Source organism: Siminovitchia terrae (assembly GCF_003605405.2).
Lineage (GTDB): Bacteria > Bacillota > Bacilli > Bacillales > Bacillaceae_C > Siminovitchia > Siminovitchia terrae.
Genome location: NZ_QYTW02000002.1, coordinates 257241 through 429565, shown reverse-complemented (window position 1 = coordinate 429565; position 172325 = coordinate 257241). Strand labels below are relative to the sequence as shown.

The following is a 172325-nucleotide window of genomic DNA, read 5'->3' as shown; positions in this document are numbered from 1 at the left end:
GTTTTCGCACGATTATTTGGAATTTCGCACGATAAAACCGGTTTTCGCACGATTATTTGGAATTTCGCACAATCCAGCGTCAAGCAACTACTTTTTCACTAAAATTAACAAGTGTGAAAGCTTCAGCTTGCTTTCACACTTGTTCAATTTGGTTCCACATGAACATGCACATCAAATACTTGGTGCTTTTTCATTAACACTTCTTCCACACAATCCGAGATTTGATGAGCGGCCTGGATCCCCAATGTGGAATTGACAAGAATAACCACATCCACTACAGATTTATTGCCATATCGTCTTGCCTTTATATCCTTTATTCCCTTAACTCCGGAAATTTCGAAAATAGATTCTTTGTACCGTTCCAATTTTGCTTCATCATAGCCGTCGGTCAAGTCTAGAGAAGCGTCTCTGAAAATATCCCAGGCTGTTTTACATATGAGAAAACCAACTATCACGGCAGTTAACGGATCAAGCCAGGGTAGTCCGAATTGGGAGCCGATGATTCCAATTGCCGCACCAATACTCACCCACGCATCGGATAAATTATCCTTAGCTGCCGCCTTTACTGCTTGACTATTAATTTTTCTGCCTAAACTTTGATTATATTTATAAACCAAATACATGATTCCCGAAGAAAAAACGGCAGTCAACGCAGAGACCATGTCAGGTGATTCTTGGTTTTCAGCAAATACGGATGACACTGCTTCAAACAAAACCTGCAGCCCGACAACCATCATGATAAAAGAAGCAACCAACGTAGCGATCATCTCGGCTTTCCAATGGCCATACGGATGATTATCATCTGCTGGCTTTTGCGAAAATCTAAGACCAATCAGAACCGCGATTGAAGCTACAATGTCAGTGGCATTGTTTAGTCCGTCCGCCCTTAAGGCTGCCGAATTTGACATATCCGCTATTACCAACTTCAAGACTGATAAAAATATATAAGCAAAAATGCTGAGTATCGCTCCACGTTCCCCCATTTTCAGATCATTACCACTTGATCGTACCATTGATGTCCCTCCACAAAACTCTATATATCCATGATAGCAATCGAAATGCGAGTGGGTCTACAGCAACCTTGTTGGGATTGGACCTGTTTGTAAGGAGGCGGAAAGAATGTTTGTCGAGGGCAACATTATCTTTCATTTCAGACGGCTATTCAAAATGAGTATTCATATATTTTTTAAAAAAAGTTGACTATTTACAAAATGTTGATTATACTCATTTCAAGCCAACAGGCGACTCCAAATATTAACAAATGAATAATAATATTCTTATCAAGAGAGGCGGAGGGACTGACCCAAAGAAGCCTCAGCAACCAGCAATTAATTGCACGGTGCTAATTTCAGAAGAATACTTTTGTATTCTAAAGATGAGACTAATGTAGGCTTACATATGTACATGTATATGCCCTTCTCTCATCTTTATTTGAGAGAAGGGCTTTTTGTTTCTCAAAAAAGAGACATAGAGATTCCTACAGTAGTTTTCATTCCACATGAAAAGGAGATGGTTACATGACAACCACCATTAAAGAAGCCAAACCCTCGCTTGAGGAAGTGAAAAGTCAAATAAGGAAAATCATCGACCTTGTCATCCGACCGAATGCTGACTGGATTGACCGAGAAGGAGAATTTCCGAGTGAAAACCTAAAAGCTCTTGGAGAAGAAGGATGGAACAGTATTTTACTGCCGAAAGAATTAGGCGGCTTGGCACTTGATTATCATGCCTACGGTCTCGTCGTTCGTGAAATCGCAAAAGCCTGTCCTTCAACAGCCCTAGTCTATACGATGAACATCGGCGCGTCGCTCATTATATATGGTTATGGTAATGAGGATCAATGGAACAGATGGCTGAAGCCGCTCCGCGAAGGAAAAATCGGAACAATCGCAAACAGCGAGAGGGCTACCGGAAGCCAGCATTGGCTCAGTGAAAGCAAAGCCGATTATACAAATGGCGGCTACCTTTTGAATTTTGAAAAATCCTTTGCGACAAGCAGCGGCTATGCTGACTTTTATATTATTCAAACAAAGTCACCAAAAGCGGAAGTTTACTCAGATCTCTCGTATTTTATTGTCGATGCGAAACAGGACGGTATTGAGACAGGGAAATGGGATGCTTTAGGTGTGCGCGGAAATCATAGTTCTCCTATAAAATTAAACAATATTTATGTTGACCAGCGCGACTTAATTGGGGAAGAAGGAACAGGAAAAAAGATTGTGGAAAATAGCAACGCTTATATTTTCGGGCTGGGAGGCGCCTGGACAGGGACTGCAATCGGATTATTCAAGGAAGCTGCATCTTTTGCAACGAAAGCATCAGGAAAGCACCAAGTTGTCAGACACCAGCTTGCTTCGGCAAAAATTTTGATTGACAGTTTATGTGCCTGGCAGAATGAAATAGCTTCAAGATTGAATGACTGGTCTCAATCAGGTGAGCCTCTCTCTGATGAATTGAGAACAACGCTTTACGAATTTAAAGTTCATGCATCGGAAACCGCGAATCAAGTAGCTCAAATCTCAATGGATGTCGCAGGTGGTTTCGGATATAAAAAAGGTATATTGGAGCGCCTGTACCGCGATTCCCGGGCAGGAATTGTAATGGGCCCTTCCAACAATCTAGCCAAGGAACTGATTGGCAAACAAATTGTCGGCATTGATACATCACTTTGGCCTGAAGAAAACGAACAACTAAGGAGGAACAAAAAATGACAAAAAAACGAGTGTTATTAAACGCTTTTTTAATGAACTGCCCAGGTAATCAATCACCTGGATTGTGGGCACATTCGGAAGACCGTTCGTATCGCTACAAGGATCTTGAGCATTGGACTGAGCTTGCGAAAACGCTGGAAGCTGCTAAATTTGATGCCATTTTTCTCGCGGATGTACTTGGACCTTATGATGTCTATCAAGGTACCCGTGATGCGTCTCTTCGCCAGGCAGTGCAATCACCAATCAATGACCCGCTTCTAGTCATCCCTGCCATGGCTGCTGTAACGGAGCATCTTGGCTTCGGGGTTACAGCATCAGTAACACATGAACATCCCTATACATTTGCCCGGCGCATGACAACACTGGATCACCTAACAAAAGGACGTGTTGGCTGGAATATCGTTACTTCATATTTGAAAAGTGCCTCCATCAATATCGGCTTAAAAGAACAGATTGAGCATGATGAACGTTATAACATCGCTGAGGAATATTTGGATGTCTGCTATAAATTATGGGAAGGAAGCTGGGAAGACGATGCAGTTGTAAAAGATACCGAGACAAAAGCGTTTGTCGATCCGGACAAAGTGCATGATATACAACACGAAGGTGAATACTTCAGTGTGCCGGGCGCCCATCTATGTGAACCGTCCCCTCAGAGGACCCCAGTGATTTACCAAGCTGGCCTGTCATCCAGAGGAAGTGCTTTCGCCGCAAAGCACGCGGAAGGTGTCTACGTTTCAATGCCGACTATTCCTATTGCCCAAAAATATGTCGAAAAAATCCGAAATCAAGCGGAGGAATATGGAAGAAAGCCTGAAGAGATCAAAATTTTCAGCTTGTTTACGCCAATTGTTGCCAAAACACAAGAAGAAGCGGAAGCAAAATACGCGGATTATAAAAAATATATCAGCCGTGAAGGTGCACTAAGCCTGTTCAGCGGCTGGACGGGAATCGACCTTTCCCAATTCGATCCAAACGAAAACCTGCAGTTTGTTGAAAATGACTCCATGCGCTCACGGGTGGAGATTTTTACGAAAGCTGATCCAGACAAGCAATGGACTATTAATGAAATAGCTGAATTTGTCGGACTTGGAGGTATCGGTCCTGTGGTAGTCGGCACACCTGAAGTCATCGCCGACGAAATGGAAAGATGGTTGAATGAAGCGGATGTAGATGGCTTCAATATCACGTATGCGGTGATGCCGGGATCATTCGAAGATTTTGCTGAACTCGTCATCCCTGTATTGGAGGAAAGGGGATTATTGAGAGAAAACAGAGCAAGGAAAACATTACGTGACAATTTATTCGGTGGTGGCGACCAGTTGGCTGACCATCACCCGGGCAAGCAGTTTTCCTGGAAGCTACAAACCGTTTCCCAATAAACACTTAGGAAAGAAAATTCCAGCAGAATTCTTGTCCATTCAAATAAACATGGGGGTATGGTTGTGAAAAAAGTTTTTATTGGGATCATTTTATTAACAGGGATGGTTGTTCTCGCCGCCTGCGGTTCGAACAGCGCAAGCGGAAGCAAAAAAGAAATCAAGATCGGAGCTACCGCCGGCCCATATAGTGATCAAGTCACAAACAGCATCAAGCCTATACTTGAAAAAGAAGGATACGACGTCAAGGTGATTGAATTCAGCGACTACGTTCAGCCGAATAAGGCACTTCATGAGGGAGATTTGGACGCAAACGTATTCCAGAATGTCTTATATATGGAAAAGTTTAATGAAGAACATGATATGGATTTAGTGAACCTTCTTTCGGTTCCAACTGCACCAATCGGCGTGTACTCTGAACAACATAAAGACCTTTCTGACATTCAGAAAGGAGCGAAAGTAACCCTTCCAAATGACCCCGTTAATATGGCAAGAGCGTTGATTATGATGGATGAGTATGGCTGGATTGCACTAGATGGAGATGTGGACCCATCAAAAGCTTCAGAGAAGGATGTGGCGGAAAACAAGCTGGATTTAAACATTGCTCCGCTGGAAGCCGCTCAGTTGCCACGCTCTTTGGGCGATTCTGATTTCGCGTTCATCAACGGGAACTTTGCACTTGCTTCAGGTATTGAACTTGAAAGTGCGCTCGGCTTGGAAGAAACTCCTATTCAGTACATGAACCAAGTGGTCATCAACAGCAAGGATAAGAAGGAGCCATTCGTAAAGGCACTTGAAGATGCCTACAAATCTAAAGAATTTATTCAATATACAGATGAAAACCTTGTCGGCTTTGTCAGACCGGAATATTTTGCAGAAATTGAAGCAAAGAAGTAAAACACTAAAAACATTCGAAAGGCCTTAACATTGAGCCTTTCGATGTTTTGGCTGTTACCGCTACATTCCTACCGTCATTTTAGAGAAGCTATTTCTCCAGTAGAAGAGGATACAAACAATGAAGTGTGCATAACAAAAAGTCCCATTCAAATTCTAGGATTTTTGTTGTTAGAGCCGGAACATTTTTGGAGTTTTCTTTATTAGAAATAAAGGGGATGCCGTAATCAGAAATGAATACATTAAAAATGACTGAAGGTGATGGAACACCTTCAGCCTATACATTAGCTCGGTTCCCTACAAGGGGGCGGGCGGTAGATAGAAAATAATCCACCTGAGCAGCCAAACTCAAGGGTGGATTATTTTTGGTTAAATGACAGTAGTGCTATAACAAACATGCCGAACATTATCGTAATCACTTTATCAAGATTTTTTTTAAAAGACCTCCATATTATTAACTAGCGAATCTATAAATACATGTATTTATAGATTCGAGTGTAGAGCACATATTAGTCATGTATAATATGTGTTCTTTTTTTTCATTAAAGCGCCCTATAATNAATCCATAATCCAATATGCGGGGTAGTTTTTAAAAACTCTTTACACAAATTATCAACGTCAAAGCCGATATAACCAGCCTTGCCTCTATTATGTTCTCTTTCTCGGATAACGTCAGCAGTAGGAGTTAATACAATAGTTTCTACTTTCTCAGGAGCCATTAATTCAAGAATATACGGAAGTTTTTCACCATAGTAATTATCTTGTACAATAACAGTAAAACCTGCGTTACTGTATCCTTTTGCAACATCCTTAGGGAAATTGTAAATATCGTTTGACAATAATACTTTATTGTTTTAGGATAATTACAAGCGTAATATAAGGAGCTGATTTCTAATGAATCTTTTTACTAAAATCGTTCTAAAGTCTTTGGCAATCGTATCACTTATTGCTCAAGTTATTTTTGCAATCGCTGGAGCACTATTTTTATTTGCAGCCGGTGCTTTATTGATAGTACCCAAAGGGATCAAAGAACAATTATTAGATTTAAACACAAACCAAATAATATTGACTTTGATACTTTCTTGCTTTGTTGCACTTGCAATCCTTGCTTGTCTGTTTATTATTATGTATGCCCTACGTAAAATAATTAATAATATTTATAAACAGCATTTCTTTGTTTCACAAAATCTTAGACATCTCAAATTAATCTTAATCTCGTTTACTAGCTTTATTGTTTTGGACTTCGTTAGTAGGCTACTCAAAGCTCAAGTAAACGCATACAATGTCAGCGTTATTTTTCCAGATACATGGCCTAATGTAATAGGAAAAATTCTTTTATTATCAATCATTTATACACTTTATATTGTTTTTAAATATGGTATATCCTTGCAAGAAGATTCTAACAAGGTAATTTAGGTGGTGACTCCTAATGATAAAAATTAATCTAGATCAAATATTGTTAGATAAAAAAATTTCTTCAAAAGCGTTAGCAGAAGAAATTGGAATTACCCAAGCTAACCTATCAATACTAAAAACAGGTAAAGCACGTGGAATTCGCTTTGTCACACTAGAGAAAATTTGCCAAACATTAAATTGTCAGCCTGGTGATATACTCGAATACGAAGAAGAAACTGACATCTAACAAAACAATGATTAGATGTCAATTTAAAAATATTCCGCAATCTTAGCCTTATATGTAAGGGCGCTGATTCTTATTAAAGATACGCGCCCGATTCTTGAATAAACAATAGCTTATTCTAGTTATTATTGTCAGGCGATATTGTTGTTTTTCTTATTCCATAAAGTAGGAATGTAAAATAAGTAAGTATGGCCGTTAGTAAACCCACACCAAAGAGGATACTTCCAGCAATCACAAAGTTGTTTTTATAAGTTTCAATAACCATCATGTATTGGCTAGTATCAGCGACGCCATCTTCTTGGTTAAGAAGCCAGGACTCCCCTAGAGAAGTTCCAAAAAAAATACTAGAAAACATCAAAACTAATCCTGCGATTGCCAATAAGGATGAAATAACTCCTAATCCTTTAATATGTTCCTTTAACATCATGCCCCCCCTAAACAACTGTGACCTTAATCTTTTTTCAATTTCATCGATTATTTTTTATAAAATGCCACCTCTTACCCCCATCATTTTTATACCTGGCTATGGGATAGGTGTACCTTGTGATCTACCATTTGCCACTTATCTTTTTAAATGCCCAAATGGAGCTTCTCTCCATCATTATGTTTATGTGTTCTATATGTTACTAATAAAACATCTGCTACCAAACATTGTATGTCAAAATCTGTTACAGTGAATTATACAGAAGGGTTGATTCACTTCTATCAAGCTGAGCTTTTTTATCATATATTTTTCCCGAGCTCAAATTCCAAATAGTTGTCTGCAAGATGATCGTCTAAATCATCATGCCTCCGACACATCATCAGTGAAGAATGAATGTCTCTTTCCTCCCCTTCAAATCCATACTTGGTTTCCTTATTCGCAAGATATCATTCCATCAATCCAAATCTATCACAATCTCGACTCCTGTTGGGCTTTCGAATGGCTCTTCATTTTCTTTAAAAATCAATTGCAATCCCGATACATCGTCCGGCAGACGCGGAGACACAACAAAATTATTATTTATGTGTTCGCCCGATCCGCCACCGCCATCCATCGTACAATAATAGTCTTCATTAATATAAAGCTCCCAAAAATGGTGATAACGAATAAAACTATCCGAAGAATCCTCCGACTCGTCCCAATCGATGTTAAAGTTTACAACACTTGCATTCTCATATTGTCGTATGAAGGTTACTGAGTATAAAGAATCGCCCTTGACAACTGATTTCAGAACAGGAATGTACTTTTGAAATCCACTTGGTTCAACCTGAATGCGGAAATGTTCATCAGTTCTTAGCGTTCCAAATAACGCATTCAATAAATCCTCATACAGCCCATACTTTTTAGCCCAATCTTGTATGTATTCTGCGGGTGGAAATCCAGGATTGTTTCCCGACAATTCTTTTCGTTTTTGAACTAGCTCGCAAATTTGCTCGTCAATGGAAAAAATCTTCTCATCATAATGATCAGTTGGACGTTCAAACCGTAATTTTTTCATAGGTTCCTCCTAATTTGCTGTAATTGGGCGTCTTCACAATTTGTAGAAGCGCTCCATAGATCTGTAAATCTTATCAGGGTGCAAAAGAAACAAAGTACCTAAACATAAAACTTAACAATGCAAAGGGTGGAAACCGTACATATGCATTCCAAATGCAATACGATATATAGTATTTTCATTTTTCCTTTTATGAAGAATGAATAGATTAACCCAATTAATGGACCTATCATTAAAAGAATCAAGGAAGTCTCTACAATCACTCGAATCATGATTAGTACTATCCTTGAATCGGACCCCGCCATAAATATTAGACTGGGATGTAGATTGGACAAACCGACCGTTAAAACCAGCTAGGTTAAAGAATCTTTGGAAGGTTCACGGAAAAAACTTTTCACACAAAACATCCTCCAAACAAGGGGACAGGCTCCCTATTTTTTGAACGGAAGCCGGGGACTTTCATCCTGATAAATGGAATAAGTCGATCCTCCATTTTCCAATTTCGTACATTGGCTGTCGTTACAAGAAAAAAGATAGGTCCGTTTATCTGTTCGAACACTTACATTAAAATAATAGGGAAATATTCCTCCTTTATTTTTATCCAGACTTGTATCAATGGCGATCACGTTCTCTTTATCTGCTAATCTCTTATACTCTTCGCTTTCAAGCGTTTTTTGAACCATCTCACTCAAAATAATTTCTTCTTCAAAGGTTGGTGTATACCACTGTTCAGAGAGAAGCCATTTTCCAAGAAGAAACAAATTCAGCCCTAGACTGACGACTAATAAAGCGAAGACAATTTTATATTTCATAGGTCTCATTCCTCGTTACTTGCTGTTTTTTTACATAAAGTATCAAATGCGCCTTGGCGTATTTGCGCCCAGATTTTATCGAGCTCCGCTCGATAAGTTTCCTCTGAAAATCTGTGGCATCCGCCGGAGGCTTTGACTTTATTCAGCCGGAGTTTGAACCCCCACTGAATGGAATACCAATATGTATTCATCTCACCACTTATAGAAGTGGGAGATTTCTGCTGAATGAAGTTAAACATTCAATTTTTCTCTCAATAGATGTATACGCCTTCCAAACAGCATCTTTGCTAAATTACTTTTTAGTGCAAGCAGTCCATAGATCCCCACTCCTACAGATACACAAATCACAATGATCAGGATTGACTGCCATCTGCTTTCAGGATCCATCACTGTTGACAGAACACTCTCAGCCCCAAAAACAGCGCCGGCCATAATCGCCGTAAAAATAAACATTAGCAGAGACCTTTTAACAACGACTGTATATTTGTAGTCTGCAGAATAATAAATGAAAAATAAATTCAGCAAGCACGCAACTAAATAACCCAATGTTGTTGCATAGACTGCTCCAGCCGTTTCAAATGTTTTGATCAATGGAATGTTCAGGATGCATTTTGTTAACAATCCCATAGACAAACTGAGTACAGTCATCTTTTGCATGTTGATTCCCTGCAGAACTGCCGCTGATATCGAAAAGACAGCAAACAGAATCGCTGCAGGAGCATAAATGGCAAGGATCTCTGTTCCAAGTGGATTATACCCATAAAAAACAGTGTAAATTGGACCAGCCAAAATGGAGATTCCAATTACAGCTGGAATGGTAATAAATAAAACAATTTGAAAGGCCTTATCAAGTTCATAGCGAAATTTTTCCATATTCCCACTGGCATAGGAGCTCGTTAAAGCGGGTATTAGCGACATCGAAAACGCGGTGGCAAGCGTCATTGGAATAACAACGAGTTTTTGTGTGTTAAAGTTTAAGATTCCAAAAGCTGATTTAACGATATCATCCAGGCCAATGGAAGCCATTGCCCTGCTAAAGGTCAGGTTGTCTACAAACTGAAATAATGGCATTGCAATGCCTACGACAACGAATGGGATCGAAGAAAAAAAGATTTCCTTCTGTATATCAGCCATAGATGATTCTATTTTATTCTCATCTTTGTCTGCAAGTTGTTTTAAAAATGGTATTTGCTTATTTAAATAGATGACAAGAACAATCATGCTCGCAATTGCGCCAATTGTAGCCGCAAATGTAGCTAGACTGACTGCTGTAACCAATTTACCTTCGAGAATTTTCAAGACGACAAATGCGCCGCTTAATAAGAAAATAATCCTTACGATCTGTTCAACAACTTGTGAAACAGCCGTCGGTTTCATATCTTCATGACCTTGAAAAAAACCTCGGATAATGCTCATCGCGGGTACAAGAATCAAAGCGAAGCTGACTGCCCGGATCACAGTTGTCAAATCCTCTTTAGAAAGTCCCTTTTTACCATAGCTTCCGAACTCAGCTAAAAACGGTGCAGTCGCAAACATGGCAAAGAACGACAAAACACCGGTAATCAGCATAATTTTGAAACTCGATTTGAAAATTCTTTGACTGACCGAATATTGGCCAACAGAATTATATTTCGCAATTATTTTGGACACCGCCAGTGGAATCCCAGCTGTAGCGATGCTCATAAAAATAGTATACGGAACATAGGCATACGCATATAGGCTGACTCCGTCCTTGCCTAAAAGTGTATTTAAAGGGATGACATACAGAAGACCTAGAATTTTAGATAGCACGGAGCCAAGGGTGAGAATCATTGCTCCTTTGATTAATTTAGAGGACATCTTTATACTTCCTGCCTATTCAATATTTCAATTATCTGTGAACTAAGTTGAGCATATCACAAATAATAAACAAAATGAGAAAATATTCCTTTATTTTCGAAAATAATCGGATATTTATCATTAATTCAATGAAAGAAGCTTTTACAGGTGGTGTGAATCTTTTAATGATGAGGCTCAATACAATACTTAGCTATTGTCTTACTTTTACTTCTGTAAGATAATTGAACGCGTCTTCTGTTAGAGGCAGTTTGTAAATGATAATTGATGCATTTCCATCAGCATTGGGAATAAATTGAGGCAACTGCTCCTCTAAAATTCCCCCTGGAATATTTTGAGCAGTATCAACTGTATCCGTAACAATAAATTTCGAGTTAACATTCTCCTCTTTGTGAGGAGGTTTTCTTACAACCGTTTGTTTGTTATTACCTTGTGGCCATAAATAGAGGCTGCACACCACAACCAAAATGAATTTTTTCAATATAAGGCCCTCCTTTTCAGAAAGCATTATTTATACCATCATACGGAAAGGACAGTCGAAAAAGAATAAAGAAATCCCAGGTATATTCACTTTACTTTTCATTCTATTTTTAATATCAGACACTCACATGTTTATTGATATACACAGAGATTCTCAGCCTAAAAAAGTGACAACTGCTGACATTCATCAAAAAAGATATGCTAAATTATTTTTTGTTGTTGGAAAGGAACACAAAAATTATGAAAAAAACCGTAAATTTGTCGAAGAGCTGCACCATGACTTAGAAAAGAAATATTCAGGATTAAGCCGAGGTGTTGTGGTTAAAGGTGAATTCGACGGGGATGGAGTATATAATCAAGATTTAACAGAGCATGCACTTCTAATAGAATTCGGCGGGGTCGATAATAATCTGACAGAATTATACAACTCTGCTGAAGCACTGGCAGATGATTTTTTAGTGAATACTACTGGGGAGAGTCGGAGATTTAATAGATTTCCCAAACAGTTGATTGAAACTAATCATTTTCAGAAGCGTAACTACAGTTAAGGAGGAGATACAAATGGTGAATATCGGTGATATCATATTCCAATTTATACTTTTGCTTATGATGTTGACTATTATTTTCGCTATTATTGTAGTTGTGCGTTCAGTAGTCAGGAATCGGTCTCGATCAAAAAATATGGAACAAAAACTCGACAAGGTTATCGAAATGCTTGAAAAAGATAAGAGTGAATAGCAGAAGAGGGCATGATTCCGTCCAACCAAGACTGTACCGGCAAGTCATGCCCGCTATCATCATTTCACCTTTTCATCCTCGGATCAAGTGCATCCCTTAGCCCATCCCCCATTAGGTTAAATCCCAGCACTGTAAGCATAATGGCCACTCCGGGAAAAAAAATCGTCCATGGAGCCTGGATGATGAAGTCTTTCGAATCAGCAAGCATTTTCCCCCATTCAGGTGTCGGCGGCTGTGCTCCCAATCCCAGGAAGCCCAAGGCTGCTGCTTCAATGATGGCTGTTGCAATGGAAAGGGAACCCTGCACGATGATCGGCGCCAAGCTGTTTGGCAGGACATGGTGAAAAAGGATTCTGCCATCCTTCATTCCAATTGCTTTTGCTGCTAGAATATATTCCTCTTCTTTAATACTGAGCACTCTCGAGCGCAACAAACGGCCAAATGTTGGCACATTGATAATGGTAATCGCAATCATGGCGTTTTGAAGAGAAGGTCCCAGAATGGCAACAATCGCAATGGCCAGCAATATGCTTGGAAAAGCTAAAAGAATATCAAAAACCCTTGAAATAATTCCATCCACCCATCTGCCATAATAGCCGGCAACAATGCCCAGAAAGGAACCTGCGATCACCGAGCCACAGACCGCTAAAAATCCGACGCGAAGGGAAATGCGCGCACCGTAAATGACTCGGCTTAATATGTCACGGCCAAATTCATCCGTTCCAAACCAATGTGTGCTTGATGGCGGAAGATGCTTATTCGCTAATTCAGTTTCTTTGAATCCAAATGGCGCAATCAAATCCGCGAATATGGCCAATAAAATGAAAAATAGGACTACACCAAGCCCAAATAGGGCTGCCTTATTTTTTCTAAAGCTTTGCCACGCTTCCTTCCAAGGGGAAATGACTTGTTCTTCTTTGTTTATACTTATGCTTGTATTATTTGGAGGTAGCTTCGCAGTTGGTTCAATCATGTTCTTTCCCCCTATCGGTATTTAATTCGCGGATCGATCGCCGCATATAAAAGATCCACCGTTAAATTGATAAAGACAAAAATAGTTGCGACGACTAAGATTCCTGATTGAATGACCGGATAATCTCTGAATTGAATTGCATCATAAATATAGCTCCCAATACCTGGCCATCCAAATATCGTTTCTGTCAAAATTGCACCGCCCAAAAGTAAACCGGTCTGCAATCCAATGACGGTTAACACGGGAATAAAAGCATTTTTTAAAGAGTGTTTATATACAACCCAGAACATGCTCATCCCTTTTGCACGGGCAGTTCGGATATAATCAGATCGCATGACCTCCAGCATGCTGGACCGTGTAATTCGGGCAATGATTGCCATCGGAATCGTAGCAAGGGCCACACTCGGCAAAACAAGATGTTTGATTACTTCAAAAAACTGAGCAAATCTTCCTTGTATCAATGTATCAATTAAATATAAATACGTAATCGGTTCAACCGGATCCCGAATATTGTCACGTCCTGTTGTCGGAAATAGGTCAAGCTGAATGGAAAAAATATACTGTTCCATCAAACCGAACCAAAAAATCGGCATGGACACACCAATCAGAGCGAGTAGCATGGCAATATAGTCAAACCACGAATTTTGAAACCAAGCCGAAATAATCCCCGCATTCACACCAAAAATAATGGCAATCAGCATGGCAGCAAAAGCAAGCTCCATCGTCGCTGCCAAATACGGCCAAACCTCCTGACTTATTGGGCTTTGGGTACGAATCGACATTCCTAAATCTCCGGTTAACAGATTTTTCACATAATCGAAAAACTGTACATATAAAGGCTGATCAAGACCCAATTGCCTATTCAATGCCTCAACGGCTTCCTTCGTCGCCTGCTGCCCCAAAATAATCTGTGCCGGATTACCTGGTATCGCATGAATAAGTGAAAATACAATCAGCACCATCCCCAGCAGTACAGGGATTAACAATGTCAGCCGTCTTATCGTGTATGCAAGCATTCGATCACCTTTCTTTAAAAGTTTATGTATAGCCGTCTTTTCGCTGATAAGAAACACATGATTTTTCACTCACACCCCGGGATGAAAATTTATTTCCTCATTCAGGGAGCTCGCCCATTGTATTTTCACAGAAAAAGAGCTTCCTTGAGTATGTTTTATGTAGCTTCACGACGAGAGAAACGTATGCTGCCGTGAATGGTTGTGCCGCAGGACCACATTTTTCCTGAATAAACTTCCGCGTAATTTGATACTTGCGTTGATTACATCTGGCCGCTACCTGTCACTTCGCTTGCAACTAGCACTTCCTGTACGTCGGCTGGCTCAGAGCGCCACATCCTGTCGCTTCGTTTGTACTAGCATTACTGACCAAAAAAGGGGAGTACGCTTACCCCCCCCTCGAAATCCTCATTACATGGACACATCATCAATTACTTGAACCCCTGTCGGGTGCGGGAAAAAGCCTTCTATCGTACTCTTTCCTGCCAGCTGTGGAACAGAGTGAGCGATAGGTACCCATGGAGCATCATCGTGAATGATTTCCAACGCCTCCTTGTAGAGTTCATTGCGTTTATCTTCATTTGTTTCTGTTTGTGCTTCAATTAACAGCTTATGAACATCTTCATTCGCATACCTCGAATAGTTGTTGGACCCGATGCTGTCTTTATCCAACAGGGCATACAAGAAGTTATCCGCATCCCCGTTATCGCCAGTCCATCCTAGCATGAACATTGGTGCTTCCCCGTCACGGGTTTTTTCAAGGTAAGTCGCCCATTCCACGGACACGATATTTACTTCAATACCGATCTTTTCTAGATCTGCTTGGATCGCTTCAGCCACTTTTTGACCGTTAGGCATGTACGGACGAGGCACAGGCATAGCCCACAAATCCATTTTGAATCCATCCTTGAATCCAGCTTCTTCAAGTAATTTTTTTGCTTTATCCAAATCAAACTCATAATCTTCGATATCATCGTTATATCCGTTGATGGAAGGCGGAATTGGGTTTTTCGCAAGTTCTGCTGTTCCTTCATAAAAATTATCAAGAATCGCTTGCTTATTTATCGCATGGTTGATAGCTTGGCGGACTTTTTTGTTATCAAAAGGCTCTTTTTCAACATTGAAACCTAAATAACCGATGTTCATTGACGGGCGCTCAAAAATTTGCAAATTACTGTCTGCCTCTACTTTTGCAACATCGCTTGGATTTAGTCCGTCCATCAAGTCCACTTCGCCTTTGACAAGTGCATTCAAACGAGCTGAATTGTCCGTTATGACTTTAAAGATGATTTTGTCCAACTTCGGAAGCCCATCTTTCCAATATTCCTCATTCTTGACGACTGTGATAGTATCATTGCGTTTCCAACTCTCAAACTTGAAAGGACCTGTCCCCACAGGATTCTCTATATATTTCGCTCCAAACTTTTCAATTGCAGCAGGACTGGAAATAGAAAACGCAGTCATAGCCAAGTTTTTCAGGAACGGGGCCTGCGGCCTGAATAAAGTAAACTCTACCTTATTTTCATCTACAGCCTTTACCTCTTTAATGACGGCTGATTCATCGCCTTTAAATCCTCCGAATTGAGAAACAAAATAAGGGAAATCCGCTTCACTCTTCCCGTTCATCCATCGTTCGAAGTTTTGAACTACTGCATCTGCATTGAGATCGGTACCGTCATGGAACTTTATACCTTCCTCCAATTCAAATGTGTACGTTTTCCCATCATCAGATACTACCCAGTCTTTGGCAAGGCCAGGGATAATGTCAGTGGTTTCTTTTTCATAATTGACAAGTGTTTCAAGTACTTGCTCAGATACAATCAAAGACTCACCATCTGTAACCGTTGCCGGATCCAGGTTGACTGCATCTCCTCCACGAGCATAAACCATTGTACCGCCTTCGACTGCTTTCTCTTTCTTTTCCCCGGTATCTTCATTTCCTGTCTTTTCCGTTGATGAACAGCCAATAAGAGATAAAGAGAGAACGAACAGCAGTGAAAAAACAATGGATAACCCCTTTTTCATTTTTTTGCCCCCATTCATGATTTTTGCCTTTATTTATTTCACGCGACAAGTTACTCATATAAGTGGCAAGCCGCGTAATGGCCTTTTTCAACTTCTTTGAACAATGGCCGCTCGTAGGCACATTGCTCCATCGCCGCCGGACAGCGTGTGTGGAAGGCACAGCCGGCAGGCGGATTTGCAGGGTTTGGCACATCCCCCCGTAAGATAACACGCTCCTTTTGGAAGTCGACATCGGGAACAGGTACGGCTGATAGTAATGCTTTAGTGTACGGGTGCTTGGGATTGTCATATAATCTCTCACTATCTGTCAGCTCGACGATTCTTCCAAGGTACATCACTCCTACCCGGTCGCTTATATGACGGACAACTCCCAGATCATGTGCGATGAATAAATATGTTAAATCAAATTCTTCCTGCAGGTTCTTCAGTAAGTTCAAAACCTGCGATTGAATAGATACGTCAAGGGCAGAAACAGGCTCATCTGCGACAATGAGCTTGGGATTGACAGCCAAGGCCCTTGCAATGCCAATTCTTTGGCGTTGACCTCCACTAAATTGATGGGGATACCTCTTTGCATGGTAATCATTCAGGCCAACGATTTGCAGGAGTTCACGCACTCTTTTCTTTCGTTTTTTAGAATCTGTAACCCCATGAACAATCAATGGCTCCTCCAATATTTTTTCAACTCTATGCCTCGGGTTTAAGGAAGCGAACGGGTCCTGAAAAACCATTTGCATTTCCCTGCGAAGACGACGCATTTCATTTTTTGAAAGATTTGTGATGTCTTTTCCCTCAAAAAATATTTTTCCTTCTGTTGGTTCCAGAAGACGAAGCAGCGTTTTTCCTGTCGTTGACTTTCCGCATCCACTCTCACCAACAAGCCCCAATGTTTCCCCTTTTTTAATAAAGAAAGAAACATCATCAACTGCCTTCACTTCCCCGACCTGTTTTCCAAATATCCCGCCTTGTATAGGAAAGCTTTTCCTTAAACCCTCGACTTCCAATAATCGCTCTGTCATCCGCTGGCTTCTCCTTTTTCCCTTTCGTACAACCAACACTTTACTTTATGTCCCTTAGATAGTTTCAAAAGATCAGGTGTTTGGGCAAAACAGCGGTCAAACGCATGTTCACACCGCGGGGCGAAGTGACAGCCTGCTTGGATCGTACCCGGTTTAGGAACATTTCCTTTAATAGAATAAAGCTCTTCTTTTTTATGACGTATGTCCGGAACAGATTGAATGAGTCCAACTGTATAAGGATGCTTTGGATCTTTAAAAATCGTTCTTACATCCGTCTCTTCCACGATATATCCGGCATACATGACCATAACACGACTGCACATCTCGGCGATAACCCCCAAATCGTGCGTAATCATCATAATAGCAGTATCCGTTTCTTTATTAAGCGCTTTCATTAAATCGAGAATTTGCGCCTGGATGGTGACATCCAGCGCCGTCGTCGGCTCATCCGCAATCAACAATTCCGGATTGCAGATCATCGCCATCGCAATCATAACACGCTGCCTCATCCCTCCAGAAAGCTGGTGAGGATATTCATTGAGTAATTCCTCCGGACGAGGAAGACCTACAAGCTTTAACATCTCAACAACGCGCTCTTTTGCTTTCTTCTTCGGGAATTTCCTATGTATCTTAATCGCTTCAAGCAGTTGCTCCCCGATTGTAAAGACCGGATTCAAGCTCGTCATCGGCTCCTGAAAAATCATAGCAATTTCATTACCCCGAATTTGCCGCATTCGTTTCTCCGAGGCCAAAGTAAGGTTTTCTCCTTTAAATAAAATTTGTCCATCAACTCTTCCTGTCTGCGCAGGAATAAGTCCCATGATAGACAAAGAAGTAATGCTTTTTCCGCATCCCGATTCCCCGACAATGCCAAGAATTTCACCTGAATGCACATGGAAATCAATACTATTTACTATCGAAAGTTCCCCATCATCTGTAAAAAAAGAGGTTCTCAGCCCTTCTACGTTTAATAATGCATTCTCCACTGCCTCGCCCCTTTCTCATGAAGACTTACTATATTTCAAAAATATTATTGCATTAACACGGAAAATTAGCAATACATAAAATAGATAGTTAAATAACAAAATGGAGAAAATACTACTTATATAAAATATTCGATATTTTTTCCGGAAATCCTTTTTAAATACCCATATTACATCCAATGGGATTATTCTGATAAAAAATACAAAGGAAAAAGCGGATCAGCATTTTAGTCTAATCCGCTTATATATACCTTTAGGCTTTGTTATTTAAGCAAGAACGGCAGCTTTATTTTTTTTATAAAATTCTACAAAGTTTTGAACGACTTGATCCAAGAAATTGATAGTACCTTGGTCATTAAGTTCGCCGGCTTCGTTAATTTTCTCATGGACTGATCCAATGTATACTTCATTACCAGGTAATAAAACAGGTGACAAAGCTGGATTTGAAAGGATTTCTCTCAAATGGATCTGTGCACGTACACTTCCTAACACTCCCATGGAAGACCCAATGATAAAACCAGGCTTGTCTTTGATTGTGAAGTCTCCCCCGCGGGATAACCAGTCGATCGCATTTTTCAAAGCTCCAGGAATGGAGAAGTTATATTCAGGAACTGCAAATAATACAGCATCCGAATCCTTTACATCGTCTTTAAACGCCTTGACATTTGCTAGTACATTGCTTTCCAAATCAACGGAAAACGTCTCAAGATCATTTATAAAAACAGGTGTAATGTCCAGTTGATCCGCATAACGGTTTTTCATAAACTCAACCAATTTCAAGTTGAATGATGTAGAGCTTGTGCTCCCGATAACTGCTTTTACTTTGATTGTCATGATGTACAACTCCCTATGTGAATGGTAATGATGTTTTTATTTAAAAAACTCAAGTATGATTATAGAGCATATCTATCAAAATAAACAGTACGCACTTACAAGTAACATAGTATACAAAAAGATACTATTGCAAAATAAGGGCATTGTTCACCCGAATTTTCCTTCCCGATAATCTTGATATGCTTGTATGATCTCTTCTTCCGTATTCATTACAAATGGGCCGCGCGCTACAACCCTTTCCCCAATAGGTTGACCAGCATATAACAGGACATGTAACTTTTCTTCCGCATGAACTTTCACCTCACTTGGGTAAAGATCATCCCCGCGCTCAAGCCAGAGAATCTGTCCTTTTTTCCCTTCCGTGTCCCCTCTGCCGAATCTTCCTTTTCCATCTAAAACATAAAGGAATCCATTATAACCGCCAGGAAGATCCTGTCTGACGGTACTGCCCGGTTCCAGCAACATCTCGACCATTGTAACAGGTACGTGATTTTTCGTGTCAGCTTGAACTCCATTTGATACGCCGGAAAAAACCCTTATGATCGCGCCATCTTCATGCCGAACCGGCATATCCTGCGCACGCATATTCTGGTAACGTGGTTCAGTCATTTTTTTATCACTTGGAAGGTTCACCCATAGCTGTAATGAATGAACTGTATCTCCAACAGCAGGTTCCTCTGAATGAATAATTCCTTTACCAGCTGTCATCCATTGAACTTCTCCGGGAAATAATTCACTACTGTTTCCTTTATTATCCATATGCTCAAGTTTTCCATCAATAACGTATGTGACTGTTTCGATTCCTCGATGAGGATGCATTCCGAATGTCCCCCGTTGGAAAAAATCCTCCGCCATTAACAGAAATGGATCATATTCTCCCCAATTGCCAGGTTCAATCACCAATCCCGCTTTATGAGTTGGTGTATTTTCTCGAAAAAAGATATCCTTAACACTCCTGATACCCCTTGATAGGATATTTTGACTGCTCATAAAAATTCCTCCCTTCAGTTTTTTAGCTTGATAGGAAAAAAAGCTTATAAGTATAATTATGGGGTAAACTAAACTGAAATAGAAGTACGCACTTTAAAGTGCTATAGTGTAGAAAAAGATACTAATGAAGGAGTGCTGAAAAATGAAAACAGAGCTTTGCAAAGTAGATGAGGCTTTAAGTATTTTAGTTGGAAAATGGAAGCCTATTATTTTATTACATCTGTTTAATGAAGACACTTTGAGGTTCAGTGAATTGAAAAGGTTAATGCCGAATATCACTCAAAAAATGCTGACCAAACAATTAAGGGAATTGGAAGAGGAAGATATCATCGAAAGGGTGGTTTATCCACAGGTACCGCCAAAGGTCGAATATTCTATTTCTGAATACGGAAAGAGCCTCCAGCCCGTCTTAAATGTGATGCACGAATGGGGGAGTGCACACACACAGCATATGCAAGAAAAAAGAAATAAGAAAAGCGCCTTGTTTAGCCCCGACAAGCACAAGACGATTTCCGAAGAGGCAGTTCTTCAGCCACCGCAGGGAAGTGGCTTGTGACCTCGAGGGGCTAGACGCTGGCAGGCTCAGAACGCGACATCCTGTCACTTCGCTTGCACTAGTACGTCCTGTACTTCGGCAGGCTCAGAACGCGACATCCTGTCGCTTTGCTTGCACTAGTACGTCCTGTACGTCGTAGCTGGACAAGAAAAACCTTCCTTTGAATAAAAATTTCCATAACAAGTTATACTTTCTTTACTCATGAAAAAGTCCTGGAACAATCGCAATAAGGCTGTTGTTCCAGGATTTTTCTTTTCACTATTACATCGCCCTGCCCTGCTTGTGTATCGAGCGTTTTTCTACAAAAAGAATGCCGAGCTCATGATGATCACCTTCGTAAAGTGCACATTGTTCAAACCGGATCTCACCATTCACATCAAGCACCTCAAGCTTGCAATAGGTACGATTTTTCAAAAGTGCTTTATACAGTTCCTCTTTATTGGAAACCGCCACATTGTTGCATGTCTTAATAATCTCTCCCGTTTTTAGTTCCATTTTACTTGCTGGCGTTCCCAAAATAATATCCAATACCATGACTCCGTTGTTCCGTGGTGTGAAATAATAGAGTGTATTGTTTTCCCTAACACGATGTCTGTACAAAATAAGCAACCGTCCGAGGATAGCCATGCCTACAACAAATGGAGGGACATACGTTGGATAATAGAAGCCGACTGCCGATGCAGCAAGAACAAGCACAGCCAAAAGAATGGTTTGTTTTCCCATTCTCTCAACTGCCTGACTAGGTAAACTGCTTTGCACCTGATTTTGAAAGCCGAGTGCAAAAGGGACAAGTATCAGTGAATACGACTCTGTTCCCAAATGAATCAACGGCCACCAGTCAAACGGTACAGTCAAAGGCCCGGCAGGAAGGAAAAAGAAAATCGGAATAAGCCAAACCCGTTTGATTTGAAGAGCGCCAATCGTAAGGCCCCTGCGACTTGTCCGAAGCTTAGGCGATACATCTTTTAAGCCGTTTTTTAACATAAGGGCTCCTTCGGTGAAAAGAAGCACTCCTAACATAACAGAGATTCCGCTCAAAAATAGGCTGTTTTCTATTAATGAATCAGTGTAAGGAACAGAAATATTAAAAAATGTGATTGTAAAAACAAATAAGATCGGAAGTCCCAAGGTGAATGCAGGCGAAAGCAACCTGGCATTGCCTACCGCTCCCAGTACAATAGTAGCTATAGCAATGAATGCGAGCATATCAAGCGTGATCGTGAATCCGGATAGAATCGTTATAACCGATAAAATCCCACCTGCCAGAAGTCCAGCAGGAAGCAAATGCTTTAATTCATGGAACTGATCATGTACTCTTATATTAAAGTCGGCCCGTTCTCTTCTTATTCTCATAAAACCAGCAGCAATTACCAGTAGAATAGAAAAATATAAAACGGGATTCAGAAAAAACTTGCCTACTCCCTTGGCGAATTCCAGCAGCCATAATTGCACCATCTCGCAGCCTCCCTCTGGAATAAATGGTTATCTTTTTATTCTATCAAAGATTTCACCAGGGAGGAATGTAAAATAATCAAATTCGCCTTGGCGTATTTGCGCCCAGATTTTATCGTTCGATAAATTTCCTCTAAAAATCTGTGACACCCGCCGGAGGCTTTGACTTTATTCAGCCGGGGTTTGAACCCCCACTGAATGGAATACCGATATGCATTCATCTCACCACTTACAGAAGTGGGAGACTTCTGCTGAATAAAGTTAAAGGGAACCAGAACTTCTAGCCCTCCCCCTCTCCGTGCTCGAAGAAGAGTGTGTTCGTCACTCACCCATTCAGAACCCAAAACGGCCACACAAGTGCGGCTTGCGTGACCGGAGGAAACTCTGTCGAATTACTTCATTGATTTTAATGCCACCTGAAGCTGTAGATCATTTTGTTCATCTTGAATTTCCTTGATCACCGCTTCTTCAAGCTTTTCAGCAGTTCTTGTATCAATCACTCCTGTTACCGGTATTTTTTCAATTGATTGGAATGCTCGGACAGCGCGTTCTGTCTGGCCGTCGAAATATCCGTCTGCCCGGCCCGGACCATAACCTAGCCCTGTCAATAATTCCTGGGCAATCTTCACTTCTTCATTATTCATGTCGCGGGTCAGTTTTTTTTCAACCGTCAGGGAATGGGCGTGGAAATACCCTGGCTGTTCGACTTCTATCGTCGGTTTGATTCCTTTATCATGAATCCAGTTGCCATTAGGTGTCAACCATTTGAACATTGTCAGCTTAATATTGCTTCCATCTTCAAGCGGAATAGCCTGCTGGACTGTTCCCTTACCAAAAGTCTTCTTTCCGATTAGGTCATACCCTTCGATTTCCAGCAATGCTCCCGCCAAAATTTCCGATGCGGATGCGCTTCCTTCATCAATCAGCACGCTGATCGGATAAGTTTTTCTTTCTTCCATTCCAGAAAAATAGGGATTCTTTTTCCCGCTTTTTTCTTCAATCTGCACATAAGGTTTTTTATCCGTAACCAGCTGTTGTAAAATGTCATCGACACTGGAAAGCATACCTCCCGGATTGCCGCGGACATCGATAATAAGACCTGCCGCCCCTTCTTTTTCCAATTTATTCAGTTCATTTGCGAATTCACGTGCCGTCCCTTCTGCAAATGAGGTGATTTCTATATAACCGATTTTTTTGTTTCCTTCTTTTTTCATGTCGGCAAAAACGGTAACAACCGGCACTTCCTCACGAGTAATTTCCACTTCAAACGGCTTGCTCGCCCCTTTACGCAAAATCTCTAGCTTAACAACTGTACCTTTTTCTCCCCGGATTTGCGTCGTAGCCTCATAAAGATCCAGTCCCTCTACCGATTTTCCATCAATTTTTAAAATCTGATCCCTTGGCTTGAGGCCAGCTTTTTCTGCCGGTGTATTTTTAATAGGCGCTACAATGGTCAGCTTTCCCTCCTCTATCGTGACTTGCGCTCCTATTCCGTCAAACGATGAATCAAGACTGTCATTGAAACGTTCCGCTGTTGACGCATCCATATATACAGAATACGGATCCTTCAATGTCCCGATCATTCCCTGGATGGCCCCGTGAACGAGCTGTTCATGATCCACTTTTTTAACGTATGATTTTTGGATTAATTGGTAAGCCTGTTCTATTTTTTCAAGATTGGCCGAAACCACAGAAGAATTTTTTGAGCTTTGCTTTTCATCAAGCAAGTTTTCTTTTACATTGGATTCCTTCCACTTTATTCCTGCATACACCCCGCCAGCTCCAAAAAACAAAGAGCATGCGGTAAGCAATGCCAGCCATTTTTTGTTCATCGTCTTCCCCCTCAACCGGTTCACCTTACTTCAAAACCTATGCTGGCTACGGACAAGTTATGAAGGATTTTCTTAAACGTGGAAAGGTGGCCTAATTGCGTAGCAGCATGCGAATTGGAAAGAAAGGTACTTGAAAGAACACTCGTTACAGGAACCCGTGATGTTCCAGAATGATTGCTGATGGAAAATTGCGGATAAAGATCAATTTGAAACGTTGGGTGTGGTTTTCGGGGATCGTGCGATATCTTAGATTATTGTGCGAAAATCATATTTATTGTGCGATTTCCTGGATTTTCGTGCGAAATTCATATTTTTCGTGCGATATTTGGAATTATCGTGGGAAATCATATTTTTCGTGCGATTTCCTGGATTATTGTGCGAAAATCATATTTATTGTGCGATTTCCTGGATTTTCGTGCGAAATTCATATTTTTCGTGCGATATTTGGAATTATCGTGGGAAATCATATTTTTCGTGCGATTTCCTGGATTATTGTGCGAAAATCATATTTATTGTGCGATTTCTTGGATTTTCGTGCGAAATTCATATTTTTCGTGCGATATTTGGAATTATCGTGGGAAATCATATTTTTCGTGCGATTTCCTGGATTATTGTGCGAAAATCATATTTATTGTGCGATTTCTTGGATTTTCGTGCGAAATTCATATTTTTCGTGCGATATTTGGAATTATCGTGCGAATTACATATTAATCGTGCGATTTCTTGGATTTTCGTGCGAAACACGATTTTATCGTGCGAACTCTATTTTTGGCTCATCCTAATGACAGGATCGCTTCAAATATTGGAAAAAGCCGGCGTGCATGGCACGACCGGCTTTGTTGATATAAATTATTATGCTTGAGATACAGCTTCAACTGCTTTTTCAATTGCTTGGGCAAGATCCGCTGTAATATCTTCAACAGATTCTAATCCAACTGCTAATCTGATTAATTCTTCTGTTACGCCTGTCTCTTTCAATTCTTCGGCGCTCAACTGTTGGTGCGTTGTTGATGCAGGGTGAATAATCAATGATTTCGCATCCCCGACATTCGCAACGTGTGACCAAAGCTTAACGTTATCGATTGCTTTTCTGCCAGCTTCCCTTCCACCTTTAATACCGAAGTTCACGATGGCTCCAGGTCCTTTAGGCAAGTATTTTTTTGCTAATTCATATGAAGGGTGGTCCTCCAGACCTGGATAAGCTACCCATTCGACTGCATCGTGGTTTTGTAAAAACTCAGCAACGGCTTTCGCATTTTCAACATGCTTTTGGATACGTACATGAAGAGTCTCAAGTCCTTGCAGGAAAAAGAATGCATTATCCGGGCTCAAAGTTGGACCAAAGTCACGAAGCAGTTGAACACGAAGTTTTATGGCAAATGCAACATCCGGCACGTCGATTCCAAAACGGATACCATGATAGCTTCTATCCGGTTCAATAAAATCAGGGAACTTTTCATTATTCCAGTCAAATTTCCCGCTATCCACTACGACGCCGCCAATAGCTGTACCATGTCCGCCAATCCATTTTGTAGCCGAGTGAACAACAATATCTGCGCCGTACTCGATCGGCTTAGTGAGATATGGTGTTGCAAAAGTATTATCCACAATCAATGGGATATTATTGTCATGCGCCACTTTTGCAACTGCTTCAACATCCAAAACATGAAGACTTGGATTTCCAATGATTTCAGCGTAAATTGCTTTTGTCTTAGGTGTGATCGCCTTGCGGAAGTTTTCTGGATCAGTCGGATCAACGAACTTTACATTGATGCCATATTTCGGAAGCGAAATGGAGAATAGGTTGTATGTACCTCCATAAAGATCCGTAGCTGCCAAAATTTCATCCCCTGCGCGTGCAATGTTCAGAATACTGAACGCTATAGCGGCCATTCCGGAAGAAAGAGCAACAGCTGCTGTACCTCCTTCAAGCTCGGCAACTCTTTTTTCAAATACGTCAGTTGTCGGGTTCATGATGCGTGTATAAATATTTCCTTGCTCTTCTAGAGCAAATAATTTTTGAGCATGTTCTGTGTCGTTAAATACATAGGAAGTTGTTCTGTATAGAGGAACAGCACGTGACCCCGTAGCATCTGGCTCTTGTCCTCCATGTAATAAAATTGTTTCTGGCTGGTAATTTTTTTCTTGTGTCATTTTTCTTCCTCCTTAGAATTTTCAAAATCGATCGGAACAGTTGGTAATAAAACGGCATTAATCAATACCGCTTTAGGAAGGGGGAAAAGAAAACTAAAAGCCCTCTTCCGTATAAGAAGAGGGCCGATATGACGATTCCTCCCCTTATCTTCCAAGTCATTTGACTTGTAGGAATTAGCACCTTTTCAGAAAATCTGAAGGTTGCCGGGCATCACAGGGCCTAATCCCTCCGCCGCTCTTGATAAGAGTGTTACTTATTCATTCATTTAATTCTTAAGCTCTGTCGAACTCTTGAATAATACTATATACTACCGGTCTATAAGCTGTCAACACTAAAATATGAATAACTTTAAACGTGAAGGTTTATTTCATTTCAGACACGATCTTTTCAATGGTTTCCTCATCCATAGGCCCAATAATTCTCGTATGAACCATTCCATTTGTATCAATCATATAAGTCGTTGGAATGGTAAATGCCTGATATGTTTTTCCAAGCTTTCCACTTTCGTCCAGCGGCACCGGAAAGGTTAGACCATATTCTTCAATAAACTTCTTAACCTTCTTCCTAGCGTTTACTCCCCGCTCAACACTCGTCAAATTCACGGCGAGGATTTCTACATTCTCTTGTTTAGCCTTTGTTTTATAATAATTTTCTATATGCGGCATCTCGGCTTTGCATGGCGGACACCACGATGCCCAGAAGTTCAACATGACTTTTTGTCCTCTATAATCAGATAACTTTACTGAATTACCATCAAGGGTTTCCAGCTCAAAATCCGGTGGCACTTCCCCTTCTTTCAAGCCTTCATCTGCTTGCTCCAAATTTTCCGACTGTGAAAATTTCTCTTTAGCTGCTTCAACCTCGTTTTTCTCACGTACATCCTGAATAATATTTATAACAACGATACCAACAAGCAATATAATGAGTGCAAGACCAAATATTTTTTTATTCATTGATTTTTTCGACTTCCTTTCCATGCTGTCCAGGCAATAAGCAATGTGCCAGACGTGTAAGTCGCGATTGGTACGGAAAGCAAATTTCCTTCCAATGAGTAAATAAGTCCTTGAAAACAGGTGAAGAATACGAGAATTTGAATGCCCCAAATCGGATTCCCTGAGTTTTTATTTAACAGCATAAAAAAAGCAATCCCTCCAATTAACTGAAGGCCTGCAAACAATATATGCTCTTTGTTTAATAAATAGAAGACAAGCTCATATACTGTAATGATCACAATCCATACTTTTACATGAAGGGTATTTTCCTGAACCTGGGACTTTTTTTCGGATAAAAAGAAATAAAGAAATGCGGCTGCAATTCCAAGCCAATATCCTTTCATCCCGCCATTAAAGTACACAATAGAAAATGGATTCTTAATTATTGTTTCAAATTGGAACAGGATGACGCTTAGCTTCCATGTCAATATCAAGATGAAGAAAGCATTGCTGTATAAATCTGCTGCCTGCTTTTCCTGAGTCAGCCTTAAGTATAAATAAGCGCCTATAAATGCGAAAGCAATAGCTACCCAAGAAGCAGGAAAAGACAGCGATCCGACTGAATACCATTTCATTATGATACTCCTCCCTCAATATATATTTTATAAAATGGGAGAAAGCAAACGGGAAACCGACTCTTTGAAACGAATAATTTTCGGTCTTTTCAAGTATTGTTTAAATGTAAGTTCGCGAGATAACGAAACATCTTCATTGAAAATATCAACAAGCTCCTGAACAAGTTCCTGATCATACAAGAATGCATTTACTTCAAAATTTAGACGGAAGCTCCTCATATCAATATTAGCTGTTCCCACACTTGCAATTTTTCCGTCAGCTATCATCGTTTTTGCATGTATAAAGCCATTTTCATAAAGGAATACTTTTGCTCCTGTCTTCAGCAGGTCTCCAACGTAGGAATATGTCGCCCAATAAACAAAGATATGATCCGGTTTATTCGGTATCATCAACCTGACATCCACACCAGATAGCACAGCTATTTTCAGAGCATCCAGTACACTGGAATCGGGAATAAAATACGGTGTTTGAATAAGAATATAATCTTTTGCTGAATTGATTAACTTAATATACCCATATTTAATCTGCTCCCATTCTGAATCGGGACCGCTTGACACGATTTGCACATCCGTATCGCCAATTGGTTTCATTTCCGGAAATAGCCTGTCCTCATAGCTTATTTTATTCGAAGAGGCTTGGTTCCAATCAAGGATAAATCTAGTTTGCATTGCAAAAACAGCTTTTCCGAAAATCCTAAGATGTGTATCCCGCCAATAACCAAACTTCTTGTTCAAACCAAGGTATTCGTCACCAATATTAAATCCACCGATATATCCGACTGTCCCATCAATGATGACAAGCTTTCTATGATTTCGGTAGTTCACCTGCAGATTCAGATGGGGGATGATAGCAGGGAAAAAAGCGCTGACCCTTCCACCAGCATCGAGCAGCGGACGAAAAAATTTCCGTGGAAGCCTTCTCGATCCCATCGCATCATAAAGAACGCGGACCTCCACACCCTCTTTGGCCTTTTCTACAAGGAGTGTTAACAGCTCGTTACCGAGCTTGTCGTTGCGCATAATGTAATAAACAAGATGGATATGATTTTTCGCTCTTCGAATATCGGCCATTAGCGAGTGAAATTTTTCATTTCCATCTGTAAAAATATCCACTTTATTGTCCTGTGTCAGGACGGCACTGTCATTGACAAGGAGCATGTAGATCAAATCTTTGTATTGCGCTGTTTTATGGTCATGAAAAGGAAAATCACCGTCTCTCAGCATACTAATTTGGGTATCGGTGATTTCCATGATCCCTATTTTCTTTTTATCTTTCCATTCGAAAATCTTTTTCCTGCTCAAATTCTGACCGAAGATCAAATATAAAATAAAACCAACAACAGGAATAAAAAGCAAAACAAGGAGCCATGCCCATGTTGCGCTTGCGTCTCTTCTTTCTAGAAAAATAACAAAACTGGCAAGCGCAATATTCAAAATAAGAAATATAATTAATAACGGAGTACTGATTGCAACAAATGTCATCGTCTCTACCTCACAGCTCATATAGTTACACAGACCAAGCTCTTAACCATTTTAGCATATAACTCCAACCGAAAATATAGACTGTCAGTCATTTATATACCTTTTGATCATTTCTAAACATAAATCTGTTATATTTTTTCGAAAATGACAAGAAACTGAATCTTTGGATTAGGATAGTTGAAACCAAACTGGATTTGTTTCGTATAACAATTAAAGATCTTTACAGCCGGCTTTAAAGATAAGTGAAAACAACTATTTATATAAATAAAGGCCTTTATTTATTGTTTAAGGGTGAAGAATATTGAAAAAAACATTCTTATATTTATTTGTACTATTGCTTTGTGCGGGATGTAATGGAGGGGATCATCAAAAACAGCAACCTGATGAAGCGGAACCACCGGCTGAACAGCTAACGTCGGAAGTAGATCTGAGTCCGGAGATGCAGAAGGCCATTGACCGTTATAAAGGGATTGAAGATCCTGTTCTGCGCCAACGGGTACTGGAGGAATTAAAACTTGAAGAATATGTAAATGACGAAACCAGACCCACAGTGAAAGACATGGCAAAGCTGGTCGTTTTCAGAGCTAACAAAAGGGGAACAATCAGTTCCTTAAAAGGTTTGGAAGTTGCTTTTAAGCTCAAAATGTTAAGTTTGGACAATACTGGTATAAGTGACCTGCAGCCAATTGCTCAGTTGCCTTCTCTTGAAAAACTATATTTGTCCGGCAATAAGATCAAGGATATCAGCCACTTATCCGGTTTGACTTCGCTTCAGGCTCTGACACTATGTAGTAATGACATCGATGACTTTTCCCCATTAAAAAACCTGAAACAACTACGAATTTTGGGGCTGGGTGCCAGCGGTTTAAATGACATTTTCTTTTTGTCCCATTTACCAGCATTGGAAACGTTAAATCTAAGAGAAAATCAAATTACCGATATTTCTCCCCTGTCCCAATTATCAGCATTGGCAAAATTGGATTTGTCTGGTAACAATATTGAAAAAATCGACGCCTTGTCAGACCTCGATTCATTGAGAACTCTGATTTTATCCAGGAATGCCATTAGAGAAATAGAGCCATTAACAAACATGGCCTCACTGCTTCATCTGGACCTTTCCGAAAATAACATTGATAACTTCAGTCCAGTGGAAAACCTGGAACTGCTTGAGCTGATCAAATAAGAGGATGCATACAAAGATTCGAGCGGCAACATACATAATAGTTTCTTACCACCACTTATAGATTAGAGAGAAATCCGTACTGTGGATCAAGAGCCAATGGAAGATTTGCTAAAAATATTAAAGAGAGAGCCGCATCGATTGGATGCGGCTCTTCTCAAATCATAGCTTATAAACCTATATACGGTGCCGGATTTACACGGCTTCCGTTCTTAAAGATTTCAAAGTGAAGGTGTGTTCCGTCTCCACCAGATCCAGCTACAACGTCCCCTGTGTTACCCATAGCTCCAATAACTTGCCCCTTAGATACTTTGGCACCTGGAGAAACAGAGCGGCTGCTCATATGGCCGTAAAGTGTTTTATATCCATTTCCGTGGTTGATAATAATAACATTTCCATAGCCACCCCAATTTCCAGGTGAACCAAATGTCGAAACTTCTACAGTTCCGCTTGCTGCTGCTACAATTGGCGTACCTTTTCCTGCTGCAATATCAACGCCGTTATGCATTGTACCCCAACGAGCACCAAATCCGGATGTGAATGCTCCAGCAGCAGGACGCGTAAACATCCCTGAGCTGACTGCAGGTGTATTGCCTACAGGAGCAGAAGGTTCATGGTATGTAGTAGTTACTTTACTTGTTCCTTGTGAAGAAGCTTTTGGTTTTGAACTTGAATTAGAACTTGAATTGGAACTTGAATTGGAACTTGAATCTGAGCTTGAGCTAGAGCCTGAGTTTGAATTAGAATTTGATGTTGCTGAGCTTTCCTCTGAATTGGAAGTCTCTTTCACTCTCGCTTCCGCTGCAATCTTCCTTGCTTCTTCTGCCTTCCTTGCTTCTTCCGCAATACGGGATTCTTCGTTGCTGATTGCTCCTTGGATTTCTAACTGCTTGGCATTAAGCTGAGCAATTTCTGCTTCCAAAGATTTCTTTTCATCAGAGATGTTTGCTTGTTCAGCCTTCACATTTTTCATTGCTTGATTCTTTTGTGCTTTTTGAGAATTAAGGTCAGCTTTCAGCCCTTCCAATTCTTTAAGCATACCGTTCAATTTTTCAAGATTTTTTTCGACCTTTGCCTGCTTTTCCTCTAGAGCATCCTTATCACGCTGCTGTTCTTCCATGATCTCTTTATCTGCACTGACAATAGTCGTTACAGCGGAAACTCGATCGACGAAATCGCTAAAACTTTCGGCTCCCAACAAAACGTCGATGTAATCAACTGATCCGCCGTTTTGCTGAATGCTTCTTGCTCTTTCTTTAAGAAGCTCACTTCTTTTTTCAATCTTCTTTTTCAATTCTTCTATTTCTTTTTTTAGCTTGTCAATTTCTGCTTCTGTCTTTGCTATTTCTTTCTCTTTGTCTTTTATTTTTACGTTAGTAGTATCTATTTTTCCTTCCAACTTTTCCACTTCAGCCTGCATGTTATTAAGCTGGTTAGTCAAATCAGCTAGTTTGTTTTCCTTCTTGGCTAAAGAACTGTTAATATTGGACAGCTCAGATGCAACCTGAGACTGTTGATCTTTCAAATCAGAAAGTGGTGTAGCGGATGCTCCCCCAGTAAATGCAAATGTTCCGCCAAAACCGATGACCCCTGCAAGTGTGATTGATAGTAATGAACGTTTCTTCAAGAAAAAGTTCCCCTTTCTCCCCGACAAGAATTTCTATTTTGCGTTTCAAATTTTTCAGTTTGGGTAAAATAAATTCAACATTTATATTTTCAAAAAACGTCTGACAGATATAAAGCTACCCCAAGCGCCGATAATGACGCCGATCAGCAACAATAGTCCGATGACCTGATAAACGAATGGTGAGTACGAAAGCGGCTGAATAACCTGATTCGGAATACGCGCGGCTAAAAAGTCATAGGCATAGTAGTAACCTGCCGCCACAACTGCAATTGGAATAATCGATCCGATTAATCCGAGCCATATGCCTTCAAATACAAACGGCCAGCGTATAAACCAATTCGTCGCTCCTACCAGTTTCATAATCTCGATTTCTCTGCGCCTTGCAAATATAGTGATTTTAATAGTATTGGAGATTAAGAACATAGCAGTGAACAGCAATCCGATAATCAGAACAAGTCCAATGTTACGGCTTGTCTTCAATGTATTGAACAATTTTTCTACTTTTTTTTCACCATAGACTGCAGAATTCACAAAATCAAAGGAACTAATTTTTTTGGCAATTACTGGAGTATCCGTCGGCTGTTTTGTTTTTACAATGAAGACATCATGCAACGGATTTTCCTGTTCATACAGCTTCCAGTCTTTCCCCATCGTTTTGATCAAATGGTCGAGCTCCTGCTCCTTAGATGAAAAAGTGACCGACTCCACCTGATCGATTTCTTCAATTTTTTTCTTGAGTGCTTCCTGGTTCTCTTTTGACACTGACAAATCTATGTGTGTTCGAATTTCGACATCATTCTCAATATCTGTGGCAAATTTATTCATATTCAGCATGATGACGAAAAAAACGCCAACTAGCAGCAACGTGACGGTGACTGCACTTGCGGAGGCGAAGGTCATCCATCCATTGCGGCGCAGACTTTTGAAGCTTTCACCAAGATGGCGCCGAAACGTCCTAGCTTTCATAACCGTATTCCCCCTGCTGTTCATCACGGACAATGATTCCATTTTCAATGGCCACAACACGGTGTTTAATCGTATTTACGATTTCACGGTTATGCGTCGCCATAATGACCGTTGTACCCTGCATATTGATTTCTTCCAGCAAACTCATAATTTCCCAAGATGTTTCAGGATCCAAATTCCCCGATGGCTCGTCCGCTATAACAACTTTTGGATTGTTGACAATTGACCTCGCAATCGAAACCCGCTGCTGTTCTCCACCGGATAGCTCTGATGGCAACATCCGGACTTTATGCTTCAACCCAACTAAAGCCAAAACCTCCATAACCCGTCTCTTAATCTCTCTAGGCGACTCTTCAATTACTTCCATTGCAAATGCGACATTTTCAAAGACTGTAAGAGTTGGGAGGAGTTTAAAATCCTGGAAAACTACTCCTACATTTCGACGTAAGAATGGAACCTCTCTATTTTTAAGCTTAGACAAATCCAATCCATCGACAATGATTTTTCCTGAAGTGGGCTTTTCTTCCCTGTATACCATTTTGATAAAGGTCGTTTTTCCAGCTCCGCTGGGACCTACTACATATACAAATTCACCTTGATTAATCAGGATGTTTAAACCGTTTACAGCAATAATACCGTTTGGATATTTCTTGCTCACATCCTGCATCTCTATCATATAAACCACCTTACTCCTTTAAAAACAATTATTCGTTATGTACTATACTTAACATTGTGACAAGGTGAAAATCCGCGTGACAAGCAGAAAATCATTCAAAGTGCGGCTTGTCCTGTAAACCGCAGGTTATGAAAAACTCGTCAAATTATATCGAAATTTAAACCCAGAACTATTATAACACTTGGGGCCCATATTTTAAGGAACATTTATATTACATTTGTGTTTCAAAATGTCATATTACAGTAATAATCGATAATATTAGATATTCATGAAAAAACTGTTGATCCAGTAAAAATTTTCCGTAAGAGAAAAAGCTATTAAAATTGGACCTTTTGCAAAGCTTTGATATTAAATTTGTTTCTGACGTACGAGTGCTGCTAAGATGAGCAAGTGACATGAGTCATGCACCTAATGTGAATGGGCAAGTATTCAAACGCGCTTTTCAACATCCCAGAAAAGGGAATTTTCCGGTTCTAATGTCTTGTGCCAAAAGTTTCAAATCCCTATATTTTCTTGCCTAAGTTAATGGAATAGGTCTTTTTTATCATTTTTCTTTCGGGTAGCATTGCCACTCTGCGCATTAAGCTCCATCCCCCCACTAGGAAAACCACACCGCTCTGAAACAAAAATGGAGAATTCACTTCAAGCTCTTTCCAACAATATTTCCGTAAGTATGTATCAAAATCATCGCCATCGACGTATTCCATCAACATCATATCAAATGCGCCTTGGCGTATTTGCGCCCAGAATTTATCGAGCGGCGCTCGATAAATTCCTCTGAAAATCTGTGGCATCCGCCGGAGGCTTTAACTTTATTCAGCCGGGGTTTGAACCCCCGCTGAATGGAATACCAACATGCATTCAACTCACCACTTACAGAAGTGGGAGACTTCTGCTGAATGAAGTTAAATGCTAAATTCGCTAATTTACACTTTCTTATACCAGTTTAGAGTCTTACTAATTTCTCTTCAAGGGCTACCAGTGCTCTTCCCTCACTATAGACTCTGCCATACTAAACTCACACCAAAAATTAAAAAAGCTTGTAGAGAAAAAATACCTACTTCTCTACAAGCTGTGGACAAGCTGCAGCTTATCCTTTAAATCACACATTACTTTTTCTCAGCCAGCCATGCAGCCACTTTGTCTGCGTCATCACCTTTGATAATGCCAGCTGGCATTCCTGGTCTACCATTGTCAATGACGTCATGGATTTCATCTTCACTTAAAGAAGCGCCGATTTTATCAAGTGCAGGGCCGTTGCGTCCTTCCAAGTTCTCGCCATGGCAGCTTGAGCAGTTTTGCTGAAAAATAGCTTCTGCGTCATTTGTGGCAGTTTCTCCGCCGCCTTCATTTCCACCGCCAGCATTGTCATTATTATTGCCGCCACAGGCAGCAAGTCCGATGGCCAGTCCAGTACTCATTACGAGAGCCAACATTTTTTTCTTCAAGGTATACATCTCCTTATTAAAAATGATGCTCTTTTAGTATACCAATAAAGCTGCTTTTTTAAACCAATAAGGTTACCACAATTTCCTTTTAATGGAAAAATAGTGACAACTATTCGGCCTCTTATAGACGGGAACGCAAAAACGCATTTATGAACATATCGATGTCACCATCAGTGACTGCTTGGACGTTTCCGACCTCTGTATTTGTCCGATGATCTTTTACCATGGAATACGGATGGAATACGTAAGAACGGATTTGGCTTCCCCAACCAATTTCCTTCTGCTCTCCGCGGATGTCAGCAATTTCTTTTTCTTTCTCTTCGATTTCACGCTGATGCAGCTTAGCCTTCAGCATTTTCATTGCACTTTCGCGGTTCTTGATCTGAGAACGTTCATTCTGACATGTCACTACAATACCCGTCGGCAAGTGAGTAATCCGGACAGCAGAGTCAGTTGTATTGACATGCTGCCCCCCGGCACCGCTGGAGCGGTACGTATCGATTTTCAAATCTTCGGACCGGACCTCAATTTCAATGTCTTCATTGAGCTCCGGCATAACTTCACAAGATACGAAGGAAGTATGACGTCTTCCTGAAGAGTCAAAAGGAGAAATTCGTACAAGTCGGTGAACGCCTTTTTCAGATTTCAAATATCCATAAGCATTATGCCCTTTGATCAAGAGGGTCACACTTTTAATTCCGGCTTCATCTCCTGGAAGGTAGTCGAGAGTTTCCACTTTAAAACCATGCTTTTCAGCCCATCTGGTGTACATGCGAAGAAGGATCGAGCCCCAGTCCTGAGACTCCGTCCCTCCAGCACCTGGATGAAGCTCCAAAATTGCATTATTTTTATCATACGGTTCGCTTAATAGAAGTTGAAGTTCAAACTTATCAAGCTTGTCTTTGAACTCTACCAGGTCGTTTTCAAGCTCAGCCTCAAGGTCAGGATCGTTCTCTTCCTTCACAAGCTCAAGAGTGACTTCGAGATCCTCCTGGGTTTCAAAGAGAGCCTTGTATTCTTCAACCAAGTCCTTTAAAGCATTGGCTTCGTTGATGACAGTCTGTGCAGCCGACTGGTCATCCCAAAATGACGGATCAGCCATTTGTTCGTCCAACTCAGCAATTCTAGTCTCTTTTTCCTCTAAGTCAAAGAGACCCCCTAAAGTCAGCTAATCTCTTAGCCGTATTTTCCAATTCACTTCTTATTTCAAAAAGTTCCATGCTACCACCTCTGATGTTTTGTATTTATTTTATCCAATTGGCCGCTTCAATTAACCAAGACGACCGTGGCACTGTTTGAATTTTTTTCCGGAACCGCAAGGACATGGATCATTGCGTCCGACAGTTTCTTTGCGGCGGACAGGTTTCTTTTTAGTTTTACCGCCTTCCTCTTTCGGATTGACGGCCTGTCCTTTTGCCACTTCCTCCCGCTGCAAATTGTTGCGGATTTCTGCTTTCATGATATATTTTGCAGCGTCTTCCTCAATGGAAGCCACCATATTTTCAAACATGTTAAAGCCTTCGTTTTGATATTCGCGGAGCGGATCAATTTGTCCGTACGCACGCAGATGAATTCCTTGACGCAGTTGATCCATTGCGTCGATATGGTCAATCCATTTCGTATCAACTGCTCTGAGTAGGATGACCTTTGTGAACTCACGCATTTGGTCAGGCGTCAGCTGTTCTTCCTTTTCATCATAACGAGCTTTGACTTTTTCAAAAATAAGCTCAGTCATTTCTTCCGGATCTCTGCGTTTTAAATCGTCGATGGTGATATCTCCTTCTGGAAGGAGGTTTGCATTGACATAATCAACAATCCCCTGCAGATTCCATTGCTCTTCTTCTTCATGATGAGGCGTGTGGGCATCAACTGCACGCTGAATAACAGTTTGAATCATTGTTCCCGCGATATCACGGAGGTCTTCCGCTCCCATAACCTCGTCACGCTGTTTGTAGATAATTTCGCGCTGCTGTCTCAAAACATCGTCATACTGCAGCAATTGCTTACGAGCATCAAAGTTATTTCCTTCTACACGTTTTTGTGCAGACTCTACAGACCTCGAAACCAAGCGGCTTTGAATCGGCTCAGAATCATCCATTCCGAACTTTTCCATCATCGATTTCAAATTGTCAGTTCCGAATCGGCGCATCAGCTCGTCTTCCATCGAAAGGTAAAATTGAGTAACCCCTGGATCTCCTTGACGACCAGAACGACCTCGGAGCTGATTATCGATTCTCCTGGATTCATGGCGCTCTGTTCCTATGACAGCTAGACCACCAAGTTCCAAAATGCCTTCCCCAAGCTTAATGTCTGTTCCCCTTCCAGCCATGTTGGTTGCGATAGTTACAGCGCCTTTATTTCCAGCTTCTGCAATGATTTCCGCTTCACGTTCATGGTTTTTGGCGTTCAACACATTATGCGGAACTTTTCTTTTTTTAAGCAATGAACTGATTAGTTCAGACGTTTCAATCGCTACTGTACCAACAAGGACAGGCTGCCCTTGTTTATGGCGCTCTGCGATATCATCCACGACCGCCTGAAATTTCCCGTTCATAGATGCATAAATCAAATCAGGTCGATCATCCCTGATAATCGGTTTATTTGTAGGAATCGCCACAACTCGCATATTATAAATATTGCGGAACTCTTCTTCTTCCGTTTTTGCTGTACCTGTCATTCCAGCAAGCTTTTCATACATGCGGAAGTAGTTCTGGAAGGTAATTGTCGCCATTGTCATCGATTCATTTTGAATATCGACGCCTTCTTTCGCTTCAATAGCCTGGTGGAGACCATCACTGAATCGTCGGCCCTTCATAAGACGACCGGTGAATTGGTCTACAATGACTATCTGGCCTTCTTCGACGACATAATCAATGTCCTTATGCATGCTCACATGTGCCTTTAAAGCTTGGTTAATATGGTGATTCAACGTTACATGTGAAATATCAAACAGGTTATCAATATGGAAAGAGCGCTCCGCCTTGTTGATTCCTTCTTCTGTCAACTGAACGCCTTTCGTCTTTTCATCGTACGTATAGTCTTCTTCTTTTCTCAAAGTATTTACAAAAGCATTCGCTTGAAGATAAAGCTGGGTCGATTTTTGAGCCTGGCCAGAAATAATCAGCGGTGTCCGGGCTTCATCAATCAAAATTGAATCCACCTCGTCAATAACCGCAAAATGGAGCGGCCTTTGAACGCGCTCTTCCTCGTAAAGCACCATATTGTCACGCAGATAATCGAAACCGAACTCATTATTCGTACCGTATGTGATATCTGCCTCATATGCTTCTTTTTTCTCATTCTTGGACATGCTATTCAGATTAAGCCCGACAGTCAGACCTAGAAACTCATACAATTGTCCCATCTCTTGGGCATCACGACTGGCAAGGTATTCGTTCACAGTAACAACGTGGACGCCCTTACCTGTCAACGCATTTAAATAAACGGGAAGAGTCGCCGTCAGCGTTTTACCTTCACCCGTTTTCATTTCTGCGATATTCCCTTCATGAAGCGCAATCCCCCCCATGAGTTGGACAGGGTACGGATACAGTCCGAGCACGCGACGCGCTCCTTCACGAACTACGGCAAACGCCTCAACAAGCAGGCTGTCAAGGGGTTCCCCACCTGCATAACGGCTTTTGAACCGATCTGTTAATTCCCGGAGCTCTTCATCGGATTTCTTCTCCATTTCAGAGCCAAGCTTTTTAACTTCTGCTGCCATTTTATCAAGACGACGTAATTCACGTGTGTTCGAATCAAATAATTTAGTTATGAAAGCCATCATTTTTTATATTACTCTCCCTTATATGATCAAATACGGGCGAAAATACATATTTGGTTCTTTGTCATGTGCATTAGCGCACATCATCTTTATATTTTAACATTAATAAATACTTTATGACAATAACGCGAGAGAGGGCGTCTGGTGTGAATTCGAATATAAGTCCGTTTTAAATTCACGAAGGGCTGTATATGGTGATTTACGGCAGGCCTTTTTGAAAAATATAGGGTGGGAAGAAGCCAGGGGTATGGGCGATATAGATAACTGATACGAAAATTTACGGTTTATGAGCCGCTTATCATCCGGTTCTTTTTGCAAACTCCTAACAAAAAGCACGCCTCCTCCCAATAAAAGAAGGGTGCGTGCTTTAAGGTTTCATTTAGTTTGTTTCAATTAGCCCATACTTTCCGTCTTTTCGACGATAAACGATATTCGTTCCATTTGTTTCCGCATCAGTGAAAATGAAAAAGTTATGGCCAAGCATATTCATTTGAAGTACGGCTTCTTCGCTGTCCATCGGTTTCAAATCGAATTGCTTCGTTCTAACAATATTCAATTCATCTTCGTCTTCAGCTGTTTCAGCAGCCGTGCCGTTCACTCCAGTCGCAAACAACTGGTGCAAGTCTCCTTTTTCACGGAACTTGCGATTTACTTTTGTTTTGTGTTTACGAATTTGACGCTCAAGCTTATCTACAATCAAATCAACTGCAGCATACATGTCATCGTTCACTTCTTCAGCTCTTAAAACAAGCTGTGGAAGTGGAATCGTTACTTCAACCTTAGATTTTTTATCAGGGTTTACTTTTAAATTAACATGCACATTTGCATCAGGAGTTTCGATGAAATATCGCTCTAGCTTGCTCACTTTCTTTTCTACGTGATCTCTAATTGCCTCAGTTACCTCGATGTTTTCACCGCGGATTTGATACCTTAGCATATAAACTCCTCCTTTAAAGGCTATGTATATATACTTCTATATCATACCTCAGAATCCTGCAAAAAAAAGCGAATTTTTTTGTCGAAATTCTGAGAAAGGCGGCGATTTCCGGACCTTGACTTTATAGTCTTTTTGTAGAATGGATAACAGCGTTATTGCCTTTTGTCATAAAAAACACCATCATTTTGCACTTTCATATAGGGGTTAGTGTACCGTGCCGCCGATGTCTTTTTTAAATCAACTGCATTCAAATCCCGTATGATATGCTTATTGAGTTCCTCCAACAAAAATGCCAATTCTTTATTAAGCTCTAGGAGTTCTTTGCCAGCAGCCTTTTCTTGCGATGAAAAAGGAGGCCGGATTTCCGGAAGCAGTTCCTCCCTCTTAGCAAGCAGTTCCTCAACTTGACCTATGGTCTTTTCACGATTGGCTTCATCCATACTGTTTACTTTGTCCACCAACTTCTTTGTAATAGCGAGACATTCCTGGACGGCACTCATCGATTCACACTTTCCAGAGAGGAATGCTGATGCTGCCTATTCAATTGAATAACCTGTTTCCAAGTATCGCGAAATTCCATCATTATTTCTTCGACTTCTTCAAGAATGGAAATATCCTGTTTGATATTCGCTTCCACCAAGCGCCTGTTTGCGTACTCGTATAAGGAGTGCATATTTTTGGAAATCTCGATGTCCATATTTAAAGTTAAAATCAGTTCGCTAATAATATTTTGTGCATTTTGGATGTTTGTGTTCTTCTTTTCTATTTCCTTATTCTCTATCGCTTGTTTTGCCAAATTGATAAATTTGAGGCAACCATTATACAGCATCAGTGTCAATTCTCCCGGTGAAGCAGTTGTGACTGAGTTGTTTTGGTATGCTTCATACGGATTCCTGCTTGCCATATTTCCACTCCTAACATAAATAGTCCTACATTCCGCCAAATTGCTGCATCAAATAAAGGGATTGATCGTTTGCTCTTTGGATAGCTTTTTCCATGGCAGTAAATTGTCTCCACAGACGTTCTTCTTGCATTTTCAGCCTTGTTTCAAAACTGGCGATATTTTTATCGACAGATATTAATTCTCTTCCCAAAGCAAACTGCTGGTTCTTTGAAGTTGCGCGGCCAGCCCGATCCTGGATTTTGGTAATCGACTCGTTCACCGTATCATATAACTTATGGATGACTCCACGCTCTGAATCGTTTGATCCGGTACCTCGGAATAGATTTTCTACTGCTTCCGGATCTTTTTCAAGTGCTTCCTTCAATTTTCCTTCATTAATTTCCAGTTTTCCACCATCAAGATAATCCTTTGTTGTTGTGATGCCAATCGCAGATAGATGTCTGAACAACCCGTTTGTTTCGACGGTACTAGACATATCCATACGCATATTTGTCAAAACCCCGGATAATAGTGGATCACCTTTGAGAAGTCCGCTCCTGGCGAGGTTTTCCCATTTTTCCTGCTGTTTGTCAGAGAGCTCTTCACGCTCATCATCAGTGAGCGGGAGATATTTTCTGTTGCGCTCTTCATTGAGCTTTTTATTGATTTCGTCAATCAGTGCATTGTACTGGTCGACGAAATCTTTGACTGTTTTAACTACGCCTTCCGAATCGTTGGAGACGTTAACCGTAATCGGCGGATCTGTTTCTTTTAAAGTTTGTTTCAATGTAAAAGTAACACCGTTCATAGAGAAGGTATTGGAAGTCCGCTCAGTTTCAAGACCGTTGATGGTGAAGATAGCATTTTGGCCACCCTCTTCACTACTATTTTCAAAGTTTAATACTTTGCTAATTACTCCGCCGGAAAAAAATATTTCACTACCGTCAGTGTTAAAATTTCCTGTTTCTTTTCGTGTCATCGTGATCTTTTTTGTATGCCCATCGAAAAACATAGTAATTCCAGCAGAGGACTCATTCACTTTACGTATAACATTATTCAAAGACTCATTTCCATTAACAAAAATTCTCTCATTGACTTCACCCTTAGATGTATGGGCCCCTACCTCAAAGTATGTAAAGTTTTGGCTGAAGGTTGTTGATATCTTTGTTCCTTCCGGCGGCAGTTCTTCAGGAGGGAGTTCAAACAAAATGTTTCCGTTTGCCAGATCTACTTTTCCGAGTACGTCATCACCATTTTTTAGCACTCCAAAGCCATTGTTATTAGTGCCATCCCATACATATGTAACTGCCTCGGTACCTTCACCCACTGTTACTGAAAGGCTGGCTAGCGCCCCTTTCCCAAGGCTGATCATATTCTGATCTTTACCAAGAGTATGATTGACCGTTTTTTCTTTAAGAGCATAATCAATCTTTACAGAGCTGTCCTCCGGTAATTTTTCATTTTCGTTAAATGTTAATTTACCATCTTCTATAAGAACTTGTCCTTCTGTGGGTTCTCCTGCCGTTATCACAGTATATGACTTCCCGTCTACACTAAACGTGCCTGGAACAATATTGTCTCCATTCAGATCTAATTCAATTTGACCGCCTTTGACCTGTGAGTGTTTTGTTTCTACAACACCCTTTTCCCATATGACATCAGATGAGTCTTTCAGCTGACTCCAAAAACTTTCAGTTGCATTAATCTCAACCTGTCCACTGACCCGATTAGCAGCCGTTGCCAATTGTTCCACCTTCGAAATCGTATACGAAGCCTGCGACGCTCCACTCGTCACTGTAGCTGATATTTTCTCTTCATTCGTGGAAAACACCATCCGCGCTCGATAATTGCTTGTTAGTTTCAACTGCCCCAACTGGTTACGAAAGCCTAGCATCATTGTATTAATAGTACGGTAATCGTCCCGCTTCCATTCAAGAATTTGTTTCTGTTGTTTCATTTTATCAAGGGGGACTCGTTTTGCCTTGATCATATTGTTAATGATCTGATCAATGTCCATCCCACTAGCTAATCCGCCAATTCGCATATTTGTCACTTCCTTTTATTTTCCTATATTTTTTTATCTACAAGTATTCCCATGACATTCGCCATTGCCGCAAACATATCAAGAAGCTTTTTAGGAGGAATTTCCCTTACCACTTCCTCAGTCTCTTCATTTACGACTTTTACATAATATTTATTTAACTGGTCATGATACTCGAACTTCAAATATTGCTTAGATGTTTTTAGGTGGCTGTTCGCAAATGCTACCGCTCTTTCAAGCAATGCTGTCGCATCTTTTTCCGAAAGCTCGTATGATCGTTCTTTCGATGTGGTTGACTCCCGGGTGGACTCACCGCTGCCGATAACAGAGCGCACAGGCATCACAGCACCTTCAACTGGAAGCCTTCCTCCGATCGATCCAATCATCCTCTTTCTCTCCTTCGGTAAAAATTGAATTCTTACGGATAATATCGGTTTGAATTTTAAATTCTTTATAAAGAATCTCTTAAAATCTATGAGAAAAGCCCATTTTGCTGTTCTGCCCATGATTCTAATGCCCTTTTATGGGTCATTTGCATAGGATAAGTTGTACATTTTAATAAAAAAGATGAGGAGAACCTGAATTGAATCATTATTATCAAGATCCGTATGGATATCCTATGATGACAATACAGCGTGGAGCTAAGAGTATATGGAGGAGACCATGGGGATTTGGAGGCCCCTTCTTCAGACCATGGGGATTCGGATATCTTTTTTTCCATTTTTCTGGTGAAAGAGAATTCGGAAACCGGACAATTACTTGTTCAGTTCCGTCAATTTCTCAAAAAATTTCCCAGGAAATGCTCGTATTTTGTCTGATCTTCATTCAATCATTTATATCAAATGCGTCTTGGCGTATTTGATATAAATGATTGAATGAAATACCAATATGCACTCATCTCACCACTTACAGATGTGGGAGACTTCTGCTGAATGAAGTTAAAATGTACTATAATTATAGACACCACAATTAAGGATGTGAAAATGATGAAACAGATTGCCTTATCTTGGAGTGGAGGAAAAGATAGCTGCATGGCTCTTCATAAGTTGACTAGCACCGGCAAAAAGGTTGTTTGTCTGGTGACAACCGTGCCTCAGGAAACAGGTAAAACATTTGCTCATAACGAAGATATGAAAAAAATTAAAGCACAGGCAGATTCACTTGAAATCCCGATGGAGTTTATTCACTGCACATATGATACATATACAGATGATTTCCTGAAGGAATTAAAACGATTGAAAATCAAATATAAGCTAGATGCCCTTGCATTTGGCGACATGTACTTGGATGGACATAGAGAATGGGGGCAAAACCTTGCAGATGCAGCCGAGTTGGAAGCAGTTTACCCTTTATGGTCAAATCGATCGGGAATGCTGCAAGCATTGAAAAGGTTTGTAGATACTGGCTATAAAGCCGAAGTCATTAAAGTTCGTGAAGATCTGTTACCTTCAAATTGGGTCGGCCGTTTGCTGGATGACCATTTTATAAAAGACATTAGCGAAAAGGGCATTTGTCCCATGGGTGAATCGGGAGAATACCACACATTCGTTTATGACGGGCCTTTATTTAATAAAGAAGTAAAAAATATAACTCTGTAGTATGTATTCAGAGAGTCCCGTCTAAAATAACCTGTTTATTTCCGGACTAGCCCGAGAAAAAGAAATATACCCTCAAAGAAGTGACAACACAAGAATAAAAACAAAGCAATATGACTAGCTTGTTTAGTGAGAAACGAAAAATCTTGAGACAAACTGATGGACCAATTAAAAGCCTTGGGAACAAAGAATTCCAAGTACTAGTTGTGAGGAGGTGAGCGAATCTCACCTGTCTTTTCAAAAAATAGAAGGAAAAACAAAAATAGCTAAGGTAATATCCCTCCTTATATTTTATACCCAAAACGTCGGGTAGTGCCGATCACTTCGCAAATTATTTATAGTTAGCGCAAAGACAACTACGATAATAGAACCAATTAATACAGGTGAAAATAAAAAATTCCAATCGTATTCCCCCATCATCACAACAAGAGGGTTTGCGCCTGCAGGCGGATGTGTAGTTTTTGTCAGCATCAATGCAGCAATAGCGAGTCCGACGGCCAAACCGATTGCCCATGAGCCATTTCCCAACGTATGGTATACAGCCAAACCGACAAACGTTGAAATCAAATGTCCGCCAATGATGTTTCTCGGCTGCGATAATGGTGCATTCCAAACCCCGAAGGCTAGAACGCAGCTTGCACCAAATGGGGCCATTAACCATTCTGTTGAAGTTGAACCAGTCAACATCGCCAAAACAGAGATGGTGAAAAATCCACCAACCAGCCCTGTCATCGCATCTTTTACATTTATCTTTAAAGGGCTTGCGCCTGCCCCCTTCATTTTGGAGAGAGTTGGAAAATACACCGAATATTTTTCCTTTTGATTTGTAACTTTTTGGCTTTCCATTCATTCACTCCTCTCTCAGATGCAAATCCCTCAACTAATCATCTGCTGCAAGTCCCTTTGACTTTTTTGTTTCTTTTGCACATGGAAAAGACGATATGACAAAGTTATAGCTCCGATCCCCAAGCCGATAATCAATCCCAGCCAATAACCGTAAGGCCCCATTCCTGTAAATACTGCCAAAGCATGTCCGGACGGCAACCCAATGATCCAGTAGGAACCAATAGACATAACAAGCGTTACATTCACATCTTTATACCCTCTAAGAGCGCCCTGAATGGGAGATTGAAATGCATCTGACAGTTGAAAGAATACAGCATACAGAAGAAACTGGGCCGTCAAATTAACCACAGATTGATCTTTGCTGTATAGCTCCGCCACTGGCACCCTATAAACAAATAGGAGCATACCTGAAACCGTTGTCAATAGGACCGCTGTTCCCAACCCCAGAAAGCTATAGGAGCGAGCATCTTTAAATCGCAGGGCTCCCGCTTCAAAGCCAACCAAAATGGTCAATGCTGCCGAAATACTTAGAGGAAGCATATATAATAGGTAGGCAAAATTGAGAGCTGCCTGATGAGCGGCAATCACAACCGTTCCAAACTGGCTCATTAGCAATGTGACTGCGGAGAATATGCTAATCTCCAAAAATATTGTCAGTCCTACTGGAACCCCCAACCTAAGAATTTCCTTCCACTTTTCAAAATGAATCTTTTGAAACGATTTGAAAATGCCATAAGATACAAAAGGATTGATTTTATGAATAATCAATATCGCTAGCAAAGTAGTGATCCAGTATGTAAGAGCAGTTGCAACACCAGCTCCTATACCACCCAGCTCATTGAAACCAAATTTTCCATAGATCAGTATATAGTTCAGAATGATATTGATTGGAAGTGCTAGTAAGGTGATCAGCATTGTGACATTCGTTTTTCCTAAAGCATCAATAAATCCGCGGAGTCCACAATAAATGAAATAGGGAATGAATCCTGCAGCAAGACTAATCAAGTAGTATTTCGTCACATATCGAACATCTTTTTCCAAGTCCATTAAATCCAGCAAGGGATTTAAACAAAACATCCCCAACATATATATAAATAAGGACAAAGCAACTCCAACGTAAATTGTTTGAACGACATATGAAGAAACTTGGTCCACTTTCCTCTTACCCAAAAGGTGGGCAATAATAGGAGTCACTGATAAAAGTATTCCGCCAACTCCCATTTGTATTGGAAGCCATAAAGAGGAACCAACAGCTACGCCTGCTAAATGTGTGGCGGAATAATTTCCGGTCATCATAACATCAAAAAAACTCATGGAGAAAGTCGCCACATTGGCTACTAAAATTGGCACCAATATAACAAAAAACTGATACAATTTTTCCCGTAATCTAATTGTTTGTTTTATAGTGGCCATCTCCTTGAAAAAACTGTAATTTTTTCAAAAAGAGAAGTGAGGACCACTTCTCTTTATCAATCACTTATTTATTTGGGAACCAGCCTGAAGGCTCTACAGCAAGGTTAATATTAATCTGTTTGATTTCTTGGAAGTCATCCAAGCCGTAAGTTCCAAGGCTACGTCCGATTCCACTCATTTTGTAACCGCCCCATGGAGCTTCGTTATATGTTGGACCGAATGTGTTCACCCAAGTAATTCCAGCTCGAACCTTTTTGATAACACGTAGCGCTTTTGCTCCATCATTTGAGAAAACACCGCCAGCAAGGCCAAAATCTGTATCATTTGCAAGTTGAATTGCTTCCTCTTCATCTTTGAACTTTTGAATAGTGACAACCGGTCCAAAAATTTCTTCCTGAACAATTCTCATATCGGAAGTTACATTTGTGAATACTGTCGGCTCAATGAAGAATCCTTTATCCAACCCATTTTCAGTCAGACGGCGGCCCCCAAAAGCCAGCGTAGCACCTTCCTCTTTACCAATTTCAATATATTTCAGGATTGTATTCATTTGGCTTTCGCTGTTGATCGCACCCATTTGAGAGTTCTCATCTAGGCCAGGGCCAACTTTGATCAATTTTGCTCGTTCGACGAAGGTTTCTACGAACTTATCGTAAATGCTCTCTTCTACTAATACACGGCTTCCCGCTGAACAAACTTGGCCAGAACCAAAATAGATTCCCATTAAAGCATGGTCAATCGCAGTCTCAAAATCCGCATCGGCAAAAATGATGTTTGGTGATTTTCCGCCAAGCTCAAGAGAAATTTTCTTCAAATTTCCTGCAGCTGCTCTCATGATTTCCCGGCCAACTTCTGTGCTTCCGGTGAAGGAAACAAGATCGACGTCTTTGCTTTCTGCGATTGTCTGACCGACAACAGAACCTCTACCCATGACAAGGTTGATAACACCTTTGGGGACACCAACTTCTTCAATGATCTCAACCAATTTCATAGCGGTGATCGGTGTTGCTTCTGCAGGCTTATATACAATCGTATTTCCTGCAGCCAGGGCTGGAGCGATTTTCCAGACGCTCATTAACAGCGGGAAGTTCCAAGGAACGATAAGCCCTGCTACCCCGACGGGCTCTTTGACAATCATTGCCTGGACATCTTCAGGAACTTGGTATGTTTCACCTTCAGGCGCCAAGACCAAACCTGCATAGTAACGGAAGCAGCCGGCAGCGTCAGCAATATCAAATTCTGCTTCTGCCTTAATTTTACCGTTGTCCATTACTTCTAACCTTACGAGTTCATCGAAATTCTCGTCGATTTTATCTGCAATTTTGTTCAAATATTCACTTCGTTCATGAGCAGTCAGACCGGACCATACGCCACTTTCAAAAGCGGATTTGGCTACAGCAATCGCTTCTTCTGTTTCTTCTTTTGTAGCTCTTGGGGCTACTGCAATCACTTCCTGATTAGCAGGGTTGATTACTTTGTTTCTATCTGAGTTAGAAGGACCTATCCACTCACCATTGATATAATTGTTTAATTCTAGCACATCTGTTTTTACTGTCATTTTTGTCCACCTCGTATGTTGTTATATTTTTAAAACAAGTTTTTCTTCCTTAGCTCTTGAGCAGCATGTCAAAATGCTATTTCTTTCAGCTCTTTCTTCATCGCTGAAAAAGATATCGCGATGATCCACGGCACCTGATACAACATCTATTTCACATTGCCCGCATCCGCCAGCCTTGCAAGAATATGGTGCTTCTATGCCAGCATCCAACAGCGCTTCAAGCAATGTTTGCTGTTCCGTTACTTCAATCACCTGGTTGTCTACCTCGACTACAAATGGATTTTTGGGCCCAGTGTCATTAGCAAATAGTTCAAAGTGAATTGATTTATCAGGGTAACCGTAAGACAAGGCTGCGTCCTTAAATTCTGCAACCATGGAAACCGGCCCACAGAAGTAAACATGGCTTCCAATTCTATGATCCTTCATTGATTCAGGTGTCATCCGAACCGGCTGCTCACTTCTTGAGAAATAGAAAGTGCATTTCCCAGGGTGTTTTTCGTTCAGGTAATCGTAAAAGGCACATTGTTCCTTTGTTCTTGCTGCATAATGGAGCTCAAAGGTTTTACCTTGGGCTTCCAAATCAGCCATCATCGTCAAGAATGGAGTAATCCCAATCCCGGCAGCATAAAATACATGATGTTTAGCGTGGAACCCTAATGCAAAATGGTTTTTTGGCAAACTTGTTTTAACTGTGTCCCCCACTTTTACATGATCATGCCAGTAAACTGAACCGCCCCTTGAATTAGAATCACGATTAATCGAAATGGAATAATTAGCCCGATCAGTCGGGTGGCTGACGAGGGAGTAATCCCTTTCAATAATTTCATCTCCAGCATCCACATACGTCGTGATATGCGCACCACCAGTAAACGCTGGCAGTAATTTTTTATCTGCAGGATAAAGATAGAAGCGTTTGACGCTGTCTGTTACCTGTTCGATTTTTTCTACAATCATTTCAATATTTCCATATACTCTCAGCACTTTATCTCAGTCCTTTCTTCTGCTGTTAATTTGGATTGAATGGATATCCGATGTAACCTTTACGGACTTTTGAGAAAAATGGTCCAACTTCCATATGGATACTGCAGTGTGGGCACTGGACCTCATCATCGTAAGTGGTTTCACTTGTGTTATAGCATTTGACACAATAGACGTAACGTTTTGTAGGGCCGTATATGATCACCTGAATTTCATCTTCTGTAAAGCCTGCTTCCACTGCCTCGGTAAAGACCGTAACAGCGTGATCCCAATCTGATGCAATGTATAATTGAGTACCCATTTTTTGACTGTAGAGCAGGACTCGTAAATCCTGAAGATTAGTAGAATCTCTTATTTCAAGAGCCTCATACTGATCATGCGAATGATTGTCCAATGTCTGAATGATGTCTTCTGCAGCTTTTTGATCGTAAACGATCAGATGCTTTCTCCTTTTATTATTAAAAGTAAGTTCATCTTTTAATGTTTCTGATTGATCATATAATACTGGACTACTATACAAAGTGCTCCTCCCTTTCTACTAAGTTTTATTGTTGTACTTTCATCGTCTCAATCAAGTTTTTCAAGTATTCGACTGACTGAGGTAAAAATGGTGCCATTCCCTTGTATTCCGCCATATCATCCGGAATATCCGCAAGGTTGAAATAAGTGATTTCCAACCAGTCAGGTCTTTTCACCAGGTCTTCCAAAGGTAGAAACTGTGTATCAAGGACGAACAAGACCGCATTGCTTCGCGGCATACGGATGAACCATTGCTCTTCAACGCGAAGATGTACCAGCTTTCCAGCATTTTCATTTGTCACTTTTTCCCTTTGGGGTCCCCAAACATCCATCGTTTCATAGTTTACATCCCAGCGATCTGCCATCAGGTTCCAGTTGACTCTTGTTCTTGGTGCACCTGGTTCAAGAGTCAACAAAAACTTGCGAATTCTATCTGTCAGATGTACTCCGTCCCGGCTTTTAAACGGAACAGGTCCATGTATCTCATTAAAGCTCATTCCAAGATTCCAGTTTGGAGAGAACAAAGCTGCAAAAGACTCCTGAGCAACTTCAAGATAGAAGTTATCATCCCTATTGACCATTAACATAAAGTCATTATGGAAATGACGGCCAATCATGTCGTAAGGTTCATGCGAAAGACTAGATTCATCCCCAAAAGTAAATTTTTCTGTTTCTCCGAGAATATGGTTGGTAAAAGTCCATTGATCCCCGTCTATTTCAACACTGAAATGTTCAGGATATTTATCTACCGCCAAACCGATGAGTAATTCGACAAACTCCCACTGCATTTCCATTGTATGTGGAAACGACTGGTAGCGAACATCAGGCTGTTTCTCCAACATTGCCCTTTTTCTTCTAATTTGCGCCTCATATTCTGGAGCAATTTTCATAAAGTTCACTTTGTCCTCTGGCAGTGCCACCAGGTCATTGGAATAGCGGTAAGTCTTATCCTTGAAATTTACAAATGGAAATGTAAACATATCTAAGTTTGTAGATTTGTACATCTGATTTTCCTCCTTTTAACTTCCTGTCTCTTCTAACGTTTCATTTAAAAGTGCTTGCTTCACATCGGAATCAAATCTCAATTCACTTTCAAGCCCTAATATTCGCGAAGCTAATCCCAGGTACTCGATCTTCTTGACCCGGTCATCTTCTAAGGAAGCTATTTCTTTCAACATAAGAATGGGTTGGCGAATCAACTGGCTGGAAATCATCTTTGTAAACTTATGAATAACTCGCTTCTCCCTATCCGTTAAATCCGGTAGTTTATTTTCTATATTTTTGATTGCTTCAGCTTCTATTTTTAAAGCATTTTCTTGCAGCTCCCGTATGAGGATCGTGACCGGAAGTGTTTGTATCCATTGGTTAAATTCATCCAGTTCCTCTCTAATCATCCGTTTGATCTTATGCGCTTCTTCTATTCTTCGTTGACAGTTTGATTCAATAACTTCCTTAAAATGATCCAAATCATATAAGTGAACGTTTTCAATGTCAGCTATGCTGGGATCTATATTTCTTGGGACTCCCAGGTCAATCAGATAAAGAGGGCGCTTTCTTTTTGAGATAAAACCAAGTATTCCTTCCAAATGAATCAAGTAGTTTCTTTTGTCAACGGAACAGATGACAATATCGACTTGCTGCATTAATTCAAAGCAGTCATTTATCCTGCTGGCGCTACCACCAAATGTATCTGCCAATTCAGCCGCCCTGTCTAAAGTGCGATTTGCAAAAAGCAGATCGCCGCACCCAATTGATATTAAATGCTGAGCGGCTAATTTACTCATTGTGCCAGCCCCAATAATCAAAATTTGTTTTTGTTCCAAACCGGAAATATTTTCTTTAAGAAAATGAATCGCCGCATAACTGACAGACACAGCTCGCTTTCCTATACCAGTCCTTGCATGAGCCTTTTTACCTAAGGTGACCGCCTGTTTGAAAAGTCGGTTAAGCACTATTCCAGTACTGCCCATTTTTTGACTTTGGAAAAAAGCATCCTTGACCTGCCCTAATATTTGGGTTTCGCCAATCACTAAGGAATCTAGACCACATACTACTGTAAACAAATGACTAACAGCTTCATCGTTTACTTTCACATACAAGGCCTTCTCAGCTTTCCTTGAGTCTTTCTTTACCTTCTGTAGCAGAAGTTTTTTTATCATTCCTTCCGCCAAGTACAGACGATCTGTAACTACATAAATTTCTGTTCTGTTACAGGTGCTGAGCACAACACATTCTTTAATAACGTTGCTGGAAGTCAATTTCATTTCAAAATTCTTTTTCTCTTCATCATTAAAGTGAAGCTGTTCCCTTACGGACAAAGAGGCACTATCGTGATTTAACCCAACAACCGAGACAGCCAATATACCCCTCCTTCCAGTTGATTTCATTCATGAAGCTGACAGTAGTGGAAAGGAATTTTCACCTTCTAACTTACACTTCATACATAATGCAATTAACGTGCCAAAACCTTTGCGGGACAAAAACCACCATATATCCATCCTTTTACGTTTTTAAAACTCCGATTTCAATTTCATTTTTTAAATTTCCATTCAAAAACGAAATTTTACGAATCAAATGCGCCTTAGCGTATTTGCGTCAAGATTTTATCGAGCTCCACTCGATAAATTTCCTCTGAAAATCTGTGGCCCGCCGGAGGCTTTAACTTTATTCAGCCGGGGTTTGAACCCCCCTGATGGAATACCAATATGCATTCATCTCACCACTTACAGAAGTGGGAGACTTCTGCTGAATGAAGTTAAACAGCACTTTTTCCTTTAGATACCAAGGTATTTTCTTCAACTACCCGATCTGTATGAAAAGAAAAGATGAATTTTGCCGAAATATAATAGCTAATCCCGGCTGTAAAATACGCTGGTATCCCTGCGGAAATATAATAGAATAAGCCGCTTGATGTATCCATCACAGGATTATATAAGCTCCAATACACAATGGTACCAACGATAAAGCTAACAATTGCGGAAGGGTTCACTCCACGCCAGTAATAATAGTTCCCATTCGTATCATATAAGTCTTTAATAGATAGCTTCTGTTTCTTCACAAAGAAGAAGTCAGAAATGACGATCCCACCAAACACGGCCATGATGTAGGCAATCACTGTAATGAAGGAACCGAAGGCTTGGTAAAAAGATGCACTTAATAGTAACAATATAGTTGGTATGGCTGTTCCCATGGCAAACTTCCAAGATTTCTTTGGAAAAACAGTTTTAAAGCTGATCGCTTGTGAATACATAAGAAAAGTACCAGCAGTGATGTTTCCGATTGTAAGTAATACAAGACCAATGGCTCCAGCCCAGGAACCTGCAATAGCAAACATCCAATCAGTTGGTTCTACTGATGCAACCACTATTGCCGATAGAGCTCCGAAAATGACCGCAATGTTGACGATGACGCCATAGCTGAAAAACCCTGCTCTGAAAGCTGTCTTTTCATTTCTGGCAAGCCGAGCGTATTGTCCAAGATATGGAAGCCAGGAAAATCCAAGTCCAACATTTATTTCTAAAGCTGTAACAAACGAACGAGTATGATCTCCAGGATAAGGTTCAGCTGGGGATAAACCAAAAATTTTAGTTAAACCTATTCCAAATATCAACATTAAAAATAGCCCTAAAACAACAAGCAAAATGGCCGGGACACCAATGAGGTTGAACTTGCGCATGACCAGCGGCCCTTGGAATGTTATGAAAAATACAATGGCAAAGACAATGATCGCAAAGAACGGAGCTCCCGTTTTACTACTTACAAAAAATCCAGGAAGGCCTATGACGGAAGCAATCTTCACTAAAGCTTCTCCAGCCATGAAAAAGGCTACTGACATATATCCGATCGTAAGTAACATAAAAATGAAATAAAAAATATTTGAACCTAAATATCCAAGTGCACTTCTAAAGCCGATAAACGTATCAACTCCAAACCTGGCAAATAGCAGAATGATAGGTGCAATTAAAAAGAACGGAATAGCATTCCCAAATAAAACAGCCGCTAACGATTCCTTAGCATTCAACAGCATGCCAGTATAGCTGCCGGTAAGTATACAAATACAGGAAATCCCAATTCCTACCTGAATGAGGACCAGATCCCAAAAGCCAAATACCCTATCATTTTTTTGTGCAGGCAGAAAACCGAATGCCACATCTTTAGAAATAGCCGAATTGTTATCTTTACTCATTAGAACCTCCAAATTTTTAAATTTTTATTTTTTCTGGTGGCGTGAACGTTTGCTGCCTTAAATGGTAGAAAGCGCCTCTAATCATTTTTAAAAAATAACCGTTAATAAAAAGATGCAAAACCCTCCTACTGTAACGATCTCCGGCATAGCTTCCGCCTTCGTCATTTTTTTAACACTTGATTCCTCCTTCTCGTAATCTTGAATTCTTCCATGAAGATCCGTATATAGATTTTTGACAAACTCATTTGAAGACATCATGTTCTTTTCAATCATGCTTTCTCTTTTCAAAAGAATCCCCCCAATCATTTTTTCAAATACTTATTTTGCAAGTATCGTGCCAAATTGAAAACCTTTACATTTAGGGATTGCGGGAAAATTCGAGTTGCATTTATGAATTTTTCATTTAAAATTGAAATCACTACTCTCCTAGAACAAAGTACCTATAAAGGATGTGGGAATGGCATAATGAATAGTTCATCTTTAAAATCAAATAACTCATTTGTAAACGTTTTAAAATCTACTCTTCTAAATATTTATGACGAAATCATCATCACAGATCATCAGGGTAGGATCACGGAAAATTTTGGGGGTATTGAGAAATTATGGAACGACAAAACCAACTTAATCGGGATGAACTTATTCGAGATTGAGAAACAAATCTTTTATGAAGAAGAACCATTGGATGAATTCAAAAATGAAAATAAGAGATCTGCCATCAAAACCTCCTGGAATAATCAAAGAATTCTTATTACCTATTATCCAGAAAGCCAGATCGGTGATATTGAATATGTAACATGGGGGTTTAAAGTTCTTTCAAGGAACGATAATGTTTTGATGGAAGATCAAGCTGACGAGGATATTGATTTTTCGAAAGCATCAGCAAATGATACCTCAAGATTATTTATCGTGAAAAGTCAAAAGATGATGACTGTTTTAAACACAGTGGAAGTTGTTTCAAAAGTTTCCTCTTCGGTTCTATTATTAGGGGAGTCCGGAGTGGGAAAAGAAGTGATTGCAAGAGCCATTCATGACTTGGGGCCAAGGAAAAACCAACCTTTCATTCCAGTAAACTGCGGTGCAATCCCTGAAAATTTATTGGAAAGTGAATTATTCGGGTATGTAGAAGGAGCATTCAGTGGAGCCAAAAAAGAAGGCATGCCAGGCAAATTCGAACTTGCTAATCATGGCGTGCTTTTTCTTGATGAGATAGGGGAAATGCCGCTCAATCTTCAGGTGAAACTGCTCAGAGTTCTTCAAGAAAGAGAAATCACTCCTTTGGGAAGCTTCAAACCAATCAAACTGGATATCCAGATCATCACAGCTACAAACAAAAACCTGAAAACATTGGTTGAAAAAGGGGAATTCAGAGAAGATCTTTACTACCGTTTAAATGTCATTCCGATTGAGATTCCATCTTTAAGAGAAAGACTTGAAGAGCTGCCATACTTAATTAACTTCTTTTTGCACAAATATAATCATTTGTATGACCGTACTGTTCAAATTGATCAGGATGCCATTGACTTAATGTCCATATATGAATGGCCGGGAAATATTAGGCAGCTTGAGAATACGGTCGAAAGAATTGTAGTGACAAGTAAAGGCCCGACAGTAGATGCATCCGCTGTGCAAGAATATGTGCCGCTTGAGCAAGAAATAATGAAGGCGCCCCCTGTATTTGAACATCTCATACCGCTTCAAGATGCAATCGACCTTGTAGAAGAGCAATTAATCAACATGGCTATGGAAAAGTATAAATCGATCAAACTTGCGGCTAAAGCATTGAATGTCAGCCAGCCAACCATGAGCAGGAAGTACAAAAAGATTCTTAACAATTTATCTAAACAAAACATCTCACCTTCCGAAAAAAGAAAAATACTTGAAGACCAACTAAATAACCGATTGCGTTCAGTTGCCATAGCCACTGCAGCTATCATAGAACCAGAGGAAGTCAGCGATTTAAAGAGAAACCCAACCACTAATAATCCAATATTCAAAAAAATACAGGCGCAGCTGACGATGATTAGAAAGCAGGAAGGCGGAATTAAGTGGTCCTTTATCTTCGACATTCTCGACAATAAAAAATTCAGAACCCTTGTGGCCGACAAAGATTTCGTGATGGAACCTGGAGAATCGTATGAAAGTTCAGAGGAATTTATGAAAGTGGCACGTAATGCAGTAAAGGGAAGAGTTGAAGTAACCCCGGTGTACAGGGACATTTTTGGAGAGTGGAAATCAAGCCTTGCACCAGTGATGGACCACTCTGGAAAAGTTATCGCTCTAATCGGCTATGACTATAGTAAAGAATACATTGAATCAGAATTAAAAAAGATGGGCAGAGTGCTGAAAATTAATCTTTAGCAGGTTCGGGCACACCTATGTAAACTTTTATCAACTTTTGTGTTTCCTAAAAGCATGGAAATTAACGGCTGGGAGTAGTTGGGTAAAAGCTACAGGGACACCAGTTGCGTTAAGAATACGACCTTCTATATCACGACTTTTTGCAAAACGAACAAGACCAAGTTTNCCTGTCTTAGGCAACTCATGTACTTCTGTTTCAACCAAGACGGACACAAAGTATTTGCCACTTGGATTACGCCTAACAGTTGCGTTAAGAATACGACCTTTCATATCACAACTTTTTGCAAAACGAACAAGACCAAGTTTAGGCAATTTAATTTTGTTACCTACAATGGCGATATTACCATTCGTGTGCTTTGTTGTGTAAGATTGCACTTTGTTCTTTTTAGATTTGAAGCGAGGTGCTCTGTTTTGTTTCTTGAAAAATCGTGAATACGAATCAGCAAGGTTTTGAAGTGAAAATTGAATCGCAGTGCTGTCAACTTCTTTTAACCATACTAATTCCTTTTTAAGTTGTGGTAATTCAGCAGAACAAGCATTGTAGGTTAATCCTTTTCCTGTTTCCTTGTAGGCATCCTTCCACTTTGCTAAAAAATGATTGAATACGAAACGTGAACAGCCCATTGTTTTAGTAATGAGGATTTCTTGTTTTTTGTTTGGATATATGCGAAATTTGTACGCTTTGTTGACTAACATTAATTTCACCTCACAACAAGAACGTTTGTTTCCATTTTATTATAATGATACCAGTTTCGGCTATCGCCGACTGACATTCATCTCCCACTTACTCATTGGGCTCCGCCCTTTATATTCCTTGAAGTGGGAGTCTTCTGTCAGGAAATGATAAAATAATTCTCGAAGTTCACTCATGCTTGCATTCATCTTCTCGGCAATCCTTTTGGCATCCTCATTATTTACAATCATAAGGTTGATGTTCACATCTTGCATTAAAGCTACATTAAGGTTTTTAAAGTACTTCTCAAAATCTGTATCACTTGTATAGTTAACAAAATGCATTTCACTTCTTGTCTTTATTTTTTCATTTTGCTGTTTTATATTGTTGACGAGATGTTCGATTGTATATGCCCTTGCTCCCAACGCACCATAATACGAATACCCACTATTAGGCTGATCTAGCTTATTGGACTCATCAAAATAAATGGCGTAATTCATTCTCTCCTCCATTTTTGACTTGATTTATAACAAGCTGCATACTATAATTTGGTTAACAAATACTATCGTTGGACAATGTCTTTCCCCGCTACCATTTGCAGGGCTGGAGTTGTCTATAAACACCCTTTCCCCGCTACCATTTTGCAGGGCTGGGGTGTTTTTTATTATTATAACACACCCCACAGAACGAACGTTCCCTCTTGAGGAGTAATATTAACAGAATTTTTTTAAAAGCGGTGTTACCCAATTCTGCAAATAATGAAGAACTTGAAGGCTTGAAGTAATAGAGCCCCATATATAAAAATAAGCGCCTGAAAAAGGTCTCCAATTTTTCAGGTGCCGAATATGGGATATAAAAACCTCTTGTATAATATTCTCATGCTTGTTTGCATGCAATTTTTATTATACAAGAGGTTATTTCATTTATCGTGCTGGCTCTCCAGTCCGCAGAAGGTGGCTCATTTATCTGCACTGGCTGGCTCAAAACTCTGCACATGTTACTCAATTCAAACGCAATAATCATTTTCAAGCTCTCACAAAAAATATGGTTCGAGGGGATGGTTGCACCTATTTGTTTAGTCGATCCCCTAAATATCTCGGTTCTAATCACCTAAACACATGACTAGGCTGACTTTCTAAAATTTCCAGGTACATAATCTAAACGAGACGATTAATTATCTTGAACATATTGGTGTACCTCTTGTAAAGAAAAAGAGATTAGTGAATTTGGAAAGTTTATTTGTATTAAAGACCCTGAAGGCCGACTGGTCGAGCTTTAGGAGAAATAGCAGGTTGTAATGATTTGCCACTAAGCTAACGGGAGCTTTCGTTCAATAACGCTCTTCAACAATCGGGCGCTTATCGGGAATACTGATGGCGCCCGATTTTGCAGAATCCATGTTGTGGAATAGAGATGTTCGAACAACACAAAAGTTTAATCATTTCCTAAGCAGAGGGAAAGCTTGGGAGAGGAAGTTGTTTGACAGATGTTTTCAGATCATGCGAACCGTCTCTGTATGCCATCTGATTATTATTGCTTTAAAGCTCCGGTCGCCTCTGGGATGTTTTCCATGTCAAGGGCATTCATTTGACAGAAGTATTCCAGAAAGTTTTTAGCTTCTTTGATTTGCTCTCCATCCGTTTTTAATGCAATGATATCTTTTAAGATTTGAGCGGTCCAAACATTATCAAAATAACGAAATTTACCAGAATTCCATGTAGTTCGATGAGGATAGTTCTTATTGACATAATAATTCCAGAAAAGCATCTTCTCTGCTTCTTCATCCGTGAGCTCGATTCTAAATTCTCCATGGGGCGGGACCATTCCATCTTTGCTAAGATTGCCGGAAAACGTTTCATTTACCATGTAGAGGCCGAGAATCCGTCTTTTTGTTTCTGGTTGATCCGACTCTCTTGCAGTCAGAAGACCTGCGCTGTTTGGACGCAAACGAGCTACTCTGTTTAGCTGACCTTTATTTTTTCCGCTTTGAACCTTGCCAATAGATACTTGCCAGTCGGTAAATACACTTTGTTTCTCTTCTTCGTCCAGCCAGAAAACAATTTGTGAGCTTTCATAAATTCTAGGGTTCTTCAGCTTTTCCCTACGCTGCTGTTCAGACGCCTGTCGTTCTTTCTCTTCTTCACGTTTCCTTTTAAGTGCTTCTTCCATTTCCCTTTTCAAAAGGACTTTTTTCAAAGCTTCTGCAACATTCCGGTCATTTAGTGTAATAAATTTTCCAAAAACATCAGGGTAAACAAACTTTTTTATATCCTCATTAAAATCAATGGTGATGACAGATTCATCATGATCCACGATATTTCCTTCACCAAAGACTTTATGAGTTACTTCTTCATTAATTAAATTCACTAACCCACTCTCCTTATATAAAATATTCAGGTATTTATTGACACCTATTATTTTCTAATTAGCCTGCTTGAATGGAACGAAAATAAGTTTTCAAATTAAAAAATCGTACTCAAACTCTGTCTAGAAGAAGTTGAGCACGATGATCAAATGCTGTCTCAAAACTATTCTAACTATAGAATATCATATAATATAAATTAATGCAAATTTATGATTGACAATGGTAATTTGTTTATCGTATAATAATTAGTTATTTTAATGTAAATGTGACCAGAGGGGACGAAAGAAATGATAGATCCCTTTTGGCATTTCTCCTAAAATCTTGTGAGAACACATACACGGCAGGATTCCCTCTTCCTTCCTGCAGTTCCTCTGGGTTGCTCTCCACTAACCGGTCGATCAACTGTTCAACAAGCTTGAAAGAACCAGGTAAGCACCAATATCAATTATCCAAATTTCCAAAGATAGGGATAGGGAGAATTAATTACGATTACTTCGCCTTTAGTATACAGTCTTTTTTTCCCTTGCTGCTCCCATGTATTTTTTGATATCAATGGCATTGGGCTCATTTTACTTAATGATGGTAGGATAAGGTGATGTCAGTAAGCACTGGGAAATGATCACTTGGAAATTGGCCATTCCTTTGATCGTTTACGATTTCAATTTCATTCGTTATAAGGTTTCCTTTCCCAAGAATCCAGTCAATACGCTTGTCAGGTCCTCCACCAAAAGGATCATCAAAACCATTAAATGTTCCTAAGTCTTCATTTATTCTGTTCTCGGCTGTTTCCCATAAATCATCAAATTCTCCATCACTTGTTAAAATGTTGTGTGGAAGACTACCTGGTTTAGCATTAAAATCGCCTGTTAAAATAACCGGTAAATCTGGATCAAGTTTTTTTGTTACTTTAAGAATAAAATCTGCACTTTTTTCTCTTGCATTGGCGGATTGATGATCAAAGTGTGTATTGACAAAATAGAACTGTTTGTTGCTTTGTTTATCAAGAAACTTTACCCAAGTAACCATTCTTGGAACTTTATTTCCCCATGTTTTTGAACCAACGACATTTGGTGTGTCGGATAACCAAAAACGGTCACGCTCCAATATCCTGTAATCTTGTTTTTTATAAGAAATAGCAGAGTGTTCTCCACCATTTCCACCAATCCATTTATAATGAGGTAAATGATTTTTGAGATCTTGCAGTTGCGCTTTTGACACTTCTTGTGTCCCAATGATATCAGGTTCCTTCTTGTTGATCAGTCTTTTAATGGCGGGGAGCCTTTCTTCCCAAGTATGCGGCGAGGGATCATTGCTATGTTTGTTTCTTACATTAAAAGTCATTGCTTTTACATTTACCGACATCCATTGTTTTTTGTTTTCTGCAGCCACCCCGGTTAAAGTTCCCGGGAACAAGCCGCTTAGCATAATGAGTAATCCGGCTACTGCTAACATTAGAGTTTTTAGCACTTTCTTCAATCTTGATCCTCCTCGTTACATGATGTGATGGAAGAAAGCGAAATTCTTTTCAATGGGGATATTACTTAACCAGCTATAGCTAAATGATCACCCCTTTGGTTTCATTCTTCTGAGAACCAAATGATCATATTTATCGCTTATCCCGCTGTAAAAGCCCGATTCGTTCAACTAACAATCAGTGAGGGATGAATGAAGTTTCACTTTATTATCCCTTTTGTTTAGAAATCCTATTCAACGAAATGGCTGTGATTGCTGAATAGGCATGAAACAAATCACCATAAATATGATGAAGAAAAAAAGAAGAGGGTGAATAAGGACAATCCCGTCCTCAATCAGCCTCTCCATTCACCTAAATATCTCCCCACGAATCATCTTAAACACTCTACTCGGCTGCCTCTCCAATAACTCGAGCGGCAATCGCTGTCGTACCTCTTCTCCGTGCAATACTTGGATTTCTCGCAGTTCCCGATCAAGCACCACAGCGTCATGCCCAATCTGATAGGCTTGAATCTTCTGCGCGCGATCCACATACGATTCATCCAATTCCGTGTGCACCTTGGTAGTAAGCCTCCTGAGCATTCTCCACAGCTTGAGCTCTTCCCCCACTGTCATAAAAAGCTCCGGCAATTCTTTTGCCTGCATTAAGATCTGCTTCGTCGTCAGCATATAATGCTGGATGCCGTAACCCACTGGACGGATCGTCCCCTCTAATGTCCCACATCGATCCACGAACAGTCGTTAATCTTTCTCCCTTCGTCAGATACCGGGCTCGCAGAGCTCCTATGTCAATCGCCAAAAAGCGAGTGTAAATTTATTGGATATAGAAAATAAACATTCTACCATTACATACCGTAGTTTTATTGCCAATACCTTTTCTGATATTGAATGTCGATCCTCGACACGTTTTTAAATAGCATAGCTAATTATTAATACATCCTATATGTTTTCTCGAACATACGAAAAGCTTATGGTTTTCATTCATACAAATAAAGCAAGGCATCCCTAGTAGGAATGCCCTCTTTACAATATTTAGATGATAAAATGATACACTTTCGTACTGTGTACATGACTAAAATGTTCTTTTAAATTACTCTGACCAAATCTCGGATGTTAACTATAAAAACAGGCTATAAGATTCCTATTGATCCTTAAACGTTTTCAAAAGATCATTAAGCAATTTCTGCTGTTCAGGTGTCAAGGACTTTGTAGTTTCCAATAGTTGAGCAAGGTTTGGCGGAAGTTCTTTCGATTCAGGGGAAAAGAACTCTGCAAATGAAATATTCAAAGCGCTGCACACTCTATCTAAAGCATCTAGTGACGGTTTACTAACGCCCTTTTCAATCTTTGAAATTTGTGATGGGTCAAGATTAGTTATTTTAGCTAACTGACGACCAGAAATCCCCGCTTGTTCTCGCAGCTCTTTAATTCGCATACCAACATTTATCATCAGATTCACTCACCATCTTGAAACATATTCATCTTTTATGATAGCTGAACACAGCTGACAAAGTAATTGGTGAATTTAATTCAACTAACACTATTGACTTATTGAATTAAATTCAATAACCTATATATAGATTCTTTACGGATAAGCTTAACCAATTAGATTCTAATTAGTCATTACGTTCACTTAATTAATCTAATGGACTAACTTATCCAAAATAATTTTACATTAAGGTGGAGAAACAAATGCAGATAGACTTACAGTTAAGAAATGTCACAAAGAGTTACAAAAAGGCTCAGGCTGTTAACAACGTAAACTTAACAGTTAACCAAGGTGAATTCTTTACAATACTAGGACCCAGCGGTTCTGGAAAAACAACCTTACTAAAGTTAATAGCTGGATTTGAAACAGTCGATGATGGTTCCATAAAGCTAAAAACTCAGGATATTGCATCAAAAAAACCTTATGAAAGAAACATCGGTATGGTGTTTCAAAATTATGCACTCTTTCCACATATGTCTGTGTTTGATAATATCGCTTACCCTCTTCGCCGCCGTAGAGTAAATAAGAAAGATATACAGACAAGGGTTAAAAGAGTCTTACAGGTTGTACAACTAGAAGAATTCTCTAAGCGTTTCCCAAATCAACTAAGCGGCGGTCAACAGCAACGCGTTGCATTGGCCAGAGCTATCGTTTTCGATCCCCCTCTTCTCTTATTGGACGAACCTTTAAGTGCCTTGGATAAAAACCTGCGTCAACAAATGCAATTTGAAATAAAGAGCATCCAAAAAAGGCTTGAAATTACAACGATAAGTGTTACTCATGATCAAGAAGAAGCATTAACGATGTCCGACAGAATTTGTGTGATGAATGAGGGGAGGATTGAACAAGTAGACACCCCCGAAAATATCTATAAACTGCCTAAAAATCGCTTTGTTGCTGAATTCATCGGAGAAATTAATTTAATAAAAGGGCACTTGGTAAACTTAGAATCCCAGTTTGCAAAAATTAAATTGTTGGGTGGACAAGTTGCAACCGTAGAATACACTGGCAAATCTATAGACAGAAATAATGTCCTTATTGCTCTCCGTCCGGAAAATATCCAGTTACTAAACGATCCCAATGGTGCGGTGAATAAAATTGAAGCTACGATATCATCTCTGATTTATCTAGGTGATGCCATTGCTTTGAACATTCAAACTGACTACGGTGAAGAGTTAAAAGTTAAAATCCCTTCCATATACTCTGATGTGTTGTCGGAAGAAAAAAAATTAACATTTGGCTGGAACCCTCAATCAGCCACGATTATTGAAGACCATTCAAAACATAAAAGTACCTATACTTTAAAAGCAGTTTCTTCATAATACCTTTATCAGAAAGGAGAGTTGTCAAATGCTAACTGTAAGAGAGGAAAAACAGCCTCCATCCAACTATAGCGTACCAGTTTCAAGTAAAATTTCGAATATAAACGGATTAAAATGGCTGCTCATTCTCGTTCCACTAGCATACATTATAATTTTATTAATTTATCCGATGTATGGATTATTCAAATTAAGCATTATGGATAATAATGGATTTACTTTCCAATACATTCATCATATTTTCTCTAATCCTGTCTATTTAAAGGTTCTTCGGGTTACTCTGAAAATTTCTATCTTAGTCACTGTTATTTCTCTGCTTATTTCTTACCCTATTGCCTACTCGTTAATTAGAGTGCAATCAAAAATATGGAAGAACATTATACTGGCTCTTGCTTTGATTCCTTTCTGGATTAGCCTATTAGTTCGTACCTTTTCCTGGATTGTTGTTTTACAGAATCAGGGAGTCATAAATCAAATCCTTATCGGTTTAGGCATCATAGATGAGCCGTTAAAGCTTCTATACAGCACCACCGGTGTCGTGATTGGAATGGTACATGTTCTTTATCCATTTATGTTTTTTAGCCTTTTTTCAGTCATGAAAGGAATTGACCAGCGGCTTTATCAGGCAGCAGAAGGATTGGGCGCCAGGCCATTCATGGCTTTTTGGCAAATTAATCTTCCGTTGTCGCTCCCGGGAATATTGGCAGGTTCATTACTGGTATTTGTCATGAGCTTAGGCTTTTTTATCACCCCAGCACTTTTAGGCGGTGCTAACGAAATGATGATTTCCATGGTGATTGAAAACTATATTAATACAACACTTAACTGGCATTTGGCTTCAGCGTTGTCTCTTATACTTTTCATTGTAACCGTTATCATTTTAGCCCTTGCATTTTTTTTACTGCGTAATAATGCAGTTCTAAAGGATGTGATTTAGACATGTGGCTTAAGTGGACTGTAGGGATTATACTTGCTGCTCTTACTGCACCAATCCTTATCATTTTTATCATGTCCTTTACATCAGTTTCATATTTTCAATTTCCGCCACCTGGATTTTCTACAAAATGGTATCAGACATTCTTTGAAAACAGTGCATGGGTTGAAAGTTTGTATAGAAGCGTGAAGATTGCATTTTTCACAACGGTTTTAGCAACGATTATTGGCACTATTGCAGCGAACGGTGTCATTAGGCTACATTTCCCTGGCAAAAAATTCTTTATGGGACTCATGATTGCGCCGATGATTATTCCCGTTGTCATCGTGGGCATTGCGCTATACCGCTTTTTTGCCCCTATACATTTAACAGGAACGATTACTGGGATTGTTTTATCCCATACGGTTCTCGCTGTTCCGATCGTATTTGTCACGGTCTTGGCAAGTTTAAAAGGAATGGACCGCAATCTGGAATTGGCTGCCATGGGTCTTGGCTCTACTCCTATGAATGCCTTTTTTAAAGTAAGCGTTCCGTTTATACGACCGTCTTTATTTTCAGGGGCATTGTTTGCATTTCTTATTTCATTAGATGAATTAGTCGTAACTATTTTCCTAGCAGGACCAACCACAAAAACCTTGCCCGTTAAAATGTGGGAGGATCTTCGTACGCAAGTTGAACCAACGGTTGCTGCTATTTCATCCATCTTAATCATCAGCATCATTATCATATACCTGCTGCAAGGCTACATTGCCTCAAATGCAGAGAAAGCAAGAAGCAAAAAAATTTAAGATTGGAAGTGACGTTATGCTAAAAAAAGTACTCATAATGGGAGCAATGACCACCATCATTTCAATAGCAGCAGCTTGCGGAAACAGCAGTTCTGAAAAAAGCAGCGGCGGAAAAGATAAAACTGACACATTGGTGATCGCCGATTGGGGAGGAGCCATCACTGAAGCCCGAGAAGATTCCATCTTTGAACCTTTTGAAAAGGAATTCGGCGTCAAAATCCAAGTAGAATCACCTACGGATTACGGAAAATATAAAACTATGGTTGAAAGCGGAAATGTAACCTGGGATGTTGCTAATGTTGGCTCCATGTGGGCTGCGCAGGCAATAAAACAAGATATGTTTGAGCCAATCGATTATGACATTGTCAGTAAAGATGGATTATTCCCGAACATGGCCAATGAATATTATGTTGGTGCAGAAATGTTTTCAACCGCAATCGCATATAATACGGAAGCTTTTCCTGACGGTAATCACCCAAAAACTTGGGAAGAATTTTGGGATATTGAGAAATTCCCAGGCGTTCGTGCTCTAAGCAAACGACCTTACGATACAATAGAAGCTGCCCTTTTAGCCGACGGGGTCAAACCCGAAAATCTATATCCGTTGGACATAGACCGAGCTTTTAAAAGTTTGGACAAACTGAAATCGCGTACCGAAATTGTATGGTGGGAAGCAGGAGCTCAGCCAGCTGAACTTTTATCCTCCGGGACAGTCGCCGCTACATCTGCCTGGAGCGGACGTATTACTGCGGCCAAAAAAGATGGAGCACCCGTAGATATAGAATATAATCAAGCATTATTAAATAGTGAAGCCTGGTCGATTCCTAAAGGAAGCAAAAACAAAGAATTGGCCATGAAATTCATTAACTTTGCAACAAGAGCTGAACCCCAATCAGCATTCTCTGAAAGTATCGATTACTCTCCTATTAATGAAAAAGCAATTGAATTGTTGCCCAGCGATGTGAAAGAGAGGCTTGGTCAGGCTCCTGAAATAGCCGACAAACAAGTACGAGTGAATGAGGAATACTGGGCTGAACATTTTGAAGAGATTAATCAAAGATTTCAAGAGTGGCTACTCAAATAAAGTTGTATAACTATTCCAAATAAGAAGGTGTCTTGAATGGAAGAGAAAAACAGCATAAGTTACTGGCTAAAAACAGCGAATGACGATTTAAGACCACGACAAGCACTAAAAGAATCGATAACAACAGATATAGCTATACTGGGGGCAGGTTTCACGGGTTTATGGACAGCTTATTACTTATTAGAAAAGGAACCCTCATTGAATATAGTCATATTAGAAAAAAATTATGTCGGGTTTGGGGCTTCCGGCAGAAACGGCGGTTGGTGCTCACCTAAATTCTCGGTTAGTCCCGCCACCTGTATAAAAAGATACGGAACAGAAACTGCACGACAAATACAAATGGCCATGTTTGATTCGGTTACCGAAGTTGAAAGAGTCATTGACAAGGAAGAGATAGATGCAGATTGGAAATTAGGCGGATCATTGCAAGTCGCACTAGGCGCTCACAATATTTCAACATTGGAAAAAGCAATGAAAACCTATCAAAAGTTAGATTTGGAGAATCACTTCCAGCTGCTTGATCAGTCACAAACGGATAAACGATTAAAAATCCACGGTGCAGCTGGGAGCCTGTTAACAAAAATTTCGGCAGTGCTGAACCCTGGAAAATTAGTAAGGCATCTGGCTAGGACTCTTGAACAAAAAGGTGTGCTAATCTATGAAAATACAGAAGTGGTGAAAATTGTCGAAGGCAATGAAAACAAGCCTCCTGGACTTGTCGCACACAAAGGGGCTGTAACTGCCAAACATGCCATTGTTTTAGCAGGAGAGGCATATATGTCACAAATGCGAGATTATCAACGTAATTTAATTCCAATGTACTCCCTCATTACACTCACAGAGCCATTAACAAAAAAACAATGGAATTCGATTGGTTGGGAAGGCAGAGAAACTGTGGGTTCTACACGCCTATCTGTGGATTATTTACAGCGAACAGCTGATGGAAGAATTCTTTTTGGCGGCAGGGGCCAGCCCTATCGATATGCATCAAAGATAAGTAACTCTTTGGATCTGCACGATAAGACACATAATGAATTGAGAGAAAGATTTATTAAATGGTTCCCTTCCTTACAGGGCATACGTTTTACAGATGATTGGGGAGGACCTGTTGGTATTACTAGAGACTGGACGCCTAACTTTCTATATAATAAAAAAGCAAAAGTTGCTAGTGCCTGGGGATATGCTGGGCAAGGTGTATCTACAGCAAACCTTGCTGGGAGGGTTTTGTCAGACCTTATACTAGATAAGAATTCCATAGCAACAGAATTGCCTATGTTCCAGCATACTTCAAGAAAATGGGAGCCTGAGCCATTTAGATGGATGGGAGTACGTTTTGTTCAATCTGGTCTCTCTCGTATAGATAAAAAAGCAGAATTGAATGGCAGAGCCCCAAGCGGAAAGACTATAGTAGAACGTTTAAGCAGGAATTAAATACAGTTTTCAATGGCAAGGACCTTTTTAGACATAGTTAAGAAAGAGTATGAATAGATGGATATTCTATTCATGCTCTTTTTCGGCTTAGTGACCGTTTCTTAAGATTCTTCCCTTCCAAAATATTTTTAGATTGTCTCCTCTGTCTTTTGAATAAATCCACTCAGTATGTTTTCCACAATCATGTCCATAACCCTTTCTTTGAGTGAACAATATCCGCCAGCCACCTGGTGCGAACCGGAGCACTTACAATGTCTGTCCTCCACATGGATAGCATAAAAAAATAATACTAAAGCATATTACCAACATATATTTCATGTTTATACTTCTTCTTTAGCGAATTAAGGAAGAAAACTTACCTTTATTGAAAAACAACTAAACTGCACCGGCCAGAGGATCAGAATATCATTATGCTTTTAGCGGGAATGTTTATAGATTCAGCCTCTTTTACCATTATTTTGGCTCCGTTATTTCTGCCAATTGCTACGATGTACGGTGTCGATCCAGTCCACTTGGGAATCATTATGATATTAAATGGAGCCATCGGAATGTACACCCCACCCTTTGGAATCAATCTATTTGTGGCTTCCAGTGTTTCCAAAGTGCCAGTTTCAAAAATTATCCCAGTTGTAGTGCCGTTTATATTTATCAGCTTGATCACATTGGTCGTCATCACCTATGTTGAACAAATTTCTCTTTTTTTGCCAAGCATTTTAAAGTAACTTCTTATCTTATTGTTAGTATCCGGGTGTATATCGACTGTGAATATCCACTTTAGAATTTGATCCGACCATTACCTCTCACATTTCATTTAAGCTTTATCGTCCGTCTTCTCATGCCTTTCATTTAATCAACTTAACTAGTAAAATAAGATTAAATAAGGGCACGTCCCTTAAGGGGACGTTATCTTCCATAATTTTGTGAGGGATGACGTATGTTTTATATTAAAGCCAACAAAGCTCAAAAAATTGATCCCATCACTTTCTCAGAGCTGAACTTTCAGGAAAGTGATATCGAAGAGTTGTTACGGTCAAACATTGATATGATCTGCGATGAAGAAGAGTCTATGTTAATTGTTGGAAGGCAAGTAAGGAATGCTAAACACGGCAGAAGTGATTTAACTGCTGTAGACAACAACGGTAATATCGTTTTAATAGAGATCAAAAGAGATCCAAAAGATATTGAAATACGAAGTGAGGCTTTCGAATTTCAGGCGATCCGTTACGCGGCAAGCTATGCGACAATTGAGGACCCTGAAGATCTTGTCAATAAAATCTATGCGCCTTATATAGAAAAGTATAGGGATGAATATGAGCATCAAACACTTACAAGTATCGAATTAGGAATGCGCAAACTAACCGAATTCCTTCAAGTTAATGGGGCTGAACACACTTTTAACATTAGACAAAAAGTAATTTTGGTTGCATCTGACTTTGATGAACAAACACTCTCGGCTGTTGCTTGGTTAAACAGTAATGGCGTAAATATGAGCTGTTACAAGTTGATTCCTCATAAAATAAACGAGGAAGTTTATATCAACGTGGAAAAGGTACTGCCCCTGGCTAGCTACAATGACTATTTTGTCAATTTTTTGGAGCCGGCAACTGCTATAAAAAAACCTCGAAAAGGATTGACCCGCCGCAGCTTACCTAAAATTGATGCGATGCTTGATTGGGGCGTAGTCAACGAAGGGGATATCATCAGTGCAAAAGACAGAGACCAGGAAGCTACACTCTTGGCAAATGGTCATGTTCTTGTAGATGAGGAAGAAAAATCCTTACAAAAATGGTTAAAAGACATTTACGGATGGTCCAGTGTACAAACATATGTCTTTGCCATTCATAAAGAGAGCGGTAAATCTTTGTCCGAGATTCGAGAAGAATATATGGATAAGAAAAAAGATGAGGCTGAATAAGTACGCCCCCACTTTGATTCAGCCCCTTTTACTTACCTAAATATCTCCCCACGAATCAACTTAAGCACTCTACTCGGCTGCCTCTCCAATAACTCCAACGGCATTCGCTGTCGCACCTCTTCCCCATGTAACACCTGAATTTCCCGAGCGTCCGGATCAAGCACCACAGAGTCATGCCCAATCTGATAGGCTTGAATTTTCTGCGCACGATCCACATGCGATTCGTCCAACTCCGTGCGCACCTTGGTTGTAAGCCTTCTGAGCATTCTCCACAGCTTGAGTTTTTCCCCATTTGTCATGAAGAGCTCCGGCAATTCTTTTGCCTGCACTAAGACCTGCTTCGTCGTCAGCATATAATGCTGGATGCCGTAACCCACCGGGCGGATCGTCTCATTTACCGGTTGGTGGAGAGCAACCCGGAGGAGCTGCAGGAAGAGGGCATCCTGCAGCAAGGCTCAATCTCATATTGGGAATCCCAGTTAGATGAGAAGGTGCTGGTGGGTTCCGTGAAAACCGCGAACGATTATTTGCAGTTCAAGAGAGGGAGATATTTTGATATTCAGGCCGATCGCTTAAAAGGGGCATGGCAAAAGGCAACGTATCTTGCGCTGTACGTTACGCAGGAAGCCGCAAGTCAAACAGAGGCTGAGAACGGTATTCAGTTTTATGGTGAAATTATTGATGTGGAAATCATGGATCAATCCGGATTTATTATATAACTTACATTATCATAATTTAATGAACGACATAACAATAAGGAGCAGAGGTAAGAGCATATAAAAATAAAATCCAAGTTTAATAACTTCAAAAGCTTCAAAAGCTCCCAAAGTAATCCCTGAATATGAAAGGAGAATCCCATGTTGAAAATTCATTGCCCGATATGTAGAAATGTCTTCCAAGAAACAGACGTCGTGTTTCTAGACATTATCAACACCCTTATCCATTTACGCTGTTATACAGGTCCCTATAATCTAATTACTGATAAAGGCACGTATAAAGAGCTTTCTGAAAAATATTCATTTCTTCAGGAACTTGTACATTAATCAGCGAGTTAGTATAAAGGGGGAGATGCTTGGTCGTTCACCAGCCTCCTCTTCCGGGCAATTGCCAAACATCAATCGGATGAATGACTGATGCCACCAGTCCCTACCATTTTCTCTCCTCTTTTGCTTGCAGGCTATAAAGCATCTTCAGCACCACTGATTAATCTTCATGTTCTTTGTAAAAGCACTGCACTTTCAAGAGTTTCACACATCCCCAAACTTCCCGCATTCCTTGTCAAAGGTGAGCCTGATGGTACCAATGGGACCGTTCCGCTGTTTCGCCAGGATCACCTCCACAATGTTCGGTTGATCCGTCTCCTTCCGGTAATAATCATCACGGTACAAAAAGGCGATCACATCGGCATCCTGTTCGATTTGCCCGCTTTCCCGCAGATCAGGAAGGATCGGCCGTTTATCCTGTCGGCTCTCCACTCCCCTACTAAGCTGGGAAAGAGCTGTCACTGCCACTCGGCATTCCCTTGCCAGCAGCTTAAGCATCCGGCTGATTTCGCTAATTTCAGCCTGGCGGTTCGATCTATGCTTGGAATCTCCTGCAATGAGCTGCAAATAATCAATGATGACGAGGAACCTTTTATCCTCACCGTATTCATGGCGAAGCTTTTGCACCTTGGCCCACATATATCCGATATCCATCCCCGGCTTGTCGAAAATATGCAAGTTTACCTCAGATAGCATCCCCATGGCGCCCGTCAGCTTCACCCAATCGGTCTCCTCGAATCGACGGCGGGGATTTCTCATTTTCACCGAGCTGATATTTCCGGCCAGGCCGACCGCCCTTTTCAGCAGCTGGTTCTTGGCCATTTCCAGTGAAAAAATAATCACCACATCTTGCCGTACCGCCGTCAAAGCCAGGTTCAAAGCAAATGCCGTTTTGCCCATGCTCGGCCGCGCCCCGATGATAATCAGCTCCGACTCCTGCAGATCGCCGGTAAGGCGGTCCCAATGCTTGAAGCCGGAAGAAATGCCAGTCACCTCGCCTTGATCCTTTCCAGACTCCTCATAAAGATCGACAAGGCCGGAAGAGATATCGCCCAGTTCATCATCGACCAGCCCCTCTTCAAGCGTAACCAGATCCTGGATCCCGTTTTTCAGCACAGTAGAAATATCCTCTCCCTGTACCCCCTGCTGAATCCGGCTTGCGACTTTTACCGCTTGTCTTTTTTGGTTATACTCCTGGATCAGCCTCTCGTAATGCCTGACATTGGCGGTTGTATATACACGCGCGGCCAGGTCCGTCACATAGCTGATGCCGCCAGCACTCTCCACGTTGTCCAGGCCGACTTCCTCGATGACGGACACCGGGTCGATAGGCTCCCCTTTTTTACACAAACGCTGAATCGCCGCAAACAGCACCCGCAATCTGGACATATAGAGTTGCTCGGGCTTGATGGTACTTTCTTTTGCCAGATCCCCATCCAGCAGCAAAGCTCCCACAAAGGCTTCCTCCACGTCCTTGCTGTAAAGTGGCCTTTCCTGCATCAAGATTCTCCTCTGCCTATCCCCAAAATGGTCCGAACCTTCTCCAACTCCCTCTGTATCACTTCGCGGCTGGCAGGCTTATCTTTTCCGGCAGCTATACTTGCCGTTTCTTCCGGGCCCGGAACCACCCGCGCCTCTAGCAGTTTCTTAAGCAAATCGGCAATCTTCGGAGGATACACCGATGCCGACACATGCGCTTGTAGCGCGGCTTCCAACTCCTCTAGATTGCATTCCTTCAGCACTTCATGCCACGAATCCAGCTTTTTCTGATCCAGCTCAAATTGTTCGTAGTAGACCGCAATCCTAGCCATCAGCGAAAACGTCTCCCGTTTAGTCATCAAGATTAAACTCCTCCTCTCGCCACACCTTTTTTATCGGCTTCTGGTTCAAATAGGACTCAAATTTCGTTCCAAACAACGTCTCCGGACGCAAATATTTTCTCCAATACGGATCGTGAAGCCATTCGGCTGCCTTAAGGTCAATGACCTGCTTCATGTCCTCCAGGGTGAATCCCTCGTTCCAGCGTGCACGGATCAGCTCCCATGTCCGCTTCGTGCTCGGCCTATAGGAGGATCCTGTCTGCTCATTCAAATAATCAATGATTTCAGAAAAGGGAATATGTATTCTCTCTGTTGTATTCTTTGTAGTAGTCTCTGGTATTGGTTTGGTCAAATTGACCTGCTCAGCTTCCCTGGCTGGCCCGTTCACCGTACCGTCCATGACAGGGAGCTGGCCATTCTGACCTTGTCCATCAAGCACAGCCAATTTTTCATAATCCAGCGTGTACCATTTTGTCTGATCCATCCTGGACTGGTTGAACATCGCAGACAGCACCAATCCTCTCTTTTCCAGCGAATTGATTGTGCGCCTCAGCGACCTCTCCGACCAAAACGGAAACTGCTCATGCCAATCCTTGTACGTGTTGTAGACCCATTTCCGTTTGTCCTTGATATGCTTGCTTTTTACCAGCCAATAATGCATCTGCTGGAGTACCACCGCTTCATTCACCCCAAGCTTCACAGCCAGTGACGGAATGATCATCACGGGATGCTCCTCAATCAATAATCTGCTCATCCCAAACTTCCCCCTTTTTTTAAAAAATCAGCAGCGATGAACCCTTTCATCCTCTTGCATCTGCCGCTGTTGTCATCTTTTATATAGAAGGACTTTTTGAAAAAGGACACCCTGAGGGCAAAAAAGTAAAAGAAGTGTTGCTCACTTTGTAAATAGAAAAAACTGTAGGAACAGAATGTGTGAACAAGTTTTTAAATACAGGCCAGAGTATACATTATTCTACTCATACCGATTCTTGAGCAGCAGGCAACCAGCATATACATGGGATAATCATTGATTGTTTTCCTTCTATAAAAAAAGAATGGGATAAAGGTACAGAACCCTTATCCCATTCTTCGCAACTGCTAAAACCCTTGTCTCTCCTTCAACTGCTCAAACAACTTCTCCACGGTCCCAATACCAACATTTTCATATTTAACAAGAATAACCAGTCCCCTCGGCACCTGTCCCACTTTTGATTCAATTGCCTGAAGAGGCTGGAGCTTCCAGCAAATTCATCGGTGGTAAGAGGTACTTTTAATAATTCTTCTGTAACAACCACATAGGCTGCTTTATAAAATAAGAAAAGCTCTCCAGGGCGGCCCAGAATATTTTTCTTCCAGCCGTCTCTTCTTCTATGTAGATCTTTAATTATTCAAATAAATTCTCATCATTTTTCTCACTATAGCGCTTGACATGTTTGTCTAAGTCTTCCAGATCACTGGGCATTCGCTCATGATTCTCTCTTGTTGTTCTGCCCCCAGTTTGACCAGAATTTTTCAAAGCTCTGCGGGAGAAGAAATGCATCTCGCAAAAAATAAGGGACTTCGACAGATTTTCCCTTATAGGTAATTGTCCTTATGGGTGTGAAACCCAGAAGCTAAGCTTCCTAAAGTCGCCCGTCCCTCTTGTCTTCGATTCTAAATTTACATATTATGTTAAATGGATAGCATCACCTTTGATTAAGGTTTGTCCTTTTGACAAATTTGATGGAAAAATTCGTTCGGAATAATAAGATAAATAACTTTAACTTTTTAATGTAACGCTAGTGATCCCGATTAAAAGATATAGACAAAACGGGCACTAAATGCCCTTTTAAGTAGGAGTCCTAGCGGCTCCCTACATAACATGCTTACTAACAACTTCCCAATCTCACTTAGGGGATTATATTTTAAAGAAAGCAGCTACCTATTTGTGGTAAGGTTCCCCTTATCAATCTAATTGTGAAATTATCCTAGGGGATATTTCAAACAAATTGTTAAAAATGTAGTTTTTTTGTCTTTAGGTAGATTGAAACATATATTGTCATATTTCTTTTGTAACTTAATCACTTTTTCAATGATACTTTCAAATTTCGCCAACCGAAATTGATCATAAACACCTTTCATTTTGACTCTACCCCCTAATGATGCTGGAACTGTGACTTAAGTAAAACTGAGCTTAAGTCTAATAGATGATGTTTCGGAACCAATGAAAACAGATAAAAGAACTAGAACCAGTTTTAGTAGAAGACCAGAGGACATTAGGAGTATTTTAACATATTTGGGACAAAGAAGATGGAAGGTGCTTTTACCTTGGAGAATGGCATACTCACCCGGAAAGGGTTCCGGTTCCTTCTTCAGTTGTGCCATTTGCAAAGGCTGCGCCAAAAAAATTTCGCTAGTTGATTTTGATAAATAACAAGCAAAAAAGCTCAGGATTCTGAGCTTTTTTAATGTAATGGCTATTTTTTATTCCACAATCGCGCTCGATTGCGGAATAATCGTTACTGAAGAAAAGCACCAGTTCCTTTAAGGTAAAAAACTATAGAATTATCTGTAAAAGGAATCTTTAGGATAAAATGGATTATTATAGTAATACCGTTAACTGTGGCATAGGGATTGATAAATCTGCAATTTAAGACCTTATAAATTTTAGAATTGAAAAAAGCTGGGTTATAAATATATCCCCAGCTTAAATTATTATGAAATCACTTCCGCATTTCGGTTAATTGTATCAATTATCTCTAAAATTCCTTTTGCTTTAGGCAATTGATCTTTAAATACTACGGTGATACCACCTAATGTGGTAAATGGATCTTGCTGCAATGCTTGGCGCTCAAGAGTACCATTTTTAACCACATAATCAATAATTAACTCAACAAACTTTACTTGTTGAAGATTTAGATTTTCTTCAGATAAAAATGCTGAAAATGCTTCAACTGCTGCCTTACGGTCTAGACCAACAGTTTTACGGACAAGCTTTGTTATTGGTGTATTTCCAAAGTCCTTTTCGTATTGGTCTTTTGACCCTAATTCATTCCAAAGAATGTGCTCTAAGTACTCTATATCTTTTTTTGTTAATGGTTTATTGTTACGAAGCTTATAAATGGCCAATGTATCCTCGTGCTGATGTTCTTTTAGGTAATGTTCAACCTTTTTTCGATAACTTTGAAGGTCGTTTACATTTAATATCGAAGCATTTTCTGTTACTTCCAACACTTCGTCTTGAAAGTCCGTATAATAGATTTTTTGTCGAGAGCGTTCAATAAAGCGAACCAAATCACGTAATGCTTCGCGCACTTTCTCCAATTCTAGAATTGATGCCTCTTGCCAAAACTCACTGGTTCGCACAAGATCAATAATTTCTTTTTGCGCCATTACTTGTGGTATCGTACCTAATTTCGAAAGTGCCTCAGCAGTATCGATAACACGCTGTATTGGCTTTGTGGCGTTATTTGATTGTAAACTTGCCAATTCAATCGTAAGCATTAGTAGATCGAAACGTTTCGCCAATTCATCATCATCTATTGGTATAATTAATGGTGATACATTTTCTTTTACTTCATTCGTTTGAACAACGGATAAAGCTTTCCAATTATCTGCATTCTGATACTTGTGAACATACTGTAAATGTTGACGAACTCGGAAATTTTCCTCATTCAATGACCGTATATCCATTAGAATTTCTTTTAATAGCTTATTGCGATATCCTAAATATGGTTCTACTTGATACTGAATATCTTGAAGCTCTCGTCCAATATCCACTTTGGAATTGAAGAGCTTCTCAGTTAAAGATTTTGTGATTTTCGCTTCTTCACCTTTTTCATTAGCACGGAAATACTCAAAGTTTCGCAAATAATCAAATACCAAGAAATACTCTTTGTCCATTCCGGGTCCAAATAAGTCTTCACATAGACGCGTACCACGGCCAATCATTTGCCAAAACTTTGTCTTCGAACGAATTTTTTTAAAGAATACTAGATTTACTACTTCCGGCACATCTATTCCTGTATCTAGCATATCAACCGAAATCGCAATCTGTGGCATTTTATCCTTATCCGAAAAGTCATCAATTAATGTTTGGTAGTATTCCACGCTATAGTCGATCACTTCCGCAAAGTTGCTGCCGTAATCAGGATATTTTAAGTCAAAACGCTCTTTAATTGCTAGTGCGTGCTTATGATTTTTCGCAAAGATAATTGTTTTGCCTAATTTATCTCCACCTTCTACTTTAATTCCGTGCTCCATCAAATCTCGTAAAACGTGATCAATAGTATTTTTATTAAAGACAAAGTTATTAATTGCTGAACTATCGATATCTTTCACGTTTGGCTCGTCTTCGAAAACCTCGTCAAACTCTTCTTGTTCTTCTTTCGATAAATCGTCATAACGAATACCATCATCTAGAATCTTTAAGGTTGATTCGCGTGTTCGATAATCCACTAAATATTCATCTTCTACTGCTTTAGCAAGCTCATACGCAAAAGTCGGCACACCATTCTCTAAATCAAAAATTGTATAAGTATTCTTGTCCAATTCATCTTTTGGTGTTGCAGTTAAACCAACTAACATCCCATCAAAGTAATCGAAAATGCTTTTATATTTTTGATATATGGAGCGATGTGATTCATCTACGATTATTAGATCAAAATGACCTATCGTAAATAACCTATTCCCGTCTTTATTCTTCACTTCATCAATTGCATTCATCATTGTGGGATACGTTGAGAACACCATACGGGCTTCTTCAGGATTAGACTTCTTCTCTAACATATTGCTAAGAGATAGATTTGGTAATAGCGTGTTAAAGTTACGGAAAGCTTGTTTCACAAGTGATTTGCGATCCGCTAAAAACAAAGTGTTCTTTATCCAATGATGGTTTGTTAGCACATCGACTAAAGAAATCGCTGTACGAGTTTTTCCACTACCTGTGGCCATCACAAGCAATGCTTTACGCTGGTTATGACTAAATGCATCACATACAGTTAAAATTGCTTCTTTTTGATAGTAACGGTTTGTAATCTCTTCATTAATTTCAATATTGGTTAATGGTTTCTTTAACATTCGACGGTCAATAATTAGCTGTAACTCATCTTGCGTATAAAAACCAGATGTACGGCGAGCTGAATAATTGTCGTGCCAAATATATGTTTCGAAGCCATTTGTATAAAAAATAACTGGTCGAATTTCTTGCGCTTTCTCAATGCAATCTGCATATAATTTTGCTTGTTGTCGACCCACTTTTGCGTCTTTTGAAGTACGTTTTGCTTCAACAACGGCTAGCACTTTGCCATTTGTTCCAAGTAATACATAATCCACAAACCCTTCACCTGCACTGTTTGGCATTCCGTGCACCGGATACTCAACTATTACATTTTTGCCAATTTCCCACCCAGCCAATTTTAAATCTAAATCAATATAGCGCTTACGGGTTTCAAACTCTGATATTTCATCGACTTGAAAACTATAATCTTCTTGCTGTGCTTGACGATTACCTGTTAGTTGCTGACGAAGTTTTTCATTTTGTTTACGTAAATCCTCTAATGATTTATCTTTGGCACTTAGCTTTTCATATAAATCGTGAAGTTCCTCAGGATGTTCACGTTTGTACTCAGAAGTATAAAGAAGTGATTCATCAAAATCTGGTGCTGTATATTCCTCCGCATAACAATAATCAATCCAAGAAACAAACTGATGTAAATTATGTAGAGATAGAATAGCCTCATCACTTGTAATCGCTACATTCGTATGTACAGCAGCATTTCCTAGCTTCACAATATACTTCAACATCGGAAATAATTCCTCATCAAGAATAGCTAAAAAATGACGATCGTGAATTAAACTCGATAAATTATCTTGGTATGGAATCTTGACATCATTATCAAACTGATAAACCCATTTAACAGCTAGTTCCAGCGCACGGCGCGATAAAATCGCACACGTGGCCGGGCTTACTTGCATCGCTCGCTCTGCTTCTATACACGCACTCGCAAAGCTATTAAATGTCTTTTTATCCAATAAAAACTCAAAATTAGACATTGGTTTATCTCCTTTAAAAGTTATATTTATTAAAATTGATTTCGTAATAGTTCACCTTTAAAAGCTCTTTGAAGCAGGGAATTATATAGTGCTTTTTCTTTTTCTAATAATTGATTTAATTTTAGCTTTAAAGATTCCGTTTGATCGAATACAGAATTAAAATACTTTAAATCAGATTCATTTGGAATTTTTATTTTGTAATTTTCAATAAAGCTTTTGGGTACCCTTTTTTGTCCTGCGCTTCCTGTCATATTAATCTCCGCGATCTTCCTGAAAGTTTTAGTCATTGTTAACTGATAAACCCATTTAATAGTTAACGGCGATTCAATTCTTATAATATGAAATTCAGTTGAACCAAAACCTATACTATTTATTAAATTTTTTGCAATACAGCCTTTCCCATTTTCCATACAAGGTGTAATTTTAGCAAATAAAATATCATTCTCTTCGAAATAGGTAAATCCCGAATATACTTCTTTTAATTTTTTTGTTTCCTTTAAACTTAATTCTCCTGTTTCTGAAACATTATTCATTGGTACAAATGAAACTTCGATATCAGAATCCTTATCAATTATTGTTTTAGCCGGATTTATCTTCGCAATATCTTTAATTTTTCTCTTAGACTCTTCACCATATTTTGAATCAATTTCTATAAATATATTTTTGGTTAATTCATTTAAGGCATTAATTTGGGCTTGACGTATGTTGATTATTTCAAAAGCTTGGTCAAGAACTTCCACAATCCTCATTTGCGCATCTTTCGAAGGTATACTTACATCTGTCTGTTTTAAATATTGATCCAGCTTTAAATTTATGATCCCTGTGGTTTTATTTTGGAATTTTAAAACTCTCTTTGTACGGTATAGATTAAACATAAGGTACAAAAAGTATTTAGGTACAACTAATTCTCGATTTGGTCTTAATATACTTGTGAAATTATTGCATAAATATAGACCTTCTTCTTCAAAAAATACAACACGTCCAACTGGCTGTTCTGGACTACCTCCGGATTTTTCTATAATAATATCGCCAGGTAATAGTTTCTTTTTTTCCACTTTGTTAATATCAATAGCTCTTTTTACAACTTCTTTACTGAGATCAAGCTTCCCAGTATTAGAAAAATTGGTTGTACGAATAACCTTGACTCCTGCATTGGCATTTGAAATTTCCTGACCCCACTCACCATTAATAACATTCTGAACTAAATCATTTAATTTATATGTTGGCATCTATGAATTCCTCCAACTTTTTTAATCCCATTTGGATCTTCTTCTCCAATTCATTAATGTTTTTCAAGATCTCCTGGGGACTTGCATATTCTATTTCTTCATACACAAACTCTTTATATCTATTAATTGATAAATCATAACCTTGCTCACGAATTTCATCTACTGGTACAAAGAAAGATTGTTCCGTACGCTTTCGTTCGTTTTCACCCTCTAAGTTATGAAACCGAGTAATAATGTCTTCGATATCATTTTCTTCAATTGAAGTACGTTTATCATCTAAAGAATAGCCATCGGCTTTCATCTCATAGAACCAAACATTATTTGTGCCACCGGTACCTGTTTTAGTGAAAATCATAATTCCTGTCGATACCCCAGCATACGGTCTAAATACTCCACTCGGCATTGAAATAACCGCTTCAAGTTTATTATTATCAATAATTTCTTTACGTATTGCTTTATGTGCATTTGAGGTACCGAATAGTACTCCATCAGGAACAATAACTGCCGAACGACCACCTGGTTTTAAAATACGTAGAAATAGCGATAAAAAAAGCAATTCTGTTTTCTTTGTTTTTGTAACCTTTAATAAATCATTTGATACCGATTCATAATCAAGTGATCCTTTGAATGGAGGATTTGCTAATACTAACGAGTATTTTTCTACATCATTGTTATCTTCCGATAATGAATCCCGATAATCGATATTCGGTGCATCCACACCGTGCAGCATCATATTCATTGCGCCTATTCGTAGCATTGTTGTATCCATATCATTTCCATAGAACATTGTGTTATGGTAGTGTTCTTTTAATCCTGATACAAGGAATAAATCTGAATGGTTTTTACGTAAATATTCGCTTGCAGAGACTAAAAAGCCAGCCGATCCCATAGCAGGATCAATAATTATATCTTCAGGAGTTGGTTTCATCAACTCAACCATCATATTAATGATATGGCGTGGCGTACGAAACTGACCGTTTGTTCCTGAAGTTAGCAATTTAGACAATAGATACTCATAAATATCACCTTTCGTATCACGGTCCTCCATTAGGATGCTATCAAGTGCAGTGACAACTTTTTGAAGTGTAGCTGGTTTATTAATAAGGAAAGAAGCATCTTTCATATATTTAGAAAACGCTGAATCCTCTTTTCCACCTAATGATTTAATAAACGGGAATATGGTGGTTACCATCACTTGATGCATTTCTTCCGCTGGTAGCTGTTTGAATTGAGTCCAGCGCATTTTTGGCCAATGCTTTTTTTGTATATCTGTAAAATCATCTGGGATACTAGAGAAAATTCCTTTATGTTCTAAACCTAAAAATGCAGCTTCATTTTCTTTGCGTAATTCACTTTCATCTAAGCTTTTAATAAATAACAAATATGTTAGCTGTTCGATATTTGTTAATGGGTTTGTATTTCCTTCTGTCCAAAGGGTTGTCCAAATCCCATCAATTTTATTTTTAATTTCACCTGTAATCATTTTATCTCCTCCGTATAGTTAAGGAATCCTTAGCAATTCCAAAATAGTAAAGGCCTTATTAATTCCCATTGCTTTATATACTTCAAACTTTAAATCCTTTTGGCGTGTTTCTAGACGTTTCAATTCTTCGTTAATTTTATTTTGTTCAGTCTTGTATGTTTCGACAACTTTTCTCTGTTCTTCTAATGATAGGAGTGGAAGAGGTAGGTCTTTTAAACTCTTCATTGATAATGTCATAATTGTTGTACCTGTCGTATGGGTATCGAAATAAAATTGCGCAACTGGTGATTCTAAATATAATAGCAAAAATTCAGGATCTAATAATTCATTACAACGAATACCAGCAAAGTTTTGAGATAACAATACATTATTACGATCACTTGTAAATAGCGCAGCCTTGCGCTTCACTCCACGAACAGACAATAAAACATCATTGTAACAGTACCAAGGTCACTTATTTGTGCTTTTTCTTTAACAATATAGTTACTTGGCGTCAATTGTTTTAATTGAATCTCATCGCTAGTAATAAAGCGGCTAATTTCGGCTAATTTCCTTCCCTGATGAAATTATATCATTAATCAATTCAATTTTTTCATCACTCAATACAACATCACGCTTATTACCCGTTTCACCTAAATCTTCAGCATTTACCATTAAAATTTTACCTTTGCGTGATTCCGGCTTGTTTTGTTGCAAAGTAAGAGTGCCGTTTTAATACCCGTATAAGGTTGTAACAATGAGGGCAAAGCGATTACTCCTTCAATTACCCCCAAATCAATCAAGCGTTGACGGATTTCTTTCTCAGGACCACCCCTAAATAGTACACCCATCGGCAATAAAAAAGCAGCTTTTTATTAAGTATCCATTATTGTAGTACAGTTCATTTATTCATAAAAAACTACTCTAGCAGTAAAACTTCTTATTATAAAAAGCTTTTCTTAAAAGTTAATAACTGATCAAGTCCTTTCAAGTATCTCAAAAATAGAAAACTTCTAAGCGATTGATAACATTTATAATCAAAGTTTAAAAAGAATTTTTAATAGTAACATAGAATTTGATCTTCATTGACTAATACATCCTAAAAAACTGTTGTTTGGATAATTAATTCATCAATGTGGTAGAACCAAACAGGAACAGAGTTCCATCATGTTTTGATTGAATATTGAGAAAATAAAATTTCTCATTGAAAAAATGATTTATTAATTTCAGAAAAACTTTACACTGGTATCAAAATAGTATCATTCCAAAAGAAATCAAAACCACCAGTGTTGAACTGGTGGTTTGCTCTGCGGCTGAAAGCCTCTCTTACCGGCCTCGGCCTAAAAGGCCCACTGAAAGAGTTTCCCTTCTGTACCACATTCCCACACCAATTCTAAAGAATTTCTTTATTTCTTCCGATTTTTCTCCCCCCGTAAATGGGTCAAATTCTTCGAACAACGTTAACTGATCGGCCATATAATCTTCTTTTAGCTGATTTCTAATATATTCTTGTATTTGTTTCTTATTTCTGCCCACTGTATCGACGTAGAAACCTCGACACCAGAATTTCCGATTTCCATATCTATATTTCAAATTTGCATGTCGATCAAATATCATCAGGCTGCCTTTCCCTTTTAGGTAACCCATGAATTGAGATACACTTAATTTAGGTGGGATACTAACTAACATGTGAATATGATCCGGACAGGCATTTGCTTCATGAATGATTACACCTTTCCTTTCACATAAATCTCTTATTATTTGTCCAATACTCTTTTTGTATTTTCCATAAATGATCTGCCTTCTGTATTTTGGGGCAAAGACTATGTGATACTTACAATTCCATGTTGTATGTGCTAAGCTGTTCATGTCCTTCATAAGGGCATACCTCCTTCTTGGCGAGATGAAGTGGTCGGGAAACCAACTTTATCCTACCATGAAGTGAGGTTTTTTTGTTACCACGCTATAAGCTCTCTGGAACCCCGGCATAGCCAGGGGTTTTCTAAACCATCAAGAAAAGCCTTAAAATCCTAAAAAGGATTTCTAAGGCTTTTGCTTTTACTCCCACTCAGTACTTTGCCAATACAATATAGTGCAATATCGTTGATATGATAGGATTTCAGGAAATATCAAAAATAATAAAAACATAAAAATTGATATAAAGTGTGCCACAGATTTTAATAAATCGCAAAGCTGAAATGTGGGATCATTTCGGCTCTTTAAAGTAACTTTTCATTACACTATAGAAAAATCTCAAGAAAGGAAAAATTAATTGTGAAGAAATAGGGGCTTAGCTGAAGGCTATAGTTATTACAAAACCATATCGACTATCAAACTCTTAGACATGATCGAAATTAAGAATATCGTTCATTGATCCACACTCCACAAATACGTACCTAGCAAGGATTATAAAGTATTTACACAGGCATTAAGAAAGGTATATAGTGCTCCGAGTCAAATGCCTTTGCATCCTTTAAACAACAATGGACGGCCTATCCAGGAGTCATTGACGTATGGGAGAGAAATTTTGAACATGTCGAGCAGCTCTTTGACTATGGCAGCGCTATTCGCAAAATCATGTATACGACTAACGCCGTGGAAAGCATTCATTCAAGTTTTAGGAAAGTGACCAAAAAAGGAGCATTCCCTAAAAATGCCCTGTTAAAAGTATTGTATTTGCGCATTAAAGAAATGGGGACAAAATGGAATAATGCCCGTATTCAAAATTGGACCATGGTCAGGAACCAATTACTCCTTCACGACGAGCTGAACGATAGGGCTTTAAGATACCTTGAGTAAAGTGTACTTACACACTTTATTTGACAGCCCCTTTTTTGTTGTGAAATTAAATCTCAAATTTCCTAACCTTATTGAATAAGTCTGGTCTTATACTATCTAAATAATCTCTTGCCACTTCAAAAAATTTATCACTTCTACTAACTTTATATGCATAAATAGTATTAGAACGGTCATTAGTACCAATTATATATACGATGATATCCTTAACAGATAAAATATCACCTAAGTTTTCAACATTATCATTCGTTGATGAGATAGCAACTTTTTCATTAGGGAAAAACAATCTAGGTTCAGCATTCTTCCCATCAATTCTTGGACGTATCTCTGCTTTAACTAGATTAGATACGATTTTCAATTTATCCTCTGTAACACCAAGTGTATAGTTAGGATCTAATTTCTTCAATATGTAAATAAATGGAGAAATTAAATAATCAGGTTCATTATGGTAATTTTTCAAACACTCAATTAAAGTATGTTCAAAGCCTTTTGTATCACTTATTTCGTATAATTCATCTTGAATATTTTCTGCAATAATAAATTTTTCCACAATAATTACTTTCTTGGAAATAGCTTCTCTTATTAAAGCTTTATACTCATCTTTGAAGCCTGCCCCTCTGCTGTCGTTATAAAGAACCTTATAATTGAATTCATCATCTACTGTAACTTGATTAATAAATAAGTTTTCAATATTCAACTCTCTCATCCCCTTATTCGAATGTACAGTATTATTTCTTGAAAGTAGCCTTACAAAATTATATCAATAATCTAAATATATATCGATTTATTTTAAACAGTAAGTTGGGCTGTAAGTGTGTTATTTACTCATTTGAAATAGTTAACTTTCTTATAACTTATTACATTTTTAATAAATAATGTTAAATGTTTCTTCTAAATAATAATCTATACTACCATCGTATTTACTAAGAAAAGATCGTTCTCTAATTCCTTCTCCTATACAAATTAGTTTTGCATTTTGATTAAAATAATTTTTATTGTATTCATTTATCTTGTTTTCAAATTCTTTTATCTCTGCAATTGAAAGGATTATTTGTGTATCTCTAGGTTTGTTTTTGCTAATAAATTCTACAATAGCATCTTTGTTTGACTGTTCAATATCTTCTTTAAAAATTGCATCTAACATAAAAGGAAAACGATGAATTTCATTAGTTTTTTCTATTACTTTGTTAAATGCAAAATTATATGCAAGTACTGTTTTGTGAAGTTCAACACCCTGAGAAGGAAAAGCTGATATTTTATATAGCGATTTATAACGATCTTCTTGTAATTGTTTTACTCCTAACTCATCAAGATAGCTCAGAAAAATCTTTTCAAACTCTCTACTTTTACTTTTTCTTAGGTTTTCAACCTCTTCTTCAGTTTTATACCCTTTAAGGTCATCTACAATGCCCTCTTTTTCCGTTGTTAGTTCCCCAAGTTTTTGATGTAGGTTATATATTAAATGTATGTTTGCTTTGTTTTCCAACCAATTATCAAAGGATAAGTTATACCTTTTGTATTTCTTTAAAATTTCATATTCCTCTAACTTTTGTTTTTTGCGCCTATCGATATCCTTTTTTAAAGAATTTATTTCAGATGATATACTCTTTATCTTAGTTTTACAATTTTCTATTTCTTTTTTTGTATCATTCTTTTCTTGAAGATACTTATAAGAACTAGCAATGCTGAAACTTAGCTCTTTATCACAGGTAGGACACACTCCATCTATTGGATCTTGCTTTTTGTGATCTCTTGAAATTTTTCGAAGTAATGACTGCCTTTCTTGATAATAACTAAGTTCATTACATTTAGAAATCAACTTCTCTTCTTTCTCAATTAATAGTTTTTGGTTATCGCTATGAGAAGTGAGATAGCCTTTGGCTAATTCTGTAAATTTTTCATCTACTAATTTAGTAACTTGAAATTCCTCGTTATTTTTTTCCAAATTAATATAAAATTTTATTTCGTCTTCTTTATTTTTAAGTTGTTGTTCAAGTTTCTGTTTTTTTTCTCTATCAATAATCGATTCTATTCCAAGGTAGTAGTCCAAATAGTCATTTTTAAAATTCCTGTAAAACTCAAAGCTGCTAAATGCTTTTCGAAGGTATACCCATCCAACTGACTGTGATATGTAATATGGTAAAAACATTGCTTCAATTGGTGCTAAGTTATAACCATCCTTATTCTCTAACATCAAAGAAAAATTAAACAGTTTATGCATATATTTTTTTAATTTTATATGTTCGTAAGAATTATTGGCATTTATACCATTGAATTTAATTGGAGGAGAACCTTCTCTTTTTATACACAAAGTTTCATCTTCTCTTACAAATATTACATGTTCTGTTTTATTATCTTTAACTATTTGACAGTCCACTCTTACTATTACTTCTTCATCGATTATTTCTTTTAAATAATCATTATTATCATTAATGCCAAAAGTATAAAGTAGCAACTGAAAAACTGTGCTTTTACCAGATGTATTTTTACCGTAAATAATATTAACATTTTTATCAAATTCCGTATAAAAATATTTATTTTCCTTTTCTGTATATGCTATAAGCTTATTAATTACTAGATTTACTCCCAAAGCTCTGCCCTCACTTCTATATAAGCTGCATAGATAGCAGCTTTAATACTTAATGTTGGTAATTGTGAATTCACATGTTTCGAAAATTCCTCATATAGGAATTGAATACAATCAAACTCATCTATAAAATCATCTAATGAATTTTTGTTATCTTTAACAAAAGAAAAGATTTTCTGATGTTCTACTTGTTCTTTGTCTTTAAATCTATCAATAGAGTTAATGAAATCTGATTCGAATCTCCTCTTTTCAGAAATAGCGATCCTTAATTTATTACACACCTCTTTTTCTTCTGCCCGCCACAAATCAAATGCCATATTTTTTGTAGTAATAATATTTATTGCGTTATCTATTTTTTCACTACTTACACGTTTTGACTCATCCATAATCTTCACAACATTCCCTCTATTTAAAGTGTTTTCAACATCCCTAAATAGAAGTAATAGCGTCTCTACTGCGGCTCTATGATCGCTAACCGTTTTACCAAATATTCTATTAAAATGTCCTACTAAATAGTCTTTTTGTTGCTTATACTTTTTTGGTAAATCAATATATGCCATTGATACATTGTCCAGTTCCTTTAAAGCTTCTGAATTTTGACCTAATAATTTCTGTACTTCAGATTTGATTATGCTACCTATTTCTTCATTTAAGTCCATCAATCTTAATCTACTAGTTGTTTCATTGATAATAGTACTTTTTCTTTTCCCTTTTCCTCTTTTATTATTATTTAAGCTGATTGAATTATTTGTAACAAACTCTAAATTGTGTGTGTAACTATCTAACTTCTGTATATTATCATTCTTTAAAGTTATTCCGACCTCTGCCATCTTTTTCAATATTTCATATATTTCTGTTCCTTGTTTCCATTCCCCAGAAGACTTTTTTGCTTGATAAGCATCAATAGAAGAAACTAATTCATCATTTGTTTGATAACAGAATAAAAAGTCGTCATGATGTTCCAAGCAAATAAAGTACTTCCTGTCTTTTATATCTTTATATTTATCAAACAATATATATAATGCACAATGCTTTTGAAACTCAAATCCTGATGATCCATGCACCCCTGCATTTGCAGCTTTATTTGGACTACTCATAATTATATTTATCCCTACTTTACTTATCTAACTAATTTTTGATATATTTCTCCTTTTATATCTCATTCGTTATTTTTTTCAAAATACCTGCTTAATTCTACAAACATTCAATTTCAATGTAAAAATGCGTTGTAAGAGGAAAAAATCCTCTTACAACGCATTTGATTTATCATTTATTCCTAATTTCAATTAGCTTTTTAAGCTTAGTTATCTCTATATTCATCTCAATATTTCTATTTACCATCACTTGTGGTACGGTTCACCGTAACGAGTTTAAAAGAAGTTTATTTATATTAAGTTTCGGTAATTGGAAACGAGGTCCATTCCGATGTAATACTCCGTTCAAATCTCCTTTCTAATCCATAACATCCAACTTCAGAGTATATACCTTGGACTTTAAATCCCATTCTTTCATATTTTTCTTTTAATACTTGGATGGCACGATAGAGCTTAGTCCTTTTGGTTGTTCAATTGATGTGTTCCGGGTATAGATGGCAATTCTAACCTTTTGTAATTGATTATTCTCCTCATTTGCAATCTTATTTTATATAATCTCGCCCCGAAAAATTTCTAATTGTAAAGGATCTATAGATGGTATTTTATTTAAACTGACCCCTAGATTTTAAGATAAGTTGATACTTTTAAACATATCAATTATTTGCTAAGGTTATCCCATAAAATACATGATTGAAAAGGAACGATTTATATGAGATTTAAACCAAGCTATGCACCAGGACCAACGGACGTACGTGAGAATGTCCGCTTGGCGTTAGCTAAAAAAACAAATAATCCTGATTTTGATAAAGAATTCATCGACTATTACCATGAGGTATGTCAAAAGATGGCCCAGGTCATGGGTACTACAAATGAGGTATTGCTGCTTGCTGGAGAAGGGATTCTAGCTTTGGAAGCTGCCTGTGCGAGCTTAACTGAACCTGGCGACCGTGTCCTTGTACTTGATAACGGTATATACGGTGAAGGTTTTCAAGATTTTGTCAGAATGTACGGAGGAGAACCTGTTGTCTTAAGTTTTGATTATCATAAAGACATACCTGTTGAAGAATTACGAGATTATTTAGAAAAAGATCATGACTTCAAATATGCAACATTAGTACATTGTGATACACCAACGTCCATCTTAAATGATGTTAGCCAACTCTCTCCCTTACTAAAGGAATATGGTATTCTGACAGTGGTGGATTCAGTAGCTGGTATGGTTGCTGAACCCATCGATGTCGACCAAAATCAAATCGATATTTGCTGTGGAGGTACTCAAAAGGCGATCTCAGCACCTACTGGCTTAGCTATCGTTTCTATTAGTGAGGACGCCAAAAAAGCGATGAATGATCGAAAAACACCAATTGCTTCATATTATGCAAACCTCCAAATTTTCAATGGATATATTGAAAAAGGAACCTTGCCTTATACGATGCCCGCTGGCCATATTGAAGCTTTAGACATTGCCTTGGACAATATTTTAAAAGAAGGACAATTGGCGGTTTATAAGCGACATGCGAAAATTGCGAACGCCGTGCGAAAATCCATACAAGAATATGGACTATCCTTATTCTTAGAATCAGGATGCTCCAATACGGTCACTGCCATCATCATTCCAGAAGAAATAGGCGCATTACGATTACAACAACACATCCAAGAAACATACAATCTATACATCGCCACTTCTTTGGCGCAATATGAAGATGTCATCTTGCGAATTGGTCATATGGGGGAAAATGCCTTCATTGAAAAAGTTCTATCTGTATTAACGGTGATCGATAATGGCCTACGTGATTTAGGTTTCAAAGGAAAGGGTCATCTTGGACAACTATTCCTGGATGCCTATAAAGCAGAAAATTAAGGGAATAGTTTTTGGTCATGACCGCTAAAGCACCCACTCTTCCCCAATCGGTTTTTTAAATCCCAAATTAATCATAATTCAGGCTGGATCCAACATAGATTCAGTCTTTTTCTTTTGGTTTAATATCTCTTCAATTCCTTGTAAATATTGGATTCATATGGCTTCCAATCTCTTTTTAGTTGTTTTAGGCACTAAATATTTCTTTTAGTATAACAACATGTAGTCTCATCGACTAAGAAACGACTTACAAATCAATATAAGTCTAAATATCTGTATACTAGTCAACAAGGATTATAATTTTTGAATTTATTATTTGGAAAAACACTACTTTTTCCGTATCTTTCGACAATAAACTTTTTTTCCCTTGATTTATATTAAAATACTATTACAATTATTTATTAAATGTTACATTTTCCCTTATTTTCACATCATTAGTAATATTTACCTTCTTAATTCATTAGGAGGCATACTTTTGAAAAGAGTTTTTCCAATAATTTTAGTCGTTCTTTTATCTTTTCAAGGCATCCTGCCTGCAGTTAGTGCAACAGTGAATACAGATAAGGATCTCTTTGATATCAACGTTGAACCAAACGCTACTAGTGAGCAGGCTTTATTGACATATCAGCATTGGATGACTCAATAGAGAGTATGAAAGTGATGCTGCCTGAGCAAAGTAAGTTTAGTCAAGAAAAACTTGCATCTCAAGCCATCGAACTGAAGGATGATAAAAAAAGCCATACAGTTACTATAAAGAAGGTTAGATGATCATACAGCTTAACTGCAAAAATATGGTTTTTTAAACAATATCAAATAAAGTTTGAAATAAGGCTTAAATATCATATACGAGGAGGAAGTAACTTGATTAAAAAAGAAGATCTTAATTTAACAATGTTAGGAATTCCATATGTAAAAAGTAAACACTTGAATGATATGCAGTCCGAAAAAATTATTAGGGAAATTGAATATGCGAATGAATTTCAAGAAAGTTGTGATGAGTTATATGATGGATTTTATACGCGAAATGTTATATCCCGACATCATTATTTAACTAACCAAATAAACAAACATTCTAATTCATTTGAGCAACTGTTAATTCTATCTGTAGGGTTAGATACAAAACCAGATACACTCTTTTCCTTAAAAAATAAAAAATGTTTTGGATTAGATATTGCAGCGAATGACATTAAAAATATTTATTCATATTCCAAAACTAAAACTAAGACTAAGATTCTACAGTGTGATCTTGAAAAAGATATTAATTCTACCATTCTTGAGGAACTAGAACAAGAAGGAATGATTCATAGCAAACCAACTTATATTATTTGGGAGGGAGGCACCTTCTTTATTAGTAAATCTAATGTATACAAAGCACTCCAGTACTTCTGTAGTCATATAAATATTGTAGGGTGTAGTGTAGATTTTATGAATAAAGAAGTATTTTCGCCTCCAAGACACAAAAAAGCAAACGAACACCTTCAATTAATGGAAAAAATTGGTGCTCCGTGGAAATCATTTTTCTCTGAAGATGAATTAGTAAAAATGTATGAAGAACTTGGTTTTACTAATATTGATATTACTTTACATGGTGAATATGAAAAGAAGAGTCTAGGTACTATTAAACTTGATAACGATATTATGTATATGACTACGGCAGTAAAGTTTAGTTCATGATATATTAAGTCCCGTTGGTTCCATACCAAAAGTGTTGATTCTAGATTAATGTTTACAGTTGATCTTGTTGACTTCTTTGAACAAATAAATGCATCATCAATCATACATCCGATATAACGCAACGTGACGGATGGCGAAGAATGCCCAAAAATCCTTTGCAGCATGGCAACATCTTTATGCTCTTGATAGAAATGATAACCAAAAGTTTTTCTTAACGTATGAGTTCCAATCGGCCCCGGAATATTACATGCCGATTAGTAGCAACTACATTTCACTTTTTAGATTGCAAATCATCTGATGAATTTTTACCACAAGCACTATATTAATTTTATTGGAGGTAGATAAATGAAACGTCTTTTATATGTATTAGCAACTGCTTTACTAAGCTTTGGACTTTTAACAGCCTGTTCATCAGATAAGAGCTCTAATAACGGCACGAATGACTTAAGTAAATCAAATCAAGAAGAGAATGAGAAAGCTAACAGAACGGATAAAGCGAAAGGAGATACTTCATCTGATGATTTTGACGATCAACCAGATTTAAAACTGGGTGATACTGCTCAAATTGAAGATACTTTAGGAAAATATGAAGTTACGATGGAGTCGATTAAACAAGTACCTGATATTAATGGTGAAGGCCCACAATTAGAGAAATTGTTTATTGCAGATATTACCGTCAAAAATATTGGTGATACAACAATTGAAGCAAAAGATGTGATGGATAATTTCATGTTTGCCGATGAAAAAGAGACGTCGGGATTTCCTGATGAAGCTAAATTTTTTGGTATGGAAGAGATAAAAGGTGAGCTACAACCAGGTAAAACGATTACAGGAAAAGCGGTTTTTGATTCATATGGCAACGATACGTATTATATATTCATTGACGTCGGTTTAGTCGCGTCAAAAGCTGTAAAGAACCAAGTGATTTGGACGATAAGCGAAGACGAAATCACATCATGAATAGCTCTCTTGCTCCGATTTAAGCATTTAACAAATGATTAGTTTTCTTTTTAAGAAAAAGAGGGTATACTGTAAATAGAAAATGAATAAATTAAAAAAGACCAAAGGTGCTGGTACACCTTCGGTCTAAGCAATAGCCCTTCAAGGGGGCAGCTCAAATTTTGAGTTATCACGAAAAATAACCAACCCAAAATGCTCGCTAGGCAGTCATGGGGTGGTTATTTTTTTTGTTGCGACAGTATAGCTACGATTAACGTTGCAAAAGAGATCGTCAAAATCAAACTCTCGAATACTGTCATAAGGCATCACCCCCTTTACAGGGAATGAGCCACCACCCATGAAAGCCCTATTGCTCATTCTATTATAGCATCTTAAAAAGCTAGATACATATTATCTAAAGATTAAGGAGTGGGTTTAGTTAATAAGTAGGGATTTTTAACATTCCTGCAATCAGTACCACTATTTTTTAAACCAATTAACATTTTCCCGGAGCTCCTGCATGATGATTTCTGATTTGTCTTAAAAATGTCTTGCTGATATTTCTTGTGCCACTTCATCTCTTGAAGCAATACGTACATGACATAATGAGTAGTGGTTCACCCTCTGCATGGTGGTTTATGTAATCTTCGTCCTCATCTTCATTCCAATCCAACTCCGAAAGGCCTTCATCCATATATAACGAAGTCTTCTCCCATCTGTTTTTAAAGTCTTTTTGCCAGGCCAATGCTATTTCTGCTTCATTTTCACTTGCTACTTGAAAAACATATTCTTCTTTGTTTAATTCAATGATCAGGTCCGTGCTCATAATCCAAAAACCCGTCTCATAGGTTTCTTTCCTTATCGGTATACTCCCTGCAAATCCAGCTACTTTTAAATCCCCCTTTTTCGGGGTCAACCATATAAACGTAGTTTAAATAAGAGGAAATGGTAAAATTCCCATTTTACAAGTATTTATTGAAACTATCATAGAGCATCTTCCAGGCTATAAATCCGCATGAAAAATTAAAAGGCCTGAGCCCGGTAGAATACCGAGTTCAGACCTTGGAGGTTGCTTAAGAAAATATGATGCCTACCTTTTTGGAGTCACTTCAAAATGTAGTGTTTCTTTTTTCCTGCTTTCATGGTGATAGAGTTATATTTAAATAATCTCATATTATCATTCACTTACATAAGACTTTGCATTGGCTGAAACTTTATCAGCCTTTATTATCTTTTTTCCTTCCTCATACGGTTAAACTATGCTGTTGTGGCTCTTCAACGTTTACTTGGTCCATCCAATCTTTTCCTTCTAATTGTCTTGAAACGAGCATACTTGCTACTGTATCCCCAGTAGCGTTGACCATTGTCGCCGGCGGATCTACGACGACACCGATGGCTGAAATAATTGGCAATGCTTGGATCGGCAAGCCATAGAGAGTAACAATAACCATTTCTCCAATGAAGCCTCCGCCAGGAATCCCGCTCATTACAACACCGGACAATAAGGCTATACCAATAGCTGTTAGAAACGTATCTATTCCGCTATAGTCCATGTTGAACACACCGAATACAAAAGCAATTTTAAGTATTGCTGAAAGACAGGATCCATCCATATGAATGGTTGCTCCAAGAGGTAATACGGTTTCCCTGATATCTTTCGGAACGCCTATGTTTTTGGCAGCTTGTAAGTTTACCGGTAATGTGGCAAAACTGCTTCCGGTTCCCAATGCCGTTGCTGCTGGTGTAAGGATATTTTTCCAAAAACGGGTAACCCCCTTTTTTCCTCCTGCAATAAATGCATAGAGTGTAAATCCAATAGCAAAGTAAAGAATGGCAACCGGATAATAAAGGAGGAATGCTTGAGCGTAATCACCAATCAACTCCGCGCCCATATCTCCTATCAACGCAGCAAAATAAGCTCCTAAACCGATGGGTGCATAATACATAATGAGTTGAATGACCTTCATAAATATTTCAGATCCACTTTCAAGAAATCGGGCAAACGGTTTGCCAACTTCACCGGTTAACCCTGTTGCTATTCCAATAAGAACAGAAAACACAATGAGAGCCAGCATGTGTTGACGGGAAAACAAGTTAACAAAATCCGGAACCGTGAAAGTGCTTACAAGTTGTTCTGAAAGTGTTAGCTTTTCTAAGTTTCCCGGAGTTTCCAAAGAGATATCCACACCAGATCCCATCGGAAAAATAATCGTTGCAACAAGCATCGTGACCGAAGCAATAATACCAGTAATGACGAAAATGGTTATCATCGATCCCATGATTTTACCAAGCCGGCGCATGCTGTCCATGTTGGCTACAGCCGATGAAATAGAAAAGAAAACAAGTGGAACAACTACCATGAAAAGTAGATTGATAAACAAGTCTCCAAGTGGCCGAATAACACCAGCCTTTTCACCAAAAATCAGTCCGATAATGGAGCCGATAATAATTGCGGAAAGAAGAATTAATGGAAAACGATAGGCTTTTAATTTTTTTCCCAAAGTCGTTACCCCCTATGTTTGTTAGCGTTTCCATTCTATTCGAATTCATATTTATTCCAGTGGTAATATCCCTTCTCATTTCTGCCGCCCTTGTCATTTTTACATGTTTGCTTTAGCCATTTAATCGTTATATCCCCACTTAAGCAAACACATATAATATTCTGAATCCGACAAAACTGCAACAGCCTTCATATGTTTAGCCCTTCGTTCAACACTTTTTATCATTTAATCCACAATCCAAATACATTTGCTCTCCGCTGTATGCGTCAACCCTGCAAAACAAACAAATCTTCATTGAATAATGTATGGTTTGCGTATAGGGAAGGAGAACCGCCTGTATGTATGAACAGTACATTTTCATCTTTCTTGAAAGTTTCATTTCGGACCAATTCAATCAGTCCAGCCATTACTTTCCCAGTATAAACGGAATCTAATAGGATCCCTTCTGTACGTGCCAGCATTTGTACCGCTTCAATCATGCCTTCTGTTGGAATCGTATAACCTCCGCCAACGAACTGATCATTGCATTGCACACTTTCACTGGGAATCTCACATGAAACATTTAGAAATTTGGCTGTCTCTTGAACTAGTTGATAGATTTTAGGGATCTGTAATTCATTTGATCTGGAAACATTAATCCCGGTTACCTTAATGGAGGCATTGTTTCCATGTAACCCAACAATTAATCCTGCTTGTGTTCCACCGCTTCCACTTGCCACAACAATATGGTCAATCGCGAGCCCTTGTTCAAATGATTGTTGGAGGATTTCCTGTGCACAAGCAACATATCCTACAGTACCCAACTCATTGGATCCACCGACAGGAATGACGTAGGGATTTCTTCCTGAAGCAATCAGTTTTTCACTTACTGCCTGCATCTCGTCATTTAAATCTGAACCATTTTTTACGACTATAATCTCTTCTGCTCCAAGCAATTTATATAGGAGATTATTTCCATTCGCATTTGGGTCATATGTTGTTGCAACCCCTTCTTCTAATACAAGCTGGCATTTTAATCCCTCTTTCACTGCTGCAGCCAATGTTAGACGGCAATGGTTCGATTGAAGCGCACCACATGTTACAATCGTGTCTGCTCCCTTTGCAATTGCATCCGCCATTAAAAACTCTAATTTTCTTGTTTTATTGCCGCCCCCGGTCAGTCCCAACAAATCATCTCTTTTGATGAAAATATTAGGCCCATTTAATAAATTAGTAAGCCGATTTAACTTTTCAATGGGTGTTTGTACTTGTGTATAACATTTTCTCGGTATTTTTGATAATAACATTCAAATATCCCCACCTTTTTTGACGGCCGTATTGTTTCGTCAATTCTATTACAAACAACCGCCGATTTCTAAATCACCCTGTTTATTAATCTTAGATGTCCCGTGTAAATACATATCTTAACCATCCTCTCCCTTTCCACTTTATACTCTGACTGATGCTTCTGAAAGAAGTTCTCCCTCAGCAACAACAACCGCATTTCCCTCCAAAAATATATCTTGAACATAGTCTTCTGTGATTCGAAAGGTAATCGTCAAAATGCCTCCCTTGGTATGAACTTTCACAGGAGAAGATACATTGCTCAACAAACCTGAAATAATTGCCGAAGCGGTCGCACCAGAACCACAGGCCAATGTCTCATCTTCCACTCCGCGTTCATACGTTCTAATCTTGATTTGATTTTCATCACATATTTCAATTAAGTTTACATTCGTTCCACTTGTACAGATGGCTGGATTGTATCTGATTGCTCTGGCCCACTGAATAAAAGATTGATCCTGTTTTAGATCTATATTCCTTTCAACAAATACCGTATGTGGTACGCCTACCCAAGCAAAATGATAGAAAACGTTTTCATTTGAAGGAAAAGGTTGATTGAGATGGAAATCCTGAATCGGTATGGGCGGAAATTTAATTTGGACATTCTCATTAAGTATTCTTCCTTCGTAAATACCATTCAACGTTTCGAAAGTCATAACATCCCCGCCTATTCCCATTAAATAGGCGTACTTCACAATACAGCGTGCTCCGTTTCCGCACATCTCCCCTTCACTGCCGTCTGAGTTGAAATATCTCATTTTAAAATCTGCTGAGGTGGATTTTTCCAATAACATTAGGCCATCCGCACCAATATGGAACCTCCTGGTGCAAACGGACTTGACAAAATGAGAAAGCTCAAAACTTTTCATTACAGAATCCCGATTATCAATCACAACAAAATCATTGCCGCAACCATGCATTTTTTTAAACGGAACTTTTCTCAAGCCTGAATCACTCCTCTTGTGATGATTTCAATAACTTCATTAAGTTCCCTCCCATATTTTCAAGTTGTAGGTCGTATCATCTGTCGACTCCACGTGAGGCACAGTTATATAAGCACTAGCAAGTTTCATACCTACGCAACATTTTTCTTAAAATAAATGAAAAACCCCGGATTTTAAAGTCTTTTCAGAAAGATGTAACTTTATTTAATATTATAAGTTTTGCATAGGAATAATGCAAAAGCTGCCGAATATTCAGCAGCTTAGTTTCGATAGATTAATTTTGCCAGTATAGATTGCAACGTTTGTTAAGGCTTATCCAATAATAGGAACAGTATGAGCTTAAAACTGTAAATCCCATTGATACAAAAGGGGAGCTTAGATTTAGACCTGGAATTACAACTTGTCACCACGTTAATGATGAAATTATTACAAGAATCTGAAGTCCTAGCGGCCCCCTTCCTACAACATGGTTTCTAACAACTGTCCAATCATACTTAGGGGATTACATTTTAAAGAAAGTAGCTACCTATTTGTGGTATGGTTCTCCGTAATGAATCTAAATAAGGCATCGAGTAATTTTATTGGTCTAGTCTTTAAAAGTTAAAAAGGAATTAGAGATCTTTCAAACTATTTTAGAAAAAATTTTTCTTGTCAAAACTAATGATGTTAGTTAAAATAAAACTAACGTTATTAGTTAGATGAGGTGGTAAAAAAATGAAGGTTTTTAAAGAAGGTTTTATTCAGCAATTAAATTTTTCCCCTACACTTTTTCCAGTTAGTTGCTACTTTGTAGAAGAAAAAAATGAACTAACTTTAGTAGATACTGCTCTGCCAAATAGCTATAAATCAATCATTGATACAGCTCAAAAAGTTGGGAAGCCTTTAACACGAATTGTTTTAACACATGCTCACAGGGATCATATCGGCTCATTGGATAAACTAAAGGAGATGCTTCCTGACGTAATGGTTTATATTTCCAAAAGAGACGAACGCTTATTAAGAGGTGATCGCTCTTTAGATAAAAATGAAAATAAAACACCAATAAAAGGTGGAGTGCCTAAGCCTGGAGAGGTAAAAACACAGCCAGATGTGTTACTTCAAGAAGGAGATCGAATTGGCTCACTGAAAGCGATCAGTACACCAGGTCATACTCCTGGCTCAATGTCTTTTATTGATGAACGAACGAAAGCAATCATTGCTGGAGATGCTTTTCAAACTCGAGGTGGAGTCTCAGTTTCCGGGCATATACAAGTTTTATTTCCTTTCCCAGCCATGGCGACTTGGAATAAGGAAGAGGCACTAAAAAGTGCAATAAAGATTAAAAATCAAAACCCTTCCCTTCTTGCCGTAGGACATGGAAAAATGGTCATGCAGCCTGGAAGTATAATTGAACTCGCTATTTCTAAGCTTGAGAAAACAATTAGTTGAACAAAATGGAGGATCAAAAATGGCACCTAAAGCAAGAATAGATTTAAACACCATTTTAACTGCAGCAACAGACATAGTTGACACTGATGGTGTACACTCTTTAACTTTAGCAACTCTAGCAAAAAAATTAAAGATTCGCCCGCCTTCCTTATATAATCATGTAGATGGATTACAGGGTTTGCAAAGGGCTTTAGCTATTTATGGATTAGAGGAATTATATACACATTTATCACAAGCTGCGATTGGACGATCAAAGGATGAAGCTATTCATGCGATTAGTAAAGCGTATATGAGCTTTGCCCGTACTCATCCTGGATTATATGAAGCAACTCTTTGGGCAAATGCTGATTCGAACAATGCAGAATTTAATCTTATTAGTTCAAAAATTGTTGACCTTGTTGTTCGTGTGCTACAGGCTTATGATCTCGACGATGAGGAATCCATTCATGCATCCAGAGGGCTTCGCAGCATTTTACATGGCTTTGCTTCTCTTGAACAAAAGAATGGCTTTGGTATCCCCATCGATCTTGATGTCAGCATCGGCCTGATCATTGATACTTTTCTTGCAGGCATTCATAAAATGAAGTCGCAAAAAATAGAAAATCATCCTAAATAATAGAATGATAAAAAAGTTGAAACATAATGAGCCGGAACTAAAATAAATAAGAAAAGGAATGATTACAAGATAAAAGCTGACTCAGTAGATTCAGCTTTTTTTCTTTGTTCTTGTGACCACGATAACCGGAATGTTAAAAACTACTCCTTCTTCTATTTTTACCTGACGAAATTTTTCTATCATCTACACTACCATAATCGGACAAGCACTTTGTTATTTTTAGTTACCTCCACCTTTCACCTCATTTAAAAATCGTATTTTATTCCGAATACTCCTGATTTGGCTCTTTATGGTATTTAAGGCTTTGATTAATTTCTTATTCGTATGCGCGGGGCTCACGGCGTTTTTAGTCTATTTTTCTATTTTACGCGCCCACCCGTTATTTAATGTCCAAAAAAACGTAGTCCCTTCAGCGCTGAACTAAAGGGACTTAATTTAATTATTCTAGATACATTAATTTCTAAAACATTATTCTGCTTCTGTCTCAATCTTGACTCGTTTTACACACCGTTTCTCGATTGCAGTCTTGGCCACGCCCTGATGTCACGATCCATGTCTTAGTCTTTATCATGATCTTTTTCGGAAGGAGCAATTGCTAAACCACTAAAGGAAATCGGTCCTACAACAGCAGCTTCCGTACCAGGAGTAATATTTTCAACTGTTACTTGATAACGATGTTTACCTTTCCCCACATCCATATCTATAGTTTGAAATGTTTCAACATAATTTACCTCTGATGCAGGATCCGATTCTATGCCCACTTGAGTCCTGAATATTTCTTTTCCATCACGGAAGATCTTAAACAAAAGTTGAGATGTACCAGTAACACCACGCACTCCCACTGTCGCAATTAATTCTACATCATTTTCATTTGCATCTCTTCGAGGAATAGTTATAGTAATATGTGCTAATTTAAGTTTTTTCGGAGAATGAGTAATCGGAATTGGTCTAATTCGATCAACCTTACGAACCGGTTCTGTTGCTTCATAATCAATAATACGGAACATTAAATTCACCTCCTTAATACTGTAAAATATGCAGTTAAGGAGGAATAGTTTGGACAATCTAATCATAGTAAGTCTGTAAAAAGGCTAATGTAAAAATAATTCTCTACTTCAGCCCAATTAGGCGATTATCAAAGTTCCGAACTTGTTTACTAAACTATAAAAGCCCCCTCGGAGTGAGCGGGCTCTTCAAAGGTGATTTTTCGAAAACCTCATTTACTTATGGTACGGTTCTCCGTGATGTATCTAAATAAGGTTATGAAACCGAGTTAAAGTGGTTTCTTTTCAATTCGCTTTCTTTGACGCCCACATTTAAAAAGACTAGCAACTGATCTGTCGCTAGTCTTCTAGAATATTTGATTGCTACCGAATGTTTATCACACAAGCTTATGTTCTTGGATAAAATCTTTTAAAATATCTTTTAAATTCGGACTGCCCATTTCATCTAAATCATAGTGTACACGTGTGCACGGTTTATTAATTGAAATGACGCGAGTTAAATCGATCGGTGTCCCAATGATCACTGCATCACAGTCGGACTTATTAATTGTTTCTTCAAGATCTTTTAATTGCTGTTCGCCGTATCCCATCGCCGGAAGGACGTTTCCAATATGTCCGTATTTATTGAACGTTTCGGCTAATGTTCCTACTGCGAATGGACGCGGGTCAATGATTTCTTTCGCTCCCAAACGTTCAGCTGCGACTATACCTGCACCAAGTTTCATTTCTCCATGTGTCAACGTCGGACCATCTTCAACGACTAACACGCGTTTTCCAACAATACTCTCCGGATGATCGACTGTAATCTTTGATTCAGCTTTAATAATCGTGCTATTTGGACTTGCAAATTTTATATTATTTTCTACGATTTGAATAGCTTCCTCTGATGCACTATCCACTTTGTTAATGATGGCCACATCGGTTGTTCTCAAACACACTTCGCCAGGGTAATATTTCAGCTCATGGCCTGGGCGATGTGGGTCCAAGACGGTAACAGCTAAGTCAGGCTTATAGAAAGAGAAGTCATTATTTCCCCCATCCCATAAAATAACGTCACAGCCATCTGGATCATTTTCAGCTGCTGCCAAAATGTCCGCATAATCAACGCCAGCATACACAACATTTCCTCGTGCCACATGTGGTTCATATTCTTCCATTTCTTCGATCGTACAATGATGTTTCTTTAAATCTTCCACTGTCGCAAAGCGCTGAACACGTTGTGCGTTTAAATCGCCGTATGGCATCGGGTGTCTTACTGCAATGACTTTTAAATCATGCTCCAACAGCGTTTCGATAATTTTTCGCGACGTTTGACTTTTTCCAGTTCCAGTTCGCACAGCGCAAACGGAAATAACGGGCTTATTACTTTTTAACATCGTGCTGTTTGGCCCTAACAATGTGAAGTTAGCACCCGCTGCATTCACAATCGCACCCACGCCCATAACATCTTCGTAACCAATATCACTATACGCAAAAACACATTCATCCACTTGTAATTCTTTAATCAACTCTGGTAATTGATCTTGTGAATAAATGGGAATTCCATCTGGATAAAGTTCACCGGCTAATTCACTTGGATATTTACGTCCATCGATATCCGGAATTTGTGTTGCTGTAAAAGCAACAACATTATATGCCTCATTATCGCGATAATACGTATTAAAATTGTGAAAATCTCTTCCTGCCGCACCTATAATAATAATATTTTTTCTTTCCATAGAACTCTCTCCTATAATTACAATGAATTATTATAATTATAACTATGTTCGTATATTAATACAATAGAACTTTCAAATGTGCAGAAATTTAAAAATATAAATGGCACCCTCAAAAGATTATTTGATCAGATGCCATTTGCAGTTTTTAACCTCATTTACTTTATGATACGGTTCACCGTAATATGTCAAAATGAGGTTAAATGTTTATGCTATTTGCCGAAAAAGTAGTATATATTCCTTATTTCTAAGTTAATTCAATCTGCCGTGTTTCTTTCCCTAAAAATGCAAGTGTAATCACACCGACGACGATACTTGCGCAAAACAGTGCAAAAATGAAACCAATAGAATTACCTGCAGCAACAAGTGAGCCAACAAGGAGCGGTCCAAGGATTCCACCTACACGTCCAATCGCTGCAGCCATACCAGCACCTGTGCCACGAATGACAGCCGGATATTGTTCAGGGGTGTAAGCATATAAAGCCCCCCATGCACCGAGGTTGAAGAATGATAAAAAGATACCTGACACGATTAGGACTGCAGTCGTTTCTGCCTGACCGAAAACAAGGGCAGAACCCGCCGTCCCTAGCAAATAAGTGACGAGCACAAACTTTCTCCCCACTCGTTCAATGAGCCATGCCGCTGTAAAATAACCCGGTAGCTGTGCTAGAGTCATGATCAATACGTATTCGAAGCTTTGAATCATACTAAACCCTTTCATCACCATGACACTTGGCAACCAAAGAAACATCCCATAGTATGAAAAAACGACCGTGAACCAGACCATCCAAAGTACGAATGTAGAGCGTGCATATTTCTTCGACCAAACATCTCGGACGTTTTGGCCAATCGTCCGTTTCTCCGCTTTTTTTGGTGAAAACGCCGGAGAGTCCGGGAGATTTAGCCGTAAATAAATAGCATAAAAAGCAGGTAGAGCAGCAATGATCAGAGCAACTCGCCAGCCAAATGGCGGAATAACAAAATATGAAATAAGTGCTGCAATTAGCCAGCCGAATGCCCAAAAGCTTTCAAGTAAAACAACAACTCGCCCACGCTCTTTCGCCGATACACTTTCTGAAACGAGTGTTGACGCGACAGGCAATTCTCCACCAAGCCCCATGCCAACAAAAAAGCGTAGAACTAAAAAGGCAAAAAGGGTATTTGTCAATGCGGAAAAACCACTCGCAAGCGAAAATAATAACAACGTTATAATAAATATATTCTTCCTACCAATCCTATCCGCCCATAGGCCGAAAAAGAGTGCGCCAACAGCCATCCCAATGGAGTTCACACTTCCGATCCACCCCATCTGTTCTGGTGTCAAACCCCAATCTGCTTTCAGTGCTGCAATAATAAACGAAAGCATCCCGACATCCATTGCATCAAACATCCAGCCGAGCCCCGCGATGCCAAGAAGCTTTCTCTGTGAAATTGTATTTTTTTTCACGCTGTTCACCTCCGGTGTCTTGACAGTTGTCATTGCCATTTTACTATAATCGGCTTCAATCGAAAAAACAAGTTTTATCTTCTGTGGAAAGACTTTAGTATGAACTCTTTCGTCTTAATACTATCTAAATATGGTAAAATGGCAGATGAATCATGGAGGGACAAAACCTTCCAGTCATACGTTTTGGAAGGTTAATATTTTACTTTCCGTAAAATGTACTCGATTATTGTGCTATCGTTCTCCGTCTATTTGAATTTAGGTCAAAGTTTTAACTAAATAAATTGTGTCAATAGTTGGTTAAACTTGTCACGTTCTTCCCAGAAAGGACCATGACCACTATATTGAAACGGAACAAGCTGTGAATTTCTTATTTTTTCATTTAGTACCTGAGCTTGTGCAAATAGAATAACTTTGTCATGAATGCCGTGAATAATTAAAGTTGGGGCATTAATTTTTGGAAGATCTGCATGCAGCTTCTCATCTCTTAATGTAATTATAATAGCAGCTGTCGACCAACTTGCTGCTTGTAATCCCAGTTGCAAAAACCAGTCCGAAAATGGTTTAGTTATATACTGAAAGAAAAAGCCATCTGTTACGTCCTGCATCATTTTAGGCCGGTCATTTAAGGTCTCTTTAAGAAAGTTATTAGCAGTTTCTGCGATAAATCCAGTTGGAGCGGCCGCATCAATAAGAACAAGCTTTGATACCCCAAAACCGTTGTGACGAGACATATATCGAATTGCGATAGCCCCACCGGTAGAGTGACCCACAAGAGTAAAATTGTTTATTTGAAGTGAACCAACTACTGTGCGGATATCATCTGCAAGTCTGTTAAAAGTATAGCCGCTCATTGGTTTATCCGAATTCCCAAAGCCCCTCCAGTCTATACCAATACAGCGATAGCCCATAGCAGGAAGAACATTAAACTGATATTCAAACTGTTTATGACTTAACGGCCAGCCATGTAAAAATACGATAGTCTTATTTCCCCCCGGGTTAATATCTTCTACATATAAATTCACCCCTGGCTCTACAGTAACAAAGTATCCCATGAAGATTCCTCCTAAGTTAATATGATTTCAATAGTAAGATATTCATTTTGGTTAACATAGATGAGTACCTATCCCAGTTGTACGCCAGAGAAGCGAACAAGGACGGGGGGATTGAACTATCCTGTCCGTTACTTTAAGATTTCACAATCTCTTCTATTTTTAATCTATAAATCCAATTTTCTATCAAATGCGCCTTGGCGTATTTGCGCCCAGATTTTATCGAGCTCCGCTCGATAAATTTCCTCTGAAAATCTGTGGCATCCGCCGGAGGCTTTGACTTTATTCAGCCGGGGTTTGAACCCCCACTGAATGGAATACCAATTTGCATTCATCTCACCACTTACAGAAGTGGGAGATTTCTGCTGAATGAAGTTAAAAGTATTGCTCCACAATATGGCCCGATAAATAAAGAAAGGCCGCATTCTTATTGCAGATTAGTGCCCTAAAGAGGAACAAGCCTTTCACTATCTATTGCACATATTTAGGAACTTTACGTTAATCCAGTACCGATCTTGGAAGGGAACTGTGTTAATTCCAAAGCCCATTAAAAAACAGAATGTGTCCTAGCCTCCATCAATATATATTCATGAAAGAACAATAGTTGAATATAAAAGACAGGATATTTATTATGTGAATTGGAGGAAAAAAGAATGTTTAAACCTAATCCCGCTAATACTGCAATTGTCATAACGGACCCACAAAATGACTTTCTGTCCCCTGGAGGTAAAGGATACCATTTAACAAAAAAAATTATTGAAAAGTACAACACACTTGGCAACCTTGAACTTCTAATAAATACAGCTATGAGTAAAGGATATCAGCTTTTTATTTCTCCCCATTATATTTATCCTCATGATTATAGTTGGCAATTTACTGGAGCTGAACAAAAAATGTTATTAAAGCTTCGAGTATATCAAAAACAAAATGCTTATACTCCCCCTACTGTAGGGGCTGATTGGGTTCCATCACTTAAGCCTTACATTTTAGATAGCCGAACAATCATTGCAACCGCCCATAAAGTTGCCAGCCCACAGACAAATGACTTAGTTTACCAATTACGACAGAAAAGGAAGGAAAAGGTTATTTTGGCAGGTACGCTATCAAACGTTTGTGTGGAATCTCATATGAGAGACTTAATCGAAAATGGATTCCAAACAGCTGTTGTTTATGATGCCACTGCCACTATAAGTGAAAAAGACTTTCAAGCAGCAATTACAAATTATCAGGCATTTAGCAGTGCTACCTGGTCAACTCAACAGGCGATTATCCAATTATAAATACATCTAGTAATAAGCACCGTTCCAAGAGTTGATTAATATCAAATGCGCCTTGGCGTATTTGCGCCCAGATTTTATTGAGCTCCGCTCGATAAATTCCCTCTGAAAATCTGTGGCATCCGCCGGAGGCTTTAACTTTATACAGCCGAGGTTTGAACCCCACTGAATGGAATACCCCAATATGCATTCATCTCACCACTTACAGAAGTGGGAGACTTCTGCTGAATGAAGTTAAACTGCCCCGTTAGAACAAGTAGTTTTCAACGTAAACAACGATAGGACTTTACTTGGATGGATGGGTGGGTATGATAGGCTTATGCGCCTACTGAAACAATTGCTTCAGCTTTTCAAGGCCAATCATGTCAACAGAGGCATCAAGTCAAGTCCTTAACCACTTATCAATGACTGTATGTAAACAAAGATAATAGGTGCATTCTATCAATTTTTTTAAATCGATACAGTATTTAACCAACTGACTTTACGTAAATTCCTTCACAACATCGATAAATTAACATTCATTTATTCAATCAAATGGCCTTATACACAAAGAAAGAGCGCAATTTCTATTCTAGAATTGCGCCCTATCGTGGAAGATGATGATCAAGATAATGATTGCTGCCTTATGCTTGTTTAACTAAAGCCCCCTTTCGTTGAATAAGAAATTCAATAAATTTGTACATGATAATCACAGTCCCAAAATAATTAGCTCAATTAGAAACCACGGAAATGTACTTTATCCATGATTTTTTGATAGGGAAAAGGCCGATTAAATAAAAAAACTCATTTACTTATGGTACGGTCAGTTTAGAGTATATAAATGAGGGGCTTTTTGAATTGGAAGTTTTACAATACCCTTTAACCTTCAAACGGGGAATATCCGAGCCTACTTACAGCTAAGGCCATTTGATAATACCCTTCACTATTAGGATGAACCCCTCCTTTTGATAATAAAGCTTCTTCTTTCCCCTTAAATGCACTATAGATATCAGCTACTTTAACATTCACTTCCCGACCAAAACTGTTCATCATTGAATTAAACGTTTTAATTGCCTCATCTGCTATAGGAATATCGGGAAACGGATTATATAAATTCGTTAACCGTAAAATGTATTTGTCTTGTTTGTCTAGATGATGAATTCTATCTACTATTTTTGAGTAATTATTCTGAGTTTGTTTAATAACATGAGATATATTTCCCCCTTTTCCATTTATTATCAATCCTTTAGCAGCGTTTATTAAATCATTTCCTCCAGCTGTTATCGTGATGATATTTGCACAATTTACAGCTTCCGTTACAAACGGGGAATGGAGCATCATAAAAACATCCTCTGTCATTGCACCTGACCTAGCGTATTTTTGATAAAGAATAGGCTTTTTTAAAATTTGCTGACTTAGGTCTCTGTAATATTCAACAAATCCGTGGTCCAAAAAAGGAACGCCTATACCAGCAGTAAGGGAATCGCCTATCGCAAGATAACGTAAAAGATTCAAATCCATATTCCACCCCAAATGGTAATTTTATTCTTATAGTATTCAAATCTGGTAAGATTCGGAACTATAAGAGTAGTGCCTATCACTCCCGAGTAATGTCGATGAATTCGGTAAAATGCGGGTGGTGATAGGCACTTATTTAAGACTATTTATTAGGGATGGTAGTTGTAATTGATTATTGTTATCCATAAAAACTTAATTTTCTGGGGTCACTACCCTTCCAAAAGGAATTAGGGCTATTGTTCAATGAAGATAAAAAAAGCCTACCTTCTTTCATATGAAGTTAGGCGGGCGTTCTTTTACTCACTCTCAAAATCAAATGTTCCTTAGCGTATTTGCGCCTAGATTTTATCGAGCTCCACTCGATAAATTTCCTCTGAAAATCTGTGGCATCCGCCGGAGGCTTTGACTTTAATCAGCCGGGGTTTGAACGCCCACTGAATGGAATACCTATAGGCATTCAGCTCACCACTTACAGAAGTGGAAGACTTCTGCTGAATGAAGTTAAAACTTTATAAAATCTTTTTATTTAGCTTTCAAATAGCATAAAGCCCCTTTGCGCACGAATGGCTGCTCAGGGGCTTTTCACTTATCCTTCCAACTTCTCTTTTGCTTTTTGCGGAATATCATTTAGCTGCACTTCATCATAAGAAGTGACTTCATTACCGTCCTTTATATACAGCATTAAATATGCATCTTTGCGCAGTTCTTTTGCTCCAGAAAATTCAACTTCTATCATCTCTCCATTTTCTTTATATGCAGGCAGCTTATACCAGTACCGCTTCATAATTTCGCCAGAATCCATTTTTGTTTCTTTCACTGAAGCAGCGTCCGTAATTTGCACATACGCTTTATCTTTCCCAAATCTATTAAAATCCACTGTTGCAAAAATAACAATGGCACCCACAAATAACACGCCTAGTATCCCTAAAGCTTTTTTCATATTTAACCCTCCATATCACCTTAATGAACTGTTTTGTTAAAGCTTCGTACTGTGATGAAATAATAAATGGTGTAAATTAAAGTATAAGCAAGCATCCATATAAGCACTGGCATGAGCAAATTCATCATCAATAAATTGGAGAAGGCTGTTAATGCCACCGCTCCGTGAAGAAGGCCCAACCCTAGCGGCGCCGCAAATATCATCCCTACTTGACTGCGGATTGTCCGCTTCATTTCTCGTTTTGATACACCAATTTTATATAGCACGGCGTATTTGCCTTTATCTTCTTCTGCTTCTGTCATCATTTTAAAGAAAATAATGCTGCCGGTTGCTACGAGAAAAACGAGTCCTAAAAAGCTGCCGACGAATAACAGCGCACCTGATGCCTCAATTGAAGCCTTATAGTCTTCTGTTGCACTTGAGAAATTTTCAGTTTTAGCTGCTAATTCCTTTGATAATGCCAATTGGTTTTTATAATCCTTTACTTGCACAGCTTGATATGTTTTTTCATCTGCAGTGATTTCACTGTATAGCTGATCTGTGACAACGAGGGCACTTGCACCAACCGTGAATGTATTGAATACAGCTTTGTCATATAATTTCGCCACCGCGTATTCTGCACCATCAATCATGACTGAGTCTACTTTTTGCGACCAGCGTTCATCATAAAACGCATCAATCAATAACACTTCCCCATCTTTTGCTACTTTTATATTTGACCAATCCAGGTTTCTCGCCAATTTTTTAAATGTTGATTGATTAATGACTGCATATTCCATTTCATTCGTGCCTTGTTCAATCCGAACCGTCTTGGTATGGACAGTTTCAGCGTGCTCTACTATGTTTGGATCAATTTCCTGCGGAGCGCCTTCCCACATAAATGTATATGGTGTATAGGCTTGTACATTTTTATCTGCATTATAGTAAAGCCCAAATACGGATCCGCCTGCTGTAATGGTCGTCGCACTCAAAGTGGCAATGATCGTTAAAGTTTTCGTATTGCCCCTAATGCGATACAGCAGTTGCGAGGAAGTCATTAAGTTAAGCCCTTTCCAAGCCCAACGCTTATTTTTTTTCATGACTGATAACACATAAACAAGCACACTATTAAATATGAGTGCAGAGCCAATGACTGTTAAGGCAATAATGACGATTGGCATCGCCGCACCGAGCATGCGCCAAATGGATGAAGTCGTTAAGTCCTGCAATGCCAGCCAGTAAGCTGCTGCCAAAGTGACCACACCTAATATAGCTGAAATGATGCGTGCCTTTGGCAATTCCTCTCCTTTTTTCTCAGCATGAAATAAATCGATTAGCTTAAATCGATAAATGACCCGATATCCCTGCATTGAGGTAAATAAGAAAATGATGAAAAATACAATCAATGTATTGATAACCGCATCCATTGAAAATGCGAACCCTATCACGATATCCAGCCCCATCAATTTCATTAAAATAGTCAGCAATGCACGCGACAATAAAAAGCCAAGCGCAACACCAACTACTAGTGAAAGTAGCCCGATGACCATGTTTTCAAAAAACAGCATAAAGCCGATCGAACGTTTGCGCACACCTAGAAGCGAATAAAGTGCGACTTCCTTTTTCCTTTTTTTCATAAAGAAAGAATTGGAATAAGCAATGAAAATCGCCACAAATATCATTAATACGAAGGCGGAAGCGCTCATGATGCCGCTGATCTTTTTTGATGTTTCTGCTAATGCCCCAATGTCCTCACTATATTTCAAAGTCACGAAAGTGAAGTAAATAATAATTGAAAAAATGGTCGAACCGATATAAAGTGAATAGCTTTTCATGTTGCGGCGAATATTCTTCAGAGCTAAATCAAATAACGTCATGTACGTCACCGCCTATTTGTGCCAGTTCATCTAATATCATTTGGAAAAATTCCTTGCGTGTTTTTGTTCCGCGGAATATTTCCTTCGACAATTGGCCATCCTTGATAAATAAAATTCGACGGCAGAAGCTTGCAGCGTATGCATCATGCGTCACCATCATAATTGTTGTTTCATGCTCAACATTCAATTTGCTTAGACTCTCCAGCAAGTCAGTGGCTGATTTCGAATCCAATGCCCCTGTAGGTTCATCAGCAAAAATAAGCTTTGGATTAGAGACGAGCGCACGGCTCGCAGCTGTGCGCTGCTTTTGACCGCCGGAGATCTGGTATGGGTATTTGTCGAGTAAATTTGAAATGCCGAATGTACGGGCAATTGTGTCTACACGCTCTTGAATCTCAGCAGCCGTTTTCTTTGCAATTGCTAGCGGAAGAAGAATATTTTCACGTACAGTTAAAGAATCCAACAGGTTATAATCCTGGAATATAAATCCAAGGTGATCCCGGCGAAAATCTGCAAGTGCCTCTTCCTTCATCTTGGCAATATTGTCATTACCGATTAAAATATCTCCATTTGTCGGTGAATCGATTGTTGCAAGCACATTAAGCAATGTTGATTTACCTGCTCCTGAAGGCCCCATGACACCTACAAATTCTCCATGGTCAATCTCAAATGATATATTTTCAAGCGCCTTAAAGGTATTTGCGCTATTTCCGTAAATTTTTTCTACATTTCGTACTACTAATAATGGTTCCATCCATATGCACCTCTTTCTTATGTCTTTACTATACCGGGCAAACCTTACGCTAAATTCACGGCTACCTTACAAAATCCTTAAATGCTAAAATAGCTTCATCAGCTCAAATTGAAATTTTTATACTGTAAAAAGATAGACAGGCTCTATTTTTAAAAAGGAAGGACGTGCCAGCGTTGGAAAAGCCGCGTATTTTGATCGTGGATGATGAGAGCGACTTATGTCATTTAATAAAAACTGCACTTGCGAAGGAAGGATTTTCAGAGGTTGAAATGGCGGGTTCTGTTCAAGAGGGCTGGGAGAAATTTAATTCGTTCAACCCGGATATCGCCATATTAGATATCATGCTGCCTGATGGTGAGGGCTATGATTTATGCAATAAAATCCGCGAGGTTTCACGCATTCCTGTGTTATTTTTATCTGCTAAATCAGATGAAATCGATAAAATTTTGGGACTGGCGATTGGCGGCGACGATTATATAACAAAACCATTCAGTCCAAAGGAAGTGGCTTTTCGTGTAAAGGCTCAGCTTAGGCGCGCAGGCGTATATACAATGGAAATGTCTGAGCAAACAAATGCGAACAAAGCGATGACAGTCGGTCCGTTTACAATCAATCATGACGAAACGGAAGTAATGAAAAATGGTGAGCTTCTTGAACTAACAGCAAAAGAGGTCGGCTTAATGGCGTGCTTTATGCACAATCCGAACCGGATCATCAGCAAAGAAACACTGTTTGAAAGAGTTTGGGGAGAGGATTTTTATGGGGCAGACAATACATTGATGGTTCATATTAGAAGGCTCCGTGAAAAAATTGAAGAAACCCCCTCAAAGCCAGCCTTCATCACAACAGTCAAAGGGCTTGGCTATCGATTTATCGTGAAATAGGTGATTGAGGTGAAATGGAAATTAACAATCCGCTACTTGATTTCGGTGCTAAGCATTGTCTTTATCGTTATCTTCCTTAATACATTTATTTTAATTGGCATGCTTTTTTATCAGCAGAAACACGGAATCGATGAAGTGACCGAGAACTCAGGCGAAGCCTTTACACGCGGATTCAACAAATATATATCGCTTGAAAATGGAGAGCCTGTTGTCTCCGAAGAAGGCATTGAAGCACTACGGGTATTCGGGGGATGGATACAGATTTTAGATCAGAACGGACAGGTTCAATCTTCTTATCTTGCACCGGAAGATCTTTCAACACACTATAGCCCAATGGAACTCATCCACAAATATAAATATATGGACGATGAATTAAATACTTATTTCATTGGAGAATTTGAATCATACAGCTATTTGATTGGTGTCCCTGATTCGAAAGAAGAACGCTTCATATTCATGATGGATCCTAAAACTGTTTTTTCCTATGCGACCAAATCTTTGTTAGCCATTGTAATCGTCGATTTATTCATTGCCATGCTCGTTGGTTTATTATTTAGTACCGTGCTAACAAAGCCTGTCTCCAATATCATTGACCGGATTTCGCAGCTCAAAAAACGGAATTTTACCGTGCAAGAAACGAAAAGGCCCGGTATTTACAAGCCTGTTTTTTCAAATTTAAATGATGTATCGCAAACACTGCAGGCACATGAAGAAGAACGTCTAAAACTGGAAAAGATGCGTGATGAATGGATCAGCAATGTCTCTCATGATTTAAAAACGCCGCTCGCTTCCATACAAGGATATGCAGAATTGCTTCGTGATCAAGACGTATCGCAATTGGAACGTTTGGAATACTCCGAAGTCATTGAACGTCAATCGATTTATATGAAAGATCTGCTTGATGATTTTAATTTAACGATGCGTCTCCGCAATCAGGAAATGCCCCTCACCTTGCAGGAAACACGACTGGAAAGCTTTGTGCGCGAAATTGTCATTGATTTATTAAATGATCCGCAATTTGGGCAATACGAGATTTCCTTCATTAGTGATTCACCGGATTTGAAGTGGAATATCGACCGTCATCTCATGAAACGCGCGATTTTAAATTTCGTATACAATGCGCTTATCCATAATGACGAAAACATTGCCGTAACGATTCGCATCAATACAGACAGCCTAACGATTGAAGACAACGGAAAAGGCATACCAGCAGATGACCTGGAACAAATCTTCGAACGCTACTATCGGGGCACAAATACCGGCAACATTCGCGGCACAGGTCTCGGCATGGCCATTTCAAGAGATATTATCGAGGCACATGGCGGGAAAGTAAGCTTAACAAGCAAGATTGACATTGGGACAACTGTGGAGATTCGGTTGAATGAATAACCTTCTCATCAAATGCGCCTTGGCGTATTTGCGCCCAGATTTCCGCTCGATACATTTCCTCTGAAAATCTGTGGCATCCGCCGTTTATTCAGCCGGGGTTTGAACCCTCACTGAATGGAATACTTAAGATGCATTCAGCTCACCACTTACTGAAGTGGGAGATTTCTGCTGAATGAAGTTAAAAGTCTCTACTTGCAGCTAGTTTATTAGCAGGCTGAATACACTTCGCTTTTGAGCGTGTGACAGGCGAGACATCTTGCTGCGGCGTCTCACCATTGTCACATCTCCGGCAGGATTCTATTCAGTCCGCTTTATTATAAGCATTCATCTATAGCCAAAAAAAGCTATTCATGGAGCATCTATCATTACTCATGATAGATGCTCAGCTTGTAGAGAAAGTAGGTGTTTTTTCTCTTCATGCTGAGAAGCCATCTCAGATATGTCTTCTTTTGTCTTTTTTAGAGCTTCAAATCTACATAGATACTTCTAATCATCGTGATTGTATAGACCCTCAAGAAATGTTTTGAAATTTGGTACTAATTCCAAAATGAAAGTATCTTCTCCCCATTCTAAATCAACATAAATAATTGGTGGTTCTTCCTTCGTGTTTCTGTAATCCATCGCAATCCACCAATGTCCATCTCCACATAAAAGTAAAATATCATTAGGTAATTCCCATTCTTCAATGTAATAGTTACTAGATAGAATTCCCTCCTCTTCAATTCCGTTAATGTAATCAACACCAACGTGGTCATCAGCCCAGCCCGTTGGAACAGAAGTTGGAAAAGCGTCGTAAGTTATATATCCTCCGTTTTGAATCTTACATAGCTCAATATAGGAATTTGGTAATTTTACACCTAACATTTTTTCAGCGTTAGTAACCATTTCATTTGTTAGCTTTGTTTTTTCTATATCTCTATCCCAAATGTTTTTCAATTATATTCCCCCTTTAGTTTCAAAATTTGAATTTTGACATACGCAAACTATCATAAGTATCGGTCATTTCCAATAAAAATGAAAGCAGTTAGAAGTGATTGTCCGTGGTACACTGTTGATACGGATGAAGCTCTAAAGGCTGTTTTTTCTCCACCCGCCAAAAAAACACACCACCACGGACACAAACAAGGTCAAGGGTGGTGGGAGTGGTGCTATATCAGGATCAAACATCCTGGCTCACTCTATGGCAATGGTGGCTCAAAATTATGTCACAAGTGGCTCTAAAACATGGCAAGAGTGAGCCGGGGTTTGAACCCCCAATGAATGGAATACCAATAGACATTCATCTCACCACTTACAGATGTGGGAGACTTCTGCTGAATGAAGTTAAACTTTTATCCGTTACCTTTAATTTAAGAGTTTGTGATTTTATTCTCAGAATACAGTATAGTTAGGTGACTAATAAAATAATCATCTGATTAAGGGTGTGTCAACATGCGTATTAATAAATATATAAGCGAGGCCGGAAAAGCATCCAGACGAGGTGCGGACAAATTAATTGCCGATGGGAGAGTTACTATTAATGGAAAACGTGCCATAATAGGCAGCTCAGTTGAACCTGGGGATGACGTTCGAGTGGATGGAAACCCCATCCGAGTAGCAAGGAATAATGTCTATATTGCCTTAAATAAGCCTGTGGGCATCACAAGTACAACTGAAAAAGGTGTAAAGGGGAACATTGTTGATTTAGTCAACCATCCATTGAGAATATTTAATATCGGGCGCCTGGATAAAGATTCAGAGGGTTTGATCCTTCTTACGAACGATGGCGATATTGTTAATGAAATTCTGCGGTCTGAAAACAGGCATGAAAAGGAATATATCGTTTCAGTAGACAAGCCGATTACTCCTGAATTCTTGAAGGGGATGTCTGAAGGTGTAAAGATTTTAGGTACAACAACACTTCCTTGCGAAACCGTCCAATTATCAAAATTTGATTTTAAGATCATTTTAACGCAAGGGCTGAATCGTCAAATCCGCCGCATGTGCGCAGAATTAGGGTACAACGTTTACAGATTGCAAAGAATCCGGATCATGAATATTCATTTGGGCAACCTTCCTCCTGGACAATGGAGAGATTTATCCAAGAAAGAGCGAAATCAATTGTTCAGAGACTTAGACTATGAGCCAAAAGAATGGTGAAAATCGCAGAATTATAGCTCAGATAGAATGACTGGCATCTTTATTTTTCCCCATAACAGAACACGGACAGGGTTATTAATGAAATTCAGCGAAAGGACCTAGTTGATAAAGTTCACCAAGTCTGTCCTTTTTCAAAGGCTACAATGGATAAATTGAAGTTACCCTGGAGACACTATCATTTCAATAGAGCTTGATTTATCATTAACTTTAGACTGTAGACAAACTTACATATTGTCTACAGTCTTTTTTCATTTCTAAGGAAACTTATTCACATACAATCACTTCGCGTGTAAATTTCCCTTTGCTGACGACAGCACGGTCAATAATAGAAAATCCCTCTTCCAGCAGGATGTCATCGATTGCTTCAACAGTTACAATTACGGCCTTCTGGGCAATCCTGCGTGCATGACTGATTATTTCTTTCTGCTGCTCAGGGGTGATGGCGCAACATAAATTGTAAGGTAAATCGATAATTGCCACATCATAGTGATTGGTAATGTCACGGATGTCTGTGAAGGTCACTTCTCCCGAAAGCCCGAAATAAGCGATATTCTCTCTGACGCCATTGAGGATAAGAGGGTTCTTGTCACTTCCCACAATATCAATCCCCATGGATAAAGCTTCCACCAGGACAGTCCCGATTCCGCAGCAAGGGTCGATGGCCTTTATTCCGCCTGGTTCAGGAACAGCGATGTTTGCAACGGCCCTGGCTACGCGTGTGTTCAGTGCAGTCGAGTAGCTATGAGGCTTTTGTTGATGTCGATGCCAAACCGATTCACTTTTAACATAATCACCGAAAATCCATCTTCCGTTCACAACCATGATACCGAACAGTCTTTTTGGGTGTTCAAGAGCAGCCTCACCATTTATGTGCAGCCCGACTTCCTTCTCAATTGCACGTCTGTTCTCAAATCCTATCTTTTCCGTTTTTGATGAGCCTTCATTTTTCACATAGACTACTTTAAACGTTTCACCCGTTATTTGTAAGGCCTCCACTTGCTTAAGAATCTCTTGAAGGCTTTCCTCCTCATAAATGACAGAAATTCTTTCCTTAATAAAAGGACTTCGGCTTGGATCAATCATTACATGGCTTTTCACTATGTTATCTTGGGGCTCGGCTCCAAACAATGTACGGGCCTCCAAAGCACATAAAGAATGTTCTCCCCCATTGCAGGAGTAAGTATATAAATAGGTCGGCAATTTCTTCTCTGTATGATCCAATTTTTTCCACCCTTTAAAAAGCAATAAGTAACGACTGTACTCATTGCCGTCTGATCAAGCTATTATTCTAAAAACCTTGTCTACATTATACATTGTCTTATTAATGATGTATGTTCCGTAATTTTCCGATGTACAGGGTTTTCAACAACACAAACCTCTTTATTACTAATTTGATTTTACTCAGGGAGTGTCTCGGGTAAAACCTCATTTACTTATGGTACGGTTCTCCGTATTGAATCTAAGTGAGGTCTAATACCTTTACATAGCTTTAGTAGTTTATTTAATATGTCCGCTACTAGAACAACAAATTTATCCAATTAAACCGTTAAGGGTACCTTTAGTTAGTCATTTCTACCCTCATAATATGATTTAAGAATGTCTTCTAAATAAGGTTCTGCTTCTTCAAGTAGGGCTTTTTCACCTTTATTCCATCTTTCTCGATGCTTATCTACTTGGAGAAAAGAGTTTATTATCTCTGGTTCACCTTTTGTCACTTTTTCAACCATATTAATCCACTCTTCGGCTAATTCAATTGCAAGACTTGAGTTTACAGGTACGCCAGCACCTTTATATGAAACTGCCTTTATGGATATTTTTCGAAAGGTATTATAAAAATTGAAAACAAGTTGTTGAGAATCAAATACATCCTCAAATATGGTTAACTGAGTCTCTGAAAAAGGATAGTTACTCCAAATGGAAATATCCACTTTATTGATGTCCCTCATAATTTTAGATAATAACTCCCAAGGAGGGGTATATCCCTCTTCAATTAATTGCTTTGAAGTGGTTACGGCATCGATTCTTCCCTGAATCTCTTCTAATTGCGAATACAAATAGATTTCTTGTTTAGATAGTATATCTAGTAATGATTCTTTTCGATCATTATAATTGATTTCTTCTTTTATCTGTTTAAGAGAGAAACCTATATTACGGTAAAAAATTATCTGTTCCAATATACTCAATTCCTTATCAGTATAAAAACGTCGATTGTTTTCATCCCGACCTGCAGGTTTTAATACCCCTTCATTATCATAGTATTGAATGGTTCGCTTTGTTAACCCTGATATGTTGGAAATATCACTTACATAATAGCGTTCCTTTTTCACTACTCCGAGCTCCTTTATTTATTCATATTTCTATCTACTTCCTGTAAAAAATCTACTATATTTTTAGCTAGCTTTTCTGGATATTCACCATTAATTGCATGAGAGGCATTTGGAAACATTAACATATGACTTAATGGATTTTTCAAGTTTTCTATTCCAACATCCATCGATTCTTCTGAACGATGCATTGTTGAGTCTTCAGCTAAAATACCCAATACTGGCATTTTTAATTCTTGCAACTGTTCTTCTTTTATTTCCTTCGGTAAAGGAAGTTTACTTTTATAGGTTCTCATACCTGTTTCAATAAGCCTACCTATTGGTACACTATCATCTGTTTCTGCACCGCCAGCGATATAACTTAGCATTTTCTCTCGAATTGGTTTTGGCACAACTGGAATAGAAGCCGGAATAGAGGCTAAAATCATCTTTAAAGGGATGGATCCAAACACATATACTGGGTCTATCAAGGTTAAAGATGTAATTTTTGCTGAATTATATAATGTGACATTTACTGCATTCCATCCACCAAAAGATAAGCCTGCTAGATGAATCGTTTCTTCTGGCAATTGTTCAATTACGTTGTTTAACCAAACGGCTTGATCAGTAGCGCTTGCTATACTTTTTGTTTGAACACTTAATCCAGGTTCTCCTAAAAGATCTATTGTGTATATGGGTCTATCTTTCATAAGATCTTTCAAATTTGGTTCCCACATTGGGGTAGGTGCTGACTTTCCTGGTAGCAGTAATAATGGTGTTTTTGATTCTGTTCCTTCTTCTAAAAATTTATAAACCTTCACCTTTCCGAATTCAGTTTCTATCCAAAATTCTTTCGTTGGTTTGGGCAAATCCTCCATAGCAGTATCGTATGCCTCAATAAACTCACTTTCCCCTTCTTCGGTTGTAAAACCTCCCAACTTATCATCATCCCGAAATAATAATCCAACAGCTATAAGCAAGACAAACAGGATTCCCACTATAATGATTACTGACTTTATCAATTTCTTTTTCATAAACCCAACCCCGTAATATATTTGTTTTTAATATAATCTATTACGTAACGTCATACACAAGCAGTAATCTTCTTTTTTTGTTACTCAGTTTTAAAGGAAAGATAACAGCCATTTGAGTATGAAACATCTGAGTCAATGAAATAGGTAAAGTAAAACCAATTTTTTATAATAGCAGAAAATCTAATAAAACTCCGGGGTAAGTTAATTAATTCAAGGAACCTTTTGGGATTTTACGTTATCTAATAGTAGTTCTTAACATGCAAAACAAAAAGCCTACCTCATTAATTAGGTAGACCTTGATTGAAAACCTCATTTACTTATGATACGGTTCACCGTGATGTAGCTAAGTGAGGAATTCCCTATTTTTACAAATCATTCCCAGTAATTCAAATTTAATTTCTTTATTCTATCAAATAATCTTTCTTTAGCTGCTCTAAACCAATCGAAATAGACATCCACTTGTCGGGACTTTCTAAATCAAAAGGAATCAAAGCGAAGCCAACATCATGTTTCATGCCTTCGATCATCATTACTAAAGCTTTTAGTTGCTTTTGGTTTATACCTCTTACTACAGCATTTTTATCTATCATGTAAGATAAAAATTTTTCTGCCACTCTTTTTGAATAGAATAAGGGGATTATTTTTGATAAAGATTCAGATGGCACACATTTATATGTACCTGTTACATTTCCATCCTCTACCTCCATTAATGTCCAAAATGGTTGTCCAACAACACTTTCATGAGGTAAAAAAGTTTGAGATAACTGAAGAGATAATATTTCAGGCAAAGTAGGTAAATCTTCTAATGTAAGAATATTAATTCTATAATGATTAGCAAATTCTTTAGCACCACTTTGATAACCTACTTTATTTACAATTACTCCTGTTATATTATCTATGCCGTTTATTTTTTCATAAAATTCAGTAATTCTCCCTTTGGAAACAGGTTTTTTATAATCTTTACATTCAATTGCAACTCTATGAATAATGTTAGCTTTAGTAAACTCATAATATTATCGATCTCATGTCTCGCACCTGACCTGCCGGCTATTATTGCATTCTTTGAAACTAAAAGTATTATTATCTTCAAGTTTAATAATAGTTATAAACAAAATGCACAAAACTTTCAAAGTCAGAACCTTTTTTCATCCTTTTTCCTCCTAATGAAAAGTAGTATATTTACTTCTCTATACTCCTCACTTATAAACCTATAATAATTGAAAACAGCCTAACTAAAATTAGTCAGACTGCTATGGTTATTTTCTTTCAAGTGATCTGAAATCCTGCGAATGAGTGAGTATTCGAGAGATAATCGTATCTAACCGAGGGAGCTTAAGTACATTTCTTCACAATCTTCCTGATTCATTTTAATAATGTTATCTGGCCCGATACATAAAAAGAGCGCTATTCCATTCCGAAAAAGCGTCCGTTTGTTGTACAAGATTTCAATTTATATCCCCTAAATAAACTGGAGACTTTTCATTATTAAAATGCTTTATTATATATTTTCTTAATTCTTTCGGATATATCCTATATTTGAATAAATCATTAATATGCATCCATTCCATCCCTACTTGGTGGCTATCTGGATGGGTAGGTGTTTTATAATTATTCATTTCATTTACTAGGTTGCAAACAAAATAATATTCAACTTGGTGAACATTAAAATCGAATGAAGAATGCTCGTGGTTTTTTCCTATATACTCACGAATATAAAGCAGCTCTCCAATTTCTACTTCTTTTCCAACTTCTTCAATACACTCTCTTAGTAATGCGTTATCAATTGTTTCGCCGTGTTCTTGTCCACCACCAGGGAAAAGATAAAAATACCCTTCATTATCTTGATTTTTTGTTAACAAAACCTTATCTCCACTAATGATAATAGCTTTTGCTGAGTTTCTAATACTCATATGTATCCCTCCTAATTACCTCCTACATTTTACTATAAAATCACTTAAATCTTATTTAATTATCTGTCCCTAAAGTGAAAAATTGGCGCTTACCTTGTTCCAGGATAGCGCCCTTTAATGGAATAATATGACTAACGTTTATAAATAACTTTATTGTTCCTTAAAACCTACTCCTTATTGAAGTAAAGCACCCGTTAGTTGAACAAGGACCATTATTTTTATGACATATCATTATCCTATTAAGACAAAAGCCAGCATTAATGCTGGCTTTTTCACTTATCTAAAAATTATTTCCTTTTACATCAATTTTTTGAGGTATGGAATCTTTCGCCATACAAAATGACTTAGCAAAAAACTTAGAATGATTCCTAAAAATGCCGTTATAAGAAATTTAGTCCAGACTGGTATTGGTAGGTCATTCAATGTATATTGAAGGAAGACAACTACTGGGACATGGATGAAATAAACAACAAATACATTGTTTGATAACATCTTTGACAAACGATTAGTGCCGTTAATTTTTTCTCTAAATAAAATTAGAAGACCGATTACAAGCGAAATACACAATAACGTCTCGATAAATGATCGAGACAACGAACCGAAGTTTTGTCCACCCTTTAAAAGAAAAGGATATATTGTATTCCCTCCAAAATACAAAATAGTTACTATTAATATTCCAATAACAAGCCAGATGTATCCTGCTCTCGCACTCAAAGTTAAAAACCATTTGCGATGATAAGCCATAATGCCTAAACAAAAGAAGCTCACATACTGTGGTACATGTGCAAATTCTGTTTGAATAAATCCTAAGAAAGCTGTCCAATGATCAATAGGAAACCATATCCTTGTAATGAAAGTCACTAAACTAACGACCAACCACAGAGACAGAATCTGATAAACCTTAATGTTTCCATCCGATTTTTGTGTGAATTTCTTAGATGTAAAGTAGGTCCAGACTGAAAACACAACCGCATACACAAGTAAATGCTCTAAAAACCATAAATGTCCAAATTGCATATCAGGCCATGATGGCCCAGACCAATTCGTGGGTTCATTACCAAGTCCAAAAAAAATATTAATATAGTAAGAAAAAAATGAGATGGGTTCATAATCTCTGAAATTAATGTAATATAAATACATAAGAATAGGAATAATTACGAGAAATCCCAGTAGTAATGGAATACCAATTCTAATAAACCGTTCTTTTAAAAAACGTTTCGGCCCTTTTCTCATGATTGATTGAGGGAGAAAATAGGCTGATAATAGGAAAAACATACTCATAAAAAATGCTGCATTTACAGCGAAAAATCTGCCCAACCAGTTGATAGATTCATCATCCAAAAAATACCACCAACCACCTGGTCCATAGGCTTGTCCAGCATGGTGAGCTACTACAAGCATAATTAAAGCTATTTTTATATTATCGATGAAATATAAACGATCACTCTCTTTTTTCACCTATAAACCCCTTTCCCACTAGAAGACACTGAGATAATAGCAATGTATATTTTACCAATATAGGAAAATAATTTCATTTTTTTAATCAATAACTATTTCGCATTATCATACTTATATGATATAGATAATAAGTTAATTCCTTTGTCCACTAACCTGCCCGTTTGTTTAAGTACAGACCCTCACAATCTCCTCTAAGCTTAGATAGATATCTATTTTCTTTAAAGGTTTTGTTCAACAATCTGGCCCTGTTGTTGAATAAAAAATTCAATAAATTTGTACATGATAATCCCAATCCGAAATAAATAGCTCAATTAGAAACCAGGGAAATGTCCTTCATTCAGCTTTGGCGGACGACCTGGCTTTGGAATCGATTAAATTGGCCTTCATCCATGATTTTTTGATAGGAAAGAGACCGATTAAATAAAAAACCTCATTTACTTATGATACGGTTCATGGTGCCATACGCTAATTCTCATATAAAATCTAATCCCCCTGCCTCTCCTTCAACTGCTCAAACAACTTCTCCACAGTTCCAACCCCAACATTCTCATACTTTGCTAGAATAACAAGCTCCCTCGGCAATTGGCCCACTGTTTCAATTTGATCCTGATTTAATTGTCTAAAGAGACTTGGGCTTCCAGTAAATTCATCAGTAGTAAGCGGCACTTTTGATAATTCTTCCGTGACAATGACATAATCCTCTTTATAAAATAAGAAGAGTTCACCCGGACGATTCAGCATTGTTTTTCTTCTTTCTGTTTCTTCTTTTATGTAAATTATTAGTTCTTCAAATAAGTTTTCATCATTTTTCTCGTTATAGCGCTTGACGTGCTTGTGCAGATCTTCCAGATCTCTGGGCAATTCGCTCATGATTCTCGCTTGTTGTTCCGCTCCCAGTTTGACCAAGAACCTCTCCGATTTTTCAAATCTCTGTGGGAGAAGAAATGCATCTCGTAAAAAATAAGGGACTTCGAGAGATTTTTCCTTATATGTAATTGTCCTGATAGAGGTGAACCCTGGGAGCTCAGCTTCCTGCGGTGCTTCCTCTACCGTTACTGTTGCTGCTGCTTCCTCTTTGGCCGTTCCTTCTTGTTGTTGATTAAGCGACGCTTTGATCAGTTTCTCCATATTTTTAAGCCTGGCTTCCAGTTCAGCTATTTCAAAACCATTTCCTGAATTGGGCACAGGGTCTTGATACTCCGGTATGTTTAACTCAATCGGGCCATACACTTCAACATACCATTGGACAATGGTATAAAGGGCTTCCCATGACAGTAAAGCCTCTGAATATCTGAATTTACGAGTATCGTGTGCTGCTTTATTTCCACTCATTCTAATAAAATGCAGCGCATCGATTATTTCCTTGGTCAAGTAGCCTTTGTCGCTGAGCAAGTCGATTCTTTCTTTCAATGTCATCAAAGGAGTATCGTTTATTTCTTCTACTCGCATAGCCTGTTGGAGGATCGCTTCTGCAAATGTCCGAGCGTGTGTCAGCATTGTTCTTGGACTGGAATATATGCTATTCTCGAGTTCTCTTGCCAAGTAGGCCAATTCCTTTGATATCGGTTCTAGAAATTTATAAAAATAGGCGTTATTATTTCTCACAAAAATCCAACTTTCCATATATATTGAGCCTTAACCGTTACCTATTCTATCATAATATGGATAATCGAAATCGAGAAAGACGCCTGACTTCCTTAACGAAGGAAGCAAAGCGTCTTTAAGATTTTATAATCGTTTAGTTAGTCACATTCATTCTCAGTATCTTACGTAACAATCTTCTAGATTCCCTTTCAAATGCTGTGTTGTTACGCCTTCACAGACAGCAACATTCAAGTACTTTCCCCTATCCGGCAGAAGCCTACTCCTATTCAAATATAGTTTTTGAATCTCTCTCTACATTTGCCTGAACACGGTCTAACCTTCAACAACCTATTTGGATGAGTACCATGTTCGAGACTTTCTTTTTAAAAAGTTATTTTATAAAAACTAATCATCAAGTTTGTTCGTGTAAGCATGGCAGACTCAGATGTAGCCGCGCATCGGTGACACGCCCAGGAACACCGATCCTGCTCCATCATACATGCTTTCATTGAGAAATGCGTGCTGAGTCACGACCATTGCGTCGCGCAGATGGCGTTGCAGTGGGTGCCCGTCGTAGATTGCCGCAGTGCCGGCAAGCAGGTAGGCTGACTGCACGGCACGCGCACCTTCACGGGCAGCTTGAGTGGCGGCTAGACGAAGGATGCTTGTTTGGTCATCGGATACACCATCACCCTTTAGAATCGATTCCCACGCGGAATCAGTAGCCTCGTAGAAGAAGGAGCGTGCCGACCTTAGTGATGCTTCTGCCTTTGCCAAGGAGATTCGCACATAAGCGCGTTCGGCCATCTTCGGTGCCCCAGTGATGCTAGAACGGCCACCAGCCATCTGAGAAACTTCATCAAGCGCAGCACGGGCTATGCCAAGATTGACTACCGCCAGTACCTGTGCTGCATAAGCGATGGATGGATACTGGTAGATCGGCTCTTCAATAGAAGGCACACCGCCGCGGACAAAGGTCCATTCGTCGGAGACGAAGGCGTCTTTCACCCGCAGGTCATGGCTACCTGTTCCGCGCATCCCGATTACTTCCCAGTTCTCAACGATGTCCACATCCTCTGGTCTAAGTACAGCAGTAAGCGGTTTACCGCCTTCGCCTGCTCCAATACCGACGCCGAGAATGTCAGCCCCCATACATCCACTTGCAAACTTCCAGAGACCGTTCACGCGCCAGCCGCCCTTGATCTTCTCTGCGGGCTGAACCGGAAACAGGCCGCCCGCGAAGGCCACGTCTGGCCCATTTACGTAAACTTGGGCGAGAGTTTCGCGAGGTAGAGCCGCTAGATAGAGCGCCGCAGAGCCGAAGCTTGCTACCCATCCGGTGGAGCCGTCAGCCTCTGAGATGGACTCGATCAGCTTGAGAAACTCCGAGGGCGAGAGGGCATCCCCGCCAAAGCAACGAGGCGTGTGGGCGCGGTAGACACCCAGTTGTTTTAGTTGTTCCACCATGTCCCGCGGCACGTGCCGTTTCGCTTCAAATTCATCCCGTCGGGTGCGGATTTCAGCCAGCACACGATTAAGCAGGCTCTGACTTTGCATTTCAACAGTCATTATCTTTCCTCCCTATTTTTTATATCTTCCGTCTGATTACTTTAATAGAAAAAAGTCGATAAAATACTTTATCTCATAAGCCGGCCGCCATTCATATCGAACGTCGCTCCAGTTGTGAATCCGCCTGAATCAGAGGCTAAATAGGATACTAAGTCTGCCACCTCTTGCGGTTCTCCTACACGCCTAAGTGGAATGGTCTCTATCATTTGAGCCAATTTATCCGGATCCATTTTATCCATCTCCGGTGTACGAACAGAAGCCGGAGCAACAGCATTAACCGTAATTCCATAAGCCGCCAGCGATCGGGCAAAGGTTTTGCTCAACGCGATTTGTCCTGCCTTAGAAGCAGAATAATGGGCACCTGAAGTTAATGGACCTGCCTGTCCTCCAAACGAGGACATATTGATGATTCGTCCCCACTTTCCTTTTTTCATTGCAGGAATCACAGCTTGTGAAAAAAAGAATGTGCCTTTTAAATTTACAGAAAGAACGTGATCCCATTCTTCCTCATTGATTTCTTCTATTGGCGTTTCAAAGCGGATTCCTGCATTATTGACTAAAATATCGATTCTGCCCCACTCATTGAAAACTTGGTTAACAGCTTTTTTAATCCCGTCCATATCAGATACATCCAATTGAATGAACATCACTTGGTTTTGCATTACTTCCTTTTGAAACAGCTGTTTTGTTTGTTCGAGATTCTCCTTGTTTCTGATTACAAAAACTGTTTTTTTTCCTTCGTTGACAAAATTTTCGGCGATAGCTAACCCGAGACCTTTATTTGCTCCGGTAACTATTGCGACTCTTTGCTCGTTCATTGTCATCATCCAATTCCTCTCTTCCCCAAAAGTTGAAAGCTTTTCATATTCCTCCAAAATGACGGAATAAAACTCAAAATAATAACGACACCACATGTTTAATTATCTGGACTTTGGTATACCAGATTTATTGAGCGCGTTTTCATAAACTGATCTTATTCATGCAGGTCGGATCTAGAAGTAACCTCTATAGCAATAGTAGAATATTTAAAAAACTCAAACCACATCACATTAGGTTTGAATATTCCGCAAAGTTCAGTACGATTAGTACCATATAAGGCAGAAGCTAAAAAAGGACAATGGTCTTTTACAAGGGGGATGATCAGAGTTAGGAAGATTCATAAAGCACCCTTCTTCCCTTTTAATATTAGGAGAGACTATCGAGATTCCTGCTCCCAATGGCCTTTATTAATGATTTTATGACCTAGCTGACGATTGGCACCCTGTTATTCTCGCAGGATGTCACTCTGAAAAGGACTACCGGGCATTTAGTTGAATTAAAATTTCTCATGTAACTGTTACAAAAGCTTAGATTCAGTTCCGTAATCAATCAAAGATTTTTCGTTCAAACTATATAGAATATGAAAGTACAGTCCGAAATTCGGCAATACTGTCCGGTATATGAAAATACTGTCCGAAATTCGCAGGATACTGCCCAGAATACGAAAATACTGTCTGAAGTTCGCAGAATACTATCTAGAATACGAAAATACTGTCTGAAGTTCGCAGGATACTGTCCAGAATACGAAAATACTGCTGAAGTTCGCAGGATACTGTCCAGAACACGAAAATACTGCTGAAGTTCGCAGAATACTATCCAGAATACGAAAATACTGCTGAAGTTCGCAGAATACTATCCAGAATACGAAAATACTGCTGAAATTCGCAGGATACTGTCCAGAATACGAAAATACTGTCCGAAATTCGCAGGATACTGTCCAGAATACGAAAATACTGCTGAAGTTCGCAGAATACTATCCAGAATACGAAAATACTGTCCAGAATAAACCGCAAATCTTTCGTTCAACTTTTATAGAAGGGGAATTTTATGTAACACTAATCAAACATGCTTAAAGTGGAATATGGTAGCATAATGAAGATTTCTATTAACAGAAATTTCGCTTCTTCATTAAATGTGTTTGAGCAGCAATAGCTGACAGTATTAAAACCTCCCGAAGGGGAGGTTTTTTGGGACGTTTATTTAAGATTATGTTTCTTCTTTTAATAGGCGTTTTCAACAGCAACAGATATTCCTTGACCGACACCAATACACATTGTTACCAGCCCATGCCTGGCATTACGCCTCCTCATCTCATAAAGAAGAGTGGTCAGTATTCTTGCCCCGCTGGCTCCAAGGGGGTGGCCCAGTGCAATAGCTCCCCCGTTTACATTAACCTTCTCTTTCTCAAGGCAGAGTTGTTTCATGCACTCCAAAGATTGGGAGGCAAAAGCTTCATTCAATTCAATCAGATCAATATCATTGGCTGTCCATCCCAGTCTATTCAATAGTTTGTTCGTGGAGTTGATTGGGCCTAACCCCATTACGGAAGGTTCCACTCCAGCGGTTGCAGATCCAACGAATCTGGCAAGAGGTGTAAGTCCCAGCTCTTTTGCCTGTTTCGCGCTCATCAATAACAGGGCGGCAGCTCCGTCATTCACTCCAGAAGCATTCCCAGCCGTAACCGTTCCATTTGCAAATAGAGGCTTAAGATTGCCCAGCTTTTCCAGAGTGGTCTCTGGACGCGGGTGCTCATCCTTGCTTACCACTATTTCCTGGTCCTTTCTATCTTTGAAGGTTACTGGCACGATTTCATCTTCAAAACGGCCGGATTCGACGGCTGCTTTCGCCCTCTGTTGGCTGAGATAGGCGAACGTCCTGCTCTTCCCGCGAAATGCCAAATCGCTGGGCCACGTTCTCGGCAGTCTGAGGCATGGAGTCCGTCCCGTACATCTTTTCCATCTTTGGGTTAACGAACCGCCAGCCGATCGTCGTATCGAACAACTCCATATTCCCCCGCGGGAATTCCAAATCCGGCTTTTTCATCACAAACGGCGCCCTTGTCATACTTTCTGTGCCGCAAGCAATAATAATATCCGCTTCCCCCGCAAGAATCGTACGGGCTCCCATACTGACAGCATCCAGACCGGAGCCGCACAGCCGATTGACGGTCGTTCCACTTACTGTTTCCGGTAAACCTGCAAGCAACGCAGACATCCGTGCCACATTGCGGTTATCCTCTCCAGCCCCGTTGGCATTGCCGAATATGACATCCCCGATTGCCTCCAAGGGCAGACCGGGGTTACGGTCCACCAGGGCTTTGATGACGATGACCCCCAGATCGTCAGGGCGGACACTCTTTAGTGCCCCCTTATATCTTCCAATCGGAGTCCGGATCGCGTCCACAATGACGACTTCTGTCATCAACTGCCCTCCTTTTGGAGGGTATTCGGATTATCGTGTGGAAAATCCATAATACCAAATTTGTGTTAATAAAATCATGAAGCGGATTTTCATGTAGAATAACAAAATTATATTTCCTTGATACTCTACCCACGTCACCTTTTATACTTATATTTAAGAAAAGATAAGAAAGGTGAAAAAATGAGTAAACCATCAAAAAAGGAAATATTTTTAGTACAATTAATGCTTGGAATTTCACTACTTCTCGGTGTCATACCTCCCCTTATTATGTTTTTAATTACAAGAAAGAAAAATTTATATTACCGTGAATCAAGTCGCAAAGCACTTAACTTTCATTTGACAATTTTTCCATTATTCGTAATCAGCAGTCTTCTTCCTTCATGGGTTAAGTACGCTATATTGGCTATAGAAACATTAATAATCATTTATGCTATTATTCAAATAGCTCTCCAAAGGCCTTATCAATATCCAGCCATTCCTTACATTAAAAGCAAAAAAGCAAATCTAGAAAAGGGGTATTCACATGTCAAATAACATGTTTACAATAGGACAATTGGCTAAACAAACGGGAGTTACCATACGAACGCTTAGATATTACGATAAAATTGGTTTACTAATACCAACTGACTATAAGGATGGAGGGCATCGACTATATAGTCCTGATGACCTTTTACGTTTACAGCAAATTCAATCTCTTAAATTCATAGGATTTTCACTTAAAGACATCGCAGATTTATTAGAATCACATGATGTAGAAGAACAGCAACTTATCCATTCAATTGCATTTAAAAAAAGAGAACTCATTGCAGAACAAGAGAGAATTCACCAGACTATTGATCAGTTGGATCATATGAAAACTATAATCTCAGGCTCTGAAAAAATAGATGTAAAATTATTTTGCTTTATTATTCATTCAATTCTTTTGGAAGAGGAAAACCTTAATGAATATAGTCAAATTAAAGGTTCTATTCACAATTTTAGAAGTGAAGAAAGAGTTAATTTAGATAAAGAGTACTTTTCATTATTTATGAATTTAAAAAAACTTGTAGCGAACGAAACAAATCCTAAATCTGATGAAGCATTAAAACTTACCAAACATTTGGTAGCTCTTTCTAACCAAACGCTATCAATGATAGAGACAGCAGAAATAAAATCAATGGATCAATATGACGAACCTAATATACTTAATCCCTTCACTGAAGAAGAAAGAACCTTTCTTAATAACGCTTTTGTTTATATGTCAAAGTTACAAGAATGATATCTTTTCAGCTGAAAAAACAGTATTCTAAATCATTAAACAAAAGATTAAATACTCATACTTTGCACATATAAAGTTCACTTAGGGAGGATTTAGTTTTGATTCAAGATATTTTCCAAAGGGTTGAAGAAATTAATGTTATTTATCAATATATAGCAGTATTTATAATTGGGTTTGTGCCTTTTCTTGAGGCTTTCGTAGCAGTACCAATCGGAATACTTTTAGACCTACCTTTTATTCTTGTTGTTTTAGTCGGGGCTACCGCTAACTGGCTGTCTGTCATGGTTTTAATAGTATTTTCTTCTTTTACAAGGTCTTTGTTTTCCGAAAGGGAAAAAAATAATTCTGATCATTTTATTAATAGACGTTTTCAAAAAGCCAAGGCATACTTCAATAAATACGGAGTTCCTGGGATTGCACTTCTGGGTCCTATAATAGGAACAAATCATATTGGAGCTTTGGTTTGTATAATAGCAAAAGCAAATAAAAAGAATATCATACTTTGGCAAACTGTCAGTATAGTTATCTGGGCTATCGGGACTGGCGTTCTTTTGATCTATGGAGTGGATATCTACAATAATATAAAGTAATATTTGGTCGTGGTTACTCTTTTGAAGTCCATAGAGCAAAGATATTGTACACCCAAGGCTATCGTAAAATTAAAAAGAAATTCAAAAAACTTTAAACTGTTTTCGGGAAAATGTTACCTGATCAATTCTCAAATTGGGAGCAAACTGGCTATGATTGGGTGTATGAAGAAATCTATGGTGCTGATTTTTCCACACTGACTAAGGCAATGATAGGAGGAGGGTTCTTTTTAACCCTCTTTCCACACTATTTTCCGATTACCCCTTTTGGAGAAGTTCCTCGCTAATCTGGAATGGAGCCATTGTCTTTTCCTTCACTTCTCCCAATGTGGCATCCCCCATGAGTTCAGTCAATTCATATTCGTCATCCTTCCACTTGAAGACGGCCAGGTCAGTGATTACAATATCCGCAGTCCTGGTGGAGGTGATAGGGAAGGTGCAGCGCTCCACAAGCTTAGGGGAACCGTCCTTAGAAACATGGCTCATAGTGATAATGATCTTTTTGGCACCGGATAACAAATCCATGGCTCCTCCGACACCGATGATATCCTTCCCGGGAATGGCCCAGTTGGCCACATGACCACTTCCATCCACCTGTAAAGCCCCGAGAATAGCGACATCCACATGGCCTCCTCTGATCATCGCGAATGAGTCCGCACTATGGAAATAAGAAGCACCCACGGCTTCGCCGACCGGGAGCTTGCCAGCGTTAACAAGCAGCGGGTCTACCTGATCCTCTTCGACGGAAGTAACTCCTAACAGCCCGTTTTCCGTGTGCAGGTAATATTTGCTCTGGTCCAGATAATCGGGAACTAATGTCGGAATCCCAATCCCCAGGTTGATGATGGAATATGGGACCAGCTCTTGCGCCGCCCGCTTGGCAATCATTTCCTTGATGCTCATACTTCTTTCACCCCTTCATTCGTTAAGATGAGTTGGCTGGTAACGATCGTATCCACATACAGATGTGGGGTGACGATCTCTTCAGGTGACAGTTCTCCTTCTGCGACAATCTCATCCACTTCCGCGATAACGTAATCCGCGGCAGTAGCCATGATCGGGTTGAAATTCCGTGCCGTCTTATAGTAGACCAGGTTGCCCTTTGTGTCCGCTTTTTTTGCCCGAACCAGGGCTACGTTGGCCTTCAGAGCTTTTTCAAAGAGATACGTCTCTCCATCGATTTCCTTCGTTTCCTTGCCTTTGGCCAGCTCCGTGCCGACGGCAGTCTTCGTATAAAATCCGCCGATCCCCGCACCGCCTGCGCGGATGGCCTCTGAAAAAGTTCCTTGTGGAAGCAATCCGATTTCAAGCTTGCCTTCGTTATACCACTGGGCGACTTCCCGGTTGCTCGTAAAATAGGAGCCGATAGCCTTCTTGATTTTTCCCTGCCGCAGCAAAAGGCCCAGACCCCGTCCGGCTTCGCCCACGTTGTTGCTGATGATTGTCAGGTCCTTCGCGTCATGGCGTGTGAGTTCGTCGATCAGTGTCAGGGGGCTGCCGATCAGGCCGAAACCGCCGACCATAATGGTGTCCCCAGACTTAACGATTCTTCGTATGATCTGCGGTGCATCCGTCTGTTTGGTGGCACTCATGACTTCACTTCCTTTTGAGATAAAAATGATTCCAGCTGCCCGATGATCTCTGGCTGCCAGTTGAACACCAGTTCATAATGGTTGGCCGATGTCACAGCCGTCCGGATGTTTCTGGCCGCCTCTTTTGTCTGGGCATAGCCCTCTTCTTTAAAAAGTGGCCCCTTGTCCCCGAGGCTGCCGGTCGCCGTCAGCAAGAAGACGGGACAGTGGATATGCGCCAGCACGTCTTCCGGTTGGAACGTATAAAAGCTTTCGAAGTCCCGTGCGATGGTGTCCGGGTCGGATTTGTTCCTCCAGGCTCCTCCGTCTTCTTTAATTTCATAGCGGACCACCTCTTCCATATGCGGTCCCCAGTCGACGCCAAGGGTCGTATACAGCTTTTTCGCCTCCTGCGCATAGTCGTCCGGACAGGTGAAAGTCTTTTTCAAACGCCCCAGGGAAGGGAGGACGAGCTTTCTGGTCTCCTCGTCCGCTTCGCCGGCCCCGTCCAGAAGGATCAATGCTTTTGTCTCATCCAACCGGCTGGCGGCGATTGCGCTGATATACGCGCCCATGGAATAGCCCAAAAGGATGGGATGCTCAATCTTAAGCATGTTAATCAGGTCCAGGAGGTCATCTGCATGGGTGTCAATCGAGCTGTCCTTCGGAGCCGGATCGCTGTTTCCGCGCCCGAGGATGTCGTAGCTGATGAACCGGTAATCGGAGAGAGCCTCCTGGTAATAGTTGAGTTGCTTATGGTTGCCGGTAAGCCCGTGGGAGCCGATGATTGTTCCCTGCTCACCGGTGGTTTCATGGATATAAAAAGTGCGGCCTTTTTTAGTTGTTACGTACTGTCCCATTGCTTATATCCCCGCTTTCTGAGTATTAATCCACGGTGTAGATAGAATAGTTCACTTTTCCAGGCAGCCGGATGCCTCTAGATACGAACAGCCGCCGGTTCAGCCAGTCATATTTGACAGAGGCGGTTTCAAAGATCGGGGCAGTCCGGAAATAGTACTCGTCCGGATCAACCTCCTCGTTGTTGTCCAGCCGCTGCAGAACTTCCGGCTCTCCGGTGCGGATGCCTCTGTAGGACATCATGATCAGCTCACCGTCATCAGTTTTCAGCAAAATCCGCACGTCCTGAATGATGGTGCCGTCTTCCCGGACAGTGATCCAGTCGTCGCCGCCGGGAATCACCTCAGCCATCAGCCGGTCGCCTTTGAGGGACCCGCCGGTGACGCGGATGATCCGCCGGTTGCCGATCGGGGTCTTCCCGGGCAGGTGGGCCCCTTCGACAGTCAACTCCATATCACATAAAAAGGAAAGGGAGGGGGCAGGCAGATGTCTCATCGGGTCAGCACTCCTTTCTCTTCTTTTCTCCGATATTTTTCCACTTTTGTTTCATCCAGCTCCACGCCAAGGCCTGGGCCATCAGGAACCAGAATGGAGCCGTCCTTGATGGTCAGCGGATTTTTCACCAGGTCATCGGCCAGCCAGTCAGGCCCAAACAGCTCACTGCCGTAATCAAGATTCGGGATGGAAGCATAGGCATGCACGCAGGCGGCAGTTCCGATGGAGCTTTCCAACGAAGTTCCTCCGAAACAGGAGATGCCGGCCGCTTGGGCGATCCCGGCAATCCTTACCGTGTTCTTCATCCCGCCGGATTTATGTATTTTCAGGGAGAAAATATCCGCCGCTTTTTCTTCCGCAAGGCGCAGAGCATCCTGAACCGTTGCCAGGCTTTCGTCAGCCATGATGGGCACTTTTTTCATCGCAGCCAGTTGGGCAAGCCCTCGGATGTCTTCTGGTGGAAGCGGCTGCTCGAGGAAGTCGATGCCCACTTCGAAAAAGGCGTCCATCCATTTCATTACTGTGACTTTATCCCACGATCCATTCGGGTCGATCCCGATGGAGGAGCGGCCGCGGATACCTTCAGCGATTCGGATGTTGCGAAGGGCATCGGCATCAGGGCTCTCCTTCCCGGATTTCGTTTTGAAGTTGGCATAGCGTCCAGCGTTCACATGGTCGATGGCTTCTTCGATATCCCCTTCGGGAGTTCCGGAAGCAAGGGCCCAGCGGACCGGGATCTTTTCCAGGTGCAGGCCGCCCAGCAGCTGATGGACAGGTACGTCATAGGTTTTTCCAAGTGCGTCCAACAGTGCCATTTCCACGGTGGCTTTCGCAAAGTGGTTCGCACGGATCTGCCGGTTCAGCTTCTGCATGAGCTTTTCGATATAAGCAGGATTCTCCTCCAGGAGTAAGGGGACGGCGTACCGGTCGATGACGAGCTTCATCGTTTCCACACTTTCGCCATTCCACCAGATTCCCGGTGTTGTTCCTTCTCCGATGCCGACGACACCGTTGCTCAGTTCCACTCGGATGAGAACAAAGCTTTTGTTGGCCACCTTCTCGGTCGAAAACTGGTGGGGGCGTTTAATGGGGATGTCCAGCAATTCTGTAGTAATGCGTTTAATTCGCAAGGTTTTCAAGAAAGATCTCCTCCTGTACTTATAAGAACTTCAGGCAAAGAAAAAAGGGGACAGAATATATGCCCCCGGCACCCGGAGATTATTCCCGGCGCATAACAAATTTTAACGAAGCTTCCTTACAGTTGTTCTTATCCTCGAGCGATGTGACAAGCTCGGTGCGGACGCCGTCTGCTACATCTGTCTCCAGCCACTTGTCCCCTTCGAAGAATACCTGAGTGATCAGCGTTTCATGACCATCAGCTTCAAACATGAAGTGAAGGTGCGCCGGGCGCATTGGATGCTGGTCCATATACTCCAGGAACTCTCCGGTAGGACCCTGATCCGGAATTGAATAAGGGAGCGGAACAATGGATTTTACTTCAAAGTTACCGTCTTCATCAGTGAAGAAATGCCCTCTTAGGTTATATTTCGGTGCATCAGCATCAAAGGCTGAATATTTTCCCGTATTGTCGTTTTGCCACATTTCCACCTTTGCGTTTGCCAGCGGCATGCCATCTGTGCTGCTTACATTTCCTTTGAAAATCAAAACCTCTCCTGCTTCATCAGGACGCTGAGTCAAAGTATAAGGCTTGCCCGGTTCCTTTTCTACTTCCGGCGAGCCTTCAATGTAGTAAGGTCCCAAGAGAGAAGGCTGAGTGCCCGGCTTGTCCGTATACATGGCTCTCAGTACATGTGTCTCTAGGAACACATCCGCATAAAGAGGAAGTTCTCCAGCTCTTCCAAGTCGATCCGCCCAGTTGACAAAATTGGTGTATTCTTCGTGATTCAATTTCGCTTCCTGCAAGAAGTTTTGGAGATGCTTGATGAATAAGTTAAATACTTCTTCTACACGCTCGTTCTTTTTCACTACTTGTTTTTGCAAGATCATTACCTCCATTAATTCAGCTATTCACTTCAATCTCGCGCTTTGAAGCAGGTTAGATATTTTTTCAAGACAGCGTTTACATAACAATGGCCGTGTACCAGTATAGAACCAAGAAAGATCGATACACTACATTGGTGTTTACTAGCTATTTGTATGTCTAGTACGCAAGATCAAGTTATTCAAATTGTAACAATATTTAGTTAGACATTATACAGCACAATCCTTCTAATATATTTGAAATAACCATACGAAGAGGTCCAAAAATAAGAAGAACCCTCTCACAACAGGTCCTCCTTTTATTCTGCATTCCTATCATTAAAAGCCTCCGGCACTCGGAAACTTGTACGGATTTCCATTAAACGGTTCATCAGATATTTTAATAGATTCTGTCGGGCATCCTTCATGAGCATCTTCCAAATCATCCATCAAATCCTCAGGAACGGGTGTATTCCCGCTATTGTCATCCAATCTAACAAACGACAGTCCTTCTTCATTGTAATCATAAATGTCGGGTGCAGCAGCCCCGCAAGCACCGCATGCAATGCAAGTATCTTGATCAACAATTGTATATTTTGGCACCGGCACTTTCCTCCTCATATGAAATCTAGTTTGGTCCATTTTTATGATATGGTCATTGGCTGTTTTTCTTCTCTTTCCCTTTTTTCCATAATGGTTGTGCTGTGAAGCGACTGTACTCTTGCAGCAGGGTCAATAAATGCTTTGGCGTTGCTTACAGCTGTTGTAGCTTCTCCAAACCCGGAAGCGATTAACTTCACTTTGCCTGGATAGGTTGTAATATCACCCGCTGCATAAATCCCTTCAATATTTGTCTCCATTTTGGAGTTCGTTACAATTGAATTCTTCTCGATGTGTAATTCCCATTCCAAAATAGGACCCAAAGAAGCTACAAACCCATAATTGATCAGGACATCATCAACAGGGATGGTGATTTCAGAGTCGCTCTTTGTTTCTTGCAAAACCACTTCCTTGACCCGGTCGTCGCCTAGGAATTTAATAGGATTAAATGGCGTTAAAACCTTTGCCGATGATTTCTTTAGCAACTCCACGCTGTGTTCATGAGCCCTAAACTTATCCCTGCGATGCACAACGGTAACCTGATCTGCAATCGGTTCAAGCATTAATGCCCAATCCACGGCTGAGTCCCCTCCGCCAAATACGGCAACACGCCGATTCCTAAACTTTTCAAGGTCAGTAATAAAATAGTGAACATTGGAATCTTCATACTTACTAATCTCATCCAGCTTCAATTTACGCGGTTGGAAAGCTCCATTTCCTGCTGTAATAATGATCGTTTTTGAATAGTGAATACCGGAACTCGTCTTAATCCTGAAAATTCCGTTCTCTTTTTTGATAGATTGAACAGCTTGATTCAAACAAATAGAAGTATTGGAATCAAACATATTCGTTTGCTCAAGCAAATTGTCAACAAGTTCCTGTGCTCGAACCTTTGGAAATCCAGCAACATCGTATATATATTTCTCGGGATATAATGCGCTTAATTGTCCGCCCAATTGCGGAAGGCTATCGATTATTTTGGCAGTTGCCTGTCTCAGGCCAGCATAAAACGCCGTAAAAATTCCAACTGGCCCTCCTCCAATAATGGTAATGTCACGCACTTCTTTGTCCTCCTGCACCTCAATCCCTCCCTCAACCTGAAATAAGCGTATATTTTTAATTTTAAATTTACTCTTCGACTGTCACAACATACCAATAGGCTGAAAAAACAAAGTAAAACCGTACTGTTCCCCTTATTTTTGTCCTACATCAAGCTTGGAAGCCATAATACTAACTGGGGAAACACGATGAGTAGTACCATACAAACAACGTTTAATAAAATAAACGGAGTGACTGCTCTGTAGATTTGCCCCATGCTTGCTTTATCAGCTAAAACGCCCTTCATCGCAAACAGGTCCATTCCAAACGGCGGAGTGATGGTTGCCAATTGCATATTCAGCAGTAAAATGACCGAAAACCAGATTTTATCGAATCCAACCGCTCCTATTATGGGCATGAGTAATGGCAAGGTCATCATCATAATGGAAACAGGCTCCAGAAAGCATCCAAGGAAAATGAGCAGGATCTGTAATATGATCAATACCAAAATAGGAGATATTGAAAGCTCGCTGAAAAACAGGATAAGGGCTTCAGTAATTCCCGTAAAACTGAGTACCTGACTAAATATGGAAGCTCCCGCCATGATCATTAAAATCATAGCAGTTGTTTTTAATGTTCCATAAAGTGACTCTAACAGCAGTTTATACGTCAGTCTTTTATAAAAAGCTGCCAGGAGAACAACGGCGACTGCTCCGAGGACCGCCGATTCAGTCGGTGTAGCAATCCCTAACATAATCAAGGCTACGATGGTTGCTACAATAAGTCCAATTGGCATGATGTACTTTATTGTATCTTTTAACCTTTCAGCCCAGGACACCTTCTCCACATGGTAAGAAGGAGCCAACTCCGGTTGTAGAGCGCAACGTATAGTGACATAAACAACAAAAATCAGCGCTAGTAACAGTCCTGGAATCACGATTGCGACCAGGAAATGCCCTACAGGTATTCCCGCTAGGGAAGCAAGGATGACACCAAGTGCAGTCGGCGGTATCATTGTGGCTAATCCTGCACTCCCCAAAATGGGGCCAATAGACATCTTGTGACTATACCCTTTTTTCTCCATCTCAGGAACTAAAAGTGAACCCAGCAAGGCGGTGCTTGCCACACTTGATCCGCTCAAAGCGGAAAATAGCGTTCCGCTTCCGACCGCCAGCAGGCTCAATCGACCCGGCAGCGCACCCAGCCACTTGCCAAGCGCCTCAAACACATAGGCCCCTATACCCGTCCGGAACATGATCTCTCCCATTAAAATAAACATGGGGATAGGCAGCAGAGAGAACAGGCTGACAGATTGAAACATATCCATAGTCAGCAATTCCACTCCGTTGGTCCCATTCCACAGAAAAAAGACTGCGACCATATTTACAGCTAAAAAGGCAAAGGCAACAGGCACACCTATCCCGAACAAGAAAGCCAATCCTATGAATATGAGAGTTAACACAATATACCATTCCATCAGCTGTCTCCTTTCCGTTCGGAGGGAAACTCATTAACGGAGTCAATGATTCTGAACAAGAATTGCAGCGAGGCAATTAACAGGCCAACCGGCACTATGCCAATAAGCAGTGCTTGGGGCAGTTCCAGGACTGTCTCTGTCACTGTCCCCTGGGATATTAAGCCCGCCACTTTATAAAAACCGAAAAATGTCAGTATGGCAGTGATCAAAAATCCGATAGATGAACTGAGAATGTTTGAAGCCCTTTTATATGTAGGCGACAATCTCTCGGTAATTAAATCGAATTTAATATGGCCATCCGCTTTCAATAGCCAACCAGCTCCGCAAAAAGTTATAAAAGCAAGCATGTACTCTGTCATCTCAATCGTCCAATCCATCCCCAAATAGAGAAAATTCCGGTTGATAATTTCAATGATCACCAGACAGCACAACCCGATAATAAGAAAGATGCCGATTACGCCAAATACATCCGTAATACGATTTACTGCTTTTCTCAACATCCTCTGCCTCCTTTAGTTATAATTCCTTGGTCGTAAGTTCTCGAAGTCTTTTCACTTTATCAGGCACCTTTTCTTCCAAATATCTCCACTCCACCTCATAAGCTTGGTTGGTGAACTTTTCCCCATCCTCTCCTGACAGCTGAATAAACTCAATTCCTGCTTTAAGCAATTCTCCCTTTTCAACTTCATCTTCTTCCAAGTAATGGTCAACCATTTTCTTTTCATAAGCAGCCGTTGCACGAATAATCGCCCGCTGATCTTCCTTGGATATTTCATTCCATTTATTATCATTCATTAAAATTGTGCAGTTCTGATTCCAGAACGGATGATCCAGCACATATTTTGAAGCATCCGTCCACCCATTTCTCCGGGGTCCTACAAGCCCCCCGTATACAAAACCTTTCACTACTCCAGTTTGTAGAGAAGTATAGACTTCTGTCGGCGCAACCATGACGGAGGAAATCCCTATGTTATTAAAAAAACGTCGATAGTTGGGGGCGGAGCGAATTTGCATGCCCTCTAACTCCTTTAATTCCTCAATCGGTTCATTCAGCCAAATACGCGGGGAGCCTGAGAGCCATCTGCCAATATACTGGACTCCAAGTGATTGATGCTCCCTGACCATTTCGTCGTACAATCCATTTTCCCTTTCCTCCGAAGGAGACAGTTGTGAGAGCGGTAAAGCAGAAACAGCCGGCGCCTGTGAATGATATTGACCCGTATATGTAAAAAGCACATCGACAATTTCTGATTTCAATGCCTCAAACTGAAGGTTTACCGGGATAATATTGGCCCCGCCCTTCCAGTCAATCCTGACCCTTCCATCTGTCACTGTTTCAACTTCTTCAATCCATTCATTTAAAGTAATGGTCAGAGGATCGTTTTTCGGAAGAAAGCTGACAGCTGTAAAAGTGACTGTCTCTGATTTTTGTTTAACAGATGCCACCGTCACAGCTTTATTGCCGCAAGCACTGGTGAAAACCATGCACAATAATAAAAGACCAACGAGTAGTTTTCTCATATAACCACCTTTTTGCGCAATGTTTTATTTGAAGCAGGGATTTTATATTGTTATCAAAAACGTTCAGCTCTCAGGTAGAGCTGAACGCATATGTTTACTCCTTTGTCGCTAATTGCTCATCAGCCGGCTTCGGTATTAATCCCAAATGGTCCAATAAATGAATGAACTTTTGAATGGTTTCCAATTGATATTGATCCATCCCTTTTTCATCGAAGGAATAAAAACCTCTTCCAGTCTTTAATCCGATTTCCCCCCGCTCTATTTTTTCTTGAATGACCTTGGCGGGAGTAAATCTGTCTGTGTCCAATGAGCGTTGCAGATGGTTACTTGCATGATATAGTGTGTCTGCTCCGCCCCAGTCAATGAACTCTAACAGACCCAGAACGGCAAATCGCAGGCCAAATCCGACTCGGACAGCTTTGTCTATATCTTCTGGAGAAGCTACTCCATCTTCGACCAGTCTGGCAGCTTCGTTCATGGCAAGCGCCTGAACCCTTGGGACGATATACCCCGGAGAGGGTGCACATTTTACTGGGACCTTCCCAATTCTTTCAAGCAACTGGAAAACATCTCGCAGAACCTTTTCATTCGTCGCCGTTCCAGGGCTTACTTCCACCAAAGGAATAAGATAGGCAGGGTTCAGCCAGTGAGTATTTAAGAACCTCTCTTTCGGTGTGACCATTTCTGCCAGTTCGTTAGCAGAATAAGCTGAAGATGTAGATGCAATCGGCACCTCTTTAGGAACTTTAAGACAGATACATTCAAACGCCTCTATTTTTGCTTCCGCTATTTCTGGCAAGGCCTCAAACACAATGTCGGCTTGCTCCCATTCACAATCTTCATCTTCCTTGGGGAGGATGTGTATCCGGTCCAAAACCAGTCCAATCGATTCCTCGGGCAATATGCCGCTTTGAGATAAGATGGACAGCTGTCCGCTTATCTCCTGCTTTGCTGTGATGACATACTGCTCAAACTCCTGTTCAGTCCTTTGCTTAAAATCAATCAACATAACTTGAAAGCCTTGGTAGGCAAATGTCAAAGCAATCCCCCGGCCCATTCTGCCTGCGCCAGCAATGAAGATGCAGCCGTTAATTGACTTCATATTGAACTAAACCTTTCTGGAGCAACACTTTCAGCTCTTCTCTAGTTTTAGACGACAGACCGATATTTTCCATCGTCCGCCCTGTTTTTCTTAAATCTTCTCCGACTATGCTGCTAGCAATAGAAAGCAATCCAGCAGCTGTCGGAACCGGTATATTCAGCCATTCACCGAGGGAGACAAGAAAAGCTAAACCGCAGGCAATGTCTTCCGTCATATACCGGTGCCTCTTCAAATCAAGCGGTTCATACCAATCTTCTCCATCAACCAGTTCTTCATGAGCACCGTTCCCATACATCCATTCATCCCCGTCTAAGTTATAATGGTCATCCAAAGGGAAGTGCGGTTCTGTATATCCCAGTGCCTCGCGGATTTTAATTCTTTCTGCATCAAGTGACTTATGGACATTTCTGACGGATCGTTGTGTCCCTTCGTCATGAATATCCCACCTGTCGAAATGCTCGATGGGACCTGCATTCATAATGATAAGAGGCGGATGAATAATCGGGCCGGCATTCATCAACGCCCCATCCAATGCATCCTGTATAGGCTCAACTGATGGATACGCCTGTTTTAATATGTGAAAAGCCCGTTCTGATTGATTGGAAGGCAAGACACCTGTCGGGAGCCTTGTTGCACGCCCTGAAATAGAAACTGTCTCCTCATTATATTTTCTGGCAAGATAAGGAAGTGTTCCTGTTTCTGCAAAAGCGACATTTGCTTGGCATCCTTCTTCTGCTAATGTTTTTGACAGCAGGTAGCTTCCAAAGGTACCTGGCGGAAGAAATATCACCTGACCATCCTCAAGTATGGGCGCCAGTCTTTTAGCTAACGAAATCTGAGTGGTTGCAGGTAATGGAATGACTATCAAATCCGCCTTCTGTACTGCATCCTTTAAGTCGCTAGTCGCGAGATGAAGCTGAACTTCCCGCGTGCCTTTTTTATCTTTGACAGTAATGGCCTGTTTGTCCAATACCCCTTTGAACGATTCCCGATTTCTTCTCCACAACCTGACCCGGTGACCCTGTTCTGTTAAATCAACTGCTGCCGCATAGCAGCCGTTTCCCCCTCCAAGCACTGCGATTTCCATGTGGATTTCCCCCTATTATTATTTATCCGTGTATTCTTCAATCAGTTCATATAGCTTTTCCTGGTATTCTTTTGCCGGCAATCCTTTTGCTTCTGCCTTTTCAACAGCCTCTTTCTGCATGGTCGCCAATAGTTCATCCCACTTCTTCTTCTCTTCTTCAGTTAGCGAGACTACGCTTAATCCCTCCTCTTCCTCACTCCATTGCATCGCCTCTTGAACATGCTTATCCAAATACTTTCCGGTGAATTCACTCATTTCACTGCTTAATTCCTCAATGACCTCCTGAACGTCCTCTGGCAAGGCTTCCCACTTATCCTTGTTCATTACTGCCACAAATGAAGTAATCGTCAACGGATAGTCGGTGACATGTTTGACAGATTCAGCAAGTTTCAAGTCTTTTAATACCTCTCTGGAAGAAATATTCCCTTCAATGACACCAGTCTGTAACGCTTCGGGGGCTTCATTCTGAGACATTCCAACTGGTGCCGCTCCCAGCTTTTCCATGACCGGTGTCAAACCGCCGGAAATTCGCAGCTGTTTTCCCGATAAATCTTTCAAACTGGATATGGCCTCTTTGCTTTGGATGTAAGACGGCTCTGTGGCAAAGGCTGTTATGATTTTAAATTCTTTCAAGGCTTCTGGGGGATACTCCTTGATCAAATCATGTACCACTTGACTTGCAACTTCCGAGTTGGGATAACCGGAAGGTAAATCTGATATTTCTAATAATGGAAAACGTTTGGGTTCATAAGTTGTCGCGGTAAGACCTATATCAGCAGTTCCGTTGGCAACCCCGTCAAACATATTGCTAGCTTCAAGGAGTGTTCCACCGAAAAACATTTCTACTTTGACTTGCCCATCAGTTCTTGACTCCAATTCTTCCGCCCATTTTTTCATTTGAACCGCTGGAAATGTATTGTCAGGTGCAAAAAAAGCATAAGACAGCGTTACGTTTTTTTTGCTTCCAGATGGATCTCCCGCAGTTTCTTTAGTGGCGCATGCAGTCAACAGAAACATCATGGAACAACAAACGAAAAGAGCTAGGAATTTCCTTTTCTTTACGAACCTCATCACATTCTCCCCTTTATGAGTGATTTAACTCTAGGTAACTCTTATTCTCTTTTAAAGCTGCCGTCCATGATTCCGACCGCTCGTAATAATCGGCGATCTCCATTATGTGTTGATCAGAAAAAGGTTTTCCTATCAATTGAAGTCCTACAGGGAAGTGATCTTTCGTAAATCCACACGCAACAGACAACGCCGGAAAACCCAAAATATTTGCTAACGGAGTTTTTCCAAGTACAAACATGTTGCTTATGGCTTGTTCGGGAACCATCGTTCCAATTTCAAACGGAGGCTGTACATTGGTCGGTCCAATGAGAGCGTCTATACCCTTCATTTGAGTGAGAGTTGATTGAATGAACTTTTTTCTAACCCTTTGAGCGTTAATGTAAGCAGTTGCCGATATATCCCGTCCATACTGAAAACGATACTTGAGATCATCTCCGTATAGATCTCCGTGTTTCTTTAACAGAGGTTCATGATAGGCGACGACTTCGGATTGAGCAATCGTTTTCAATCCTTCAAGGGCACTATCGATAAACGGTAACTCAATGGGAATGATTTCGGCTCCCAATAATTCCAATTGTTGAAAAGCTTTTTCGATGACACTTTTCATATCAGGGTCAATACCCGAATACATATAAGGTTCATAGAACCCTAGCTTGATACCTTTTAGATCATCCCTTTCATTAAAAGCGGATTTCGGACCATTAGATCCAATCATCGCCTCAAGCATGATCGCTGAATCTTTGATGGTTCTGGTCATTGGTCCTACATGGTCAAGTGACCAGCTAAAAGGAAGACTGCCTTCCCGGCTGACCAAATCATAGGTGGGCTTGATTCCTGCAGTTCCACACATGGCTGCAGGCAGACGTATGGACCCCGCCGTGTCGGTTCCTATTGCACCAAATGCCATGCCTGCCGCAGTAGCAACCGCCGACCCTCCGCTTGAACCGCCTGGAATATATTTCCCATTCCAAGGATTCCTTGTGCTCCCATAATGAGGGTTTTCCGTTGTGGCCCCCATGGCAAATTCATGCAAGTTCGCTTTGCCTATAATGACGGCCCCGGCCTCTTTTAAATGCCGGACCACAGCGGCATCCTCATCAGGCACCCAGTTCTCAAAAACCTTTGAACCCCCAGTGGTAAGAATATCTTTCGTCTGCACCATATCCTTGACAGCAATTGGCACTCCGTGCAAAGGACTCCGAATGTTTCCTTGCTGTGCTTCCTTCTCTAACATTTTTGCCTGTTCAAGGGCTTGTTCTTCCGATACTGTGATGAAAGCGTTAAGAGCAGGCTCCACCTGCCGAATACGCTCAATGGTCAGTTTCGTCAATTCCACCGGAGACAGGTCTTTCTCCGCAATTCGCCTGCTGGTGTTATCAATGGTGTCAAACAAAAGCTCACTCATTTTCATTCTCCTTTGCACCCTCAAGTGAAAAAGAAAAAGCAGGATCTGTTAATAATAGGTCTTCTTTGTTTACATCCAATAACTGACTTATGTATTCTTCCAACGACAACATACACACCCCATTCTTAATGATTTCCAATTGTCTTAGACTAAAAATAGAATGATTTGCGGGAACAGCAGCAGCAAGCCAATAAAAGCTACATACGTGACCAAGAAATAGGCCGCCCCTTTAAAAATGGTCGTTACCGGTGTTTTGGGAGTAAGTCCCTGCACGACGAATACATTCACTCCAACAGGCGGAGTGATGGCCCCCATACTGGTCACAACACATAGGATGACAGCAAACCAGATGGGATCATATCCCAGCGCCAAAACGGTCGGATAAAACACCGGGATTGAAATCATTAAAAATCCAAGGGCATCCATGATCGATCCGCCAATGATATAAATGATCAAAATTGAGATCAACACGAAAATCGGCGGGACAGGCAGGTTGCTCACCCACTCAGATACTTCATAGGGCAGCCTCGTGATCGTTAAGAATCTACCAAACATCATGGCTCCAACTACTAACATAATGACCATCGCTGATGAGCGGAGTGCTCCTGCAACGGCAATTTGGAAATTCTTCCAGTTCAGCTTTCCCATCGCCAACGACAGAACAATTGCTCCAAAGGCTCCGAATGCCCCTGATTCAGTCGGTGTGAAAAACCCTTTGTACAAACCCCCGATAACAAAGATAAACAAAAGGACAATTGGGATGACATCTTTAAGAGACTTTACTCTCTCTCCCATGCTGAATCTCTCTCCTGCTGGTCCGAGATTTGGATTTCTTTTGCATAGAAAGACAACGGTTAATATAAGAAGAATAGTGAGAAAAATACCTGGGACAATGCTTGCGATAAAGAGATCTTTAATCGATTGCTCCATCTGAAGCGCCAAGACGATTAATACAGTACTTGGAGGAATGATAATCCCAAGAGTACCTCCTGTTGCAATACTTCCAGTACTGAGGGCTTTGTTGTACCCGTACTTATCTAGTTCAGGGAGGGACATCGTCCCCATCGTTGCTGCCGTTGCTGAATTGGAACCACAGATTGAGGCAAAGCCTGCACTTGCCAAAATGGTTGTGCTTGCCATTCCTCCGCGATAATGTCCAACCCACTTGTATGCAGATTCAAAAAGCCTTTCAGCAATTCCCGTTCGAAAGACCACTTCCCCCATTAAGATATAGAGAGGGATGACACTCAATGAGTAACTGGAAAACTGGTTCCATAAGTCTGCGCTTAACACGTTGTAAGCAGCTTTCGGTGATGCTGCTAATAGCAAACCTACAAAACCCACAATGAACATGGAAAAGCTTAAAGGCATTCTCAAGAACATCAACACGAAAAGAACGAAGATTCCTAATACCGCCAATAGAATCAGATCCATTATCTTGCCCCCCTCCACACTTCAATGGTTTCTTTTATTAAAGCTAGCACCAAGCTGAAAAAACCGATCGAACATAAAATGACCAAGGGATAAAAAGCAACCTGCATTGTTTCTGAAACAACGCCGCTCTGTTTCAAGCCCATGCCATACAAGATAATTTGCCAGCCAGCCATGACAAAGAACAATATGCTGATTACATTCATCATTGAGTGTGTCAGCTTTTGCAGTCCCGAAGGAAATTTCACAATGAGCAGGTCAATGAACACATGGCCTTTATGCAGCTGGGCATATCCGAGAGAAAAGACGGCGGTCATGGCTCCAAGCCATCTGACCAGTTCAACAGTCCCGGCAATGGGATCAGAGAATAATCGCTTGATAGAATTAAAGACTACCAATAGCATCATGCAAATGAGAGATAGACCGGCTATAAAAGCCAGTCCCTGATTTAAAGAATCTGTTATTCTAAAAAAGATATTCGGTTTACCTGCGCTTGGTGGAGCATCAGTCGAATCTTTATACGCCGTAATTTTCGGGTTTTCAGTGTCTAATTGGATGGACTGTTCAGTTGCCATTGTTCGAACCTCCTATACTCCGTTAATTGAATTGCTCGTTGTATTTTTCAATTAAAGATCTCATGTCCTCAAGGTATTCCTTCGCAGGCTGCCCATCCTTCTCTACCTTATTAACATATTCTTCTTGCATTTTACTCAAGCGATCATCCCATGACTTTTTCTCACTTTCGGACAATTTAACAATTTCGAGGTCATGGGTTTCCTGGCTCCATGTGATGGATTCTTGAACATGATTGTCTAAATAATCACCGGTAAACTCCGTCATCTCTCTATTTAACTCATCAATTGTCTGTTGAACATCTTCAGGCAAAGAATCCCATTTATCTTTGTTCATAACAGCAATAAAAGTGTTAAGCGCCAAAGGATAATCAGTAGTATAGCCCACCATCTCTGCCAGCTTCGTATCTTTTAAGATTTCCCTTGATGAAACGTATCCCTCAACAACCCCTGTCTGTAATGCTTCTGGAACTTCAGCCTGCGACATTCCAACCGGTGCAGCTCCTAGCTCCTCCATGATCGGTGTAAGTGCACCAGCGATCCGCAGTTGTTTTCCCTTAAGATCTCCAATAGAAGAAATTGGCTTTTTGCTCTGTATATAAGCAGGTTCAGTCGCAAAAGTCGTAATGATTTTAAAATCCTTCAGTGCTTCCGGCGGGTATTTCTCTACCAGGTCAGCTGTTACATGACTCGCCGATTTAGCATTTGCATAGCCTGAAGGCATGTCAGAAATGGCTAGAAGGGGAAACCTGCCTGGCTCATAGGATGTAGAGCTTAGCCCGATGTCAGCCGTCCCATTCGCTACTCCATCATACATATTGTTCGCTTCCAATAAGGTACCGCCTGGAAATAGCTCAACTTCCACTTTTCCATCTGTCCTCTCTTCAAGCCGCTTTTTCCACTCCTCCATCTGAACTGCAGGAAATGTCCCTGCTGGAGCAAAAAAAGCATAGGTCAACTTGATTACGTCACCTTTACTTTTATTAGAAGCTGATTTCTCGGAACCGTTTGCTCCACAGGCAGCTAGAATGACAGCTGCCAATAGCAATGGGATAAGAACGAACAATCTCTTCATTTTTCCACCTCTTCTTTAATATGTGCAGTGATTTATTTTTCCACTATGAAAAACGGGCGTCCAATCGAGGCTTCCAGTCGGAAATAACGATCCAATCCCGCCTCTCGAAAGGAATGCGTCATATTTGTAACCGTTTGCAAATCTGGGATATTAAATAGGAAACAAGCATGCCAATTATTTGGACCTGCATGTCCGGCAGTAAAAATATCCCGATCAAAGGTACCCAATAGCTCCGATCCGTTACCTCTCCAGCTTTCCAATATTTGATTCAGCGCCGGAAGGATTTCTTTTTCTTTCTGCTCTTTTGATGTATCAAACCACCCTGTTGATTCGAAGGTCATAAAAACTCTCAGTGGATTGGGGATTTCAGGTGCCCCGTGTTTAATTTCACTCATTTTTACATGCTCCTCTCATTATTAACGCATTCATCACCGGCGTTTATATCAAAAATTGCTCCAGTGATATAACCTGTTTCTTTTGAAGCAAAGAGTTTACTAGCTTCGCGGTCCCCTCCGCTGTTCCAAATCGCTTAACAATGCTTCTTTCATTTTTCCAGTTTCAGAGGATTCATTTTAGGTGTTTTGATTGCTGCCGGACCGACAGAATTAACCGTGATTCCCTGGCCGGTACCCGTGACAACAGCCACTCGATTTGTTTCCTGCTTTATCATAATCATTCATTTTCACTGTAGGATTTCTTCCATGACACGCATGGCATTACCGCCGGCTGCTTTGATGATTTCTGAGCAGTCGTATTCTTGTTTCACCATCCATGCAATCATGTTTTTCATGGCTTCAGCAGGGTTTTCAAGCCCTTCCACATAGGGAGCTTCGTGAAATTCCTCCCCGCTGTGTGAATCGGAAATCCCCAACCGATCATCAAAGGCATGCTGTATAGCTGAGTGGTCACCGAAGAAGGTGTCTGGACCGAAACCGACATGATCAATTCCCACCAGATCAACTATGTATTCAAAATGCTCCATCACTGATTCAATGGAATGGTTGGAACGGGTTCTTGTCAAAGTGGTATTTGGCGCTGCACAGACACCAATCAGCCCTCCTTTTTCAGCACAAGCCTTTAATACCTCATCGGGCTTCATCCGTGAAGTATTCCACAAGGCCCGTGCTCCTGCATGTGTGATAAGGACCGGCTGAGTGCTGGCTTCAATCACATCCATGCTTGTCCGGTCTCCACAGTGTGAAATATCGATCATCATCCCCAGTTGATTCATTCTTTCAATGACTTGTTGGCCAAAATGGGTTAATCCACCGTCAAACTTTTCTCCCAGCCCCGATCCAAGCGTATTGGACTGGTTATAAGTAATCCCCATACAGCGAATTCCGAATCCGTACAGTACATCGACACGGTCAATCTCATTTTCCAAAGCGCTTGCCGCCTCCAAGGACGGCAGGAGCGCTGTTTGCCGATTGTCCTTCGCCCGCTTGACATCTTGAAAGTTGTTTGCGATACAGATCGTCCCCTGTTTTTGTATATCCGCATATCTGATCCCGAGTAAGTAAATCACATCATCCCACTTCAAACCATGTTTTGAAGTGATGAGTGAAATTCCATCCATGAAGTTCTCAAAGATGACATCAATGCCTGAACGGGCAATACCTTCATAATGGAAATGAGTATGCAGTTGACTGCAGTATGGAATAATATCTTTGTAATTCTTCGGAGAGATGAAACCATGATCCCGCAACGACACAATCTGCTCCGCTTCCATAATGTCATTTAAAAGCCTTTCTTTCTCTTCCTTTAAATCCAAAGTAAAATGGGGGACCCGGTCAAGTTCGTACGAAAGTTCATACTCCCTAATGTCCTTACCAGGTTGTAAATAACTGAAAGAGCGATAGCCATCATACTTTTTCTCATTTACAGAGCCTATTATTGTTCTACCTTCTTTCTATGTTCAAATTGTTCTTTCATCGGAAAGGCTTCCTGCCAAGTTTTCTTGTTATCGTCATATAAGCCGTCGCTGTATAAGGTTTTTAGAGACTTGTTATCAAGCTCCATTGGTTCTTGTCCTGCCTTGAATGCTTTCGCTTGGGTAAGTAGCAATCTTCTCATATGAATGATCGGTATATCACTTGTTCCCAGGCGCTCACATGAACGGTCGACGATTGTGCCCATCGTCTCTGTGGCTGCATGGTCCTGGTTGGCAATCCCTCGAATTCCCGTAAAGTTGGCTGTTTTTTGCAATTCCCGATCTTGGCCATACTCATTTTCCATGTTGATTTTTTTCTTGTAGTCCTCATCCAAATCCAAGCCCCGTCTGGCATGTTGGGCTGCTACATCTATCGTTCCCTCATGGGTAAACTGGACATCCCAAGTCCACGTGCTATGGTCGTCCCTTGGAATGAAGGCATGCCACATTCCATCTTCTCCACCGAACCGTGGCGGATAAGTATAAAACGGGAAGATATAATGGATTTCCATGAAGGCATTCTTTTCTTCAGTTCCAATTCCAACGGCTATGCAGCGTTTTCCGTAATTTGCATCTTGAACTGCCTGCTTAACAGGCGGATTTTTTACAAGCGGGTGATCAGGGTCGATCCCTAGGTCACTGCTCAAAATGCCTTCTTGGACATTTTGTTCCTGGTGGGCCCTGTGTAAGAATGCGGCATGCACAAAGTCCAGGTCATTTTCCATTGCTTGCGCATAGTTACACTCTTGCCATACACGTTCTACCAATTTGCTTTCCTCAGGCAATCCCATCCAATAAAATTCAGGAAATGGAGGCATATGCTCTTCTGGTCCCATATACGTCCAAATGATTCCGCTGACCTCTTTAACCGGATAGTTTTTCAATTTGATCGATTGCCTGAACTTGCCGTCGGTTGGTTCGGATGGAATCTCCGTACAGTTGCCCTCACTATCAAACTTCCATCCGTGATACATACATCGAATTCCGCAGTCTGCATTGATTCCGTAATATAACGATGTTCCCCGATGTGGACAGCGCTCATCAATGAGTCCAACCTTTCCCTCTGTATCTCGAAAAGCTACCAACTCTTCACCTAGCAGTTTTACACGCTGCGGTTTTCCGTCCTTCGCTAGTTCTTCAGATCGGAGAGCTGGTATCCAATATCTCCGGAACATATCCCCCATCGGGGTACCAGAGTCTGTTTGAGTTAAAAGCTGATTATCTTCTTTTGATAGCATCTTGTCTTGCCTCCTAAAAATAGATTTGAAATATGATTCGATTGATCAGGTTACAGCCAAGTCATTCATTTTCCGTATTTCTCCCCTGAAAAATAATAGAGGATTCTTTTCCTTGTCATAATTGGCTTTCTTCACTTTACCGGTAATGATATAATGGTCGCCGCCTTCAAATATTTCATCAACATGACATTCGATTGTAGCTAGGTTTCCTTGAAGCATCGGAACCCCGTCTTCAGAAATTGTATAGCTGACTCCAGCAAATTTATCCTGTCCTCTTTTGGCAAATCCCCAGCATTCCGCTTCCTGTTCCTGTTGAAGAATATTGACAACAAATGGCCGGTCCTTTTTCAAAGCTTCTATACTACTCGCTTTTTTGTCGATACAAACAAGTATCAACGGCGGTTCCAAAGAGACAGATGAAAATGCATTGGCGGTCAAACCGATATTCTCCATACCATTTGTTGTCGTAATAACAGTTACACCTGTGGCAAAGTGTCCCAGTGTATTCCTAAATTCTCGTGAATCCATATTCTATTCCTCCTCCGGTATTCGAATGGTCTAAACAAGTGTTAAATGATCGACTTTGCCGAGTACAAGCAATATTTGCAGGGAAAGCTGCACTTGGAATCTGCTGTTTGAATCGGATAAATCTATTTCAAGCAATTCCTCAATCTTTTGGATTCTGTACCTCATTCCACTGATGGAAATGCACATCTCTCTCGCTGTCTTATGAACATTAAACTCGTTTTGGGTATATTGCATAAGGGTATGTAGTAGCTCTGCGTTTCTTTTCTTGTCATATTCAATCAGATTGTGTAAGTTTTCATTTGCAAAGGCTTCCAAATCTTCGGGGTCTCTAGCACTAAGGAAAAGAGTCAAATGCCCCAGCTCGTTAGACAAGACCACTTTCGACTCGGACTTCTTCCAAATGGCAAGTTCAACGGCCCTTTTCACTTCTTGGAACTTTTTGTAAAAGTCAGTAATTTCTTTTGCCGGATCACTTATTCCAATGTACACATTTGCCAGACCCAGCTTTTTTATTATTTGTTCACCAAAATGTCTTGGAGATTTATAGTTAGTGTCGATTAAATCTTTATCGATAATTGCTTGAATGCAATTTAATTTTAGTAATATGAGAGGCTGGTTATCGTCGTTAAAAAAATCTTGATAAATAGATTCGGAAATTCTATTTCTGATATTTAAATATTCGTAATTATCAATCTCTTTTGCTTCTTCCTGGATGACTACATACATAACATAGTGTGGAGTAGAGAGGTTATAGTCAAGATAAGAAAACCTGTCGAACATTTCGTTTTTCTTAATTCCTTTATTATTAAGCAGTTGCTCTAAGAGTTCACCTTTTAAACGCTGTTCCGTTTCTATGGCAACCCTTTCATTTTGCATGTGCAAAGCTGAAATGATTGCTGCTCTTTCCAGCAAATCTTTGTAAAAGTCATCATTCTCTTGGTCGATGACTATCGTTATATAACCGAAATTCTTGCTCTCTATTAAAATCGGAGTGGTTAACAATTTAAATGTCTTATCTTCTAGAGACCATTCAATGAAAGAATTCCCTTTCATTTTTTCTATCTTATCTTTAATGTTATAAACACTCATGTATTTATGAATCTCAGGAATATCTCCATATTCAGCCAATGTTTCGTAGTGTTTTCCTTCAATCAAAACTGGACAATGAAGGCTTCTTCCTATTGTTTCTGCAAATCCTGAGAGTCCTTTTCCCTGCAGCATGTCCTTGGTAAGGTTTTGACTAAGAGTGTAGCCGATTTTGAAACGTTCTTTTTGCTGCTCAATTCTTCTATGCATCTGATCCAGCTCTTTCCCCATGTCAGCATCTTCATAAAAGAAAAGCTCCTCTGAAATTTCCTCTCCCCATTCGTCAACTGTTTTGCCGATGTAGCTGCAATGCTGATCTCCCTTCCCTTTGCAATTTATCTCCTTAAAAATCACCTTTTTCCCCATACATTCGCTTGTATATCCACTTGCATAGCCAATTAAAAAATAGCAGACAGGTTCATGGTGCTTACCTGAATAAGTTAAGTGCTGTTTCGCCTCATAAGAATCAATCCAGTGACCTGAGACATTAAATCGTCCCTTTTCCATATTCACTTGGAACTTCTCAGGGTATGACAGAACTCTCCCTGTCAGGTGGTGCATTTTTGAGCCGGCAATCAGCCATTCCAAATCATTTTCCCAATCAATTGCTTTTTTTAGAATTCTTGCTTCATGAACACCACAGTTCCATCCATAACGTAACAAAAATCTCTTCGCCCTACTTACGCCAAGAGCGCTAGTTAAGTCTTTTCGGAGTAACCCCCAGGCATCTGCACTTGTCAGAGTCAGCTGTAAATCCTTCAGTTTCATTCCGGTCTTTTCTTGAGTTGTTATCAAATGGTCTAATGAAAGATCATGTGCCTTGATTCCCAAAAATATCACCCTTATTCATAAGTTTGATTCTCATTTAAGCACTTATCCATGAAATAATAAAGGTAATTTTTGACTCCTCCCTTTTCAAACCGCAGATACATTTTACTTTGATCTGGCCTTTCCTTTTCATAAACATAATCTAAGAATTGTAAGATTGATTTCCTTCTGGCAGTTATGTTTGTCATTCCATAGTTGAAAAAACAATCGTCAATGACAATCAAATGCGCCTTGGCGTATTTGCGCCCAGATTTTATTGAGCTCCGCTCGATAAATTTCCTCTGAAAATCTGTGGCATCCGCCGGAGGCTTTGACTTTATTCAGCCGGGGTTTGAGCCCCCACTGAATGGAATACCAACAGGCATTCATCTCACCACTTACAGTAGTGAGAGATTTCTTCTGAATGAAGTTAAACACTCCGCGATTGATGAAGCAGTTTTTTATAACGCAAACTAGTTAATTCCAGATCGGGCAAGTTTACTAGTTGATCATATCGGTCGTATTCGGATTCATCCATACTGTTTATCTTATAAATGGTCATTTAAGATACCCTCTCTGTCATAATTAAGTATCTGGAAAGATCTTCAGGTAACGACTCATATATTCCAGCTAATTTTCTCACCCTCCATTAAAGATTGATCTTTTGATTAATAAATCAAGTTTTTTCTTTTTTAACTATCTTAATTTTAAGTCACGGAATTTTCACAAACAATCAACTATTTGGTCTAAAAATTAAGTAATTTCTGTATCATTCATACTATTATCCTGAATTACGAAAATAAAATTTAGCCATTAAACACAAAACTTTAGCTATTTCTTTTGGTGGCGGTTGCCCTAAACAACTAAAAAATGTAGTCTCAACAAAGTTTCCTACAATTATTGGGAGCTGCGGATTTCTCAACATGAGCCTGGCAAATTTACGGGCCGAAATCGGATACGAAGCATAGACGCTATTGGAGACAGGGCATTGCCAATGAGGTGCTGGATACGGTTATCAAATATGGTTTTAAGCAAATGAAGTTAAACAGAATAGAGGCATTGATTGAGCCTAAGGATATGGCCTCTGTAAAACTAGTAGAAAGATTGGGTTTTTTACGGGAAGGATTGCTCCGCAAATACGAATACGGCGTGGGCAAGTTTGATGATTTGTATATGTATGCTTTGCTGATGGAAGATTACAAAGATGAGTTGTAAAAAACAACTGAGTTCCCGCGTTGTATGGTTGAGAGGATTTATAAGAAAGTTGGGGCTTTTGTAAGTGAGTGGCTGCTTTTATAAGAGAGTTGGGGCTTTTATAAGAGAGTGGCAGCTTTTATAAGTGAGTGGCTGCTTTTATAAGAGAGTTGGGGCTTTTATAAGAGAGTGGCAGCTTTTATAAGTGAGTGGCTGCTTTTATAAGAGAGTTGGGGCTTTTATAAGAGAGTGGCAGCTTTTATAAGTGAGTGGCTGCTTTTATAAGAGAGTTGGGGCTTTTATAAGAGAGTGGCAGCTTTTATAAGTGAGTGGCTGCTTTTATAAGAGAGTTGGGGCTTTTATAAGAGAGTGGCTGCTTTTATATAAATAAAGTGTATAAGTACACTTTACCCAAGGTATTGTTTTCTATTCCTTATTCAAATACTGACCGAATGTTCACTTCCATGCCTTTGGCCAGTCTTCAGCGACCAAAATTTCTTCTGAGCTCTTCCCCCTCTTCTTTGAAATTTTTCGTCAAACCCCTATTTCATAGACCTTATCCAAACGGCACTCGGCAAAATGATTGAACCATTCCCACTGCTATATGCCTGTTCTACAAGGAGGTTTCCATGACGGTCAACAAACATAAAATCGGCAAATAGTGAAAACTTCCATTTACAATTGCTCTTTCAATCACTTCTAAGAGTACTAATAATCGAGATCTCCTTTTGGAACACAAATATCCTGTATAAGAGTCGCTTTTCCATCAGCGCCCTTATACAGGGATAGTTCATTATATTTTCTTTAACATAGGCCTATCCATTGTTCGAAGTAATATGGGCCTGTTCTCACAATCAGCATATTCGAAGAGTGAGAAAGCCCCATATCTTGTTTCCACTTGGACATCTACTCGAACCTTCATTTTTTCCAGTTCATTTTTTATTTTCTTCGCAAGTTTGGATGTAAATTGATTATTGAAACGGATAACGAGATCAATATCGCTTGAATTTGTCGTTGTCTCTTTGCCGCTTACCAGTTCAAATCCCAAACTTCCCGCAATGCCCCATTCAAGAGAATGGTGGTTCATTAAATGAGCAACTTTCTCTAAATGACGAAAGATTTCCTTGTCCTGTTCTCTCCATTTTTGTTCTTTAGCCAGATCTTCGGGTGTGACCTTTCTTTTAATCCGGTCAATTGGCAAAAAGGCTGCAAATCGTTCACTCCTCTTGGATCCACGAATACCCACCGCTGCGAAACCCGGAGCTGGCCGAGCTCGTCGTACTACCACAAAGGGGGCTGCATCAATCGATGCCTTTGCCCACTCTGGCAGAGAATCATAGCTTATTAAGTCCTTTGCGCAGTATATTTCTAATAAATCATGGGGCTTTAACTCCATTGTTCACTCAACTTTTCTCTTACCAGGATGGATGCGGCTCTGCCGGAAGCTGCAAGAGGAGTTTTTAATCTGACACTTAAATCCTTCGACTGATCTATTTCTATATCTTCAATCGCTTTTTCTATTTCTTTATAAATAATATTTCGGTCCTCTTCTTTCGGATGGTCCGCTTCTACATGATCCACCAATGAAAATAAGGCTCCTAATTTTTCAAATGAATCAATATCGTACGCCATAGCTGGCACTTCTCTTGTAGCAGCGTCCAATTCCTCAAGAGTCCGTTGGGTAATCCGGGCTGCTGATTGTTTGGACATCACATGTACATTTACTCCGTCATCGCGCAAGGCTATTAATCGGTTTGCCTGCATGCCATGGGATAAAAAAGCTCCAGATATGGCCTTTCCCGGTATGAATGCGATCACAGGATGTCCGTTGAGTCTCGCAGATGCATAGGCAGCCGTGGCCGCAGCGCATGCCTGGTGGATTCCCAGCAATTCCTCCCGGTAACCATACGCCTGGCTCGGAACATCTACAATGGCGATAATGGCCCGTTTTTCACTATTTTCGTCCTCTTTAATCGCTTCTTGTACATACTTTGCGACCGACCATCCTTCCAAAAGGCCGAATTCTCCTTTTCTGGCACGTGGAAATTGGTTTTGGGGATCAGGTATGACAGCAATGAACCGTACTTTCTTTTCTCCAATCATTCCATCTGCCACTTGAACAGATGGGACATCTCCTATTTCAGGAGCATCGTCACGCAGCAGATCAAACCAGACTTTCCCTCTTCCTGAAACGTTCCTCTCATCTTTGGAGGGGGCATTTTTATTTACACATGACTCTTTCCTCTGATGCCAAAGTTCCCTTACCTTTTCAGGGGATAATGGTTGATCAGGATCAATTGAATCCATTAGAGATTCGTATTGTCTTATTTGATCTGTTCTAGGAGCGCCAGCAGTTTGTCCGTTCATGACAGAAATGATCGCTTCCTTCATTTTTTGTTTGTCATCTTCAACCAATATATCCGCAAATCCGGAAGCCGTCCTCTGTTCACCACCTATTGTTCCCCAAATAAGAGGGCGGTTTCTTGAATCAAACTCGCGAATCCCTGCTTCCTGCTCGATTACTTCAGGTCCATTCAATCCAAGTCTTCCTTCTCGCGTCATAATAATCGCGCTGCAAAGACCAGCTGTAATGGACATGCCGCCAAAAGCCCCCACTTTCCCCGGTACAACCCCAATGACGGGAACATAATGTTTAAGTGCTACAATCGCTGCACTGATTTCAGCGATGGAAAGCAGACCATAGTTCGCTTCTTGCAATCTGACTCCGCCTGTATCGAAAACAAGAACAGGGATTATATGAGCCCCCCTTTTGCATTCCTCCAACGCCAACTCCAATGCTCCAGCAATTTTGGCGCCTGAAACTTCGCCAATTCCACCGCCCTGAAATTTGCTTTCGATGGATATGATGAGTGACGGCTGTTTATTTATCTTTCCCTTCGCAACCACTACCCCATCATCGCTTTGAGGGACAATACCTTGCGGTTCCAGATGAGGGGATTCGAATTCATCTATCGGTCCCAGTAATTCTCTGAACGTTCCTTCGTCTAATAAACCAAGGGTTCTTTCACGAGCGTCACATTCAACAAAACTGGCTTTTATTGTTTTAATCATGACCGCTCACCTCCAGCGCTTGTTCGAGTCGGAGTTTGACAACTCCCGGGGTCGCGCCAAAATCATTGATTTTTACGGTTGCCGCAATATCATGCAGGGTAAAAAAACGCTGTATCACAGCTTCCCATGTATTTTTATAACCTGATATACCAGTCCGGATCGTAATTTCAGCCTCGGGGTTATCGGATGGTTTCATAATGACTTCGAGATCCCCGGATCCAACCACACCCACATGTGAAAAGCGATCTATTTTTTTTGTGGCGGGAAAAGTATAGACGATTTTTTCCAAGTAAAGCACCCCCAAGATCAAATAAGCTGATATTCGTTTGAGACTTCGTTGAGTGATTGTATTTTACTGATTTTATCCAAGAACAGTGTAGCAGCAAGAAGGTCCGCGCTTCCGCCAGGGGAAATATTTTGATGGATAAATTCTTCATCCATTTGATTTAACAAATCAAAATCACCACTGATTAAGAAGAATGCCGCCTGCTCTTTTACAGATGACAAGCCGTCCGATCCGCCCCGGTGAAGAATGCACGTGTCGTCCAAATGAGCCATTAAAGAGAGCAGCGCATATAATTTAGCTTTCTCTTCTGTTAATCCCATGGCGCGGGAGTGGTTCAACATAGGAAGGGAAAACTGTCTTATATGGGGAAACCCTTGCTGGGCTTCTCCTTTGGCTCCCTTCACACCAAACTTTTTTATCACCCGTTTTCCATTTGTGTCTGTCACGGGACAATACCGGTCAGGATAACGAGCTAATTTGCCTGCCATGGAGAGGATTTCCTCAGTCGTGAATCGTCCTTTTCCTGTGGAAAAAGCGGATGCAAGCAACCCAATCGACCAAATGGCTCCCTTGTGCGTATTGATGCCATCCGTAACTTCAAACATTCTTTTTTCTCCGTCCCTGCCGATGGCTGCAATTTCTTCTCTCAAAGATTGTGACGGGAGCCGGCCATAGCTGACAAAAACTATTTCTTTGACAGTATCCCTAAGAGAATCTGCTGATGCTCTCATCAACTGAAACGTTAAGTCTTTGTGAGCCCCAGTGTTCTTTTTATCAACAAGTCCAGGTTTGGGAGTGAGTTCCAGTTCCTCAATTAGCGAAGAGACGGCCATTGATGCAACAGCACTGGTGAACTTTTCCAAGTGGCTTCCTTTCATGTTCACCAACTCCTAAACTTGGCGGGTGGCTCGTATAGGCCATCTGACCACTCAACAATTTCCTCTATGCTTTTAGCGGCAAGTAAGGATCTTTTTGCATCTGTCCGCCGGATCTGTAAATCTTCCGGATAGGCAATCAACCCTTCCCCGCGCAATTGCTCGATTTGAGCGGGACTCTGCTTAAGCCCAACGGGCGTAACGCCAGCAATTGCCGAGAGAGCTTCTCTTCTTTTTTCCATGCTGTCTGTTTTATATAAATAGGCAATTCCGTCTTCGGTTACTACATGTGTGACATCTTCCCCGTAAATCATCACCGGCGCTGTAGCGAGATTAGAATCTCTTTTTACATCAATGGCATCGAGTGAATCAATAAATACCGGCTTATTTCCGTTTTGGAAGGTCTCTACTACTTGTACAACGAGCTTCTTTCCGCGGGCTAAAGGATCCTCCGAAGTCATCATATTTAACCAAGCTGATGAAGAATGGCGGCGCCCTCCGGGATTATGGCCCATATTTGGAGCTCCCCCATACCCCGCAAGCCGGCCGCGCGTGACAGTAGAGGAGTTTGCCTCATGATCCATTTGCAGAGTAGACCCAATGAACAGATCCACCGCATATTGCCCGGCCATTTGGCACAGGGTTCGGTTGGACCGCAAGCTTCCATCAGGACCGGTGAAAAACACATCCCTGCGAGCTTCTACATATTTTTCCATCCCTACTTCCCCGCCAAAACAATGAACGCTTTCGACCCAGCCGCTTTCAATCGCGGGAATTAAGGTAGGGTGAGGGTTTAGCGCCCAATGTTTACAGATCTTTCCTTTTAAGCCCAGTGATTCTCCGTAAGTCGGCAGCAACAATTCAATTGCGGCAGTATTATATCCAATCCCATGATTTAATGATTGCACCTGATGTCTTTCATAAATTCCGCGGATGATCATCATCGCCTGCAAGATTTGAATATCGGTAATGTGACGCGGGTCACGAGTAAATAGAGGCTCCAGCTCGTATGGTTGATCAGCAACAACAACAAAGTCAACCCAGGATCCGGGTATATCTACACGCGGCAATTCATCCGTTAATTCATTTACTTGGACAATTACAATGCCATCCCGGAAAGCAGCCGCTTCGACAAGTGTCGGTGTTTCCTCTGTATTAGGTCCAGTATAGAGATTTCCATTTCGATCAGCTTTATCCGCAGCTACCAAAGCAACAGAAGGAATCAAATCAATAAAAAGGCGCCCATACAGCTCTATGTATGTATGGATTTCCCCCATTGTAAGCTGCTTGTCTTCCAGCATTTGGGCCATTCGCAAGCTCTGTGGGCCTGCATAGGCAAAATCCACCTTTTTCGCTATGCCGTATTCAAACAGATCCAAATGTTCCGGTCTGGAAATGCTTGAAATAATCATGTGCAGATCAAATACTTTCTCTGAATTGATTTGAGCAAGTGCCTCAGACAGAAATGAGGCTTGTTTTTGGTTATTTCCTTCTAAAACCACACGGTCATGGGGCAAAATCAGATTCTCCATCGCTTCAACTATAGAGTCCGTCGGAATCACTTTGCCATCTGCGAGGCCTTTTATACTTTCAACTCTTCTCTGCTTTTCCTCAAGGCGGGTTGTCCAGGAAGCCTTCTTGGTTACTGCCTGTTTTAATGTTTCCATCGCTAATCTCCTTTCTTTACTTCACTTGCTCTTGTGCTGCGATGTATAGGCAATCATTGAATCCATTGCCTGTTACAGAGAGTACTCTTGCGTCATGAAATGCCTTTTCTGCTAAATTTGCCAGCACTGTCCCTGGAGGCATTTCGATAAAAAGCCTTACCCCTTTTTCGTATAAAACAGTAGAGGCGTCATGCCATTGAACTGGAGCTGAAACACTTTCTGCAAGATCCAGCTTGATTTCGTCCGGGTCGCATAATACCCGCGCTCTTCGGTTTCCTACATAGGGTATCTTTGGACGGGAAAATGAAATTTCATGAAGAGCCTCTTTCAGAGAATCCGAAACAGATTGTAGAAGGGGACAATGTGAAGGCACGTTGACGTTCAAAATTGAAGCGCACCGTGCTCCTTCCTGCCGTGCACCCTCTAAAACCCTTTGAATCGCATGCAAAGAACCTGAAATCGTTACTTGATCCGGTGCATTTTGATTTGCTATAAATACCGGATTGTCATTATCGGAGTAAAAATCAATCAAGCTTTGAAGCCTCCGTGTTTCCATCCCTAGTACAACCCCCATCCCGTAACCCTCGGGATATGCCCGTTCCATTAACTCGCCGCGCAGACTGACCATTCTTAGAGCATCCGTAAAAGCTATAGTGCCTGTTGCTACTGCAGCACTGAAGGCGCCGACTGAATGGCCGGCTACAAAATGTGGTTTAACTTCCTCCGCTTCGAATGCTTTATATGCGGCGACACCTGCAATTAATAGGGAGAGCTGAACGTTTTTGGTTGAAGAGAGGGATTCCTCCAGGTGAAGATTGTATACGTTTACATTCAGGGTCGCAGAAGCTGTTTCAAGTACTTTATCCACTGCCTCGCATGATGGCAATTCATGCAGCAATCCAGGCTTTTGTGATCCTTGACCCGGGAACAAAAAGGCAATTTTCACAGTACTTCCCCCTTGCTTAATCAGCTGCCATCATTTTTTGAACACTCAAGATGACATCTTCGTTATGTTTTCCTAGCAATTCGGACAACTGTTTCATGTTGGCCTCATGCAGCAATTTAACAATAAGCTCATGTTCCGCAACAGACTTTTCAATATTTTTCTTATAAGAAAACGAAGCGCTTTGAACTCTCAGTAATGGCCATCCAAGACGGAGATACATGTTTTTGATTGTTTCACTTTTGCTCATTTTAATAAGGCACATGTGAAAGGAGTGGTTCAATTGAGTATAAGAAAAAACGTCATCCGTTTCTTTCATTTCTTCAAGAATTTTTCTCATTTCCTTTAGCAGGTCCTGATCAACCCCATGTCTTTTAATCCGCTCCATCCCCATATTCTCCAACATATTCCTAATCTCCAAGAGATCATAGATTTCGTTCTCCGTATATTCTTTCACCACGGCTCCCTTTCGGGGAATTCTCTCTACCAGCCCCTCTATGGCGAGCAAGTAGATAGCTTCACGAACGGGAGCCCTGCTCGTTCCATATTGATCCGCGTAAATATGTTCCACCAATTTTTCACCAGGTTTTATTTCACCAGTAATGATTTGTTCGGTGATGTATTTTGCAATTGAGTTGGATAAAGCGTTGTCTGCTAATTTGGCTCTCATGCTCTACACTCCTTAAGACGGAAATTTTAGAATATAGTCGACTGTCGATTATATTATACTAGTAAAGGTAGTTATATTCAATTTTTTTAGAAATTAAAATAATGTTTGATTTTTTAATTAATAGGATTTATGATGATTCATAGAATACAGTCGACTTTATACTATCGCATCATTGCAAGCGCTTACTTTTTCTTGTTCTTCATCAAAATACTAAAATAGCGAGGTGTAAGGATGGTTATTTTCGGTGTAGCTTTGCTGGCGATTTGTATGCTAAGCGGTGTTTTCCTGGGTGAATTGTTGGGACTTTCATTGGGTATTGAAGCAAACGTAGGCGGTGTAGGTATAGCCATGTTGATGCTTGTCCTGATCGTTGATCACCTAAAAAAGCGAGGGAAATTAAGCCAAGCTGCGCAAGATGGTCTGGGCTTTTGGAGCGCTATGTATATCCCTATTGTCATCGCCATGTCTGCCAGTCAAAATGTTGCCGGCGCACTTGATGGAGGACCCCTTGCTATTGTCGCAGGCGTAGCGGCTGTAGCTATCAGTTGGATGGTTGTACCTATTTTAAGCACAAGCAAAAGGGAAGAAGTTTTTGATGGGGCTCTAGACGAAAATCATCTCACTGGAGGCGAAGAAATCAATGTTAGAGACATTAAGTAAAGTCTTTACAGATAATCCGCTGATCGTCTCCTTTGCAGTGGTCGGGGCCGCAATGTATATCTCCTATGTTATTTCTGATAGATTTACAAAAGGAAGGATTCACGGTTCGGCCATCGCTATCATTATTGGCCTGATGCTTGCTTATTTCGGAGGGATAACGACAGGAGGTGAAAAGGGGCTGTCTGATGTTAGCATTTTTGCCGGAATAGGTCTGATGGGTGGCGGAATGCTCCGAGATTTTGCCATTGTCGCTACCGCTTTTGGAGCCAGTTTTGATGAAATTAAAAAAGCCGGGGTCAGAGGTGTGGTATCACTTTTTATCGGTGTCGTACTTTCCTTTGTGGTTGGAGTCGGGATTGCCCTCGCTTTCGGATACACCGATGCAGTTAGTCTTACAACAATTGGTGCCGGAACGGCTACATATATTGTCGGACCTGTAACGGGAGCCGCCATAGGTGCAACCTCTGAGGTCATTACAATCAGTATTGCTGCCGGTCTTGTAAAAGCCATTCTCACCATGGTAGGTACGCCATTTGTAGCGAAATATATTGGGCTCAATAATCCTCGTACGGCTATGGTTTACGGCGGGTTAATGGGGACAACCAGTGGCGTTGCAGGTGGATTGGCGGCAACGGATCCCAAATTGGTACCATATGGGGCAGTTACGGCAACCTTTTATACAGGTCTTGGATGTTTAATGGGCCCTTCTGTTTTGTTCTTAATGACTAAAGCTGTATTTGGATAAATGTATAAGTTTATTTAAAGTAAATGAACCTAGTTTAAGACATGGGGCTTGTTAGACCCCATGTCTTTTCTTTTAAAAAAAAAGAAATATTCCATTGTAAAGATTTTACTATGACTGGGCAAGCGCGTCGGTTGCCAGATCAGGGCGGATATTCCCGTACTTTGTTGCCTGTTCAAATGCATACGCAATGCGCAGTACCTCAAAGTCTGCATGATAAGGGCCAACAATTTGGAGGCCAAGCGGAAGACCATCAGAAGTAAATCCTGAAGGCACTGATAATGCTGGATTGCCAAGTGCTGAAATATAGCAGCAGGAACGCATCCAGTCTATGTAATGTTCCATCTTCACTCCATTAATTTCTGTTGGATATTCGATATTCACATTAAAAGGAGGAACTTGGCTGACTGGCAGAATGAAGATATCGTATTTCTCAAAAAATACTCTCATTCGGTGATATAGCTCATTGCGAAGCCTCTCTGCCCTGCCTATGTCGATCCCGCGCAAGTCACGGCCTTTATTAAAGTTCCAAACGTAGCTTGGTTTCATTAAATGACTGAATTTATCAAACAAGTCTTTGCCGCCCATTTCAAATTCCCAGGCCCTTAATGTATGGAACACTTCATCCGCTTCCGCCAAATTCGGGCTTGCCTCTTCCACTTGGCAGCCTAAATCGGTAAATACCTTCAACTGCTCCTGGAGATTTTTTCTTACCGCAGGATCAACAGGAATTTCCCCTCCAAAATCACAGGTCCATGCCACCCTCAAACCGCTTATATCCTTTTTGAATGGTTCTAAAAATTTTTCACCCGACTCATGGACCGCAATCGGCGATCTTTTATCATATCCCGCAATCACTGACATCAAAAAAGCCGCATCTTCCACATTTCTTGCAATCGGCCCCTGAACACCAAGTGTCGAATAAGGGGCGGCTTTCGGATAGGAGGGCACCCGTCCCGGTGACGGTCTCATCCCTACCACATTGTTGAAGGCAGCCGGAAAACGCAACGATCCGCCCATATCACTGCCATCTGCAAAAGGCAGCATGCCAGAGGTTACTGCAGCAGCTGCCCCTCCGCTGCTTCCACCCGCGGTGCGGTTGAGGTCATAAGGGTTTCTTGTTGGTCCGAATATCTCATTAAATGTATGGGCACCAGCCCCAAACTCTGGGACATTCGTTTTGCCAATTACGATGGCTCCTGCATTTTTTAACCTTTCCACGATGAGGTCATCCTCTTTGGAAACGTTATCACGTAATGCCAGAGAACCGCTTGTCATAGGGAAATCTTTTGCATTATGAGTATCCTTAATGGCAATCGGGAGACCATGGAACGGGCCTGTCTTTTCTCCGGAAGCAAGCATTTGATCGGCTTGATCCGCAGATTTCAATGCCGCTTCCTTATTTAGCGAAACAATCGCATTGACGCTTGGATTCACTTTTTCGATTTGTTCCAGGTGCGCTTCCATTACTTCACGAGCTGATAACTCGCGTTTTCGAATGGCTTTGGCCAGCTCGCGGGCAGTAAAATAACAAATTTCATTCACCTTTAAACAACTCCTGATTCTATTAATTTTTTAAAAATACGCAGAAAGAACTAGAGTCGATTGTCGACAATTAAAGAAATGTTTTTAGTATTATATAAACAAATACAATTTATTTCAACACTTTTTAGATAATTTATTCAATTCGGAACTTTTGTAGGGTATTTTAATAACTGAATTGAATAGCCGTATTTAATGGGAATTTAGTAACAAAATGACATAAATGCATCAATATTTTAGATAAATTAGAACTTTTGTAATTGTTGACACAATATAAGAGGTTTAATAGAATGCAGTAAATCGACTGTCGACAATTTATAATACTCCAACCGAGAGAAGAAAGCGCTTTTAAAAAACTGACTAAACTCAAAAATTTGGAAAAGAGGGATATGCATTGAAAGAAAAGTTTTTTTCAAGATTAGAAGAACTGTATCCAGAGCTCGTTGACTTCAGAAGGGATTTACACATGTATCCGGAACTGTCTCATACGGAGAAAGACACTCCAAAGAAAATTGCAGACTTTCTGAGTTCCATTGGATTAGAGGTCAGAACGGGCGTAGGCGGCCGTGGAGTCGTTGGAACACTTAAAGGGAACAATCCTGGTAAAACAGTGGCTCTTCGTGCTGATTTCGATGCTTTGCCGATTCAGGATGAAAAGGATGTCGACTATAAATCTCTTATTCCTGGTGTCATGCATGCTTGCGGCCATGACTTGCATACAGCTGCTCTGCTAGGTGTAGCTAAAATTCTCAGTGAGAATCGCGACAGTATAAACGGCAATATTGTTTTTATCCATCAATTTGCGGAAGAGGTTATTCCTGGAGGAGCCAAAGCGATGATTGAAGATGGCTGTTTGCAAGATGTGGATGTCGTTTATGGCGCCCATGTCGGTTCAACAGATTCTCTTGGAAAGATTGGGATTAAAGAGGGTTACGCTATGGCAAATGGCGACATATTCGAAATAGAAATAGCCGGTAAAGGCGGACATGCCGCTACCCCACATTTAACCATAGATCCCCTAATTGCCGGAAGTCAATTACTTTTAAATTTACAGCAAATTGTTAGCCGGCAAGTCGATCCGATTGATTCAGCCGTCGTTACCGTAGCATCCTTTCATGGAGGAGAAGGATATAATGTGATTCCTGATAAGGCGAAAATTACCGGTACGGTGCGCACTTTTAAAGAAAGTGTCCGCGAACATATCGAACAAGCCATTGGAAAGATTGCTGAATCAACATGCAGCGGACTTGGAGCGTCTATCGATTACAAATATACGCGCGGCTATCCTGCTGTAGTCAACCATCCGGAAGAGACGGGACGCGTTGAAAAAGTAGCGATATCATTATTTGGAAAAGAAATGGTAAAACGAAATCCAGCACAAATGGGCATGGAGGATTTCGCTTATTACTTAAAAGAGCGGCCGGGCTCCTTCTTTTGGGTGGGCGGTGCATTAGAAGACCAAACGAAAATTTATCCTCATCACCATCCAAAATTTGATGTGGATGAACGAGCCATCATATATATTGGCAAACTTTTTATTGGGCTTGTATTGGATTTCTTGTCACACAATGAAAACAGAATTGCCATGGATAAAGAAGCGATCCAATAATATTTTAAAAGAGAATGGGAAGGAGAGAGTTCATTGATAGAGGAAGTTATGAAAGCCTCCAATACTGCACCCCTTTGGATTATTGCCTTTTTTGTCATATTTATCGTCATTTTCCAGGCCTTGATTTTCATTAGAATGGCCAAGAAAACGGCGCCTGAGGTCGGAATGACATCCAAAGAGGTGAGGACTGCTATCAAAACCGGGATAATCGGATCAATTGGACCTTCTATGGGTATCGGAATCGTCATTATTTCGCTGATTGCATTAATTGGCTCTCCATTAACAATGATGAGAATCGGTATTATTGGGTCTGCCTCAACTGAAGCAGCTGCTGCGGAAATTGGTGCAAAGGCGTTTGGCAGCAGCTTGGGAACAGATTCTTTTACAGTTGAAGCCTTTTCTACAGTGATCTGGACGATGTGCCTTGGAGGGATGGGATGGCTTATCTTTGCATTTCTTTTTACAAAATCCCTCGGGAATGTTCAGAACAAGCTGAAGGCAAAGAACCCAAAAATAATGGGAGTAGTATCGGCTGCGGCGATGATGGGAGCCTTTGGATATCTGGCTGTTGAAAAAATGGCCATTGATATCAGTTCGGCAATTTCTGGTTTTATGGCAATATTCACGACGTTTGCCGTATTGTACGTCGCTAAAAAAACCGGTAAATCTTGGCTAAAAGAATGGGCTCTTGCAATATCAATGGTTGTTGGAATGTATTGTGGATACCTTGTTTCGCTTATTTAGGCCTTAGAAAAACTATGAAATATGAGGAGGAAAACGAATGGCTCTAAACCCACAAAAAGTATTACAGGGAAATATCCGTATCAATGACAGTATGGCCCACTTTCATAACAAGGCTCATTTTTGGGGACGTTTGACTCTTTTAATGACAATTTTAGCTTCCTTATCTGCCCCTTTGTATATGTCATTTATTGTTGGGGCCCATCCGGGCTGGGGTCCAATTATTACCGGATTGATTGGATATGCTGGCTTCATAGGGGTCATGTGGGTGATAGAGCCGATTACTTACTACCCTATTCTCGGAATCGCCGGAACCTACCTGGCCTTCCTATCAGGAAACATTTCAAATTTATGCCTGCCATGTTCTGCCGCAGCCCAGGAAGCAATTGGTGTAGAAAATGGATCTAATAAAGGTGAAATTGCTGGTGTTTTTGGCATAGCAGTTGCTTGTTTAGTAAATACAATAGTAATTGTCATCGTCATTTTAGGCGGATCCTATATTATTATGATGTTACCTGATGTTGTAAAAGATGCTTTCAACTTTATACTTCCTGCTATATTCGGTGCAGTTCTCGGACAATTCGCCTTTAAAACCCCGTTATACGGATTGATTGGCTCTATGATTGGGCTAACCGTATTGTTTTCTCCAATCGTCAGCTTTATTAAAATTGCATTGTGCGTAGCCATTACAATAGCTCTTATCCTGTATATGGAAAAACTGAAAGACAAAAAGGGATAGTTTGGTTACTATGTAAGAAAAGATAAAAATGAGCACCTCCGTTGATATTAGCGGGAGTGCTTTTAAGTTCGCCCATCAAATGTGAATTTTTTCAACTTTACAATCAACAGACAATCAAATACCTTTCTGACTCAGAACGATTTTGGCTGAGCATGTTACTATATGGTTGAGAGCTTTTATAAGAGAGTGGCTGCTTTTTTAAGAGAGTTGGAGCTTTTATAAGAGAGTGGCTGCCTTTATAAAAGAGTTGGAGCAACTCCCCCGATCCATCCAAGGATGTCCGGGGGAGTTGCTCCGATTGTGTTTTCCTAATTCTTTAATACATCGTGATCAACATAGCGCTCGCCATTTAATTCGGAGATGACGTTAATTGCCACTTTAGCCCCGTCACCCGCTGTTATGATGGTGTGGACACTAACGCCCGCAACTGTTCCGGCGGCCCAGATGCCGTCAATGTTTGTTTTTCCGTCCAATCCGACGTCCACGATTGTCTTAATTCGCGGCTCTGTTCCATCCTTTGTGCTGACGCCAATTTTCTCGGCCAATGTGGCCAGAGCACCGGTTGCAAGGATGACATGCTTGGCTTCGTATGTTCCGCTTTCGCCTTCAACCTTTAATCCATTTTCGGTTTTCGTCACATTCACAACTGTGTCCTGAACAATTTCTGCTCCAAAGTTCGCTGCCTGCTTTTGCCCGGTTTCAATCAACTCGGGGCCGGCAATCTCCTCAATTCCGTAATGGTTCAAGATCAAAGCACGCTTGGTCATACTTTTCCCACTGTCAATGACAATTGTTTTCTTTCCCGCTTTGGCTGCAAAGACCGCCGCACTTCCTCCGGCCGTACCTGCTCCAATAATCGCGATATCATACATATGTATCCACTCCCTTGTCGGATTCTCAATGGCTTCCAGTATAGCATATTTTCTGAAAAATAAGGTAGCAGATGCTCATATAGAGTTTGCAGGAAACTCATACAAACTCTAGTTTCTTAGGCTGTTCACGATGCCCCTTTCATTGAGATTCTGAAAAAGGCCTTCGGTGTGGAACGATAAGAGAAAGCTTAGGCGAAACAGCTACGGAAAAAATATAATCTATCAGTTCTCTTCAATCAAATGCGCCTCGGCGTATTTGCGCCCAGATTTTATCGAGCTCCGCTCGATAAACTTCCTCAGAAAATCTGTGGCATCCGCCGGAGGCTTTAACTTTATTCAGCCAGGGTTTGAACCCACACGAATGGAATACCAATATGCATTCATCTCACCACTTACAGAAATGGAGGATTTCTGTGCTGAATGAAGTTAAAAAATTAATAATTACTTTAGGGAAAGCTTCCTCGCAAAACGGTTTTATTGCATAAGGCAACCATTGCCCCTGCCCTTTTAGGCAGTTTAAAATCCCTCCCCCGGACTTGCCCAAATAATATGAAACATATTCAACCAGTGACTTTCTGTCCTTTGCACTGTTAATCCCGATTCGTGTACCAAGTTTAATATGTCACGTGTTTGGTGGCATCCGATCATTTTATATAAAAGCGGATTCAAGACCCTTTGGGCCCCAGAAACGAAAATATTAGAGCTTATCCCATGTTCGAACAACAATATTTTTCCCCCAGGCTTGCACCATCGTTGGATTTTTTTCAACATCTCTGCTGGATTTCCATAACAGCAAAAGGACAAAGTCGAGACAATTGTATCGAAGGAATGAGACTCAAATTCCAATTTCTCTATATCTGCACATATCCATTCGGCTTGTATATTGTAGTTGGATGCTTTCTTTCGAGCCGCGCCCAGCATTTCCTGGCTGAAATCAGCAGCCGTCACTTTAACATCTGGAGGATAGTATGGAAAATTAGCTCCCGCCCCGACAGCAAGCTCAAGCACTTCTCCCTCCGCTTGGCTCAGCAGTTCTCTCCGCCACTTTTTCAGGTTGGACGATTCCTTATTCGATTCATATTTTGCTGCCTGTCTATCAAAAATACGTACCAGCCTCTCTTTTTCCAATCCATCACTTCCTCTGCTCTGTTTTCCTTAAATATAGCACCTATTTTCAGATAGAAGAAATGAGGCCGTGGGAAAATTAATGAAAAACGATTTTCTCAACGGCCATTGAAAAACTTGGGGCGGAAGCTTCAATCAAATGCGCCTTGGCGTATTTGCGCCCAGATTTTATCGAGCTTCGTTCGATAAATTTCCTCTGAAAATCCGTGGCATCCGCCGGAGGCTTTGACTTTATTCAACAGGGGTTTGCCCCCCCAATGAATGGAATACCAATAGGCATTCATCTCACCACTTACAGAAGTGGGAGACTTCTGCTGAATGAAGTTAAAATATGCGAACGGAGACATTTCTTTCATCTTTGAAGTTGGTGCGTAACCATTCTCTTATGAGACGGGCATCTATCTCCACTAATGGTGACCGTTTTTACTGAAAATAGCAAGAATGGGCAATAATCCCGTCCTAACACCCGCTTTTAAATGAGCTTTCTGGATACCCGTCGAGATAAATGATATGCTTCGCCAACTCAAGATTTGTACAAGCATCTAAAAGAAGATTCTCAAGTCAGCGAAAAATCTCCAAGTATTAAGACGCAGGTTCGCTCGTATCCTGGCCTTCTGGCTTCTTCCTCCATCTGAACCAAGCAACAATAATCGCTGCAATCAATGTAAATCCTAGGTAACCCATAGTAGGATAGACTGTTCCTACCAGTGTAATAAAACCGACAAAGCTTGCACCGAACGCGGCAACTCCGCATATAACGACAAGGACTCTAAACTTTGGCGCATCTGTTTGACTTATCCGTGCGGTAAAAGCGTACAGCATACCCACCGCAGTGTTGAATATCATCCCCAATAAAACGATAGACATAATAGCACCAAAGATTGGAGAAATTTCATTTGCCAAATACAGCATCGGCATATCAGTTCCCGAGATATTATCAAATTTCGCAAACATTCCGATATTGATAAGAAAAATCAAAACACCTAAGCCGACACCACCAATAATTCCACCCCAGCCTGCTGTTTTTTCATCTTTTACAGAACCGCCCATAACAGCAAGCATAGCGGCTCCGGCTGCAATATTATAGGAAACATACAGAAGCGCGCCAAGCACCCAATTGGAAGCAGCGGGTTTCTGAGCATTTGCGACATCCTGCATTTGAGCAAAAGTGCCGTCCATTGTAGACAATGAGTAGATGGCAATGATAATAACTGCCAAAATCAGAAACGGCGTTACAACACCTATGGCTGAAATGACTTTTTCAATGTTAAGACAAACGACAATAATAGTTATAAGTGCAAGTAAAATGTTGCCAATGATACCTGGTATGCCAAATTGCTGTTCAAATATGGAACCTGCCCCCGCGAACATGACCACCGTCACACCGAATAAAAAGAAGGTCATTAAAATATCGACTACCACTCCAAGATATTTACCGCAAATATGATATATAACTTCCTTATGGGAATTGGTTTGCAGACGGCTTCCAAGTTGAGCAAGATTCATACCCATAAAGGCAAACAAAAAAGTGGCTACAACTGAACCGGCTATTCCTAACCAGCCAAAGCTTGTAAAAAATTGTAATATTTCCTGACCTGAAGCAAATCCGGCTCCAACGATTAAGCCGATAAAAGCTCCGCCAATTTGAATGCTTTTTTTCATAATTTTCCCCTTTTGGTTTTTTGAATTTTTTGTCAATTTGATGAACAGGGAAAAAGAACTCTCTTCTTCCCTCATTTATTTACTTGTATGTTTTTTTCTCGATCGTAAAGCTTTCGATTGCTTCCAGATCAGGTTCATAACCGATACCCGGTTTATCAGGAACTGTAATATATCCATCTTCAACTGTGACTTCCGGTGTAATGATGTCTTTTTCCCAATAGCGTGAAGATGCAGCCGTATCACCTGGCATGATGAAATTCGACAAAGTGGTGAGGGCCACGTTGTGAGCCCGGCCGATTCCTGATTCCAGCATGCCGCCGCACCAAACAGGGATATGATGGCTTTCACATAAGTCATGAATTCGTTTGGACTCGGATAAACCGCCGACACGTCCAATTTTGATGTTGATAATCCCGCAGCTCCCTAGTTCAATCGCTTTTCTAGCATCCTCATAGGAATGGATGCTTTCGTCTAAGCAAACCGGAGTGGAAATGGCTTCTTGAAGCTTAGCATGGTCAATAATGTCATCCGATGCCAAAGGCTGTTCAATCATCATCAGATCAAATTCATCCAACGCTTTTAATGTATCGATATCCTCTAACGTATAAGCAGAGTTCGCATCGGCCATGAGCGGAACATCTGGAAATTCTTTTCTAACTTCACGCATCACATCAACGTCCCAACCCGGCTTGATTTTAACCTTCATTCTCTTATAGCCTTCTTGTACATGTTTTTCAATGATGCGTAGAAGGTCCGAAGCTGTGTCCTGGATACCGATGCTGATGCCGACTTCTATCTTTGATTTTTTCCCGCCAAGTGCAGAAGCAAGGGAAACGCCTTTTTCTTGGCTGTACAAATCCCATACAGCACCTTCAATCGTAGATTTGGCCATATTGTTTTTGCGGATATTGGAAAAAACCTCAGAAACTTCATCCTGATGTGTAATTTCCTGATTCAATAACGCAGGAATCAAATAATCCTCTAACATATGCCAGTTCGTTTTCATCGTTTCTTCACTATACCACGGCGAATGAAAAGCAACTGATTCTCCCCATCCTGAGTTGCCGTTTTCGTCTTTCCCTTCAAGTAAAATGAAATCTCTGTCCTGGAATGTCCCAAAACTTGTTGTAAATGGAAACTTCAGCTTCATTTGCAAATGGCGCAACGTTACTTCTTTAATTCGCATGTTTTTCAACTCCCATTAATTCTTTTTTCACTAATTTATAAAAATGGACAGGTCCTGCTTGCTCTCTTTCAAGTGCAACCGCCACATACCCTTTGGCAAACAATGTTTGGAAAATTTTCCGGGTCTTCATCCGCCAATCGATGACAAGCAGTTTATCTTTTTGTTTCAACTCCTGAAAAAAGGCGGGAACCGGGACAAAAACGATGTCGTATTTCTCAATTCCGGATAGTGCTGACTCAACGTCGGCCAGTTTTGGCACGCCTTCCTGCACAGATTCCAAGGGAATCTTGAACTGTTTCTCACTTTTTGGAATGAC

General features: G+C 40.1%; 162 protein-coding genes, 9 pseudogenes and 2 riboswitches (1 of these 173 only partly in view). Of the genes and pseudogenes, 41 read left to right on the top strand and 130 right to left on the bottom strand.

Annotated elements, in window-relative coordinates; all coding sequences use genetic code 11:
• Positions 1-143: 143 nt before the first annotated feature.
• On the bottom strand, positions 144-1013 hold the full coding sequence (locus tag D5F11_RS04405; protein WP_120116033.1) for a cation diffusion facilitator family transporter: 870 nt from the start codon (positions 1011-1013) through the stop codon (positions 144-146).
• Positions 1014-1274: 261 nt separating this feature from the next.
• Positions 1275-1382: riboswitch (SAM riboswitch) on the top strand.
• A gap of 135 nt (positions 1383-1517) precedes the next feature.
• Here D5F11_RS04405 and D5F11_RS04400 point away from each other — a divergent pair.
• The 5 genes from D5F11_RS04400 to D5F11_RS04375 all read left to right on the top strand — a co-directional run bounded on the left by D5F11_RS04400 (position 1518) and on the right by D5F11_RS04375 (position 6626).
• Positions 1518-2711: an acyl-CoA dehydrogenase family protein gene (locus D5F11_RS04400; protein ID WP_120116034.1), complete on the top strand. Its 1194-nt coding sequence runs from the start codon at positions 1518-1520 to the stop codon at positions 2709-2711.
• Positions 2708-4093 (top strand): LLM class flavin-dependent oxidoreductase, encoded by a 1386-nt coding sequence (locus D5F11_RS04395; RefSeq protein ID WP_120116035.1) that lies wholly within the window; start codon positions 2708-2710, stop codon positions 4091-4093. Before D5F11_RS04400 ends, D5F11_RS04395 begins: the two co-directional genes overlap by 4 nt.
• A gap of 57 nt (positions 4094-4150) precedes the next feature.
• Complete coding sequence (locus D5F11_RS04390; RefSeq protein WP_120116036.1) at positions 4151-4987, top strand: MetQ/NlpA family ABC transporter substrate-binding protein; 837 nt, start codon at positions 4151-4153, stop codon at positions 4985-4987.
• 891 nt (positions 4988-5878) lie between these two features.
• Entirely contained in the window at positions 5879-6400 is a 522-nt protein-coding gene (locus tag D5F11_RS04380) for a DUF2975 domain-containing protein (RefSeq protein ID WP_120116038.1), read from the top strand.
• Positions 6401-6413: 13 nt separating this feature from the next.
• Positions 6414-6626: a helix-turn-helix domain-containing protein gene (locus tag D5F11_RS04375; protein ID WP_120116039.1), complete on the top strand. Its 213-nt coding sequence runs from the start codon at positions 6414-6416 to the stop codon at positions 6624-6626.
• A gap of 115 nt (positions 6627-6741) precedes the next feature.
• On the opposite strand, the gene D5F11_RS04370 is transcribed toward D5F11_RS04375, so the two are convergent.
• The 6 genes from D5F11_RS04370 to D5F11_RS04340 all read right to left on the bottom strand — a co-directional run bounded on the left by D5F11_RS04370 (position 6742) and on the right by D5F11_RS04340 (position 11230).
• Positions 6742-7047 carry a hypothetical protein gene (locus D5F11_RS04370; RefSeq protein WP_120116040.1) on the bottom strand — a complete coding sequence of 102 codons (306 nt, stop codon included), beginning with the start codon at positions 7045-7047 and terminating at the stop codon, positions 6742-6744.
• Between the two features lie 454 nt (positions 7048-7501).
• Positions 7502-8104 carry a hypothetical protein gene (locus D5F11_RS04365; protein WP_120116041.1) on the bottom strand — a complete coding sequence of 201 codons (603 nt, stop codon included), beginning with the start codon at positions 8102-8104 and terminating at the stop codon, positions 7502-7504.
• A 428-nt stretch (positions 8105-8532) separates the two neighbouring features.
• On the bottom strand, positions 8533-8913 hold the full coding sequence (locus D5F11_RS04355; RefSeq protein WP_120116042.1) for a hypothetical protein: 381 nt from the start codon (positions 8911-8913) through the stop codon (positions 8533-8535).
• A 5-nt stretch (positions 8914-8918) separates the two neighbouring features.
• Positions 8919-9152: a hypothetical protein gene (locus D5F11_RS04350; protein ID WP_120116043.1), complete on the bottom strand. Its 234-nt coding sequence runs from the start codon at positions 9150-9152 to the stop codon at positions 8919-8921.
• Positions 9145-10752, bottom strand: a complete 1608-nt coding sequence (locus tag D5F11_RS04345; RefSeq protein ID WP_120116044.1) for a putative polysaccharide biosynthesis protein — start codon at positions 10750-10752, stop codon at positions 9145-9147. Before D5F11_RS04345 ends, D5F11_RS04350 begins: the two co-directional genes overlap by 8 nt.
• Before the next feature lie 190 nt (positions 10753-10942).
• On the bottom strand, positions 10943-11230 hold the full coding sequence (locus D5F11_RS04340) for a hypothetical protein (RefSeq protein ID WP_120116045.1): 288 nt from the start codon (positions 11228-11230) through the stop codon (positions 10943-10945).
• Positions 11231-11357: 127 nt separating this feature from the next.
• Here D5F11_RS04340 and spoIIP point away from each other — a divergent pair, with 127 nt between their 5' ends.
• Together spoIIP and D5F11_RS04330 are read left to right on the top strand one after the other, a co-directional pair.
• Positions 11358-11777: a stage II sporulation protein P gene (gene spoIIP, locus D5F11_RS04335; protein WP_280519757.1), complete on the top strand. Its 420-nt coding sequence runs from the start codon at positions 11358-11360 to the stop codon at positions 11775-11777.
• Positions 11778-11790: 13 nt separating this feature from the next.
• On the top strand, positions 11791-11967 hold the full coding sequence (locus D5F11_RS04330) for a DUF4083 family protein (RefSeq protein WP_244861988.1): 177 nt from the start codon (positions 11791-11793) through the stop codon (positions 11965-11967).
• Between the two features lie 64 nt (positions 11968-12031).
• On the opposite strand, the gene D5F11_RS04325 is transcribed toward D5F11_RS04330, so the two are convergent.
• The 7 genes from D5F11_RS04325 to D5F11_RS04295 all read right to left on the bottom strand — a co-directional run bounded on the left by D5F11_RS04325 (position 12032) and on the right by D5F11_RS04295 (position 19804).
• Positions 12032-12940, bottom strand: a complete 909-nt coding sequence (locus tag D5F11_RS04325) for an ABC transporter permease (RefSeq protein WP_120116047.1) — start codon at positions 12938-12940, stop codon at positions 12032-12034.
• An 11-nt stretch (positions 12941-12951) separates the two neighbouring features.
• The gene (locus D5F11_RS04320) at positions 12952-13956 is read right to left on the bottom strand and encodes an ABC transporter permease (RefSeq protein WP_120116082.1); all 1005 of its coding nucleotides are present in this window, start codon (positions 13954-13956) and stop codon (positions 12952-12954) included.
• A gap of 408 nt (positions 13957-14364) precedes the next feature.
• Complete coding sequence (locus D5F11_RS04315) at positions 14365-15978, bottom strand: ABC transporter substrate-binding protein (protein ID WP_120116048.1); 1614 nt, start codon at positions 15976-15978, stop codon at positions 14365-14367.
• Between the two features lie 50 nt (positions 15979-16028).
• Positions 16029-16997: an ABC transporter ATP-binding protein gene (locus tag D5F11_RS04310; protein WP_120116049.1), complete on the bottom strand. Its 969-nt coding sequence runs from the start codon at positions 16995-16997 to the stop codon at positions 16029-16031.
• Positions 16994-17983, bottom strand: coding sequence for an ABC transporter ATP-binding protein (locus D5F11_RS04305; RefSeq protein WP_120116050.1), 990 nt, complete (start codon positions 17981-17983; stop codon positions 16994-16996). Before D5F11_RS04305 ends, D5F11_RS04310 begins: the two co-directional genes overlap by 4 nt.
• A gap of 264 nt (positions 17984-18247) precedes the next feature.
• Positions 18248-18814 carry an NADPH-dependent FMN reductase gene (locus D5F11_RS04300; protein WP_120116051.1) on the bottom strand — a complete coding sequence of 189 codons (567 nt, stop codon included), beginning with the start codon at positions 18812-18814 and terminating at the stop codon, positions 18248-18250.
• Positions 18815-18961: 147 nt separating this feature from the next.
• Entirely contained in the window at positions 18962-19804 is an 843-nt protein-coding gene (locus tag D5F11_RS04295) for a pirin family protein (RefSeq protein WP_120116052.1), read from the bottom strand.
• 142 nt (positions 19805-19946) lie between these two features.
• On the opposite strand from D5F11_RS04295, the pseudogene D5F11_RS04290 reads away from it, so the two are divergent.
• Positions 19947-20276, top strand: a pseudogene (locus D5F11_RS04290) (winged helix-turn-helix transcriptional regulator); the annotation flags it as partial.
• A 345-nt stretch (positions 20277-20621) separates the two neighbouring features.
• Here the strand turns inward: D5F11_RS04290 and D5F11_RS04285 are convergent.
• The 7 genes from D5F11_RS04285 to cls all read right to left on the bottom strand — a co-directional run bounded on the left by D5F11_RS04285 (position 20622) and on the right by cls (position 28848).
• A complete protein-coding gene (locus D5F11_RS04285) occupies positions 20622-21815 on the bottom strand; it encodes a PDZ domain-containing protein (RefSeq protein WP_120116054.1) in 1194 nt (397 codons plus the stop codon).
• Positions 21816-21850: 35 nt separating this feature from the next.
• Positions 21851-22033 carry a hypothetical protein gene (locus D5F11_RS04280; RefSeq protein WP_126646498.1) on the bottom strand — a complete coding sequence of 61 codons (183 nt, stop codon included), beginning with the start codon at positions 22031-22033 and terminating at the stop codon, positions 21851-21853.
• 171 nt (positions 22034-22204) lie between these two features.
• Positions 22205-23644: a S41 family peptidase gene (locus D5F11_RS04275; protein WP_120116055.1), complete on the bottom strand. Its 1440-nt coding sequence runs from the start codon at positions 23642-23644 to the stop codon at positions 22205-22207.
• 852 nt (positions 23645-24496) lie between these two features.
• Positions 24497-25798 carry a homocysteine synthase gene (locus D5F11_RS04270; protein ID WP_120116056.1) on the bottom strand — a complete coding sequence of 434 codons (1302 nt, stop codon included), beginning with the start codon at positions 25796-25798 and terminating at the stop codon, positions 24497-24499.
• A 141-nt stretch (positions 25799-25939) separates the two neighbouring features.
• Positions 25940-26046: riboswitch (SAM riboswitch) on the bottom strand.
• Positions 26047-26161: 115 nt separating this feature from the next.
• The gene (locus D5F11_RS04265; RefSeq protein WP_120116057.1) at positions 26162-26752 is read right to left on the bottom strand and encodes a peroxiredoxin family protein; all 591 of its coding nucleotides are present in this window, start codon (positions 26750-26752) and stop codon (positions 26162-26164) included.
• Positions 26749-27366: a hypothetical protein gene (locus D5F11_RS04260; RefSeq protein WP_120116058.1), complete on the bottom strand. Its 618-nt coding sequence runs from the start codon at positions 27364-27366 to the stop codon at positions 26749-26751. The genes D5F11_RS04265 and D5F11_RS04260 overlap by 4 nt, the downstream gene beginning before the upstream one ends.
• A 27-nt stretch (positions 27367-27393) precedes the next feature.
• A complete protein-coding gene (cls, locus tag D5F11_RS04255) occupies positions 27394-28848 on the bottom strand; it encodes a cardiolipin synthase (RefSeq protein ID WP_120116059.1) in 1455 nt (484 codons plus the stop codon).
• 301 nt (positions 28849-29149) lie between these two features.
• Between cls and D5F11_RS04250 the strand changes: the two genes are divergently transcribed.
• Positions 29150-30031 carry a leucine-rich repeat domain-containing protein gene (locus D5F11_RS04250; RefSeq protein WP_120116060.1) on the top strand — a complete coding sequence of 294 codons (882 nt, stop codon included), beginning with the start codon at positions 29150-29152 and terminating at the stop codon, positions 30029-30031.
• A gap of 166 nt (positions 30032-30197) precedes the next feature.
• Here D5F11_RS04250 and D5F11_RS04245 read toward each other — a convergent pair whose 3' ends face one another.
• The 12 genes from D5F11_RS04245 to flaG all read right to left on the bottom strand — a co-directional run bounded on the left by D5F11_RS04245 (position 30198) and on the right by flaG (position 42773).
• On the bottom strand, positions 30198-31655 hold the full coding sequence (locus tag D5F11_RS04245; protein ID WP_120116061.1) for a murein hydrolase activator EnvC family protein: 1458 nt from the start codon (positions 31653-31655) through the stop codon (positions 30198-30200).
• A gap of 81 nt (positions 31656-31736) precedes the next feature.
• The gene (gene ftsX, locus D5F11_RS04240; protein ID WP_120116062.1) at positions 31737-32621 is read right to left on the bottom strand and encodes a permease-like cell division protein FtsX; all 885 of its coding nucleotides are present in this window, start codon (positions 32619-32621) and stop codon (positions 31737-31739) included.
• Positions 32611-33297 (bottom strand): cell division ATP-binding protein FtsE, encoded by a 687-nt coding sequence (gene ftsE / locus D5F11_RS04235; RefSeq protein WP_120116063.1) that lies wholly within the window; start codon positions 33295-33297, stop codon positions 32611-32613. Before ftsE ends, ftsX begins: the two co-directional genes overlap by 11 nt.
• Positions 33298-33800: 503 nt before the next feature.
• A complete protein-coding gene (locus D5F11_RS04230; RefSeq protein ID WP_120116064.1) occupies positions 33801-34091 on the bottom strand; it encodes a hypothetical protein in 291 nt (96 codons plus the stop codon).
• 315 nt (positions 34092-34406) lie between these two features.
• Entirely contained in the window at positions 34407-34745 is a 339-nt protein-coding gene (gene cccB / locus D5F11_RS04225; protein ID WP_120116065.1) for a cytochrome c551, read from the bottom strand.
• A gap of 121 nt (positions 34746-34866) precedes the next feature.
• A protein-coding gene (gene prfB, locus D5F11_RS04220) for a peptide chain release factor 2 (RefSeq protein ID WP_244861989.1) occupies positions 34867-35965 on the bottom strand; the annotation gives its coding sequence in 2 pieces (ribosomal slippage) (positions 34867-35901 and positions 35903-35965; 1098 coding nt in all).
• 50 nt (positions 35966-36015) lie between these two features.
• Positions 36016-38529, bottom strand: a complete 2514-nt coding sequence (secA, locus tag D5F11_RS04215; RefSeq protein WP_120116067.1) for a preprotein translocase subunit SecA — start codon at positions 38527-38529, stop codon at positions 36016-36018.
• Between the two features lie 376 nt (positions 38530-38905).
• Positions 38906-39463 carry a ribosome hibernation-promoting factor, HPF/YfiA family gene (gene hpf / locus D5F11_RS04210; protein WP_120116068.1) on the bottom strand — a complete coding sequence of 186 codons (558 nt, stop codon included), beginning with the start codon at positions 39461-39463 and terminating at the stop codon, positions 38906-38908.
• Between the two features lie 152 nt (positions 39464-39615).
• The gene (gene fliT / locus D5F11_RS04205; RefSeq protein ID WP_120116069.1) at positions 39616-39963 is read right to left on the bottom strand and encodes a flagellar protein FliT; all 348 of its coding nucleotides are present in this window, start codon (positions 39961-39963) and stop codon (positions 39616-39618) included.
• Positions 39960-40367, bottom strand: coding sequence for a flagellar export chaperone FliS (gene fliS / locus D5F11_RS04200; RefSeq protein WP_120116070.1), 408 nt, complete (start codon positions 40365-40367; stop codon positions 39960-39962). The genes fliT and fliS overlap by 4 nt, the downstream gene beginning before the upstream one ends.
• 25 nt (positions 40368-40392) lie before the next feature.
• On the bottom strand, positions 40393-42390 hold the full coding sequence (gene fliD, locus D5F11_RS04195) for a flagellar filament capping protein FliD (protein ID WP_120116071.1): 1998 nt from the start codon (positions 42388-42390) through the stop codon (positions 40393-40395).
• Positions 42391-42413: 23 nt separating this feature from the next.
• Complete coding sequence (gene flaG / locus D5F11_RS04190; RefSeq protein ID WP_120116072.1) at positions 42414-42773, bottom strand: flagellar protein FlaG; 360 nt, start codon at positions 42771-42773, stop codon at positions 42414-42416.
• Positions 42774-43319: 546 nt separating this feature from the next.
• Between flaG and D5F11_RS04185 the strand changes: the two genes are divergently transcribed.
• Positions 43320-43985 (top strand): adenine nucleotide alpha hydrolase, encoded by a 666-nt coding sequence (locus D5F11_RS04185; RefSeq protein WP_245998064.1) that lies wholly within the window; start codon positions 43320-43322, stop codon positions 43983-43985.
• Positions 43986-44273: 288 nt separating this feature from the next.
• Here D5F11_RS04185 and D5F11_RS04180 read toward each other — a convergent pair whose 3' ends face one another.
• The 9 genes from D5F11_RS04180 to D5F11_RS04140 all read right to left on the bottom strand — a co-directional run bounded on the left by D5F11_RS04180 (position 44274) and on the right by D5F11_RS04140 (position 53770).
• Entirely contained in the window at positions 44274-44828 is a 555-nt protein-coding gene (locus D5F11_RS04180) for an HPP family protein (protein WP_120119527.1), read from the bottom strand.
• 30 nt (positions 44829-44858) lie between these two features.
• A complete protein-coding gene (locus tag D5F11_RS04175) occupies positions 44859-46232 on the bottom strand; it encodes an MATE family efflux transporter (RefSeq protein ID WP_185830495.1) in 1374 nt (457 codons plus the stop codon).
• 73 nt (positions 46233-46305) lie between these two features.
• A complete protein-coding gene (locus tag D5F11_RS04170; protein ID WP_120119529.1) occupies positions 46306-47781 on the bottom strand; it encodes an aldehyde dehydrogenase family protein in 1476 nt (491 codons plus the stop codon).
• 39 nt (positions 47782-47820) lie between these two features.
• The gene (locus tag D5F11_RS04165; RefSeq protein WP_245998063.1) at positions 47821-48780 is read right to left on the bottom strand and encodes a PDR/VanB family oxidoreductase; all 960 of its coding nucleotides are present in this window, start codon (positions 48778-48780) and stop codon (positions 47821-47823) included.
• A gap of 25 nt (positions 48781-48805) precedes the next feature.
• Positions 48806-49297, bottom strand: a complete 492-nt coding sequence (locus tag D5F11_RS04160) for a dimethylamine monooxygenase subunit DmmA family protein (protein WP_120119525.1) — start codon at positions 49295-49297, stop codon at positions 48806-48808.
• Between the two features lie 25 nt (positions 49298-49322).
• Positions 49323-50300: a heme-dependent oxidative N-demethylase family protein gene (locus D5F11_RS04155; protein WP_120119524.1), complete on the bottom strand. Its 978-nt coding sequence runs from the start codon at positions 50298-50300 to the stop codon at positions 49323-49325.
• Between the two features lie 15 nt (positions 50301-50315).
• Entirely contained in the window at positions 50316-51656 is a 1341-nt protein-coding gene (gene hemA / locus D5F11_RS04150) for a glutamyl-tRNA reductase (protein WP_185830491.1), read from the bottom strand.
• 395 nt (positions 51657-52051) lie between these two features.
• The gene (locus tag D5F11_RS04145) at positions 52052-53482 is read right to left on the bottom strand and encodes a purine-cytosine permease family protein (protein WP_120119522.1); all 1431 of its coding nucleotides are present in this window, start codon (positions 53480-53482) and stop codon (positions 52052-52054) included.
• Positions 53483-53569: 87 nt separating this feature from the next.
• A complete protein-coding gene (locus tag D5F11_RS04140) occupies positions 53570-53770 on the bottom strand; it encodes a hypothetical protein (RefSeq protein WP_120119521.1) in 201 nt (66 codons plus the stop codon).
• Positions 53771-53947: 177 nt separating this feature from the next.
• Here D5F11_RS04140 and D5F11_RS04135 point away from each other — a divergent pair, with 177 nt between their 5' ends.
• The gene (locus tag D5F11_RS04135; protein WP_244861992.1) at positions 53948-55840 is read left to right on the top strand and encodes a sigma 54-interacting transcriptional regulator; all 1893 of its coding nucleotides are present in this window, start codon (positions 53948-53950) and stop codon (positions 55838-55840) included.
• A 168-nt stretch (positions 55841-56008) separates the two neighbouring features.
• Here D5F11_RS04135 and D5F11_RS04130 read toward each other — a convergent pair.
• Positions 56009-56536 (bottom strand): annotated as a pseudogene (locus D5F11_RS04130) (RNA-guided endonuclease TnpB family protein); the annotation flags it as partial.
• Positions 56537-56596: 60 nt separating this feature from the next.
• Positions 56597-57013 carry a hypothetical protein gene (locus D5F11_RS04125; protein WP_126646497.1) on the bottom strand — a complete coding sequence of 139 codons (417 nt, stop codon included), beginning with the start codon at positions 57011-57013 and terminating at the stop codon, positions 56597-56599.
• A gap of 639 nt (positions 57014-57652) precedes the next feature.
• On the opposite strand from D5F11_RS04125, the pseudogene D5F11_RS04120 reads away from it, so the two are divergent.
• A pseudogene (locus D5F11_RS04120) lies at positions 57653-57792 on the top strand (VOC family protein); the annotation flags it as partial.
• Positions 57793-58043: 251 nt separating this feature from the next.
• Here D5F11_RS04120 and D5F11_RS04115 read toward each other — a convergent pair.
• The 4 genes from D5F11_RS04115 to D5F11_RS04100 form a co-directional block, all read right to left on the bottom strand.
• Positions 58044-58880 carry a malate synthase gene (locus tag D5F11_RS04115; RefSeq protein WP_120114575.1) on the bottom strand — a complete coding sequence of 279 codons (837 nt, stop codon included), beginning with the start codon at positions 58878-58880 and terminating at the stop codon, positions 58044-58046.
• Positions 58881-59451: 571 nt separating this feature from the next.
• Positions 59452-60345: an endonuclease/exonuclease/phosphatase family protein gene (locus tag D5F11_RS04110; protein ID WP_245998072.1), complete on the bottom strand. Its 894-nt coding sequence runs from the start codon at positions 60343-60345 to the stop codon at positions 59452-59454.
• A 354-nt stretch (positions 60346-60699) separates the two neighbouring features.
• Positions 60700-61083, bottom strand: coding sequence for a hypothetical protein (locus D5F11_RS04105; RefSeq protein ID WP_126646496.1), 384 nt, complete (start codon positions 61081-61083; stop codon positions 60700-60702).
• A 409-nt stretch (positions 61084-61492) separates the two neighbouring features.
• Positions 61493-61801 (bottom strand): helix-turn-helix domain-containing protein, encoded by a 309-nt coding sequence (locus D5F11_RS04100; protein ID WP_221768444.1) that lies wholly within the window; start codon positions 61799-61801, stop codon positions 61493-61495.
• Positions 61802-62043: 242 nt separating this feature from the next.
• On the opposite strand from D5F11_RS04100, the gene D5F11_RS04095 reads away from it, so the two are divergent.
• The 7 genes from D5F11_RS04095 (at position 62044) to D5F11_RS04065 (ending at position 69311) form a co-directional block, all read left to right on the top strand.
• Positions 62044-63162, top strand: a complete 1119-nt coding sequence (locus D5F11_RS04095; protein WP_120114579.1) for an ABC transporter ATP-binding protein — start codon at positions 62044-62046, stop codon at positions 63160-63162.
• A 28-nt stretch (positions 63163-63190) separates the two neighbouring features.
• Entirely contained in the window at positions 63191-64096 is a 906-nt protein-coding gene (locus D5F11_RS04090; protein WP_120114580.1) for an ABC transporter permease, read from the top strand.
• A gap of 2 nt (positions 64097-64098) precedes the next feature.
• Positions 64099-64881, top strand: a complete 783-nt coding sequence (locus D5F11_RS04085) for an ABC transporter permease (RefSeq protein ID WP_120114581.1) — start codon at positions 64099-64101, stop codon at positions 64879-64881.
• Between the two features lie 16 nt (positions 64882-64897).
• Positions 64898-65965, top strand: a complete 1068-nt coding sequence (locus D5F11_RS04080) for an ABC transporter substrate-binding protein (RefSeq protein WP_120114867.1) — start codon at positions 64898-64900, stop codon at positions 65963-65965.
• Between the two features lie 36 nt (positions 65966-66001).
• Entirely contained in the window at positions 66002-67396 is a 1395-nt protein-coding gene (locus tag D5F11_RS04075; protein ID WP_120114582.1) for an NAD(P)/FAD-dependent oxidoreductase, read from the top strand.
• A gap of 410 nt (positions 67397-67806) precedes the next feature.
• Positions 67807-68118 (top strand): TRAP transporter large permease subunit, encoded by a 312-nt coding sequence (locus tag D5F11_RS04070; RefSeq protein WP_120114583.1) that lies wholly within the window; start codon positions 67807-67809, stop codon positions 68116-68118.
• A 212-nt stretch (positions 68119-68330) separates the two neighbouring features.
• A complete protein-coding gene (locus D5F11_RS04065) occupies positions 68331-69311 on the top strand; it encodes a PDDEXK family nuclease (RefSeq protein ID WP_120114584.1) in 981 nt (326 codons plus the stop codon).
• Between the two features lie 32 nt (positions 69312-69343).
• Here D5F11_RS04065 and D5F11_RS04060 read toward each other — a convergent pair whose 3' ends face one another.
• The gene (locus D5F11_RS04060; protein WP_126646495.1) at positions 69344-69640 is read right to left on the bottom strand and encodes a hypothetical protein; all 297 of its coding nucleotides are present in this window, start codon (positions 69638-69640) and stop codon (positions 69344-69346) included.
• A 27-nt stretch (positions 69641-69667) separates the two neighbouring features.
• Here D5F11_RS04060 and D5F11_RS04055 point away from each other — a divergent pair, with 27 nt between their 5' ends.
• A complete protein-coding gene (locus D5F11_RS04055; protein WP_126646494.1) occupies positions 69668-70030 on the top strand; it encodes a hypothetical protein in 363 nt (120 codons plus the stop codon).
• A gap of 528 nt (positions 70031-70558) precedes the next feature.
• On the opposite strand, the gene dnaB is transcribed toward D5F11_RS04055, so the two are convergent.
• From dnaB to tnpA, 9 genes and pseudogenes are all read right to left on the bottom strand, one after another.
• On the bottom strand, positions 70559-71854 hold the full coding sequence (dnaB, locus tag D5F11_RS04045; RefSeq protein ID WP_120114588.1) for a replicative DNA helicase: 1296 nt from the start codon (positions 71852-71854) through the stop codon (positions 70559-70561).
• Entirely contained in the window at positions 71854-72192 is a 339-nt protein-coding gene (locus D5F11_RS04040) for a replicative helicase loader/inhibitor (protein ID WP_245998069.1), read from the bottom strand. The genes dnaB and D5F11_RS04040 overlap by 1 nt, the downstream gene beginning before the upstream one ends.
• Positions 72185-72928 (bottom strand): conserved phage C-terminal domain-containing protein, encoded by a 744-nt coding sequence (locus D5F11_RS04035; RefSeq protein ID WP_120114590.1) that lies wholly within the window; start codon positions 72926-72928, stop codon positions 72185-72187. Before D5F11_RS04035 ends, D5F11_RS04040 begins: the two co-directional genes overlap by 8 nt.
• A 1940-nt stretch (positions 72929-74868) precedes the next feature.
• Entirely contained in the window at positions 74869-78207 is a 3339-nt protein-coding gene (locus tag D5F11_RS04025; protein WP_120114591.1) for a DEAD/DEAH box helicase family protein, read from the bottom strand.
• 29 nt (positions 78208-78236) lie between these two features.
• Complete coding sequence (locus D5F11_RS04020) at positions 78237-79436, bottom strand: restriction endonuclease subunit S (protein WP_120114592.1); 1200 nt, start codon at positions 79434-79436, stop codon at positions 78237-78239.
• Positions 79423-80919, bottom strand: coding sequence for a type I restriction-modification system subunit M (locus D5F11_RS04015; RefSeq protein WP_120114593.1), 1497 nt, complete (start codon positions 80917-80919; stop codon positions 79423-79425). Before D5F11_RS04015 ends, D5F11_RS04020 begins: the two co-directional genes overlap by 14 nt.
• Before the next feature lie 18 nt (positions 80920-80937).
• Positions 80938-81342, bottom strand: coding sequence for a restriction endonuclease subunit S (locus tag D5F11_RS04010; protein WP_120114594.1), 405 nt, complete (start codon positions 81340-81342; stop codon positions 80938-80940).
• Between the two features lie 230 nt (positions 81343-81572).
• Positions 81573-81758: pseudogene (locus D5F11_RS28000) on the bottom strand (N-6 DNA methylase); the annotation flags it as partial.
• 466 nt (positions 81759-82224) lie between these two features.
• Entirely contained in the window at positions 82225-82776 is a 552-nt protein-coding gene (gene tnpA / locus D5F11_RS04000; protein WP_221768443.1) for an IS200/IS605 family transposase, read from the bottom strand.
• A gap of 508 nt (positions 82777-83284) precedes the next feature.
• On the opposite strand from tnpA, the pseudogene D5F11_RS03995 reads away from it, so the two are divergent.
• Positions 83285-83697, top strand: a pseudogene (locus tag D5F11_RS03995) (transposase); the annotation flags it as partial.
• Positions 83698-83743: 46 nt separating this feature from the next.
• Here D5F11_RS03995 and D5F11_RS03990 read toward each other — a convergent pair.
• The 3 genes from D5F11_RS03990 to D5F11_RS03980 all read right to left on the bottom strand — a co-directional run bounded on the left by D5F11_RS03990 (position 83744) and on the right by D5F11_RS03980 (position 87378).
• A complete protein-coding gene (locus D5F11_RS03990; RefSeq protein WP_120114596.1) occupies positions 83744-84391 on the bottom strand; it encodes a hypothetical protein in 648 nt (215 codons plus the stop codon).
• A 168-nt stretch (positions 84392-84559) separates the two neighbouring features.
• Positions 84560-86284 carry a hypothetical protein gene (locus tag D5F11_RS03985; protein WP_120114597.1) on the bottom strand — a complete coding sequence of 575 codons (1725 nt, stop codon included), beginning with the start codon at positions 86282-86284 and terminating at the stop codon, positions 84560-84562.
• Entirely contained in the window at positions 86275-87378 is a 1104-nt protein-coding gene (locus D5F11_RS03980) for a dsDNA nuclease domain-containing protein (RefSeq protein WP_120114598.1), read from the bottom strand. Before D5F11_RS03980 ends, D5F11_RS03985 begins: the two co-directional genes overlap by 10 nt.
• 706 nt (positions 87379-88084) lie before the next feature.
• Here D5F11_RS03980 and D5F11_RS03975 point away from each other — a divergent pair.
• From D5F11_RS03975 to D5F11_RS03970, 4 genes are all read left to right on the top strand, one after another.
• Positions 88085-89236 (top strand): pyridoxal-phosphate-dependent aminotransferase family protein, encoded by a 1152-nt coding sequence (locus D5F11_RS03975; RefSeq protein ID WP_120114599.1) that lies wholly within the window; start codon positions 88085-88087, stop codon positions 89234-89236.
• Between the two features lie 472 nt (positions 89237-89708).
• Positions 89709-89879, top strand: a complete 171-nt coding sequence (locus D5F11_RS25905; protein WP_185830489.1) for a hypothetical protein — start codon at positions 89709-89711, stop codon at positions 89877-89879.
• A 5-nt stretch (positions 89880-89884) separates the two neighbouring features.
• The gene (locus D5F11_RS27995; RefSeq protein ID WP_425470736.1) at positions 89885-90001 is read left to right on the top strand and encodes a hypothetical protein; all 117 of its coding nucleotides are present in this window, start codon (positions 89885-89887) and stop codon (positions 89999-90001) included.
• A 93-nt stretch (positions 90002-90094) separates the two neighbouring features.
• Positions 90095-90907 (top strand): class I SAM-dependent methyltransferase, encoded by an 813-nt coding sequence (locus D5F11_RS03970; protein ID WP_120114600.1) that lies wholly within the window; start codon positions 90095-90097, stop codon positions 90905-90907.
• Between the two features lie 107 nt (positions 90908-91014).
• On the opposite strand, the pseudogene D5F11_RS03965 reads toward D5F11_RS03970, so the two are convergent.
• Positions 91015-91140, bottom strand: a pseudogene (locus D5F11_RS03965) (tyrosine-type recombinase/integrase); the annotation flags it as partial.
• Positions 91141-91252: 112 nt separating this feature from the next.
• On the opposite strand from D5F11_RS03965, the gene D5F11_RS03960 reads away from it, so the two are divergent.
• Positions 91253-91867 carry a DUF4352 domain-containing protein gene (locus tag D5F11_RS03960; RefSeq protein ID WP_120114601.1) on the top strand — a complete coding sequence of 205 codons (615 nt, stop codon included), beginning with the start codon at positions 91253-91255 and terminating at the stop codon, positions 91865-91867.
• 218 nt (positions 91868-92085) lie between these two features.
• Here D5F11_RS03960 and D5F11_RS27990 read toward each other — a convergent pair whose 3' ends face one another.
• The 5 genes from D5F11_RS27990 to dapF all read right to left on the bottom strand — a co-directional run bounded on the left by D5F11_RS27990 (position 92086) and on the right by dapF (position 96614).
• Positions 92086-92166 carry a putative holin-like toxin gene (locus D5F11_RS27990; RefSeq protein WP_221768445.1) on the bottom strand — a complete coding sequence of 27 codons (81 nt, stop codon included), beginning with the start codon at positions 92164-92166 and terminating at the stop codon, positions 92086-92088.
• 254 nt (positions 92167-92420) lie between these two features.
• Complete coding sequence (locus tag D5F11_RS03955; protein ID WP_126646493.1) at positions 92421-92672, bottom strand: hypothetical protein; 252 nt, start codon at positions 92670-92672, stop codon at positions 92421-92423.
• 418 nt (positions 92673-93090) lie between these two features.
• Complete coding sequence (locus D5F11_RS03950; RefSeq protein ID WP_120114603.1) at positions 93091-94347, bottom strand: dicarboxylate/amino acid:cation symporter; 1257 nt, start codon at positions 94345-94347, stop codon at positions 93091-93093.
• A gap of 266 nt (positions 94348-94613) precedes the next feature.
• Positions 94614-95633, bottom strand: coding sequence for a D-cysteate sulfo-lyase (cuyA, locus tag D5F11_RS03945; RefSeq protein WP_120114604.1), 1020 nt, complete (start codon positions 95631-95633; stop codon positions 94614-94616).
• A 141-nt stretch (positions 95634-95774) separates the two neighbouring features.
• The gene (gene dapF, locus D5F11_RS03940) at positions 95775-96614 is read right to left on the bottom strand and encodes a diaminopimelate epimerase (RefSeq protein ID WP_120114605.1); all 840 of its coding nucleotides are present in this window, start codon (positions 96612-96614) and stop codon (positions 95775-95777) included.
• A gap of 714 nt (positions 96615-97328) precedes the next feature.
• Between dapF and D5F11_RS03935 the strand changes: the two genes are divergently transcribed.
• Entirely contained in the window at positions 97329-98042 is a 714-nt protein-coding gene (locus D5F11_RS03935; protein ID WP_120114606.1) for an MBL fold metallo-hydrolase, read from the top strand.
• A gap of 19 nt (positions 98043-98061) precedes the next feature.
• On the top strand, positions 98062-98658 hold the full coding sequence (locus D5F11_RS03930; protein ID WP_120114607.1) for a TetR/AcrR family transcriptional regulator: 597 nt from the start codon (positions 98062-98064) through the stop codon (positions 98656-98658).
• Between the two features lie 557 nt (positions 98659-99215).
• On the opposite strand, the gene D5F11_RS03925 is transcribed toward D5F11_RS03930, so the two are convergent.
• The 5 genes from D5F11_RS03925 to D5F11_RS25900 all read right to left on the bottom strand — a co-directional run bounded on the left by D5F11_RS03925 (position 99216) and on the right by D5F11_RS25900 (position 104208).
• A complete protein-coding gene (locus D5F11_RS03925) occupies positions 99216-99665 on the bottom strand; it encodes an exosporium protein C (protein WP_120114608.1) in 450 nt (149 codons plus the stop codon).
• A gap of 374 nt (positions 99666-100039) precedes the next feature.
• Positions 100040-101380 carry a cyclic 2,3-diphosphoglycerate synthase gene (locus D5F11_RS03920; RefSeq protein WP_120114609.1) on the bottom strand — a complete coding sequence of 447 codons (1341 nt, stop codon included), beginning with the start codon at positions 101378-101380 and terminating at the stop codon, positions 100040-100042.
• Positions 101381-101624: 244 nt separating this feature from the next.
• A complete protein-coding gene (locus tag D5F11_RS03915) occupies positions 101625-102857 on the bottom strand; it encodes an MFS transporter (protein ID WP_120114868.1) in 1233 nt (410 codons plus the stop codon).
• Positions 102858-103096: 239 nt separating this feature from the next.
• Positions 103097-103876 (bottom strand): alpha/beta fold hydrolase, encoded by a 780-nt coding sequence (locus tag D5F11_RS03910; protein WP_120114610.1) that lies wholly within the window; start codon positions 103874-103876, stop codon positions 103097-103099.
• Between the two features lie 164 nt (positions 103877-104040).
• A complete protein-coding gene (locus D5F11_RS25900; protein ID WP_185830488.1) occupies positions 104041-104208 on the bottom strand; it encodes a hypothetical protein in 168 nt (55 codons plus the stop codon).
• A gap of 318 nt (positions 104209-104526) precedes the next feature.
• Here D5F11_RS25900 and D5F11_RS03905 point away from each other — a divergent pair, with 318 nt between their 5' ends.
• A complete protein-coding gene (locus D5F11_RS03905; protein WP_120114611.1) occupies positions 104527-105153 on the top strand; it encodes a cysteine hydrolase family protein in 627 nt (208 codons plus the stop codon).
• Here D5F11_RS03905 and D5F11_RS03900 read toward each other — a convergent pair.
• From D5F11_RS03900 to D5F11_RS03880, 5 genes are all read right to left on the bottom strand, one after another.
• Positions 105140-105340, bottom strand: a complete 201-nt coding sequence (locus tag D5F11_RS03900; RefSeq protein ID WP_126646492.1) for a hypothetical protein — start codon at positions 105338-105340, stop codon at positions 105140-105142. The two genes, D5F11_RS03905 and D5F11_RS03900, sit on opposite strands and share 14 nt — an antisense overlap.
• A 668-nt stretch (positions 105341-106008) precedes the next feature.
• Positions 106009-106644: an SGNH/GDSL hydrolase family protein gene (locus D5F11_RS03895; protein WP_185830487.1), complete on the bottom strand. Its 636-nt coding sequence runs from the start codon at positions 106642-106644 to the stop codon at positions 106009-106011.
• Positions 106645-107233: 589 nt separating this feature from the next.
• Positions 107234-107587, bottom strand: a complete 354-nt coding sequence (locus tag D5F11_RS03890) for a YxeA family protein (protein WP_120114614.1) — start codon at positions 107585-107587, stop codon at positions 107234-107236.
• A 20-nt stretch (positions 107588-107607) separates the two neighbouring features.
• Complete coding sequence (locus D5F11_RS03885) at positions 107608-109443, bottom strand: FtsX-like permease family protein (protein ID WP_120114615.1); 1836 nt, start codon at positions 109441-109443, stop codon at positions 107608-107610.
• Complete coding sequence (locus D5F11_RS03880; protein WP_120114616.1) at positions 109430-110197, bottom strand: ABC transporter ATP-binding protein; 768 nt, start codon at positions 110195-110197, stop codon at positions 109430-109432. Before D5F11_RS03880 ends, D5F11_RS03885 begins: the two co-directional genes overlap by 14 nt.
• Positions 110198-110370: 173 nt before the next feature.
• Between D5F11_RS03880 and D5F11_RS03875 the strand changes: the two genes are divergently transcribed.
• Together D5F11_RS03875 and D5F11_RS03870 are read left to right on the top strand one after the other, a co-directional pair.
• Positions 110371-111081 carry a response regulator transcription factor gene (locus D5F11_RS03875; protein ID WP_120114617.1) on the top strand — a complete coding sequence of 237 codons (711 nt, stop codon included), beginning with the start codon at positions 110371-110373 and terminating at the stop codon, positions 111079-111081.
• Positions 111082-111090: 9 nt separating this feature from the next.
• Complete coding sequence (locus D5F11_RS03870; RefSeq protein WP_185830486.1) at positions 111091-112470, top strand: sensor histidine kinase; 1380 nt, start codon at positions 111091-111093, stop codon at positions 112468-112470.
• Between the two features lie 486 nt (positions 112471-112956).
• Here D5F11_RS03870 and D5F11_RS03865 read toward each other — a convergent pair whose 3' ends face one another.
• The gene (locus tag D5F11_RS03865; protein ID WP_120114619.1) at positions 112957-113406 is read right to left on the bottom strand and encodes an SMI1/KNR4 family protein; all 450 of its coding nucleotides are present in this window, start codon (positions 113404-113406) and stop codon (positions 112957-112959) included.
• A gap of 495 nt (positions 113407-113901) precedes the next feature.
• On the opposite strand from D5F11_RS03865, the gene rluF reads away from it, so the two are divergent.
• Complete coding sequence (gene rluF / locus D5F11_RS03860; RefSeq protein WP_120114621.1) at positions 113902-114609, top strand: 23S rRNA pseudouridine(2604) synthase RluF; 708 nt, start codon at positions 113902-113904, stop codon at positions 114607-114609.
• Between the two features lie 264 nt (positions 114610-114873).
• Here rluF and D5F11_RS03855 read toward each other — a convergent pair whose 3' ends face one another.
• The 11 genes and pseudogenes from D5F11_RS03855 to D5F11_RS03810 all read right to left on the bottom strand — a co-directional run bounded on the left by D5F11_RS03855 (position 114874) and on the right by D5F11_RS03810 (position 127707).
• Entirely contained in the window at positions 114874-115830 is a 957-nt protein-coding gene (locus D5F11_RS03855; protein ID WP_120114622.1) for a TRM11 family SAM-dependent methyltransferase, read from the bottom strand.
• Between the two features lie 341 nt (positions 115831-116171).
• Complete coding sequence (locus D5F11_RS03850; protein WP_120114623.1) at positions 116172-116936, bottom strand: MerR family transcriptional regulator; 765 nt, start codon at positions 116934-116936, stop codon at positions 116172-116174.
• A 14-nt stretch (positions 116937-116950) separates the two neighbouring features.
• Entirely contained in the window at positions 116951-117946 is a 996-nt protein-coding gene (locus tag D5F11_RS03845) for an alpha/beta fold hydrolase (RefSeq protein WP_120114624.1), read from the bottom strand.
• A gap of 401 nt (positions 117947-118347) precedes the next feature.
• On the bottom strand, positions 118348-118734 hold the full coding sequence (locus D5F11_RS03840) for a hypothetical protein (protein WP_245998061.1): 387 nt from the start codon (positions 118732-118734) through the stop codon (positions 118348-118350).
• Between the two features lie 18 nt (positions 118735-118752).
• A pseudogene (locus D5F11_RS27985) lies at positions 118753-118917 on the bottom strand (restriction endonuclease); the annotation flags it as partial.
• Positions 118918-119391: 474 nt separating this feature from the next.
• Entirely contained in the window at positions 119392-119856 is a 465-nt protein-coding gene (locus D5F11_RS03835) for an NUDIX domain-containing protein (RefSeq protein ID WP_120114625.1), read from the bottom strand.
• Positions 119857-120153: 297 nt separating this feature from the next.
• A complete protein-coding gene (locus D5F11_RS03830; RefSeq protein ID WP_120114626.1) occupies positions 120154-121314 on the bottom strand; it encodes an acyltransferase family protein in 1161 nt (386 codons plus the stop codon).
• A gap of 483 nt (positions 121315-121797) precedes the next feature.
• A complete protein-coding gene (locus D5F11_RS03825; protein ID WP_342775998.1) occupies positions 121798-122856 on the bottom strand; it encodes a DUF4145 domain-containing protein in 1059 nt (352 codons plus the stop codon).
• A gap of 483 nt (positions 122857-123339) precedes the next feature.
• Positions 123340-124467: an acyl-CoA dehydrogenase family protein gene (locus D5F11_RS03820; protein ID WP_120114628.1), complete on the bottom strand. Its 1128-nt coding sequence runs from the start codon at positions 124465-124467 to the stop codon at positions 123340-123342.
• Between the two features lie 68 nt (positions 124468-124535).
• A complete protein-coding gene (locus D5F11_RS03815) occupies positions 124536-125294 on the bottom strand; it encodes an SDR family NAD(P)-dependent oxidoreductase (RefSeq protein WP_245998058.1) in 759 nt (252 codons plus the stop codon).
• Positions 125295-126506: 1212 nt separating this feature from the next.
• Positions 126507-127707 (bottom strand): annotated as a pseudogene (locus D5F11_RS03810) (3-oxoadipyl-CoA thiolase).
• Between the two features lie 180 nt (positions 127708-127887).
• Here D5F11_RS03810 and D5F11_RS03805 point away from each other — a divergent pair.
• From D5F11_RS03805 to D5F11_RS03795, 3 genes are all read left to right on the top strand, one after another.
• Positions 127888-128241 (top strand): DUF4870 domain-containing protein, encoded by a 354-nt coding sequence (locus D5F11_RS03805; RefSeq protein ID WP_120114629.1) that lies wholly within the window; start codon positions 127888-127890, stop codon positions 128239-128241.
• Positions 128231-128965, top strand: coding sequence for a MerR family transcriptional regulator (locus tag D5F11_RS03800; protein ID WP_120114630.1), 735 nt, complete (start codon positions 128231-128233; stop codon positions 128963-128965). Before D5F11_RS03805 ends, D5F11_RS03800 begins: the two co-directional genes overlap by 11 nt.
• A 98-nt stretch (positions 128966-129063) precedes the next feature.
• A complete protein-coding gene (locus D5F11_RS03795) occupies positions 129064-129555 on the top strand; it encodes a small multi-drug export protein (protein WP_120114631.1) in 492 nt (163 codons plus the stop codon).
• Positions 129556-129810: 255 nt separating this feature from the next.
• Here D5F11_RS03795 and D5F11_RS03790 read toward each other — a convergent pair whose 3' ends face one another.
• The 26 genes from D5F11_RS03790 to D5F11_RS27685 all read right to left on the bottom strand — a co-directional run bounded on the left by D5F11_RS03790 (position 129811) and on the right by D5F11_RS27685 (position 152986).
• Positions 129811-130455: a 3-oxoacid CoA-transferase subunit B gene (locus D5F11_RS03790; RefSeq protein ID WP_120114632.1), complete on the bottom strand. Its 645-nt coding sequence runs from the start codon at positions 130453-130455 to the stop codon at positions 129811-129813.
• Positions 130452-131144 (bottom strand): CoA transferase subunit A, encoded by a 693-nt coding sequence (locus D5F11_RS03785; protein WP_120114633.1) that lies wholly within the window; start codon positions 131142-131144, stop codon positions 130452-130454. The genes D5F11_RS03790 and D5F11_RS03785 overlap by 4 nt, the downstream gene beginning before the upstream one ends.
• Positions 131141-131983 (bottom strand): alpha/beta fold hydrolase, encoded by an 843-nt coding sequence (locus D5F11_RS03780; protein WP_120114634.1) that lies wholly within the window; start codon positions 131981-131983, stop codon positions 131141-131143. The genes D5F11_RS03785 and D5F11_RS03780 overlap by 4 nt, the downstream gene beginning before the upstream one ends.
• A 25-nt stretch (positions 131984-132008) precedes the next feature.
• Positions 132009-132476 carry a DUF3237 domain-containing protein gene (locus tag D5F11_RS03775; protein WP_120114635.1) on the bottom strand — a complete coding sequence of 156 codons (468 nt, stop codon included), beginning with the start codon at positions 132474-132476 and terminating at the stop codon, positions 132009-132011.
• On the bottom strand, positions 132473-133615 hold the full coding sequence (locus D5F11_RS03770; protein ID WP_120114636.1) for a muconate/chloromuconate family cycloisomerase: 1143 nt from the start codon (positions 133613-133615) through the stop codon (positions 132473-132475). Before D5F11_RS03770 ends, D5F11_RS03775 begins: the two co-directional genes overlap by 4 nt.
• Positions 133616-133694: 79 nt before the next feature.
• The gene (locus tag D5F11_RS03765) at positions 133695-134483 is read right to left on the bottom strand and encodes a dioxygenase family protein (protein WP_245998057.1); all 789 of its coding nucleotides are present in this window, start codon (positions 134481-134483) and stop codon (positions 133695-133697) included.
• 312 nt (positions 134484-134795) lie between these two features.
• Positions 134796-135059, bottom strand: a complete 264-nt coding sequence (locus D5F11_RS03760; protein WP_120114638.1) for a ferredoxin — start codon at positions 135057-135059, stop codon at positions 134796-134798.
• Between the two features lie 41 nt (positions 135060-135100).
• Complete coding sequence (locus tag D5F11_RS03755; protein WP_120114639.1) at positions 135101-136135, bottom strand: NAD(P)/FAD-dependent oxidoreductase; 1035 nt, start codon at positions 136133-136135, stop codon at positions 135101-135103.
• Positions 136136-136260: 125 nt separating this feature from the next.
• Complete coding sequence (locus tag D5F11_RS03750) at positions 136261-137571, bottom strand: TRAP transporter large permease (RefSeq protein WP_120114640.1); 1311 nt, start codon at positions 137569-137571, stop codon at positions 136261-136263.
• Complete coding sequence (locus D5F11_RS03745) at positions 137571-138071, bottom strand: TRAP transporter small permease (RefSeq protein WP_120114641.1); 501 nt, start codon at positions 138069-138071, stop codon at positions 137571-137573. Before D5F11_RS03745 ends, D5F11_RS03750 begins: the two co-directional genes overlap by 1 nt.
• Positions 138072-138087: 16 nt before the next feature.
• Complete coding sequence (dctP, locus tag D5F11_RS03740) at positions 138088-139092, bottom strand: TRAP transporter substrate-binding protein DctP (protein WP_120114642.1); 1005 nt, start codon at positions 139090-139092, stop codon at positions 138088-138090.
• Between the two features lie 94 nt (positions 139093-139186).
• Positions 139187-140194, bottom strand: coding sequence for a 3-hydroxybutyryl-CoA dehydrogenase (locus tag D5F11_RS03735; RefSeq protein ID WP_120114643.1), 1008 nt, complete (start codon positions 140192-140194; stop codon positions 139187-139189).
• The gene (locus tag D5F11_RS03730) at positions 140181-141281 is read right to left on the bottom strand and encodes an NAD/NADP-dependent octopine/nopaline dehydrogenase family protein (protein WP_120114644.1); all 1101 of its coding nucleotides are present in this window, start codon (positions 141279-141281) and stop codon (positions 140181-140183) included. The genes D5F11_RS03735 and D5F11_RS03730 overlap by 14 nt, the downstream gene beginning before the upstream one ends.
• A gap of 18 nt (positions 141282-141299) precedes the next feature.
• Positions 141300-142352, bottom strand: a complete 1053-nt coding sequence (locus D5F11_RS03725; RefSeq protein WP_120114645.1) for a TRAP transporter substrate-binding protein — start codon at positions 142350-142352, stop codon at positions 141300-141302.
• 13 nt (positions 142353-142365) lie between these two features.
• Positions 142366-143757, bottom strand: coding sequence for an amidase (locus D5F11_RS03720; protein WP_120114646.1), 1392 nt, complete (start codon positions 143755-143757; stop codon positions 142366-142368).
• A gap of 144 nt (positions 143758-143901) precedes the next feature.
• Positions 143902-145191 carry a TRAP transporter large permease gene (locus D5F11_RS03715; RefSeq protein ID WP_120114647.1) on the bottom strand — a complete coding sequence of 430 codons (1290 nt, stop codon included), beginning with the start codon at positions 145189-145191 and terminating at the stop codon, positions 143902-143904.
• A complete protein-coding gene (locus tag D5F11_RS03710) occupies positions 145191-145763 on the bottom strand; it encodes a TRAP transporter small permease (RefSeq protein WP_120114648.1) in 573 nt (190 codons plus the stop codon). The genes D5F11_RS03715 and D5F11_RS03710 overlap by 1 nt, the downstream gene beginning before the upstream one ends.
• 22 nt (positions 145764-145785) lie before the next feature.
• On the bottom strand, positions 145786-146835 hold the full coding sequence (locus tag D5F11_RS03705) for a TRAP transporter substrate-binding protein (protein WP_120114649.1): 1050 nt from the start codon (positions 146833-146835) through the stop codon (positions 145786-145788).
• Between the two features lie 32 nt (positions 146836-146867).
• A complete protein-coding gene (locus tag D5F11_RS03700; protein WP_120114650.1) occupies positions 146868-147230 on the bottom strand; it encodes a hypothetical protein in 363 nt (120 codons plus the stop codon).
• Positions 147231-147379: 149 nt separating this feature from the next.
• The gene (locus D5F11_RS27690) at positions 147380-147511 is read right to left on the bottom strand and encodes a hypothetical protein (RefSeq protein WP_281277059.1); all 132 of its coding nucleotides are present in this window, start codon (positions 147509-147511) and stop codon (positions 147380-147382) included.
• A 6-nt stretch (positions 147512-147517) separates the two neighbouring features.
• Entirely contained in the window at positions 147518-148606 is a 1089-nt protein-coding gene (locus D5F11_RS03695; RefSeq protein ID WP_245998054.1) for a dipeptidase, read from the bottom strand.
• Between the two features lie 119 nt (positions 148607-148725).
• On the bottom strand, positions 148726-150003 hold the full coding sequence (locus D5F11_RS03690; RefSeq protein ID WP_120114652.1) for a Rieske 2Fe-2S domain-containing protein: 1278 nt from the start codon (positions 150001-150003) through the stop codon (positions 148726-148728).
• A 45-nt stretch (positions 150004-150048) separates the two neighbouring features.
• Entirely contained in the window at positions 150049-150531 is a 483-nt protein-coding gene (locus D5F11_RS03685) for a flavin reductase family protein (RefSeq protein ID WP_120114653.1), read from the bottom strand.
• Between the two features lie 30 nt (positions 150532-150561).
• Positions 150562-152448, bottom strand: a complete 1887-nt coding sequence (locus tag D5F11_RS03680; RefSeq protein ID WP_120114654.1) for a XylR N-terminal domain-containing protein — start codon at positions 152446-152448, stop codon at positions 150562-150564.
• Positions 152449-152655: 207 nt separating this feature from the next.
• Positions 152656-152814, bottom strand: a complete 159-nt coding sequence (locus tag D5F11_RS25895; RefSeq protein WP_185830485.1) for a hypothetical protein — start codon at positions 152812-152814, stop codon at positions 152656-152658.
• A 40-nt stretch (positions 152815-152854) separates the two neighbouring features.
• Positions 152855-152986 (bottom strand): hypothetical protein, encoded by a 132-nt coding sequence (locus D5F11_RS27685; protein ID WP_281277058.1) that lies wholly within the window; start codon positions 152984-152986, stop codon positions 152855-152857.
• Between the two features lie 334 nt (positions 152987-153320).
• Between D5F11_RS27685 and D5F11_RS03675 the strand changes: the two are divergent.
• Positions 153321-153639, top strand: a pseudogene (locus D5F11_RS03675) (GNAT family N-acetyltransferase); the annotation flags it as partial.
• 772 nt (positions 153640-154411) lie between these two features.
• On the opposite strand, the gene D5F11_RS03670 reads toward D5F11_RS03675, so the two are convergent.
• The 7 genes from D5F11_RS03670 to D5F11_RS03640 are packed head-to-tail and all read right to left on the bottom strand — an operon-like array spanning position 154412 to position 161131.
• Positions 154412-155014, bottom strand: a complete 603-nt coding sequence (locus D5F11_RS03670) for a malonate decarboxylase holo-ACP synthase (RefSeq protein ID WP_120114656.1) — start codon at positions 155012-155014, stop codon at positions 154412-154414.
• A complete protein-coding gene (mdcD, locus tag D5F11_RS03665; protein WP_120114657.1) occupies positions 155005-156690 on the bottom strand; it encodes a biotin-independent malonate decarboxylase subunit beta in 1686 nt (561 codons plus the stop codon). Before mdcD ends, D5F11_RS03670 begins: the two co-directional genes overlap by 10 nt.
• Complete coding sequence (locus tag D5F11_RS03660; RefSeq protein WP_120114658.1) at positions 156683-156979, bottom strand: malonate decarboxylase subunit delta; 297 nt, start codon at positions 156977-156979, stop codon at positions 156683-156685. The genes mdcD and D5F11_RS03660 overlap by 8 nt, the downstream gene beginning before the upstream one ends.
• Before the next feature lie 17 nt (positions 156980-156996).
• On the bottom strand, positions 156997-157854 hold the full coding sequence (locus D5F11_RS03655; RefSeq protein WP_120114659.1) for a triphosphoribosyl-dephospho-CoA synthase: 858 nt from the start codon (positions 157852-157854) through the stop codon (positions 156997-156999).
• Positions 157855-157856: 2 nt separating this feature from the next.
• Entirely contained in the window at positions 157857-159518 is a 1662-nt protein-coding gene (mdcA, locus tag D5F11_RS03650) for a malonate decarboxylase subunit alpha (RefSeq protein WP_120114660.1), read from the bottom strand.
• 16 nt (positions 159519-159534) lie between these two features.
• Entirely contained in the window at positions 159535-160464 is a 930-nt protein-coding gene (mdcH, locus tag D5F11_RS03645) for a malonate decarboxylase subunit epsilon (RefSeq protein WP_120114661.1), read from the bottom strand.
• A 16-nt stretch (positions 160465-160480) separates the two neighbouring features.
• On the bottom strand, positions 160481-161131 hold the full coding sequence (locus D5F11_RS03640; RefSeq protein WP_120114662.1) for a GntR family transcriptional regulator: 651 nt from the start codon (positions 161129-161131) through the stop codon (positions 160481-160483).
• Between the two features lie 231 nt (positions 161132-161362).
• On the opposite strand from D5F11_RS03640, the gene madL reads away from it, so the two are divergent.
• Both madL and madM read left to right on the top strand, forming a co-directional pair.
• A complete protein-coding gene (gene madL / locus D5F11_RS03635) occupies positions 161363-161791 on the top strand; it encodes a malonate transporter subunit MadL (protein ID WP_120114663.1) in 429 nt (142 codons plus the stop codon).
• Positions 161772-162536 carry a malonate transporter subunit MadM gene (gene madM / locus D5F11_RS03630; protein WP_120114664.1) on the top strand — a complete coding sequence of 255 codons (765 nt, stop codon included), beginning with the start codon at positions 161772-161774 and terminating at the stop codon, positions 162534-162536. The genes madL and madM overlap by 20 nt, the downstream gene beginning before the upstream one ends.
• Positions 162537-162644: 108 nt before the next feature.
• On the opposite strand, the gene D5F11_RS03625 is transcribed toward madM, so the two are convergent.
• Positions 162645-164078: an amidase gene (locus D5F11_RS03625; RefSeq protein ID WP_120114665.1), complete on the bottom strand. Its 1434-nt coding sequence runs from the start codon at positions 164076-164078 to the stop codon at positions 162645-162647.
• 391 nt (positions 164079-164469) lie between these two features.
• Between D5F11_RS03625 and D5F11_RS03620 the strand changes: the two genes are divergently transcribed.
• Genes D5F11_RS03620 through D5F11_RS03610 form a run of 3 tightly spaced genes read left to right on the top strand, consistent with a single transcriptional unit; the run spans position 164470 to position 167164 of the window.
• Positions 164470-165684 carry a M20 metallopeptidase family protein gene (locus D5F11_RS03620; RefSeq protein ID WP_120114666.1) on the top strand — a complete coding sequence of 405 codons (1215 nt, stop codon included), beginning with the start codon at positions 164470-164472 and terminating at the stop codon, positions 165682-165684.
• A gap of 33 nt (positions 165685-165717) precedes the next feature.
• Positions 165718-166428: a DUF5058 family protein gene (locus tag D5F11_RS03615; protein ID WP_120114667.1), complete on the top strand. Its 711-nt coding sequence runs from the start codon at positions 165718-165720 to the stop codon at positions 166426-166428.
• 37 nt (positions 166429-166465) lie between these two features.
• Positions 166466-167164: a small-conductance mechanosensitive channel gene (locus D5F11_RS03610; protein WP_120114668.1), complete on the top strand. Its 699-nt coding sequence runs from the start codon at positions 166466-166468 to the stop codon at positions 167162-167164.
• 308 nt (positions 167165-167472) lie between these two features.
• Here the strand turns inward: D5F11_RS03610 and D5F11_RS03605 are convergent, their stop codons facing one another.
• From D5F11_RS03605 to D5F11_RS03580, 7 genes are all read right to left on the bottom strand, one after another.
• Positions 167473-168036, bottom strand: a complete 564-nt coding sequence (locus D5F11_RS03605) for an FAD-dependent oxidoreductase (protein WP_120114669.1) — start codon at positions 168034-168036, stop codon at positions 167473-167475.
• A gap of 232 nt (positions 168037-168268) precedes the next feature.
• Positions 168269-168409, bottom strand: a complete 141-nt coding sequence (locus D5F11_RS25890) for a hypothetical protein (protein ID WP_185830484.1) — start codon at positions 168407-168409, stop codon at positions 168269-168271.
• A gap of 143 nt (positions 168410-168552) precedes the next feature.
• Positions 168553-169164 carry a class I SAM-dependent methyltransferase gene (locus D5F11_RS03600; RefSeq protein WP_120114670.1) on the bottom strand — a complete coding sequence of 204 codons (612 nt, stop codon included), beginning with the start codon at positions 169162-169164 and terminating at the stop codon, positions 168553-168555.
• A gap of 128 nt (positions 169165-169292) precedes the next feature.
• The gene (locus tag D5F11_RS03595) at positions 169293-169508 is read right to left on the bottom strand and encodes a hypothetical protein (RefSeq protein ID WP_126646491.1); all 216 of its coding nucleotides are present in this window, start codon (positions 169506-169508) and stop codon (positions 169293-169295) included.
• Positions 169509-169743: 235 nt separating this feature from the next.
• The gene (locus D5F11_RS03590) at positions 169744-170823 is read right to left on the bottom strand and encodes a YkvI family membrane protein (RefSeq protein ID WP_120114870.1); all 1080 of its coding nucleotides are present in this window, start codon (positions 170821-170823) and stop codon (positions 169744-169746) included.
• Between the two features lie 79 nt (positions 170824-170902).
• On the bottom strand, positions 170903-172009 hold the full coding sequence (gene menC, locus D5F11_RS03585; RefSeq protein ID WP_120114672.1) for an o-succinylbenzoate synthase: 1107 nt from the start codon (positions 172007-172009) through the stop codon (positions 170903-170905).
• Positions 171999-172325, bottom strand: the final stretch of a protein-coding gene (locus tag D5F11_RS03580) for a GNAT family N-acetyltransferase (RefSeq protein WP_306428766.1). 657 nt of this gene lie beyond the right edge of the window; 327 of the gene's 984 nt are visible here — the last part of the coding sequence; its start codon lies beyond the right edge, outside the window; it ends in the stop codon at positions 171999-172001. The genes menC and D5F11_RS03580 overlap by 11 nt, the downstream gene beginning before the upstream one ends.

What these genes read in the sequence shown, in the direction of transcription:
- D5F11_RS03595 (WP_126646491.1), bottom strand. Translation starts at nt 169,508, where the DNA reads ATGTCTCCGTTCGCATATTTTAACTTCATTCAGCAGAAGTCTCCCACT.
- D5F11_RS03815 (WP_245998058.1), bottom strand. Translation starts at nt 125,294, where the DNA reads ATGATGACAATGAACGAGCAAAGAGTCGCAATAGTTACCGGAGCAAAT.
- D5F11_RS03880 (WP_120114616.1), bottom strand. Translation starts at nt 110,197, where the DNA reads ATGGAACCATTATTAGTAGTACGAAATGTAGAAAAAATTTACGGAAAT.
- D5F11_RS04070 (WP_120114583.1), top strand. Translation starts at nt 67,807, where the DNA reads ATGCTTTTAGCGGGAATGTTTATAGATTCAGCCTCTTTTACCATTATT.
- D5F11_RS03975 (WP_120114599.1), top strand. Translation starts at nt 88,085, where the DNA reads ATGAGATTTAAACCAAGCTATGCACCAGGACCAACGGACGTACGTGAG.
- D5F11_RS04320 (WP_120116082.1), bottom strand. Translation starts at nt 13,956, where the DNA reads ATGCTTGCATACACGATAAGACGGCTGACATTGTTAATCCCTGTACTG.
- D5F11_RS04355 (WP_120116042.1), bottom strand. Translation starts at nt 8,913, where the DNA reads ATGAAATATAAAATTGTCTTCGCTTTATTAGTCGTCAGTCTAGGGCTG.
- D5F11_RS03720 (WP_120114646.1), bottom strand. Translation starts at nt 143,757, where the DNA reads ATGAGTGAGCTTTTGTTTGACACCATTGATAACACCAGCAGGCGAATT.
- D5F11_RS03905 (WP_120114611.1), top strand. Translation starts at nt 104,527, where the DNA reads ATGTTTAAACCTAATCCCGCTAATACTGCAATTGTCATAACGGACCCA.
- D5F11_RS04230 (WP_120116064.1), bottom strand. Translation starts at nt 34,091, where the DNA reads ATGCCACAGATTTTCAGAGGAATTTATCGAGCGCCGCTCGATAAATTC.
- D5F11_RS03885 (WP_120114615.1), bottom strand. Translation starts at nt 109,443, where the DNA reads ATGACGTTATTTGATTTAGCTCTGAAGAATATTCGCCGCAACATGAAA.
- D5F11_RS04155 (WP_120119524.1), bottom strand. Translation starts at nt 50,300, where the DNA reads ATGTACAAATCTACAAACTTAGATATGTTTACATTTCCATTTGTAAAT.
- D5F11_RS04040 (WP_245998069.1), bottom strand. Translation starts at nt 72,192, where the DNA reads ATGACTAAACGGGAGACGTTTTCGCTGATGGCTAGGATTGCGGTCTAC.
- D5F11_RS04015 (WP_120114593.1), bottom strand. Translation starts at nt 80,919, where the DNA reads ATGATTACAGGTGAAATTAAAAATAAAATTGATGGGATTTGGACAACC.
- D5F11_RS04020 (WP_120114592.1), bottom strand. Translation starts at nt 79,436, where the DNA reads ATGCCAACATATAAATTAAATGATTTAGTTCAGAATGTTATTAATGGT.
- D5F11_RS03900 (WP_126646492.1), bottom strand. Translation starts at nt 105,340, where the DNA reads ATGCATATTGGGGTATTCCATTCAGTGGGGTTCAAACCTCGGCTGTAT.
- D5F11_RS04310 (WP_120116049.1), bottom strand. Translation starts at nt 16,997, where the DNA reads ATGACAGAGCGATTATTGGAAGTCGAGGGTTTAAGGAAAAGCTTTCCT.
- D5F11_RS04100 (WP_221768444.1), bottom strand. Translation starts at nt 61,801, where the DNA reads ATGATAAATGTTGGTATGCGAATTAAAGAGCTGCGAGAACAAGCGGGG.
- D5F11_RS03915 (WP_120114868.1), bottom strand. Translation starts at nt 102,857, where the DNA reads ATGACAACTGTCAAGACACCGGAGGTGAACAGCGTGAAAAAAAATACA.
- D5F11_RS03790 (WP_120114632.1), bottom strand. Translation starts at nt 130,455, where the DNA reads ATGAGCATCAAGGAAATGATTGCCAAGCGGGCGGCGCAAGAGCTGGTC.
- D5F11_RS04035 (WP_120114590.1), bottom strand. Translation starts at nt 72,928, where the DNA reads ATGAGCAGATTATTGATTGAGGAGCATCCCGTGATGATCATTCCGTCA.
- D5F11_RS25900 (WP_185830488.1), bottom strand. Translation starts at nt 104,208, where the DNA reads ATGAATGCAAATTGGTATTCCATTCAGTGGGGGTTCAAACCCCGGCTG.
- cuyA (WP_120114604.1), bottom strand. Translation starts at nt 95,633, where the DNA reads ATGTTATTATCAAAAATACCGAGAAAATGTTATACACAAGTACAAACA.
- madL (WP_120114663.1), top strand. Translation starts at nt 161,363, where the DNA reads ATGGTTATTTTCGGTGTAGCTTTGCTGGCGATTTGTATGCTAAGCGGT.
- D5F11_RS04135 (WP_244861992.1), top strand. Translation starts at nt 53,948, where the DNA reads ATGAATAGTTCATCTTTAAAATCAAATAACTCATTTGTAAACGTTTTA.
- D5F11_RS04095 (WP_120114579.1), top strand. Translation starts at nt 62,044, where the DNA reads ATGCAGATAGACTTACAGTTAAGAAATGTCACAAAGAGTTACAAAAAG.
- D5F11_RS04260 (WP_120116058.1), bottom strand. Translation starts at nt 27,366, where the DNA reads ATGAAATGGTATTCAGTCGGATCGCTGTCTTTTCCTGCTTCTTGGGTA.
- D5F11_RS03605 (WP_120114669.1), bottom strand. Translation starts at nt 168,036, where the DNA reads ATGTATGATATCGCGATTATTGGAGCAGGTACGGCCGGAGGAAGTGCG.
- D5F11_RS04375 (WP_120116039.1), top strand. Translation starts at nt 6,414, where the DNA reads ATGATAAAAATTAATCTAGATCAAATATTGTTAGATAAAAAAATTTCT.
- D5F11_RS03705 (WP_120114649.1), bottom strand. Translation starts at nt 146,835, where the DNA reads ATGAAGAGATTGTTCGTTCTTATCCCATTGCTATTGGCAGCTGTCATT.
- D5F11_RS03930 (WP_120114607.1), top strand. Translation starts at nt 98,062, where the DNA reads ATGGCACCTAAAGCAAGAATAGATTTAAACACCATTTTAACTGCAGCA.
- fliS (WP_120116070.1), bottom strand. Translation starts at nt 40,367, where the DNA reads ATGGCAAGCAGGAATCCGTATGAAGCATACCAAAACAACTCAGTCACA.
- D5F11_RS04180 (WP_120119527.1), bottom strand. Translation starts at nt 44,828, where the DNA reads ATGGAAAGCCAAAAAGTTACAAATCAAAAGGAAAAATATTCGGTGTAT.
- D5F11_RS03835 (WP_120114625.1), bottom strand. Translation starts at nt 119,856, where the DNA reads ATGAGTATTAGAAACTCAGCAAAAGCTATTATCATTAGTGGAGATAAG.
- D5F11_RS04055 (WP_126646494.1), top strand. Translation starts at nt 69,668, where the DNA reads ATGCTGGATGCCGTAACCCACCGGGCGGATCGTCTCATTTACCGGTTG.
- D5F11_RS04330 (WP_244861988.1), top strand. Translation starts at nt 11,791, where the DNA reads ATGGTGAATATCGGTGATATCATATTCCAATTTATACTTTTGCTTATG.
- menC (WP_120114672.1), bottom strand. Translation starts at nt 172,009, where the DNA reads ATGCGAATTAAAGAAGTAACGTTGCGCCATTTGCAAATGAAGCTGAAG.
- flaG (WP_120116072.1), bottom strand. Translation starts at nt 42,773, where the DNA reads ATGATTGGATCGATCGGAGGAAGGCTTCCAGTTGAAGGTGCTGTGATG.
- spoIIP (WP_280519757.1), top strand. Translation starts at nt 11,358, where the DNA reads ATGTTTATTGATATACACAGAGATTCTCAGCCTAAAAAAGTGACAACT.
- D5F11_RS03800 (WP_120114630.1), top strand. Translation starts at nt 128,231, where the DNA reads ATGTCAAATAACATGTTTACAATAGGACAATTGGCTAAACAAACGGGA.
- D5F11_RS03960 (WP_120114601.1), top strand. Translation starts at nt 91,253, where the DNA reads ATGAAACGTCTTTTATATGTATTAGCAACTGCTTTACTAAGCTTTGGA.
- D5F11_RS03910 (WP_120114610.1), bottom strand. Translation starts at nt 103,876, where the DNA reads ATGGGATACTTTGTTACTGTAGAGCCAGGGGTGAATTTATATGTAGAA.
- D5F11_RS04315 (WP_120116048.1), bottom strand. Translation starts at nt 15,978, where the DNA reads ATGAAAAAGGGGTTATCCATTGTTTTTTCACTGCTGTTCGTTCTCTCT.
- D5F11_RS03690 (WP_120114652.1), bottom strand. Translation starts at nt 150,003, where the DNA reads ATGCTATCAAAAGAAGATAATCAGCTTTTAACTCAAACAGACTCTGGT.
- D5F11_RS03935 (WP_120114606.1), top strand. Translation starts at nt 97,329, where the DNA reads ATGAAGGTTTTTAAAGAAGGTTTTATTCAGCAATTAAATTTTTCCCCT.
- D5F11_RS27690 (WP_281277059.1), bottom strand. Translation starts at nt 147,511, where the DNA reads ATGATTATGATAAAGCAGGAAACAAATCGAGTGGCTGTTGTCACGGGT.
- hpf (WP_120116068.1), bottom strand. Translation starts at nt 39,463, where the DNA reads ATGCTAAGGTATCAAATCCGCGGTGAAAACATCGAGGTAACTGAGGCA.
- D5F11_RS04390 (WP_120116036.1), top strand. Translation starts at nt 4,151, where the DNA reads ATGGTTGTGAAAAAAGTTTTTATTGGGATCATTTTATTAACAGGGATG.
- D5F11_RS04275 (WP_120116055.1), bottom strand. Translation starts at nt 23,644, where the DNA reads ATGAACAAAAAATGGCTGGCATTGCTTACCGCATGCTCTTTGTTTTTT.
- D5F11_RS03845 (WP_120114624.1), bottom strand. Translation starts at nt 117,946, where the DNA reads ATGAAAAAGAAATTGATAAAGTCAGTAATCATTATAGTGGGAATCCTG.
- mdcD (WP_120114657.1), bottom strand. Translation starts at nt 156,690, where the DNA reads ATGATTAAAACAATAAAAGCCAGTTTTGTTGAATGTGACGCTCGTGAA.
- D5F11_RS03745 (WP_120114641.1), bottom strand. Translation starts at nt 138,071, where the DNA reads ATGTTGAGAAAAGCAGTAAATCGTATTACGGATGTATTTGGCGTAATC.
- D5F11_RS03920 (WP_120114609.1), bottom strand. Translation starts at nt 101,380, where the DNA reads ATGGAAAGAAAAAATATTATTATTATAGGTGCGGCAGGAAGAGATTTT.
- D5F11_RS03775 (WP_120114635.1), bottom strand. Translation starts at nt 132,476, where the DNA reads ATGAGACATCTGCCTGCCCCCTCCCTTTCCTTTTTATGTGATATGGAG.
- mdcA (WP_120114660.1), bottom strand. Translation starts at nt 159,518, where the DNA reads ATGGAAACATTAAAACAGGCAGTAACCAAGAAGGCTTCCTGGACAACC.
- D5F11_RS04350 (WP_120116043.1), bottom strand. Translation starts at nt 9,152, where the DNA reads ATGTTTAACTTCATTCAGCAGAAATCTCCCACTTCTATAAGTGGTGAG.
- cls (WP_120116059.1), bottom strand. Translation starts at nt 28,848, where the DNA reads ATGACATTTGTTGCAATCAGTACTCCGTTATTAATTATATTTCTTATT.
- secA (WP_120116067.1), bottom strand. Translation starts at nt 38,529, where the DNA reads ATGATGGCTTTCATAACTAAATTATTTGATTCGAACACACGTGAATTA.
- tnpA (WP_221768443.1), bottom strand. Translation starts at nt 82,776, where the DNA reads ATGAAGGACATGAACAGCTTAGCACATACAACATGGAATTGTAAGTAT.
- D5F11_RS03955 (WP_126646493.1), bottom strand. Translation starts at nt 92,672, where the DNA reads ATGAGCACGGACCTGATCATTGAATTAAACAAAGAAGAATATGTTTTT.
- D5F11_RS04185 (WP_245998064.1), top strand. Translation starts at nt 43,320, where the DNA reads ATGAAGTTAAAATGTACTATAATTATAGACACCACAATTAAGGATGTG.
- D5F11_RS03610 (WP_120114668.1), top strand. Translation starts at nt 166,466, where the DNA reads ATGGCTCTAAACCCACAAAAAGTATTACAGGGAAATATCCGTATCAAT.
- D5F11_RS25895 (WP_185830485.1), bottom strand. Translation starts at nt 152,814, where the DNA reads ATGAATGCCTGTTGGTATTCCATTCAGTGGGGGCTCAAACCCCGGCTG.
- D5F11_RS04365 (WP_120116041.1), bottom strand. Translation starts at nt 8,104, where the DNA reads ATGAAAAAATTACGGTTTGAACGTCCAACTGATCATTATGATGAGAAG.
- D5F11_RS03640 (WP_120114662.1), bottom strand. Translation starts at nt 161,131, where the DNA reads ATGAGAGCCAAATTAGCAGACAACGCTTTATCCAACTCAATTGCAAAA.
- D5F11_RS03765 (WP_245998057.1), bottom strand. Translation starts at nt 134,483, where the DNA reads ATGATCTTGCAAAAACAAGTAGTGAAAAAGAACGAGCGTGTAGAAGAA.
- D5F11_RS03670 (WP_120114656.1), bottom strand. Translation starts at nt 155,014, where the DNA reads ATGGAGTTAAAGCCCCATGATTTATTAGAAATATACTGCGCAAAGGAC.
- D5F11_RS03785 (WP_120114633.1), bottom strand. Translation starts at nt 131,144, where the DNA reads ATGAGTGCCACCAAACAGACGGATGCACCGCAGATCATACGAAGAATC.
- D5F11_RS04300 (WP_120116051.1), bottom strand. Translation starts at nt 18,814, where the DNA reads ATGACAATCAAAGTAAAAGCAGTTATCGGGAGCACAAGCTCTACATCA.
- D5F11_RS03925 (WP_120114608.1), bottom strand. Translation starts at nt 99,665, where the DNA reads ATGTTCCGTATTATTGATTATGAAGCAACAGAACCGGTTCGTAAGGTT.
- D5F11_RS03700 (WP_120114650.1), bottom strand. Translation starts at nt 147,230, where the DNA reads ATGAGTGAAATTAAACACGGGGCACCTGAAATCCCCAATCCACTGAGA.
- D5F11_RS04380 (WP_120116038.1), top strand. Translation starts at nt 5,879, where the DNA reads ATGAATCTTTTTACTAAAATCGTTCTAAAGTCTTTGGCAATCGTATCA.
- fliT (WP_120116069.1), bottom strand. Translation starts at nt 39,963, where the DNA reads ATGAGTGCCGTCCAGGAATGTCTCGCTATTACAAAGAAGTTGGTGGAC.
- D5F11_RS04090 (WP_120114580.1), top strand. Translation starts at nt 63,191, where the DNA reads ATGCTAACTGTAAGAGAGGAAAAACAGCCTCCATCCAACTATAGCGTA.
- D5F11_RS04145 (WP_120119522.1), bottom strand. Translation starts at nt 53,482, where the DNA reads ATGAGTAAAGATAACAATTCGGCTATTTCTAAAGATGTGGCATTCGGT.
- rluF (WP_120114621.1), top strand. Translation starts at nt 113,902, where the DNA reads ATGCGTATTAATAAATATATAAGCGAGGCCGGAAAAGCATCCAGACGA.
- D5F11_RS04265 (WP_120116057.1), bottom strand. Translation starts at nt 26,752, where the DNA reads ATGAATAAAAAAATATTTGGTCTTGCACTCATTATATTGCTTGTTGGT.
- madM (WP_120114664.1), top strand. Translation starts at nt 161,772, where the DNA reads ATGTTAGAGACATTAAGTAAAGTCTTTACAGATAATCCGCTGATCGTC.
- D5F11_RS04345 (WP_120116044.1), bottom strand. Translation starts at nt 10,752, where the DNA reads ATGTCCTCTAAATTAATCAAAGGAGCAATGATTCTCACCCTTGGCTCC.
- D5F11_RS04080 (WP_120114867.1), top strand. Translation starts at nt 64,898, where the DNA reads ATGCTAAAAAAAGTACTCATAATGGGAGCAATGACCACCATCATTTCA.
- D5F11_RS04400 (WP_120116034.1), top strand. Translation starts at nt 1,518, where the DNA reads ATGACAACCACCATTAAAGAAGCCAAACCCTCGCTTGAGGAAGTGAAA.
- D5F11_RS27685 (WP_281277058.1), bottom strand. Translation starts at nt 152,986, where the DNA reads ATGACCATTTATAAGATAAACAGTATGGATGAATCCGAATACGACCGA.
- D5F11_RS03710 (WP_120114648.1), bottom strand. Translation starts at nt 145,763, where the DNA reads ATGGCAACTGAACAGTCCATCCAATTAGACACTGAAAACCCGAAAATT.
- D5F11_RS04325 (WP_120116047.1), bottom strand. Translation starts at nt 12,940, where the DNA reads ATGATTGAACCAACTGCGAAGCTACCTCCAAATAATACAAGCATAAGT.
- D5F11_RS04125 (WP_126646497.1), bottom strand. Translation starts at nt 57,013, where the DNA reads ATGAATTACGCCATTTATTTTGATGAGTCCAATAAGCTAGATCAGCCT.
- D5F11_RS27995 (WP_425470736.1), top strand. Translation starts at nt 89,885, where the DNA reads ATGAAAGTGATGCTGCCTGAGCAAAGTAAGTTTAGTCAAGAAAAACTT.
- dctP (WP_120114642.1), bottom strand. Translation starts at nt 139,092, where the DNA reads ATGAGAAAACTACTCGTTGGTCTTTTATTATTGTGCATGGTTTTCACC.
- D5F11_RS03730 (WP_120114644.1), bottom strand. Translation starts at nt 141,281, where the DNA reads ATGGAAATCGCAGTGCTTGGAGGGGGAAACGGCTGCTATGCGGCAGCA.
- D5F11_RS03780 (WP_120114634.1), bottom strand. Translation starts at nt 131,983, where the DNA reads ATGGGACAGTACGTAACAACTAAAAAAGGCCGCACTTTTTATATCCAT.
- D5F11_RS04395 (WP_120116035.1), top strand. Translation starts at nt 2,708, where the DNA reads ATGACAAAAAAACGAGTGTTATTAAACGCTTTTTTAATGAACTGCCCA.
- D5F11_RS04405 (WP_120116033.1), bottom strand. Translation starts at nt 1,013, where the DNA reads ATGGTACGATCAAGTGGTAATGATCTGAAAATGGGGGAACGTGGAGCG.
- ftsX (WP_120116062.1), bottom strand. Translation starts at nt 32,621, where the DNA reads ATGAAAGCTAGGACGTTTCGGCGCCATCTTGGTGAAAGCTTCAAAAGT.
- D5F11_RS03685 (WP_120114653.1), bottom strand. Translation starts at nt 150,531, where the DNA reads ATGGATTCACGAGAATTTAGGAATACACTGGGACACTTTGCCACAGGT.
- D5F11_RS04085 (WP_120114581.1), top strand. Translation starts at nt 64,099, where the DNA reads ATGTGGCTTAAGTGGACTGTAGGGATTATACTTGCTGCTCTTACTGCA.
- D5F11_RS03750 (WP_120114640.1), bottom strand. Translation starts at nt 137,571, where the DNA reads ATGGAATGGTATATTGTGTTAACTCTCATATTCATAGGATTGGCTTTC.
- D5F11_RS03590 (WP_120114870.1), bottom strand. Translation starts at nt 170,823, where the DNA reads ATGAAAAAAAGCATTCAAATTGGCGGAGCTTTTATCGGCTTAATCGTT.
- D5F11_RS04280 (WP_126646498.1), bottom strand. Translation starts at nt 22,033, where the DNA reads ATGAATGCATATCGGTATTCCATTCAGTGGGGGTTCAAACCCCGGCTG.
- D5F11_RS04270 (WP_120116056.1), bottom strand. Translation starts at nt 25,798, where the DNA reads ATGACACAAGAAAAAAATTACCAGCCAGAAACAATTTTATTACATGGA.
- ftsE (WP_120116063.1), bottom strand. Translation starts at nt 33,297, where the DNA reads ATGATAGAGATGCAGGATGTGAGCAAGAAATATCCAAACGGTATTATT.
- D5F11_RS27990 (WP_221768445.1), bottom strand. Translation starts at nt 92,166, where the DNA reads ATGACAGTATTCGAGAGTTTGATTTTGACGATCTCTTTTGCAACGTTA.
- D5F11_RS04295 (WP_120116052.1), bottom strand. Translation starts at nt 19,804, where the DNA reads ATGAGCAGTCAAAATATCCTATCAAGGGGTATCAGGAGTGTTAAGGAT.
- D5F11_RS03725 (WP_120114645.1), bottom strand. Translation starts at nt 142,352, where the DNA reads ATGAGGTTCGTAAAGAAAAGGAAATTCCTAGCTCTTTTCGTTTGTTGT.
- D5F11_RS03735 (WP_120114643.1), bottom strand. Translation starts at nt 140,194, where the DNA reads ATGAAGTCAATTAACGGCTGCATCTTCATTGCTGGCGCAGGCAGAATG.
- D5F11_RS03820 (WP_120114628.1), bottom strand. Translation starts at nt 124,467, where the DNA reads ATGACTGTTGAAATGCAAAGTCAGAGCCTGCTTAATCGTGTGCTGGCT.
- dnaB (WP_120114588.1), bottom strand. Translation starts at nt 71,854, where the DNA reads ATGCAGGAAAGGCCACTTTACAGCAAGGACGTGGAGGAAGCCTTTGTG.
- D5F11_RS03805 (WP_120114629.1), top strand. Translation starts at nt 127,888, where the DNA reads ATGAGTAAACCATCAAAAAAGGAAATATTTTTAGTACAATTAATGCTT.
- D5F11_RS04285 (WP_120116054.1), bottom strand. Translation starts at nt 21,815, where the DNA reads ATGGTGCAATTATGGCTGCTGGAATTCGCCAAGGGAGTAGGCAAGTTT.
- D5F11_RS04065 (WP_120114584.1), top strand. Translation starts at nt 68,331, where the DNA reads ATGTTTTATATTAAAGCCAACAAAGCTCAAAAAATTGATCCCATCACT.
- fliD (WP_120116071.1), bottom strand. Translation starts at nt 42,390, where the DNA reads ATGCGAATTGGCGGATTAGCTAGTGGGATGGACATTGATCAGATCATT.
- D5F11_RS03890 (WP_120114614.1), bottom strand. Translation starts at nt 107,587, where the DNA reads ATGAAAAAAGCTTTAGGGATACTAGGCGTGTTATTTGTGGGTGCCATT.
- D5F11_RS03980 (WP_120114598.1), bottom strand. Translation starts at nt 87,378, where the DNA reads ATGAGTAGTCCAAATAAAGCTGCAAATGCAGGGGTGCATGGATCATCA.
- D5F11_RS04025 (WP_120114591.1), bottom strand. Translation starts at nt 78,207, where the DNA reads ATGTCTAATTTTGAGTTTTTATTGGATAAAAAGACATTTAATAGCTTT.
- D5F11_RS04370 (WP_120116040.1), bottom strand. Translation starts at nt 7,047, where the DNA reads ATGTTAAAGGAACATATTAAAGGATTAGGAGTTATTTCATCCTTATTG.
- D5F11_RS03715 (WP_120114647.1), bottom strand. Translation starts at nt 145,191, where the DNA reads ATGGATCTGATTCTATTGGCGGTATTAGGAATCTTCGTTCTTTTCGTG.
- D5F11_RS03655 (WP_120114659.1), bottom strand. Translation starts at nt 157,854, where the DNA reads ATGAAAGGAAGCCACTTGGAAAAGTTCACCAGTGCTGTTGCATCAATG.
- D5F11_RS04075 (WP_120114582.1), top strand. Translation starts at nt 66,002, where the DNA reads ATGGAAGAGAAAAACAGCATAAGTTACTGGCTAAAAACAGCGAATGAC.